This is a genomic window from Enterococcus sp. AZ104, assembly GCF_050546705.1.
Taxonomy (GTDB): domain Bacteria; phylum Bacillota; class Bacilli; order Lactobacillales; family Enterococcaceae; genus Enterococcus; species Enterococcus faecalis.
Map to the genome: position 1 here is coordinate 1,251,200 of NZ_CP172952.1, position 230,686 is coordinate 1,481,885.

Consider the following 230,686-nt stretch of genomic DNA (forward strand, 5'->3'; position numbering starts at 1 on the left):
CTAATTTAAAAGGAGACTGCGGCGTGCAAGCGGTTTTGTTTATCACGCTTTGTCGGATTGCAGGGATACCAGCCAAATGGCAATCGGGATTATATGTTTCTACACATTATACAGGCTGTCATGATTGGGCACAATTTTATATAGAACCGTACGGCTGGCTCTTTGCGGATTTATCTTTTGGCGGAGGTGCTTACCGAGACGGGGATAGACAGCGGTGGAATCATTATTTCGGCAATTTAGATGTTTTTAGAATGGTCGCAAATAGTGAGATCCAGGCAGACTTTCAGCCGGCAAAAATGCAATTGCGTGCAGACCCAATTGACAACCAGCGGGGAGAATTTGAGTACGAAAATGAGGGCTTGCCCTACGCATGCTTGATAGTTTCGCAAGAACGGCTTTCCATGGAAGAGTTGCCGTTTGATTGACACATAGGGGGAATAGTATGAAAAAGTTAAAAATGATGGGGATTATGTTATTTGTTAGTACGGTCTTGGTAGGTTGTGGCACAACAGCAGAAACAAAAAGAGACGAGAAAGCAACTGAGAAAACCAGTGTCTCGAAAAAAGTTTTAAATTTAATGGAGAACTCGGAAATCGGTTCAATGGATTCTATTTTTACACAAGATGAAGCCAGTATTAACGCACAGTCCAATGTCTTTGAAGGGTTATATCAATTGGATGAAAAAGATCAACTAATACCAGCTGCCGCTAAAGAGATGCCTGAAATTTCTGAAGATGGCAAACGATATACCATTAAACTAAGAGAAGATGGTAAGTGGTCCAATGGTGATGCTGTAACAGCCAATGATTTTGTTTTTGCTTGGCGTAAATTAGCGAATCCCAAAAACCAAGCCAATTACTTTTTCTTGTTAGAAGGAACGATTCTGAACGGAACAGCTATTACAAAAGAGGAAAAAGCACCAGAGGAATTGGGTGTCAAAGCGCTTGATGATTATACTTTGGAGGTTACTTTGGAAAAGCCTGTACCGTATTTTACGTCATTATTGGCATTTTCTCCATTTTTCCCACAAAACGAAGCATTCGTGAAAGAAAAAGGACAAGCCTATGGCACTTCTAGTGAAATGATTGTATCTAATGGTCCATTTTTAATGAAAAATTGGGATCAGTCAGCGATGTCGTGGGATTTTGTGCGTAATCCCGACTATTACGATAAAGAAAAAGTAAAATCAGAAACGATTCATTTTGAAGTTCTTAAAGAAACCAATACCGTTTATAATTTGTACGAATCAGGTGAATTAGATGTGGCTGTCTTAACAGGAGATTTTGCTAAACAAAATCGAGACAACCCAGACTATGAAGCAATCGAACGGTCAAAAGTCTATTCCTTACGTTTAAACCAAAAAAGAAACGAAAAACCATCCATTTTTGCAAATGAGAGTGTCCGCAAAGCTTTAGCTTATGCTTTGGATAAAAAAAGTTTAGTCGATAATATTTTAGCAGATGGTTCAAAAGAAATTTATGGGTACATTCCAGAAAAATTTGTATATAACCCAGAAACGAATGAAGATTTTCGTCAAGAAGCAGGCGCCCTTGTCAAAACAGACGCCAAAAAAGCCAAAGAGTATTTAGACAAAGCAAAAGCAGAGCTAAACGGAGATGTAGCCATTGAACTTCTTTCAAGAGATGGTGATAGTGACCGAAAAGTTGCTGAATTTATCCAAGGCCAGTTACAAGAAACGTTGCCAGGTCTCACTATTAATGTCAAAACAGTTCCTTTAAATAATGCGATTGAATTAATGAGAAAAGGGGATTATGAATTGTCTGTTGGCATGTGGGGACCCGATTATCAGGATCCAATGACTTTCTTAGAAAGCTCAGTTAGTGGTAACCGTATGAACTATTCTAGCCCAACGTTTGATCAACTAATTGAAGAAGCAACAACTAAATACGCAAATGATCCTGAAACTCGTTGGCAAACATTAATTAAAGCTGAAAAAGTATTGGTGGAAGAAGATGCCGCTTTAATTCCTTTATACCAAGAGGCCCGTAGTCAGCTTATACAACCAGGTGTCAAAGGCATTCAGTATCATAACTTCGGTGCAACGAGCACATATAAGTATGCCTATAAAGAATAAATTAGTGAACAAAAGTACCTTTAGCTGAAGGTACTTTTTTCCCGATAAGAGCTTCTTTTTTGTTAATAGTCAACAATTAATAAAAAAATAATTGAAAAAGGTTGACAAAAATAATGATACTCGTTAGAATAAGCACTGTTAACAAATGAATAGCGTTTTCATGTGACTAGATAATACTAGGCATGGAAGAATTTCGTAATACAATGTGGTGTACAATGGTTACGCAACATGTTTAACGGGATTGTTCTATGCTTTTTTTGTTGTTTTCACTGAAGATGTTAGAATTACTTCTGCAGAAGAGGGTCATTTATGAAAATTAAAAAGGTGCTGAATCAAAATGCTGTACTTGTTCTTGACGAAGGACAGGAGAAAGTAGCTGTCGGTAAAGGCGTCGGGTTTAATAAGATTAAAAATGATGTCTTATCTCGACAATTGGTGGAGCGGATGTTTGTGATGGAGCCAGAAGGACTGAAAAAACTTCAAGTACTGCTATCACAAATTGAAGACAAATACTTTTTAGCGAGTGAAGAAATTATCCAACATGCTGAAACGGTATTGGGTGAAAAGTTGAATGAACATATTAATATTGGGTTGAGTGATCACATTGCTTTTGCAGCTGAAAATATTCAAAATAATATTATTGTTCGGAACAAGCTTTTAAGTGAAATTGAGATTTTATATAGTGAAGAATTTGCTATTGCTCAATGGGCTGTAGAATATTTAACACAAACCTTAGAGATTCCATTTAGTTATGATGAAGCGGGGTATATTGCGATTCATATCCATAGTGCTCGCAGCGGGCGTACTGATAATAGTAAAAGTATCCGTGAAGTTACAATCGTTTCTGAAATTATTCATTTAATCGAGCAGGAATTGGCTATTGATATTCATGATGATAAAAATAGTCTCAGTTATTCACGTTTGGTGAATCATTTACGTTTGTTTATTCATCGCTTCCAACAAAATCAATACGCTGTTTTAGATGAAGAAATTTTGGAAGTCGTAAAGAAAAAGTATGCTGAAAGCTATGAAATCTCAAAAAAAGTACAAGTCTTATTAATGAGAAATTTTCATTATCAAGTACCAAATGAAGAACTTGGTTATTTATCGATTCACATTGAACGATTAAGAATGACCAAATAATAAAAATTAAATAGTTTATGTGAGGAGTTACGTATAATGAAAGCGTATATGCAAAGAATGGGACGTTCTTTAATGTTACCAGTTGCTGTATTACCGGCGGCTTCTTTATTAGTCGGTATTGCTAACTGGATCGTGGGAACAATCGGCGCTAGTCCAGCCACAACTTTTCTAATGAATGGTGGTTTGGCTATCTTAAACAACTTAGCATTATTATTTGCGGTTGGTTTAGCGTTAGGAATGTCAAAAGATAAAGATGGATCGGCAGCATTAGCTGGTTTAGTCGCTTATTTAGTGCCAAAAACTGTTTTAGCGCCTGCTTCTATCCAAGCCATTAAAGGCTTCAAGGATATTGCTGAAGTAAACCCAGCCTTCAACAGCATGGACAACAATGTCTTTGTCGGGATTGTCGCTGGTTTAGTTGCCGCGGCAATGTATAATCGTTTCTCTGGTGTGAAATTGCCAATGGCTTTATCATTCTTTAGTGGAAAACGTTTAGTTCCTATTATGTCAGCTATTTCGATGTTAGCAATCTCAGCTGTCTTATTCTTCTTCTGGCCAGTTGTTTATAACGGATTAGTTGCTTTTGGTAAAGGAATCTCTAGCTTAGGTTTCGTAGGAGCTGGCTTGTATGGTTTCTTTAACCGACTATTAATTCCAACAGGCTTACACCATGCTTTGAATTCTGTTTTCTGGTTTGATGTTGCTGGTATCAATGATATTGGGAACTTTTTAGCTGGTCAACAAGCGTTAGATACTGGTAAAGCAATTGTAGGACAAACGGGTATGTATCAAGCTGGTTTCTTCCCAGTAATGATGTTTGGTTTACCAGCAGGTGCGTTTGCAATTTATCAATGTGCACGTCCTGAGAAGAAAAAAGTTACAGCTTCATTAATGTTAGCTGCTGGTTTTGCGGCTTTCTTTACAGGCGTAACTGAACCTTTAGAATTCTCATTTATGTTCGTTGCTTGGCCTTTATATGTTTTACATGCAGTCTTTACAGGTATTTCTTTAGCATTCGCTGCGTTTATGCATTGGACAGCTGGCTTTGCCTTTAGTGCAGGTTTTGTAGACTTCTTCTTAAGTTTGAAAAACCCAGTCGCGAATCATCCAATGATGTTGGTGGTTCAAGGACTTGTCTTTGCAGCAATTTACTACTTCGGTTTCCGTTTTGCAATCACTAAGTTTAACTTAATGACACCAGGACGTGAAGAAGGCGATGGCGAAGAAACGCCAGATGTTGCAGAAGGCGACAACAAATTTGCTTCTCTAGCTCGTCGTATTTATGATGGTTTAGGCGCTGATGCTAATGTAACTTCTATTGATAACTGTACAACTCGTTTACGCTTAACAGTGAAAGATACAGGCAAAGTGGATCAAGCAAAAATTAAAGCAACTGGGGTTCCTGGTGTGAAAGTCATTGATGACACCAATATCCAAGTGATCGTTGGTACGGAAGTACAATTTGTTGCTGACGAAATGCAACGATTATATAACCACCAAGCGCCAGCAACACCAGTCAAAGAAACACCTGTTTCTCAACCAGTTGTTGAAGAAAAAGCACCGGTTTCAACAAAAGAAACTGAATTATATTCTGTAGCGAATGGGAAAGTTATTCCTATTTCTGAAGTACCAGATGATGTTTTCTCAGCAAAAATGATGGGTGACGGTTTTGCTGTCGTACCAACAGACGGCGAAGTTTCAACACCCGTTGCTGGTAAAATTACTAGCATTTTCCCAACAAAACATGCGTTAGGTATCCAAACAGATTCAGGCATTGAAGTATTATTACACATGGGTCTAGATACTGTTGAGTTACAAGGTGGACCATTTACATTACATGTTGAAGAAGGCCAAGTTGTAAAACAAGGCGATAAAATTGCAACCATTGATTTAGCGGCATTAGAACAAGCTGGCAAAAAATCAGATTTAATTGTTGTTTTCACAAATCAAGATATTGTTGCTCAATACGATTTACAAAAAGCAGGTCAAACGACTTCAATGAATGATGTAATCGGAAATGTTACCGTAAAATAAAAGTAAAAAAGGGCTAGCCGTAAGGCAGCCCTTTTTTGTATTCTTTGAAAGTATTAGTGCCTGTAGAGCCAGTAATTCAAAATCGCTTGCTCTGCAGATTTTTATTTATAAATAGCCTTAGAAAGTTTCGCATAATTGAACACTTTAACCACTCACAAAAATGGCCAATGTAACGGACAGAAAACAAGGAAGCGTTTTCTTTTATATGGATTATAATAAATATATCAAGGAGGGGTTGCTATGAGTTCGAAAAAAGAACGTGGACAAAAATTGTTGTTACTTCTCTCAAAAAAACAAGATTATATGACTGCAGAAGAATTGGCAAACTGCCTAAGTACTTCTCCTAAGACAGTTTATCGTTTGATAAAAAAAATTAACGATGAATTTTCAGAAGGTTCACTCATATTATCTGAGAAAGGACGAGGATACAAGCTAGACTATGAACGATTTATGGAACAGAATCGACATTTAGTCGAAAAAGAAAGTGATTTTTCGCCAAGGGAAAGACGCAATCGAATTCTGGAGGAATTGTTGTTAGCTTCTCCACAAGCTAAAAATGTTTATGAATTATTTGCAAGATATTATGTTGGCGATTCTGTGATATTTAGCGATGAACAACAATTATCCGAAGATTTAAAGAAATATGATTTAACACTCAAACGGAAAAATCGAACGTTGGCAATTATCGGTGAGGAAAGAGCTATCAGGAAAGCCATTTCCGATAGAATACAACTGTTGAACATTATCGATATTGAGGATCTTCGAAACAACAAAGCATTAAATTTTAATAATTATGATGTCCTTTTTACGTTAGATCAAGTCAGGAACATTGAAAAAAAACTGGATATTACTATTCCACATCCATATAACGTAAACATCTTTTCGCATCTTTATATCTTAATTAGTCGTTCACGAAAAGTAGCTATTTCTGAAAAATACCAATTATCTAACGAAGAAGAACAAGAATTAACAAAGGACTTAGTCCTCAAAAAGGTCGCGCAAACAACGATTCAACAGATTGAAACTTATTTAAATAAGAGACTGCCTAACGTTGAAATTTATTACTTATATCAATATTTGGTTTCTTCTAGGATGCAAGGTTCATTTAGTAAAGTAACTAATTTTTCTTTCAAAGTAATGCAAGTTACTCAATTTTATTTAGAGGAAATGAGTGCACAACTAAAAATTTTAACTGATAATGATCAGCTACTTCTTGAATTGGCTAGTCATATAAAACCAATGATAAATCGTCTTGAAAACGGCATACATGTTAAGAATAGTTTATTGGATCAAATAAAAATGACGTATGAAACAATTTTCAGAAAAATTGCGCAAGTTTCTAAGCAAGTAAGTAAAAACTATCAATTGCCGGCTATAAACGAAGATGAGAATGGGTTTATTACATTGTATTTTGCGCGAATGATTGAAACCAATCAGTTACCTATTCGTACTTTGATTATGTGTACCACTGGAATTGGAACTTCAGAACTATTGAGAGTAAAAGTTGAAAAGAAATTTCCTGAATTACAAATTGTTGAAATTATTGCCACACGAAATATAAAGAAATCATTAAAAGATTATTCTGATATTGAATTGATTCTTACAACGATTCATTTACAGGAAAAGGTCCCCATTAAATCATTGTTGGTAAGTGCCATGTTTACAATGGATGATCAGTATCGATTACAAAGAAAAGTTGAGGAAATCTATCATGAACGTTAATCCTTTATACCAAGTTTTCCTAAACCAAGAACTTCTTTCAAAACAGCAAGTATATCAATTCATTGCAGAAACAGCAGCACCTTTGTTAACGCTCGAAGAAAAAAAGCAGATTGAGGAATCTTTGGTAAATCGTGAGAAGATGGGAAGTAATCAGATTGCAGAGCAAGTTGTCTTGCCACATTTAGAGAATGCACTCTTGAAAAAAAGTGAAATATATCTGATTGGCTTAAAAACAGAAATCCAAGAATGGACGGCAGACATTAAGCAAGTGAAATTAATTATTGTCATTTTACTAAAAGAAAATGAACAGTTAAAAGTAAAAAAAGAAATCAGTCGATTTACTAGAAAATTAGCAAATGAAGACTTCTTAGAAAAGTTGTTGCGTTTAAAAACAGAAACAGATTTTTATAAAATTATAGAAAAATTTGAGGAGGAAAAATAATGAAGATAGTCGGCGTAGCAGCCTGCACAGTAGGAATTGCTCACACATATATCGCACAAGAAAAATTGGAGAACGCTGCAAAAAAAGCAGGAGTTGAGATCCATGTAGAAACACAAGGGACCATTGGGATTGAAAACAAACTAACGGATGAACAAATTAAGGAAGCGGACATTGTTATATTAGCCATTGATGTAAAAATTTCTGGAAGAGAGCGTTTTGATGGGAAACGAATCATTCAAGTACCTACAGAAGTTGCTGTAAAATCACCCACTAAACTAATTGAAAAAGCAGAAGAAGTTATGACACAAGAAAAGTAATCTTCTAGGAGGAATTGTAATGGAAGTAAAGGATATCATTGACTTAAAAACCGTTAAAACGAATATGAATGTAAATACAAAAGAGGAAGCGTTAAAAGAATTAGCCAATCTTTTGCTTGAAAATGGCAATATTTCTGAGGAAAAAGGTTTTATAAAAGATATCTATGATAGAGAGGCGGAAGGCCAAACAGGCATCGGAAACTATCTAGCCATTCCACATGGCAAAAGTGCGTATGTAAAAAAAATAGGCGTGGCCATTGGTATTAATAGTACAGAAATTCCTTGGGAATCTTTAGATGGTAATGGCGTAAAAGGAATCATTCTTTTTGCTGTGGGTAATGATCATAAAGAAACAACTAGCCATCTTAAACTATTATCATTGTTTGCCAGAAAACTCGGAAATGATGAAGTAGTGAGAGAATTCCTTCAATCAAAATCGCCAGAGGATGTAGTGAAGGCATTCTCTTAATGAAATTACTAAGACAGCATATTGTGGATATTTTCTACAGAAAAATCCACAACAGTAATTTTTTTAAATAGAAAATAAAATGAAAAGAACAATGTTTAGGAGGATAAAAATGAAAAAACTAAAAGAGTTAAATCTTAAAGGTCATTTATTAACAGCAATCTCATATTTAATTCCAATTGTCTGTGGCGCTGGCTTTTTAATTGCAATTGGTATGGGGTTTGGTGGCTCAAGTCAAGGAATCTTGGTGCCAGGTGAATTTTCGCTTTGGGATGCTTTAGCTACTATGGGTGGCGCTGGCTTAGGCTTACTTCCGGTTGTTATATCTACTGGCATTTCTTTTTCAATCGCCGGTAAACCTGGAATTGCTCCAGGCTTTATTATTGGTTTAACTGCGAATGCAGTTGGTGCCGGCTTTATTGGTGGTATCTTAGGTGGTTACTTGGCAGGATATCTTGTATTAGCTATTTTGAAATATGTGAAATTACCCAATTGGGCGAAAGGGTTAATGCCAACATTAATTATTCCATTTTTAACCTCAATTACTGGTGGATTAATCATGGTATATATTATCGGGACCCCAATAACGGCATTTACTTCATTATTAACGAACTTTTTAGATAGCTTAGGTAACTCGTCATTATTAATTTTTGGTGGTGTAATTGGTTTATTAAGTGGTATAGACTATGGCGGACCCATTAACAAAACTGTTTTTGCCTTTGTTTTGACAATGCAAGCGGAAGGACTTAATGGACCAATTACAGCATTGCAATTAGTAAATACAGCAACGCCAATAGGCTTTGGATTAGCTTTCTTCTTTGCTAAATTATTTAGAAAAAATATTTATACAAAACTAGAAGTTGAAACGTTAAAGTCTGCCGTACCAATGGGCGTGATTAACATTGTTGAAGGTGTTATTCCTTTAGTTATGAATGATATTGTCCGAGGAGTCATTGCTACAGCGATTGGCGGCTTCGTGGGTGGCGCAACAACAATGATCTTAGGGGCAGATGCGACTGTTCCATTTGGCGGTGTTTTAATGATTCCAACAATGAGTAAACCGCTGGCTGGCATTATTGCAATTGTTGTAAACGCTGTGGTTACCGGTTTAGTTTTAGCTATTATTAAGAAAGATGTAACTGAGAAAGATATGGAAGCGTTAGTAGAAAAAGAAGAAGAGGAGATAAACTTGGAAGATATTCAGATTTTCTAAACAAAATGAAAAAGCGCAACAAAATTAATGCAATTTATATTGCCTGTCAGAGATGTGTCAACGTCTGAATATAACGAGTTAGAAAAATTTTCAAAAACATCAACCAAATAATCAGATAGAAAGAGTTGAAAATTAGAATGAACAAAGTTGAATTTTCTCCGTCACTAATGACGATGGATTTGGACAAGTTTAAACAACAAATCACCTTTTTGAATGATCATGTTGCTTCGTATCACATAGACATTATGGATGGTCACTATGTGCCAAACATTACATTATCTCCGTGGTTTATTGAGGAGTTAAGAAAAATTTCGAAGCTCCCAGTATCTGCCCATTTAATGGTTACGAATCCAAGCTTTTGGGTACAACAACTAGTAGATATCAAATGTGAATGGATTTGTATGCATGCAGAGGTTTTAGATGGTCTAGCATTTCGCCTAATTGACCAAATTCACAATGCTAATCTTAAAACAGGGATCGTCCTTAATCCCGAAACGCCTATTGAATCAATCTTTCCATATATTGAATTGTTGGATAAAATCACAATCATGACCGTTGATCCAGGCTTTGCTGGCCAGCGATTTATTGAAGGAACACTTGATAAAATTGTTGCTCTTCGTAATTTACGTGAAGAAAAAGGGTATCGTTATGTAATTGAAATGGACGGCTCATCGAATAGAAATTCATTTAAGCGAATTGATGCTGCAGGACCTGATATTTATATTGTTGGTAGAAGCGGATTGTTTGGATTGAATGAAGATATTGAAAAAGCTTGGAGAATGATGAGTAGAGACTATGAAGAAATGACTGGGAAAAAAATTCCATAAAACATTTGACTGTTTGTTAAAAGAATAGATAAGTTGTATAAAGTCAAGCCTAGAAAAGAATTTTGTTCATTCTTATCTAGGCTTTTTTGATGCAATAAATAAGCGCCAATAGAACAAAATTACTTGTTATTCTATTCTAGATGAAAACGTTCAATCTTGCGAAGTTACGGTTTGTTCACAAAAAAGTTACTTTTATTAAATAAAACTAAAGAAGTAACAAAAACTTCGCTTTTTTCAGTTATTTCAAGTAACATAGAACGTATCTTAAAAGAAAAAGTTTGGATGATTCGATGCGTAGAGTAAGAAAAATAATTTATAAAATCATGCTACTTTTGTTTGTTGGTTTAGTTGCTGGTCTTGGCTATCTTGGCTATAAAATACATCAAAATGTTGAAACGGTAATGACCTTTGAAAAACAAGTAGAAGCAGAAGTCAAAAAAAATAAAATACCTGAATACAAAACATTAGCTTTAGCGATTATCTATACAGAATCTAAAGGGAAATCTGGCGATATTATGCAGAGCAGTGAAAGTGTTTATGGACAACAAGAAGTGATTGAAACACCAGAAGAAAGTATCGCACATGGCGTCAAATTTCTCGCGGAAGCGTTAGCGAAAGCAAAAGAAGCTGGCTGTGATGAGTGGACAGGCGTACAAGCATATAATTATGGACTGGATTATATTCAGTTTGTTAAAGAACGCGGTGGGAAACACACGACAGAGTTAGCAGAAGAATATTCAAGAGAAGTCCTTTCACCGTTGCTAGGGAATGACCAAAATACGAGATATCGTTATTATCGTTGGCAAGCGTTAGTTTACAATGGTGGTTACCTTTATCAAAATGGTGGCAATATGTTCTATGCGGAAATTGTCAAAATGAATCGTTGGTTTATTGAAAAGTTAAATTAAAACGAGAAAAGTCTAAAGAATTCTTTCAACTTACAGGAATTTTTTAGGCTTTTCTTGCAGTTTCATGAAAATGCAAGTAAACTAGAAGGGATGTAACTGATTAATTGAAAAGGTAGGGAAAGAGCTGGATGTTGAATAAAGTCGACCTGAAAAAAGGGTTAAGTACAGAAGAAGTTGCCAAGCAGAAAGAGTTAGGCCTTCAAAATAATTATGAGGAAAATGTAGCAAAATCTACAAAAGATATTATTTTTGATAACGTCATGACGTTATTCAACTTTTTAAACTTTGCAATCGCTGTTTGTTTACTATTTGTCGGAGCGTATTCCAATCTGGCTTTCTTAGCGATTATTATTGTGAACATGTCAATCGGGATTTTCCAAGAAATTCATGCCCGTAATTTAGTTCAAAAATTATCTATTGTGGCAAAAGAAAATGTTCATGTTGTTCGAAATGGCGTACAACAAGAAATTGATACAAAAGAACTAGTTATGGAAGATATTGTTATTATCTCTGCAGGGGAACAAGTTCCTTCTGATATGGAAGTTATCGACGGTAAAGTCGAAGCGAATGAAGCGTTGTTAACAGGCGAATCAGATTTAATTGAAAAGGAAATCGGCGATACCTTGCTTTCTGGAAGTTTCATTGTTAGCGGACAAGCCTATGCCCGTGTTATCCACGTTGGTGCCGAAAACTATGCTGTGAAAATCACCCAAGAAGCCAAAGTGCATAAACCAATTCAATCAGAGTTAGTCAATTCGATTCGTAAAGTCTCTAAATTTACAAGTTGGGTGATTATTCCTCTGGGGATTATTTTATTTGTTGAAGCTTTTTGGTTAAGAGATGCTGGCATTAAAACATCTGTTGTTGCTTCTGCAGCTGCTTTGTTAGGGATGTTACCAAAAGGATTAGTACTATTAATTAGTATTGCGCTGACAACAGGTGTCATTAAGTTAGCCAAGAAACGTATTCTAGTACAAGATATGTACTCAATTGAAACATTGGCCCATGTGGACACTTTGTGTTTAGATAAAACTGGAACGATTACAGAAGGTAAAATGAAAGTGCAAAAGGCGATTATCTTGCATGACAAATATGAAGAACTCTTCCCACAGATTATCGGAAGCTACCTATCTGAAAGTACGGATAATAATATTACAATGCAAGCAATTCGTGATCATTATGAAGTATCCAATCGATTTGGCGCAAAAGAAGTCTTGGCTTTTTCTTCTGAACGAAAATGGGGGGCTATTGAATTTCCAGAAATTGGGACAGTTTATTTAGGGGCTCCTGAGCGTTTGGTAGACGATAGTCGGTTGCCAGAAGCTGTTTTTACAGCACAAGAGAATGGGTATCGCGTCTTGATGTTAGCCATTGCGGAACAACAACCGTTAAACGAAACCAAAATGCCTTATTTAGAGCCATTAGCAATTCTAGAAATTGACGATCCAATTCGCCAAAATGCCAAAGAAACACTGGCTTATCTAAAAGAAGAAGGAATCGACTTAAAAGTAATTTCTGGTGATAATCCGGTAACTGTTTCAAATATTGCTCGTCGTGCTGGGCTACCCGGTTATGAGTCTTATATTGATTTGTCGACCAAAACGACAGAAGCAGAAGTGCGTGAAGCAGTTCAGCAATACACAGTGTTCGGACGTGTATCGCCTCAGCAAAAACGAACCATTGTGCGTGAGTTGAAAGACACAGAGCATGTGGTGGCGATGACCGGCGATGGCGTCAACGATGTTTTAGCGTTACGAGAAGCGGATTGTAGTATCGCCATGGCAGAAGGAGATGGCGCTACTCGGCAAATTTCTAATCTAGTTTTACTAGATTCTGATTTTACAACGTTACCAGATGTCTTATTTGAAGGACGACGTGTGGTAAATAATGTAACCCGAGTTTCCAGCGTTTTCTTCATTAAAACGATTTATTCGTTTATTCTCTCAATCATTTGTGCCTTAACGGCCATTGCGTTCCCGTTCATTCCGATTCAAGTGACCTTGATTGATTTAGCAATTGAAGGATATCCAGCCTTCTTCTTATCTTTCGAAGGGGACAAACGAAAAGTTGTCGGGAAGTTTTTACCAACGGCTTTGAAAAATGCGTCTGTTAATGCGCTTTTAGTTGTAGCGAATATCATTGCTGTTTATCTGATTGGACAAAATCAAGGATTTTCTTCTTTAGACACCACGACGTTAATGTATTATTTATTAGTTGGAATTAGCTGTATGGCTGTTGTTCGAGCATGTCTGCCTTTAAATCCACTACGCATTTTCTTGGTTTTCAGTACCATTATTGGTATTTATGTAGCAGCTATGTTATTCCACAACATTTTAGAAATTGGTTTCTTAACTTCGCAAACAATGGGTCTCTTCTTTATTATGATGGCCATTAATATTGTGGTGCGTGTAGCAATTGGTTTCGTACAAATGAAACGTACTGGAAAAACAATTAAAGATTTATAAAAAGCAGAGGTTGAGCCAAAAGCATTCGTCTCCAGAAATGCAGTTCTTCTTTAAATCTTGAAGGAAGTCGGAGCAAGCTTGATGTTTAACTGATTATTTTAAGAGTTAGTGTCTGGGGCAGGAGTCAGGATGACTTTTGTCCTAGATACTTTCTTTTTTTGTTGAGTTGAAACAAGATACTTGAAAAACAGAGATTATGTGATACAATAAATCATGTGTAAATGTGTCCATTGGAATTCGCACTGAAATGACAGTGCGTTTTTTAAACGGTCAATCACATGAGTTAGCACAATGCTATTCTTAGGAGGTGAGGACAATGGCACAACGCATTCCTCAGGAAGTCATTGAGGAAGTTCGTCACCGAACGAATATAGTAGATATTATTGGGCAGTATGTCCAGTTAAAAAAATCCGGTAAAAATTATATGGGTTTATGTCCGTTTCACGAAGAACGTTCCCCTTCATTTTCAGTAGCAGAAGACAAACAAATTTTTCACTGTTTTGGCTGCGGGAAAGGTGGAACTGTTTTTAATTTCTTGCAAGAAATTGAAGGCATTAGTTTTCCAGAATCCGTGAAACGTGTTGCAGATTTGGAACATTTATCTGTGGACTTTGATTGGTCAGAGCCGCGTGAAGTAGCGGATACCCCAGAAAACCAACAAAGACGGAGTTTGTTACAACTGCATAGTAAAGCCGCAGAACTTTACCATCATATTTTAGTGAATACTAAAATTGGCGAACCCGCATTAAACTATTTATTAGAGCGGGGGTTAACACAAGAACTAATTGAGACCTTTCAAATTGGATTTGCGCCGCAAAAACGTGATTTCTTAAGTCAAGTTTTTAAAAATGAACAACTGGATGAAACGCTTTTTGAGCCTTCTGGGCTGTTTGTCCAAAGAGATAACGGTACGTTTTTGGATCGTTTCTATCAACGAATCATGTTTCCAATTAATGATCCCCAAGGCAATGTCATCGCCTTTTCTGGTCGCTTGTTAAAAACAGCTGATTTTCCAGGGGATGAGATGCCTAAATACTTGAATAGTCCTGAAACAACACTTTTTAATAAGCGAGAAACGCTGTTTAACTTTGATAAAGCCAGAAAAGAAATTCGTAAAGAAAATACAGTCTTGCTTTTTGAAGGATTCATGGATGTTATCGCTGCTTGGCAATCAGGCGTAAAAAGTGGGGTGGCTTCAATGGGGACTAGTTTGACCAATGAACAAATTCGGCGTTTGGAACGGGTCGCTAAGGAAGTAGTTATTTGTTACGATGGCGATAATGCCGGTGTTCAAGCCACAAACCGTGCGATTCAATTATTGCAAGAAAACAGTCATTTTGACTTGAGTATTGTCAGCATCCCTGAAAAGCTGGATCCTGATGAATATGTGCGGAAATATGGCGCAGAAGCTTTTCAAAATTTAGCCAATCATGGCCGAGAAACAGTTTTTAGTTTTAAAATGAACTATCATCGGTTAACTAGAAACATGAATAACGAAAAAGAACAATTGGATTATGTGAACGAATTGTTACGGGAGTTAACCAATGTTCAATCTCCCTTGGAACGTGATCGTTATTTAAACCAAATTGCTCAGGAATTTCAACTTTCTGTTCATAGTTTGGAAGAGCAATTCAATCAATTGAAGCAAGAGCAACGTTCAGTCCAACGACAAGAAAGGCAACAATTTTATCAAGATGAAATGATGCCACCACCAATGGAAGAACCTGTTTTTGAAGAGAATCACGTCCAGAACAAGTTACCGTTAACCCAAGTTCAAAAAGCAGAACGTTCTTTATTATTTCGTTTAATGAATGAACAAGGAGTACGGCAAACCATTCAACAATTGCCAGATTTTTCATTCGCTCATGATGAATACCAAGAATTATATTTCTTGCTAGAAAGTTATGCGACACTGCATCAAAGTTTCGACATTGCCGATTTTATTAATTTCTTGCAAGATAATCAAACCAAACAATTAGCAATTGAAATTGCGTATCAGAATTTATCGGAAGAAAGCTCTGAGCGAGAAGTTGCCGATTTATTACATGTAATTGCCTTATCGAGTATTGCAGAGGCAATTGAGCAGAAAAAGATTCAACAGCAAGAAGCAAAACGAGTGGGCAACCAACAGCTTGAAGCCGAATTAGCAATGGAGATTATCCAATTGGCTCGACAGCTTAAAGCTCAACGAACATTTACTTAAGCAATATAATGAATAGAACTAAGCGTTTTGTTCATTTTATTTTGATAAGTCCCAGTGATTTATCAGTTATTTCAAGCGTGAACCGAAAAATGAAGGGGGCCTTCTTTCATGGAAAAAGAAACAAGTAAAAAATATGAAGCTGCAGTGGCAGCATTTATCAAAGAAAACAAGCCTAAAGGAACAGTGGTTTATGATGATTTAGCGAATCAATTAGCCACACCGTATACTTTGGATGCAGAAGCTATGGAAAAATTGATCCAAAAAGTTGAAGATGCTGGTATCAGCGTGGTCGATGAAAATGGAGACCCAAGTGAACATAGCTTGAAAAAAGATGAAAAAGAAGCGGAAAAGGCCCAAGCAGAAGACTTATCTGCGCCAACAGGTGTTAAAATTAATGATCCCGTGCGTATGTACCTAAAAGAAATTGGGCGCGTTCAATTGTTAACTGCCGCAGAAGAAGTTGAATTGGCACTTAAAATTGAAGAAGGCGATCAAGAAGCAAAACAACGTTTAGCAGAAGCCAACTTACGTTTGGTTGTTTCAATTGCCAAACGATATGTAGGTCGTGGTATGCAATTCTTAGATTTAATTCAAGAAGGTAATATGGGCTTAATGAAAGCTGTTGAAAAATTTGATTACCGTAAAGGGTTCAAATTCTCTACGTATGCTACTTGGTGGATTCGTCAAGCGATTACGCGGGCAATTGCGGACCAAGCTAGAACGATTCGAATTCCTGTTCACATGGTTGAGACAATCAATAAATTGATTCGGATTCAACGCCAACTATTGCAAGATTTAGGTAGAGAACCAACGCCAGAAGAAATTGGTGCGGAAATGGATTTACCAACAGAAAAAGTTCGTGAAATCCTAAAAATCGCACAAGAGCCAGTCTCTTTAGAAACACCAATTGGTGAAGAAGATGATTCACATTTAGGTGATTTCATTGAAGACCAAGATGCTACCAGTCCTGCTGAACATGCAGCTTACGAATTGTTAAAAGAACAACTAGAAGATGTTCTGGATACTTTAACAGACCGTGAAGAAAATGTTTTACGTTTACGTTTTGGTTTAGATGATGGTCGGACACGTACGCTAGAAGAAGTCGGAAAAGTTTTCGGTGTCACTCGTGAACGTATTCGTCAAATTGAAGCAAAAGCGTTAAGAAAACTAAGACATCCTTCTCGTTCAAAACAATTAAAAGACTTTTTAGAATAAACATACCGTTTAGCGGCTCTTTTCGTGCATGCGAGAAGAGCCGCTTTTGATTTTTAAAAAGTCTCTAAATGTCATTGCTAGTTATTGGAAGAAGGCGCAAGTTGTGGTAAATTAGAAGTGATGGAATATTAGCAGAATGTGAGGCGGAAGAATGACAAAAAAATGTCCGAAGTGCGGGAACGAATTCGATGCAGAATTAACGACCTGCCCAACATGTGGCTATTCACTAACTGACACAACAGTTGATAAAGAAGAAGCGGAAACGACTTCAACAAATATAGATTTTGAAACACAGGAAAATGAAGAACACGAAGATCAATTAAATGAGAATATTGAGTGGTCTGAGTTAAAAGATATGAGCTTAGGCCATGTGATGGAACTGTTTGGCGAATCACCAGAAGAAGAAAGTAATGATGACAAAAAAGAAGAGTCGACAGAAGATAACTTAATAGTCTCTGATTCAGAGGATGTTTCTGGTCTAGAAGCATCGCTTCAAGAAGGGGCTAGTGAGGAGACTCATGATTCGGTGGAGGAGTCGATACCAGCGACAGAAGAGACGCCTACTCATTCAACAGAAGAAGAACTAGCAACGGACGAAGCAGTTAATTTAGAGGAAACAACAGAAGAAACAACTACTGTTGAAGCAGAAACAGCTGAGGTATCTGAGACAGTGAAGTCAGAAGAGGAAGCTTTAACAGAGATTTCAGGAACTGAAGTTATCTCTACTACTTCTGAAGAAGAAATTTTTTCACAACCACCGATAGAAGATCAAGATGTAACACCAAACGAAACTTTGCAAGCTTATATTCAAGCGCATCGAGCAGATACAGAAATGTCTGAAAATCCATTAGAAGAAACAGCAGAGACCCAAGAGTTAGAAAACAGCGGTGAGGCAGTATTAACCCAAGCCGAAACACCAACTGAATCCATTTCAGATTCTGAAGAAGGGTTAACAAGTGCAGCGTCGCTAGAAGCACCAAGTGAAGCTGATGCAACCGAGGAAAAAGTTTCAGATTCAGGTGTGATACCACCGATGAATGAAACTGGGAATGCTCAACCAGCGCCTGCTCCGAAGAAACCATCAAAAAAAGTAGTTTTCGTTGCGCTTGCGGTTGTTTTATTAGCTGGAGGTAGTGCTTGGGCGTATCATGATCAAACGCAAAAAGCTGCCGCACAAGAGGCGGCGGCACTAACCAAGAAAACAGATACGCTGAAAGATGAACTAGCAGCCTTTTATACCACGAAGGAGCAAGTTTTTATTAAACCCGATATGGTGACTGTTAGTCCAGAAAAACTCTCAAAACAAGTCGCGGAAATTAAAGATTCAGAAGAGTATTCTCAATTAAATAAACAAATTCAAACATTGAAAGAGAAGCAACAAACCATTCAACAAATCAACCAATTATTTGAGGCGCCGATTGTCAATGGCAATGAGTTGAAACCGGCGATTCTAGCTGCTGATCAACCAATTTCCGTAAAGAAATTAACAGGAAATGATCCATTTGACCAATTGATGAACCAAGCAATCGATCAAGCGAACCAACAATACAACCAATTACAAAAAGCTAAAAAAGCGGTTGAGGTCATTTATAAAGATGGAAAAACTACCAATCAGCTGAATCGAGACACGTATCAAGCTGCTAAGGCAGAAGTAGATAAAGTAACAAGTGATAAGCTGAAAAAAGAACTGGTCAAACAAGTCACGACAGCTGACCAAGCGTTAACCAAGGTTGAAGAAGAACAGAAAAGAATTGCAGAAGAACAAGCTGCCGCAGAGCAAGCAAAACAAGCAGAAGAACAAGCGAAACAAGCTGCTGCCGCAAAAAAAGAGGACGCTAAGAAGGAAGAAACAGCAAAAACAGAAGCGAATGGCTACACGGCGCCGAATAGTGACGGGGTTTACACTAGTCCGCTTTATGCGCCAGATGCTGCCGATATCGCTGATAGTAGCAATCCAGCGTGGACATGGGCACCAGGTGTGAAAGAAAAAGTCTTAGACACAGTGATTGCTCGTGGCTATGTGGTTCCTGGCGGATATTCTTTAGAACCTGCCAAAATTGTGAATGGCGAAGGTTACTACAATCTTTATGCAACAAACAATCAATCAAAATTATTAGAAGGCACTACAGAGAAAAATGTTCACATGTATTTAGTTACAATCAATGCTAAAACAGGTTGGTTCAAAGGGAACGCTTCTCGTAATGCAGGGCAATAAAAGAAAATAGAAACAATCGAACAAAAGCGGAAATCTTTTGTTCGATTGATTTTCCTTGAGGAGTTAATGATAAATGAGAGAATTACTAGCAACAACATTTACCGGCATTGTGGTCGATGAAAATGAACAATTTTATTTTGTTCAAAAAAATGGCATCACATTCCGTTTAAAAAAAGAAGAAGGTACGCATGCTATAGGGGAGGCTGTAGAAGGGTTTGGTTATTTAAATCAAAAACAAGAGCCAGCACTGACAACTACAATTCCTACTGTGCGCATTGGTAGCTATGGCTTTGGTACTGTCACAGGAACGAGACGTGATTTAGGTGTCTTTGTGGATGTTGGCTTACCAGATAAAGATGTCGTTATTTCGTTGGATGAATTACCAACCATGCGGGAACTTTGGCCTAAAAAAGAAGACCGAGTAATGGTTACTTTAAAAGTGGACAGTAAAGACCGCATTTGGGGCGAATTAGCAGATGAAAAAGTCTTTAAAGCAATGGCAAAACGTGGGAATGCTGAAATGCAAAACCAAAACTTAACCGGGCATGTGTATCGTCTGAAACTTGCAGGAACGTATATTTTAACTGATGATTTATACATTGGATTTATCCATCCTTCTGAACGATTCCAGGAACCACGTTTAGGTGAAAAAGTAGTGGGACGTGTGATTGGCGTGCGGCCGGACGGCGTATTGAATCTTTCGTTAAAACCAAGAAGTCATGAAGTAATCAGCGATGATGCGTTAATGATTCTAACTTTCTTAGAAAGAGCAAACGATCACCAAATTCCTTTCACCGATAAATCAAGCCCTGATGAAATTAAACAAACCTTTGGCATTAGTAAAGCTCAATTTAAACGCGCCTTAGGCCATTTAATGAAACAAAAATTAATTAAACAAGAAGATGGTAAAACAATTCTAATTGGCTCGTTGGAACAATCAAAAGAAAAAAATTAAGGTAGCTAATTGAGAATATCTTGCAAATTACAGTTATTTCTTTTATAATTATTTTAATTTGATTGATAAATTAAGTTTCTTAATTTGTAATCATTCTAAACAAGGAGCTGTAATAATGGATTCGACTGCTGCTTTAAAAAAGACAAAAAAACAATTACATGAATCAGGCTTTAAATTAACACCACAACGGGAAGCAACCGTACTTGTATTATTGGAAAATGAAAAAGATCATTTATCAGCAGAAGAAATTTACTTCTTGGTAAAACAAAAAAGTCCGGAAATTGGTCTAGCAACAGTCTATCGAACGCTAGAAATTTTAACAGACTTAAAAGTCGTTGATAAAGTGAGCTTTAACGATGGTTTAGCTCGCTATGATTTAAGAAAAGAAGGCGCCAAACACTTTCACCACCATTTGTTATGCTTAGAATGTGGCACAATTGAGGAAGTGGAAGAAGACTTGCTTGGTGAAGTAGAGCAAATTGTTGAAAGTCGGTATCATTTTTTAGTCAAAGATCATCGCTTAACTTTTCATGGTATTTGTCAAAGTTGTCAAAGTAAACATTAAAAAAACTGCCTTGCATTAATTTATGCAAGGCAGTTTTTTTATTTATTGGCATTATAAATTAGCGAATTTTTCCAATAAGCGAATCATTTGGCAAGTAAAACCATATTCATTGTCATACCAAGCCACAGTTTTCACTAATTGGAAATTGCCAGCTGTCGTTACTTCTGTTTGCGTTGGGTCAAAAATCGAACCTTCTGTCGTGCCGATTATGTCTCCAGAAACAATTTCACGATCATCATAACCGAAAGAAGGGTTATCAATGGTGTGTTTTTTCATTGCTTCATTTACTTGATCAGCTGTTACTTTTGTTTTTAAAATGCTAACTAATTCTGTTAAAGATCCATCCACAACGGGAACACGTTGGGCATGGCCTTGTAATTTTCCATTAAGTTCTGGAATAACTAAGCCAATTGCTTTAGCAGCACCAGTTGAATGGGGAATAGTATTGTCTGCAGCAGAGCGTGCCGCACGAAGATTTCCGCCACGAACAGGGCCATCTAATAGCATTTGTGTTGATGTGTAGGCATGGACAGTTGTCATGGTACCAACTTCAATACCGAATTCATTATTTAAGAAGTAAGCCATCGGTGCTAGACAGTTTGTCGTACATGAGCCGGCAGAAATGATTTTATCGTTGGCATCAAGTGTATCATCATTGACGTTGTAAACGATTGTTTTCATTGCGCCTGCAGGAGCAGAGATAACCACACGTTTCACACCTGCATCTAAATGAGCTTGTGCTTTTTCTTCAGAGGTATAAAAACCTGTACATTCAAGCACAATGTCTACTCCGTTTTCTTTAACCCAAGGGATTTTACTTGCATCTGGTTCTGCGTAGACACGGGTTTCTTCGCCGTCAACAACAATGCCATTTTCAGTGGCTGTCACGGTGCCAGGATAGGTGCCATGCGTAGAGTCAAATTGTAATAAGTGAGCCAACATTGTTGGGCTAGTCAAATCATTGATAGCCACAACTTCAATATCATCAGAAACTTCTTTTATTCGGCGAAAGGCTAAACGACCAATTCTTCCAAAACCGTTAATTCCTACTTTGACTGTCATAACAAAAATTCCTCCTTTAGATGTTTGTGTTTCTTTGGACCCTTGCTGAAAAAGTGATTTTCTTCAACTATCTATAGTATGAACCTCTAAAATTTTTTTGTCAAAAGACTGATAGCGAAGCGACAAAAAGAAAGCGAAAGATTCATGAGAAATTTTGCTTTTTCCAACGATAACTAACTAGAATTGCTAGACAAACGGTTGTTTTCCCGATACAATAATAAAGACTTTCGAATCACGCTTTTTGAGGTGATTAAAGATAGTAGAAGTAGAATAGGAGGACAAATTATATGTCCATGTTTTTAGATCAAGTGACGATTGATGTCAAAGCTGGTAAAGGCGGCGACGGAATGGTTGCTTTCCGTAGAGAAAAATATGTACCAGACGGGGGTCCCGCTGGTGGTGATGGCGGTCGCGGTGGCGACGTTGTTTTAGTTGTTGAAGAAGGATTACGCACATTAATGGATTTCCGGTTTAATCGTCATTTTAAGGCGACACCTGGAGAAAATGGTATGAGTAAAGGAATGCACGGTCGTGGTTCAGAAGATTTACTTGTCAAAGTTCCACCAGGTACAACAGTTCGTGATGCAGAAACTGGAGCCTTAATTGGAGATTTAATTGAGAATGGTCAGACCTTAGTAGTAGCAAAAGGCGGACGCGGTGGTCGTGGGAATATTCGCTTTGCTTCCCCAAGAAACCCTGCACCAGAAATTGCCGAAAACGGCGAACCAGGCCAAGAACGTAAAATTGAATTAGAATTAAAAGTTTTAGCAGATGTTGGCTTAGTTGGGTTTCCTTCTGTAGGGAAATCAACATTACTCTCTGTTATCTCGTCCGCTCGTCCGAAAATTGGTGCCTATCATTTTACGACGTTAGTTCCAAACTTAGGGATGGTGACTACTAGTGACGGTCGAAGCTTCGCTGCAGCAGATTTGCCAGGCTTAATTGAAGGAGCTTCTCAAGGTGTCGGCTTAGGAACACAGTTCTTACGCCACATTGAACGGACGCGTGTCATTTTACATGTCATTGATATGAGTGGCATGGAAGGACGCGATCCTTACGAAGATTATTTGGCAATCAATAAAGAATTGGCTTCACACAATTTACGTTTGATGGAGCGACCTCAAATTATTGTTGCCAATAAAATGGACATGCCTGAAGCAGAAGAGAATTTAGCGAAATTTAAAGAGCAACTTGCGAAGGAACGCACCGATGAGTATGCTGATGAGCTACCTATTTTCCCAATCTCTGGGGTTACTCGTAAAGGTATTGAACCTTTATTAAATGCAACAGCTGACTTGTTGGAAGTAACGCCTGAATTCCCATTATATGAAGATGAAGTGGTAGAGGAAGAAACCATTCGTTATGGCTTCCAACCAGAAGGTCCAGAATTTACGATTGATCGTGAACCAGATGCTTCATGGGTTTTATCTGGTGAAAAATTAGAAAAATTATTTGAAATGACGAATTTCGATCATGATGAAACAGTAATGCGTTTTGCACGTCAATTACGTGGTATGGGTGTCGATGAGGCATTACGAGCACGTGGCGCGAAAGATGGCGACATTGTTCGGATTGGTAATTTTGAATTTGAATTTGTCGAATAAGCATAAAACCAGTTCACTCAGTGAACTGGTTTTTTATTTTAAAATTAGTATTAAATCAGCGAATAGATTGAAATAATATTTTTAATAGCTTATAATTTTAAATGTAACAAAATAACAAACGAAAGGAGCGAAATTGAAATGGAAAACAATCAAGCAATGGTTCCTAAGTTTTCAGTTAAAAGTGCCGGTTTTCTTTTTAGTATGGGGCTCTTATGTGGTGTCCTGTTGCCGAGTGTTTTATTATGGACTTTCAATCTGCCGTTTAATATTGGTGCCATGATTTTTTTGCCTGTTGGGATTGCTTTTGCGTTAGCGTATAGTCATTATTTTATTGAAACGAAAACAGGTTTTTGTAAGCGTTTTATTTGGTTGTTTTTAATTTCTCTTATTTTATTAGAGCTTATCTCTTATTTATGGCTGATTAAAGGAGTTATTTTTTAAGAGAAAAACAGAGGAGAGTGTTATTTATGTTAGATAAACTGACTGTTTGGATTGAAAATCATCTAGCTGGACCAATGGCTAAAATTGCCAATCAGCGCCATTTACGTGCGGTGCGGGATGGGATTATTGCGACATTACCTTTAATTATTGTCGGTTCTTTTTTTCTAATTATTGCGTTTCCGCCGTTACCAGAATCTTGGGGCATTACTCAATTTTTAACAAGTAATGCTGCTACAATCTTATTGCCTTACCGAATGACAATGTACATTATGGCGTTATATGCGACTTTTGGCATTGGCGCTAGTTTAGCGAAATCATATAATCTTGATCAAGTCTCTGGAGGGATTTTGGCTACGATTGCTTTTTTATTAACATTAGTACCTGTAGCGATTCCTGAAGAAGCCAGTAAAGCAGCTGGCGTTTCTGGGTTTGTTTTACCAATGGCTAATTTGGGTGGTGCAGGGATGTTTGTCGGGATTGTGACGTCAATTATTGCTGTCGAAATCTATCGAGTGACAGATAAGTCTAAGTTCAAAATTACAATGCCTGATAACGTTCCACCTGCTGTTGCTCGTTCATTTGAATCGTTGACTCCGACGTTAATTGTCATGTTATTGATTGGTTCAATCACTTATTATTTAGGCTTTGATTGGCACACATTTGTAGGGAACTTAGTAGGACCACTAGTTCAAGCAGCGGACTCTTTATTGAGTGTCTTGCTGTTGGTCTTTTTAACCACATTTTTCTGGTTCTTTGGGATTCACGGCGCTTCAATCGTAGGATCGTTGGCGCGTCCTCTATGGCTACAACTATTAGAGGAAAACACGACTGCTAAAGCAGCTGGCGAAGCATTACCTCGGATTGCGGCAGAACCTTTTTACCAATGGTTTATTTGGATTGGTGGTGCTGGAGCCACAATTGGTTTAGCTATATTATTAGCCTTCCGGGCAAAATCAGAATATGGTTCAAAACTAGGAAAAGCTATTTTAGCACCGTCTATTTTTAATATTAATGAGCCAGTTATTTTCGGTGTACCGATTGTCTTAAATCCGATTTTAATGATTCCTTTTATCTTTGCACCAATGGTTTTAGCAACGATTGCTTGGTTTGCCACAAAATTAGGTTTAGTAAGTGAAGTTGTCTTTACCGCTCCTTGGACCTTACCAGGACCAATTGGCGCCTTTATGGCGACAGGCGGCGATTGGCGTGCTGCTGTTTTGAATATTGTTTTAATTCTAGTGGCCATCTTGATTTACTATCCGTTCTTTGTAGCTTATGATAAAAATGAGCTTGCCAAAGAACAAGGCAAACAAATAGAAGAATAAAGAGTGCAGCCGTTTAGTGTCCAGAACAAAAGGTGATGACCTTTTGTTCTGGACCTATTTGTTTATAGGTGATGAAAATTCTCAATTTTTTCGAAATGTATAGAAAATTTTGAGAAAAGAAACGCATAAAAAAGTGTAAAATATTATATATATAATGAAAATGGTTTTCTTTTGTGTGAACATAATAAAGTTATTGTTAACTAAAAGAGAAAAGGGGTATGAAAATGGTTAGAACGAAGGTATATACAAAGGAAAAAATCTTAAACGTAGCTGAAAAAATTTTAGTAGATAAAGGTTTTTCTAATTTAACTGCTAGAAATATTGCAGATGCTATGGGGATTTCTACGCAGCCAATTTATTTAGAATTTGTCAACATGGACGATTTAAAACGAACCTTAATTAAATCGTTATTTCATCGTATGCAATTATTTTATAAAGCAGATGTCGGTGCCTCAGACCCAGTGATTGCATTGGGTCTGAACTTTATATTATTTGCCCAAAAACATCAAAAAATCTATACGGCGTTATTTATGAAAGCACATGGTTATGAAGAAGAATTGCAGCAAATGCTTCAAACTTTTTTTGAAGAGCGTTTATTATTGGATAAAAAATATGTACAAATGGACAAAGGAAAATTTGTCGAATTATTTCCTAAAATGGTGGTAATCTATTTAGGTTTAGCCACAGCGGTTACAATGAAAACAATTGACTTAACTAAGAATCAAGAAATTCAATTATTAAGTCAATTATTGATAGAAGAGTAGTGTTTTGTTATTTATTCAAAATAACAAAAATACGACATAAGTCTGAGGAAAAACTGGTCGTTGCGCCCGAGGAAGGATTGTTTAAAACTTGCTATACTTTGGAAGAAGTAACAGAGAATAATTACTCGGGAGGATTTATGTGATGAAATTTATTAAATTTTTAGTGGTGACAGCAATTGTTATTGGTGGTGGTTTATTTGGGGCCAAGTTTTACGCAGAGAAGAACTCTGGCGAATTAGCTGGTGTGTTAGATCAATTAAATCCATTGGTTAAAGAAGGAAATGTGTATGTTAAAACAAAGAAAGCCGATAGCGTTAATGGCTATGGAATTGCTAGTTATACGCAAATAGCCGCAGATGAGGAAGGCAAAACGCGAGAAATAACTTTCACAGCGGACCATGAATTAAAAACAGATCATTATCTAAAAGTCTCAAATAAAGGGGCCCACATCAATACGTATGAAGAGGTCAATCAAGACCAAGTGCCAGAAAAGGCATTACAAGCGATTCAAAAATAACAAAAAGTCAGAACGTACGCTGAAGATACGTTCTGACTTTTTGTTATTTTTTTGCTTCTTGAAGAATATTGATTTTTTCAATTTTAACATCAGTTTTTGGTTTATCGTTGGCACCAACTTCGACTTTGGCAATTTTATCGACAATATCAATTCCTTTGGTTACTTGACCGAAAACAGTATGTTTTTTGTCAAGAGAAGGATAGCCGCCTTTTTTGTAAGCATCAATGATTGCTTTTGGATAATCATCATATAAAAGGCCATCAGATTGATCATCTGTATTTTGGACAATAAAGAACTGACTGCCGTTAGTATTAGGTCCTGCATTCGCCATTGATAACGCGCCACGAATGTTATATAACTGGTTTGAAAATTCATCTTCAAATGGTTTATTCCAGATGCTGTTTCCGCCAGTTCCATCACCGCTAGGATCGCCACCTTGGATCATAAAGTTATTGATGACGCGGTGGAAAGTCAAGCCATCATAATAGCCATCTTTGGCATGTTTCATAAAGTTCTCGACAGTTTTTGGAGCCTGTTTAGGAAATAGTTTGATTTCAATATTTCCCATTGAAGTAACCATTTGGACTAAGTCTTGATCTTCGGCAACTTTGTCATCTAGTTGTGGTAAATCTAGTGAATTTAAGTCGACCGAATCCTTTGTTTTGCTTTCACTGGATTTAGCGACAGAATCACTCGTTGCGGTCGTGCCTTTATTATTGGTTGTGTTACAGCCTGCTAAAAGCAAGGTGAATGCTGCAACTGAAGCAACAGCAAGCATTTTCTTATGTTTCATCTGTTTTCCTCTTCCTTTCACACTGACAATTAGGTTCTTTTTTATCATAACAAAAGAGAAGATAACAAACCAGTGGAATTTTTATAAGATTTCCTATAGGAAAGGTGTAGACCACTTTTGTTTTTTTTGTTACAATGTAAGCAGATACATTATTATGTTTTACAATTTAGGAGGCAATCACATGGGAAAATTAGGTATTTCAATTTATCCAGAACGTTCAACATTTGAAAAGGACAAAGCATATTTGGATTTGGCTCATAAATACGGCTTTAAGCGTGTCTTTACTAGTTTATTGCAAATCAATGATGATCGGGAAAAGGTATTAGCAGAGTTTAAAAAAGTCGTAGATTACGCCAACCAATTAGGTATGGAAGTGATGGTCGATATTAATCCTGCATTGTTCGAACAATTAGGCATCTCTTATGATGATTTATCATTTTTCCATGATATGGGCGCTTACGGTATTCGTTTAGATCTTGGCTTTACTGGGCAAGAAGAGGCGAATATGACAAGAAACCCTTATGGCATTAAAATTGAAATTAATATGAGTTCAGGGACAAGTTATGTAGATAATATTATGGCCTACTCACCAAACACAGAAAATTTACTAGGCTCACATAATTTCTATCCACATCGTTATACAGGCTTAGGCTATGAGCATTTTGTTTATTGTTCAGAAAAATTTAGAAAATATAATTTAAATACGATGGCGTTTGTGAACTCACACGATGCTACATTTGGACCATGGCCGACACAAGATGGGTTATGTTCTTTGGAAGACCACCGCGATTTAGAAATTGCAACGCAAGTTAAGCATTTAGTTTTAACAGGATTAATCGATGATATTTCTGTCGGAAATGCTTATGCCTCAGAAGCAGAATTAGCAGCAATGGCAGAAGCCTTTCATGCACCGTATCCTTCGATCAAAGTGGATACAGAACCAGAAATCACAGAAGATGAAAGAATTGCATTGTTCGATAACTTACACAGTTATCGTGGAGATCGTTCTGATTACGTTTTGCGTTCAACAATGACACGTGTTTACTATAAAGATCGTCCTTTCCCAGCTCATACAACGAGAGATATTGTTCGAGGCGATGTCTTGATTGACAACGTTGGCTATGGACAATACAAAGGGGAAACACAAATTGCTTTAAAAGAAATGAAAAATGATGGCCGTGTAAATGTGGTTGGTCGTATTTCTGATGACGAACGTTTCTTATTAGAATTTTTGAAACCATGGTCAAGTTTTAAACTTATTGAAAATAAATAATTTTTAGTTTCCTATAAATAGATAAGTGGAGCATAGCGTAAAAGGTAATATTTTTGTGCTATGCTTTTTTTGTCGCAACAAAATTGTCTCATTGTAGTGGTAAAGAAAGATGGTTGAATCTTTGAATGGTGGTTGTCAAAAAAAGGGCGACAACTTATAATGAATCATACAGTTTAAATAAAAGGAGTACGTAGATGAATCGATGGTTAAAAATTTTGATTGCGCTTATTGTAGTAATTGCAATTGGTTTAATTGCGGCAGGCTTATATTTTTATAATTATGCAGTAGTTCCAGGAAAGAAAGACTTTATAAATGAGAATACCCCAGGGTCAAAAGTGGTCCAGACACCTGAAGGCGCGTGGTTTAAAGATGACAAAAATCGACAAGAATGGTCAATTACTTCGGAAGATGGGCTACGTCTAAAGGCCATTTATTTACCAGCCGACAAAAAAAGTAATCGTACCGTTATTATGGCGCATGGTTATATGGGTTCGGCAGAAACGATGTCTGTCTTTGCGAAAATGTATCATGATTGGGGCTACAATGTGTTAGCGCCAGATGCGCGTGGTCACGGGAAAAGTCAAGGAGATTATATTGGGTTCGGCTGGCCCGATCGTAAAGATTATGTCCAATGGATTGAGAAAGTTTTAACCGAAAATGGTCAGCAAGAACAAATCACTTTATACGGTGTCAGTATGGGTGCTGCTACAGTCATGATGACGAGCGGGGAAAAATTACCAGATAACGTGAAAGCCATTGTGGAAGATTGTGGCTATTCTACAGTCAATCAGGAGTTGCAATATCAATTGAAAGAGCTTTTCAATTTACCAAGTTTCCCATTAGTTAATGTTACTAGCGGGATTACGAAACTTAGAGCTGGCTATTTCTTTGGGGAAGCAAGCGCTGTTAAACAATTACAAAAGAATCATTTACCAATGCTCTTTATTCATGGTGAAAATGATATGTTTGTGCCGTTTAGTATGTTAGACGAAGTTTATAATGCAACCCAAGGACCTAAAGAAAAATATGTCGTGCCTGGAGCAGAGCATGCGAAAGCTTATAATAAAAACCCAGAAAAATATAAGGAAACAGTAGCTGCTTTTCTAGATAAATATATAAAATAACAAATTTATTCTTTACTAATAGTAGCAACAACAAAAGACTTGTTCTTAAGTTAACGACTTAGTGAACAAGTCTTTTGTTGTCAGTTGATTTTTTTTAATAAGTTGGAATTTACCCATGCAATCTAGGGCATAATCTGATAGGATAGTACTAGAAATGAGGGAAGGATAATGGAAGAACAATTAGTCGATTATTTACACTATTTACAAATAGAGCGGGGCTTATCAAATAACACACGGCGGAGTTACGAACGAGATTTAAAAAAATACGTAGCCTTTTTACAAGAACAAGGCCTGCATTCTTGGGACGAAGTTGACCGTTACATGATTACAGAATTTTTGCAATCCCTTCACGAAGAACAGCAAGCTTCAGCAAGTGTGATTCGGATGATTTCTAGTTTGAGAGGATTTCATCAATTTTTACGTCAAGAACGCTTAAGCGAACATAATCCGATGCAACATATTGACTCCCCCAAGAAAGTTCAAAAATTGCCAAGTACATTATCTGTTGACGAAGTGACTCGATTAATTGAAACGCCTGATACAAGTAAACCACTAGGTATGCGGAATCGTGCTATTTTAGAAGTGATGTATGCAACGGGCCTGCGAGTTAGTGAACTAATTGAAATAAAATTAGGGGATCTGCATTTATCCATTGGTTTATTGCAAACAATCGGAAAAGGGGACAAAGAACGAATTATTCCTTTAGGCGATTATGCGATTCAATGGATTGAGCGCTATATGAACGAAGCCAGACCTCAATTGATTAAAAACCATCCGAATGAAACACACCTGTTCGTTAATCATCATGGCGAACCGTTATCTAGACAGGGCATTTGGAAAAATTTAAAACAGATTGTCCGAGAAGCCCGGATAGAGAAAAATATTACGCCGCATACATTACGGCATAGCTTTGCGACACATTTGTTGGAAAATGGCGCAGACCTTAGAATCGTGCAAGAATTATTAGGACATGCAGATATCTCCACGACACAAATTTATACACATATTACCAAACAACGAATGGCAGATGTTTATAAGGAACATTTTCCTCGGGCTTAATTTGCGAGAATGCCCACAAACGAATAAATTTATGGTAAACTAGGAAGTCGAGAAAAGAAAGTAGGTGTCGTTTTTGCAAGAAATTAATTTAAAACTAGATGTCTTTGAAGGACCACTGGATCTTCTACTACATTTAATTCAAAAATTAGAAATCGATATCTATGACATTCCCATTACAGCAGTAACTGAACAATACATGTCTTATATTCATGCGATGCAAACCTTAGAGTTAGAAGTCGCTGGAGAATATCTAGTCATGGCTGCCACCTTAATGGCTATTAAAAGTCAGATGTTGCTTCCAAAACAAGAGCTTGAAATCATTGATGATGAAGATTTTTTTGAAGAGGAAGACCCACGGGAAGCTTTAGTAGCTCAGTTATTGGAGTATCGGAAATTTAAATATGCAGCGACTGTTTTACATGAAAAAGAAGAAGAACGTAAACTCTATTATACAAAAGAACCAATGGATATGGATGATTATAAAGAGGAAGATACAACACTACGGCCTAATCAAATCAATACAATTGATTTATTTCTAGCCTTTCACGCCATGTTAGAAAAGAAAAAAAATCGCCAGCCTGTTGAAACAACTGTTGCTAGTGACGATGTTTCCATCGAAGAAAAAATCACCGCTATTTCAGAGCGTATGCGTCAAGTACAGAAAGGGAAGGCAGTGTCGTTTGATTCTTTCTTCGATTCTTATTCCAAACAAGAAATTGTGACAACGTTCATGGCTCTTTTAGAATTAATGAAAACAGGCGTGATTTATGCTGAACAAGAAAATAATTATAGTGAAATTTTGTTATTTAATACAGAAACCCAGCAGGAAGATACAACAGAGGTGGAGGAAACACAGTGACATTAGTTAGTCAAATTGAAGCAATTTTATTTGTGGTTGGCGAAGAAGGAATTGGCTTGGAAGAGCTGGCGTACTTATTAGAGAAGTCAACAGCAAAAACCTATGAAGAATTAACGAAATTGAAAGAACATTATGCTTCTGACAATAAATCGGCGTTAAATATTTTAGAAGTCGGCAATCATTTTGTCTTAACAACGAAGAAAAAATATGCCTCATTACTAAAAAAATATGCGCAATCGCCTATGTCGAACGCCTTATCACAAGCGGCGCTAGAAACATTATCCATTATTGCTTATAAGCAACCAATTTCGCGTATTGAAATTGATGAAATTCGTGGCGTACAGACTTCTGGCTCTATCCAAAAGTTAGTTGCCCGTCAGTTGATAGAAGAAAAAGGCCGCGTCGATGGTCCTGGTAGAGCAATTTTGTATGGCACAACGAAGTATTTTATGGATTACTTTGGGTTGAAAAGTTTAGATGAATTACCAGATATCCAACAAATGGAAGATGAATTAGAAGAAGAACTACCAATGGATCTATTTTTTGATCGTTATCAAGAAACGAACCCAATGTCTGAAACAACAGAAGGCGAGGAAGCTTAAACAATGGAAAGATTACAAAAAGCAATTGCTCATGCTGGGGTGACTTCGCGTCGCAAAGCAGAGGAATTAATTGTCAAAGGTCGCGTAAAAGTCAACGGCCAAGTGGTCAAAGAATTAGGAACACAAGTAAGTAAACAAGATACCGTTGAAGTTGATGGTGTACCGATTTATCAAGAAGAATATGGTTATTATTTATTCTATAAACCAAGAGGGGTTATTTCTGCGGTGTCTGACGATAAAGGCCGTAAAGTAGTAACGGATTATTTTACAGATGTTACTGAGCGAATTTATCCAGTCGGTCGTCTGGATTATGATACTTCTGGGTTGTTACTTTTAACGAATGATGGAAGTTTTTCACAAAAATTAACCCATCCTAAACATGAAGTAGATAAAGTCTACGTAGCAAAAATTAAAGGTGTACCAACTAAACGGGATCTATTGCCATTAGCCAAAGGCATTCGCATTGATGGCAAACGCACAGCACCAGCCAATTTTCAAATTCTTTCAGCGGATATTAAAACAGGTAGCAGTGTCGTGGAATTAACGATTCATGAAGGACGTAATCATCAAGTGAAGAAAATGTTTCAAGCTGTTGGTTTCCCTGTTCAAAAATTAAAACGTGAACGTTACGGTGAGTTGACCTTACAAGGTTTGCGACCAGGACAATATCGTGATTTAACTAAAAAAGAAATCAGTCAATTATTAAATCAAGCTAAATAAGATAAAATGACTCGATCTCTTCGCGCTTATGGCGAAGGGATTGTTTTTTTGAGAAATGAAACAATCAATGAAATTTAATAAAAAAGCTTAGTTAGTTGCATTCATTGTTCAAATCGGTTACACTAAGTAAGTAAAAAAATATAATACAAGGTTCGTCTTCAGGGGCAGGGTGTAATTCCCGACCGGTGGTTATAGTCCACGACTCGTTTTTAACGATTGAATTGGTGTAATTCCAATACCGACAGTATAGTCTGGATAAAGAAGATAGGGCTTATTTGAGACGCTTTTTCATCAGATAATCCTACTCTATTTTTCCCTGCAGAAAAATAGGGTTTTTTGTATGACAAAGAAGCGAATCAAAAAGTTCGTTGAAGATGGGTCCTTAATTGGAGGATTTCAGATGAACAACAAGGTACAAAAAATGGTCAGCATTGCAATGTTGGCCGCAATCGGTACAGTATTACAATTTGTGGCATTTCCGATTATGCCGGCGTTTAGTTTTTTGAAAATCGATTTTAGTGATATTCCGATTCTACTCGGAATGTTCTTGTACGGACCGTTAGCAGGAGTAATTACTGCTTTTGTTCGTTCGTTGCTACACCTGTTCTTAACCGGACTAGCACCGCAAAATATGGTGGGAGATTTCGCTAGCTTTTTAGCAAGTAGTATCTTCACCTTGCCAATTTTTTATTTCTTTGGTAAAAAGAAAAATATCCGTACAAATCGGATAGTGGGCTTAGTAAGTGGGATCTTAGCCTTGACAATTTTCATGAGTATTGCGAATTATTTTGTCATTACACCCATTTACTTACAATTATATGGTGTGACCACACAACAATTTTTAGGAACATCTTTAGCAAGCTATGTGGCGATTGGTATTGTGCCATTCAACCTTATTAAAGGCCTCTTAGTCAGTGGTGTTTTTCTAGTACTACATGCGAAGTTATTGCCATGGCTATCAAAAAAACAACATACTATTCAGAAAAAAACACCGTTAACAAAATAAATGATAAAAAACCTGCTGTTGAACAATGTTTGACAGTGGGTTTTTAAAATTTACGCCTAAAAGAAAAGAGGTTGTCACAATCTGTCATCATTCTGTTAAAAAATACTAAACCATCTGCATTGTAATTTTAACTTTCCCTTGGTATGATAGAAATCATCAAAGAAAGAGGAGTTTTCCTGAGTGAAAAAGTGTAAAAATTGTCGTCACGTGAATCGTGATACGGAGTCCTTTTGTGAAGAATGCGGCGCTCCGCTAATGAATGAATCAATGCATCAAGAGGAAAACCAAGCACAACCATCAATGAATAAAGGGAACGAATCTACTCCTCTCAGATCAAAAAGAAGCTGGATCTGGGTGTTTCTTTTTGTGTTCATCGTTCTTGGAGCGGGTAGCTATTTTCTCGGGACGCATTATTTTTCTAAGGAACAACAAATTTCTCATTTTATTGAAGCGATTGAGAATGGTGATGCCCAAGAATTAAGTAAAAAAATGAGGACGAACGAGTCTGAATTTCAAGTGAATCCGCAAAGCATTAAGCCTTTAATCACTTATTATCAAAAAAATCCAACTGAGCTAAAAAAATTAGAAAAAGCGCTATTAAAGGATAAAAAGCTACATGGTTTAACTATTCGTGAAACAAGTCAAACAGCATTTTTCTTTCACCGTTATCAATTCATTTTAACGCCTGTTTCTGTTCAGTTAACGACGAATCAGCGCGGTGTGACGCTGGCAATGAACGGGCGGGAAGTGGGCACTTCCGACTCAACCACTTATCAAAAGGAATTGGGACCCTTAGCGCCAGGACAATATACTTTTACAGCCACAGTGAAAGATAGCACCGGCGAACCTGTTATCACAGAAGAGTATCGTTTATTAGAAGAGGAAAATTATATTTCTAGTATTCCTTTAGATTTTAAACGAATGAATTTTGTTGTGGAAAGCAATCTGCCAGACGCAGATATTTATATTAATGATCGGAAAGTTGGTACGCTAACGAATGGAAGCAAAACGATTGGCCCTTTGTTCTGGTCCAAAGGGATGACGATTCAACTTAAAAAGACGATTAATGGAGAAGAAATTCAAACATCAAAAGAAACGATTGGTGAAAATGATTTTGTCGAAGCGCTCTCCGATAATCCAACGCTACAATTGAATTTTCCGTTAGCTAGCGACTATGATGCCCGCAAAGCGCTAGAAACCTTTTATCAAGCATTTGCCAAACAAGTGAAAAGTCATACGGATAGTACAGAATTTGCTAAAAAATATCTCGTTGGTGGGGAAAATAATCCTCAATTTCCTTCTTTTATAGAAGCACTTGAACGATTACGTGAAAAGAAATCGACCGATGTTTCACCAGATTTTGAAGTAACCATTAATACACTACAATTGGATGGTAAAGAAAATTACCATGTCAATTATTATTTAGAAGCCAAAAATTCTAAAGCAAAAGAAAATGGTCTTCGTTATGAATGGATCAATGGCCTAAATGATCAAATTCATTTAGTCAAAGAACCGCTAAAAGAAGGACAATTACAGTTTGTTTCGATAGATGAGCAAACACTTGCTTGGCTCGAAAAAATACTCTAAGCAAAAATGAGTGCTAAATTATTTAGCACTCATTTTTGCTTATTTCTATTGCACGCGTGGGACATTTGCGGTACGCTTTTAACACATTCTCGCGTTCGTTTTCTGGAATAAATTGTTGTCGAGCATGCGGCTCGTCTTTAAAAAGGACAATCCCATGATCATCATAATCAAATATATTGGGCGCATAAACTTGACAAAGTCCACAAGCAATACATTTTTCAGGAACTAAACGTGATTGCATAAACAGTGACACATCCTATCTAAAAGAGGTTTACTATGGAAGCAACTTTTATTTTAGCGTTATTATCTCATGGATACAAGGTACGTGCATCAACTTTGTATCATCTTTTAAAAGGCAAACGGACTAGCTCTGTTTTGATTTATGGTTTTTTATATGATTGTTTACGGTTCATTGGCTGGTGGCCAACGATTTCCGAACAAGCCTTTTTTCAATTTCTTGAAAAACTTTCGAAGGCGAAACAAATTCAGTATCACAAAGAGACAAATGAGATTCAACTAACAAAAGAAGGGCAACTATTTTTAAAGGAGCACCATTTTTCGTTGCTGGATTATCCTGCAATTGATCTTTATCGTTTTGGCAGAAGTGATCGAGAAAGTTGGCAACTCATTCAATTTGCCGTGCAAGTGACTTCGTATTTATCATTTGAGGAAAAACAGTATATTCCACTTTTATCAACACCGATTCCGCAACTATATTTGAAACGATGGTTACAACAAGACAAGAAAGAGCAGCGCGTTCAATCAATCAAAGAAGAACTGTTGCGAGGGTTTGAGTTACTACCTGAAGCAGAAAGCGACTATTTGGTTGCGCAACTTTCTGGTTATCAGCAAACTGGCAAAGTTCCTCAGCAATTAACAAGCCATAAGACAGCTCTTGAACAGCGTTTATGGCATACGCAAGCGGTTCATCATTTACTGCAGTTGATAATGTACGGAGGAAACTATCCTGCTTTACAAACGCTTGTATGGCCGTATCTAGAAAAAAATCTAAACCAAAGTATGCAAGAAACCCAACGATTGTTAACGGAAGGCAAGACGCTTCAAGAAATTGCTGAGCAACGAAAAATAAAACTGAGTACCATTCATGATCATCTATTAGAGTTGGCTATTCAAGGGCAGCTGCAGGCGTCTGTTTATCTTGAAAAGGAGGCAATACTCCAAAACTTGGCTCAAACAGAACAAAATCCGCGGTTGTGGGTGTATCGGGATTGGCGAGCGCAAGAAGAGACGCTTTCTTATTTAGATTTCCGCTTATATCAAATCCAACAAATTTGGCAAGAAAAGGAGTGAGTGTTGTTGACATTAGAACAAGAATTATTCACTCGATTTGGTTATGCAGCGTTTAAGCCTGGTCAAAAAGAAGTGATTACAAACTTACTTGACGGTATGAATACATTGGCTGTTTTGCCAACAGGCACTGGCAAATCATTGTGTTATCAATTTGTGGGCCAAAAGTTAGAGGGACTAACGGTAATTGTTTCTCCCTTACTTTCGTTAATGGAAGATCAGGTGCGTCAATTACAAAGACAAGGAATTAAAGGTGCGGTTGCCTTAAACAGTACGTTACAGTATTCAGAAAAGCGTTATATTTTAGCGAAAATGTTCCAATACGATTATCTGTTTTTAAGCCCAGAAATGCTTTTGCAGCAAGAAGTACTTAGTGTGTTACAACGCCAAAAAATTGCATTATTTGTGGTGGATGAAGCCCATTGTGTTTATCAGTGGGGCGTCGATTTTCGCCCTGAATATAGTAAATTAGATCTGGTCCAAAAACAGCTAGACTTTCCTTTGACCTTGGCGTTAACTGCCACAGCGACACCCGTTGTACAGCACGCAATTATAAAACAATTATTTTCTCATGGTAGCTATCAAGAAGTTCTTTCTTCAGTGAATCGAAAAAATATTGGCTTGTTCGTGAAGGAAACGTCAGAAAAAGAAGAAGTATTACTAGATTACTTATCTAAAACGGCTGGTAAAATCATTATCTATTGCGCCACGCGCAACAAAACAGAACAAATCAGTCAACTTATTCAGGCGAAAACCAGTTTTAAGGTGGCCTATTATCATGGGGGCTTGGAGGCTAGTGAACGTAGTCGCTTGCAAGAACAATTTATTGATAATCAAATCGATATTCTTTGTGCAACGAATGCTTTTGGGATGGGAATCGACAAACCTGATGTTCGTGGAGTGATTCATTTTGATTTGCCTGATAGCTTAGAAAATTACCTGCAGGAAATCGGGCGAGCTGGACGTGATGGTCAAAAAAGTTGGGCGCTATTATTGTATAAAAAAGGGGATGAATTTATTCATCGGTTTTTCTTAGAAGAGACAAGAGCGAATCGAGCGACCTTAAAATCGCTGATTGAAGGAGAAGAACAAGCAGGTTTGTTAGAAAATGCCACCGAGTTACAACAAAAATGGGTCCAAGGCTATTTAGCCAAGGATTATTCTTTTGAAGAGCTAGAGCATCGTTTAGAGGAGAAAGAAAAAGATCGTCAAGCGCAATTAAGAGGGATGCTGACGTATATTGAAACCACAACCTGTCGAAGAACGTTGATTCAAACTTATTTTCAAGAACCGATTGTCAAACAATCACCGGAAACTTGTTGTGATAATTGTGCGTTATTCTTTGACATTTACCAAGATTCAATAGTAAAATCGAACAAGACCAGCAATCAAAATGAAGAAGATTGGCGTTCTAAATTTCTAAAATTATTTAAAGAACGTGATTAATTCATTTTTTTAGTCGGCAGTTGGCAAAAGCTATGATATAATAACAAGCGAGAGAAGTTTAGGAGGAAATTAGCAGTGAGTAAAAAGGACAAAAAGAAAAACCAAGCTCGTGAGCCATGGGAACAATCAATTTATGAACCTGATCAAAATGGTGGTGGTTCTCGTTTAGCAAAACGCCAACAGCAACGAGGAAATTCATTATTTCTAACTGTTTTAGTTATTTTGCTATTATTAATTATTGCCATTCCAATTGGGACTTTCTTATGGATGATGCAAGACAAGAAACCGAACGAAAGTGCTAGCAAAAATAGCCAGCCATCTTCTTCATTAGTCCAATCATCATCAAAAGAGAAGAAAAAAGAAAGTACGTCAAAATCAGTGGAAAGCTCAGAACCAGCAAGCAGCCAACCAGCTGAAAATACAACACCTTCAAGTTCTGATGCTGCTGCACAGCAACAACAGGACCAACAAGCACAACAACAGCAACAACAAGAGCAGCAACAACAACAAGAAGCTCAAAATCAACAACAGCAACAAGCGCAGAACCAACAACCTGTTTATGATACCGTTCAAAGTGGTGAAGGGGCACGTCAAGTTGCCGAACGTAACGGAATGACATTAGAACAAATTTTAGCGTTAAATCCTGGGATTGATACATCTGTGTTTTATCCGGGACAACCATTACGTATTAAATAATCCAGAAAAAGAGGTTTGGACAGCACTTTCAAGGGCTAAACCGCGACGGATGATTACATGAGAATGCCAATAAGCAGAAATTTCCGAAAGATGGTTTGCGTCTTTCGAGGGATTTCGGCTTATTGCTTTTTCGTTAGAAACTCGTCATCAGTTTAAATCCAAGTTCTTTTCTTCTGATTTTAATATAAAAGAAGAAGCGCATTTTAAAGGATGCATATCAGTTAAGGAGTTTTTTCATGGGGAAAATCAGTATTGCTATTGACGGACCAGCTTCGTCAGGCAAAAGTACAGTTGCAAAAATTTTAGCAAAACAATTGAATTATGTGTATTGTGACACGGGTGCCATGTACCGAGCGATTACGTATCTGGCCTTGCAAAATCAAATCGACATTCAAGCGGAAGAACCATTAGTAGCGCTTTGTGTCAACCACACTATTTCTTTTCAGCAAGCAGAGAATGGCCAACGTGTTTTTATCGACGGTCATGAAGTGACCGAAGCGATTCGCCAGCCAGATGTAACGAATGCTGTTTCAGCTGTTTCAAAACATGCAAAAGTTAGAGAAGAAATGGTGGCGTTACAACAGAAAATTGGTCAAGCCGGCGGAGTTGTCATGGATGGTCGAGATATTGGTACTGCAGTTCTACCAAAGGCTGAAGTAAAGATATTCTTGGTGGCTAGCGTTGAAGAACGTGCAGAACGTCGTTTTAAAGAAAATCAAGAAAAAGGGATTGAGACGGATTTTGAAACCTTGAAGGCGGAGATTGAACGTCGGGATTATTTAGATTCAACCAGAGAAGTATCACCCCTTGTCCAAGCAAGTGATGCTGTGAAAATCGATACAACAGGGTTGACGATTGAAGAAGTCGTCGCCGCCATACAAAATGTGATTAAACAAAAAGGTTTTGAACTTTTTTAAAGAATTTTAAGAAAAATAGAAGAAATCGCTTTATTTTTTTACAAAAATCTCGTACTATGTAAGTATATATAGCTAAGTTTTGGAATTTTTGTTGGCATAGGAGGATAAGAGGCATGACAGATTTTGAAGACAAACAAGTAGCAAACAACGAAACAATGGAAGATGCAATGAACAGCGTTCAAGAAGTCAGTGTTGGCGATATTGTTAAAGGCGAAGTTTTAGCCATTGAAGACAAACAAGTTGTTGTCGGCATTGAAGGAGCGGGCGTTGAAGGCGTTGTTCCTGCAAAGGAATTATCGACTTTACCAGTTGAAGATGTACACGAACTTGTGAAAGTCGGTGATGTGTTAGATTTAGTTGTTATCACATCAATTGGCAAAGATAAAGAAAACGGCAGTTATTTACTGTCAAAACGCCGTTTAGATGCTAAAAAAGTTTGGGAAGAAATTGAACAAGATTTCCAAGCGGGCAAAGTAATCGAAGCACCTGTTACAAATGTTGTTAAAGGTGGTTTGGTTGTTGATGTCGGTGTTCGCGGATTTGTTCCTGCCTCAATGGTTGAAGATCATTTTGTTGCAGATTTTTCTGAATATAAAGGTCAAACACTAGCATTTAAAATTATTGAAATCGAACCTTCAGAAAACCGCTTAATTCTTTCACATAAAGCAGTTGTTGAAGCTGAAAAAGAATCGAAAAAAGAAGAATTACTTTCTTCTTTACATGACGGAGACGTTGTTGAAGGGAAAGTAGCTCGTTTAACAGATTTCGGCGCATTCATTGATTTAGGTGGCGTGGATGGTTTAGTTCATGTTTCTGAAATTGCTCATCAGCATGTGGGCAAACCAAGTGATGCGTTAACTGTTGGCGAAGACGTTCAAGTAAAAATTCTTTCAATTAATCCAGAAGAAGGACGTATTTCTTTATCTATTAAAGAAACATTGCCTGGACCATGGACAGATATCGAAACAAAAGCAGCCGCTGGGACTGTTTTAGATGGCACAGTAAAACGCCTAACAAGCTTCGGTGCCTTTGTGGAAGTTTTCCCTGGTGTGGAAGGATTAGTGCATATTTCTCAAATTTCTCACAAGCATATTGCAACGCCTCATGAAGTCCTTCATGAAGGGGATCAAGTACAAGTGAAAGTTTTAGAAGTTAATCCAGAGGAACATCGTATTGCTTTAAGTATCAAAGCGTTAGAACCAAAACCTGAGTCTCAAGAAGAACCAAAAGAAGAACAGGAATATGAATTGCCTGAAGAAAATACTGGTTTTACCATGGGCGATATTTTAGGTGACGCTTTATCTGACGCGAAAGAAGAGGAATAACACGTTACTTTCTTGAAATTTATGAGTTTGACATAGCCGTAAACAGATCGGCTATGTCAAACTCATTTTTTCTTGAATTGGTTAGAAAATCAGCAGAAACTAAAACTTTTCTTGCACTTTAAGGTTTGATTAGGTAAACTAGTAAGGATTGAAATTCTCAAGGAGGGAATCAAATGGCAAATCCAACTATTGCGATTGTCGGTAGACCGAATGTCGGTAAATCGACTATTTTTAACCGCATTGCCGGTGAGCGTATCTCGATTGTAGAAGATACTCCTGGCGTAACACGCGACCGTATTTATACAACTGGAGAATGGTTAGGGCGTGAATTTAGTATTATTGATACAGGTGGGATTGATTTAGGTGACGAACCATTTATGGATCAAATCAAACACCAAGCAGAAATTGCGATTGATGAAGCAGATGTGATTATCTTTGTTGCTAGTGGTCGTGAAGGAATTACTGATGCAGATGAGTTAGTAGCAAAAATTTTATATCGTAGTAATAAACCAGTGATCTTAGCTGTTAATAAAGTTGACAATCCTGAAATGCGTAATGATATTTATGAATTTTATGCTTTAGGACTAGGGGATCCTTTCCCAGTTTCTGGTAGTCATGGTTTAGGCATTGGCGATGTGTTAGACGAAGCAGTTAAACATTTTCCTAACACTTCAGAAGAAGAGGACGAAGATACAATTAAATTCAGTTTAATCGGGCGTCCAAATGTCGGTAAATCATCATTGATTAATGCTATTCTTGGTGAGGATCGCGTGATTGTTTCAGATATTGAAGGAACAACGCGAGATGCAATCGATACGTATTTTGAATCTGAAGAAGGTCAAAAGTTCTTAATGATTGATACGGCTGGTATGCGTAAACGTGGGAAAGTATACGAATCAACTGAAAAATATAGCGTCATGCGCGCAATGCGGGCGATTGAACGCTCAGACATTGTTTTAATGGTCTTGAATGCAGAAGAAGGTATTCGTGAGCAAGACAAGCGTGTGGCGGGCTATGCCCATGAAGCAGGTCGCGGTATTATTATCGTGGTCAACAAATGGGATACAGTCAAAAAAGATACAAATACAATGCGTGATTTTGAAGCGGAAATTCGTGATGAATTCCAATATTTAGATTATGCACCCATTATTTTTGTGTCTGCATTAACCAAACAACGTTTAAACAAACTGCCTGAACTAATTGAAACAGTAAGTATGAATCAAAACTTACGGATTCCTTCAGCGTTGTTAAATGACGTTGTAATGGATGCTGTAGCAATTAATCCAACACCAACCGATAAAGGAAAACGTTTGAAGATTTTTTATGCAACACAAGTGGCAGTCAAACCACCTACATTTGTTATTTTTGTCAACGAAGAAGAACTAATGCACTTTTCTTATGCCCGGTTTTTAGAAAATCAAATCAGAAAAGCATTTATGTTTGAGGGCACGCCAATTAAAATCATTCCGCGACGCCGAAAATAGTGCATTCTACCATACTTTTTTTAGATATTCAAATAAATTTATCAACTTTGAGAAAAAATGATTATTTTTTGAAAAAACTGGTTAAAATACACTAAAAACCTTGCTATTACAACTTTCTTATGCTATCTTGTTAACAGAATATTGAACCAGATCAATATTTGCTGTCTGTTTTTGGACCACTCAAAAATAGACGGAACTTTAGGTGTGTAAAAACATCGTATCTCTTATAGAGGAGGTGAAATGATCCATGGCAAATAAAGCAGAATTAATCGAAAACGTTGCATCTTCAACTGGTTTAACTAAAAAAGATGCTACTGCAGCAGTAGACGCTGTCTTTTCAACAATTCAAGAAACTCTTGCTAAAGGTGAAAAAGTTCAATTAATCGGTTTTGGTAACTTTGAAGTTCGCGAACGCGCAGCTCGTAAAGGACGTAACCCACAAACTGGACAAGAAATTCAAATCGCTGCAAGCAAAGTACCTGCATTCAAACCAGGTAAAGCATTGAAAGATGCAGTGAAATAAGACAGACAATTAGAACCCTTGGTTTCCAAGGGTTCTTTTTTGAATCATACATAAAAAATGTTATTTTAAGAGGTGGTCGAAACAGTACGCTAAAAGGCTAAATTGTAACGAACCTTAGGTGAGAAAAACGTGCTTCGCTCCGAGAATCAAGCGGGAACGGTTCGACACTCGCTCCTTGCTTTTTTGATAAAAAGAGAAAGATTTATGAATGAAGGACAAAAATAAGTTGTTGCCAGTAGCTGTTTTTTAGTGGTTATGCTAGACTTGGGGTGAAGGAAGAGGAAACAGTCTTAAGGTGGTGAATCAATGAAATACAACTATTCTAGAGGGGAAAACAAGGTCGCTATTATTTATGGAGAAACATTTGCTTCCGTCCTAAAAAAACGACCAGTAACGACGGAGTCAATCGTTGTTTTGGCGAATCAGCGTTACTATGATCTTTTTTCGGAGAAGATTAATTATGCCTTTGGGGAACAGTTGGGATTAAACTGGTATATTTGTCGCAATGATGTTCATTGCAATGACTTATCAGAATTAGAAAGTGTGTTACGTTTCTTAGCTGATTGGCCAGAAAATCAGGATGTTTTATTGATTGGTTTAGGTAATGAAGGGGTACTACAATTAACCGCATTTTTGCACCAAGTAAGTAAGTGTTCCTCCAAATGTTGGCTGATGCCTGTGTCTGTTCAAGCGTTACGGCAAGGACTTTTACCAAGTGTCACAATTCAGCAAGCACAGCATGCAACCATGCATATAGAAAATCATTCAGAAGAAATTTTGTTTGATAGTACCTTGACCAATAAAAAAGGTGCCGCTCCTTTAATTGATTTGCTCGTTTTTATTCGAGCGGGTCTTGTCTGTGATTATGCTTATTTACAAATGCTATACCAAACGTATCCAGATAAAAAACGGTTGAATCAAACGTCATTTAATGGTATTTTAGACGAGTTGTTATCTTTTTATGAACAAGCAGGGGAAAAAGTGGATCAATTTGGCCGAGTTTTTGAAGCGGCCTTTGCTACAACCGAAAATGGCCATTTGTTATCAGGTCCCATGAAACGATTATTGGGATTATTGTTACAAGTTTTATGGAGCCAGCAAGTCAATCACTTTGACTTTCAATTTAAAAATTTTATCGTTTGGTTTATTCGCTTAGGTTTTCCGGTGGCGTTTCCAAAAGAAATTTTAAGTGCTGATTACGCAGAACAAGTCTTGGCTCACACAGAAACACTAGGTCCTCCTATGGTGTTGGGAAAAATCGGTCAACTAGGAGCAGCTTTAAAGCCAACGCCCGATCAACTGTTAACAACGATTGAAAGATACCAAGAAATTTTAAAAGAGATTTGAGGGGAAATTATGTCATATAGTGAAAAAATGGTTCAAGCATTACAAGCTGAAAATTTAGCAGAAGCACAGTTAATGTTTGAAGAAGCATTAAAGAAAGATGATGAAAATACCTTAGCTGATTTAGGGGAAACGTTATTATCTTTAGGTTTTCTAGAAGAAGCCAAACAAATTTTCCAACAATTGTTGGAACAATTTCCCGATGCAGATGGCTTAAACATTCCATTAGCAGAAATCGCCATTGAAAATAATGAAATAGATGACGCATTCATCTATTTAGAAAAAATTCCAGAAACTAGTGACAGTTATGTCCAAAGCCTCTTAGTTACTGCGGATTTGTACCAAGTTTTAGGGATTCCAGAAGTCAGTGAAGCGAAATTAAAAGAAGCAGCCAATCTTATGCCAGAAGAGCCGTTAATTCAATTTGCTTTGGGAGAACTATACTTTACAAATGGTCAATTTGTCGAGGCTATTACTCGTTATCAAAGCATTGTAGAAAGCGGGACAGCGCAAATCTCTGCTATTTCCTTGAATGAACGCTTAGGAAGTAGTTACAGCATGTTAGGTGATTTTGAAGAAGCAGTTCCTTATTTGGAAGCCGCGGTCAAAGAAGAACAAACAGACGATCGTTTATTCCAGTTAGCTTTCACTTATTTACAGTTACATGAGAATCAAAAAGCCATTACGTTGTTCCAGCAATTAAAAACACTAAACCCACATTATCAATCACTTTATCTATATTTAGCGGAAGCACTCCAAGAAGAAGAGCAATTAGAGGAAGCAAAAGCGGTGATCGAAGAAGGAATTGCGGAAAACCCCTTCCAAGTAGAGTTATACCAATTTGCCTCTGAAAATGCCTATCGCTTACACGATATTGCTGGTGCTGAAAACTGGTTGTTAAAAGCTTTGGAATTAGGTGAGAAAACAGATGAAAGTCGTTTGACCTTAAGTAATCTCTACATCACGGAAGAGCGTTTTGAGGAAGTAATTACTATTTTAAATGATTTAGAGGAAACGGATCATCCTTATGCTGAATGGAACTTAGCAAAAGCGTACAACGAATTAGAAGACTTTGCCGTCGCTAAAGTTCATTACGAACAAGCAGCGCAAGAATTGTCTCACGAACCAGAATTTCTAAAAGAATACGCATTGTTCTTACGAGAAGAAGGCGAACTTGAAAAAGCAAAACACTTGTTGCACCATTATTTGGAACATGAACCTGGTGATGTCGACATGCAATCTGTGCTAGCAGATATGGAAGAAAGATAGGAAACGACGATGTTTGTTAGTTTATCAGAAAAGAAAAAATTTTTAACTTGGTTAGTGAATACCGTGCCTTTTGGAAGAAGAGAGGTACTGTGGATTTTAAATTACTTATTAACGCACGATGCGATTTTAAATAATGTTCATTTTGTTGAGAACGTAGAGAAGACTGATCGAGGGATCCGCGTGGTAGCAGATGGTTTAGGTAAGGAGCCGTTATTGCTTTTTATCCAAGCACAAGAATTTACAGATCCGGAACAAATTTTTCATGAGATTCGAATGAATTGGCGGAAAGCTCTTTATTTAGAATGTGTATTTCCAGAGGCTTGGCAAACGAGCCAGTATTTATCTGTTTTAGAAGACAATCCGTTTGCGCCATGGAATGAACAAGTGGATCAGGAAGTTGCCAGAGCGATTGATCAATATTTTAAGCAAGAAGAACAAACGCAGCGAATGGCATTACTTAAAGCTCAAATTGATGATGCTTTAGAAACAGGCAACAAAGAAGCGTTTTTAGAATTATCCGATGAATTAAATCGTTTGAAACAACAATAAATAAAACCCAGCATTTTCAATAAATGCTGGGTTTTATTTATTGTTTTAATTTAAAGCGCCGTTGTTTGCTGGGTTTTGCATAAGTAAAGCCTTCGCCAATTGCTTCATGTACGTTAATGATGGACACAAAGGCTTTTTCATCTATTTCATTAGCAATCCGTTTGACTTCCATTAGTTCTCGAGGACTGACTACCGTGTAGAGAACCCGTTTTTCCACTTGTGAATAAGCACCTTCACCATTTAAATATGTTACCCCACGTTCTAAAGAAGCCATTAAACTTTGACCGATTTCTTCGGAATGATTGGAAACAATTAAAATTCCTTTCGCAGCATAGGCTCCATCGAGTACAGAATCAACAACACGACTGAAAACAAAGGACACAATTAAAGTATACATCATTCGTTTGACATCAATATAGGTCAACGAGAGGAGTAAGACTGCAACATCAAAAAGTAACAACGAGCGGCCCATGCTAATCCCAAAGTATTTTTCGAAAATGCGGGCAATGACGTCGGTCCCACCAGTGGTTCCGCCTACGCGGTAAACAAGGCCACTCCCGAATCCTGCGGCCAAACCAGCTAAGAGAGCAGCAATCAATAAATCATGATCTAAATTAATTTCAACAGGAAATTTTTGCCAAAACCACAAAAATACCGATAACGACACGGTACCAATTAGCGTATAATAGAGGGAACGTTTGCCTAAAATTTTCCCACCAATTAATAAGAGCGGAATATTGATTAATAATGTTGTATATGCTGGGTTAAAATGAAATAAGGCTCTTAAAATCAAAGTAATCCCCGTGACACCACCTTCGGCCAGGTCATTGGCAATATTGAAAGTAACCAAACCAAAGGCATAGATACAGCTTCCTAATACAATAAATAACACATCTTTAAAATAAAATCTTTGTTCTTCCATTTAATCACGTCCTTTTACAGTATAAACTGTATCATTCTCTATATAAAACAACAAGTAGAACCTTTCCAGATAGCCAAGTTTTTGATAAGATGTAGGAGGTAGAGTAAGAAAGGTTGGGGTAAAATGTCAGAATCAGAACAACGTAGTTTGCAATCGATGCAAACAGAAGTTGATGATTATATTCAACAGTTTAAAACAGGCTATTTTTCACCATTAGGACAAATGGCTCGTTTGACGGAAGAGGTCGGAGAATTAGCCCGTGAAGTCAATCATTATTATGGTGAAAAACAGAAAAAAGCAGACGAAAAACCAAAGACAGTATCAGAGGAACTTGGAGATGTCTTTTTTGTATTGATTAGCATGGCAAATTCTTTAGAGATTGATTTAACCGAAGTTTTTGAAGAAAATATGGCCAAATTTAACAAGCGGGATCGCTATCGCTTTGAAAGAAAGGATGGGAAAACACATGATTAAAATAATTGTCGCTGGGTTTAAAGGACGGATGGGCAGTACTGCTACACAAATGGTCTTAGAAACTGCAGACTTTGAATTAGTAGGTGTGTATGATCCTCATGAAGCACAAGAAACTGTTTCTTTCAATGATGAAAAAGCAATTCCCGTTTTTCAGCACTTAGAAGAAGTCCTAGCTGTCAAACCAGATGTTTGGATTGATTTTACGGTTCCTGAAGCCGCCTATCCAAATACGCGTTTTGCGTTGGAACACGGTATGGCGCCTGTTGTTGGGACGACAGGCTTTACGGAGGAACAAATCAACGAATTGACAAACCTATCTCGAGAAAAAGCCATCGGCGGCTTGATTGCGCCAAATTTTGCAATTGGGGCAGTTTTAATGATGCAATTTGCCCAAAAAGCGGCGCAGTATTTTCCAGATGTGGAAATCATTGAATTACATCATGATAACAAATTAGATGCACCAAGTGGAACGGCTATAAAAACTGCAGAAATGATTCAAGAAGTTCGGCCAGCAAAAAAACAAGGGAATCCGCAAGAGGTAGAATCAATACCAGGGGCACGCGGGGCTGATTTCGAGGGTCTGCGAATCCATAGTGTCCGCTTACCTGGTTTAGTGGCACACCAACAAGTCCAATTTGGCAGTGTAGGTGAAGGGCTCACTATTCGGCATGATTCTTATGATCGGCGTTCATTCATGACAGGAGTAGCGTTAGCTTGTCGGCAAGTGGTACAGAGAACAGAACTACTTTACGGATTGGAACAGATGCTATGAAATTGACAACTATTCCAAACGAATTTAAAGAAGCCGCTCCCGTTATTCGCGAAATCAATGCACAGGGCTTTGAAGCGTATTTTGTCGGGGGCAGCGTCCGTGATGCTTTATTAAATAAACCAATCCATGATGTCGATATTGCGACAAGTGCCTATCCAGAAGAAATTAAGCAAATTTTTAAACGAACCGTTGATGTGGGTATCGAACATGGTACAGTCCTTGTATTGATGGAAGACCAACAGTATGAAGTAACAACCTTTCGTACCGAGTCAACTTATCAAGACTTTCGTCGACCAGATGAAGTCACCTTTGTTCGCTCCTTGAAAGAAGATTTAAAACGGCGAGATTTTACGATTAATGCCTTGGCGCTTGACAGCACAGGCGAAATCATTGATTTATTTGATGGTATCGAAGATTTGACTAATCAAACCATTCGTGCAGTCGGTAATCCCCATGAGCGGTTTCATGAAGATGCTCTGCGGATGATGCGGGGCTTACGCTTTGCTAGCCAATTAGATTTTAAAATTGAAGAAAAAACCTTAGCTGCTATCGCTGAATTTCATCCTTTATTGGAAAAAATTTCAGTAGAACGCATTACAATTGAATTTGTAAAAATGCTTTTAGGGGTTAATCGACAAGGTGGCTTAGCTCCGTTTATTGAAACAGAATGCTATCAATATTGTCCCAAATTACGAGAACAAGGGGCTGGACTTTTTCGTTTAATGGACTTGCCTGCTCGTCAAATTGAAACAGAAGCAGAAGCGTGGACGTTACTTATCCAATCGTTGAATTTACCAGAAGCAGAAATTCGCTCCTTCTTAAAGGCTTGGAAACTTTCAAATCAATTAATCCAAAACGTTTCACAATTAGTACGCGGTTTGCGTTTCCGTTTGAGTAACGACTGGCAGCCAATGATGCTTTATGAATTAGGCGAAGAATCAGCAGTACTTGTTGAAAGACTTTTATATTATTACCAACAAGAGAGTCAAGTACAAGTAACAAAAGAGTTAGTTAAGGCATTACCCATCCATCAAAGACATGAATTGGCCATTACAGGAAAAGACCTTTTAGCCGTCTTAGAAGAAACACCAGGCAAATGGTTAGGGGAACTGATTGCTGAAATCGAGCAACACGTTGTTGAAGGTAGCTTAGAGAATAAACAAGAAGTTCTGCTTTCGTTTGCCAAAAAACAACGTTCAAAAGGAGAGAAAGCATAATGCCAACAGAAATGTTTACAAAAGAATTCTTGGTGAAAGAATCACAAACGGCTAAAATGCTCGGTTCTGGTGACTTAGAAGTTTTAGGAACCCCTGCTTTAGCTGCCATGATTGAACAAACAGCCAAAGAAGCTGTGAAGGACCAATTATCAGTTGGGGAAACAACTGTCGGAACGGTGTTAGAATTGCGCCACTTATTTCCATCCGCGGTAGGGGCGACAATCGTTGTTACGATGACCAGCATTGAACAGACTGCACACAAAATACGCTATGAATTTGTTGCTTATGAAGGAGAACGACAAATTGCCAAAGGTTCTCACCAACGTGCAGTAGTTGAGATTGATTCTTTTTTAAAAAGAATAACAAAAGATTAAGAATCTACAGCGAAAGTTTGTGACCGTTTATCAAAAGTATGGTAAACTAATAATGTAAGAAATTATTTTTAAGTAAGGAGATTTGTGCTATGGCTAGAGAAATGACAGGACTTAAATTTTATTTCAGAAATGGTGAAACTTGGACGATTGATCGTCGTTTTATTGGTGATTTATGGATCAAACATATTACAACAAGTTTTGGCCGTATCCATGGTAGTGAATTTGTTGAAATTCATCCATGTGAAGGGTTCAAAATTGAAATTTTCCAAGAAGGAGATCATGTTCAAACCCACGATATTAACTTAGGTGGCTTAGAATTAGGGATGTTCTCTCGTGCTTTAAAATATGAAGATATCGAACGTATGGAAATTCTTTACAAAAATGGCACACCAGATTTAGTTTATTTCCCTTACAAAGATAAAACAGATGAGGGCTTGGATAACATCTATCAATCTACAAAAGTCAGCGAAAAAACTAAAAACTTATACATTGTTATCGACCCAACACAAACAGTTGACGATGTATACGCTGAAGAATTAAAATAATTTTTGCCCCACAGGAATCAGTGAAATGACTGGTTCCTGTGGCTTTTTTAGTCTTTTGGCGAATAAAATAACATTGTTTTTAATGGAATAGTCGAAAAAATAAGCGAATAAGTGTTGACACATGTTTTTTCTAGCGGTATACTGTTAACAATTCTTAATTAAATCAGTTTTGGAGTGATTCTTATGACAACAACGAAGAAAAACCATACACAACTGAATAACTTTTACTTTAGCTATTTTAGATAGGTTTGTATTCATAACATTATGGGTACAGACAACAAACGTTTGTATCTATAATGGCTAGGGAAATTTAAGATGACTTTTAGCCATGTAGATTTAAGAAAATCTATAGTGGCTTTTATATTGCTTTTTTGTAGGGTATTCACTGTAGATTTTTCTTAAAATTTACTGTGAATATCCTTTTTGTTTGGCCAAAAATTAGGATTTCAGAAACTTACTAAAAAAATTTCGTAAAGGAGCACACAGGATGAAAGAAATAACTGGAGCCACTCGTTTAGCTGGGCTATTCGCGAAACCCAGCCAACACAGTATTTCACCGTTGATTCATAATACAGCATTTCAAAATTTAGGAGTTGATGCTCGGTATCTGGCGTTTGACGTTGGACAAGAGACATTGCCACAAGCAATTGAAGCGATTCGAACGTTTCACATGTTAGGGGCCAACTTATCAATGCCCAATAAAGTGGCGGCTGTAAGTTATATGGATGAACTAAGTCCTACCGCTCAACTGGTTGGCGCAATTAATACGATTGTCAACAAAGATGGAAAACTTTACGGAGACAGCACGGATGGTACTGGTTTTATGTGGAGTTTGAAAGAGAAAAAGGTTGACGTTTTTCAGAATAAAATGACCATCTTAGGAACAGGTGGTGCAGCCTTATCAATCATTGCCCAAGCTGCTTTAGATGGCGTGAAAGAAATCGCCGTTTACAACAGGAAAAGCGCGGGCTTTAACGACAGTCAAAAAAAACTGGCAAATTTCACTGAACGAACCAACTGTGTAATTCATTTAAACGATTTAGCGGATACTGAAAAACTAGCAAAAGATGTTGCTGAAAGCGTCTTGTTAGTTAATGCAACGAGTGTGGGTATGCATCCACATGCGCATAGTAGTCCTATAGAAAATTATGCAATGATTCAACCGAAGTTATTTGTGTATGATGCTATTTATAATCCCAGAGAAACACAGTTATTAAAAGAAGCCCGTTTACGTGGCGCAGAAACAAGCAACGGCTTGGACATGCTACTTTATCAAGGCGCTGTTGCTTTTGAACAATGGACAGGACAAAAAATGCCTGTATCAGTCGTAAAACGTAAAATTGAAAATAGATAAAAAGAGCGCCGTTTAAAGGCATGAGGAGAGAATATAATGATCGTAATTATGAAAGAAAATGCAACCGAAAAGCAAATGAAACAAGTCATTGATTTAGTAACAGGTGCAGGCTTAACTACTCAAACAAGTCAAGATAATGGAAAAACAGTGATAGGCTTGATTGGTGATACAGAAAAATTAGTTGAAGCAGAGTTAACAGCATTAGAAGGCGTGGAGAAAAGTGTCCGCATTTCGTTGTCATACAAACTAACGAGTCGTTTATTTCATCCAGAGAATACAGTGGTTGATGTGAACGGTGTTAAAATCGGTGACGGCAGTATGACCATGATGGCGGGCCCTTGTTCAATCGAAAGCTTAGATCAGATTCGTGAATGTGCGCGAATTGCTAAAGCTGGCGGTGCAACAATTTTACGAGGTGGTGCATTCAAACCTAGAACGTCGCCATACGCTTTCCAAGGACTAGAAGAAGAAGGACTGAAATACATTCGTCAAGCGGCTGATGAATTAGATATGCAAGTCATTACAGAAGTGATGGATGAAGCGAATTTAGAACTTGTCGCAAAATACAGTGACATTTTACAAATCGGTGCGCGCAACATGCAAAATTTCAAGTTATTACAAGCGGTTGGTAAAACTGGAAAACCTATCGGCTTAAAACGCGGGATTGCTGGTACGATTGATGAATGGCTAAACGCAGCTGAATACATTGCTGCGCAAGGAAATTTCAATGTGATCTTCATTGAACGTGGGATTCGTACGTACGAAACCGCTACGCGCAATACACTTGATTTAAGTGCGGTGCCTTTAATTAAAAAATTAAGTCATTTTCCAATTATTGTTGATCCGAGTCATGGTGTTGGTATCTGGGATTTAGTACCGCCAATGGCCCGAGCAGGTGTTGCTTCAGGTGCGGACGGCTTGATTGTAGAAATTCACCCAGATCCAGCGAATGCGTGGTCAGATGGGCCACAATCCTTGAATGAAAAAACTTACCTACGTATGATGAAAGAAGTTCATATCATCGAAAAAGCAATGAAAGAAATTAATGCTTTAGAAGATTAGTAAAGACAGAGGAGTAGAGGACATGAAATTAACCGTAACGTTACCTATACATTCATATGATTTAACCATCGAAACAGGTGCCTTAGATAAAATTGGCACCTGGGTACGTAGCCTGTGGCAGCCACAACGGGTAGCGATTATTACCGATGAAACGGTGAATAAATTATATGGCGCAGCTGTTGAGAAAGAATTGCAAGCTGCTGGTTTTGAAACATCATTGATTGCTGTAGCGGCAGGTGAACAAAGTAAGAGCCTCGAAACAGCTCAGCTTCTTTATGATTTTTTAGCGGAACAGCAATTGACTCGAAGTGATGGTCTAATTGCTTTAGGTGGAGGCGTTGTGGGAGATCTAGCTGGATTTGTCGCTTCAACCTATATGCGCGGTATTCACTTTTTGCAAGTACCAACAACCTTACTGGCACAAGTAGATAGTAGCATTGGAGGTAAAACAGCGGTTAACACTAAAAAAGCCAAAAATCTTGTCGGTACTTTTGCCCAACCAGATGGGGTTTTAATTGATCCTAATACACTTAAAACATTAGAACCTAGACGTGTGCGTGAAGGAATTGCAGAAATTGTAAAATCAGCAGCTATCGCTGATGTTGAATTGTGGCACCGTTTATCCTCTTTGGAAAATGAACAAGATTTAGTGGCACATGCAGAAGAAATTATCACGGCCTGTTGCAAGATTAAACGTGATGTCGTCGAAGAAGATGAATTAGATTTGGGCTTACGTTTGATTCTGAATTTTGGGCATACGATCGGCCATGCATTAGAAAATACAGCTGGTTACGGGGTGATTGCTCACGGTGAAGGCGTTTCTTTAGGAATGATTCAAATAACTCAAGTCGCAGAACAACAAGGGCTTTCCCCACTTGGGACTACCCAAGAGTTGGTCACCATGCTAGAAAAGTTCGATTTACCAGTAACGACAGATTGTTGGCCAGAAGAACGTCTCTATCAAGCAATTACACATGATAAAAAAACACGTGGGGGACAGATTAAAATCATTGTCTTAGAAAAAATTGGTCAAGCGAAAATTGTCTCTTTACCAACGGAAGAAATTCGAGCATTTTTAAACAGAGAAGGAGGAATTTAAGATGCGCTTTATTACAGCAGGCGAATCACATGGACCTGAATTAACTGCTATTATTGAAGGCTTACCAGCCGGTCTGCCTTTAAGTAGCGAAGAGATTAACCGAGAATTAGCAAGACGTCAAGGCGGTTACGGTCGTGGGGGACGGATGAAAATTGAAAAAGACCAAGTACGTATTACTTCGGGTATTCGGCATGGTAAAACACTTGGCTCACCAGTAACGTTGATTGTCGAAAACAAAGACTGGAAAAATTGGACCTCCGTGATGTCAGTAGAGCCAGTTCCTGAAAAACAAAAGAAAATCCGCCGCGTCAGCAAACCACGTCCAGGACATGCTGATTTAGTCGGTGGCATGAAATATCAACATGATGATTTACGGAATGTTTTAGAACGGTCTTCGGCACGAGAAACAACGATGCGTGTGGCGATTGGTGCGGTTGCTAAAAAACTCTTAGCTGAACTGGATATCCAAGTCGCTGGGCATGTCGCGGTGTTAGGCGGGATTGAAGCTACGATTCCTGAAAATTTAACGATTCGTGAAATTCAAGAACGATCTGAACAATCTGCCGTTCGCGTATTAGATCCTTCCGTAGAAGAAAAAATGAAAGAACTAATTGACCAAACCAAGAAAAATGGCGATACAATTGGTGGGGTAGTAGAAGTACTTGTGGGTGGCGTTCCAGTTGGCTTAGGTAGCTATGTTCAATGGGATCGTAAACTAGATGCCAAAATTGCGCAAGCTGTTGTAAGCATCAATGCTTTTAAAGGTGCTGAGTTTGGCATTGGATTTGAAATGGCGCAACGCCCTGGTAGTCAAGTGATGGACGAGATTGTTTGGGACGAAAGTACTGGTTATACCAGAACTTCCAACAATTTAGGCGGTTTTGAAGGAGGAATGACCAACGGAATGCCAATCATCGTTCGTGGTGTCATGAAACCTATTCCAACCCTTTATAAACCATTACAAAGCGTGAATATTGATACAAAAGAGCCTTATAAGGCCAGCGTTGAGCGCTCTGATAGCACGGCGGTACCGGCCGCTAGCGTTGTTTGTGAAGCCGTTGTTGCAACGGAAGTAGCGAAGGCTATGCTCGAAAAATTTGATAGTGACTCATTTGAACAAATGAAAGAAGCAGTGAAACGTTATCGTCTATATACTCAAAACTTTTAATGGAAGAAAGTCGCAAGTATATGGAGGGAAAAAATGAAGAAACGTATTTTAATCGTAGGATTAGGGCTAATCGGGAGTTCACTGGCTTTGTGTATCAAAAAAGGACATCCCAACAGTGAGATTATCGGTTTCGATAATCAAGCGGAGTCAACTGAATTTGCTAAGAAAACGGGTCTAATTGATGAGATAGCTGAATCTTTAACAAGTGGGGCAAGACGAGCAGAGATTATTTTTCTTTGTTCCCCAGTTAAAGCAACTTTAGTACAACTAGAAGAATTAAACCAATTATCACTAGAAACTGCTCTGATCACAGATGTGGGTAGTACCAAGGTGGAAATTAATCAGTTAGCAACAAAGCTTAACATGAAAAATTTTATTGGTGGTCATCCAATGGCTGGTTCACATAAATCCGGCGTAACAGCCGCTGATGAACGTTTGTTTGAAAATGCCTACTATATTTTTACCGATGACCATGGCGAAAAAAACAAACAGATTCAGGAGTTACAAACGTTACTAAAAGGAACGCATGCGAAGTTTATTACGATGCCTGCACAGGAACATGATGAAATTACTGGTGCTCTAAGTCACTTGCCACATATTGTTGCCGCAGCGTTAGTGAACGAAAGTCAGCAACTGAATACCACTTACCCTAGAGCGCAGCAGCTAGCAGCTGGAGGATTCAGAGATATTACTCGAATTGCTTCCTCTGATGCAACGATGTGGATGGATATTTTATTAAGCAATCGCTTAGTATTATTGGACTTACTAGAAAATTGGCAAAAAGAGATGACTACTGTTTGCCAATGGTTAACAGAAAAAAATGCCCCAGCTATTCGTAATTTTTTTGATAAGGCCAAAGAAACACGTGCTCAGTTGCCCATTCATAAAGAAGGCGCAATCCCAGCTTTCTATGATCTGTTTGTTGATGTACCAGATCAACCAGGAATCATTGCTGAAATTACGCAAATTTTAGGCGAAGCGGACCTTTCTCTTACAAATATTAAAATTTTAGAAACGAGAGAAGAAATCTATGGGATTCTTCAATTGTCTTTTAAAAATCAACCAGACTGCCAAGCTGCAAAACAAATTTTATCTAAAAAAACGAACTATACGTGTTACGAAAAATAAGAGGTGATGAGGGTGCAACTACGTACAAATGTGAAACATTTACAAGGGACTCTGATGGTTCCTAGCGACAAATCGATTTCCCATAGAAGTATTATGTTTGGAGCGATTTCTTCTGGAAAAACGACGATTACAAATTTTCTAAGAGGCGAAGATTGTTTAAGTACCTTAGCGGCGTTTCGTTCTTTAGGTGTGAACATTGAAGATGACGGGACGACAATCACCGTTGAGGGGCAAGGATTTGCAGGCTTAAAAAAGGCGAAGAATACAATTGATGTTGGAAATTCAGGGACAACAATTCGTCTGATGCTGGGCATTTTAGCTGGCTGTCCCTTTGAAACGCGCCTAGCTGGTGATGCGTCTATTGCCAAACGACCGATGAATCGTGTGATGCTTCCTTTAAACCAAATGGGAGCGGAATGTCAAGGGGTTCAACAAACGGAGTTTCCGCCAATTTCTATTCGCGGGACTCAAAATTTGCAACCGATTGACTACACAATGCCTGTTGCGAGTGCTCAAGTGAAATCGGCTATTTTATTCGCCGCTTTGCAAGCCGAGGGCACTTCTGTAGTGGTTGAGAAAGAAAAGACACGTGATCATACAGAAGAGATGATTCGACAATTTGGTGGGACACTTGAAGTAGATGATAAAAAAATTATGTTAACTGGACCACAACAATTAACAGGTCAAAACGTGGTAGTTCCTGGCGATATCTCTTCTGCGGCTTTCTTTTTAGTTGCGGGTTTAGTAGTCCCAGATAGCGAGATACTTCTGAAAAATGTTGGCTTAAATCAAACGCGGACAGGTATTTTAGATGTGATTAAAAACATGGGCGGTTCCGTCACTATTTTAAATGAAGATGAGGCCAATCATTCTGGCGATTTACTTGTAAAAACGAGTCAATTAACAGCTACAGAGATTGGTGGCGCTATTATCCCACGTTTAATTGATGAGTTACCGATTATTGCTTTGTTAGCTACTCAGGCTACTGGCACGACAATCATTCGAGATGCAGAAGAATTGAAAGTCAAAGAAACCAATCGGATTGATGCAGTAGCGAAAGAATTAACAATTTTAGGCGCCGACATCACGCCTACTGATGATGGCTTAATTATACATGGACCAACTTCTTTACATGGTGGAAGAGTTACCAGTTATGGGGATCATCGTATCGGGATGATGTTACAAATTGCTGCATTACTTGTAAAAGAAGGCGCTGTTGAATTAGATAAGGCTGAAGCAGTTTCAGTTTCTTATCCAGCATTTTTTGACGACTTAGAACGTTTAAGTTGTTAACGAAGGAGGATAACGAACCATGGAAAGCATTGTTTTAATTGGTTTCATGGGTGCGGGTAAAACAACTATCGGCCAAAGTTTGGCCAATAAACTAAAGATGCCTCATCTTGATTTAGATACAGCGTTAATTGAAAAAATAGGACGCTCAATTCCTGACTATTTCGAAAAATATGGTGAAGCAGCTTTCCGAGAACAGGAAACCCAACTTTTAAAGGAGCTGTCAAAAAATACAGCCGTCCTTTCAACTGGGGGCGGGATTGTTGTCGGACCAGAAAATCGTAGCTTATTAAAATCTTTTCAGCAAGTGATTTATTTACATGCGACACCAGAAGAGCTGTTAAAAAGAATCGCAGAAGATACTGAAAACCAACGCCCCTTAGCTATAGAACGTTCTTCAAAAGAAATCATTACTTTATTTGAGTCTCGTAAAAATTTTTATGAAGAATGTGCGAAGATGACAATTGATACGACCAATCGCTCACCAGAAGAAATTATCAATGAAATTCTGCAACAATTAAAGGAGTAGAGAAACGATGAAAGTTGGTTATTTAGGTCCGATTGGTTCCTTTACGTACAGTGCAACGTTGGCTGCTTTTCCTGAAGCTATATTGATGCCGTACGCATCGATTCCAGCTTGCTTGAAAGCAATTAAACAGCAAGAAGTGGCATGTAGTATTATCCCAATAGAAAACACGATTGAAGGAACTGTTAACGCATCGATAGATTATTTGTATCATCAAGCGCAGTTACCTGTCCAAGCAGAGTTGGTTTTACCGATTCAACAACAATTAATGGTGACAAAAGAGAATCAATCGATCTGGCAACAAAGTCAGAAAATTTTATCACATCCGCAAGCATTAGCTCAATCGCAGATGTTTCTAGCGAAAAACTTTCCAGAAGCGATTTTAGAAGCAACGCCTTCAACAGCTTACGCCGCCAAATACATTGCAGAACATCCAGAATTACCTTTTGCAGCTATTGCACCAAAACTTTCTGCGGAAATGTATGATTTGACCATTGTTGAAAAAAATATACAAGATTTATCGGTAAATCAAACCCGATTTTGGGTTCTTGGTTCTGAAAATTTAGCGATTTCTTTCCCGCTATCTGAGAAAAAAATAACGCTGGCGATTACGATGTCAAGTAATGTTCCTGGCTCTTTACACAAAGCATTAAGCGTGTTTAGTTGGCGAGGGATTAATCTTAGCAAAATAGAATCGCGGCCGTTGAAAACAAAGCTAGGAGAGTACTTCTTTTTAATGGACTTAGTGAATGATCAACCAGAAAAATTAATTGAAGCAGCCTTAACAGAACTGGAACTGATTGGCGCAGAAATAAAAATTTTAGGGGATTACCCGATCTATGTTTTGTCCACACTTTAAAGAGTTAAAAATGAAAATGAAGCTTACTTATTAGATAAAGTGAGTTTCATTTTTTATTAAATTACATATTTGTAATAGGAATTTCCTGCGAAATGAGGTATCCTAAGAAAGGTGATAAAACACAGAGGTAAAGGAGTGACACGATGAGTCGTGTAGATCGTTATAAACATATTCATGAAAAATCGAGACCAGCAGAGCATAAAAAGACCTTTAATCCCCGAAAATCAATGGGTGAACATAGAGAAGAAGAACCAGAAGAACTAGCTGAAAGCCTTCAAGAGCCAGTTTACGAAGACAGCTATACTGAGGACAGTCGCAGAAGTGAGAGGCGACATCAAACAGATTCAGGTGGTGGCAACGGTTTTGACCAACCACCCCGCGGAAAAAAAGACAAGAAACCAAAAAAGAAACGTAAAAAATCAAAAACAAAACGCTTTTTCAAATGGCTAGTGATCCTATTGATTCTGTTATTTGCTTATAGTACAGTCATGTTTTTAAAAGGAAAATCTGCAGCAGAACATGATGACTCGTTGCCTCAAGAAAAAGTAGAAACATTTAATGGTGTCAAAAGTAGCAACGGGGCTAAGAATATTTTAATTCTTGGCAGCGATACACGTGGGGAAGATGCTGGACGAGCCGACACAATAATGGTTCTCCAACTAAATGGACCATCAAAAAAACCGAAATTAATTTCATTTATGCGTGATACATTCGTGGACATTCCTGGTGTCGGGCCGAATAAAATTAATGCCGCATACGCTTATGGCGGTGCTGAATTGGTTCGTGAAACGTTAAAACAAAACTTTAATTTAGATACGAAATATTATGCTAAGGTAGATTTCCAATCATTTGAAAAAATTGTTGACTCTATGTTTCCAAAAGGTGTCAAAATCGATGCAGAAAAATCACTGAATTTAGATGGCGTTGATATTGAAAAAGGGCAACAGGTCATGGATGGACATGTCTTACTTCAATACGCTCGCTTTAGGATGGATGAAGAAGGCGACTTTGGTCGGGTTCGTCGCCAACAACAAGTTATGTCAGCTGTAATGAGCCAAATGAAAAACCCAATGACTTTATTAAGAACCCCAGAATCACTTGGGAAATTAGTCGGCTATATGTCGACAGATGTGCCTGTTAGTTTCATGTTAACGAACGGACCATCATTGTTGATTAAAGGAAAAGCAGGGGTTGAGTCATTATCGGTTCCGGTACCAGATTCTTGGAATTTTGGTGAATCCTCTTATGCAGGCAGTATTTTAGAAGTAGATGAACAAAAAAATGCTGACGCCATCGAAAAATTCCTGAACGAATAAGGAAAGCATTTTAAAATATCCTTTTTTATGCTATATTAGAAACAACGTGGAAAATTAGTGAAACGAGGTTACAAAATGAAAATTGCTATTGTGACAGATAGTACAGCTTATTTACCCGAGCGCATTAAAGATCATCCGAATCTTTTTGTAATTCCCATCCCAGTCATTTTAGATGGAAAAATATACAACGAAGGCATTGACATTGAAGCAGATGAATATTATGCATTGCTAAATAATAGTAAAGAATTTCCGACGACTTCACAACCTGCTTTAGGAGAAGTGTTAGAGCTTTACAAATCAATCGCTGAACAAGGGTACGACACCATCATCAGCATTCATCTTTCTTCAGGAATCTCTGGTTTTGTTCATACATTGCACGGACTTACTGATGAAATCCCAGGCGTTGCTTTGTATCCATATGACTCAAAAATTACAAGTATGCCAATGGGACACATGGTAGAAGCTGCTTTAGATTTAACAGAAGAAAAAGCCAGCTTAGAAGAAATTTTTGCCAAATTAGATTTAATTCGTGATAATACGCATGCATATCTAATTGTAGAAGATCTGAACAACTTAGTTCGTGGCGGTCGCTTAACGAATGGCGCAGCCTTGATCGCTGGGCTATTGAAGATTAAACCTATCTTGACTTTTGAAGATGGAAAGATTGTATTATTTGAAAAAATCCGTTCAACAAAGAAAGCTTTTGCTCGTGCAGAAAAGATTATTGGTGAACGAAACGCAGGGATTGAAGCACCAGTTAAACTGTATGTGATTCATGCCAATAACCGCATCGTTGCTGAAAAAGAACAAGCAAAATTACAAAAGTTATACCCAAATGCAGAAATTGAAATCGGTCATTTTGGTCCAGTTATTGGGACCCACCTAGGGGAAAAAGCAATTGGTTTAGCGATTTCAGCTCAATAATAAAAGATGAGACAAAAGTAAACTACTTCTGTCTCATCTTTTATTCTATTATTTTGTCGTTCGCTGCTGTTACTCAGCCGAATACTTTTTGTTTATAAGAAAATGTAAAATTACTCCTTTTTATTAGAAAATATCTTGCAAATTAAGCAATTCCTTACAAAGTAATGTATACTAAGGAAGAGGAGGCGGTTAAATGAAAAGAAATATAGCCTTGTTGCAAAGCGAAAAAATGAAAAAAGTTCAAGCTTTAGCAAACTACTACCAAGAATCAATTGACTTACCGCCTGGAAAAAACCGTGAGGCGGTTATCAAAAAGATTAACGAATCAAAAAAAGAAATTAAAGAAATAAATGATATATTAACAGATATTCAAAAGAAAAAGAAATAAAGGAGTCGTTTGTGATTATCGATGGATTTACGTTATTGCTATTTTTATTTGTCGTCGTTATGTATGGTTACTTTTACTTCGTACGTAAAAGTATTGTAATTCCGGCTGCAAAACATCCTACAACAAAATATTTAGTTGCTTTTTTTTGTTTAATGATTCTGGCCAATGCATTTTCGGCAGAAGATAAAATTGAAATGATTCGAAGTGTGTTATATATTTTGATCATCTTCAGTTTTCTTTACGATGCAAGAGGTTTTGCGGAGGACTGTATTATTACGCATCCTTTTGACAATCGGGGCACGGCCTTTAAAGATATCGAAAAGATTGTCCTTGTTCAAAAGCCAAACGGTATTCGTTTAGGGTATTTAAAAAAAGGCAGAAGAGGGGTGGTTTTACGCTTTTCTGCGCCACTAGAAGAAATGGTTCTTTTTCTTTCAACACGGATGAATGAAGAGGCAGAAATTGATATTATTGTTAATGAAGATTAACCATGTTCAGCTCCTAGAAATCAGCTTTTCCCGCGTTAAGTTTTGTCTGAATTTCTTTTGAAAAAAAGAAAGCAATTTTGCTTGTACTTTTGGTAAAATTTGTTATAATTAGTCAGATTAAATTTTGGAAGGAAGTTGTTTCGGTGAGTGAAGAATTTGAAAAGTGTGTCGCTGACTTGAAAAAGAAATATCAAGCAATCCCTGAAGAAAAACGACAACACTTTGCAGAACGTATGCAAAAGAAAAATTTCTTACGCTACAAAAAGATTGAATTAATTAAAGGAGAACTTCTTCGTTTAGAAGCACGACGCGCTCAATTGGAACTTTGCGAACGCAGTTCTGAGTTAGAAGAAGTCGAAAAGAAAATTATTCTTAAAAAGAAAAAATTACTTAAATGTTTTGATCGGTAAGTCAATAAAAATTTAATATAGAAGGGAATGATAGGATGGAATTTACCTTTCTAATCATTGTTTTTGCACTGTCTATTACCTTCTCAAACATATTCAACCGGATTGTTCCCGTCATTCCGCTGCCAATTGTGCAAATTATTGTAGGCGTTCTAATTGGTTTAACTAAAATGGGGCAGGAAATTGAATTTGAGCCTGAAGTGTTTTTAGTAATGATTATTGCACCGCTTTTATTTAGAGAAGGGGAGCTAATCAATCTGAAAGCAATGATGAAAAATTTCGGGATGATTCTTTTCTTGGCCTTTTTTGGTGTGTTAATTACCTTAGTTGGAGTCGGCTGGACCCTGCATATGATTTTGCCTACTTTACCATTAGCTGCTTGCTTCGCTTTTGGAGCGGCTTTAGGGCCAACGGATGCGGTGGCGGTAGGTTCGTTATCAGGTCGAATTGACATTCCTGAACGTTCGATGAACATTTTATCTGGTGAAGGACTCATTAATGATGCATCAGGCGTTACAGCCTTTCAATTTGCATTAGCGGCTTTATTAACGGGGTCATTTTCGCCGGTGGAAGCGGCAGGGACCTTGGTTATTTCCAGCATTGGTGGAGCGGTAGTCGGAATCGTGTTAGTTCTATTAAAACAGCAAATTGTTCATTTACTTGAAACTGCAGTGGCAAAAGATGTTACAGGCTACTTGTTGATTGAATTACTCTTGCCATTTATTGCTTATTTAATTTCAGAGTTGATTGGCGTTTCTGGAATTATTGCTGCTGTGATTGCTGGAATTATGCAAGCGTCTAGTTTGAAAAAAGTTTCGCTTTTTGAAGCTGAGCTGTCAAATGTTGGCGAAAGTATTTGGAGTATGATTGAGTTCACTTTAAATGCCTTAGTTTTCTTATTCTTAGGAATTGAACTTTCTCAAGTGTTTTCGCCAATTTGGATTGACCAACAATATTCAAACTGGTTCCTACTACTGGTTGTTCTAATTATTAGCGCCGTTGTCTTTTTGATTCGTTTCTTAGCCATTTTCAGTGTTTACACGCTTCAACATGGACTTAAGAAAGTTAAAAACGCAATGAATGAAATGCTGATTTTAACTTTTGGCGGTGTTAAAGGAACAGTGAGTTTAGCCACCATCTTTATTTTGCCAACAGCGATTAACGGCGAGCATTTTAAAGAACGACCGTTATTACTATTTATTACGGCTTGTGTTATTTTGGTGACTCTGATTGGCGGGATTCTAGTTTTACCATTTTTAACTGATTCAGAGACGGAAGTGGAAAATGAAGAGTCAGTCGAAATTGATTTATTACGTGATGTCATTGATGTCTTAAAACAGCAAAATGAAGAGAATCCTCGTGGTGAAATGAATGCGGTCATTGAAAATTATCAAGATCGTTTAAAAGAATTGTATACCGAGCAGCTAAGTGCAGAACGAAAACAAGAAGTGCAAGAGTTGCGGACGTTAATTGTGTCCATTGAACGAGACGGCTTAGAAGAAAGTCTGAAACAAGGAGAAATTAGTGTCAGAAGTTATCGTATGTATCAACGCTTGATTACACGGATGCAACGGTCGATTGCCAAACAATTATTATCGATTGTAGGCTTTTGGTTATTATTTGCTCGACAAATCATTTCGATTCTTTTACATCCTAAGCTATTTTTCAATCGTGGTGAAGCTTCTGAAGAAGAAAAAGAATTACGAAATGAAGAACTAGAAAATATTCGCCAAGTTTTTCTAAGAAATTCTCAAGTTATTCTGAAGAGTTTAGATAATTTGCGCGGTGTCTATGATGATGATTTAATTGATTTCTTCATTGACGGACGCTTGGATTTAGCCCATAAGTTTGAAAAAGGCGAATTTATTGATTCGTATATTGTTCATACGGAGACAGACTATGTCAAAGACCTATTATTAGGCTTCCAAGAAGAACGACGGATGATTGATCATTACGAACAATCTGAACGCATTTCAATTATCGAAGCGAACGAGTTACGAAAAAATGTCAATTTATTAGAGAGTTATTCGATTAGCGGCGAAGTGAATAATGTTCCGCTGAAACGATTTGTTAAAAATTTTAATAAAGAATAAGTAATAGTGTATGAGATGAAACCAAGACGATTTTTATCTTATGCACTTTTTTTATAATCCAATTTTTGATACAATAAGCAAGACCAAAATAGAAGGAGTTGGTAGTGTCGGTGAAAGAATTAAAAGTAACAGATTTAACCAAAACATATGGGGAAAAAACACTATTTGATCATCTTTCTTTTTTGATTCATGAAAAAGATCGCATTGGTTTAATTGGGATTAACGGCACAGGGAAAACCAGTTTATTAAATATTATTGCTGGCGTAGATAGCGGTGATGGTGATCTTGCTGCGATTCAGCAGCCAAGTGATTATCAAATTGGGTACCTTTCCCAGAATCAAACATTTGACGAGAATATTACGATTGCAGAAGCCGTGTTTCAGGGAGACAGCCCGATCATAAAAGCGGTCAAAAATTATGAATTAGCGTTAGCTGCTTTAAGTGAGAATGGTTTAGACGAAGGGGTTCAAAGACGTTACACGCAAGCAGAAGAAGCCATGAATAAACAAGATGCTTGGACAGCAGATACCAATGCAAAAATTATTTTACAAAAATTAGGCATTCCCACATTGGAAAAGAAAATAGGTGAGCTTTCTGGTGGGCAGTTAAAACGAGTAAGCTTGGCGCAAGTCTTAATTGAAGCGCCTGATTTACTGTTATTGGATGAACCAACGAACCATCTGGATTATGAAACGATTGAATGGCTGGAAAACTTTTTAAATAACTATCGTGGCGCGGTTTTAATGGTGACCCATGACCGCTACTTTTTAGATCGAGTAACCAATCGGATTTTCGAACTTTCTTTTGGAAAACTGTATGAATACAAAGGAAACTATGAAATGTATGTAATGGAAAAAGCCGAACGTGAACGCGTCGCTGTAGAGCAAGAAGAAAAAAGAAAACGCCTCTTCAAACAAGAACTAGCGTGGATGCGAGCGGGCGTTCAAGCACGAGGAACGAAACAGCAAGCAAGAATTGATCGGTTTCAGGATTTAAAAGAAAACTTGCATCAGGTACAAACCAATGGCACCTTAGAAGCAGACTTTGCCACGCAGCGTTTAGGGAAAAAAGTTCTGGAAATCAAGGAAGGAAATTATGCCATTGATCATAAACAGCTTTTGAAAGACTTTAATTTACTCATTCAAGCAAACGATCGAATTGGCATTACTGGTAAAAACGGTGCAGGCAAATCCACGTTATTAAATATTTTAGCTGGCCGCATTCCTTTAGAGAGTGGCCTATATAGTATCGGTGAAACCGTCCGAATTGGCTATTATACCCAGCAAAACGAAGAAATGGATCCTAATCAACGGATGATTGCTTATTTGCAAGAAGCAGCAGAAGAAGTGAAACGCAGTGATGGAAGCAGCGTTGGGGTCGCTGAAATGTTAGAGCGCTTTTTATTTCCTCGTTTTATGCACGGGACACTGATTGGCAAACTGTCTGGTGGAGAAAAACGCCGGTTATATCTCTTAAAATTATTAATTAGTCAGCCTAACGTGTTATTATTGGATGAGCCAACCAACGATTTGGACATTGATACGTTGACCATTTTAGAAGATTATATTCAAACGTTCAAAGGAGCGGTAATTGCGGTTTCTCATGACCGTTATTTCTTGGATAAAACAATGGATAAATTGTTAGTTTTTCAAGGAAATGGTCAGATCCTATCATTTTATGGCACGATGAGTGAATATTTGGCGAACCAAAAAGAACAAGAAAAGGTCAAAGAAAAACCACTCAATAAACCAGTAAAAGAAGCATCGACAGAAAAGAAAGAAAAAACAAAGCTGACTTATATGGAACAAAAAGAGTGGGCAACAATTGAAGAAGATATCACACAATTAGAAACGAAATTAGAAACATTAACTGAAGAAATGAATCATCAGGGTGATGATTTTGTTCGTTTACAAGAATTGCAAGAAGCAGTAACAGCAACGGAACAATTGTTAGAAGAAAAAATGAATCGTTGGGAATACTTGAGTGAATACGCGGATTAAGAGACGGAGGTAATAAGATGGAAGAAGCATACTTAGCGCTAGGAAAAAAGATTTTAGAAGAAGGTCATTTTAAAGAAGACCGTACAGGAACTGGGACGTATAGTTTATTTGGCTATCAAATGCGTTTTGATTTGGCCAAAGGATTTCCCTTACTAACAACCAAACGAGTACCGTTTGGCTTGATTAAAAGTGAGTTATTGTGGTTTTTAAAAGGCGACACGAATATTCGCTATTTGTTAGAGCGAAATAATCATATTTGGGATGAATGGGCGTTCGAACGTTACGTAAAAAGCGCAGATTATCAAGGACCAGACATGACGGATTTTGGGCATCGTGTCTTACAAGATCCAGCATTTGCAGAACAATACAAAGAAGAACATCAAAAATTCTGTGACGCCATTTTAAATGATGCAGAGTTTGCAGAAAAATATGGTGAATTAGGGAATATTTATGGTGCACAATGGCGTCACTGGGAAACCAAAGATGGTAGCTTTATTGATCAATTAGCTAATGTGATTGAAATGATTAAAACCAATCCTGATTCTCGCCGTTTAATTGTTTCCGCTTGGAATCCAGAAGATGTGCCTTCAATGGCGTTGCCGCCTTGTCACACTATGTTTCAATTCTATGTAAATGAAGGAAAATTAAGCTGCCAACTTTATCAGCGCAGTGCCGATGTCTTTTTAGGTGTTCCTTTTAACATTGCAAGCTATGCTTTATTGACACATCTGATTGCACATGAAACAGGTTTAGAAGTGGGGGAGTTTGTACACACGCTAGGAGATGCCCACTTATATCAAAATCATGTGGAGCAAATGCAAGAACAATTATCACGAGAAGTTCGTTCTTTCCCAACGCTCGTTTTGAATCCAGACAAGGCTTCTGTTTTTGATTTTGATATGGAAGATATTAAAGTAGAAGGCTATGACCCACATCCAACGATTAAAGCGCCGATTGCCGTATAAAAAAGGAGAGAGAAGCTATGTTAGCAGCCATTTGGGCCCAAGATGAACAAGGAGTGATTGGTAAAGAAGGCAAATTGCCTTGGCATTTACCCAACGACTTGAAATTTTTCAAGGAAAAAACAATTCATAATACATTGGTCTTAGGACGTGCAACTTTCGAAGGCATGGGATGTCGTCCGTTACCAAATCGAACAACGATTGTTCTTACCAGTAATCCGGATTACCAAGCTGAAGGCGTTTTGGTTATGCATTCCGTAGAGGAGATTCTTGCGTATGCTGACAACTATGAAGGCGTGACCGTTATTGGTGGAGGTTCTGTCGTTTTTAAAGAACTGATTCCCGCATGCGATGTCTTATATCGGACGATGATTCATGAAACATTTGAAGGCGACACCTTCTTTCCAGAAATCGACTGGTCTGTTTGGGAAAAAGTTGCCACTGTTCCCGGCGTCGTGGACGAGAAAAATCTCTATGCACATGACTATGAAACGTATCATCGAAACGATAAATAATAAAATGAAGGGAGGCATGAGCAATGCCGACATTGAAAGAAAAAATTATTCAAGAGAGTCAACGTTTAGGCATCGATAAAATCGGCTTTACTCATGCTGAACCATTTATTGAATTAGAAGATTCTCTGCATGAACAACGAGAGCGAGGATATAACTCGGGATTTGAACATCAAAATGTGGAAGAACGAATTTACCCAGAAAAAACGTTTGAGCATCCTAAAAGTATTATCTCCATTGCTTTAGCTTATCCCACCAAAGCTCAGGAAAAAATGCCTAGAGATGAAAAGCGTGGACAATTTGCGCGAGCCTCTTGGGGAATTGATTATCATCACATTTTGCAGGATCGGTTGCAAAAATTAATTGCTTTTATTGAAGAGCAAGCTGCCACTGAAGCAGAAAAAGAACACTGGCGCTTTCGGCCACAAGTAGATACTGGCGAATATGTTGACACCGCTGTTGCTCAGCGGGCGGGTTTAGGATTCATTGGTAAAAATGGTCTACTGATTACCGAAGAATTTGGTTCCTTTGTATATTTAGGTGAGGTGACCACCAATATTCAATTTGAACCAGATGAACCTGTTCCAAATGGTTGCGGTGATTGTACTCGTTGTATCACAGGGTGTCCTACAGGGGCTTTGTTAGGGGACGGTCGAATGAATGCTCAAAAATGTTTGTCTTATCAAACGCAAACAAAAGGCATGATGCCTGAAGAGTATCGGAAAAAAATGCGTAACGTCATTTATGGTTGCGACATTTGTCAGCTGGTTTGCCCTTATAATAAAGGAAAAGATTTTCATTTTCATGAAGAGATGGAACCAAAGATTGAAGAAGTCTATCCCAAATTGGCACCGTTATTAACTATTTCCAATAAAGAGTTTAAACAGCAATTCGGACACTTAGCAGGCTCTTGGCGTGGCAAAAAACCATTGCAACGAAATGCTTTAATTGCGTTAGCGAATTTGGGCGGCCGTGAAGCTATCCCACAAATTATTCTCTGTTTAAATGATCAGCGTCCTGTCATTCGCGGAACAGCTGCTTGGTCGTTAGGTCAGCTCGCAAAAAGAGAACCCGAGCAAAGTTTAGAAGCTTTAAATTATCTACTTTCTGTAGAAACTGAAGAAGAGATTATCGAGGAAGCTCAAAAGGCTATTCACTTGTTAACAAGCAAAAAAGGAAGCCGCTCAACGGAGTGACTTCCTTTTTTTATTAAATATGATTGCGATATAAACCAACAACTTTACCTAAAATTGTAACGTTATCTAAAAGAATAGGCGCTAATGCATCATTTTCAGGCTGCAAGCGGATATGATCTACTTCTCGGAAGAATCGTTTACAGGTTGCTTCATCTTCATCGGTCATTGCGATTACGATGTCGCCATTATTGGCATTCGATTGCTTACGAACAATCACTTGGTCGCCATCTAGAATACCTGCGTTAATCATACTTTCTCCTCGAATCGTCAACATAAATAAAGCATTTTCTTCTGTACGTAAATCAGGAGGTAACGGGAAGAAATCTGATGCTTCTTCCACCGCTAAAATTGGTTCACCAGCAGTTACGACACCTAACATCGGAATAGTTGTCGGTTGAATCCCGATCTTTTCCAAGCCTTCTGGTGTTAATTCGATTGCTCGCGGTTTTGTTGGGTCACGTAAGATTAGACCCTTTTTTTCAAGACGAGCTAAATGTCCGTGAACGGTAGAAGTTGAGGATAAATCAACAGCCTTCCCAATTTCGCGAACGGTTGGCGGATAGCCCTTTAATTCGACTTGTTCGTATATATATTTAAGTACTTCTAATTGTCTTGTTTCTGTACGTTTCGCCAAAACCCGCACCTTCTTTCAATTGATAGAATTAGTGTACCATAAAATGCGAACGAAATCAAACAAGCGTTCGTGTTTTATAAATATCAGAATATAGTTGTTTTTTTAAGGCAGTTCTTATAATATAGACAGTGAGAGTAAGGAGGGATTTTGATGTTATCGAAAGAAAAAATTGCCCGTATAAATGAATTAGCGAATAAAGCAAAAGTGGAAGAACTTAGTGCGAAAGAAAAAGTCGAACAACAAGAATTACGTAAAGAGTATTTAGAAGCATTTCGTGGAGGGATGCGTCACCATATCGAAGGAATGAAGGTCGTGGATCAAGAAGGGACCGATGTGACTCCTGAAAAACTAAAAAAAATTCAACGTGAAAAAGGACTTCACAACAGAAAGTAATTGCTTTCATTGTCGAAATAAGCTACACTATGAATAAAGGTAAAAAAAACCTAAATTAGGAGATGATTTTTTTGTTTGACAAGACAGATCAATTGGGCGTTAATACAATCCGGACATTAAGTATTGAAGCCGTACAAAAAGCGAACTCAGGACATCCTGGTTTACCAATGGGTGCTGCCCCAATGGCGTATGCACTTTGGACAAAACATTTAAAGGTGAACCCAACAACTTCTAGAAACTGGGTTGATCGTGATCGTTTTGTACTTTCAGCAGGCCACGGCTCTGCAATGTTGTACAGCTTATTACATCTATCAGGATACAACGTAACAATTGACGATTTGAAAAATTTCCGTCAATGGGATAGTAAAACACCAGGGCATCCAGAAGTGCACCACACAGATGGTGTTGAAGCAACAACAGGACCTCTAGGACAAGGGATTGCTATGGCTGTTGGTATGGCAATGGCTGAAGCACATTTAGCTGCAACTTATAATCGTGATAGTTTCCCTATTATGGATCATTATACGTACGCAATTTGTGGTGACGGCGATTTAATGGAAGGTGTTTCTCAAGAAGCAAGTTCAATGGCTGGTCATATGAAATTAGGTAAATTAATTGTCTTGTACGATTCAAATGACATCTCATTAGATGGACCAACTTCTAAAGCCTTTACTGAAAATGTTGGGGCTCGTTATGAAGCATACGGATGGCAACATATTTTAGTTAAAGATGGCAATGATTTAGATGAAATAGAGGCTGCGATTGAAGCGGCTAAAGCTGAAACAGATAAACCAACACTGATTGAAGTTAAAACAGTCATCGGTTACGGAGCACCAAAAGAAGGAACATCTTCCGTTCACGGCGCGCCAATTGGTGAAGAGGGCATTACAGCGGCTAAAGCTGTTTATGGTTGGGAATATCCTGACTTTACTGTGCCAGAGGAAGTCGCTGCTCGTTTTAAAGAAACGATGATTGACGAAGGCCAAAAAGCTGAAGAGGCTTGGAATGAGATGTTTAAGAACTATGAACATGCGCATCCAGAATTAGCCAAACAATTTAAAGAAGCTTTTGCCAACCAATTACCTGAAGGTTGGGAACAAGAATTACCTAAATATGAACTAGGAACAAGTGCCGCAAGTCGTGTAACAAGTAAAGAAACGATTCAAGCTATTTCAAAAGTTGTTCCAAGTTTCTGGGGCGGTTCAGCTGATTTATCTGCCTCAAATAATACAATGGTTGCTGCAGAAAAAGATTTCGAACCTGGTCAATACGAAGGCCGTAATATTTGGTTTGGTGTTCGCGAATTTGCAATGGCTGCAGCAATGAACGGGATTCAATTACACGGTGGTAGCCATGTTTATGGCGGGACATTCTTCGTCTTTACTGACTACTTGCGTCCAGCAATCCGTTTAGCCGCTTTACAAAAAGTTCCTGTAACTTACGTCTTAACGCATGACTCTGTTGCGGTGGGTGAAGATGGGCCAACACACGAACCAATTGAGCAATTAGCAAGTGTTCGTTGCATTCCAAATGTTCATGTGATTCGTCCAGCAGACGGCAATGAAACTGTTGCTGCTTGGAAAATTGCTATGACTTCTACGGAAACACCAACTATTTTAGTTCTAAGTCGTCAAAACTTACCTGTTTTAGAAGGAACGTTAGAACACGCTTCTGCTTCTGTTCAAAAAGGTGCTTATGTATTGTCACCACAAAAAGGTGAACAACCAGCAGGGATTTTAATTGCGACTGGTTCTGAAGTAAATCTAGCAGTGGAAGCACAAGCGAAATTAGCGGAAGAAGGCATCGATGTATCTGTCGTGTCAATGCCAAGTTTTGATTTGTTTGAAAAACAATCTGCTGAATATAAAGAAAGTGTGTTACCTAAAGCTGTGACAAAACGTGTGGCAATTGAAGCTGCAGCAAGCTTTGGTTGGGAACGCTATGTAGGAACGGAAGGCAAAACAATTACAATTGATCACTTCGGCGCTTCTGCACCTGGCGGTCTAGTTCTTGAAAAATTCGGCTTTACTCCTGAAAATGTGGTTAATACCTATAAATCACTATAAATAAACATTAAAAAACCTGAATGCTTGTGATAGCATTCAGGTTTTTTTGCTTCATTTCTTTTTGGGAGCAAAGAGCATAAAGTGAAAAAATAATGCGAACAATTGGAACCCAATACCAGTTAAAGTAACACCAGACCAACCATAGTTTTGCCACATTAATGTACCAATCAATGAACCCAGTGAACCGCCGATGAAATAGAAAAACATAAAGACGGTATTGTTACGATTGCTGGCTTCTTCTCCCAAATTTTGGACGCGTGTTTGATTGGCTACTTGCCCAAATTGAGTACCGATATCTAAAACAATAATTGCTAAGATTAGTAAGACCACATGTGTTCCACCTAGAAAAAGTAAGATAAAACTACCGAACTGCATCAACAGGCCAATCAAAACAATCTTCCGCTCTGGATAATAATCTGATAGACGACCAATGATGGGTGCTACGAATGCTCCCGATAAACCAAAAATTGCTAAAATACCGACTTCTTTCGGTCCCCAATAATAAGCTGGACTACTAACAAAGAAAATTAATGTAGACCAAAAGATTGAAAAGGTTGCAAACATAAAAAAGCCATTGACAGTTGCTTCTCTTAACAAAGGTTGCGATTTGATTAGCTTAGGAAGACTTTTCAAAGAACCTAAATAAGTTAATCGATTTGAAGTTTGAGTATGTATCACTGTTTTGGGCAATTTTAATTGAAGTAGAACGACCAATGCTAACACGAATATTACGGCGATTAGGTAGACTGTTCGCCAAGAAGCTGCACTAGCAATGAAACCCGAGATCGTTCGAGACAATAAAATTCCTGTCAATAGTCCGCCCAGCATTCGACCTGTTACTTTACCACGGTTCGCTGGTCCCGCCATGACCGCAGCATAAGGAATAATAATTTGGGCGACAATAGAGAGCAGCCCGATAAAAAAAGAAGAGAATGCAAACAGGAGAAAACTTGGTGCAAAAAATGCAGCACTTAGAGACAGCGAGGAGAGCGCGGCTACTCGAATGATTAATTTGCGACGATCAACGACATCGCCTAATGGAACAAGAAAAAGTAAGCCTAGCGCATAGCCTAATTGGGTCAGCATAGTAACAAAACCAATAGAACCAATACTGACTTGAAAGGCCTGAGCAATTTGGGTGCCAATTGGTTGAATATAATACATATTGGCGACCACGACCCCGCAAGTTAACGCTAATAAAAACGTCACTTGATTTGTTAAACCCGATTGTTGTTTCTTCATCTAACCACCTACATTTCTATGTAATTCATTTTGTAATACAACAACTACTCGGCAATAGTTGTTTTGATTACAAAAACAGACTTCTCTTATAAAGTTTGTTCAAAAAGTGACAAGTCCATTAAAAATTTTATCACAATAAATAAAGAAAAGTAAGAGGATAAATAACAAAAATCTCATCAAATTGAAAAGAAGAAGTGGTTGTTTTCACAAGTGTGAAGAGGGTTAATTAAATACAAACAAGATTTCAATTACATTACAGAAATTTTAAAACTCAAAATTTAATACGTTTATTTCTTGTTTCAATAGGAAATTAACGGTAAAATAGAAAAGTGAGACAGTGAGGAGGAAAAATGAATGAGCGAACAGTTAACAAGAAGTAGTAAACATATTCAAAAAGCTCTTAAAAAGCAAAAAGCTTATAAACGTGCTACCGCCGTTGCGGGGACTTCAATGATTTTAGCACCTGTGGTTGGTGCTGCGGTACCTGCCCAAGCAGAATCAAGCCAGCAAGCATTTATTAATGAAATCGGAAATTCAGCAGCAGCCGTTGCCAATAGCAATGATATGTATGCTTCCGTCATGATTGCTCAAGCGTTGCTAGAAAGTAGTTATGGTAGTTCTGGGTTAGCATCTGCACCGAATTATAACTTGTTTGGTGTAAAAGGAAGTTATAATGGACAATCTGTTTATATGCCAACAAAAGAATATTTAGACGGACAATGGGTGACCGTCACAGCAGCATTTAGAAGTTATAATTCTTATGCGGAATCGTTCCAAGATCATGCCAATGTTATTCGTTCCACTGCTTTTGGGGATACATACCATTATTCAGGCGTTTGGAAGAGTAATACTAGCAGTTATCGCGATGCAACAGCCGCTTTAGCTGGAAGTTATGCAACTGATCCAGGCTATGCCGAAAAATTGAATTGGTTAATTGAAGCATATAATTTAACTCAATATGATTGGGGAGCACCAGTCGCTCAAACCACTAGTTATTCAGATACAACGGGAACCGTTGATACAACAATCGATACAGCGGCTTCTGCAACAGCAACAGCAGAAACTGTAGCTAGTCAAAGTTACACTGTCGCAAACGGCGACACATTGTGGGACATTGCTGCACGTTTTGGAACGACAGTTGATAATTTAATGTCACTAAATGGATTAACATTGGATTCTGTTTTATCGGTGGGTCAAACCATCCAAATCGGTTAATTTTGCAATTATTTAGTTGAAGAAGGACCTTACAAAAGCGGCTGTTTTTGTAAGGTCTTTTATCGTGAAAATAGGTAGGGCTAGCAGCAATTATTGGATGAGTATAATCCGTTTTTTTATTTAATTTTTCACAAACTAAAATTCGTTTTTCTGGTAGAAATCGTTTTTTTGAGCTATGCTTAGAGAAAGAATTATTATATTGTTTGTAAAATTGGAGGATGTAGGATTATGACTAAAGGTTATGTAAAATCAGTAACAGAGTTAATTGGTCAAAGCCCAGTTGTGAAATTAAAACGGATGGTACCAGAAGGAGCTGCAGATGTTTTTGTTAAACTAGAGTTCTTTAATCCTGGTGGCAGTGTGAAAGATCGAATTGCTTTAAGCATGATCCAACAAGCCGAAGCAGATGGTCGCCTAAAACCTGGACAAACGATTATTGAGCCGACTAGTGGTAATACAGGCATTGGGTTAGCAATGGTAGGTGCTGCGTTGGGATATCCAGTTAAGATTGTGATGCCAGATACTATGAGTATTGAACGCCGCAAATTAATGCAAGCATATGGGGCTGATTTATTATTAACCCCTGGTGCCGAAGGAATGAAAGGGGCAATTGCAAAAGCTACAGCATTAGCAGAAGAACACGGGTACTTCATGCCTTTGCAATTTAATAATCCGGCTAATCCAATGGTACATGAACAAAAAACAGGAAAAGAAATTGTTGATGTCTTTGGTAAACGTGGCTTAGATGCGTTTGTTTCTGGTGTTGGCACTGGAGGAACCGTTACAGGAGTTGGCCATGAATTGAAACGGATTTTTCCAGATATTGAAATTGTTGCAGTAGAACCAACGGAGTCGCCTGTTTTAGAAGGTGGCGAACCAGGTCCACATAAAATCCAAGGAATAGGTGCTGGCTTTGTCCCAGACGTTTTAGACACCACCGTTTATCAAAAAGTTGCCGCTGTTTCTAGTGAAGACGCGTTAGAAACTGCTCGTTTAATGGGGCCAAAAGAAGGCATCCTTGTGGGGATTTCAGCAGGGGCAGCAATTAAAGCGGCCATTGATTTGGCAGTCGAATTAGGCGCAGGCAAACGTGTCTTAGCGCTGGTTCCAGATAACGGTGAACGTTATCTTTCGACAGCTCTTTACGAATTTCCAGAATAAAAAACACGCAAAAAAACGAGCATTTCTCTTAGTTTAGTAAAATGCTCGTTTTTTCCACGAGAATCCTACAATAATTCTTGTCAATCGTAATAAGAAATAGTATTATTTAAGAAAGATAGACAGGGGAGGGATACAAAGATGGACAACGTATTGGTTAAAAATGCACTCGCTGAATTAAAAGAAGCCAATATCCGAATTACTCCGCAACGTTATGCTATCTTGGAATATTTAATCGAAAATCATACACACCCAACAGCTGATGAAATTTATCGCGCACTAGAAGATCATTTTCCAAATATGAGTGTAGCAACGGTTTACAACAATCTACGTTTATTTACTGAAATCGGTTTCGTTCAAGAAATGAGTTATGGCGATGCATCTAGTCGTTTTGATTTTAGTTCGAAGAAACATTATCACGTGATTTGTCAAAAATGTGGTAAAATCGTTGATTTTCATTATCCAGGGTTAGAGGACGTTGAAATGGCCGCTAGTAAATTAACAGGCTTCGAAATTAATGAACATCGTTTAGAATTATATGGATTATGTCCAGATTGCCAACAAGCACAACAGGAGAATGTGTAAAAAATTACATACTGTTAAAAATTTATCAAAAGATAAGTCACTTGTCTAGGCAAATTTCACAAGCGTAAGAGTTTTCACTCTTATGCTTGTTTTTTTGTGTGGTTATTGACTTTTAAATTCTTAAAAACAAAAAATTAACTAGCTATTATTAAGAATTAGCAACAGTTTGTGAATTTTTTTATATGCGATTCACAAGCATAGAACTCGAATAAGCTTGATTCCTCTGATATATTTTAAACAGACAGAGGGAGACGTCACCTCTGCAAAACAAAGATTGTGAAAGAAGGGATTTACAACATGAAAGTCGTAGTCGTAGGATGTACCCATGCTGGAACTTCAGCAGTTAAAAGTATTTTAGCAAATCACCCGGAGGCGGAAGTCACTGTATATGAAAGAAATGACAATATTTCCTTCCTATCCTGCGGAATTGCCTTGTACGTTGGAGGCGTAGTTAAAAATGCTGCTGATTTATTTTATTCAAATCCAGAAGAACTGGCTTCTTTAGGAGCAACAGTGAAGATGGAACACAATGTTGAAGAAATCAACGTGGACGACAAAACTGTTACAGCGAAAAACTTACAAACGGGTGCAACTGAGACCGTTTCTTATGATAAATTAGTGATGACAACTGGTTCTTGGCCAATTATTCCACCAATTCCAGGAATTGATGCTGAAAATATTTTATTATGTAAAAACTATTCACAAGCCAACGTGATCATCGAAAAAGCGAAAGATGCCAAACGTGTCGTTGTCGTTGGTGGCGGTTATATTGGTATTGAATTAGTAGAAGCTTTTGTAGAATCTGGTAAAGAAGTCACTTTAGTTGACGGGTTAGACCGCATTTTAAATAAATATTTAGATAAGCCATTCACAGATGTTCTAGAAAAAGAATTAGTTGATCGTGGCGTTAATTTAGCTTTAGGTGAAAATGTCCAACAATTCGTAGCAGATGAGCAAGGAAAAGTAGCAAAAGTCATTACACCAAGTCAAGAATTCGAAGCAGATATGGTGATTATGTGTGTTGGTTTCCGTCCAAATACAGAATTATTAAAAGATAAAGTTGACATGTTACCAAATGGTGCAATTGAAGTCAATGAGTATATGCAAACAAGCAATCCTGATATTTTTGCTGCGGGTGATAGTGCAGTTGTTCACTACAACCCAAGTCAAACAAAAAATTATATCCCATTAGCAACGAATGCTGTTCGTCAAGGTATGCTAGTAGGTCGTAATTTGACTGAACAAAAATTGGCTTATCGTGGCACACAGGGAACTTCTGGCTTATATTTATTCGGTTGGAAAATTGGTTCAACAGGTGTGACAAAAGAAAGTGCCAAATTAAATGGACTAGATGTCGAAGCAACTGTTTTCGAAGATAACTATCGTCCAGAGTTTATGCCAACAACTGAAAAAGTTCTGATGGAATTAGTCTATGAAAAAGGAACACAACGCATTGTTGGTGGTCAATTGATGTCTAAATATGATATCACACAATCTGCCAATACTTTATCATTAGCGGTCCAAAATAAAATGACTGTCGAAGATTTAGCGATTTCTGATTTCTTCTTCCAACCACATTTTGATCGCCCTTGGAACTACTTAAACTTATTAGCCCAAGCCGCTTTAGAAAATATGTAATTAATAATAATAGAAAAAGGATGAAGAACTTCTGTTCTTCATCCTTTTTGTTAGTCACTAAGCGCTCCAGTTGTTTGGTTCATTAATGCCATTAATTGCTCTTTCGTTGTTCGTTTGATAGAAAGAGGGGGGAGATTATCTAAAGAAAAATAAGCACAATTCGAGGTTTCAATGTTTTTTTCAAAGGGATGGTTTTCTAAAATCTCACAAGAAAAGATCATTTTATAGTACTGAAATAGTTGAGGAATGTCTTTTCGTTTATCTGTATCATAAACAGCAAGCAATTCTTTTGCTGTAACAACTAAGCCAGTTTCTTCCAATACTTCTTTTTCAATATTTTCTTTAGGGGAGCAGCCAATTTCGGCATAGCCACCAGGTAATGACCATTCTTTGGTCCGTAAATCTTCAACTAATAAAAAACGATTCTCTTTTTTTATTAAACCGCGAACATCTACTTTCGGTGTTGGATAACCTTCCTCTTTAGTTAAGATTTTTTCTAAGTCGGGCAAAACAGCCGCTTCGTGTCCGGTTGTGCTAATAAGTTGTAACGTAAGTTCTCGTAGTTCTTGGTAACGTTCTTGATCAAAAGCATCTTTCCCGTAAAAAAGACCTGCATCTGCCAATGCTAGCAACCGCTTATAGGTGTTCAGATAATCCATATACGCACGCTCCTCATAGACTTAATACGTTTAGTTTAACAGAAAAAAACAAAGGAAGGGCAGATTTAGCGAGAAAAGGCGTCGTTTTAAGGAAATAATAAAGAATAAATGACTAACTTACATTTTTAAACTACCTATGCTATTATTTAATAAAAAAGATTGGGTATACAATAATTTTATTATGTAAACAAAGCAAAAAGATTGACGTCATTCGCTAGACAGGTTAATATCATACTATTCGTTTTTACGAATCATTGGGTTTTAAGCGCCTTGAGGTTTTTCCGACATTATGGGACGCTTGGAATCCTTGTTTAATTTTAATTAAACAGTTGATTTAATCTACAAAGGAGTTTTAGTATGTCAGTATTTATTAGAGAGTGTACCGTCGCAGACGTACCAGAATTAGAGGCCATTTGCCAAGAGACTTTTGCAGATACTTATGGAGATGGCGAAAACGAAGAGGATTTACAGGCACATTATGAGAGGAAATTTAGTCCAGCAGTTTTAGAAAGCGAAATCTTACATAAAGATTCGCAATATTTCTTTGCTTTTTATAATAATGAACTTGCAGGTTATGTGAAATTAAATCACGGTGATGCTCAGATTACCTATCAACATCCACAAGCGTTACAAGTTGAGCGCATTTATATTCGTAAATCTTTTAAGCGTTTAGGCTTAGGCAAACATTTGATTACGAAAGCAATTGAATTAGCAGAAGAAGCAGAAAAAGAGACGGTTTGGTTAGGTGTTTGGGAACATAATCATCCAGCGCAAAAATTTTATCAATCATTGGGCTTCGTAAAAACAGATGAACATGATTTTTATATGGGAAATGAACGCCATACCGATTATACAATGACGAAACAGTTAAAAGAGTCAACGTAAAGCAAAAACAAGGAAACGGACGCAATGAAGCCGACGATTCCTTGTTTTTTTATCTTAAAATTGTGAAGGGGATTTTCCATAATATTTTTTGAATAATTTACTAAAATGATAGGCATCTTCGTAACCAACCGTTTTTGCTACTTCTTTGACACTTAAGGAATCATTTTTCAGCAATTCTTTCGCATGGTTTAAGCGGATTTGAATTAAATAATTGATTGGCCCAACGCCTGTGGCCGCTTTAAAGGTTTTCGACAAATAAGTCGGGGTCACATATAACATTTCTGCTAACTGTTCCAAAGTAATTTCTTCGTCATGGTGCGTTTCCAGATAATAAATCGTATGATTGACTAAATTTCGTTTTCTTTTTTCCGTTTTCGATAGCCGAGTTTCAATTTTATTTTCTTGATCAACTGCTAAACTTCTTAAAATATAGACCAATAGTTCAATAACTAAAGCTTTAATTTGTAACGCTGATTCAACTTCTTGATGGTTTAATTCATGAACAATTTGCCAAGCTTTTTCTAAAAAAGCACCATGTAAATGACTTAAATCTAATAAAGCTGATTTATTTGGAAATACGTTTCGCGCTAAGCCTTCTAAATAGAGATTTGAAATGCCAATGTGTAGTTGATGTGAGTAAGTTCCTGCTTTTTGTTGCTCACCATGTTCCGTTCGCGGATTAAAAAGAAACACCGTACCAGCAGTGGCATGGTACTGTTGCCCTTGAACAATATATTCAGATTCACCTTCTAAAAGAATAGATATTTCCAGAAATTCATGATGATGACAATTATAAGGGTGGGTCTCTTCGTTCCAAGGATCGAAGGCATATAAAATTTCAGGATTAAACGTTCGACTATTTGTGTAGTTCATAAAAAATCACTCCTACTTGTATCCGCTTTCTATACTATATTGTACATCAAAATATACAAGAATGCCCATTTCTTTTCCTATAAAAAAACAGTAATCTTATACACGTCCATAAAAACAAGAGAGAGTAGGGGAGAAAATGAATAGTTTTGAATGGATTTGGCAATATGCTAAAAAAAATAAGAATAAGTTACTGCTAGCTGTTATTTTTGTCGTTATTAACGCTATTTTAATTGTTATTATTCCATTGTTATCTGGCAGAATTGTAGACCAAGTAATCAATCAGGGGAAAACTGAAGAGCTTGTCCCAATTCTTGGGGTTATGATTGGGGTGACCGTTATTCGGACAGTTGTTCGTTATAGTTATCAAGTCTTGTTTGAATCGGTTGGACAATCTGCGTTATTTGACTTAAGAAAAGATATGTATGTCAAACTTCAAGAATTAGATTTTGATTTCTTTAATCATACACGTGTTGGCGATATTATGGCGCGAATGACAGGGGATACAGACGCTATCCGCCATTTTGTTTCTTGGGTCACTTATAACCTCTTAGAATGTATTTTATGGTTCATCGCAGCCGTGATTGTGATGGGGACGATCAATTGGCAATTGATGCTGGCATTAATTTTAATTACACCTTTGATTTTTCTGTTAACACAAAAAATGTCGAAGGAATCGCATCCGGTATTTTTTGAGATCCGGGAAAGTTTTTCTCGGCTAAATTCGATGGTCGAAGAAAATATTGGTGGAAATCGGGTGGTTAAAGCTTTTTCTCAAGAACCTTATGAAATTGAAAAGTTTAACAAGCACAATGAAGACTATAAAAAATGGAATATGGCTTCTGCAGATGTCTCAAAAAAATATTTACCGTGGTTAGACGGTTTTGCAGGTAGTTTAAATGTTATTGCCTTAGTTCTTGGTGGCCTCTTTGTAATTCAAGGTCGGATGACAATTGGTGATTTAGTTGCCTTTAACGGCTTTCTCTGGATGTTGAACATGCCGATGCGAATGAGTGGCTGGTTGATCAATGATGTGCAACGCTTTACGGCATCGTCCATTAAAATTCGTCAGTTATTAGCAACGAAACCGAAGATTCCCATTGCTCGGGAAAAAGAAGCAGAACCAATCCAAGGCTATGTGACGTTTGATCACGTGTCCTTTCATTTTTCAGATGATCCAGAAACCCCCATTTTATCGGATGTTTCATTTTCAGCAAAACCTGGTGAAACAATTGGTATTTTAGGGGAAACTGGTTCAGGCAAAACCACTTTAGTTAACTTAATCGCTCGGTTCTATGATCCAACAAAAGGCACTGTTTATATTGATGGAAAAGATGCTAAAAGCTATTCTGTTCGTAAATTGCGAGAAAATATCTCCATGGTTATGCAAGATGTCTTTCTTTTTTCCAATACGATAGAAGATAACATTGCTTTTGGTAACACATTGGCTAACTTGGAACAAGTGCAAATGATGGCTGAAATTGCTGATGCCCATAGCTTTATTTCCAGAATGCCCGAAGGTTATGCAACAATTGTTGGTGAACGCGGCGTTGGCCTATCTGGTGGCCAAAAACAGCGGATTTCACTGGCCCGTGCCTTAACCAAAGATCCAGCTATTTTAATTTTAGATGACACAACTTCCGCTGTTGATATGGAAACAGAATCAAAAATTCAAAAAGAACTAGGCCGTTTGACGGAAAAGAAAACGACATTTATTATCGCCCACCGAATTTCTTCTGTGAGAGAGGCCAATTTAATTTTGATGATGGAAAAAGGCCGTGTGGTGGAAAGCGGTACGCATAGCGAATTAGTCGAACAAAAAGGCAAATATTTTGACGTATATCAAAAACAATTAGGTCTGACAAAGGAAGGTGAGTCGCGTGGCTAGAAATACGTTTGATGTGGATGAGACTTTAGAAAAAGAATTTAATTGGTCTCACTATAAACGATTAGGCGCCTATATTAAGCCTTACAAAAAAGCTGTTTTTAAAACATTATTTGTCATCATATTAGCTAATCTGGCAAGTATGTTAGGCCCTTACTTTACTAAAATTGCGATTGACCAAGTAATTCCACAAAAGAATTTCTCGTTACTCTTGATACTAGGAGCTATTTTCCTATTTTCCTTGGTGATTATTGGTTGGTGTATGCGTTATCGGATATATGCCATCACAGAAATTGGACAAGATATTTTAAAAGATATGCGTTTTTCAATTTTTGAGCATCTACAAAAATTACCATTTTCTTACTTTGACAGTCGGCCGCATGGAAAAATCTTAATTCGGGTGGTCAATTACATCAATACGTTAAGTGATTTATTAAGTAACGGATTGATCAATTTAATTTCTGATTTATTTAATGTGATTATTACCTTAATTTTCATGTTATTTATTGATGTGAAATTAACCTTATACAGTTTACTGCTATTGCCTGTGTTGTTCGTGATGGTTCTGTTTATCCAAGGGAAACAACGGAAAGCTTACCAAGAGCTTAGCAATAAACAATCAAACTTAAATGCCTATATTCATGAAAGTATTTCAGGAATTAAAATTACACAATCTTTTGCACGAGAAGATGAAAATTTCCAGATTTTTAACGAGGTAAGCGAAGAATATCGTCAATCCTTTATGAAAGCTGTGCGTGTCCAGTATTTATTATGGCCAGCAGTGCAAAATATATCCGTCATTACGACTTGTTTTATCTATTTCGTAGGAATCCGTCAATTAGGTGTGTCCGTTACCACTGGGACGCTAATTGCTTTTATCGGTTATATCAATAACTTTTGGAATCCAGTCATCAATATTGGTAACTTCTACAATTCTCTGATTACTGCAACTGCCTATTTGGAAAGGATTTTTGAAACGATGGATGTTGTTCCAGAAATTCAAGATGCGCCGCACGCTATTGAGTTGCCGCCAATTAAAGGAACCGTCGACTTTCAGCATGTTTATTTCCGTTATGAAGAAGGAAAAAATATTTTGACCGATGTTAGTTTTCATATTGAGCCAGGACAAACAATCGCCTTGGTTGGGCCAACAGGTGCGGGTAAAACAACAATCATCAATTTGTTAAGTCGTTTTTATGATGTGAATGAAGGGGCCGTTAAAATTGATGGTTATGATGTTCGCGATGTGACACTCCGTTCGTTAAGAAAACAAATGGGGGTAATGCTTCAAGATACGTTTATTTTTTCAGGAACAATTATTGAAAACATTCGGTACGGAAATTTAGCAGCCACAGAGGAAGAAGTTATCCAAGCCGCAAAAATTGTTCGTGCGCACGACTTTATCAAGGATTTAAAAGATGGCTATGAAACAGTTGTGGAAGAGCGGGGTAGTACACTCTCGGCAGGACAACGCCAATTAATTTCATTTGCTCGTGCGTTACTGGCAGATCCCAAAATTTTAATTTTAGACGAAGCAACCTCCAGTATTGATACAAAAACAGAAGAATTGTTACAAGAGGGACTACAACAACTTCTAAAAGGACGGACATCGTTTATTATTGCTCATCGGCTTTCTACCATCAAAAATAGCGATAAAATTTTCTATATTGATGGTGGTCGTATTGTGGAAGAAGGATCTCATGATCAACTGATGGCAAAACATGCGTTATATCATCATTTATATCAATCGCAATACGACTTATTAAAGAGCTAGATGATAAAACAGAGAAAATTCTTAGTTGAATCTTTCTCTGTTTTTCTGTATCGTAACCTTAACAAAGGAAAAAATGATGAGGTGCCAAATGAATCGGAATTTTGAAGTAGAATTAACAACATTATGTATGATTAGAAATCAGAAAAATGAAATCCTTGTGCAAGAACGACAAAAAAAGGATTGGCCTGGTTGGACGTTCCCTGGCGGACATGTTGAAAAAAACGAGGGCATGGAAACAGCCATGGTTCGCGAACTCCTTGAAGAAACAGGACTAGTGCTGAAGCCACAATTAGTAGGTGTTGCAGAATGGCTGAATGATTGTTCAGGTGCGCGGGAATTAGCCACATTATTCATTGCAGAAACAGCGGATGAACTACCAGAAGAAACGGAACAACCCTTGTTTTGGGTCACTGAAAAAGAATTGCGAGAAGGTCCTTTAGCTGGCAGTTTAGCAGAACTTTTCCCAGTATTTTTTGGCGAAAAGCAATTTTATTTTAAAAATAATACAGCTTAATGATTCAAACCTAAAAGATTAAATCAATCCCACTTATTAAAAGAGAGGAAATCTAAAATTAAACATTGCTATTTATAAGTAATGTTTGCTATTCTTAATAAAAGGGAATTAATTTTTTATATAATGAGGGGGAAAAAGTGTGTTAAAAAGAAAAGTGGGGATTATTACAGGCGTTTTCTGTTCAGCTTTGTTACTGACAGGCTGTGGCAAAAGTGCGAAAGATGAGTTCATTCAAGGAATCGGCAATCAAAACGCACAAGAATCTGGGGTTTGGGATTTCTCTATGTCAATTAGTGACATGAAATTTTCACAAGAAGATGGCGCACAAACGAATCCTATGATTGGGATGCTCATCACGCAAATCAAAGACGCATCGCTTTCTGGGAAGATTCAAGTAGATGCCAAAAAAGAAAAAGCATTCAACTTAGAGATGAAATTAAAAGCGATGGGAATGGATGTACCGATTTCATTGGTTGGATCGTTAGATAACGAGGGCAAAGAGCCAAAACTCTATTTAGCAACAGATATGATGGAATATATTGTCGCTGTCGTAGACTCAATGACTGACGGTGCTATCGATAGTTCTCAGTTAGATACAGAAAAACTAAAAGGAAAATACATTGATCTTTTAGCCATGAACGAGGAAAGCGCGAAAGAATGGCAAGATACAATCAAAGAGTATCAAGAATCGGAAAAAGAACGAAAACAGTCTGCTAAGGAATACAAAGAGTTTTTAGAAGGATTAGACAAGGATACGTTCGAGAAAAAAGGGGACACCATTACCCATACGTTTACAAAAAAAGAATTACAAAAGTTAATCAAAATTACGACAGAAACATCTGAAAAAGGTAAAGAACAAGATCCTTTCGAAAAAATCAAAGATGTTTCTGCCAAAGTTTCTGTTAATACAAAAGAAAATAAAACAAATATGTTGATTAATGTGAAACCGCAGCAAGACAAGAACGTTGACATGGGACTTGAATCATTATCTAGTAAAATTAGCATTACACAAAAAGCCAAAAAAGCGACAATTTCAATGCCTAAGAAAGAAAATATTTTATCAGAACAAGAAGTTGAAAAAATATTTTCCGATAGCACCTCTATGACAGGTCTATCGACTGAAGACACGACTGTTGCGATCAATCAATAACGCTGAATGACCAATAAAAACGGTCGCTCAAAAAAGTAACGAAAGACCTAGCATGATTGGGATGCTAGGTCTTTTTTGAATAAAAAAACAGCATTTTAGTTTTCTTTGAATTATTGGTTGTTATTTTTGGTGGTGTAAACAGTTTAAAGTTAATACATTTGTTTTTGATTTAAATTCTACTGCTATTTTTAATTATTCTATTAAATAACAAATGTTTTCGAGTGTTTTTAAGCATTATTTTTGTTATGCAGAGTGGTTTTTTTATACAATGAGTATAATTTTAGATGAAGGAGTGTTTTAGGTGAAAAATCAACATTTAACTACGTCACAAGGAAGTCCAGTTGGCGATAATCAAAATTCGCTAACTGCAGGAGAATTTGGTCCTGTCCTAATCCAAGACGTTCATTTATTAGAAAAATTAGCTCATTTTAATCGTGAGCGCGTACCAGAACGGGTTGTTCATGCCAAAGGTGCTGGTGCTCATGGAATTTTCAAGGTGAGCCAATCAATGGCACAATATACTAAAGCCGATTTTTTATCTGAAGTTGGCAAAGAAACACCTTTATTCGCTCGTTTTTCAACTGTAGCTGGAGAGTTAGGTTCATCAGATACATTGCGTGATCCTCGCGGTTTTGCGCTTAAATTCTATACAGACGAAGGAAATTACGACTTAGTTGGCAATAATACGCCCATTTTTTTCATTCGTGATGCAATTAAGTTTCCAGATTTTATTCATAGCCAAAAAAGAAATCCGCGGACGCATTTGAAAAGTCCAGAAGCTGTTTGGGATTTTTGGTCTCATTCACCCGAAAGCCTTCATCAAGTAACAATTTTAATGAGTGATCGTGGCATTCCGTTGTCGTTCCGTCATATGCATGGTTTTGGTAGCCATACATTCAAATGGGTCAATGCTGCTGGAGAAGTATTTTTTGTTAAATATCACTTCAAGACGAATCAAGGAATCAAAAATCTAGAGAGTCAATTAGCAGAAGAAATTGCTGGGAAAAACCCAGATTTCCATATTGAAGATTTGCATAATGCAATTGAAAATCAAGAATTTCCTTCTTGGACATTATCTGTGCAAATTATCCCGTATGCAGATGCGTTAACAATGAAAGAAACACTTTTTGATGTAACAAAAACGGTTTCTCAAAAAGAGTATCCGCTGATTGAAGTTGGCACGATGACTTTAAATAGAAATCCAGAGAATTATTTTGCAGAGGTTGAACAAGTAACCTTTTCACCAGGGAATTTCGTTCCTGGTATTGAAGCTTCTCCAGATAAATTATTGCAAGGACGTTTGTTCGCTTATGGGGACGCACATCGTCATCGCGTGGGCGCTAATAGTCACCAATTGCCGATCAACCAAGCAAAAGCGCCTGTAAATAACTACCAAAAAGACGGCAATATGCGTTTTGACAATGGTAATAGCGAAATTAATTACGAACCAAATAGTTATACTGAAACACCAAAAGAAGATCCTAAGGCGAAAATTAGTTCCTTTGAAGTTGAGGGAAATGTTGGTAATTATAGCTATAATCAAGATCACTTTACACAAGCAAACGCTTTGTATAATTTGCTGCCAAGCGAAGAAAAAGAAAACTTAATTAACAATATAGCGGCATCTTTAGGTCAAGTGAAAAATCAAGAAATCATCGCGCGTCAAATTGATTTGTTCACTAGAGTAAATCCAGAATATGGAGCACGTGTCGCACAAGCAATTAATCAACAAGCATAATTTATATAACGTACGTGACAAAACTAGTCTAGATAAACTAAAGACTGGTTTTGTTTGCTTTTCAATGCTTTTTATTCTACTTTGTATAATGTATATTATGTAAACTAGAATAAAATAAAAAACTTTAGCCTATAAATTGCACTTCTCTTTCGACTAATTAATTTGCCCAACTAACCTTACAAGTTGTTTGCTAAGCTAGTTGGGTTTACTGTTTATTTAAACCTTGGATTGTTCATTTCTTGATGAATTTCTTTGCTCGCTTCATATAGAAACAATGTTTGTTTTTTACTTGATGCATAATCGACAATGGGTTTTGGATAATTTTCTCCTAAATGTACATGATATTGCGTTTGTAAAGCTTCGTTCATTATATTTGGTTGATGAATATACTTTTGTGGCACTTGCTTAAGTTCTGGAACATATTTTTTGATGAACTGGCCGTCATTATCAAATTTTTTTGACTGGATAATTGGATTAAAAATCCGAAAATACGGGACAGCGTCCGTTCCCGTTGAAGCAGCCCATTGCCAGCCACCGATATTATTGGCGGCATCATAATCAATCAACATTTTTTGAAAGTATTTTTCACCCCAACGCCAATCGATGTGTAAATTTTTAACTAAAAAAGAGGCAGTAATCATTCTTAAGCGATTGTGCATCCAACCAGTTTGATTCAGTTGTCGCATTGCGGCATCAATTATAGGGTACCCCGTCTCCCCTTTTTGCCACTTGGCAAACATTTCTGGGTCATTTGCCCATTGAATATAACGAAATTTTTCTTGAATAGCTTCCTCTTTTTGTTGTGGAAACGCACTATAGATCATATTGTAAAAGTCGCGCCAAGCTAATTCTTTTTTGAAGGTTTCTTTACTTAAGCTAGAAGGCACAGATGCAAGCTCTTGCCAAATGGTGCGAATCGAAAGTTCTCCCGTTCTTAAAAAAGTAGACAGATGACTCGTTTGATCCTGATAAGGAAAATCACGCTTATTTTCATAGGATTGAAGTTTTTGATCAATAAAAGTATTTAAGCGCCTTCTGGCTGTTTCTTCGCCGACACTATAGTGTGTTAAAGGAATCCTCGCAATCTGTTCACGATAAGCTGCTTCCTCTTCTGGAAAAAGACACGCACTAAAAATTTTTTCAGCTGTATAGGAAACAGGAATCGGTGTTTCTTTAGGCGCCTCTTTCCATTTATTGTAATAGGGCGTAAACACTTGGTACTTGCTGCCATCGTTCTTCTTAATTTCTTCAGAGCCATGCAAATAGGCATCTTGAAAAGAGAAAGACTGAATATTATTTTCTTCAAAAAAGCGCATAGCTTGCTGGTCCCGCTTTGCCCCAAAGCCACAAGTATCTTCATTAAAATAAATGGCCTGCCAATCGGGTAATTTGCGTTTCAAACGTGAAAATAAATCTAATGGTTCGCCGACCATGATTTGTAAATGTGCCTCTTGATCGATTCGTTCTTTAAACGAGGCTAAACTTGCAAAAAAAGCGTTATGATTAGCACTTTCTTGAATAAATTGTTGAGGATTCATTTGGAATAATAAAATCAATTCATCAGCTGCAGAATTTTGTAACGCGTGCGCTAATGCTTTATTATCCTGTAATCGTAAATCACGTCTAAACCACATTACTCTTTTCATTTTTAAATCCTCCTAAATACTTCGTCTTGCTTATCGTAACCGTGACTGCTGATTTTTAAAAGCAACTTGCCTAGACTTTTCAAAAAGCCGGTAAAAGCTGAAAACTCAGTTTTTACCGGCTTTTTGATTAAATTAATAGGAAATATTAAAAGCTTTCATATCTTTCTCAATATATTGCAGGACTTCTGTATTGCCAAAAAATTGTGTAAAATAATAGGCTTGACGATAGTCATCGGCTGTGTCTTCCCCGAGCATTTGTTTGTTAAAGGCTTTTTCATATAAAAGATAATCTAGCAAATAAATGGAGTGTTTGTCACGACAAATCTGAATCCCTTTTTCGCTTAAAATGACACTTTTTTGGTAATCTTTTATTTCCGAGTAGAATTTAGCAGAATTATAATAAATTCTACAACGCTCCAAGGAACATTCTAATTTAAATTGTTCCAATTCTTGTAATGATTTTTCGTAATACACTTGCGCTTTTCTCATATCTTTTTCCAGTTCGTATAGCGTACCTAGCGCATTCAGGCTTAAAATGTTGTAAATATTGACTTTACGGTCAATTTCCGCGCCCCGGTATAGGTAAAACAAGGCCTCTGCTTTATCTTTTTTTCCTAATAAACAAGTAATTCCCTTATAATATAACAATTTAGTCGTTAGTTCATTATTAGATAAGATAAGACCTTCAGGCACTTCTTGTAATAATTTGTAGGCCTCTAAGTGAAATAACCGTAAAGATAAATCCTCGACTTTGTTTAGTAGATTTTCAATTTTCTTTTCTTCAGAAATCATCATACATTCTTCTACTTCTAAATCTAATCGGAGGCAAATAGATGAGAAAATATCTAAACTGTCACATAGATTACGGTTTTCAATATTACTAATTGTTGCTTGCGTACAGATGCCGTTAGCCAGCTCTGATTGTGTGATTTTTTTAAGTTTTCTCGCTTGTTTTATTTTGTCTCCTGCTACCTTCACGAACAGACCTCCACTTGTATTATTATGTAAATTCATTAAAAAATGTTATACTTTGATTATCAATTAAAGGAGGTACATGCTATGTTTGATTTACTTGCATTATTGACTGGAACATCAACTTATGGCAACGTTCCCCATGTTTAATTAGTCAATGCGTGTCAAGTATGGTCTTCCATACTTGGCATGTTTCCTTTAAAACTGACTCAATCATACTACAAACGGATAGACAAATACAACCGAAAATCATTGGTTTTTTATTAAGAAAAAGAACAGCAAGAAGTGATAACTACTTCTTGCTGTTCTTTTGTTTAGTTAGGTGTATTTAGATTTAAAATGATTTGTTCCGGCGTAATTTCATTATGATCTGACATCATTGGCTCTACGCTTAAATAACTTGAAGTATTTGTAATGATAACCATGACAGTTGAGTCAAGCCCAGCTTCTTTAATGGCTTTTCGATCGAACGTTCCTAAAAGATCTCCTTTTTTAACACGGTGACCTTGGGTTACTTGTGTCTGAAAGACCTCCTGCCCCAATGTGACAGTATCAATTCCTATATGAATTAATACTTCAGCTCCTGCGTCCGTTTGGATACCATAAGCGTGCCCAGTTTCTGCAACCAAGTTTAATAAACCATCTGCAGGCGCGTAAACCTTGTTCGCTGTTGGCATGATTGCTAAACCTTTGCCCATCATCTCGCTTGAAAATACCGGGTCATTAACAGCAGTAAGATTCATGGCGTAACCAGTTACCGGAGAAAAAAGTTGTTCATCTAAGGTATTGTGTTGCATTTCAAAGACTTCGCGTTCTTCCTCTTCGATTACTTTATCTGAAATCAAAACCTCTTGCGGAATTGCAAATAGACTGGTTAATGCATAACATACACCGACAGATAAAAGTGCGACTAATAAATAGATCACTAATTGATGTGCACTATAGATATACATTAAGAAAGAAGGAATAACGGCTAAGCCATAAGAATTTGATTGAATATGAAAAATAGCTAAAATTGCTCCGCCTAAACCTGACGTAAACAAGACACATAGCAACGGTTTTAAGTTCCAACGAATAAGTAATCCAAATAACACAGGTTCACTAACTCCAAATAATTGAGACAACATAGAACCGATGGCCGTCGACTTCACTTTGCTATCTTGCGCTTTTTTCGCAAAAGCTAAACAACTGCCAACGTTGGCAAACCCATACATGGCACATATTGTAATCAATGCATTAAATCCTGTATTTGCTAATAATGATGTTTCTACCATAGTTAGTGTATGATGAATACCAATCAAAACCATTAAAGGATATGAGGCACCAATCACGAAACCACCTAATCCTAAGGGCAACCCAATCAACCATTGGACAACATCTACCATGCCTAACTCAACGGTATGCAAAATTGGGCCAATTCCGAGAATCATGATTAAAAAAGTAATTAACATAGTCATAAAGGGTGTAAAAATTTGATCAAGAATATTCGGCATCTTTTTTCGGAAAAAAAGTTCAATCTTTGCGCCAATTATACCAGCAGCAATTGCACTTAAAACGGATCCTTGTGCACCGACAACTGGGATAAAACCAAAAGCCATAATAGCTTTCACGCCAGAATCTGGTGTTGCAACTGCATAAGCGTTTGGTAAAATGGGTGATACCATCATTAAACCAATAACAATCCCGATTACAGGTGTCGCATTAAATGCTTTAAAGGTAGACCAAACAATCAAAGCTGGCAAAAAGGCAAAGACGGTATCTGTAATGACAGAGACAATTTGTTGAAAGCTTTCAGGAATATTGGCTACACTTGCTCCGAATAATTGTAAAAAAGTGTCGTTAAAAATAACACCTTTTAACCCTAGGAACAATCCTGTTGCTGCAATTACTGGAACAATTGGAATGAATATTTCACTTAAAATGCGCATTGTTTTGCGCATGCCCGTTTCATTATTTTTTAAAATTGCTGTTTGCTCTGCTTTTGACACAACATTGATTCCAAGTTTTTCTATTTCATCATACACTTTAGTCACAATACCAGTTCCTAAAATCACTTGGTATTGACCACCATTATAAAAAACACCCTTGACTAAATCGATTTTTTCTAGTTGTTTACCATCTACTTGTTCGTGGTCCTTCAAAATAAAACGTAACCGCGTTTGACAATGGGTGACCGATATAATGTTATCCATACCGATTAATTGAATAATGTCTTTGGCTGCCTGCTGATAATTTTCTGCCATGTTATACTCCTCCTAGCTACTCAATTTATAGTAATCAATAGTCCTTGATAGCTTTTTAATAATGTTCCCTGCTGAACTAATTGCTCTCGTTCTTCAGACTGTGTATCAAAAATAACTGTGCCATTAACTAAATAATGAGGGATTGGAACCGCCTCACCAAAATTAAAAAAGGCGTAAATCGTTTTTTCATTTAATTTGCGTTTATAAGCAATAACATTATCTGGAAGATTTGATAGTCCCTCAAATGTTCCATAAAGTAAGATGTCTGTATAGGGACTCTTTTGACGAAATGCAATCATCCGCTTATAGAAATGAAAAATACTTTGACTATTTTTTATTTCTGCTTCGGCATTGATTTCTTTATAATTATCCACCATTCCTAACCAAGGCTTGACGCTTGAAAAACCGCCATACATAGAATCATTCCATGGAAAAGGCGTGCGGGCATTGTCTCGACTACGCAAATTGACAAGTGACAAGGCTTCTTTGGGCGTAAATCCTTCTTTTATTGCTCGATAGTATTGATCAATGCTAGAAATATCATCGAATTCATCAATCGAACCCCTTTCAAAATTGGTCATTCCTAATTCTTGTCCTTGGTAAATAAAAGGTGTGCCCCTTAAAAAGAAATACATGGCGCCGAATGTTTTAACCGCATTTGGCTGTTGAGCCTGTTCTTTTAAATATTTCGTTGTCGCTCGAGGTTGATCATGATTTTCAATAAAATTTGCACTCCAACCAGCCTCTTGCATGGCTTCTTGCTGTTTGAAAATTAATGTGCGTAAATCATTCCAAGACCAATCGATTCTATAAAACCATTCGCTTCCTGATTTCACATCCAAATCAGCCCATTTGAAGTCAAAAATCATGTCGAAATACCCTGTTTCTCCAATAAATTCTGATAAATTTGGATAATTGACGCCGGCCGCTTCGGCAACTGTGACAATATCAAAGCCAGCAAAAGCTTTTTCTTTTAATTCGTTCAGAAAGTCACTCATTCCTGGCATGTTTCTACTAGCTTTTGTTACTTTGGCTAATTGATCTACCCCATCAGCAGGTAAGTTTGTCCAAGTCAAATCTTTCTTAATAAAATTAATCGCATCTACACGAAAACCAGCAATTCCTTTGTTTAACCAAAAACGGATCATTTGGTAGATTTCTTTGCGTAGTTCAGGATTTTCCCAATTTAAATCCGGCTGTTTTTTATGAAAGGCATGAAAGTAGTAGGCATCTTCCCCAGGTAATTTTTCCCAAACACTACCACCGAAGTTAGACCGCCAATTTGTAGGTGCTTCTCGTCCTTCTTTTATAATATAAAAGTCTCGAAAACGACTTTGAGGATTTTTTAAAACATCTTGAAACCAAGCATGTTCATCAGATGTATGGTTTACCACCAAATCTAAAATAACTTTTATGTTTCGTTTTTTTGCTTCTTCAATGAGTTCATCGAAGTCTGCCATTGTACCAAAATCGCTAGAAATACCATAATAGTCTGAAATATCATATCCATTGTCAGCCATTGGCGACGGGTACATTGGACTCAGCCAAATCAGCGTAATTCCTAAATTTTCTAAGTAATCCAGTTTTTGAATAATGCCTTGTAAATCACCGATTCCGTCATTATTACTATCCGAAAAGCTACGTGGATAAATTTGATAGGCCACTTCTTTTTGCCACCAATTTCTGTTCATTCTGGTTCTCCTCACTCTTAAACTAGTCCTGTTAATTTTTTCTGTAACCGTTTTTACATTTTGTATGATACTCGTTTTTGCGTAATATGTCAAACGTTTATCATAAATAAATGTAAATTATAATATTCTTTTGATTTAAATAGATTTATATATGTTATACGTTTGACTTTTTTCTGATTTGTTTATACTATTAGACTAACTACTATTTTCTAATAAAGGAGACATTACTTATGTCAAGCATCATGAACCAATGGACGGATGAATTACGTTATGCGCCTTATTCTTCTTGGACATCTGCTCACCTCGAAAATCTAACTTCTATTATCGCGCAATCTAGTTGGCGTTTTAAGTATCATATTCAACCACAGACAGGACTACTAAATGATCCCAACGGTTTTTCGTATTTCAATAACCAGTGGCATTTATTTTATCAAGCGTTTCCTTTCGGGAGTGTTCACGGACTAAAAAGTTGGGCCCACTTAACTTCCTCCGACTTAATTCACTGGGATTATGAAGGAATTGCCCTTTATCCCGACTCTGAATATGATTCTCATGGCGTCTATTCAGGCTCAGCTTTAACAATAGATAACCAACTATGTTTATTTTATACAGGAAATGTTCGTGATCAAACTTGGCAACGATTTGCATATCAAAATATTGCATGGCTGAATTCTTTAGGTGCGATCACAAAGGAATCAACACCATTCCTACCTATTGACCCCAATTATTCTTCCCATTTTCGTGATCCGATGGTATTTCCTTATCAAGAAGGACTTGTTTTATTAATTGGTGCTAGTGATTTAAATGGACAAGGAAAAATTGTGGTCTATTTTTCTAAAGATCGAAATGTACACAATTTTCATCAACTTGGCGAATTGACGTTCACCAACCAAGAATTAGGCTACATGGTTGAATGCCCCAATTTGGTATTTATTGATGGCCAGCCTGTCTTATTATTTTGCCCACAAGGTCTATCTCCATCTGTAAAAAGTTATCAGAATATCTATCCGAATATGTACACATTGGCCGAAACGTTTGATTTGGAGAATCTTTCTTTAGTTCAGGCTGGGCCTTTTGAAAATTTAGATGAAGGATTTGATGTCTACGCCACTCAAGCCTTTAATGCGCCAGATGGTCGTGCACTTGCGGTCAGTTGGATTGGGTTGCCAGAAATCACTTACCCAAGTGATGTGGAGGGTTGGGCAAATGGCTTAAGTCTGGTTAAAGAACTCACAATTCACAACGGGAAACTATTTCAATATCCAGTTTCTGAAACAGAAATGCTTCGTCAATCCGCTACTACTTTATCAAATGGCTGCCATTTCTTATCTACTGCTTCTTTTGAATTAGAAGTGGATATTCCCAAAAATGAGATTGCTTTTATTCGGCTTTTAGCGAACGAAACGGGTTCAAAAGGACTTTTAATTACAATTGATACGATTCATGGTAAAATAACCCTTGATCGAACATTTGCTGGCCAATCTTTTGCTGAAAAGTATGGCACAATTCGTGAAACTAAAATTAGGAAAAATAAGTCAGTTCAGTTAACTATTTTTGTTGATTGCTCTGTTGCAGAAATCTATGTAAATAAAGGTGAAAAAACGATGACTGGTCGCTTCTTTCCAGATAAAGCGCAACAGTATCTTCATCTATCCAAGACGGCAAAAGCTTGTTTTTATGAGCTGGAAAATACGAATAATTAGGAATGATGGTGAATTTTGATGGTGGTTAAATTAACGGATGTAGCAAAGCTTGCTGGGGTGAGCCCGACAACGGTAAGCCGCGTGATTAATAATTATGGTTATCTTAGTCAAAAAACAATTGATAAAGTTCATCAAGCGATGGAAGAATTAAATTATCAACCTAATGGATTAGCCAGAAGCCTCCAAGGAAAAAGTACGCAGCTGATTGGTTTAGTCTTCCCTTCTGTTAGTCATCCATTTTTTGGTGAATTAATTGAAACACTGGAAAGAAAGCTCTTTGTTCAAGGATATAAAGTGATTTTATGTGATAGTGAAAAAGATCCAGAAAAAGAGCGCGCCTATTTACGAATGCTCGCTGCAAATAAAGTGGACGGTGTAATCACTGGTAGCCATAACTTAGCTATTAACGAATATGAAAATGTTTCACTACCTATTGTTTCCTTTGACCGTTTCTTGGCACCTGGCATTCCAATTGTCTCTTCGCAAAACTTTCAAGGGGGCCAAAAAGCCACTGAAGCCTTATTTGCAAGTGGTGCACAAAAGATTGCAATTATTACTGGTGCTAATAACACAGGCGCACCTAGCGATTATCGATTGGCTGGTTATAAACAAACAATGGAAAAATATGGCGCAGAAAAAACGATTCTACAAATTGATAATGGGACCTCAACAACATTAAAAAATCTAGAAATCGAACGTTTGCTTCAAAATAAAACTGTAGACGGCATCTTTTGTACAGATGATTTGACAGCAATTACAGTTATGAATATTGCTCAAAAATTGAAGATATCCATTCCTGAAGAATTAAAAGTAATTGGTTATGATGGGACAAAATTAATCAAAAGAATTGCCCCACAACTATCAACCATTGTGCAGCCAATCGACGAGATGTGTGACGTTATGATTGACTTACTGCTTCGTAGAATGAAGGATCCTGATGTTGCACTTGAGGAAAATTATCCTATTCCAATTCAGCTATCATTGTCTGAATCCTGTTAAAAAAGACACCTGAAAAGGTGTCTTTTTTTATTCTTAATTCCTCATTTGCCCATTTTCCCTTAATTCCAAAGCACAGAGATTAAATAATACAACAACATGATCCCTACAAATACACCGAGCATTAGTAAAACATACCACCAATTTTTGGCGCTATAGGTTTCATTTTTATCTTTTTCGGTTCGTTTCCCGGCAGCCCATTTCCATAAATCGTAGTTATTCATCTCTCTCACCACCTTTAATGGGTTTATTAACTTAAGCCTAACACGGAACGACAAAACTTGAAAACAAAAGGATCACCCGCTTATGCCAACGGATGATCCTTTTTGGTCATTATTCTTCTGGTAACCCATTATTTTTAATCACTGATTGGTACCAATAAAAACTATCTTTTTTAATGCGTCGTAAATCTTTTAACTCATGGTCTTCACGATTAACGTAAATAAAACCGTAGCGTTTTTTGAATCCTTGATGGGAACTTAAAATATCCATGACCGACCAAGGGCAATAGCCAAACAACTCAACACCGTCAGAAATAGCCGCATGACAAGCAGCAATATGATCATGCAAATACGCAATTCGATAATCATCATGAATTTTTCCGTCCTCTGTTAGGTGATCTGGTGTGCCTAAACCGTTTTCTGTAATGATTAACGGCAAACGGTATTGACGATAATAATCATTTAAAACTAAACGTAGACCAGTTGGATCAATTTGGGCACCATACTTAGAGGTTTTTAAATGTTGATTTTTTTCGATTTTAAAATAACCGTATAGATCAAAATCAATGTCCTTTTCTTTCGTACCCAATGGGTGTTGTTCATCTGTCGGTAAATAGCTAGCAACTAACGTCCGATAATAATTAAGGGCGATAAAATCTGGTTTAGCGGCTTTCAGAATTGCTTGATCTTCTGGCTGTGTTTCGGGATAAATGCCGCATTTGGTCAAATACTCTTGATAGTAACCAGGGTATTCGCCAAAACAATACATTTCTAGAGCGTAATTCGTTTTAAAGTTATCATTCATACGAGCTGCCCAAACATCTTCAGGCTTATTGGAACTAGGATAAGTCATCGTTGAGGAAACAGAGGGACCGACTTTTCCCCCAGCAACCAATTGGTGACAATCATTCGTCGCTAACGCATGGGCAACAAACATATGGTAATCCATTTGTGCACGAATTTTTTCAACATTTTCTGGTGCAACATCGTACATATTCATTCGTTCATCAACACGAATCATTAAGTTTTGTTCGTTCGTAACTTGCCAATTTTTGACTCGATCACCAAACGCTTGATAACAGACTTGCGCATAGCGTTGAAATGCGGAAACGCAGCGACGATCCGCCCAACCATTGTATTTTTCCACCAACGCAAAAGGTAAATCAAAATGATACAGTGTGACAAACGGCAAAATATCGTTTTCTAAAAGTGTATCAATGACGGCATTATAAAAATCGATGCCGGCTTGATTGATTTCGCCATCACCTGTTGGAATGATTCGTGCCCATGAAAGAGAAAAACGATAGGTTTTTAAGCCTAATTCTTTCATTAACGCAATGTCCTCTTTGAAATGATGGTAAAAATCGCTGGCGACTTTCGTATCTGCTTGTACAGCTGACTTTTTAAAAGAATTGTAATCAGCAACTGTTAGGCCTTTGCCGTCCTCATTCCAAGCGCCCTCAATTTGAAAAGCGGAGGAAGAAGCTCCCCATAAAAAATCGTTCTTAAATTGTTTAACCATTAGTTTTGCTCCTTTACTTGCATGAAAAATAAATTTGTTTGTGGTGTAATCTCTGTTTGTTTGGTTGTCTCAATTATAGCCATTTCCGCAGTATTTGTTATGATGACTAAGACGGTTGGATCATAACCAGCAGCTTGGATGATTTGTTTATCAAAAGAGAGCAGTTTTTGTCCTAGTCTGACCCTTTCTCCTGCTTTTACGAACCTTTCAAATCCTCGTCCTTTTAATTCGACGGTATTGATTCCAATGTGAAGGAGGATTTCAGCACCATTGTCTAACTTTAAGCCAATTGCATGATGAGTTGGATATAAAGCCGTCACTTGCCCATTTCCTGGTGAAACAATTTGTTCCTCTGTCGGATAAATAGCTAGCGTTTTTCCCATTTGTTGAGAAGCAAAGACTTCATCGTTGATTTGGTCTAAAGATACGAGTTGTCCTTGAACAGGTGCTTGAATCCGTTGTTTTTCTTTGACTGTCCCTGCCTCTGTCTTTAAGCCGGGTTCTTGACGTGACTCGTCAAGCGGTAAATCATTAAAGCCTAGAAAAATCGTTAATAGAAATGCACCAAAAAAAGCAATGCCACAACCTAATAAATAACAAATAAAGGCTTTGGTTCCTGCTTCTGCGTAAACTGGGATGGTCAAGAGTCCTTGGTTAGCGAAGGCTGTCCCATAGGAGCCGCCCCAGCCCATTAAGGCCCCGCCTGCTGCTCCGCTAGCCACCGCATAAATCATCGGTTTTTTTAGCCGCAAGTTTGCCCCATAAATGGCTGGTTCTGTGATACCAAATAATGCAGTCACTGTTGCAGAGGCAGCAACAGCTTTCAAGTCTTTATTTTTTGTGCGGACAAACACGCCAAATGCGGCGCCCGCTTGAGAAAAGTTCGCTGCACCAGCAAACGCTAGCAAATTTTGCCGTCCTGTTCGAGCGACATCATTAATCCCAATTGGCACAAGCCCACGGTGAGCCCCAAAAATAACTAAGACACACCAAATTCCGCCGATAAAACCGCCTAACAAGATGGGACTAAAATTCATTATATAATAATACAACCAATTAACGCCGTCGCCTAAATAAATCCCTATCGGTCCAAATAATAATAAAGTGGCTGGAATCATTAAAAGTAATGACAGCGTAGGAACCATAATAATTTTTAGAACTTCTGGAATGACTTTTTCCAAAAAGCGTTGCACATAAGCTAAAATAAAAATTGCAAGAATAATAGGAATTACTGTGGAAACATAATTGGCTTTGGTCACATGTAATCCAAACAAGGTAACCGCTGATTCTTCAGTCATTAATGAAACGATGGTTGGATAACATAAGGTGGCACCAATTACCATGGCGATATATTCGTTTGTTTTGAAAACCTTAGCAGCTGAATAACCTAAAATAACTGGCATAAAATAAAAAAGTGCATCGGAAGCGGCGCTTAAAATAATATACGTATTCAAAGGTTTTAAATCGACCTGGTAAAAATTGTTTGCGACCATCACAGCGATGGCTAGAATTCCTTTTAACATGCCTGAAGCGGCAATTGCTGGTACGACAGGTGTGAAAATCGCGGCAACAGTATTTAAAATTCGATTACCTAATGAATTTTTTTCTTTTGTGGATGTTTTGGTCGTAAGTTGCTGAGCCAACAAAGGTTCTAGAGCATTATAAACATGCGCGACTTTATTGCCTAAAACCACTTGATACTGCCCGCCACTTTCAACAACAGAAATGACACCTTCTGTTTGTAGTAAGGCTTCTTTGTTCGCTTGTTTCGTATCTTTCAATATGAAACGCAATCGTGTATAACAATGTGTGACATCCACGATATTGTCTTTGCCACCTACGTCTTTCAAAATTTCTTTTGCTATTGCTTGGTAGTCCATGATGACCACTCCTTATCTATAAAATAACAGCTCAATAAAAAAGACCAAATCACACATGCACGTTTCAGCAAACACACTCAATATTTGCTCGTCGTGAATGTCCCTTTGATCTGATCTACGTAATAACTATGTTTCTCACGATAGAATAGCTGATTGAATTTATTTTTAATTTACCATTATTTAGAGGGATTATCAATGAATTAGGTGTACGAACCTAAGATAAGCAGATGAAGATGAAATTGTCGTGCACTACACTCTATTTTAATCTTTTTCCACATAGCAAATACCATAGCAAACTGATTTTTTATGACCAGTTACTATGGTATGTTATTGTGTAATTATAAAACAGAGCTATCTATCTGCGTGTTTAATTTAGCTAATAGTTTGTCTGTTCTATAATAATTTACTTGAAAATGGGTAAACCGACCTTTGTCAATAGAATATAGGTTATAGCCATAATTTTCTTCAAACCTTACAATCCCCTGACCTTCATCTTCGCCAACAAAAGACATGCCAGCTACCGTATAATAGGGAATCCCGTTTATGTGGTGTAAATACGGATGATGTGTATGGCCAGTTAATACACCTAAAATATCAGAACCTTTTAATAATTGAATGGTTTCCTCTGCTTCTGGCAATGTCGGCATACTACTTTGTTCCCTTAACAAATGATGATGCATGACTAACAGGATAGGCTTATCTGACAATTTTTTTAAAGTTGTTTGTAACCAATCTTTTTGTTCCTTATTCATATGGCCATCAGGATTGTCATGTTCTGAATTATCTAGACTAATAATGTGAAATTCTGGATAAGTTTGTACAACGTTATACGGTCGTTCAGTTCCTATTTGATTAAGCCAACCAATTCGAAAGTTTTTCTTTATATCATGATTTCCTAATGTCACAATCATCGGAATTCCCTGTAAGATAGTTTGTAACTTTTGTTTTAAAAAAGCGTAGTCTTCTGGCTCACCGTCTTCTGTGAGATCACCACTGATAATTACTAAATCAATTTTTTTTATTTTTAATAGACTGGTTAAAGAGGACTCTAAGCGAATCAACGGATTTTCCATTTTGGTTAACATTCCTTTATAACCATCTTTTGCTTTTTCATAATTTCTACGAAAATGAATATCTGATAAATGTAAAATATCCATACTATCTCAATTTCTTTCTAATTAATTCTGTTACTTGATCTAAAACAAAAATTGTCAATACAACACCTATTAATAGAATACTCACTTTACTCCAATTTCTTGTTTGAATCGCAAAAATTAATGGTGCTCCAATGCCCCCAGCACCTACTAAGCCTAAAGTAGCTGCACTTCGAATAGCAATTTCAACATGATTTAATATCAGAGAGCTATAAATAGGTAGTAAAGAAGGGATTCGCACATAAAATAACTTTTGCCAAAAATTTGCCCCCACAGCATCCATACTTTCGATCAATTTTTCATCCATACTTTCTAATTCTTCTGTGAACAACTTACTCAACATCCCAATTTGGTGAACACCAATTGCCATTACTCCAGCAAATGGGCCGGGCCCCAAGACTTTTACAAAAATAATTGCTAAAATTAATTCTGGAAAAGCGCGTAAAATATGGCTACCAAGCTTGCCAATCTTTGTTAAAAAAGGTGCAGATGGCCACAAATTAACGGCACTAAATAAAGTTACTGGTATTGCTAATACAGTTGCAAAAGAAGTACCCAAACAAGCAATTGCAACCGTTAAAATAAGTAAACTTACTAAATCTTCCCCACTCCCATCGTAGACAAAGGACCAATCTGGATGCCCCAATCCAATAAATACATCTATCGCCATTTTTAAAGAAAATGTTTGAAGTCCTGTATAATCGATTCGTGTAAGTGTAATGAAAAATAGTAAAATTAGTACTACTGTTGATACTATTTTCTTTTTACTTATTTCTGTTATGATCATAATAACGTTCTCCTAACATATGCACTCAACCAATCAACAACTATTTCCATTACCAAAATGACTAGAATGATGATACCCACGCGATCATATTTAGCTAAAGAAAGGGAGGTGTTTAAAATAATCCCAATGCCTCCAGCACCTACATAACCCAATACTGTGGATGCACGAACATTTACTTCAAAGGCGTAAAAAGCATACCCAAAAAATTGACTGGCTACTTGCGGGAAAATAGACCATACAGCAATTTGTAATTGAGTGGCTCCTGTTGCTTCGGTAGCTTCAATTGGCCCTAAATCAATTGTTTCAATTGCCTGAAACATTAATTGTGATAACATACCAAAAGTAAAGATGGTAATTGTCAGGACACCTGTTGCTTCACCAATACCAAAAATCGCCACCATTAATGCCGCAAGTAAAAGTGTCGGAATTGTCCGAATCAAACTTAGAAAAAATCTTAATATTAACAACCCTATTCTGTTTTTTGTGACAACATTTGAGGCTAAAAAGCTAAAAGGAACTGCTAAAAGGAATCCTAGTATCGTGCCTAAAAAAGAGATTTCCAATGTCTTGATTAAAGGTGTAATAATTTTGGGTAAAAATGAAAAGTCTGGTGGGAAAAATTGCTGCAAAAAGCGACCAATTTGGCTGAAATTAGTAAGAATTTCAGTAAAATCCGCACCAGTAACAGCAATACTACTTTTTATACAAATAAATATAATAAACAATATAAATAGTTTTTTATACCATAGAAAATGGATAGTATCTTTTATCTTCATACGTTGTTCTCCGCCATTTCTACTTCTTCAAAGATTGCCATTCCGTAAATTTCTTCTAAACGAGTATCAGTCAATTGTTCTGGAATCCCATCAAAAACAACTTCACCACTTTTTAAAGCAATAATTCTTGTGGCATACTCCCGTGCTAAAGAAACAGAATGTAAATTTATAACGATAGTTTTCCCTAGTGTCTGATTAATCGTTTGTAAATCGTTCATCACTTTTTTTGTCATAATAGGGTCCAATGAAGCTACGGGTTCATCTGCCAAGATGATCGGCGCCTGTTGAACCAACGCACGTGCAATAGAGACACGTTGTTGCTGTCCGCCACTTAATTCATCACTACGTGTATGCAGTTTATCCACAAGTCCGACAGCATTTAAAGCTGCCGTTGTTTTTTGATAGTCATCCTTAGTAAATAAGCCAAAGATACTTCTCCAAGTAGAGTAATAGCCCAAACGCCCAGAGAGAACGTTTTTTTGTACAGAGCTGCGTTTTACCAAATTAAAATTTTGTGAAATAAGACCAATTTGTCGGCGAATCAAGCGCAGCTTTTTTTTCTTAGCCTGAGTAATTGACTGATTGTTTATATGAATTTCACCTTCCGTTATTTCCACTAGTCGATTAATCGACTTCAAAAAGGTGCTTTTCCCAGCACCACTCAAACCAATAATGGCAACAATTTCGCCTTCCTTAATTGTCAAGTTAATATTTTGTAATCCTTGTACCCCGTTTGGATAGGTTTTAGATACATTAGTAAAAACAATCATTTTGATACTCCTTTAATTGATTAGATTAGTCTTAGTGATTATTCTGCTGCTTTTTCTGTATATGCACGGATTGTATTATATGCATCATCTGCTGCTTCTTCATAACCTAAATGCCCCCATAAATTCATAGCTTCTTTTCCTTCAGGGTCATTTTTCATCTCTAAAAATGTTTCTTTGATCTTTTCTTTTAGATCAGTTGACATTTTTGGATTGACTGCAATTGCATCGTTAGGGATATCACCTTTTGTTAAATAAAGGACACGTAATTCTTTGGTTAAATCTTTATCTGGAAAGGCTGCATTAAAAACATTTCGCGCTCCTTCAAAAACAAAGGCTGCATCCATTTGGCCGTTTAAAACGGCAGTAATTTCGCTGGGAATATCATTTACCGTAGTTAAAGTAGCTTCTTGTACGGGATCAATTCCTAAATCTTTTAACTCAGCGACAGGATAAATATAGCCGCTTGCAGAATTAGGATTCAATGTTGCGATTTTTTTATTTTTTAAATCTTTTAATTCTTTTAAATTACTATCATTACGGACTAAAACTTCACCTTTAAAGGTTGTCGCTAAAACATTGTCTAAAGGCTTCCCTGTTTTTTGATCATAATCTTTCAACTGTGAAGTTAAAATCGCTTGCGCCGCGTGCATATCTTTTGCACGTACGTAGGCTGCAGGTGGCATGATTCCTAAATCTACTTTTCCAGAATCCATTGCTTCAGAAATCGTCGAGTAATCTGTTGCTAAGGTTACTTCCACTTCACGATCTAATTTTTTTGACAAATATTCTGCAAAAGGTTTTGTCTTCGCTTCCATACTGCCATCATTATTCGTAGGCACAAATTGAACAACTAATTTATCTGATGTTACTTCTTTTTTCTTTGCTTGACTCATGCCACAACCGCTTAACCCTAGAATAAGTAAACTTCCCAAAACAATTGATGTCACTTTTTTTAAACGCATTTTTTCTCCTCCTAAAAATAAATGTTTCGTTTACAAAGGAAATCATAGCAAACTTTTAAAGTATTAAATAGAGACACAAGTCCTTATTTACACTTTATTTACATACAATTAACAAAAATAACAAAAAAATATTCGTTTTTTATCTGGAAATATTTTATAATGAAGCTAACAATAAATAAAGGTGCTGACAGTTTTTATGAAATATTTGAAAAATAGACAGAAATTACAAGAATATATTGATTTATATCAATTGCAGAGTTACATGGATACACCATTAGCAGAAATTGGCCAATTAGTAACATTTGAAAAATCCGAACATTTAATTGAACTCGATCAATCCTCTAACCATTTATACTTTCTTTTGGAAGGAAATGTTATGATTTATACGCCTACATTAGAAGACCAGAAAGTTTGCATCAGCTATACTCACCCAATTGCGCTCTTAGGCGAAGCCTCTTCTTTATGGAAAAAATCACCAAAAAGTAATGTTTTGGCTAATACTGCGTGTCTTTGTTTATGTATTCCGTTAAATGAACACCGCACAGTGTTACAGAATGATTTACTTTTTTTACAAACCATTTGCCTTACCTTAAGTGAGCGACTTAACTCTGGTGCACTTCTGGCTTCCTCTTTGATAGAGCCTGTTGATGTTCGCTTAGCAAAATATATTTTAGCGCATCAAAAGAATAGTTATTTCAATTGTAAACTAACCACTTGTGCAACTACATTAAACGTTAGTTATCGTCATTTAACACGCCTCATTACACAATTTAAAAAAGAGGGCCTCATTCAAAAAGAGCAACAAGAGTACCTCATCCTTAATCCAGAAAAATTGACAGATATAGCAAAAATGAAACGATAAAAAAACTAAGAAATTAGATTTTTATCTAATTTCTTAGTTTTTTATTAGTTAATCATTCTTTGACTAGCGTACAGCTGTTTAAAAGATATTTTTTACAAGACTGGGGACAACAAGCGTGAAAAGTTTTGCTTGAAGCGTAGCCAGTACCCTTGTTTTTTAATTATCTCGTCGGTTAGTAAGACACTTTTTTCTATATCTTCTTCAAAGACTTGCGCTAACATCCACGCAATGTCGGGATTGTAAATAAACGTACTTACCTCAAAATTCAATGAATAACTGCGAATATCTTGGTTTGTTGTCCCAACCATAGCTAATTCATCATCAATCACCATTGTTTTTGCATGAATAAACCCACTATCATAAATATAAATTTTAATGCCGCGTTTGTGTAAGTAATTCGCGTAATATTGTGTTGCGCGGTAAATAAAGGGATGGTCAGGCATACAAGGAATCATAATTCGCACGTCCACACCCGAACGAACCGCCACTAACAACGCATTAATCATACTATCATCAGGGATTAAATACGGTGTTTGAATCCAGACGCTCTTTTCTGCAGAAAAAATCATCCGAACAAACCCGCTTTTCAAAATTTCTTCTTCTGAATCAGGACCATCTGAAACAACTTGTAAGGACAAATGCTCCACTTCATGATCTTCTGGTAATTTAAAATATTTTTCATGATACGTCATACGTTCTTCAGGATATTTGACTGAAGCATTCCAATCCATGATAAATATCTCTTGCAATGAAAATACGGCCGTCCCGACCAAACGAATATGGGTATCTCGCCAGTAACCAAATTTTTCGGTGACATTCAAATATTGATCCCCAACATTGAACCCGCCGGTCCAGCCAATTTTCCCATCGATGACAACAATTTTCCGATGCAAGTGATAATTTAGACGTGTTTTACGGATCATATCGCGAGAAGTAATAAAGGGAGCTACTTTTCCTCCAGCGTCAACGTAACGAGCAAAAAACTTTTTATTTGCGCCGGGTGAACCCCAAGGATCGTAAATTAAGTAAACTTCCACGCCTTCATGCAACTTTTCGATTAATACATCTAAAAATTGATTGCCAATCGTGTCATTAAAAAACGCATAATATTCCACATGAACGGTTTCTTTCGCTGCACGAATATCTTCAAATAATGCTTGGAATTTTTCTTGGCCATCTGTGAATAATTGCAAACTATTTCTTTTGGCCAACGGTGATGCGTCCATATTCCGGAAATAACGATTTAAAACTTTCGCATCATAAAGTAAATCATAACGTTTATCGCGCCCTGCTTTTTTGTTATCGATGTCCACTTTTTCTTTAATTCGTTGAACCATTTGTTTTTCATCATCAGACAATTTAAAAACTTCTTGTCCATCGATACCTCGCCCACAGAATAAGTAAATAATAAAGCCGATACCAGGCAAGAAAATCAACGTCATCATCCATGCTAAAACGCTGGAAATACTACGAGGTTTTCTAAAAACAGTAATTAAGGCAGCAATAACGTTAATTACTAATAAAAATAACAAAATCCAAACAAAAATTTTCATCGCTTACCTCCTTTTTACTTCATACTAAGATTATATCAAATAACAGTTAAATTAGGCGAATAATATGAGCGAGTATTCAAAAAAGAATTCATTTCTATAAGTGTTTCGCCTTTGATTCTCAGTTTTTCTGTACTATAATGAGGGCTGGATGTAAAGATTTTGAAAAGAGGTACTTATTTTATGGTCGTTGATTTGAAAATGTTAGCTATGATTTTTATCATTAATTTTGCGTATATTACCTTAAATACTATTCGTTTTATGTTAACGATGAAAGGTTATCGGGTTATTGCACCGCTGGTTAGTATGGCTGAAATAACAATTTATGTCTTAGGGCTGAGTATGGTTCTGAATCGGTTAGACAATCCTTTAAATTTACTTGTTTATGCGCTTGGTTACGCTGTTGGCATTAGTTTAGGAATTAAAATCGAAGACTATTTGGCCTTGGGTTATATTATGGTATCAGTTATCCTCCCTTCTACTACTGAACAATTTCATTTGCCAGAAACACTTCGTGAACACGGCTATGGTGTTACGCAAAGTGTCGCCTACGGACGCGAAGGAGAACGAATGGTTTTAGAAATTCTTTCCCCAAGAAAAAACGAACGTACATTGTACAAATTAATCAATCAATTAGAGCCGAGAGCATTTATCATTTCCTATGAGCCTAAGTTCATTTCCGGTGGTTTTTGGACGAAAAAAGTTCGCAAAAGAAATGACGCCATTTCTCACTAAGAAGCGGCGTCATTTCTTGTTATTGATTTTTAGTTTACATAATAAAATTATCGTAACTTTAATTTATTCTAAGATAACTTAGAGAGTTCGTACCTAGTTGCTCAATCAATTGTTGCATAAAAACTAAGCGTTCGATGGCCGATCGGTTAGCAATTTTTTCATAATAAAATGCTAGAATATCCGACTGTGCTTCTAAAGGCTCGGCTTGTTCCGTTGCTACTGGTAAAAGGAGTTTTAAGTGGTCCTGGTCAATCGTAATCACTTGGGTCAAGTGCAAACTTTCTTGAAAAATATTAGGCACAGTACTGACTTTGCGGCCTCGCAGAGCTTGTTTAATGACTCTTCTCGCTTGCGAAAGATAGTATTCAGGATTTACGTCCCCTAGCAAGTCATATAAAGCGCTGAAGGCTTCTGGCAAGGCTTCCTCTTTGCCCAAGTAATCAAAATAACGAGGCATTGTTGGAACCTCTGTCTTTTCTTTTTCAAGCGTAATTATAGATAGTTGTGCCGAGGCCAATCTTTGTTTTTGATAAAATGAGGGGCCACCGCTCACGCCAAAAAAATAGTCTTCCTCTTCTGGAAACACTTGTGGCCAAAAAGATTCAGCTAGCCAAAATAATTGCTCTGTTACAGTTCCTTTAAACTTAGGAAGTTCGTCTTCAGCCAAGGTCAAACTCGCAACTTCAGCTGCCGTATAAATAGGAAAATTCAAACGATATTGACGATTTTCCCGAATGATTAACTGACAATCAATCATTTCTGATAAAAATTGTTCTAACTTGGCTTCTGTTGCAAAGGCCGCTTTTAATTGTCTTAAAATGATTCTTTCTTCCCGATGTTCATACATAAAAGTAACAAGAGGGAAAAAAAGTGATTGGTTGAGCAAATGATTGTATTGTTTCGTTTGTTGCGGAGAATGATAGTAAATTGCTAAATCATTCATGTTAACGCCCCTTTACTATTGAAGCGCCTAAGCAACAAGGAATTTATCGCGTTGCTTAGGCGCTTACGGTTTTAGTTAAAGACTTCTGTTAATTGTGGTACTACTTGTTTTTTACGAGAAACAACGCCGGGTAAGAACGCACGATTGTTAACTAGTGTTACATTGAACGCTGCTTCAATTTTGGCTTGTTCCGCACCAATCGCTAATAATTCAGAATCACTGTCTAAGATATTCGTAATAATTAAGACAAACAAGTCATAATTATTGGCTGCATTTTCTGCGGCCATAGCTGCTTCTAATTCAGCTTGACGATCTAAAACTTCTGCTAAATCGACGGTATTTACTTGGGCAACGCGAACTGTTTTGCCGTTCATTGGGAAGCTCTTAGCATCTAAATCTAAAAGGACTTCAGCTGATTTATCGCTTAAATTTGTTCCTGCTTTTAATAAGTCAAGACCATAGCCTTCTAAATTAATTTCAGCAATATCAGCTAGGGCGTGCGCTGCATCGATGTCTTCTTGTGTGCAAGTTGGTGATTTAAATAATAATGTATCAGAAATAATCGCTGAGACCATCATACCAGCAATTTGAGCTGGAATTGTCACGTTATTTTCTTTAAACATTTTATAGATGATTGTACTGGTACACCCTACTGGTTCTGCACGATAATACAATGGATCTGCTGTTTCGAAGTTGGCAATCCGGTGATGATCCACTACTGCTAAAATGTTTACTTCAGCGATATCTGAAATGCTTTGTTGGAATTCGTTATGATCCACTAACATGACTTGGTTTGTTTCGCTAGCTGCTTCAGTGACAACACGTGGTGCTTCAATATTAAAATAATCTAAGGCATATTGAGTTTCTTCACTTGGTGTTCCTAAAGCGACAGCTTCTGTCTCTTTTCCTAATTCTTTTTGTAAGTAAGCAAAACTAATTGCTGCTCCGATAGCATCTGTATCAGGATTTTGGTGTCCAAAAACTAAAATTTTTGACATAATACACACTCCTTGGTTTTGATTCACTCTTAATGATAACAAAAAATAGAAAAGAAACAACAAAAAAATTGTCTTCTTTTCTATTTTTTCGTTTGTTAACGTGCTAGATAACCTTGATAGTCCTCGACATGTAGTAGTTTTTTCGCATTTTCAACACGATCATTTTTAGGAGGCTCAATTCCTTCTAATGGATAAGGAATACCTAGTTCTTCCCATTTGTACTTGCCCATCGTATGGTAAGGAAGCACTTCAACTTTATCTACATTGTTTAATGTTTTTATGAAGGCATCCAGACGGATTAAATATTCGTCGTAATCACTACGTTGAGGCACCAATACGTGGCGAATCCAAACAGGTTTGTCAATTTCAGATAAATAGGTAGCCATCTCTAAAATATTATCATTTGATTGCGTTGTTAACAGTTTATGTTGCTCGTTATCAATATGTTTGATGTCAAATAAGAGTAAATCTGTATACTTCATCAATTCATCAAATTGACTAATGAAGGGTTCTTCCCGAGTAAAAGGTTTGCCACACGTATCTAAGGTTGTATGAATGCCTTGTGCTTTGGCTTTTTTAAATAAATCGATTAAAAAGTCCATTTGCAATAGCGGCTCACCACCACTGACAGTGATACCACCCTTTTCGCCCCAATAAGAGCGAAAACGTAATGCTTCCTCTAATACTTCGTCAGTCGTCACCACACGACCACCGGAACCAATTTTCCAAGTATCTGGATTATGACAGAATTGACATCTCATGCGACACCCTTGTGTAAATACGATAAAACGGACACCTGGGCCATCAACGGTACCAAAATTTTCTGTTGAATGAATTCTACCTGTAACTGGTGTTGTCATAATGATCCCTCTTCTTTCAAACGAAAAGGATGACACGTTGAATGTCACCCTTTCAGTTAAATAATGTAAATGTTTTTTATAGTCTGTCGTGTGAAGTTCTTGAAATAACGTCTGCTTGTTGTTCAGGAGTTAAGTCACGGAATTTCACGGCATATCCAGATACACGGATAGTTAAGTTTGGATATTTTTCTGGATGTGCTTGTGCATCTAATAATAATTCGTTTGTAAATACGTTTACGTTTAAGTGGTAACCACCTTTATCGAAGTAGCCATCTAATACGTTACGTAAGTTGTTAATTCTTGTGTCGTCGTCTTTACCTAAACCATTAGGGTTGATGGTTTGTGTATTAGAAATACCATCTAAAGCGATTGTATATTCTAAACGAGCTGTTGAGTTTAATGAAGCTAACAAGCCATTTTTCTCACCTAAGAATTTACCGTCTTGATAACTTGGGTTCGCACCTGGTGCAAGAGGTTTGCCGGCACGACGTCCGTCAGGCGTGTTCCCTGTTGCTTTACCATAAACAACGTTTGAAGTGATTGTTAATAATGAAGTCGTTGGTTTAGAGTTACGGTATGTGTGTTGACGTTTAATTTGTGTCATAAAGTAATCTAAAATCCAGTTAGCCATTGCATCAGCTTCTTCGTTATCGTTTCCGTATGTTGGGAATTCTTTTGTTGGTACATAATCAATTGCCATACCATCTTCGTCACGGATTACTTCTACTTCACCGTGTTTAATTGCCATGATACTATCAGTCGCATGAGAGATTCCGGCAATACCAGTTGCGAATGTCCGTTGTAAATCAGTATCCATTAAAGCTAATTGTGGTGCTTCATATGCATATTTATCATGCATATAATGAATAATGTTTAATGTGTTAACGTACAATTCAGCTAACCAGTCTAAGATGTCTTTATAGCGTTCCATGAATTCGTGGTAATCTAATTTGTCACCAGTCATTGGACGATATTTTGGTGCTACTTGCATTTTAGTTTTTTCGTCGACCCCGCCGTTAATTGCATAAAGAACAGCTTTCGCTAAGTTCGCACGAGCGCCGAAGAATTGCATATCTTTACCCATAACTGTTGCAGAAACACAACATGCGATTGCACAGTCGTCAGAGCCCCAGTTTTCACGTAATAAGTCATCGTTTTCAAATTGGATAGATGAGCTTTCTTTCGCGATTTTAGCTGCATATGTTCTGAAGCCTTCTGGTAAGTGAGAAGAATACAATACAGTTAAGTTCGGTTCTGGAGATGGTCCCATGTTTGTTAATGTGTGTAAGATACGGAAGTCATTTTTGGTAACTAATGAACGACCGTCAATACCCATACCAGCAATAGATAATGTTGCCCAAATTGGATAACCAGAGAATAATTGGTTGTATTCTGGTGTCCGTGCAAATTTAACCATACGTAATTTCATGATTAAATGGTCAATCATTTCTTGTGCTTCGAATTCAGTGATTAAACCCGCTTCTAAGTCACGTTGGATATAGATATCTAAGAATGCTGAGATACGACCAATTGACATTGCCGCACCATTTTGAGATTTAATGGCACCTAGGTAACCAAAGTATAACCATTGGATTGCTTCTTGCGCATTTGCAGCAGGACGAGAAATATCGAAACCATAAGAAGCAGCCATTTGTTTTAAGTCATTTAACGCACGGTATTGTTCAGAAATTTCTTCACGTAAGCGAATAACATCGTCTGTCATTTCTTTGTTACCAGTGTTATCATGATCTTTTTTCTTTTGTTCCATTAAGTAGTCGATACCATATAATGCGATACGACGATAGTCACCAATAATACGGCCACGGCCATAAGCATCTGGAAGACCAGTAATGATTTTGTTTTTACGTGCTAAACGCATTTCAGCTGTGTAGGCATCAAAAACACCTTGGTTATGTGTTTTTCTGTATTCTGTGAAGATTTTTGTCATTTCTTCGTCAGTTTCATAACCATTTGAAACTAAGGCATTGTTCGCCATTTTAATACCACCGAATGGCATAAATGCTTGTTTTAATGGTACATCTGTTTGTAAACCGACAATTTTTTCTTCTTCTTTGATTAAGTAACCAGGTTCATGTGACGTAATAGTTGCTGGGATATCGCTATCCATGTCATAAACGCCATTTTTTTCATGTTGGATTTCAAATAATTCTTGTAGTTTTGTCCATAATTTGTCAGTGCTCGGAGCGATTGGTTCTAAGAAACTGTCGTCGCCTTTGTACTCTGTGTAGTTGTTTTGAATAAAATCACGAGTGTCAACGCTTGTTCTCCATTTGTCGCCTTTAAAGCCTTCCCATTGTTTCATGAAGTGTTTGCCTCCTTAGTTAACTGCTACTTGATTGTATGTAACAGCTTTATGTGATTAGTATAACACATAACCTTTTAGATGCAAGCGTTTTTTTATTATTTATTGCACTTTCTTAATAAATAAATGGGGAGCGAAGATTCTAAACGCTGATATATAAACATTTATACTTGTGAAAATAAGAACGATTTATAGTTGTTATCACTTGTGAAAAATGTACTTCTGTATTAAAAACAGCAGCCATCTGTATTAATACAGATGGCTGCTGTGGAGATATTTATAACACAGTTTAGTTTGTTTGTTCTTCTTCAATCACTGCAGAATGCATCTCGTGGACTTCCATTACTTGGCCATCTTTTTGTTCATCGATGACAAAGGAACCGTTGGATGTTCGTTCACTGATTGGATAGTTTTTCGACTGAATAACTTCTTGTGTGCCTTTTTGCGTAGTAACTAATAAATCTAAATCGGTACTTTCAGACATAAAGACAACACGATGTGGATTTTTCTTCAATTCCCGCAAGACCATTAGTCCACGTTTTGCTCGTCCTAATTGTGTTAATTCTTGGGCTAACATGCGTTTAACACCGCCACGTTGGGTAACGATGACAATCGGTGTATCCCCTTCAGAATGAACCAGTAAACCATTAACGACATAATCGTCTTCTTTGAGATTCATTGATTTAACTCCAGCCGCTTTACTACCCACGACTGGTACTTCATATAATGGATAACGTAAGCCAAAACCGCGATTGCTAACGAGGAAAACATCCAATAAGTCTTGATCATTTGTTAAATAAACATTGGTAATTTCATCTTGGTCTGATTTTAATTTCATACAAGATGTCGGGCGGCTCTTATAAGTGCGCCAAGGCTCAAAATCAGCCATTTTGGTTTGTTTAATCATGCCAGCTTTTGTAATGAAAACAAAGGTTTTTGTCGGACTTAACTCTTTATAAGGATATACAGCAATAATCGATTCATCGATAGCAAGATTTAAAATGGTTTGAGAAATATGTTCGCCAATTTCTTTCCAGCGTAAATCTGGCAACTCATGGACGGGGCGATAGATCATATTCCCTTTATTTGTTACTAGTAAAAGATGATCTAATGTATTGACTTCGCCAGCATATAGTAAAAAGTCGCCTTCTTTCATGCCGATTTCTTCTGGTTTTGATGCTGTATAAGAACGAATACTACTCCGCTTGATATAGCCTTCGTGCGTCACGGTTACGACCACGTCTTCCTGTGCAACTAACACGGCTGTTTCAATCTTGATTTCTTGGATTTCCTCTTCAATTTGAGTTAAGCGCGGATTGCCATATTGCTTTTTAACTTCGCGAAGTTCTTTTTTCATGACTGAGAATAGTTCTTTTTCATTGTTTAAAATGTTCAATAACTCAGCAATTTGTTGTTCTAAAGTTTTCGCTTCTTCTTGTAAATCAGTAATATCTGTATTAGTTAAACGGTATAGCTGTAAAGTAACGATTGCTTCAGCTTGTTCTTCAGTAAACGCATAGTCGGATACTAAGTTCTTCTTCGCATCTTTTTTATCTTTACTGCCACGGATTGTTGCAATCACTTTATCTAAGATAGACAATGCTTTAATTAAACCAGCAACAATGTGCTCACGTTTGCGAGCTTTGTCCAACTCAAATTGACAACGGTTAATGATAACTGATTTGCGATGCGTAATGTAACTTTCTAAAATCCGTTTTAGGCCCACTTGTTGCGGGGTCATGTTGTCGATGGCTACCATGTTAAAGTTGTAATTGATTTGCAATTCAGTGTTTTTAAATAGATAATTTAAAATACCTTCTGCATTGACATCTTTTTTTAGTTCAACAACAATTTGCAAGCCAGTTCTGTCACTTTCGTCACGAACTTCGGCAATGCCGTCTACTTTTTTATTTAAACGGATTTCATCCATCTTCTTCACTAGCGTTGCTTTGTTGACTTCATAAGGAATTTCAGAAATGACAATTTGTTGTTTGCCGCCTTTTAAAGGCTCAATCTTTGTCTTCGCACGTAAAATTACTTTACCACGGCCGGTTTCGTAGGCTTTTTTAATTTCTGCTTTTCCTTGTAGAATCCCACCTGTTGGGAAATCTGGTCCTGGAATGTATTCCATTAATTTCTCTAAACTTGCATTAGGATGATCAATTAAATACACAGTTCCATCAATGATTTCCGCTAAATTATGCGTAGGAATTTCTGTTGCATAACCTGCTGAAATCCCCGTTGAGCCATTTACCAATAAATTAGGATATTTGGCTGGTAAAACAGTGGGTTCTTTTTCTGTATCGTCAAAATTCCAGACGAAATCGACGGTATTTTTGTCGATATCTTTTAACAACTCACCACTTAACTGTGATAAACGAGCTTCTGTATAACGCATCGCCGCTGGTGGATCGCCATCCATACTTCCGTTGTTTCCGTGCATTTCAATTAGTACTTCCCGTAATTTCCAGTCTTGACTTAGACGGACCATCGCTTCATAAATACTACTGTCGCCATGGGGATGATAATTCCCCATAATGTTTCCGACAGATTTTGCTGATTTACGAAAGCCTTTATCAAAGGTATTGCCGTCTTTATTCATTGAAAAGAGAATGCGGCGTTGTACTGGTTTTAGCCCATCTCGAATATCTGGTAGGGCCCGTTCTTGAATGATGTATTTGGAATATCTTCCAAAACGATCGCCCATTACTTCTTCAAGGGTTAATTCTTGAACTTCTTGGCGTTTTTCCAAAATTGTCACTCCCTACTCTATGTCAAACAAACTGATTTCAGTGTCATCGGTTTGTTCTGCTTCTTTTGTTTTTTCCGCATCTAAAAGACTTTCTCCTGTTGGTGCAGAAGTGTCTTCTTCTGAACGATCTAAAATACTGCCATCTTCTTCCAACGTAAATTGAACATGTTGCTCAATCCATTTTCGACGAGGTTCGACTTTGTCGCCCATTAATGTGGTCACACGGCGTTCTGCTTGAGCTGCATCATCAATCCGAACACGAATTAAGGTTCTAGTTTCAGGATCCATCGTTGTTTCCCAAAGTTGTTCTGCATTCATTTCCCCCAGACCTTTATAGCGTTGGAGCATATAGCCTTTACCAACTTTATCAATCACTTCTGCCAATTCACCATCGGTCCAAGCATACTCAATGACTGATTTTTTTCCAGTTCCTTTAGAGACTTTATAAAGTGGTGGTAAGGCAATGTAGACTTTGCCGGCTTCAATTAATGGTTTCATATAACGATAGAAGAACGTTAATAGCAACACTTGAATATGGGCACCATCGGTATCCGCATCGGTCATGATGATGATTTTATCATAATTACAATCTTCAATTGAAAATTCAGGACCGACGCCTGCGCCAATTGTATAGATCATAGTATTGATTTCTTCGTTTTTCAAGATGTCTTGCATTTTCGCTTTTTCCGTATTAATGACTTTTCCTCGTAGCGGTAAAATGGCTTGAAACTTCCGGTCGCGTCCTTGTTTTGCTGAGCCACCGGCCGAGTCTCCTTCGACAAGATATAGTTCATTTTTCTTAGGATTTCTAGATTGAGCCGGTGTTAATTTTCCAGAAAGTAACGATTCACCTTTTTTCCGTTTTTTACCGTTCCGGCTTTCTTCACGAGCTTTGCGAGCCGCTTCACGGGCTTCACGGGCTTTAATCGCTTTCCGAATTAATGATTGACTCATTTCACTGTTTTCTTGTAAATAGAAGCCCATTTGTTCGCCTACGACGTTATCGACAACGGTTCTTGCTAAAGGTGTACCTAATTTTCCTTTGGTTTGGCCCTCAAACTGTAGTAAGTTTTCTGGTACTCGAATAGAAAGGACGGCTGCTAAGCCTTCACGGAAGTCGCTACCTTCTAAATTTTTATCTTTTTCTTTTAATAGTCCTACTTTACGTGCATATTCATTGTACGCCTTTGTCATTGACGTTTTCATACCGACTTCGTGGGTACCGCCATCTTTTGTGCGGACATTGTTAACGAAAGATAAAACATTTTCAGAATAGCCATCGTTGTATTGATAGGCTAATTCAACTTCAATACCTTCTTTGGCTCCTGAAAAATAAACAACGGGTGTTAATGTATCTTTTTCTTCATTTAGATAGGCAACAAATTCTTTAATGCCTTCTTCGTAGTGAAAGACTTCTTCTTTGGGTTCTTCTCCACGTTCATCTGTTAAAGTAATTTTGACGCCTTTTAATAAGAAAGCTGATTCTCTCAAACGTTCTGCTAAAATTTCGTAAGAAAAATTTGTCGTAGAGAAAATGGTGTCGTCAGGTAAAAAAGTAACGGAGGTGCCGTTGCGTTTTTTTGTTTTGCCGATTTTTTTTAAGGTACCAACTGGTTTACCGCCGTCCTCAAATCGTTCCATGTATTCTACGCCATCACGAACAATATGAACTTCTAACCACTTAGATAAGGCATTAACAACACTGGCACCCACCCCATGGAGTCCGCCTGAAGTTTTATAGCCACCTTGGCCAAACTTACCACCCGCATGTAAGACAGTAAAAATTACTTCTACTGTTGGGATACCAGAAGCATGCATCCCTGTTGGCATTCCGCGGCCAGAGTCTGCAACACAAATACTATTATCTTTTTGGATAGTTACGTTGATTTCATTCCCGTAGCCAGATAACGCTTCATCGACTGCGTTATCGACAATTTCATAGACTAAGTGATGGAGTCCACGGCTATCGGTTGAACCGATATACATACCAGGTCTTTTCCTCACTGCTTCCAATCCTTCTAGGACTTGGATAGAGGCATCATTGTACTCATTGTTAATTTTTTTAGCCAAAGAAAAAACTCCTTATACTTAGATTCTCGTTTAGTTAATAAGCGTACATTAACTATTTCTTAAAGAATTAGAAGAAGAGTGAGCCGGTTTCTTGCGTTTTCCGTTCGCTCCTTCTAAAACCATCATTACAATAATACTCTATCTGGGTCAAAAAAAAAAGAGCTTTCCGTTCAGGACGCTCTTTCTTTATAAAATTACACGTGTTTATTCAGCATCTGCCATTTTTGCCAATTCAATTTTAATACAACGGTCCATAATAACTTGACGACCTTCATTTAATAACAAGTTCGCTGCCTCTTCGTTTTCCAAACCTAGTTGGGCCCAAAAGACAGGCGCTTCTGTTTTCAATGTTTCTGCGGCCACTTCTGGCAAAAATTCACTCCGCCGAAAGACGTCAACAATATCAATCTTTTCAGGAATCTCTGTTAATGCCCCATAAACCGTTTCGCCAAGCACCGTTTCACCTTTTAAAACTGGATTGACAGGCAATACACGATAGCCATGTTGCTGTAAAATTTCCGCAATTTTGTAACTTGTGCGGTCGGGCTTGTTACTCAAACCAACCACCGCAATATTTTTTGCTTGTTTTAGAATATCAAAAATTTGATTTTGACTTGGATTCTCAAATGTCATTCACTCAACCCCTTTTTTCGTTCTTATTTATTATAACGCTGAGTAAAGGGTTTTGGCAAAATTATTCTCTGACTGCCGGTAAAATAATTATTGGCTTTGCCAATCTGCTGGATAGGTCACGTAGACAAAGCGGGCATCACCCGTCACTGAAAATTGAATTTTGCTACTTTTCGGGATTAAAATAATTTCGCCGGCTGTTGCAGAAATTTTACGTCCGTCAATCAGTATATCTAATTGTCCTGAAATAATATAATCAATTTCATCGTATTCTAGTGTCCAGTCGAAGGTGGTATCTTTCATCACCATTAAACCGCAACCAAGGCGCGGGCTTTCTTCTAAAGAAAACAGATCTTTTGTGTAAACAATGTCCGCTGGGTTGCCTGTATCTAAGCGATCGTCTTCTGTTACGTCGATTTCGGGTAATTTGATGGACATAATTCCACTTGGATCCACTTGTTTAGTCGGCATTAATTTTTCTGTGACAATTTGTCGAACAAGCGTTTCAATCATTTCACGATTTAATTCTGTCATATTTACACCTCATTATTTCACTTCTGTTTCGGGTTTCCCTAGCATTCGATTTGCCATAAAGATAGCCACAAAAATGGCGGTAATCCCTCCAACTAATTTGCCAACAATCATTGGAAAAATCATTTCTTTTGCTACGCCTGCAGTAAAACCAAGGTGGTCACCTAAAACGAAAGAAGCCGAAACAGCAAAAGCGATATTAATAATTTTTCCTCGATTATCCATGTCTTTTAACATTTGGAACATGGGAATATTGTTAGCTAATGTAGCAACCATTCCTGCAGCCGCTACTTCATTCATTCCTAAAACTTTTCCTAGTTTCATCAATGGTTTATTAAAGACTTTCGTAATCACTGCTACTAAACAGAAAGCGCCAGCTAAAGTTAAAGCAATCCCGCCAACGACTTCAATTCCTTCAGTAACTGGTGCAATACCAGGAATCACTGTAATTCCTAATAATAGTTGAATCGCCCCCACAACTAAACCAAAGATAGCGACAATCACTACGCCTTGACCAAAAATTTGGAAGCCTTTAATCATGCCTTTTGGCGCTAACCATAAACCTAAAATAATTAAAGCGGCAACAATAATAATTGGAATTAAGTTAGGAATAATCAATGACAATGGCATGCCAGCTGTTAAACCGCCTGCTAATAAACCAAAAGGAATTGTAATAATCCCGCTCAAAACACCTGTTGCTAAGAATTGTTGGTCATCTTTTTGGATAATGCCAAGCGCTACTGGAATTGTAAAGACTAACGTTGGCCCCATCATTGCACCTAAGATTGCCCCCGCAAATAAACCAGCTTGTGGATCATTGGCTAATTGTTGCGCTAACGCAAAGCCCCCCATATCATTAGCCAATAAGGTTGTGGCAAACATTGCTGGATCAGCCCCTAGTAATTCATAGACAGGAACGACAATCGGACTTAAAAGATTGGCTAAGACAGGCGCTAAAGTGATAATCCCTACCATAGAAAGCGCTAGAGAACCCATAGCCATAATCCCTTCCTCAAATTGCTCCCCTAAACCTAGTTTGTTGCCAATACATTTATCGATTCCTCCAATAATCATGAAAAGAACCATAATATACATAATAATTTCATTAATGCTCATGTCTCGTCCTCCCTATTCTTCCTCTGTAGAATCAATGACACCAACAATCATTGCATCAATTGGGACATTCGGATCTTCTGCCGAAATACGGGCAGCATTGCCTTGACTAATTAACACTTTGTCCCCGACACCAGCTCCAGCGTTGTCAGCAGCAATTAAAAATCCTTGCTTTTCGTCCTCTTGATTCAAAATATCAACCATCATAAATTTCCAGCCATTTAATTTTTCATCTTTTCTTGTTGACCAAAGGCTACCAGTCACTTTTCCTAAAAGCATCGTTTTTCCTCCTTACGTCAGCAATTGATGTTTCCTAGCATAATCTTTCGCTAACGGGGTTAAATAGGCATTTTTACTTAAAGAAACACCTGATTCTGTCATTCTTATCAATTGTTTTTCAGTAATGTAGGTTCGTTTGGTCTCAGCCAAAGAACGAAGTTGTTTTTGACAGGCCGCCTGAAACATAGCGTAATTTTCTGAATCATGATAAAAAATCAGCCCAAACTGTTGGCACATGTCCACGTTTTCCTGAATCGTTTGTTTCAAACGATACTTCAATCGTGAATTTTTAGTCACTGAAGGTATTGGGGTTAAAACCAATACCGGCTTACCTTCAAATAAGAATGCTAAGATGTTTTTGACTAATGCATCCGTTTCCTGTAAATGCGCAATCGCATTTACTTGGGAAATCGTTAGCCTATTTACAACCAAACCTCGTGCTTGCTTCTGCTCTTTGGTTACCCAATTTACATCAGGAAAACGAACAAACATTTCTTCAGGAAATGCTTCTTTTGCTTCTGCTAAAGCCACTGAATAAGACGACGACAGCAATTGTTGACAAATTTGATCAGTAATCTGTTGAATCAAATTTTCCATTTCAGAAACGTTCATTGTTCTTCCTCCTTTTACTTAAGAATATAGCCACGAGCTCCTTTAGTTAAGCCGCAAGCGTTGGCTTCATCGTAGTCAATGTGCATGTACGTTGCAAATCGCGGACTGATTCGCACAACTACATCATCGAAGATTAACGGACGTGTGCCTTCCACTTTGACTTGCACAATTTGGCTATTGCTTACTTTATTTTTTAAGGCGTCTTCGGGTGTCATGTGAATATGACGTTTGGCAACAATTAAGCCGTGACTTAATGTCACAACTGCTGATCCGTTCATCAGCGTGACGCCTGGTGTCCCTTCTGTCTTGCCACTCTCTCTAACTGGGGCATTAATTCCTAAAATACGCGTATCTGTCATAGAAACTTCGACTTGTGATTCGCTACGTTCAGGGCCTAAAATAACCACATTTTGAAAAAGTCCTTTAGGTCCAGCAACCGTAATTCGTTCTTTACAAACGAACTGTCCAGGTTGTGATAAATCTTTCACTTTTGTTAGTTGATATCCTGGTCCAAATAATGCATCAATCTCTTGACGAGACAAATGAACATGTCGGCCAGAAGCTTCAACTTCAAAAGTATTTTGTTGTTGTTGCTGAATTCGTTTAACAACTTCTTCAACAATTTCATTCATTGAATCCAATTTGTTCATCTCCTAGTTTCGTGATATTTCAGCCATGGTGCTAATTAATTCTGTAGCCCAAGATTGAAAAAGGCCGAACAGTTGTGATTCTCCTTTTAACTGGAGAATAATTTTATCTAGTTGTAATTGAATTTCTTTTGAGGAATAGCGCCATTGTCTTTGTTGGTTAGTTAGAATACTTACCTTTGATTCCAAAATGACTGGTTCCATTACAAGCGACTGTTCTAAAATAAATTTCTCTAACCACAGTTGTTGTTGTTCGAAATATAACCAACCTTCTGTTGATAACGCTTCATTCGTTAAGAAAGGCAAATACAATAGATGGCTTAAGTGCCGAATCTCATAAATTGTTTCTTTTGATAAATGTTTTTGTTTTTGTGAGGAGGCCTTCACTGAATGAACCTCAGAAAGCAATGGGTTTGTTGAAGAGAAGCTGCTATTAATCCGATGCTCGCGTAGATAGCTTTTGGCGGCTGGCGTCAGAAAACTGCCTACAGGAAACACAAAATCCGTGCCATCTTCTAGTTCTTTTTTAAGCCTTTTGTTGCGAAGCATATCTTCTGTAATAACTGTCATAACACCCCTCCTCAATGAAAGTTTAGGACAGAAGTAATGAACCTACCTCTGCCCCAAAAAATCAAAATTATAATTCAGTTGTTGCGTGTGGTAAAATAGCGTCTACTTCTGTATGTGGACGTGGAATTACATGGACAGATAATAATTCGCCAACACGTTCTGCTGCGGCAGCACCAGCATCTGTTGCTGCTTTTACAGCACCAACGTCACCGCGAACCATTACTGTAACTAAACCGCCACCGACTTGTTCTTTTCCAATTAAAGTAACGTTTGCCGCTTTCACCATTGCATCGGCTGCTTCGACAGCACCTACTAAACCACGAGTTTCGATCATTCCTAAAGCATTTGTACTTGACATTATAATTTCCTCCTAAGATGTATGTTTTATTTTTAAAAATTTGGGACAATTATCAATTTGACTTAGGTCCCAAACCCTAAATCCAATAATTCATTTGTTTTACTCTTACTCGCTCGTTTCTTGTTAGTTTAAGCGAGCTAAAACTTGAGCTACCACGGCATTTACTAGTTCTTCTTGATTGGTTGTTTCGCAAGAAGTAGCCACAGATGTGGTTGATGTTTGACCAAATTCTTGACGAATCTCTTCTAAATCACGCACGCCATATGCAACACGACGTAAATTGAACAGATTTTCAACCCCAATATTATCAGAAGTTGAGCTGCCACCAACTGCGCCACAACCAAGTGTTAATGCTGGCACTAAGTTAGTTGAAGCACCAATTCCGCCAAGTGTACCAGAGGTGTTAACAAGCAAACGAGAGACGGGTTTTCTTAAGCCAAATTCACGAATGACTTCTTTGTTTTCTGTGTGAATACCCATCGTATGACCCGCACCTTCACCTTTCAAAATTTCAATTGATAACGCGCAAGCTGCTTCCCAGTTTTCAACTGTATAGAAAGCAATAATCGGTGCCAATTTTTCTCTTGAAAATGGATATTTCAAGCCTACATGTGTTTCTTCGGCAACAATTAAGCGGCGATCTTTTGGAATAGATAAACCAACTAATGAAGCAATATGTTGAACGGAACGTCCTACGATTTGCGGGTTCATTGTACCGTTTGGTCGTAAAATAAATTTAGCTAATTTGTCGGCTTCGGCTGGACTTAAGAAATACGCGCCCTGCTTAATTAACTCTTCTTTGACCGCTTCACGGTTGACAGTTTCAACAATAATTGATTGTTCCGATGCACAAATTGTACCGTTATCGAAAGTTTTTGAATCCATTATCTGTTTCACTGCATGAGGAACATTTGCGCTTCGTTCGATGTAGGCTGGTCCATTACCAGGCCCAACACCGATTGCTGGTGTTCCAGAAGAGTACGCTGCTTTAACCATTGCGTTTCCACCAGTAGCTAAAATTAAATTTGTTTCTTTATTTTTCATTAATTCGCTGGTCGCTTGCATGGTTGGCGTTTTGATGACCGAGACACAACCTTCTGGTGCCCCTGCAGCAATAGCCGCTTTTTGGATGATTTCTACTGTTTCAATAATCGATTTCAACGCATTGGGATGTGGTGAAAAAACAATGCTGTTGGCAGCTTTTAATGAAATTAATGCTTTGTAAATGACTGTTGATGTCGGGTTGGTAGAAGGAATTAATCCTGCAATTACACCAACTGGGACAGCAATTTCAGTGACTTTTTTGGCAGCATCATCATTGATCACACCAACTGTAGGTTTGTCCTTCATTTCGTCATATACTACTTTTGAAGCGAAAGCATTTTTGATGATTTTATCTTCATAGATACCAAATCCTGTTTCTTCATTGGCCATTTTCGCTAACTTTTCTCGTTGGTTAAACGTAGCCTCTGAAACTGCTTGGACAATCGCATCGATTTGTTTTTGCGAAAATGTTGCTAATACTTGCTGTGCCTCTTTGGCTTTTCTGATTAAATTTCTTGTTTCTTGGATGGAACGTAAGTCTTTATCTACTAATTCCACTCGTCTTCACTTCTTTCTATTTCAGCCATGATTGCTTGAATTAAAGCTTCTTTATTGGCAAATTTAATCTCACTTTTCTTTAAACTACTTAGGTTCATTTTGTAGGCTTGTTTGCGTAAATCAACCACGCGTTGTGTTTCTAATTTTTTGCGTGTGCCAGTGTGTTCTTCCAAATCTGGTGTTTCAATCTCTTCTTCAATTACTTCTACTGGTTCCATCGGTTCAGGTGCTGACTTGGGTTCTGGATCTGATAAAATCACTTCCGTTTGAGCATCAACCCGTGAGATCACATGATGAGCAATTAAACAGTTTAATTCTTTAGCTACTTCCGTGCCTACTTCAACGGCAGCTTGGACCGCGGCAACGTCACCAATCAGCTCCACAGTTGTTAAACCGCCATTAATAATTTCAGCTTTTAACAAAGTAACGTCGGCGGCTTTCAATGCCGCATCGGCCACACTAATGGCACCTAAAAATCCTTTGACTTCGACCATTCCTAATGCTTTCATTCAGGTCACATCCTTAATAACTCAACGGATTGTCAGCGATATTTTGAATGACTTGTTCAAACGCACTGCAAGCAGCTTTACATGCAGATTGACTACCTGTCAATAAGGCGCCGCCAAAGTTCGTTTCAGAAGGTGGGCCATAAAAGACACCCATTTGAACATCGGCAGCTTTCATTGCTGCATCTAAGCCAACCATTGCTTCTAGCGGTGGAGCAATCAGATAAGCAATCGCTTCACCTTCAGGAATATTCGCTTGTTCAGATAAAAAGCTACCCGTTCTTGATACTACATGTGCAAAATAAACAATGCTGTCATCTTCGTTAGCACTATAGAAGCTGGCTTCTTCTTCAATGACTTGCGTAATGACACTCAAGCCACTATTGACTTCGGCAGGACTCGGACCAGCAATAATGCCAATCACTTCACCGGCTAATTTGGTTGAAGCATTTGCTGCGCCAGCATACATACTTTTACCGTAAACTACAGTAACATCGGCGGCTTTGGTTGCTTCATCTAATGCAACATAAGTGACATCATCACAATCTGAAGTAACAATTCCTAATGAGCGATGTTCTGGTTTCAATGATAATTCTTTTGCTAATGCCGGATCGACATTGGGAATGACTTTCATACTTAGGACATTTGCGCCTAGACGATCATTTTTCATGAGAAATCCTCCTTTATTCAGCTTCTTTTAAATCAATACCAGATTTTTTCTTGTCTAACATTTTTTTGATAATTTCGGCAATGTAGGCCCCTGCTTCAACAGCCGGTGTCCCACCTTTGTGAATATTTGAAATAACTGTCCGCCGTGCTTCTGGCATACCGACAGTTGGTTTGTAAGCAATGTAGGCACTCATAGATTCAGCTGTTACTAAACCAGGACGTTCGCCAACTAGCAAACAAACAACATCAGCGTCAGTGATTTCACCAATTTTATCCATTGCTGGCACACGACAATATTTAACAAAAACTACATTGTCGAAATCTAAGTTGTACATGTTTAATCCTTGTTTAATTGCTGGTAGGACTTCTTTAATATTCGCTTCGATAGCAGCTGAACTAAGGCCATCCCCTACGACCATTTGGATTTTGGCTTTTGGTGTCGTATTTTTCCGAATGATTTCACTATTTTCTTCATCAAATTGACGACCATAATCTGGACGTGTTAAATATTCATCTTTACTGTTACAGATTGTTTTTGTAGAAATAAAATTCATTTCTTTTACCAAGTCTTCGCTTACGTCTGAAAAGACCGCATCTTGTGCTGCCGCATGGTCCGCTCGGAAACGTAATGTTGAACTAGTCATATAACGCGTCCCTGCACGACCAACGCCTAAACGAGCTGGCGAGAAAGCTTTCATTTTTAATAGTGCTTCAGGATCTACGGCATTTTTCAATAGTAATTGTTTACGTAAATCTACTTCAGTAATGTCAGGAATTAGGCCTTCTTCAATTTCTGTCGTTTCAGTGACGTTTGTTGTGACTGGTTTTTCTTCGGCAGTCACAGTGGCAGTCGAAACCGCTTGATTGTCAGCGACCATTTCTGTTAAAATTCCGGCAATCATTTCTTTTAATTCTTTTTCGTTCATTTGTATTCTCACCTCGTTTATTTAATAAATACAGATGCATCGCCAGCGCGACTTGTTAATTTTCCGTTTTCCATTAAGCCCATTTTTTCCATCCATTCTTCAAATTCTTTAATTGGACGTAAGCCTAATGTTTCACGAATCGTCGCAGTTTCATGGAACCCAGTTGTTTGATAATTTAACATGACATCATCGCCATGAGGAATCCCCATGATATACGTACAACCAGCTGTTGCTAATAACATTGCTAAGTTTTCCATATCATTTTGATCAGCTTTCATATGGTTGGTGTAGCAGACATCACAACCCATTGAAATTCCTGTTAATTTGCCCATGAAATGATCTTCTAAACCAGCGCGGATGACTTGTTTTGAATCGTAAAGATATTCTGGTCCAATAAAGCCGACAACGGTATTTACAATATACGGATCAAATTTTTTGGCTAAGCCATAACAACGCGCTTCCATTGTCACTTGGTCTGCGCCAAAGTTTGCTTCAGAAGAAAGTTCTGAGCCTTGACCTGTTTCAAAATACATCACATTAGGACCAGCTGCTTGACCACTGTGAAGCGCTAAATCTTGTGCTTCAGCTAAAATTTCTGCATTTAAACCAAATGCTGTGTTCCCTTTTTCTGAACCAGCGATGGATTGAAAGACTAAGCCAGTTGGCGCGCCTTGACGCATGGCTTCCATTTGTGTCGTTACGTGAGCAAGCACGCAAGTTTGTGTTGGAATTTCCCATTCGCTGCGGAACTCTTCAAATTTGTTTAAGATCCGTTTAACACTTTCTGTAGAATCATCAACAGGATTCAAACCAATTAACGCATCACCGGCGCCATAAGAAAGACCTTCCATAACTGATGCCATAATGCCATCGACATTATCGGTTGGATGGTTTGGCTGTAAACGATTTGAAAAAGTTCCGGGACGGCCAATCGTTGTGTTGGCGGTTTTTTCAATATTGATTTTTTTTGCGCCAACAATTAGATCCATGTTGGACATTAATTTACAGACAGCAGCAATCATTTCTGAAGTTAGTCCACGGGAAATTTGTTTGATATCAAAATCGGTTGTTTCCGAAGATAAGATAAATTCGCGTAATTCTGCAACTGTCCAATGTTTAATACTTTCAAAAATTCGCATATTGACTTGGTCAATAATAATGCGTGTCACTTCGTCTTCGTCATAATCAACAACGGGATTGTTAAACAAGTCATTTAAGGACAATTCCGATAAAACGACTTTCGCTGCCACGCGTTCTTCGGCTGAATTAGCAGCTACGCCAGCTAACTTGTCGCCAGACTTTTCTTCATTGGCTTTGGCTAAGACTTCTTTAACAGATGTAAATTGATAGACTTTGCCAAATAGTTTGGTTTTTAAAATCATCTTTGTGTCGCTCCTTTTTAATTAAATACTAAGGTCTTAACAATGACCGGAAGGACGGCTCCTTCTGCCACTGGTAAACCGATATCTACATAATCACCGTTTTCTACTTTGACCGAGTCAAGACAGATAAACGGATAGTCTTTTGGCAGATGGGCACTTAAGGCATGCCCTAAAGCTTTCGCCATGTCTTCATCCACCATAACAATAATGGGAATTTGTTCAGCAACTAAACTAGCTAATCCTTCCACAATCCCTTGACCATAGCGTTGAATATCAGCAAATGTTGGATTGCTCATGCCTCTAATTGCTAGGGCAATCTGGGGTGTTTCTTCAATACGATGCCAATTGAGTTTTTCTTGGATTCGCTGGCCTAATTCTGTCACAGTAAGGATTTCATCCTCTTGCGCTAATTTTAGAATTGGGATATTTTTTACCGGCAAAATTTGCTCACGATAAGCGATCGTGCTTCCGCTAATTTCAGCAGTATGTGAACCTGCTCCGACGACCGTCGCTCGGATTGTTTCTGCGCTTTCTAAGACTTCTTTTTCCGAAAAAATCAGTGACTTTCTCAAGTATTTCCCTAAAAGTAAGCCGATGTCCCCATATTTAAAGAGATTCGTACTTGTCGTATTTAAGCAATCAGCCACACCACCAGAAAATGTTACAATTGGTAATTCCCCACCTTTTCGTAGTGGATGATTGGTTACTAATAACTGGTAGAACGGACTTTGTGTCCCCAAGCCAATGCTATTTTCTAACACGGCAACTAATTCCGAAATAATTGGCAGTAAGTTTTGTTCGGTGGCTTGGTCACCAAGGTGCAAGGTTAGCCCTTTTTTATTTATAATTTCTTGAATCTTCGGAGCTATATAGGTGATTTTTTGTTGTTGATCTAATTTAATTAAGCGTCCGCCAATGTCAAAACAAGCCGTATCAATCACTTCACCATCTTTAAAGACAGCTAAATTTGTCGTTCCACCACCAATGTCTAAATTAACCACTGGTTTGCGTTTCGTTTCAGAATAAGTTTGAGCACCAGCGCCTTTCCCGGCAATGATACTTTCTAAATCAGGACCAGCCGTAGCAACGACAAAATCACCTGCATAGCCACTAAGTGCTCGTAGCACATTGTTGGCATTGCTTTTTCGAGCAGTTTCACCTGTGATAATTACCGCACCCATTTGAATATCTTGTTTATGAATGCCTGCTTGGCGATATTGCTCCGCTACAAACGCTTTGATAGGTTCTGCATCAATTTCTGATTGGTTAAGTAAGGGTGTAAAGATAATGTCACTTCGATAAATGACTTTTTTATCAGAAATGCTGATACGTGGTACTGTAAACGCAGAGGCAAAATTTTCAACAGTTAATTCTGACAAGACTAATTGGGTTGTAGACGTCCCTAAATCAATTCCTACGGTTAAAAGTGTTTCCTTCGACATCGCCTGACTCGCCTCCTTTTGCATACAAAAAGGCACTTAAAGAATCGTTAGAAAATTTCTTTCTACTTTTCTTTAAGCGCCTTTGCTTAATCAATGAACAACATCACTGGTGTTCTGTTCGAAATAGAAACAGGTTTTAGTTCCCTGTTTATTGGATTCAATTGTAATTTTTCCTTTTAGTTTATCTTTTACGTAGCTTTTGACAATCATCAAACCTAAACTGGTCTCGTTACTTTGATGAACATCATAGCCTTTACCATTATCTGTAACAGTAATGGTAATCATTTTATTATCTAATGTTCCACTAAGTTTAACAACGCCACTTGTTTGTGGCTCAAATGCATGATCAAAAATGTTTTGTAATAGTTCGTTGACAACAAGGGAAATGGTAACCATTTGTTCGCTAGAAACCATAATGGCTGGATCAACATCCATCATCATCTCAATGGGTTGTGCGCCTTGAAAAAGATGTCTAAAATTATACATCACTGCTTCCAATGTTTGCCGTAAAGCAACGTCATCTTTGACTTGTTTTGACAGCAATTCATGGGTGGCTGCAATCGCCATAATTCGATTGACACTTTCATGAAGGACTTTTTTTGCTTCGGGGCTTTGCGTTCGCCGTTCTTGAATACGCAATAAGGAAACCACCGATTGCAAGTTATTTTTAACACGATGATGAATTTCACGAATCGCAACAGATTTGGAAATAATTTCCGCTTCTTTTTCTTTAAATTCTGTATTGTCTTGAATAATCATAATCAGTTGTTCTTCTGATGCCAACCACACTTTCCGAACCTTAAAATAATAATTAAGGTAGGTCGTTTTGCTTTCAATTGGTTGATTACTCATTTTATATTTCATTTGATACAACACATATTCAAAAGTTGTATAATCGATGGACAAATTGTCATAATTCATTCCAATGATATTATCCCGATAACCAAGTTTGCGATAAAGCTCTTGTGCATTGTGATTGGTAATTAATAAGTGACCCGCCGCATCAAAAATCAAAACGGCTTCTGCCAATTGATCAATAAATAATGCGTCGACTTGACTAGTTGATTTCGCTACTTTTGCTAACTGGCAGTTATTTAGCTCCTCTTTTTGTAAGTCCGCTTGAATCTCTTCATCTGCCGCAATCTCGACAATAATGACACCAATCGTTCGATGTTCATTGCGAATGGGATAGATATTTTGCTTAATCAAACGATTTTCCTGAGTCACTGCTAACAAACCAATGCTATTTAAGCTAGTTTGCATGGTACGCAGAACACCAGGTTCATTTTTTAATAAAGCTTCCATCCCGACGACATCTCCGCTATATAAAGAAGTTGTCTTCGCAGGCGGCTTATGATAAACGACTAGTGCTTGCTGTGACATTTCCTTATACACATCAATAAAAACATCTGCACTTTGATAGAGTGTCGTCGAAGAAAGATAACGTGCTGTACGTTGTAATTCTTTAATGTCTGATTCTGAAAGATTGGTATATTGGTGACATAATTGCTCTAATCGTTTCATTTATTCATCATCCATTACAATCAATTCTGCAATTTCACTCATACGTGCGCGTTTGTTCATACTTAACGTACGCAACATTTGGTAGGCTTCTTCTTCCGATATATGATTTTCTTTTACAAGAATACCTTTGGCTTTTTCGATAATTTTACGTTCTTCTAATTTTAAACTTAATTTATCGATTTGACTTAGTAACAGCTGCGTTTGTTTGCCTCGTTCAATGCTCATTTCAATTGTAGGTATTAATGATTTTTCGTCTAGAGGTTTAACTAAATAACCCAGTGCGCCTAATTTTTTAGCCTTGTCCGTATTTTGTACGTCACTGTATGCAGATAAAAAGACAATACTACTGGCTAGTTGGTCTTGAACAATTTTTTTACCTGCTTTTAGACCATCTAAAATTGGCATTTGAATGTCCATTAATACTAGGTCAGGTTGTGTTTTTTTACATACTTCAATTGCTTCAAAACCATCGGCTGCTTCACCAACTACTTCGTACCCTGCTTCTATCACAATATCACGAATATCGAGTCTCGTAATAGGTTCATCATCGACTATTACAATTCGTCCATCCATTTTCTTCACGCCCTTGTCCTTTCAACGCTATGTTCTGGTAATTTTACAAGTTACAGAAAAGTTTAAAATCTGTTGTAAACCTTCAATCACCGCTTGTAAGGCTGCTTCCACTGAGCTTACGTCACCAGAAATGACTACCGATCCAGAAAAACGATCAATAAAACCGATTTGGATATCTCCGCTTTTAGTCGCAATATCAACAGCGATAATTGCCGCTTCGCTCGGAGTGATTGTCAAAATACCTAGTGCATTGCTGGTGCCTTCTGGCAATCCTAATTTTGTATAAATTTCTTTATTAGGACTAGCAATGATGTGCGCTAACGTTACTTGTTTCCCAGGAACATATTCTTGAATCATTCGTTGTTTTTCTTCCAACCAGACTCGCTCCTTTAATTTAGCAAATAAAAAATCCTCAATAAAAAACGTAAAGGTTCCACTTTCGCTTTCTACTAAGGAGCTTCTTTGCTCTTAAATTTTGAAGCACGCCGTTGTGCTACCCACATTATATGTTATCGATTTCATCCTGTCAATCGCTTATAAGATAGAATTTAAAATTTTTGTCACTTCTGCTGCTGTTGGTTGGACAGGATTTGTTTTGGTGCAGCCATCCATCAATGCGCCTTCAGCTATTTTTGGGATCGCAGCTTGGACTTCTTCTTTTGGTAAACCATAATCACTAAAAGTGGCAGGCATGTTTAATTTTTGACGGAGTTGCTTGATTTGTCGAATAAATTGTTGAACACCAATCCGTGCATTGGTTGTCTGTGTATCATTTAGACAATTTGCTAACTGTGCATAACGTTTAGCTGTTGGTTCGTTGGTGACTTTGCCATTCGCTAAGCCACTGTTATATGCAATGACTTCAGGTAAGAGCATTGCATTCATTCGTCCATGTGGCACATGTAAACGCGCACCGGCCGCATGAGCAATACCGTGATTCAAGCCTAACGAAGTAACATTAAACGCCATCCCTGCCATACATGAAGCTAAATGCATATTTTCACGGGCTTGTTGGTTGCTACCCTCATTAAAGGCTATTTCTAAATTGTCGAATACTAAGCGAACGACTTTTTCGCACAACGCATCTGAAATCGGATTTGCTTCTGTTGAAACATAAGCTTCAATAACATGCGTTAAGACGTCCATTCCTGTATCCGCTGTGATTTTTGGTGGCACACTCATCACTAAATTTGTATCTAAAATCGCAATTTCTGGTTGAATTTCATCTGTTACAAGCGGGATTTTGGTGCCAGTTTCAGCAACCGTAATCACTGAAAAATTCGTAACTTCTGAACCAGTTCCACTAGTTGTAGGAACCGAAATAAACTCAGCAATCTGAGTTTGCAAAGTACGTTTGCCAAAAAATTTCATTGCTTTGGCCGCATCAATAGCGGATCCCCCACCTAAAGCTAATATCGTATCTCCTTGAAATGTCGCTAACTGCTTAATTCCCGCAGCAATCTTATCAATTGGTGGATCGGGGATGATGTCACTAAAAATTTGCCATTCACTTTTTGTTAAATGCTTTGTCACTTCATTCACAAATCCAGAGTCAACCATGAATGGATCTGTGACAATGAAAACACGTTTATCATGAAGTGTTTCCAAATTGGCTAATGCGCCTTCTCCTACCCATAGTTCGGTAGGGAAATGAATTGTTTTCATCTCAATTCCTCCTTAATAAAATACAAAAAGACACTTCAAACAAACGAAAAATCATCTGTCTGAAGCGTCTTTGCTTCCTTATGTATACGCCATTGTACACGAAACCTTATCCATAGAGTACAACGCCTTTAATTAATTGTCAATAAAAAAAGGGAATATAGCAGTACGTCATTGTACCTGAAATCTCCTTCAACATTGAAAGACCAGCCCAAAATTCCCAAAAGCACTTCCTCGTGCCATTAATTGGATTAATACAAATATCTTGGGCTGGATTTTCAACACAAGCGTTGTTAAGAAACATCCTGTTTTGCCTCGAAACAGCATGCCCAATAATGAAAAAATGAAAAGACCTGACTTAAAAGCAACCTTGCTTCTTCACAGTGGCGGGACCGTGCCAGATTCTCACTGGCTTCCATTCATATTTTTCATAAAATATTCGTTTAATCTATCTGAAATTTACCATAAGTTTTTTAGAAAAGCAACTGTTTACAATCCATCTTCTTTAATTTTATGGAAAACCTTTTCGCTTCGTTCATAAAAAACATCAGGTCGTTGTGCTTGAACATTTAAATAGCGAGCCAACGCATAAAAATAATCTGATAAACGATTGGTAAAAATTAATACCTCTTCGTTAATTTTAGCTGTCCAATTTAAACGAACAATGATGCGTTCTGCGCGCCGTGCAATCGTCCGAGCCACATGAACCATACTGGCTGCTGGGGTTCCGCCAGGTAAAATAAAACGATCAATATCTGGTGATTGTGCAGTGTAGAAATCAATCCGCTGTTCTAGCCAATGCACACTTTCCTTTTGTAATTTAAATGGTCGTTGTGCTTCAATCGGTGTTGACAAATCTGTTCCCGCATCAAAAAGTAAATGTTGTAAAGCTTCTAGTTCTCCTTTAATTTCTTGATTTTCTTGTGGAAGTTGGCTGATAATATAGCCGACCCAAGAATTCAATTCATCAATCGTTCCATAACTTTCAACTCGATCAGAATCCTTAGCGACGGTTGAGCTGCCGACTAATTTCGTCATTCCCTTATCGCCAGTTTTTGTATAAATTTTCATTCTGCTTCATCCTCCTCTAAATAATCTACTAATTCTTGCAAGCCAATTTTTTCAACAGAAGAAATTTCAAAAATTCTTGTTGCACCCGCACTTTTTAATTGTTGCCGAACAATCTCTAACTGCTGAGAATCTTGTGCTAAATCAATCTTGGTTAAAATACCAATGATTTCTTTCGGGAAAATACTACCAAATCCTGGTGAAAAAACTTGTTGTGTTTCTACAGCACTTTGAACCAAACCAATCACATCTGCTTCTGCCGCTGTGACGTTTAACGCATTATAATATTGTCGATGCAAAATAAACTCGCCTGGTGTATCAATCATTTCTGTATGAAATTCCACCGCCTGTGTTTTATCATAAATTAATTCTTTGCCTTGCAGAGCTTGACATAACGTGGTTTTGCCACAACCGATAGCTCCCATTAAAATGATTCGTTTCATCGTTACCTCCATAAAAAAGGAGCCCAAAGCAAGTACCATCACGTACTTAGTCTTGGGCTCCTTTGCCGATTTGTTAAAACACGCCATTGTGTTTCTGATTCTTTGCCTTTATCTTACCTGTTTCCAAAAAACTTGTCAAAATTATTGAATAGTTTCCCAAACTTTATGTTGTTTCTGAAAATAGGAGACAATATCTGTTTCAAAAATCGTTTGTAAAAATTCTTTGGAAGCCAACGTTTGAAAATCACCTTGCGCGGCCACTTTCCCTTGCTTCATAAACACAATTTTTTCACTTAGCGTTAACGCTAAACGGATATCATGAAACACCCCGATTAACGTTTTCCCTTCTTGCGCACTCCACTCATTTAACTGCTGAATCAATTCTTGTTGATACCGAATATCCAAATGATTATTGGGTTCATCCAATAAAATAATTTCTGGATCTTGTACAAATAATTTAGCCAAAAATACTCGTTGTTGTTGTCCTCCTGAAAGCTGATTGACAACTTTATCTTTTAAAGGCAATAAACCCGTGCGTTCTAAATAATAAAGGACTCGTTCTTTTTCTTGTTTAGAAACAATAGGTAAAAAACGTTGTGCTTGTTGTCGATACGCCCCCATCAAAACTGTTTCGTAAACCGTATAATCAAAAGCAACTGTCGTGAATTGACTCATCATCGCTACTTTCGTTGCCAATTCCTTCCGCTTTTGTCCATGAACTTCTTGACCATCAATTAAAACAGAACCACTATAAGGGACAAGTCCGGCAATCGTTTTTAAAAGTGTCGTTTTACCGCAACCATTTGGACCTAAAATACAAGTTTTACTACCTGTCGGAAAAACGAGGAAAATATCTTTTAAAATGGGGGTTTGTTGGAGCGTTACAGCTGTTTTTTTTAATTCAATCATGCAGCAACGCCCCTTTTTTTAAAGTAAATATACAAGAAGAATGGCGCTCCAATCAAGGCTGTTACGGCCCCGATGGGAATTTCTCTTGGTGATAAAATCGTGCGGGCAATTGTGTCCCCTAGTACCATGATGGTCCCACCTAAGATTGCTGAACCGGGAATCAGCCAGCGATGAGTCGCCCCTAAATAGCGACGGACAATATGTGGTGCTATTAAATCAACAAAACCAATCACACCGACAAATGAAACCGCACTTCCTGCCAATAAACTAGCCAAAAGAATAATGCGTAGTTTTGCTGTTTTGACTTCTACTCCCGCTAACATCGCATGTTCTTCTCCTAAACCGAGAACATCCAATGCGTTGGCATCAAACCAAAGAAACAGACTGCTGACAAGCAAGATTGGACAATAAATAGCAATTTTTTGCCAATTACTGCCAGAAAAACTACCCATTTGCCAAAAGACTAATTGTTTCAAATAATCTTGGAAAAGTGCTGTAATCAACGTCAAAATAGCACCGACAAACAAGGTCATAATCATTCCCACTAAAACAACTGTTTGATTGGACATTTGACTATCCATTGTTTGCGTAAATAACAAAACTAAAAAGACCGTTGCTAAGCCAAAGATAAAACCAGTTAAAGGCAATAAAAATGCCCCTAAGATCGAAGCAGTTACTCCAGTTACCATGATTAACGCAGCGCCTAAGGATGCTCCCGCTGATACGCCCAAAGTATACGAAGAAGCTAAAGGATTACCTAAGAGCGATTGCATCACCGTGCCACTTACTGCTAAGCCTGCGCCCACGAGATAGGCCATCACGACACGCGGTAACCGAACATTCCAGATGATTCCCTCTAAAATCCCGTCTTCTGAAACCGTCTTTTTCACTAAAATTTGAAGCAAATCCGTTAATGAAATCTGAACACTTCCAATTTTAATACCCAAAAAGAGCATGCTCATACTGATCAAGAGCATCAGTATGAGACACGTTTTTTTACTCATCTTTTAAATCCTTGTATTCCTCTGGATAAACAGCTTTTGCCATTTGTTTTAATGCTTTGGTAATGTGGTTATTTGGTAAAGAGCTAGACATGTTATCAATTTCGAAAACTTCTTTGTTTTGAACTGCAGGAACGTTTTCCCAGTTTTTACGAGCTAAAATTTCTTTGGCGGGATCTTTCATATAGTTAACATTGGTTAAAATGACTTCTGGTTTTGCAGCAATGGCCGCTTCTTCTGTCACTGGTAACCAGCCTTTTTCATTTGCCAAAACATTTTTTGCCCCAATTGTTTCAATCATTTCATTTAAAAATGTCCCATTACCAAAACTATAAATGTCTGGTAAGGCAGCCACTTCAAACAAAACAGTTTTTGGTTTTTTAATAGTTTTCCCAATTTTGGCTACTTCGTCGATTTCTTGATCCATTGTTTGGATTAACTTTTGTCCTTTTTCATGTTCAGATAAGCTATCCGCGATGAATTGGACGTCTTCTTTGATTGCTTTGATGCTTGTACTAGTGGGGATATTAACGACTGTAATTCCAGCATCTTCCACTTGTTTCCAAACACTTTCTGAGCTAGCTAAATTGATGTCATTCACATAAACAATTTGTGGTTTCAAGGCAATCAATTTTTCTGCATCGACAGCCATCATATCCATTTGTGGTAATTTTTTTAAATCAGTCATCATTGTACTACTTTGAGTATCAACTGCGATTAATTGGTCGGTTTTACCTAAGTCTTCAATCACTTCTGTTGTTGATGGTACTAGGGAAATAATTTTGGTTGCTTCTTTGGGTAAAGTAATTTCTTTGCCGCTACGGTCTTTGGTTGGTAACGTTACTTCTGTTTTTTCAGAAGAGGTAGTTGCTTTCTTTTCCTGTTTACCACACCCTGCTAAGCCAAGTGTTGCTACTAAACCTAAAGTCATCATTGTTAAAGTAAATTTTTTCATTTTTTCATCCTCGCATTCGTCTATTTTATTTTGGGGAAAATTTTCTGAAATGAACCTCCTTTGTCTCAACGTCAAAACAATACAAAAAAACCACTTTTTTCTCCAATAGAAAAAAAGCAGTCACTTAACTATGCTAATGATATACTCAGCCAGTTATCTTCAAAGCCCCTTCTTTTTCCTACAAAAGAATGATTAGACTTATCAAGCCGGTATCCTGACTTAGCTTCTTCTTACTCCCAATCCTTCCAGAATAATCTGTGGTCTTATTGGTTTCATCCACCATACAGTAGGTAGGTCTGTAGAGGATTCGCACCTCTTTCCCTGACACTTCATAAGTACATATATATTGTATCTTCGTTGATAACTAATTTTCAAACCAGTGATTAGACGTCTTTGTCTAATGACACACATTTATTATAACGGTTATCAACCATTTGTCAACGCTTCCTCAAGCAAAAGAAAAACTTTTCTTTTTTTAGTTATTAGACGTTGTTCCGTTTTTCTATTCATGATAAAATAAATCCTAGTTTGAATAAGAAAGAGGTTAACTTGATGAAAATCGTCATTTTGTTACTTGTTGCCTATTTATTAGGTTCGATTCCCTCAGGTGTTTGGATTGGTAAACTTTTCTTTAAAAAAGATATACGCCAATTTGGGAGTGGGAATACAGGAACAACCAATACATTTCGTGTCTTAGGGAAACCTGCCGGAATCACGGTATTATTAATGGATATCTTGAAAGGAACGTTAGCCACTTCATTACCCTATTTGTTTGGTTTACAAGGCGTGAACCCACTCTTCTTTGGGGTAGCAGCTGTTTTAGGGCATACCTTCCCTATTTTTGCCAATTTCAAAGGTGGTAAAGCCGTAGCCACTAGCGCTGGCATGTTATTAGCATACAGCCCCACATTTTTTATTTATTCTGCTCTTATTTTTGTGATTTGTCTGTATCTAACCAGTATGGTGAGTTTAACAAGTATGATTAGCGCTGTACTAATTACACTTTCTACTATTATTTTGCCTTTCACTGTCCCAGCTATTTTACCAACATTTAACTGGTTATTAACCGTGATTGCGATTGCTTTGACTACTTTTATCTTTGTCCGTCATCGTGAAAACATTCAGCGAATTAAAAATGGAACAGAAAGTCGTCTTTCTTTTGGCTTACGTGCAAAAAAATAAAGAAAAAGGCTGTGAACAAATAATGTTCACAGCCTTTTTCTTTATTTTACACTAATCATATACTGTGTTTTAAATAGTTCGTTAGCTGGTAACTTATTGATGCCAAATTTTTCAGCAAGTTGGCCAGTTGCGTCTACAGCATCAGCAATCCCGCACCAAGGTTCGATACAGACAAAAGGCGCTTCTTTCGGTGTCGGTGACCAAATCCCCACAAAAGGCATTTCTGGATAACTCAAAGTGACTTGATGGTCACTTTCGTCTGTGGCAATCGTAATTGCTGTTTGACCTTTTGTTTCAAAAATCATTGCATCATTTTCAAATAATTGATGCGTTAAGTCAAAGCTGGTATTCGTTTGGGCTAGCGTTTTATTCGCTAAATCAATAAACGGGCCTGCTAAGGGAATCTGTGTCCGTGATTTTTTAGGTGAAAAACTTAGATAATAATCTTCAAACGTTAGTGAAGATTCTAAAGGTACATTAAAGGCTGGATGACCACCAATCCCAAAATACATCTCTTCTTTCCCTGTGTTTTCTACTTGGTAGTTTACAGTCAATTCTTGATGTTCTAATGTATAAGTAATCACTAGTTCAAAATCAAAAGGATACTTCTTCTTGATTTCTTTTGTTGATTTTAGTGAAAAAGAAACTTCTTCTCCACCTTTTTCAATCACATCAAATACTTGATCACGAGCAAAACCATGTTGAGTTAAATGATACGCTTGATTTTGGTACATATACGTATCTTCTTTTAGACGACCGACAATCGGAAAAAGTACGGGCGCATGGCGGGCCCAAAATTCAGGATTTCCTTGCCAAATATATTCAATGCCGGTTTCTTTTGATTGTAAACTTACTAATTCTGCTCCTTCTTCAGCAAATGTTGCGATTAGAAATTCATTTTCAATTTGTACAGTCATTGCGTTGTCCTCCTAGTTGATACGAGCAATTGCTTATTTTTCCAACTCTTTAATAAATTGTTGATTTAACACTTTTAAATAAGTCCCTTTCATACCAAGAGAACGTGATTCAATAATTCCAGCTGATTCTAATTTTCTTAAGGCATTCACAATTACGGAACGAGTAATGCCTATTTCGTCTGCAATACTTGAAGCAGTTAAACGACCTTCTTCGCCATCTAAGGCTTCAAAAATAGCATGGACGGCTTTTAATTCACTATAGGAAAGAGTGTTGATGGCCATTTGCACGGCAGTCGCACTGCGAACTTCTGCTTCAATTGTTCTGGATTGATGATACAAAATTTGCATGCCGACAACGGTCGCACTATATTCAGCTAACACTAAATCATCCTCGTTAAAGGATTTTTCAACACGCGCTAAAATAATCGTACCCAAGCGTTTGCCAGCACCGTACAAAGGCACAATAGTGGTTAACCCAAACGGATACAGCTCTCGTGATTCAAAAGGAAATGCAGTTAAATCACTGTCTATTGGAATATTGGCTTCGGTTACTTTGAGCATATCCACGGCCTCGGTGTATCCTTGAGGAAATTTTTTCTCTTTAAACATATTTTTGATACGGGCATTATTAACATCTAATTTTTCAGTATACCCCAACAAATCCCCTGAACTGCTAATAATATACGCATTACTTTCTAAAATATCCCCTAAAATCATTGCCATTTTGTTGTACGGAAGTTCTGCTTGTACGTCAAACAGATTGTTTTTTTGCAAAAGCTCGTTCACTTGACGTGTTTTTTCTAATAATGTAGCCATCTTTTCTCCTCCAGCCTTTTTTATAAGATGTAACGACTTAAATCTTCATTTTGAACAATGTCATTCAATTTTTCATTGACATATGCTTCGGTAATCGTAATTTCACCCATTTGCATATCTGGTGCTTCATATAATAAATCTTCTAATAAACGTTCTAAAATTGTGTGTAAACGACGCGCACCGATATTATCTGTATCACGGTTTACATCATAAGCGATGTGTGCTAACCGTTCAATTGCTTCTTTGGTAAAGATGACTGAAACATTTTCTGTACCGATTAATGCTACATATTGTTTAATTAAAGCATTGTTTGGCTCAGTTAAGATACTTACGAAGTCATCAGCCGTTAAATCATCTAATTCAACTCGAATTGGGAAGCGGCCTTGTAATTCTGGAATCAAGTCACTTGGTTTTGACAAGTGGAAAGCACCTGAAGCGATAAATAAAATGTGATCTGTTTGTAAAGGACCATACTTCGTGTTAACTTGGGAGCCTTCAACAATCGGCAAAATGTCTCTTTGTACTCCTTCACGAGAGACTTCGCCCGAATTTTGTTGACTTTTAGAGGTGATTTTATCAATCTCATCGATAAAAATAATTCCGCTTGATTCAGCTAAACGAATAGCTTCACTATGGATATCAGCGTCATTGACAATTTTTGCTGATTCTTCTTTCACTAATAATTCTTGTGCTTCTTTCACCGTTACAGTACGTTCGATTTTTTTCTTTGGTGACAGAGCGCCTAACGTTTCATTTAAGTCGATACCCATTTGTTCTAGGCCATTGTTCATAGCTGGCATCGTTTTCTTCGGTTCTTCAATTTCAATTGTTACTTCACGATTATCTAATAGACCTTTTTCCAGCTGTTCCAAAATTGTTCGGCGATTCGCTCGAATATCTTCCGTTATTTCTTCTTGTGCTTCTTGCTGTTGCTGAGCCATGTTAAACATGTTCATCATTTGTTCAAATTGATTACCGCCAGCCTGTTTTTGTTCTTTTTTAATTCCAGGCACTAATACTTTGACTAAACGTTGATTGGCCTTTTTCAACGCTTGCGCATACACGCGACTGTATTGTTGTTTTTCAACAATTTGGATCGCATTTTCTACTAAATCCCGAACCATTGATTCGACATCCCGACCGACATAGCCTACTTCTGTAAATTTGGTTGCTTCAACTTTTACAAAAGGCGCATTGACAATTTTTGCGAGACGACGAGCAATCTCAGTTTTACCAACACCTGTTGGTCCAATCATTAGTAAGTTTTTAGGCGTAATATCTTGTTGCATATTTTCTTCTAATTGCAAGCGACGATAGCGGTTACGTAAAGCTACCGCCACTGATTTTTTTGCAGCTTGCTGTCCAACAATATATTGATCTAGTTCTTTGACTATTTCTTTTGGTGTTTTGTTTAATTCATTCATGGATTTTCCCTCGCTTATAATTCTTCTACAATGATATTATGATTCGTAAATACACAGATATCTGCAGCAATATTTAAGGCATTTTTAGCAATCTCTTTCGCTGGCATTTCTTTATCGCCAAAGTTTTTCATGGCTCTTGCAGCGGACAAAGCAAAATTACCGCCTGAACCAATTGCTAAAATACCATCGTCTGGTGTGATGACTTCCCCAGTTCCTGAAACTAAGAGCATTTCTTCCTTATTCATCACAATCAGCATAGCTTCTAATTTTTGCATAGACTGTTGTGTTCGCCACTCTTGGGCTAACTCAACCGCAGCTCTCGTTAAGTTTCCGTTGTATTCATTTAATTTCCCTTCAAACTTTTCTTCTAATGTAAAGGCATCTGCCACACTTCCTGCAAAACCGACAACGACTTCATCATTGTAAATACGGCGCACTTTTTTGGCCGTACCTTTCATAACGACAGATTCGCCCATTGTTACTTGACCATCACCAGCCATTGCAAATTTTCCATCTTTTTCGACTGCACAAATTGTTGTAGAGTGAAATTGTGATTCAACCATTATTGTTCCTCCTAGACGTTTACCTCCATTATGCACGAGGATGAAACGTTCGATAATTTTTTTGTAAACTTTCTTTTGTCACATGCGCATATATCTGAGTTGTTGATAAATTAGCATGTCCTAATAATTCTTGAACTGTCCGCATATCGGCGCCATTATTTAATAAGTGTGTCGCAAATGTATGGCGTAACATGTGGGGATGAATTTCCGCATTTAATGAACTTTTTTTAATTAGTTGGTTTAAGACATATTCAATCCCTGTTGGCGTGATTTGTTCACCATGATGATTAACAAAGACATACGGATGTTTTTTTTGATATTTTGTCATTAATAGCGCGCGGCCATTCTCTAAGTAATCCTTTAAGGCGTCTTGTGCAAATGAACCAAAAGGCACATAGCGATCTTTATTTCCTTTTCCGTGAACCAATAAAACAGAAGCTTGAAAGTCAACTGCGTCCACCGTTAAGTTCGCACATTCACTGACCCGAATACCAGTCCCATACAGAACTTCTAGCAACGCTTGATTTCTCAAATCAAGCGGTTGCTCCCCTTGTGCGCTCTCAAATAATGCATCCATTTCTTTTTCATAAAAAAAACGGGGCAACCGTAACTGTTTCTTTTTCATATGAACATAGGAAAAAGGATTCTCTTGGATTGCTTCATTTTTTAATAAGAATTGATAAAAAGAACGCAAACTGGCAATTTTTCGACTAATCGAATTGCGGCTATATTCCTGATCGTATAATTCGCTCAAATAAGCCCGAACATCCAAATGTTCCACAGTCAAATAATTGTCATTACCTGAAGTCTTTAAAAACGAAAAAAAATGTTGTATATCTTCTTGATATGCTTTTTTTGTTTTTTCTGAATAGCCTCTTTCGACAATAAGATAACGAGCAAATAACTCAGGCCAATTCTTTTCTTCCATGTGATAGCCCTCCTCATTCGATTACAAAGTAACTTTAGCATAACCTTTTTCAAAAGACAATTAAGTTGTCAGAATTTAATCAATATTTCTAAATATGTTCACAATTTTAACTATTCTTTAGCTTTTGTTATTTTTTTTCTAAAAATTAAAAGACTGAGTATCATCGCATTTCTTAGCAATGATGCTCGGTCTTTTCTCATATTTTTTCTAATTTAGTCTAAAGATTGGATAACTTGAGCTTGGACATCTAAGGCCCGATTAGCAATTGCTTCATAGCGTTCTTTTTTGTCACGAATTCGTTCAGGTAACTCTGGGAAAAGCCCAAAGTTTGCATTCATTGGTTGGAAATGTTTGCCTTCTGCATGTGTAATATAATAAGCCATACTTCCTAAAGTCGTTTCGCGAGGGAATTCAATCGGCTCTTCCCCTTTGGCAAGACGAGCTGCGTTAATACCTGCAAGTAAACCACTTGCCGCGCTTTCAACATATCCTTCAACACCAGTCATTTGTCCAGCAAAAAACAGATCGTCACGTTTTTTTGATTGGTAGGTTGGTTTTAGCAACTCTGGAGAATTCATAAAACTATTACGATGCATGACGCCATAGCGAACAAATTCAGCATTTTCTAATCCTGGAATCATACGGAATACTCGTTTTTGTTCGCCCCATTTTAAATGCGTTTGGAAACCAACAATATTGTATAAAGAAGCTGCAGCATTGTCTTGACGTAATTGAATTACAGCATAAGGGCGTTTACCTGTTTTAGGGTCTTCTAGTCCGACAGGTTTCATTGGGCCAAACAACATGGTTTTAATGCCACGTTGCGCCATTACTTCAATGGGCATACAGCCTTCGAAAAACTTCTCTTTTTCAAACGTGCGTAAAGGAACCACTTCTGCATTGACTAGTGCTTCATGAAAAGCATTGAATTCTTCTTCAGTCATCGGACAGTTTAAGTAAGCCGCTTCGCCCTTGTTATAACGAGATTTTAAATAAACTTTATCCATGTCAATTGTTGATTTATCAATAATTGGTGCTGCTGCATCGTAAAAATAAAAGCCTTCAGAACCATTAAATTCTTGAATTTTTTGAGATAAGCTTTCAGAGGTTAAGGGACCCGTTGCAATAATTACAATCCCTTCCGGAATATCGGTGATCTCTTCATTTTTGATTGTAATTAATGGATGACTTTTAATTTTTTCAGTGATTGTTTCAGAAAAAGAATCACGGTCAACTGCTAAGGCGCCGCCAGCTGGTACAGCGGTTTGATCTGCACTACCAATAATGATTGAATTTAAACGGCGCATTTCTTCTTTCAAAACACCTACCGCATTGGTTAAACTATTTCCACGTAATGAATTAGAACAAACTAACTCTGCAAAATTTTCTGTTTGATGCGCTGGTGTCTTTTTGACAGGGCGCATTTCATATAAATCAACTGGTACGCCAGCATTGGCCACTTGCCATGCCGCTTCACTTCCGGCTAAACCGGCACCAATAATTGTGACTTTTTTTGTCATGTATAAAAATTCCTTTCTATGTCAAGAAGTTAAGAGCTGTCTCTTACAAACTCAATTCATTTTACTAAAAGAGAAGACCGAAGTAAATTCTTCGGTCTCAATTTTTCTTATTTTTGGACGTTTTCTTCATAATCGCCATTGATACAAACGACTTGTTTGCCGCCTTTAACTTTTTTCTCTACTAAATATTGCCCACATTTTGGACATGGTCGGCCTACTGGTTTGTCCCAAGAAGTGAAGTCACACTCTGGGTACCGACTACAGCCATAGAAAATCCGATTTTTCTTTGATTTGCGTTCGATAACTTGTCCTTCGTGACACACAGGACACGTCACGCCAATTTCTTTAACGATCGCTTTTGTATTCCGACAATCTGGGAAATTACTACATGCATAAAATTTTCCGTAGCGACCCAGTTTAATCACCATTGGATGTCCACATAGTTCGCAGTCAAAGCCTGCTGGTTCATCTTTAATTTGGATTTTTTCAATCTTTTCTTCGGCATTTGTTAATTCTTTTTCGAAGGGCTTGTAGAAGCGATCGACAACTTCAACCCATTTTTCTTGGCCTTCACCGACTTTATCTAGGTCCGTTTCCATTGTCGCTGTAAAATGTGTATCGACAATTTGTGGGAAAAACTCTGAAACTAGAGAATTCACAATTTCACCTAATTCCGTTGGTTCAAACCGTTTATTGGTTAGCTTCACGTAATAACGCCGTTGAATGGTTTCTAATGTTGGCGCATACGTTGATGGTCGGCCCACACCATTTTCTTCTAAAGTCCGGATTAACGTGGCTTCACTAAAACGAGCCGGTGGTTGAGTAAAGTGTTGTTTCGGTTCGATATCGACCGATTTAACAACGTCACCTTCCACTAATTCAGGTAAAATATTTTCCTTGTCTTCTTTACCATCATCGCGTCCTTCAACATATACTTGCATAAACCCTTTAAATTTCACTTTGGAGCCATTGGCAATAAACGTTACGCCGTTTTGTTGAAGCGTGACCTTCATGGTATCTAAAATCGCTGGTGTCATTTGACTAGCTACAAAGCGCGACCAAATAAGAGTATATAATTTTAATTGATCTTTATCTAAATACTTCTTCATTTCATCGGGTGTTCTTAAAACGCTTGACGGACGAACCGCTTCATGGGCATCTTGTGCACCTTGCGTATTTTTTGCTTTGCGGCCGCCATGTGCTGAGAACTCATCTCCGTAGGTCTTTTCAATGAATTCAGCAGCTTCTGCTTTGGCGGAATCAGCAATTCTGGTTGAGTCTGTACGCATGTAGGTAATCAGCCCCACAGTGCCTTGTTTCCCTAAAGCAATTCCCTCATACAATTGTTGCGCAACCATCATGGTTTTACGGGTACGGAAATTTAATTTACGTGCCGCTTCTTGTTGTAAACTACTGGTTGTAAAAGGTAATGCAGGATTACGTTTCCGTTCTTTTTTCTCAACTTTTGTAACATCGTAATCTTTACCGTCAATCCGAGAAGTGATTTCTTTCACCGCTTCTGCATTTGGTAATTTTTTCTTTTTACCATCTACGCCCCAGAAATTTGCTTTGAATTTCTTGCGACCTTTTTGGAAATTCCCATCAATACTCCAATATTCTTCAGGTTTAAATTCTCGAATTTCATTTTCTCGATCAATAATCATTTTTAAAGCAACAGATTGCACACGACCAGCACTCAAACCTTTTTTGACTTTACGCCATAAAATAGGACTAATCGAATATCCAACTAAACGGTCTAAAATGCGCCGTGCTTGTTGTGCATCAACTAAATCAACGTTGATGGTTCTAGGTTCTTTAAATGCCGCTTTTACCGCTTCTTTAGTGATCTCATTGAATACCACACGGTTTTTATCTTTTAAATCAAGGCCAAGAAGATAAGCTAAATGCCAAGCAATTGCTTCACCTTCTCGGTCCGGATCGGCTGCGAGATAGACTTTTTCAGCTTTTTTTGCAGCCGCTTTTAAACTTTTGATGACATCGCCTTTTCCGCGAATCGAAATATAATGAGGTTCATAATTATTTTCAATATCAATCCCCATTTTACTTTTTGGTAAATCGCGAATGTGACCAACACTGGCAACCACCTTGTAGTTTCTTCCTAGATATTTTTCAATTGTTTTGGCTTTGGCAGGTGATTCTACAATCACGAGATACTTATAGGCCATTCAATTAGCTCCTTTCGCGTTCGCTTTCCTACTATATAATATATGTAAAAAACGCACAAATCGTAATACATCATATGCTATATAGAATAGGTTTGTCAAGACTAGGCTTTCTAACATTTCTGTCATTTCTGTTTGACTGTCCGAATTTATAAATAAAAAATGCCTATGATTTATAGATTTTATCCTAAAGCATTAAAATACCTATAACATTCCAAACAAAATGAGTCAAGACAGCAGCTTCAAAGCGACCCGTGCGTAGATAGACCCAACTTAAAGCTAAACCCATGCCCCAATAAATAACAAAACTACCTATATCTGTCGGCGTGTGCACAAGTGCAAATAAAATAGAAGAAACGAGTATGCCTATTTTTGAAGCTGGCTTGAAAAACGCTTGAATCCCGACACGAAAAATTCCCTCTTCGAAAATTGGCCCAATCATACCTGCAAAAATAAGTATAAGCCCTTTAGGAATGGCTTGAACAATTTCTTCAACACTTTGTTGGTTAGAGGTCGTCTCTAATCCTTCCAGACGTAATAAGAAATCACCAAATATTCCCACACAAAAGATTATCACCAAACCTAACAAGACCACTGGCAAGGTTTCTTTGATTCCTAAAAAAGTCCAAGTTATGAGCTTTTTCTTTTTCAAAAAAGCAACAAATAGATAGACGAAATAGGCACCAAGTCCAACAGCCACTAATCCACTAACAAAGCGAAACCAAAAATTTTCTGTAGAAAATTGAACAACTGAGACCATCATCAAAGGAATTTGATCCAAAATCAAAAAGCCCAGTAGCTGCATACCAAACAACCATCTTTTTCTAACAACCGTTTCCATTTAGACACTCCTAACTACCAACCAAAAGATTAAAATCTGATTAAATAGTACCGAAGTGAACGTAGGTTGTCAATTCACAATTAGTAAAAGTCACAATTCTTCACAAATATCATCAATTGTCTGAACACATTTAGCGCCGTCCTGAATTAATTCATGGCAGCCTGTTGAAAAAGACTGGAAAATACTTCCCGGTACGGCAAATACCTCGCGCCCGTAATCCATCGCCGCTTGTGCAGTAATTAAAGATCCACTATTCTTACGAGCTTCCATCACGCAGACCCCTAAAGATAATCCAGCAATAATGCGATTACGTGCAGGAAAATGATATTTTTTCGGCCCACTCCCATTCACATATTCTGTTAAAACAAGCTGATTCTGCTTCATAGTTTGCTGTAATTCTTTCTTTTCATACGGATAATATACATCTAATCCAGTGCCTAAAATTCCAATTGTCTGACCCCCGTTCTGGATGGCCATCTCATGGCTACGACTATCAATGCCTTTGGCAAGACCACTGACGATTGTGAATCCTTCTTTGACTATTTTAGGAACCAGAGCTTCAGTCACTCTTAACCCATACGAAGTGGCATAGCGAGCGCCGACGATGCCAATTTTCCTTCTACTTAACAATTGTAAATTTCCTCTATAAAAAAGAATTGCTGGTGGATTATAAATTTCTCGTAATAATTTAGGATAGACGGCATCTAAAATTGTCATAAATTGGTGTTGGCATTGTCGTATATATAACGCTTCACTATGAATCGTATGGTGTAACCAAGATTGTTCAAATAATTCACGATATTTCTTGATTTCAGCAATTCTAATAATTTCTGTACTGGAAAAATCAACACGCTTTTGTGCGATAGCTTCTTGTAACACTTTTAAGATACCTAAATTGCCAATTCCTTGGCATACCGCTAATTTAAATAATAATTGTCGTTGTAAAATTTCCAACAAAAAACACCTCTTTCACATCTTCTTAAAATAAGAATACGTAAAAAAAGTGTTTTATTTTTAAATCATATCTTTTATTGGCGCAAACGTACGTCGATGAATGGGTGTTACACCGTATTTTTCTAACCCGAGAAGATGTTCTTTTGTTCCATAGCCTGCATTGTTTTTAAATCCATATCCAGGATATAATTCATCATATTCTTCCATTAATCGATCTCTTGTTACTTTTGCAATAATACTGGCTGCTGCAATCGAAATGGAGCGTGCATCCCCTTTAATCAAACTTTCTTGTGGTTGGGGAACGTCTAACTGCATTGCATCAATTAATAAATAATCTGGTGCAAAAGCTAAATCGTCAATTGCCATTTTCATCGCTTGTTTAGTTGCTTGATAAATATTAATTTGATCAATGACTCCTTGATCAGCGATACCTAACCCGATAGCGACAGCCTGTTCTTGAATCTGGTTATATAACGTTTCCCGTTTTTTAGCAGATAGTTTTTTTGAATCATTTAAGCCTAATAATTGACAATCTTTCGGTAAAATAACTGCAGCTGTCACAACAGGGCCAGCTAATGGTCCGCGGCCTACTTCATCAATTCCTGCAATTAAACGATGGCCTTTTTTATAGGCCGCTTCCTCAAATTGACTCATTTCTTTAAAAAGTTGCCACTCTTTTTCTTTGGCTAACTGGCGACGTTCCCATTGTTTGATCGCTTGTTGCACTCCTGAACGTTCATCTTCTCGCCAGCTTGCTAATCGTTCATCGGTTGCATCAGTGACAGTTAACAACGCTTCTTTGATTGCCTGAATCGACTCTTTTGCCATGTTATTCGTCTCCTAGTTCTTCCCAGCGGTCCAAAGTATACGTACCTAATTTTCCACTGCGAATTTCTAAAATAATCATTTCGCTGGCTCGATTATAATCATCTCTAAAACCACGTTTTTGGCTAATTAACATCAATTGTTCTGGGGCAGGTAAAAATAGCTCTTCCTCTGTTAAACCATATCGTTCCGTCAAACGTTGCGGATAAAAACGTGCAAAAAATTCTAATCCATAAATCGCCAAATCATCTAAATGCAATAATTGATCTTTTATAGCGCCAGTTAAAGCTAATTTTTTCCCAATTTCTTCATCTTCAAATTTTGGCCAGAGAATCCCTGGTGTATCCAGTAATTCCAATTGGGAACCAGAGCGTAACCATTGTTGTCCTTTTGTCACACCTGGCTTGTTCCCAGTTTGCGCAATTTTTTTTCCGACTAAACGGTTCATTAAGGTTGACTTACCAACATTGGGGATCCCAATACACATTGCGCGAATCGCACGCGGTTTCAAACCTTTCGCCTGTTCACGAGCCAATTTTTCTTTTAACGCTTCCTTGGCTGCTGGCACAATTTTATTGATTCCTTTATTTTGTTGGGCATTGATAACTAGGGTTTGGTACCCTTTCTTTTGAAAGTAATGTTGCCATTTTTTATTTTGGTCGTTATCTGCTAAGTCCCCTTTATTTAAAAGGACTAATCGTGGTTTTTGTTGGACAATTTGGTCCATCATTGGGTTACGGGAAGAAAGCGGTAACCGCGCATCAACTAGTTCAAATACAATATCGACATATTTGATTTTTTCCGAAACTTCTCTTCTTGCTTTGGCCATATGGCCGGGAAACCATTGAATGGTCATAATCTGTTCAAATCCCTTCTTTAACACATTGTTTCTTTGATTCAATTCTTCAACGAGTCCTGTGTTCCGCGTAGATTCTTGCGAAAAAACACCTTCTCTAGTTTAACATATTTTTCACGGATTTGATTTATTTTCTGTAGTGTTCTTTAAAAAACAAAAAAGCTGAGACAAACTCACTTTGGATTTTGTCTCAGCCTTGTACACTGGCAAAGTATAGAAAGAAGTAGGTCAAGCTCTTCTCAAGACCGACTCAAGAGTATTTCTGTTTTTACTTGTTATTTAGCATGAAGTAAATTTTCTTTACAATGAATTAACTCTGTTAAAAACTGACAGTACGGTGTAGCAATCCCATAGGCTTTCCCTTTGCGAACAATTGCTCCATTGATATAATCAATTTCGGTTAAACGATGATTGGTTATTAAGTCCTGATACATCGATGGATGGTGCAAACCAATTGTTTCTCGATTATAACACGAGCGGATTTGTTGAAGAACTGCTTGTTTATCTAACGTAACTTGTTCCACTTCAGCGACTGCTAAAAATTCATTAACTATTTGTTGAACAATTTGATCTGCTTGCTCTGTTTCGCCAAAGTCTGCCATATTACAATCCAACAAAGTACATAAACCATTCATTGTTCCATTTACGCAAGCCTTCTTATAAATGGATGATAAAATATTCTCAGAATAACGTGCATTTAAGCCAGCGTTATTTAATACCTTAATGACTGCTTCTGCCGCTTGTTCACTTTGCGCTCCTAAATTTTGTAAATCAATCGAACCATTGCCAAATAATTTTACTTTGCCCGGTCCTTCTAACCCAGCGGTCCACATTGTGTTTCCTAATAAAATATTTTCGTAAGGCACGTATTTTTTGATAATATCTTCGTGCCCAATTCCATTTAACAAGCATAAAACTTTCGTATTTTTATTAAGGAAATGTTCTAATGCTTCAAGCATTCCTTCCAGTTGCATTGCTTTTGTAAATAGGATAACTAAGTCTGCTGTAAAATCGATGCTTGCTACTTCTGTCTGAGGATAAATAGGAATTTTAGCGGTCACCACTTCGCCATTAAAATCAGCAACTAACCCGTTTTTTCTTATTGCTTCAATATGTTCTGGCCAACCATCAACAAAAATAACGTCATTTCCTGCTTGATGTAACATTAGTCCAAAGCGACTGCCCATAGCGCCAGCACCTGCGATAATAATCTTCATTTCTTTTCCTCCGTTCAATTTTTTATTTTTAGGTAAAAATCTGCTAAGAAAATCTCTATCTCTTACTTTTATAACCATAAAAAGGCAATACATATGTTATATTATAAGTGATCTATTTGTTATTTTTTATCCAAGCGCATTTATGTAAGCGCTTTTAAAAAGAAAGGGAGTTTCTGATGAATATTCAGCTTTTAAAGTACTTCATTGAAATTGTTAATACCCGCAGTTTATCGGCGGCCGCTCGCAATTTATTTGTCACCCAACCAACACTTTCTTTAGCATTGAAAAAAATGGAATCTGAGTTAGGCACAGCGTTGTTTGATCATTCTGATCAACCGTTTCAATTAACCGATACAGGTGTTTATTTATATGAACATGGCCAAGAAGTTGTTTTTCAATTCGATCAATTGGTAACAGATATTCGTGAAATGAACCAGAAACCAGTTAAAAAGCAATTGCGTTTAGGCTTAACTACTTTATTTGCTGTACAATTTATGAAAGAAATTTCACGATTTTTAACAACCCATCCACATGTGAATTTAATATTACAGCAAGATGGCTCGCCAAAATTACAAACGATGTTAGCAAATAAAGAAATTGATATGGGACTAATTTCTTTCCCAAATACCTTACCTGAAATTATTCATATTGAACCTTTAGAAACGACTACCAAAGGCTACCATGTTTATGTCGTAGTACCAGAATCAAATCCTCTCTCCCAATATGAAAAATTAACTTTTAAAGATTTGAAAGATCAACGATTTTCATCGTTAAGTGATAATTTTATGATTGGTCGCCTACTACTAGATCGGACTCGGAGCTTCGGTTATGAGCCGAATATTATTTTGCATAACGATGATTTACAAGTACTTCTTTATAGTTTACAAAAAAATAATTCGATTTGTTTGCTGCCGATTGAATATTATGAAGTGGGAAAAAGTCAGGGACTGAAATGGATTCCTTTAAAAGATAAGTTTGACTATTTCCCCATCGGCATTGCTTTGCGCCGCGATTTTAGTATGACAGAAGATGTTAGAGATTTTATCCAAATCATTAAAGAAAATTAATGGATAATCTAGCCTTGATAAGCAAAGACGACTTTACTATCATAAAGTTTCAACACTTTTTCAAATAAGAATTTTGAGAATAAACCCGCGACAATTGGAACAACAAACCAAGAAAAGAGTAAGGGTAAGATCCCTAAGCCCGCATCCAATGAAGCAAGTGGTCCCACGAGTCCAACCAAGCCAAATCCAGCCGATTGTGGGGTTCCTGAAATGTTGAATAGAACCACAGGAATTGCTGAAATAGTCGCTGTAAATAAACAAGGAATTAAAATAATTGGGTATTTAAATAAGTTAGGCATCATCATTTTCATGCCGCCCAAAGAGACAGCCAGTGTCACTCCTGATTGGTTGACATTCCAAGAATTAATCACAAGAACAACAGTTGTGGCTGCAATTCCCATTGCAGCAGCACCTGCAGACAAGCCATTCAACTGAATCGCCAAACCGATTGCCACAGTAGTGATTGGCGAAATAATCAGTGCAGCAAATGAACAAGCAATTAAAATACTCATGATAATTGGCTGGAAATCAGTAAAATTGTTAATCACTTTCCCAATGGCGACCGTAATTTGTGTCACATATGGATAAATCAACATGCCAAACAAGCCTGCACCTACTCCAACAACGATCGGTAAAGCAATGATTTCCACTGAACCGAATTTTTTATCAATGACTAATAAAAGTAAGACTGCAACAGAAGCGGTAATCATAATATTAATGATGTCACCAGTACCTGCACCAATAAAGCCTTTCACTTCTGAATTAAATTTAATCACGCCAGAGCCAGCAAATGCTGCACCGCCAGCAATCATCATTTTCTGTGGCGTTAAGCCAAATTGAAAAGCAATCAGTCCACCAATAATTAAAGGGGTGGCTAGTTGGAAAATTTGCGCCGCATGAATAATCATTTCGATAATCTTGTATTCTGCAAAATATTTTAAAATGGCTCCTAATACAGCATTGGGAATTAAGGCGATAATGGTGCCGGAAGCTGTTCCAGCTAACACTTTGTTAAAAAATATTCTTGGGGTTAATTGAGCATCCAGTTTATCTGTGGGCATTTTCAACACTCCTATTGATTATTTTTGTTTTTTCAGAACAAGTTTGAGAATGATTGAACTTTCTATTAGATAAAGAGCGGCCTCAAAGAAGAGCGCTTATTTCTTTGAGGCGCTTTTTATTTAACTAAAGCAAGGAACGATTTTTAATATACATCCGTATCCGCATTATATTTCGCTAAATTATCTTTAACATCTCGCAAGAACTTACCTGCTTGTTGTCCATCTAAAATTCGATGATCAATAGAAAGACATAAATTAACCATATCTGCCACTTTAAAGCCTCCATCTGCGGTTGGCACAAGGCGTTTATTAATTGACTCTACTTGTAATATCGCAGCTTGTGGATGGTTAATAATTCCCATCGATTGGACGGAACCTAGTGTTCCAGTATTATTAAGAGTAAAGGTCCCTCCTTGCATTTCTTTGCTTGCTAGCGTTCCTTGTCGGACTTCTTGTGCCAAGCGATTGATTTCTTTAGCTAGCCCTGCAATCGAATAGTTATCCGCTTGTTGAATCACTGGCACGTAAAGATGCTCGTCTGTCGTTACAGCTATGGATAAATTAACATCTTTATGATAAATAATTGAGCCATCATCCCAAGATGTATTGATTTTTGGATTTTTCTTTAACGCTTGAATGACTGCTTTGGCAAAAAATGGGAAGAAGCTTAGAGACAGGCCTTCTTGTTGTTTAAATTCATCTTTTAATGAATTTCTAAGTTGGACTAAGTTGGTCACATCCGCTTCCACCATTAACCAAGCGTGAGGGATTTCGTTGACACTTTGGACCATTTTTTTAGCAATTGCTTTACGTACAGGATCTGCAGAAACAATTTTATCTGTGGTTGTTTCAGTTGGACTAGCTGTTGCGGCGCTTTCATTTTGCGAAGCAACTGGCTCCTCTGAAATTGAAGGGCTAGTTCCTGGACTCACTGTTTTCTCAGGCGTTCTTGCCTGTGTTGGTGTAAAGTTTGTAACATCTTTTCTAGTAATTCGACCATCACGACCTGTCCCTGTAACTTGTGTTAAATCAATCTTTTTTTCTTGGGCAATTTTAAGGACTGCTGGGGAATAACGACCATTATTTTTTTGATGGGACGTCGCAGTGCTTGTTGTTTCAACCGTTTCATGTTCTTGTGCTTGTTCCGCACTTGCTTCTTTCACTGGTGCTAAAGTAGCTTCTTCTGTTTTTTCGGTTGTTTCTTCTGTCTCTAACGTCATCACCGCTGTTCCGATGGGCACATCTGTATCTAGAGAAATCAGAAATTCTTTTACTACACCATCAAAATCTGATGGGACTTCCGTGGTGACTTTATCAGAAACGACTTCCATTAAGGGATCATAACGTTTCACTGAATCTCCTGGTTTAACTAACCATTGGACAATGGCTGCCTCTGTGACACTTTCGCCTAGATGAGGCATTTTGATTTCTTTTGTGGCCATTTATTTTTTCCTCCTTGCTTCAATTAAAATTCTGCTAATTCTTTCATTGCTGCTAATACTTGCTCTTCATTGATTAAAAATTCTCTTTCTAAAGGTAATGCATAAGGCATGCTTGGACAATCAGGTCCTGCAAGTCTTTGGATCGGTGCATCTAAATCAAAGAGAGCATCTTCTGAAATCATTGCCGCAATTTCACTCATCACGCTGCCTTCTTTATTGTCTTCTGTTACGAGTAAGACCTTCCCTGTTTTCTTAGCTGCAGCTACTAATGTTTCGCGATCTAAAGGATATAATGAGCGAACATCGACGATTTCGGCATCAATTCCTTCAGCGACTAGTTTTTCCGCCGCAGCTAAAGCTAATTGCAAGGTCATGCCGTAACTAATCACGGTTAAATCACTACCCGTTCTAACGACATTGGCTTTGTCAATTGGTACGATATAATCATCTGCAGGCACTTCATCTTTTAGTAAACGATATAAACGCTTATGTTCGTAAAAAATGACTGGATCATCGGAACGAATCGCTGCTTTAATCATCCCTTTTGCATCATAAGGATTAGAGGGGGTCACAACTCTTAATCCTGGTTGTCCACAAAAAACTTTTTCTGTAGACTGAGAATGATACAGCCCACCACGAACACCGCCGCCATAAGGGGTCCGATAAACGATCGGCGCAGTCCAATCGCCTTTTGTTCTGTAGCGCATTGTCCGAGCCTCTGATAACAATTGATTGGTTGCAGGCAAAATGTAATCCGCAAATTGAAATTCACCAATTGCGCGATAGCCCATTAAACCTAAGCCGACAGCTAAACCACCAATTAAACCTTCTGTTAACGGTGTATTAAAACAACGCTCGTCACCGTATTTAGCAGCCAAGCCCTTTGTTACACCAAACACGCCGCCTTTGTCGCCGCCGACATCTTCTCCAAAAATAACTACTTTTTCATCACGAGCCATTTCTTCAGAAATTCCTAAGTTAATTGCTTCTAAATAAGTCATCTCAGCCATTATATTTCTTCTCCTCTTCTCTTATTTTGCATACACTTCTTCTAAAATTGATGTCGGTACAGGATCTGGCATTGCTTCTGCTTCATCCGTTGCTTGATTGATTTCTGCACGAATTTCTTCATCAATTTTGGCAATGTCTTCGTCTGTTAAATAGCCCTCTTCTAATAATTGTTTTTCAAAAAGCTTCACTGCATCGTTCTTTTTCATTTCTTCAATTTCTTCTTTTGAACGATAAACAGATTGATCATCGTCAGCGGAATGAGAAGTCAAGCGCGAAACCATTAATTCAATCAATTTTGGTCCTTTTTTCCCGCGAGCCGCTTTTACTGCTTCTTTAAATGCTAGATAGACTTCAGTAAAATCACTACCATCAACGGTTACACCTTCAAAGCCATAAGCTTTCGCGCGATCGGCCATTCGTTTATTGGCATACTGTTCTTCAATTGGGACAGAAATCGCATATTCATTATTTTCAACAACAAAAATGACTGGTAATTTTTTTACGCCTGCAAAGTTCATAGCTTCTTGGACTTCTCCTTGATTGGCAGAGCCTTCCCCAGTGGTGGTCAATGCAACAAAATCAGCTTTTTGAAGTTGCGCTGCATAACCAACACCTGTTGCTAATGGCATTTGTGTACTTACTGTTGAAGAGAAGGAAACAATATTATGCTCTTTTGAACCATAATGATTCGGCATTTGACGACCATGGGAAGAAGGATCCGCTTCTTTTCCAAAAGAACCCATTAAAATATCTTTGGAGGTCATGCCCCAAACCAAGCACGCGGTCATATCACGATAATACGGTAAAAAATAATCTTTTTGAGGATCAAAAGCCATCGCCATCGCTACTTGTGCAACTTCTGCCCCTTGACCAGAAATATTGAAAGAGGTCTTACCAATCCTTGTTAATTGCCACAACCGTTCGTCTAAACGACGTCCTCTTAGTACTTGACGATATGCCTGAATCAATTCTTCTTTTGATAAACCTGATTTTTTAAGCGCTTTCATTTTCATCAACCTTTCTCTATTTGTGAATCGCTAAGCCATAAGTATCTAAGGATGCTTCTTGCAATACTTCTGTCATTGTTGGATGCGCATGGATTGCTTCACCAATTTCAATGGGCGCGGCATCTAAATACATGGCAGTACTTGCTTCGGCAATTAAATCCGTGACATGTGGCCCAATCATAGAAACCCCTAATAAATCATCGGTCTTCTTGTCACGAATTACTTCTATAAAGCCATCTGTTTCTCCATAAACAAGTGATTTACCATTACCATTAAAATTAAAGGTACCAATCACTACTTCTTTATCTGCTGGTAAAGTTTCTCTAGTATAGCCGACACTTGCTATTTCAGGATTTGTATAAACACCTCGAGGCACGTTTGTATAATTTAAAGGTTCAACTGTCTCGCCTAAAAGATGCTGAACAGCTAACTCTCCTTCTTTCATAGCCACATGTGCTAGTTGGAGTGTATCGATACAATCACCGATCGCATAAATATGTCCTTCTGTGGTTTGATAAAATTCATTTACTTCAATGCCTTTGTCAGTATATTTCACTGAGGTATTCTGTAACCCTAACTTATTGATATTGGGTTGACGCCCAATTGCTACCATGACTTTGTCAACAGCGAGGCTTTCTTGTCCTACAACTTCTATTTGAACCTTCTGCCCGGTAACTTTCGCTTCTTGGACTTTGCTACCTAATAAAATGTTGATTCCTCGTTGCTCTAAACGTTTCTTTAATTCTTTAGAAATTGTTGCACTCTCATTTATAAGTAAACGATCCAAAAATTCAATGATAGTTACGTTGACACCTAAACTATTTAATAAAGAAGCCCACTCGACACCAATAACGCCACCACCAATAATTGCAATTGATTCTGGTAATTCTTCTAATTCAAGCATCCCATCAGAAGATAAGATAAATTCTTCATCCAGTGGCAAATTAGGTAATGTTTTAGGACTAGAACCTGTCGCAATAATGACATTTTTAGGAACGATAATTTCTTCTTCCCGTGTTGGATCATTAAACGTAACTGCCACTGCGCCAGAGACTGGTGAAAAAATAGAGGGACCTAAAATCGCACCTTCGCCTGCTAAAATTTTGATTTTATTTTTTTTGCATAAGCCTTCAACACCTTTGTGTAACTGCTCAATAATTCCTTCTTTCCGTTGTTGTATTTTAGAAAAATCAATGGACGCTGCCTCTGTTTCAATCCCAAAAGAAGCCGCTTGTTTTAAGGTATCAAAAACCTCTGCGCTTCTTAATAAAGCTTTTGTAGGGATACAGCCTTTGTGCAAACAAGTGCCACCTAATTTGTATTTTTCAACAATTGTGACGTTTAGCCCTTTTTGTGCGGCTCGAATTGCTGCTACATAGCCTCCTGTTCCGCCACCTAAAATCAGTAAATCTGTTTGTTCCGCCATTTTGATCACTCCTGCTCAATTTTTGCTTCACTATAATTTAAAGCTTGTTCTTCCCCTGTTAATACTCGATTGACGCCTTCATATAAAGCAGCCATCTCCATTTCACCTGGGTAAACCTTAATTGGTGCAATCCAAGTGACTTTTTGACTAATTTCTTGAACAACGGTTTGCGAATAGGCTGCGCCCCCTGTTAAAATAATTGCATCAATTGTGCCTTCAAGAACCACGGCCATCTCGCCAATACTTTTTGCGATTTGGTAACACATTCCTTTTAAATAGTAATTTGCTGTTTGATCACCTGCAGCTATTTGTGCTTGGATATGCCGTAAATCTGTTTCACCTAGGTATGATTTAAGGCCGCTATTACCCGCAATTAGCTTTTTCACTTGGCTAATCGTTAACTCCTGTTCAAGTATCCATTGCGCAAATTCAACGAGCGGTAAGGCACCACTGCGTTCTGGCGTATAAGGACCTTCACCATCAAGCCCATTTACCACATCCACCATGCGGCCTTTTTGATGCGCCCCCAAGCTAATGCCCCCACCTAAATGAACAACGATAAAATTGCTTTGCTCATATGTTTTCCCTAAATCCTCAGCGATTTTTCGAGCGACCGCTTTTTGATTTAAGGCGTGACCAACGCTACGCCGGTGAATGCCTTTTAATCCGGAAATCCTGGCTAATGGTTGTAGCTCATCTACAACAACAGGATCGACAATAAAGGCTGGCACGTGATATTTTTCTGCAAACTCATTAGCTAAAATCGCCCCTAAATTTGAAGCATGGGTATTAAAGCGTTCTGTCCGCAAGTCTTCTAGCATTTGTTGATCGACAAGATACGTACCGCCAGGAATAGGCTTAAGCAAACCACCACGCCCTACGACAGCGACTAATTGTGTGATGTTATGTGTTTCTAAAAATTCCGCGATCATTTGTTTTCTAAATGGTGTTTGACTGACAACATTTTCAAAAGGTGCCAATTCTTGGACGCTATGTCTAAGCGTTTCTTCCGCCAAGCAATCATGATTAGCAAAAAGCGCTAACTTCGTGGAGGTCGATCCAGGATTAATAACCAATACTGTTTCCATTGTTTTCTGCTCCTTTTTTTAAACTTGTCTCATGGCAAATCTTAATGAATGAAATTTGCTTTCTGTCGAATCACTTCTAGATGTTAAAACGACTGGGACTTTTGTGCCAACAATCGTTCCTCCCACCTTTGCGTGCCCAAACAAGGTTAATGATTTGTATAAACAATTTCCAACATCAATAGTTGGGACCACTAAAATATCTGCATCCCCCATGATAGGACCGCTGTAACGTTTATGCGCAACCGCTTCTTCAGAGGTCGCTAAATCAAGCGAAAGTGGACCAAAAACCGTAGCCTCTTGTTGATCATTAAAATGTGCCGTGACTTCTTTTGCTAAAACAGACGAAGGCATTTTAGGATTGAAATTTTCCGCTGCGCTTAACAAAGCAATTTTCGGGTGGTGCAGTCCCAATTTTTGGGCGACTTCTTTAGCATTTTCAACAATTTCAATGAGGGTCGCTTGAGTGGGAGCGATATTCATCGCACAATCGGTTAACAAGAAGGTTTTTCCTGCAGGCAGCTCCACCATTGCTACATGGGAAAGAATCGGTTTATTTTTTAATTGATGCTCACTTTTCAACATTTCTTTTAGTAATGTGTGGGTCTGAATAATTCCTTTCAATAAAATTTGTGCTTGACCAGTTGCAACTAAACTGACAGCTTCCTGTGCTACCGTGGCCTCATCTGAGCAATGAACATATTTCCAGAGATTTTCAGTATCAAGATTTTCATTTGTATCAAATACAATAAACTGCAACGGTTGCTCGGCTTCTTTTAGTGCTTTTTTAACTAGCTGTAAAATCTCTGGTTGTGAACCTCCTGCAATTGAAACAGTGATCATTTTCTCACCTCATTTTTTCTTCTTTACACTTTAAATCTACCTCAGTATGTAAGCGTATACAAATTGTTAATTTTTATGCCCTTATTAATATTTTTTATAGAGAAGGAAAAGCTTAGTAAATCAAGCTTTTCTTTCTCTAAACAATTGTTATCTAATTTACTTTTCATGAAAAAACTTCTTTTCTAAGAATGAAAGGAAAACTTATGCTTCGGCACAACTGTTTATTTATGTCAGATCCTAAAGCATGTTATACTTTAGATACTTATTTTTAGGAGGAATTAAATGGCACTACTACTATTCTTTTTGTTTATCGCCCTACTAGGATTTGGTATATTAAAAATTAATAACCGCAGTATCCTCGGCGGTATCACTCTGGCTTCCGGCACCTTATTGTCATTAGTCACCTTACTATTTATCGGACTAGACAAAATTTATTTACATTTTAAGAATGGCGACCTAATTACCTTGGCCATTGCTTATCTATTAATTCCCGCTGTGTTTATCGGCATTTGCCTTTACTTTATTTTTAACTCACGTACGATGCAAACGAAAGAAGGCAAAAGTGTCACGGCTAAATTGTCGGCGGGCTTAGGGCTGAACTTATTAATTGCTTTACCAGCCTTTCTATATTTATTATCAGTTGGCACAGCGCAAATACCTTATATGCTTTTTCTGTTCTTACTTTTTCTATTGTTAATGGATCTTTTGCTGACCTTTCTATTTGCTGCTTACGTCTTGTATTCATGGATGTACCAAATGATTCCTTTAAAAAAAGCGGTTGATTATATCATTGTTTTAGGTTCGGGAATTCGTAGCGAGGAAGTACCTCCACTTTTGAAGAGTCGGTTAGATAAAGGGATTGAATATTATGAAAAAAATCCCACCGCTAAATTTGTAGTCAGCGGTGGTCAAGGTCCTGACGAACCTGTGGCCGAAGCTTTCGCAATGAAAAAATATTTGCTTTCACAAAATATTCCTGCAGAAGCAATTTTGATGGAGGACCAATCCACAACCACTTATGAAAATATGTTGTTTTCTAAAGCAATAATTCAGGCAGATTGGCAAAAGATGCCGTCTGATTCTAAACAACCCTCTGTTATTTTTTCAACAAATAACTATCATGTCTTACGAGGAGCTATGTATGCCCATCGTGTCGGCTTAAAAGCTGAAGGTGTCGGGGCGCCAACTGCCTTATATTTTTTACCAACTGCTCTAATCCGAGAATACATTGCCTTACTGGTTCATGATAAGCGAATTGTGCTTTTTGTTTTTCTACTTGTCACTCTTCTTTTAGGAATCAGTATCTTACCCATCTAAAAAAACAGCGACTCACAAAAATGTGAGTCGCTGTTTTTATTCTTTTAATATAAAAAGGTTTAATGAACGTAATTGGCTATCAATGCAATCAGCCATAAATGAAGCGGATAGAATCCGTAAAATAAATATTTGAAAAATGGTGCTTTGCTCCCTCTCTCACCATTGTAAAGCGATATAAATGGTAACACAGTGATAAACATAAAATCAGAATTATAAGCTAACATTTCAATTGTCGTTGGCCAATCTCCCAACCATTGAAAACTTGTAACTAAGAAAAAGAGCGCTAATGCACCATATAAACAGTTCCGTAAGACAAGTCTCTTTCTGGCTAGATACGTAATCAACATAAAAGGTAACATCACAATGCCACCTTCAGCAAACATTGCTCCTATTCCTAAAATTGCTAATATACTAATCAATAAAACAATTTTTAAGCTGATTTTTGGCATCTCTAGCATCGCTTTTGTCACAATTAACATACTGACACCAAGGGCTAAGGTGAAGAAAATATTGTTGTGAACAGCGACAGCTGGATTATTCACTAAATGATTTAGAAGCGTATTTCCAACAAACATGATTGCTGCCCAAATATACAAACGACCATTGTAGCGATAAACATTCCGTGTATAGTTGAACCCTTCTACAGCCATGTAACCAAAAAACACACCGACACAACGAGTAATTACATGAAAAATCAGTGCCCATTCTGGCGGAACAAAATAACTAATATGGTCAAGAACCATTAACCCCATCATCAATAACTTTAAGCGATTTGCGTTCATGAATCGTCTCCTTTATTTTTTCTACAGAAACTATCATATCTTTTTATATAACAGAAAACAACGAACATTCTTGTTAGATTCAACCATTCTTTTTGTCACTTTCGTTAAACCTGGTACCGCAAAGATAAATCTTCAAATAAATAATGTTGGTATTTAAATTGTTCAAAATGAATTTTTCGAATTTCTTGCTTAATGGCTATTAAGCATTCATCGACCGTCATCAATGATTCTTCTTTCAGAAGCGCCTCTTCTATTAATAATTTGCATTGGCAATCAATCAATAAAAGTTGACTATAGAATGTGTAAAATGTTTCTTTATTTAATTTTTCAATCAAATTTTTAGCTTGATTCTGCAACTTTTGATAACATTTGGTCAATTTTTGATAATCCATTAAATCAACTAACTGACCTTGTTTTAACATGTTACTAAAGTCTAAATCCCAAAGCATTTCTTTAGTCGGCTGTTGCAATAAATAATACATAGAATGACTACTAATAATTTCAGTGGTCGGTTCTTCAATTGTTTCATAAAAAGTCACAAAATATTCTCGCTCAATCACAGTAATAATTTCTTCTTCTGAAAGCTCACAATCTTCTAAATTTTGATAGAATATCAATAATTTAATCCGCTCATCTATTTTATTCAGCGAAGCGACTAATTCAGGAAAAAGAACCGACTGACAATTCTCTACTAATTCTCTTGCCTTATTTTGTTCATTTTTATAAAAGTTGTATAACTTTTTCCGCTGTTTTAACGAGTTTAATAAGTTATCGGGTATATTCCAGTAATATTGTTTCTTCATAGCATTCCCACTCTTCTTTTTTATGTACAATTTTACAAAATTGGTCTTAGCCAATTTCGTCTCTAGTTATTCTATCAAAAAAGTGACGCTTTTTTACTGACAATAATTACTCGTTTTACGCCCAAAAAGTGAAAACTCAGCTGTTAAGTAATTATTGGGGCTTGTTTCTCGCGGGCCGAAAAAACTTTTTCCTTTTAAAAGTCCAGAAAAAGACCTACACTAGAGATAGACAAACGTTGGAGGGATTTAAATGGATTTACACTTAACGAATAAATTAGCATTAATTACTGGTTCAACCAAAGGAATTGGCAAAGCAATTGCGATTGAAATGGCTCGTGAAGGGACCGATGTCATTATCAATGGGCGCAATGAAGCCGAAGTAACTAAAGTTGTTAAAGAAATACAAACAATGTTTCCAGACACTCATCCTCAAGCAGGGACTGCCGATATTTCCATTGAAAGTCAACGAGCTACTTTGCTTGAAAAATTCCCTAAAGTCGACATTTTAGTGAACAATATGGGGATTTTTGAGCCAATGGAATACTGGGACATCGATGACGCCACTTGGGAAAAATTTTTTACTGTGAACGTGTTGTCAGGCAATGCATTAGCAAAAGCTTATCTACCTAAAATGCTTGCACAAGATTTTGGTCGCATTATTTTCATCGCTAGCGAAGAAGCGGTGATGCCTTCTGGCGAAATGCCCCAATATAGCATGACAAAAACGATGAATCTTTCCTTAGCTAAAAGTTTATCCAACTTAACTGTCGGCACACATGTCACCGTTAACACGGTTATGCCTGGCTCAACCCTTACCGAAGGTGTAGAAAAAATGTTGGAAGATATGTACGCTGATTCAGACATTCCCAAAGAGGATTGGGAAAAAGATTTCATGAAAAATCATCGTTCTCGTTCACAAATCCAACGGCTCATTCGACCAGAAGAAATTGGTCGTTTTGTTACCTTTGTGGCCAGCCCGGATTCTTCTTCCTTCTCAGGCGAAGCCTTAAGAATCGATGGCGGCTTAGTTCCAACGATCTTCTAAATTAAACAAAAAAGACAGCCAGCAAAAATTCACATTTTTTTGCTGGCTGTCTTTTTAAGCATATTAATTGATTACTTACCAAAAGTAAGTTATATTTATCTCGAATTCGAAATAAAAAGAGGTGAAACAATGAACCAACAGCAAGAAGCTTTAAAAGCCTATATCGGTTTATTAAGAACCAGCCATCGACTAGAGCAACTTGCCAAGCAAGATGTCACTTGTTATGACTTAAACATTACAGAATTTTCAGTATTAGAGCTGTTACTCCATAAAGGTCCTCAGACCATCCAAAAAATTAAGGAGAAAATTTTAATCGCTAGCAGTAGCACCACTTATGTTATTGACCAATTACATAAAAAAGGCTATGTAACGCGCACCCCCAGTGAAAAAGACCGACGCATTACTTACGTTGAATTAACAGAAGCTGGAAAAACATTAATTGAAGAAATTTTCCCGACGCATGCAAAGCGAATTGCAGAAGCATTTGAACAACTCTCTTCCGAAGAATTAACACTTCTTCAAAAAACTTTACGAAAAATAACAAATGAAACGAAATGAGGAAATAATGATGAAAAAAGAAGATCAATTATTAGGAATCCACCACGTTACAGCTATGACAAGTGATGCAGAAAAAAACTATCACTTCTTTACGGACGTTTTAGGGATGCGTTTAGTCAAAAAAACAGTGAACCAAGATGATATCTATACTTACCATACCTATTTTGCCGATGATTTGGGTACACCAGGTACAACCATGACCTTTTTCGATTTTCCCAATAACCCTAAAGGATTAAAAGGAACCAATACAATTTCAAGAACAGGGTTCCGGGTTCCTTCAGATGCAGCTTTGACTTATTATGAAAATCGCTTTAATGAATTTGCGGTCAAACACACAGGTATTTCTGAAGAATTTGGCAAAAAGATCCTTCGCTTTTGGGATTTTGATGATCAAGCGTATCAATTAATCTCTGATGAATTAAATCAGGGTGTTGCAGCGGGCACCCCTTGGAAAAAAGGACCTGTCCCTACAGAATTTGCGATTTATGGCTTAGGACCTGTCGAAATAGCTATTTCCTATTTTCATGAATTCAAAGAAGTCTTTGAAGAAATTCTAGGCTTTCACGTAGTGGCACAAGAAGGCAATCGCTATTTACTAGAAGTTGGGCAAGGTGGCAATGGTGCCCAAGTCGTTTTGGTAGACGATGATACTAGCTCACAAGCGCAACAAGGATATGGTGAAGTACATCACGTTGCATTCCGCCTAGCGGATCGTAAATCACTTGGGACTTGGCAAGCGCTCTTTGATCATTTAGGCTTACAAAACTCTGGCTATGTCGATCGTTATTACTTTGAATCATTGTATGTTCGTATTGGGCATATTTTAGTCGAATTAGCCACCGATGAACCAGGATTTATGGGGGATGAACCTTACGAAACATTAGGAGAAAAGTTATCTCTTGCGCCATTTTTAGAAAACCGTCGTGAGTATATTGAGAGTGTTATCAAGCCGTTCAATACAAAACGAGCCTAAGGAGGAAAAAACATGCATTCAATTTTTAAAAAAGGACATCCTGAAGCACCTGTCTTTGTGCTACTTCACGGTACAGGTGGTGATGAAACATCTCTCCTACCAATTGCTCAAGAACTAAATAAACAAGCTACTGTGCTAAGTATTCGTGGTGATGTTTCAGAAAATGGAATGAATCGTTATTTTAAGCGCCTAGCGGAAGGTCATTATGACTTAGAAGATCTAGAAAAACGCGGCGAGGCGCTTCATAAGTTTATTCAACAAGCCGCTAACGAACATCAATTTTCATTGGATAAAATTATTTTTATTGGCTATTCAAATGGGGCCAATATCGCTATTCAATTATTGCTTACTCATCCCGACAGCTACCATCAAGCTGTCCTCTATCATCCCATGTTTCCTGTTGAATTGACCAATCAACCAGACTTGACCGACACTTCTGTTTTATTATCTCTAGGAGAGCATGACCCGATTGTCCCACTTCCTGAGAGTATGCGTGTGATTCAATTATTTCAGAATCATGGAGCAACCGTACAAGAGGTTTGGACACAAAGTCATCAATTAACTTATCAAGAAATTAAGGAAACACAAACTTGGTTGGCACATCTGTCCTCTTAACAAAAAAGTGAGGTCGGGACAGAACCGTTTAGCTCCGAGAAATAAGAAGAAATTTCCGAAAATTGCTCTTTAATTTTTGGAGAATTTCGGCTTATTTCCGAAGGAGTTGGTTCTGTTCCCGCCGTTTATCAGGTTTTGAGCCTGGGACAAAAATCTCTTTGGATTTTTGTCCCAGGCTCACTTTTTCTATTTTAAGATAATTCACTGTCTGAGCTTCTTTTTATTCTGCCATTTGAACAACTATTTTACCAACTGCATGGTGCGTTTCACTGAGTGCATGTGCATCATAAATCCCTTGTCTAGAAAAAGGGAAAACTTCACCAATAATTGATTTAACTTTTCCAGCTGCCATCAAATCAGCAATTTTTTGTAATTGTTCTCCATTTGGTTGAAGCCAAATACTTTCAGCAGAAATATTTTTTTCGGCTGCCAATTGTTTATCTTCAATGCCCACAATTGAAACAAGACGACCGGTATTTGGTTTTAAGACGGCAAAACTATTTTTTTGAACCTCACCACCCATTGTATCAAAGACCAAATCAACATCAGCTAATACCTCTGCAAAATTCGTTGTACGATAATCAATCACTTCATCTGCACCAATTTTTTTCAGTAAGGCATGATTTTTTGCGCTAGCGGTCGTGATGACATGTGCGCCCGCTTCTTTTGCTAGTTGAATCGCATAAGTACCGACCCCACCTGCACCAGCATGAATTAAAACAGTTTCTCCTTCTTTAAGGTGACCATGATCAAACAATGCTTGCCAAGCGGTTAAACCAGCCAACGGAACGGCAGCCGCTTCTTCAAAGCTAATTGTTTCAGGGATTTTTGCTAATAAATGATCATCCACAATCGTTACTTCTGCATAGGTACCAAAACGAGTAGTTTCAGGACGAGCAAAAACTTTATCGCCAACTTGCCAATCCGTTACTTGACTCCCCACCTCTGTAATCACACCAGCGACATCCCAACCAAGAATAATCGGAAAGGACCAATCAAACATCTGTTTTAAATATCCTTCACGCAATTTCCAATCAATCGGATTAATTGATGTCGCGTATTCTTTTACCAACACTTGATGTTCCGATAATTCTGGCAGTGTTACTTCTGCTTCTTCAAGTACCTCTTTACTTCCGTACTGATTAATCACAACAGCTTTCATAAACCAACTTCCTCTCATTTGTTTCATTTTTCACACTTTTAGTATACGCCTATTGCCTTCTTTTTATATAAGAATATGCTTTAGTTAAATTGAGAGAAAGTAGCTGTTTTTAGTCTATTATTCATAACGTAAAGATTCAATTGGATCTAATTTTGCTGCTCTTCGAGCTGGTAAAGTTCCTGCTAAAAAAGCAATAAACATAATAACTAAGATAATCGTTAGTGAAGATGGTAATGAAAATTGAATTAATTTAAATCCTGTTAAAGCCTTTAAAAAAGAATCCGTTGCCAAACGATTAACTAAATTTCCAACCCCAACAGCTCCTAAAATGCCTAATATTGAGCCAAAAAAGCCAATTAAAGCCGCCTCAACACTAAAAATTGTAAAGACTTTCCCATTGCTAAGACCCATGGCTTTCATTAAACCAATTTCTCGCGTTCTTTCTTGGACAGACATATACAGCGTGTTAATAATGCCAAAGCTTGCAGCTAACAAGGCAATTGTACCAAACATGGTTAAAACACCAGTGATTGCATTGATTATATTACGAATCATGCCAATTTCATCTTCGACAGTAGTCGCTAAATAGCCAGCTTTGTCTAAATCTTTTTTGATGTCCTTAATCTGCTCTGGCGTGCTGTCTTTTTTAACTTCAGCAATAATCATCGCGTATTGATTTTTTAAATGTTCTGGAAGATCTGCTTGATTGATTGAGACAACTTTATCAATCAATGCTTTATTCATCAACGAGAGCCCATTTTGAATGACACTGGCATTTCTAACGCCAACAATTTTCGCTTCAATAACTTGCTCTTGTCCTTTCAAGGAACTTGAGATACCTAATTGAACTGTTTCTCCCACGGCAGCTTTACTAGATGTATAGCCGAGCGCTTTTACATATTCTGGTGACAAATTAATTTCGAAGTCCTGGCTCGTTTGCGAAACTTTACGGCCAGCCGCTAAATCAATGGTCATCTCATCTAGCGCAGAAGTTGCTGAAAATACATATTTATGCTTATCTGCTCCTTTTATATAATCGATAGCAACGGATTTCATTGGTTCCACTGATGTAACATCCGAGATTTTTTTAATCTTCTCAATATCTTTTTCAGCAAGCATACTTTGTTGTTGAATCGTACTGGTTTTTTTCTCTGGATTATATTTACTTGGTTCTGTTCCGTTACCAACATTCATCTCCATTTTTGGCTGAATAAATAACTGATTTGCACCACCGACACTGCCGACTTGTTTGTCAATATAATCATTTACACCAATATTGACTCCTGTAGTTAAAGCTATGGTAAATGCTCCAATAAAGATTGCAATAATGGTCAATACGGTTCGACCTTTATTACGCATTAAATTGGTACTAGCTGATTTTAAAATATCTCTAAATTTCATTTACTCATCTCCTCCTACAATCAAGCCGTCTCGAACATGAACTTGCCGATCACAACGTGCTGCTAAGTCTGGATCATGTGTCACAATAATTAAGGTAATTCCTTTATTTTTATTTAAATCAAATAACAATTCTTCAATTTTCTTCCCAGTGGCAGAATCTAAATTCCCTGTAGGTTCATCTGCAAAAATAATTTGCGGATTATTAACTAAAGCACGCGCTATACATACCCGTTGTTTTTGGCCACCAGATAAATTATTCGCTTTATTTTGAACTTTATCTTCCAAACCGACTGCTTTTAACGCATCTAAAGCCATCTTTTTCCTCTTGCTACCGGAAATCCCACCGATTTTTAATGGTAAAAGAACATTATTTAAAACTGTATCCTTGGCATTCATAAAGAATTGTTGAAAAACAAAACCAAATTCTTCATTTCTCGTTTTATTCAGCACTTTCTTTCTAATACTAGTAACATTTTTACCATTTAAATAAATATCTCCTGAAGTTGGTTGATCTAGCAATGCCAAAATGTGCATAAATGTTGATTTCCCAGAGCCACTTTTACCAATTATGGCCACAGATTCACCTTTTTCAACTTTTAAATCAACACCTTTTAACGCATCAAATTTTGTTTCGTTCTTTCCATAACTTTTTTTAATATTTTTTGCTTCAATTACCGCCATGTTACCCCTCCATTTTTCATTCTTTGTCGTTTACTTATTTACAAAGTTTTTTACTCTTTTCATACTCCTTTCTTCTCTTTCTATTTTGACGGAAGCCCTTTCCTTTGTCATGGTACTTCCGATGTATCTCTCAATTAAAACAATAAGAACATGTTCCAAATTCACCTCATTGAACATGTTCTTATTAATTAGTTATGCATTTACGCGTTTAATTTCACGATGTTTATTCAATAAATAGGCCAAACCAAGATTAATGCCCACAAAGCAACTGATTGTCAGAAGAAGTGGCAGGACAGTAAAACCAGTGGATTGATAACCAACCATTGCTTGCAAGACGTGGAGCATTCTCAGGCGCATTGGTGCTCCCCCTAATTGTGCAATCGTGCCCAGTAAAATAGGAATCATTAATAACAGCAATAAAACAATGAGTTTTTTTACGCCATCTATCCGATCATTAAAGACACCTGCTAACAAGCCAAGTGAGCCGCTAAGCATTAGTAAGATAAAAAAGAGCAACCACGACATGAAAAAGTTTCCTTGCGCATAGACATCAATTAATTTCATTGATAATTGAAAATGAGAAATGAAATTGCCGCTAAATACTTTAATCAGTACAAGTACAGCCAAGGATCCAACCAAAGATAAAATAGCATTACTTACAAAATTCACCAAAAAAATCGTCCAGCGGGAAAGCCCGTTTTGAATAAACAGTTTAAAATCTGTGTTCATCCCCAAAAATGATAGTATCCCCATAAAAACCAGACAAGGAATTACTGCATCAGAGCTGACAGTGTTCACGTCGTTAGAAAAGATCAACCCAATAAGAGGAAAAAGAATGCCGAACAAAGCATAAAAGCCAAAATAAATTGCTAAGGAACGGACTTGATAAATAACACGATACCGCAAAGCTGTTTTAAATTTCATTTTACTTTTCCTTCTTTCTATTGGTTAATTGTACAAAATATGTTTGTAAATTTAGCGGCGCAATTTGAACCTCTGCTTTTTCAGTCGGCAAGTCGCCGTACACGTAAGCCGTAACTGCTCCACCTAAAGTGTCCATGCCTAAGATTTCCAATGACTGAGTATAGCGCTCTACTTGTTCTTTCGGCCCAGAAACAATGCGACCGTTTTTCAAAATTGTTTCAATAGATTCTGCGCGAATCAATTTTCCTTGATCAATGATGATAATATCTTCTAATAAATTCGCAATTTCTTCAATCAAATGGGTGGAAATCACAAACGTACGGGGACGTTCTTGGTATGTCTCAATTAAATAAGTATAAAATAATTCCCGATGATTGGCGTCTAAACCTAAGACTGGCTCATCTAAAAAAATATACTCACAGGGGACGGATAGCGCCACTATTAGTTTAGCAATACTCCGATAACCAGTTGATAATTTTTTGAATGTCTTTTTACTATCTAAATCAAAATCGCTTAACATTTGTTCGGCTAAAGACCAGTCAAAGGATCCATAAAAACCTTCAGTCGTTTTAAAAATATCTTTAATTTTTAACTGAGGAGGAAACAAATTATCTTCACTCATTAAGTAAATATGAGTCAAAGCAGCCTCATTATCGGTCACTGTTTCTCCCGCCAATTTAACGGAACCTGAAGTGGCAAAACTTCGATTATTTATGATATTTAATAACGTACTTTTACCAGCCCCGTTTCTGCCTAAGAGTCCATAAATCGTTTCTTTTTCAAAAGTAATTGAAATATTATCTAATGCCTTTTTTTGATGATATTTTTTACTTACTGATTCCACCCGCAAACTCATGCGTCATACCCTCTTTCAATTAGTTGTTTTAATTGTTCAGCTGTAATCCCTAATTTTTTAGCTTCTGCGACAACTTCTAAGACTTCTTTATTTAAAAATTCTTCTTTCCGTGCACTTCTTACTCTCTCTTGAGCGCCTGGTAAAACAAACATGCCAATCCCCCGTTTCTTTTCAATCAACTGTCGTTCTACTAATAAATTCATTCCTTTTAAAACGGTGGCTGGATTGATTTGATAACTTTTTGATATTTCTGTGGTTGAGGGAATTTGTTCGCCTTCTAAGTAAGCGCCATTAAAAATTCCTTCGGCAATCTGATCGGCTACTTGCTGAAATAAAGGCTTTTCCCCCGAAAAATTAAATTCCATTTTTACACCTCGCTTAAATGGTTAACTACTTATGTAACTAACTATATACCCTAGAAATTCTTTTGTCAATAAAAAAACCATTGTTTCCAAAGAAATTTTTCTTTGAAAACAATGGCGATACTTTTGAGTTTATTGAATGATTTCGTTCTTATAGGGTTCCATTGTATAACAATTCATCGGTTGTTTCGTTGACAATTTTTAAGCGATTTTGTTTTTTTATCAAAATACTTTTATAGGTCGTTCCTGTAGCCTTTTCTTCCATCACAAGAATGCGTTTATACTCATTATCAGTGACTTTCTTAATCGTTGTTTGATTTAAGGACGGGATTTTTTCTTTTAGCGTTTTTTCTTCCGCCAGACCTTTTAAGATTTCTGATTCTGTAGTGGAACTTGTGGATTTACTAGAATCGCTTGATACACCTTCGTTATTAGACGCACTTTCAGATGACTTGCGACTTGATTCGGTTACTTTAGACTGTGATGATTCACTGGTATTGGTTGAATTCATTTGGGTTTGAGTTTGGTTTCCACATGCACCAATTAGCAACCCAACGCCTAAGATAGAGCTTGCTAAAATTGTTTTTCTAATCATTTGCATGACCTCCTACATCTATCATTACTTTAACCTTAACATTTTTCAGCTAAGAGAACAATTTTTCAGATTAGAAAAGACCACTAGTCGTTATTTAAATAAACGAACTAGTGGTCTTACTTATTTAGGAATGATCTTCATATGAGTGAGTGGGTAATAAACAAATTGTGCTTTCCCTAAGATTTGATCTGCATGTATTGCACCAAAAGAACGACTGTCTTTAGACATACGGCGATTATCACCAAGCACAAAATAGCTATCTTTAGGTAATTTTTCTTGCATTAACAATTCTTTTGAATCAAAATTCGTAGTGTAAGGCATCGTTTCATGATCTTTTTTTCTGTTTTTAGTTAAATACGGTTCAGCGATTGGCTGATTATTGACATATAACTGATCGTTTTCGTAACGCACAGCTTCTCCTGGTAAACCAATCACACGTTTAATCAGAATCGATCCTGTGTCTGTTTTAAAGACCACCACATCAAACCGTTTAATGGCGGAGAATTTTTCCATCACAATCATATCTCCTTGATTCAAGGTTTTTTGCATGGAATGGCCATCCACCCGAACAGGAATCAGGAAAAATCCTCTTAAAATAAAAACGGCTACGATTGCTGGTACTAAGATTTTCAGAAAGTACATTAAATACCCAACATAATCACGTTTCTTCTTCAACTTCGTGCCACCTTTTTTCTAGTTTTTTTGAATTTCTTTGACTGCTGTATCGTAGGCAGCGTCATTTTCAAGAATTAATTTACCTAAAGTGGCTTCAATTTTTGTGGCTGTTTCATTGTCGATTTCTCCAGTTACAGGCAAGCCATTTTTCTGTTGAAGATCGCTAACCGCTGCTTTTGTTTCTGCGGTGTAGTTTGCATTGTTTTCATCAACAGGATACGCTAATACAGCTAAAATAGCATTTAAGTTCTGAATATCTTCAGATTGATCTCCTTCTTTTAGCGTTTTATCGCGAGGAATCAATTTTAAATAGGCATACTCGGGGTAATCAGCTTTGATGGTTGGTTCAATTCCTTTTTCGTTGATCCATTCACCTTTTGGTGTTAACCATTTTAAAACAGTCAATTTTATTTCGGTTTGGTCATTTAAATCTTTCACCGTTTGGACCGTTCCTTTGCCAAATGTTTTCGTTCCAATTAATGGGACATTCGCAGATTCATGCAGTGCTGCAGCAAAAATTTCGGATGCACTGGCACTATTGCCATCAATGATAACTGCAACAGGTTCTTTTACTTTAAAGCCGCCGTCTAATTCTTTGGAAGCAACTTCTTTCATCGTACGTCCTTTTTTGTCTTCAAATTGAACAATTGTTTCGCCATTTTTTAAAAACATACTGGCCATTCGCTCTGCTTGATCTAGCAGTCCACCAGGATTTTGGCGTACATCAATTACAAAGGATTTAGCTCCTTTGTCTCGTAAATTCGTGATTGTTTCTTTCAATTCTTGATATGTTTTTTTACCAAAGGACGTAATTTTAATCGAGCCAATTTGTGCATCTTTTTTGTCTAACTCACCAGTCACTGTTTTAACGGGAATTTTCCCACGTTTGATTGAGATATTTTTAGTTTCTCCCTCTCTTTGGATAGTCAATTCAACGGAAGTTCCTTTTTTACCTCGGACTTTTGAGACGACTTCTGCTAGTTTCATCCCTTTTGTAGCTGTACCATCAACCTTTTCAATAATATCGCCTTCTTTGATTCCCGCTTTTTCAGCTGGGGAATCTGCTACAGGGGCCTCTGCTACAACTGGTTCGCCATCTTTCATTGTCATAGTGGCACCAATTCCTTCAAAATCACCAGATAAGCTTTCGTTTAAATCATTGGCAGCAGATTCATTTAGATAAGTTGAGTATGGGTCTCCAATGGCTTCAGACATGCCTTTTAAGGCGCCTTCAACTAATTCATTTTTATCTACTTCACCTACATAATTGGTACTAATTTCATTATATAAATCCTGCACTTTGCTTAAATCAGCATTGGTAATTGCCCCTTCTTGACTCATCTTTTTAACACGATGATCAAAATAAATATAACTACTTCCTCCAGCTAAAAATGCGACACAGAGGAGCGAAATAATATATTGATAAAAAGGAACAGTTCGTTTGTTCTTCATAGATTTCATCTCATTTCTAACAAATTCGTCACTACTTTTGTTTACTATAACATGAATGAAAAAAGAGGAAAAGCTTTGTTTGCTTTTCCTCTGGATTTATTTATTGTTTTCAAGGTACTTTTCCCATAACTCATCAAAGATGTCCATGTTGCTTAAATAGTCAGCATTCATTTCTAAATAAGAAGAAAGTTCATGATAATCCTCGGTTTGTTTTGGAAACTGAATATCTTTGGACGCTTCATTGGCAAAATCAGTTTCAGGATCTTTAGCCGGACCTTTTAATGTCATTAAGTAATGGTAAAAGCTTCGTCTCATGTAAATTAATCACTCCATTTTTCTTCGATAAATTCACTTCTACGTTGATGGGACAATCCATAACGCAAAGCGTCTTTTTTATAAAAGTCTTGATGGTATTCTTCAGCAGGATAAAATGGTGCTGCTGGTTCGATGGTAGTAACAATTGGTTCTGTAAAACGACCGCTATTAGCTAGACGTTCTTTACTTTTCTCAGCAATTTCTTTTTGTTCTTGAGAACGATAAAAAATAACTGGCCGATAATTATCGCCGCGGTCTTGAAACTGACCGAAAGCATCAGTAGGATCCGTTTGTTGCCAATAAATATCCACTAATTGTTCGTAAGAAATAATCGCTGGATCAAAAGTGATTTCTACTGCTTCCGTATGGCCTGTTGTGTGTGTTAGAACCTGTTCATATGTTGGATTAGGCACATGCCCACCTGTATAACCCGAAACAACTGAGATAATCCCTGGTTGTGTATCAAAAGGCTGCACCATACACCAGAAACAGCCGCCTGCAAAAATTGCTTTTTCTTCCATCTCTAACACTCCTTTTTTATTTCTCTTTTGGCAAGTATATATTCATCCGAATGTCATCGTCAACTAAATTAATCTTTTCTGCTCGAACAAATAGACCATTTTGCATTCTAAACTGATCTAAACGTAATAAAACAGTTTGATCATCTGGATTGATTTCAACCCATTTAGGTAGTTTGTAAGAACGTTTAGCAAATTTCAATACTTCTTTAATTGGCAAGCCTAACGTTCCTATAGATAAACTTTTTGCTTTTAATTGTACATTGCCATTCGCCATCACGTAAGGATCAAAATATAAGTAAAAAGGAATGTCATGCCCTAACACCTGAAATGTTCCATTTAATAAAGCATCATTTTCTAAATAAAATTTATATTTGATCTCCGAGCCTTTTTGAAAGTCGGCTAAATAAAAGTCAATCAGTTTGTTCACTTGTTGTTTTTTTGACTGAATGGTGACCACTGGCTCGCCTTCTTTTTCAACAATTGCTGGTATTTTCTTTAAATCTGGTTCGCGAACTTGTGTTGCTCGAAATGTCACGAAAGCTACACTACCAATGACTAAACCCACTAGAACAAGAAAAGCGATTTTCCAGGGATTTCGTTTAAGATTGGTTGGTTGTGTCTTTTTAATTGATTTACTTGTTTTTTGCTTTTCTTCATTCATTTTATTCACTACCTTCTGATTTGGTTATCCATTCTTTCTCTGTCTTGACCATTTCATCCCGGACAGCTCCGGCCATAATTTGGTAGCCAAGATTATTCGGATGGAAGCGATCTTCTTCATATAACAAATTGTTTAAATCCTCTTTGCTAGCACTACTTCCTGTAGTTTCTGAGTCACCACCAGTTACGCCAACTTCATCGCCACGACCTTTATAGAGTAAATCATTGATAGGAATGAAATAGGCTCGTTTTTGCTCTTGAACCATTTCTTCGGTTGCTTGATTCCAGTTATCAACGATTTCTTGCATTTCTGTAATTTCGGAAAAGTTTAAGTAGAAGGGATTGTAAATTCCTAAGACATAAATAGGGGCTTTCTCGTTGTATTCTCGGATTTCTTCAAGTAATCGTCTTACTCGGCGTTGATAGGCTTTTTGTGGACGATTGAACGAGCTGACTTTCAAGTCGAAAATATTACTACTAATTACTTTCATTAAGTCATTTCCACCAACCGTTAGCGTAATCACGTCCGCAGAGGCAAGGCCCTTTTGAATTTCAGGTTTTTCTTTGATTCGTTTTAAAATTTGGTCACTACGATCCCCATTTTTCCCAAAATTGTCTGTTTGAACACCGTTCAAGTTGTAGTGTTCTTTTAAATCATCTGCCACAATGGGAACAAAACCTCCACTATTCGTCAAATCGCCAATTCCTTCAGTTAAAGAATCACCGATTGCTGTATAATGAATGACTTCTTTTTGATTTTTTTGAGCAGTTGTGGCCACTTTCTCTTGCTTTAATAGTGGCTTTGCTTTGGGGATGGCCACACTTAACAATGTAAAAACACCTAGCGCAATGAGGATAGGTGTTAAGACGGTCAGCAAAATATGCTGTGTTTGTTTTTTCATCTTCGTCACTTCCTTTTAAATAAACCAACAAGAAATTTTCCTTTTCTTGTTAGAAAGAGGTTGCGTCTACTCATTTAAGAGTGAGACCCAACCTCGTTATTTCTTAGTCTGTATAGTACATAATAGCAAAGGCATTTTTTCCTGTATGGGTTGCAATGACTGGATTCGTATGTAATACGGGAATATCCATGTCTTTAAAGATTGCTTGTAATCCTTCTTTGAATCCATTTGCTAGTTCTAGCCCATCCGCATGAGAAATGCCAATTTGTCGAACATTTGGAATCTTACTTAATTCTGATTTCAATTCGTCAAACCATTTATTAAACGTTTTAACGCCTCGGCCTTTCGCTACAGGAATCAATTCCGTATTTTCAAAGTCCATGACAACTTTCATATTAAAAATGTTTGATAATAATCCTGTTGTACGGCTGATTCGTCCACCTTTAACCAAATTATCCAATGTTGAAATGCCAATGTATAATTTGGTATTTTGTTTGACGCGTTCAATTTCAGCTAAAATTTCTGGAACACCCGCTCCCGCTTGTGCCAATTTTGCTGCTTGAATGACTTGGAAAGACAAACCTTGGTCTGTAAAATCGCTATCAATCACCGTTACTTTACTTGATGATAAGTTGCTAGCTTGACGGGCCGCTTCAACCGTTCCACTTAAGCCTTTTGTCATGTGAATCGAAATTACTTCACTGCCATCTTCACCTAAGCGATCATATAATTCTACAAATTCACCAATTGGTGGTTGACTCGTTTTGGGTAAGGCCTTCGCATTAGCCATCATGTCCATAAATTTTTCGCCTGGCAAATGATCATCATCTGGATAAACAACGCCATCAACCATAATTGATAAAGGCATCATATGGATATTTAATTCATCTCTAAGACTTTTTTCCATCGTACATGAAGAATCCGTTACGATTTTAACGTTTGTCATAAATTTATCACTCTTTCTTTAAAAGGAACCTGTTTTCATGGTAGAATACCATTAAACGGTTAATTATCTAGTTATAGTATAACAGACACTGCCGAATTTTTCATCAAATTAAAATAAAGGAAGTGAATTTATTGGAAAAAACGCATTTCTCAAAAAAATACCTAATCGTGAACGAAGTCTTGAATGCAGTTACACATGGCATAGGCGCAGGTTTAAGTATTGCTGGCTTAGTCATTTTACTTGTTAAAGGAGCTCGTTTAGGCTCACCGATTCACGTGGTATCTTATGCTATTTATGGCTCCATGTTGATTCTACTTTTTTTATCTTCAACGTTATTTCATAGTTTAATTTTTACAAGAGCCAAAAAGGTCTTTCAGGTCTTCGATCATAGTTCTATTTTCTTATTGATTGCTGGCAGCTATACGCCGTTTTGCTTAATTAGTATTGGCGGTTGGTTAGGTTGGACCTTATTTAGTTTAGTCTGGTTAATCGCCATCGTCGGTATTGTCTATAAATCCCTCACGTTGCATAAACAAGAAACAGTGAAAAACATTTCAACGATTATTTATATTGTTTTAGGTTGGCTCTGTATCATCGCTGCTCGTCCGTTATATGAATCTCTTGGGTTTACAGGAACAGCGTTATTGGTCGCAGGGGGTGTGTCTTACACATTAGGTGCAGCCTTCTATTCATTGAAAAATGTGCGGTTTATGCATGTGGTTTGGCATTTGTTCGTCATGCTTGCAGCGATCCTCATGTATTTTTCTGTTCTCTTTTATACGTAATCACAGCACAATAAGAACACGATGCTTTGAGCATCGTGTTCTTTTATTGCCCTAAATCTCTTTATTATAAAGGATTATTCTTCTTTTCGAATTATTTTAACATAAATTAGTAGAAAAGACTTTACAAAACGAACATACATTCGTATAATAACAATACGAACACTCGTTCGAATCAAATGAAGAGGTGATACACATGGAAGCAATTCGTCGTGTTGGATTTTTATTTTTTGTATTGGTTATAGGTATTTTTTTGGGAACATTAGGATTACGTCTTGCTTTTATGATCGTGACGCCGTTATTTATTCTTTGGTTTATGTCATGGGATGAGAAGCGTTATACACGTACACGTAAACAACAGCAAGCAAGATACGTTTATCGTAAGTTCCCTTAATAAATAATAAAACGGTGTGTTCCCCCCAAGCTACGCTCCGTTTTTATAACTATGTCAAAGAAAGAGCGAAGGATTAAATTCCTTCGCTCTTTCTAATTAAATTAGATTAGTATTCCATTAAGGTAACAATATCGTAGCCATCAATTTTATCGCGGCCATGTAAATCCATTAATTCAATTAGGAACGCACAACCAACCACAATACCACCTAATTGTTCGACTAATTCGATGGTTGCTTTAATTGTACCACCAGTTGCTAGCAAGTCATCACAAATCAAAACACGTTGGCCTGGTGTGATGGCATCTTTGTGCAACGTTAATGTATCTGAACCATATTCTAAGTCATAAGTCACTTCGATGGTTTCGCGAGGAAGTTTTCCTTTTTTACGAACCGGAGCAAAGCCAACCCCTAGTTCATAAGCCACTGGACAGCCGACAATAAAGCCACGAGCTTCCGGTCCTACAACCATATCAATTCTTTTTTCTTTCGCGTAATCCACGATTTGTTTCGTTGCTTCACGATAGGCATCCCCATTAGCCATTAATGGAGAAATGTCACGGAACACGATCCCTTTCTCAGGATAATCTGGAATGCTTGCAATGTAATCTCTTAAATCCATTTTTATTTGTCCTCCTCATTCCACAGCCATTGTTGTATTGTTTGACAATCACTGTAAAGTAGAAATTCTTCTGTTTTTATTTTTTTCAATCGTTGTTGGTACACTTGACTTTCAGTCAATGGTCGATTGTCGGGTTTCTCAATACTGTTTAAAACACCGCTTTCTATTGTAACAAATCCTAAGTCAAAAAACACCTGTATCATGAAAATTAATAATTTTTCTTGGATATTTAAGTAATTTGCCACCTTCGATAGCTGGGAACGTAGATTTACTTCTTTTTGCTGCAAAATAAATTTATACAATGTTGCAAATTGTTCACGTGAAGCCATACCGTTTAAATAAGCTTCTTCTGGTGAAATAAACATCATGTATATACGTTGTATCTCAGTCGCTTCAACAATTTCTTTAACCGTGATTGCTTCCACAGGACAGTCGACAAAAACCAGTTGTTCGATTTTATTTTGAGAAACAACTTCCACCAATTCTTCTTGGTTTGACCAAACAATAATATTAGCGGTTGGATCTGAAATGAATTTTTGATTTTTTTCATCAAACAAAAGATAAGCTGTTGCTTCTGAAGGAATTGGTTTCGTTTGATTATTTTTGCCACGAAAATCAAATAATTGTCTTCCCAATACAGCAAAATCAGTCACCATTAATTGTGGTTTCTTACGACCATTCCATTCATTGATGGAAAGTTGGCCTGCCACATCGGCGGTTCCTTGTGCTAGTTCATCCGCTTGAGGCCCCATTTGAAAAGCAATTGCATCCAATTGTGCCCCTTCTTGATTCATTTGAAATTTCAGATGTGCATTATCTGCACCAATTTGCCGAATTTGCGTAGGCGTGATTTCCTTAAATACAAAAGTTGGCACAGTATTATCAGTCCCAAAAGGCGCCAAAATACGCAATTGATCAATAAAAGTAGTCGTTGCCTGCGAAACCGCTAAGCTCTCACTAATGAGCAACTCTTGTCCATTAGCCATATCAATTTGATTTTTTTCAATAAAGTGTGCCAAATGTTCTTGAACAAAAGGAATATTTTCAACAGGTAAAGTCATTCCCGCTGCCATATGATGCCCACCAAAATGAGTGAATTGCTCACGCACTTCGTTCAACGCCTCATAGAGATTCAATGCGCTAATGCTACGTCCAGAGCCTTTAGCGGTCGTACCAGATTCATCTATTGCTAAAATAATGGTTGGTTTCCCCGTTTCTTGCATAATGCGGCCCGCGACAATCCCTAAGACGCCTTCATGCCAGCCTTGTTTCGCTAAAATATGGACCGGCGCATTCGGGTCGATTAAATCCAGGGCTTCTTTGGCAATCGTCGTTACAATGTCTTTTCGTTCATTGTTTTGTTGATCAATATATTTAGCGATTTCCAGCGCTTGCTCTTCATCAAATGTAGTCATTAATTCAACACCTGGTGCGGCTTCCCCTAATCGACCTAATGCGTTTAAACGAGGTCCAATGGTAAAGCCAATTGATTCTTCTGAAACAGCTTCCTTTTTCACACCCGCTTCTTGTAGCAAAACGTCTAAACCAATTCGATCACCAGTTTGAATCATTTGAAGGCCCATTTTGACAAACGTTCTATTTTCATCGGTTAATGAAACCAAGTCAGCAATCGTCCCAATTGCTACCAAATCTAATAACTCAATTGGCAATTCACCAAGTAACGCAGTAGCGACTTTGAAAGCCACGCCAACACCAGCTAAATCTCCAAAAGGATAGGCTCCTTGTGGATGTCTAGGGTGGACAATCGCATAGGCTTCTGGTAATTGTTCAGGCAATTCATGATGGTCAGTAACGATTACATCTACCCCTTGAGCCATAGCGTAGCTAATTGCTTCATGGCCGGCTACACCATTATCAACGGTTACAATTAATTGGACTCCTTGTTCAATTTGTTCAGCAAATACGTCTTTATTAGGCCCATAGCCATGAAGAAAACGATTCGGTAGAAAGTACTGAACCATGCCACCGACTAATTCGATTGCTTCTTTCATAACCGTGGTACTAGTGATGCCATCTGCATCATAATCCCCATAGACAAGGATTTGTTCACCCGCTTCGACGGCTTGCTGGATGCGGGCTACCGTTTTCTCCATATCATGCATTAAGAACGGATCATAAATATCTTCGATAGCCGGATGTAGAAACTTACGTAATGCTTCTTCTGTCCGGATATTGCGGTGCCATAAAAGTTGGCCAATTAATGGATTAATTTCTTCTTTTTTTAATTGTTCTATAAATTCTACAGGTAATTCTGTCTTTGTCTGTAACTGCCATTGATAGTTTGATTTTTTCACGACGTCACTCCTAACCAAGTAATTATAGCAAAATTTTTCCAAAAACTAAAGAAAGCATTTTTTGAAATCTGAGAAAAAAACTGTGATATCTGTTAGATAAATAGCAGATATCACAGTTTTATTTTAAAAGAAACTTAGCGATAAAGTCTCTTCCTTATTTTTGTTCCTCTTCATTCACACGAGGTTTCACATAACGATCAATACGACTACCTGACACAGGCGTTGCGTCTACTTCTGTGTTTGATGTTTGTTCGTTGACCACTGGTTCTGCGACTTGTGGTGCTGCCGCTTGTTTGGCTTGCAAATCAGCCAATTGATTATCAAAAGAACGTTGAACTTTTTCCGTTTCTTCTTTGACTAATTTATCCATATCATTTTTATAAATATCCAACTCTTTTTGTACAGCTTTTAATTCCTTACGTTGGTTCCAAATGGTGGTTGTGGAGGTTAGTAATCCAACTAGTGCGCCAATAATTGCAGAACCTAAAATAATTAAGATTAACGGTCCACTAATTTTAGTAAAACCAAAGTTTACTGGAACAGCTTGATTATTTAAAACAGCAAAAATAACAACAATTAAGACCAACACAAGGCCCAAAATAACACGCCATTGATTTTTCATGACTTGATCGACTCCTTTATTTTTTATTTAAAATATTTCCCGCTATGAAATCTCCTAAATGTGGAAACAATGTATAAAAGCGGGCAGCCGCTTCCATGACAAATGGACGATTAATCTCACGTCGAGAAGTCCCCATACTCCCAACCACTTCTTTCGCTAATTTCGTAGGGTCCAAAACAATTTTATCCACCGCAGCTAGATATGTGCCTGTCGGGTCCGCTTTATCAAAGAATTCTGTTTGGATTGGTCCTGGATTGACAGTCGTTACTGCTACACCCAACGGTTTCAATTCTAAACGTAAAGCATTTGAAAAACCTAACACAGCAAATTTCGTTGCAGAATAAACGGTTGATTTAGCTGTAGCCATCTTCCCAGCCATTGAAGCAACGTTGATAATATGTCCTTGCCCAGCTTCAATCATTTTAATAGCTACTTTTTGAGTAAACGTCATCATTCCTAGAACGTTGACATCAAACATTTGGCGTGCAACAGCCAAGTCAATTTCAACAAAATTTTCAAACAAGCCAAAACCAGCATTGTTGACTAAAACATCTATAGGACCAACTTCTGCTGAAATAGCTTCAACCACACGTTCAACACTTTCTGGATCGGCAATATCTAATTGATAAGAAAATGCTTCTCGTCCGCTTAAAACAGCACACTGCTCGCGAACTTTACCAATCAAATTAATTCTGCGGGCGCAGACAACGACGACCGCCCCTTGTTTAGCTGCTTCATAACAAATTTGTTCACCTAAACCAGCTGAACCTCCAGTTACGACAACGACTTTATTTGTTAAATCCATCTAAGCTCCTCCTTCATTGGCAAATGGAATCTCAATGATATCCATATCTTTTACGATTTTTGTATTGGGGAAAATTTCTTGGGCTTCTTCTTGAAGCTGATAGGCCTCTTTGGTTAAATAACGGGCACTAATATGCGTTAAGATAAGTTGTTTTACTTGCGCTTCTTTTGCAACTTCAGCTGCTTGTTGACTGGTTGAGTGGAAGTAGGCTTTTGCCATTTTTGCTTCGTGTTTATTAAACGTACTTTCATGGACTAAAACATCCGCTCGTTGTGCTAAGGTTACACTATTTTTAGTTTTGCGAGTGTCTCCTAAAATCGTCACGATTCGTCCAGGTTTACGCTCTCCCACAAACGCTTGTCCATTAATTTCCTGTCCATCAAAAACAATCGTTTCACCACGTTTGAGTTTGCCATACAATGGCCCAGAAGGAATCCCTAAAGCTTGAAGTTTCTCTACTTGTAATTCTCCTTCATGCGCTGCTTCCTCAATTCGATAGCCAAAGCTCGTGATGCCATGGTCCAAGATATTACAGCGAACAGTGAATTGTTTATCTTTAAAAATAACGTCATTTTCTTTCGTTAATTCAATAAATTTCAGTGGATAGGACAACCGCGATTGCGAGACCCGTAAAGAAGTCTTGACAAAATCAGCAATCCCAACTGGTCCATAGATTTCTAAAGGTTCTGTCCCGCCCTGAAAAGAACGACTACTTAACAAACCAGGTAAACCAAAAATATGATCCCCATGTAAATGTGTAATAAAAATCTTTTCAATTTTTCTTGGGCGAATACTACTTTTTAAAATTTGCAATTGAGTCCCTTCACCACAATCGAAGAGCCAAACTGCATTTCGTTCATCTAATAATTTCAACGCAATCCCTGTGACATTGCGATGTTTTGCTGGCACACCAGCGCCTGTTCCTAAAAATTGTATTTCCATCTGCTACCATACTTTCTTTTAAACTTCCTTTTTATTTTAGAAGAAGTTTGCTCCTTTAGCAAATAATAATTTATCTATTTTCTCAAAGTTTTCTTCTTAGTTTACCGCATTTTACGATAAAATAACAAAAAATTAGCAAACTACCATAAAAAACCGTGATTTCTTAGTATTTTAAAAGACTGTTTCCCTTTATTCAGAAAACAGTCTTTGCTCCTTATTCTTCTTTCGATGTCGCTTCTTTATGTTGTTCTTTTTTTGCTTGCCACGATTGTTTCGCTTCATTTGCAACTTCGTTCGCATCGTTAATTTCTTGTTGGACTTCCTCTAAATCAAGCCGCGTGATTTCGCCACCTAAGTCAAACATAACCAATTGGTTGAGCGGACGGTTGTCTTCTTCTTCTGCAATTAATAATAATCCCGTTTGTCCTTCATCAATCTTTTGAATCACATGTTCAAAAACCGTTTGTGCTTCTTGAATTTCTTTGGCATCTTTGCTTGCACCATACATACTTCCAGCAAACCAGCCAAAAAGAATGCCCAGAGGACCACCTAATATGCCTACTAGCATCCCAATCATGCTATCTTTTGATGTATGATTGTTGCCTGTAAAATCGATAAAATCATTGATTTTAAATTGATGCTGGCCATCATTAACATGCGTAACAACCGCCATTTGCTCACCTTTAAGCTGTCTTTCTGCCTGCATCTTTTTTATTTCGGAAAATGCTTGGTACGATTTACTTTCAATATCAAAGTTCATAATGATAATTCGTTTTGCCATACAAATCGCTCCTTTATTCTGGATACATCTATTTTAGCAAGAAAGGCCTGTCTCTAGCAATGAAAACTTTTTGGTTATGTATAAAAAAAGAAGATAGCTGGGCTACCTCCTTGTTAATGCTTATTTACCATCAAGAATATTTAAACGGACCTTTTTCGGACCATCGATACGTACACTATAAACAATTGTCCGAATTGCTTTTGCAACACGCCCTTGTTTACCAATGATACGTCCAATATCTTCTTTGGCCACAGTCAAATTATACTCGAGGAAATCAGTTGATTCCTCAATTTCTAATGAGACTGCTTCAGGTTGACTGACTAACGGACGGACAATAGTTAAAATTAACTCTTTCACATCTGCCATATTCAATCACCTTATTTCTTAACGTTTTTAGCTTCATGATGTTTTTTCATAACGCCTTCTTTTGAAAGGATGTTACGAACTGTATCAGAAGGTTGCGCACCTTTAGATAACCAATCTAAAACTAAATCTTCTTTTAAAACTACTTCTGCAGGGTCTTTCAAAGGGTTGTAAGTACCTACAGTTTCGATGAAACGTCCATCACGAGGAGAACGAGAATCAGCTACTACAATACGGTAAAAAGGACTCTTTTTAGAACCCATACGTTTTAAACGAATTTTAACTGCCATTATTAAATACACCTCCATTAACTTAATCACAAGAGTTAGTTTAACAGATTAACAACAACCTGTAAAGAGTTTTTTCTTGACACCTTTACTTTTTTTCAATTTTTTTAGCCAATTTGCAGGAAAACAAACGAAATAATGAAGAATTTTTACAAAATTTGATAATAGTTGTACTGGTTTCTCACTTGAAAGCCTTCTGTTTGATAGAGATGAAGCGCTGCTTGATTTTCTGTTTCAACTTCTAAAAAAATAGTCGCTGAGGCTGACTTTTCTAAAATCATTCGGAGCGCAGACTGTAACACTTGACGGCCAAGACCGCGACCTCGTTGCGTTTTTGTCACAACAAAGCCATAAATCCCCCATTCGTTTTCAAAATGATCCAAACGTAGCGTGGCTAAAAGTTGATTGTTTTCTTTATAAATAAGTGTTCGTTGAAGGTCCTCCGGCAAAGGCGTACCTTCGAGTAACCTAGCCAAGGAATCCAAATCAGCCACTTGTGGTCGGAGAAGTGTCAGCTTCGCCAACGCCTGTGAGTAAGTTTCTCTTTGAAAAACCAGATACTGTTCTGAAAAAGCTGGCACAATTCCTTGTCTATTAAAATAATTCAGGCCAACAGATTGCTTGTCGTCCATCACGAGAAAGACTTCTTTCATTCCCCACAAAGCTGCTTGCTTTTCGAGTTCTTGAACAAGTTCTTCAAAAAATGGTCCTACATTTGGCGCAACAATCGTCGCTTCCAAGGTTTCCCCATCAAAACAATACCCTACGATATATGCTTGAATGGTTTGTTCCTTCCTGTATAAACCATAATAAGTATAAGCTGATTCCTCAGGAAATGTTTGTTCCAATTTATAAAAAGTTCCTTGTTTAATCATTTCCTTGTTTTTTAATTCAGTCAATGTTTGTTTCTCCAACTGTGTTAACTGTCGGCGCCAATTTATTTTTTTATTCAAGCAGTTGCTCCTTTACTCATCCTTTTACTAGCTATTATACGTGAAGTTACGAAGTTCAACAATGTACAAGGATAAAACGTTTGCGCTTTTTTTGAAAAAGTACTATCATAAAGTAAGTAAAAGAAAAATGGAGGGATTTACATGACAAAAAAAATTGGTATTTTTGTAGGGAGTTTAAGAAAAGATTCATTTAACAAATTGGTAGCAAAAACAATGGCGGACTTATTTCCAGCTGATTTCGAACCTGTTTTTATTAACATTGGTGATTTAGAATTATACAATCAAGATTTGGATGATGAAGGAACCCCCACCGAAGCTTGGACAACATTCCGTGAAGAAGTGAAACAAGTAGATGGTGTGATGTTTGTAACACCAGAATATAACCGTTCAGTACCAGCTGTTTTAAAAAATGCATTGGATGTCGGTTCACGTCCGTATGGCGAAAGCGTTTGGGATAAAAAACCAGGACTTGTGGTGAGTGTTTCACCAGGTGCAATTAGCGGATTTGGTGCGAACCATCATTTAAGACAATCATTAGTCTTCTTAAATGTTCCAACTTTACAACAACCTGAAGCCTATATTGGCGGTATTACGAACTTAATTGGTGAAGATGGTAAAATTATTGATGGCACTGTTGGCTTCTTACAATCAATTGTAGATGCTTACGTGGATTTCTTTAATCGCTTAACTGCCTAATTGAATCAATCGAGAAAAAGTGAGGCAACTTTTTACAGGTTGTCTCACTTTTTTTATTTTTTTGCTTGACCCTCTCGTTACGTAAAGGTTTATGATAGATTTTGTCAGGAGGAATGAATGATGGAATATACAATTAAAAAAATGGCTTCACTATCTGGCGTCAGTGCACGGACGTTACGATATTATGATGAAATTGGTCTTCTTCAACCAGCCAGAATTAATTCTTCTGGTTATCGAATTTACGGGCAAGCCGAGGTGAATCGTTTGCAACAAATTCTTTTTTACCGTGAATTGGATCTGAAACTAGATGAAATTAAAGAAATTTTGGAGCAACCTGACTTTAATGTTGAACAGGCTTTATACGAGCATCAACAAAAACTATTGGAAAAGCGCAATGAAATTGATCGTCTTTTAGCCTCTGTTCAACAAACCTTACACCATTACAAAGGAGAGATAAACATGTCAGATCAGCAAAAATTCGAAGCATTCAAACAACAACGAGTTCAAGAAAACGAAGAAAAATATGGTAAAGAGATTCGGGAAAAATATGGCAACGAAACGATTGAACAAGCCAACAAAAAATATTTAAACTTGACGGAAAAAGACATGCAAGCAATGCAGAACGTGGAAAAAGATTTATTTTCTAAGTTAGCCATGTATCAAAAATCACCCAAGTTGACTAGTCAACTTGCGCAAGAAATTTTCCAATTACACAAAGATTGGTTAATGTACTCTTGGTCAAGCTATTCGCCAGAAGCACACAAAGGGTTAGGCCTTATGTATGTTGGCGATGAACGATTTACGTCATATTATGAACAACACGGCGCTGGTTTTGCCGAAGCGTTAAACGCAATTATCCAAAACTACGCTTAAACAGAAAGTGCGCCATCAGTCTCTTCGACTGATGGCGCACTTTCTGTTTCTTCCAATAATTAACTAAAGCCTGTTTATCTTTTTTTCTTTTTCTTCTTTTTGTTTTTCTTCATCATACGATTCATGGCCATTTTACCTAGCTTGCCTTTAACGCCGCCACCTAGCATTTGATCCATACCAGGAATGTTCATATCCCCTTTGGACATTTGTTGCATCATTTTTTTGGATTCTTTAAATTGTTTAATCATACGATTGACTTCAACCACACTATTTCCTGAACCAGCTGCAATTCTGCGGCGGCGACTAGGATTTAATAGATCAGGATTTTCACGTTCTGCAGGGGTCATTGATAAGACCATCGCCCGTTTCCGTGCCACATCTTTTGGATCGACTTTGACATTTTCAATACCAGGCATGTTACTCATTCCAGGGATCATTTTTAATAAGTCTTCAATCGGTCCCATGCCCATAACTTGATCCAATTGCTCAATAAAATCGTTAAAGTCAAAACTGTTTTCTTTCATTTTTTGAGCAAGTTCTTCTGCTTTTTTCTCATCGTAATCTTGTTGCGCTTTTTCAATTAGCGTCAACATGTCCCCCATACCTAGGATACGACTCGACATACGATCGGGATGGAAAATTTCTAAATCAGTTAATTTTTCACCAGAACCGACAAATTTAATCGGAGCGCCCGTTACTGCCCGAATTGACAGCGCAGCCCCCCCACGAGTATCGCCGTCCATTTTGGTAATAACAACCCCAGTAATTCCAAGCTGTTCATTAAAACTATCTGCAACGTTGACAGCATCTTGCCCCGTCATCGCATCAACAACTAACAGAATTTCATTGGGATTAGCCAACTCTTTAATTTGTTTCAATTCGTCCATTAAAGCTTCGTCAATGTGTAAACGGCCGGCCGTATCAATTAAGACATAATCATTTTTCTTTTCTTTTGCTAATGCTAACCCTTGACGAACAATTTCCACTGGATTAGCATCTGTTCCCATATCAAAAACGGGAACTTCTAATTGTTGACCTAAAACCTTCAACTGATCAATCGCTGCTGGACGATAAACGTCACCAGCGATTAAAAGCGGACGAGCGTTTTCAGTTTTCATTAAGTGTTTGGCTAATTTACCAGTAAAAGTTGTTTTACCAGCCCCTTGTAACCCTGTCATCATAATCACTGTTGGGATTTTTGAAGATTTATTCAATTCAACCGTTTCTGAACCTAACGTTTTCGTTAATTCTTCATCAACAATTTTTACAATTTGTTGGGCTGGTGATAAGCTTTCTAATACTTCGACTCCTACTGCCCGTTCTCTGACGCGTTTTGTGAAATCTTTGACCACTTGTAAATTAACGTCGGCTTCTAATAAAGCCAAACGGATTTCTCGCATCATTTCTTTTACGTCGGCTTCGGAAACTTTTCCCTTACGACGGATTTTACTCATTGCCTGTTGTAGGCGGTTTGTTAAACTCTCAAAAGCCATAGTTTCATTCCTCTATTTCTTGAATTTGTTCAATATATTTTTTGATTTCACTATCTTTGGGATAAGTTTCTTGAACATACTGCTGTAGTTGTTCAAGATATTCTTTCCGTACAACATAGTTTGAATAAAGATGTAACTTTTTTTCGTATTCTTCTAAAATTTTTTCGGTTCGTTTAATGTTATCATAAACCGCTTGGCGACTAACCTCATATTCTTCCGCAATTTCTCCTAAAGAAAAGTCATCAGCATAGTAAAGCTCCATATAATTCATCTGCTTTTCCGTTAATAATGTCGAATAAAATTCAAATAACGCATTCATGCGGTTTGTTTTTTCCATTTCCATGAGCCGTGCTCCCATCTTCAATCCCTTATAGGTTACCGATTTCATAGGGAATAGTCAATCTTTTTTTACTAAGTTTTTACCTTTTAAAAAGAAATGTCCGCAAGTTGCCATGTTTCTTCAGAATAAACGGTCATTCCTTGTTGAATAAAATAAGCAGTTGCGACTCCAACTCCAGCTTTTTTAATGCCAGAAAATTGTCCATCATAAATCAGCTGGCTGCCACAGCTGGGACTTTTTTCTTTCAAAATCAAGGTTGTAATTTGTAGGGCATTTAATTTTTGATACGCGCGTTGTGCCCCTGCTTTAAATGCCTCAGTCACATCTTCCCCGTTATCCGTATATACATAAGCAGTATTCGCCCAAACATCAAAGCCATCCCCGCCAATGATTTCTGCTGGCGGACGTGGAATAGGCAACTCCCCTAAAACTTCGGGACAAATCATTATTGCTTTTCCATTAGTTACAAGTTGTTTTAACGCTTCTTGTTCTTGAGATTTTCCATCGTAACGGCAACAAATCCCACCTAAGCAACTACTAATACCAATCATTCGCTTCTCCTCATTTCATTTCTCTATTATACCATGAGTTGACTTTTCTCAAAAGTAGCATTCTCGCTTACTTTAAAGTACGTTCTTCCTCTAAAAATATGTTAAACTAACAATAGTGAAATATACACTTATTTTCAGAAATTTCTTGAAGGAGTTATGTAAATGAAAAAAGTTCTTGTCGTCGATGATGAACCATCGATTTTAACTTTGTTAACCTTTAATTTGGAAAAAGAAGGCTATCAGGTGACTACTTCCGAAGATGGTAAAAACGGCTTCGAATTAGCTTTGTCTAATCAATATGATTTTATAATTTTAGATGTAATGCTTCCTGGTATGGATGGCTTAGAAATTACCAAAGCACTTCGTCGAGAAAAAATTGACACGCCTATTTTGATTTTAACTGCCAAAGATGAACAAGTAGATAAAATCATCGGCTTAGAAATTGGGGCAGATGATTATTTAACAAAACCTTTTAGTCCCAGAGAAGTCCTAGCACGCATGAAAGCTATTTTTCGTCGTTCAAAACCTACCACGACCGAACCGCTTCAAGAGGACACACCTAAAGCTCCGCTTGTGATTGGCGAGATTCGTGTAGATGAACAAAATTATGAAGTCTTTGTGCGCAATCAGCCCATTGAGCTAACACCGAAAGAATTTGAATTACTCGTTTACTTCATGAAACGCAAAGATCGGGTCATTAATCGGGAAACCTTGTTGGAACGAATTTGGCAATATGACTTCGCTGGACAAAGTCGCATCGTCGATGTCCACATTAGTCATTTACGTGATAAAATCGAGCCCGATCCCAAACGGCCCGTTTACTTAGTAACTGTCCGTGGCTTTGGCTACCGTTTTCAGGAGCCAAAACGATGAAAAAGAGACTGCGGATTGAATATTTTTTAGTTGCGGCAGTCATGCTTTTATTATTTGTCGGGAGTATTGCAGCGACTAATTTTTTCTTTCAAAAAGAAATGGTTGCTCAGCAAGAAACCTATTTAAGAAGAAAAAATACCCTTTTAACAGACCAGTTGCCCCCTTCCATTTTCGAAAAAGGGCAACTGACAAACCAACAACAACTCCTTGTCACCCATGCGTTAGATGATGCAGAAGAACGGGTAACTTTGTTGCAAAAAAATGGTACCGTCTTTTTTGACAGCAGCCAAAATGAACCGCTAGAGTCGCACAAAAAACGACCTGAAATCGCTGCGGTTCTATCAGGAGCTGCCTATGGTTCAGCTTTACGAAAGAGTAAAACGTTAAATAAAGAACTTCTGTACGTTGCCACGCCTGTTTTAAAATCAGGAGAAATCGTTGGCATTATTCGGATTTCGGAACAAACCGCGCTATTTTCTAAAAATATTCAATCTTTTCGTCGCTATATTATCTTAACATTTGGCATCTTGTTCCTACTAATTACCTTGTTTATCTTTTTATTGTTACGGCAAAAAAATCAACCGCTAGTGACTGTCTTACCGATTCTGAAACGAATGCTTAAACATCCAGATGAAAATCGATCCATTATCCAGCAATCTTCTGAATGGAATGAACTTTACGAAACTATTAACCTACTGAGTCAACAAGTAAGTCAAACGTATAAAGCGTATACGTCTGCGGATGAGCAATTTCACGAACTTTTAGATGAGTTGATGATTGGTGTCTTTATCATTGATACGCAAGGACGGCTTCGTCTGTTGAACCCTAAAATGCAGGAAATGTTAGGACTCTCTGCTAAAAATATGCAAAGCAATTATCTCGAAGTGATTCAAGACGCCGATTTGATTCATTTAATCCATCAAGTCGTCGCTGAAAAAAACAGTTTACATCAAGAAATCACTGTGACACAAGGACCAACACCTTTACGATTAGATCTTTCTCTTCGTTACTTGGATGATCAAAGCGCCAATGATTATCAAGTGTTAGGAATTGCCTATGATTTAACGCGCGTTCGCCAACTAGAAAAAATGCAAAAAGATTTTGTATCAAACGTGTCTCATGAATTAAAAACGCCTGTCACTTCTCTTTTGGGCTTTACCGAGACACTCATAGATGGCGCCAAAGAAGATCCGGAAGTCCTTGATCAATTTTTGCACATCATGCAAAAAGATGCCCAGCGTCTGCAACAATTAATTCAAGAAATTTTAGAACTTTCTCGGGGCAGCGCGACAATTCCTTATGCAGAACAAGAAATTACTTTAGAAAAATTTATTACAGAAATTCTCGGTTCTTATCAACAACAATTGGCAGCAAAACAGCTGAAAACAGTCGTTCATGGTCTGCCAGAGAGCCAGTTTTTCACCAAATACGAATTGTTTTATCCAATCGTGAAGAATCTAATTGAAAATGCCATTCAGTATTCCCAAGAAAATGGACAGATTACTATTTCTTATGCTATTGAAAATCAGCAATTACGTTTATCTGTTCAAGATACTGGCATTGGCATTAGTCAAAAAGACCAAGAACGGATCTTTGAACGGTTCTATCGTGTCGATAAAGCACGTAGCCGTCATTCTGGTGGCACCGGTCTAGGTCTAGCTATTGTCCAAAATTACACAGAATTATTAGGCGGTAAAATCGCCATTGATAGCCACTTAGGCTTAGGGACCACTTTTACAATCACCTTACCTTTAACAAAAAAAGAAGCCTAAAAAAACTCAGCCAATCCTGTTTATTGGCTGAGTTTTTTTGTTTATTTTTCAGTTACTTTTCCATTTACATCACGTTCTACTTGCATGTCTGTGATGGCTAAATAACCTAAGTCTTTGACAATTGTTTTTTGAACATCATCGGTGACCATATAGTCTAAGAAGGCTTTTACTTCTTTATTAGGCTCCCCTTTTGTATACATATGTTCATAAGACCAGATTTTCCATGAATTGTCTTTCACGTGTTCTTCTTTTGGTTCAACACCATCAATGCTTAAGGCAACGGTGGAATCATCCATATAAGAAAAAGCTAAATAGCTGATTGCTCCTGGTGTTTGTTCAACAATTTTACGAACTGTTCCCGAAGAATCTTGTTCTTGTGATTGAACTGGTTTAGCTCCATCTAAGCCCCATTTTTCAAATGTTGCTCGGGTGCCACTTCCGTTTGCGCGGTTTATTACGACGATTTCTTGATCTTTGCCGCCCACTTCTTTCCAGTTTTTGACTTTGCCAGTAAAGACATCAATCAATTGTTGCTTCGTTAAATTCTTCACGCCGACTTCTTTGTTGACCACTGGTCCCATACCGACCACGGCCACCCGATGATCGACTAATTTAGAGGCATCCACGCCATCTTTCTCTTCGGCAAACACATCGGAATTTCCAATGGTCACTGCGCCATCTGCAACTTGCGAAAGTCCTGTTCCGCTGCCGCCACCTTGGACAGAAACTGTATAATTAGGATGTTCTTGTGTAAATTGATCTTTCGCAGCATCTACTAACGGTTGTAAAGCGGTGGAACCAACAGCGACAATTTTAACTGGTTTGTTACTATCCGCTTCGCTGGATTTTTCAGTTGTGCCTCCTTGAGCTCCGCACCCAGTTAATAATAACCCTAGACTCAGCATAGTTGCTGCAATTACACGTTTTTTCATCTTTGCACTTCCTTTTCAATTAGTTACAAGTTTAGTCTACCAAGACTCTGTTAATTCTGTTTCAATTAAATGTAAATAAAAGGTAAAGGTGTGTAAAGAATCTATAAAGGCTAGTGCGTTACGCGTTGGGTCGCCATGTAATGTGCAATTCGTTCCATGGCCGTTGTCAATTTATCCATATCGGACGCATAACTAATTCGGACGTATCCTTCTGCTTCTGGACCAAAAGAAATACCTGGAATCAACGCTACTGCTTCTTTTTGCGCTAAATCAATACAAAATTTCATAGAATCTTGTTCATAACCAGTAGGAATCTTAGCAAAAATATAAAAGGCGCCATTTGGACGTGCAACCTCAAACCCCAATTGAGTCATCTGTTCATAAACAAAATCGCGCCGTTTCCGATACTCTTCTTTCATAATTTCAGCATCATGCATTCCTTCGATTAAGGCACGAACAGCCGCTTTTTGAGACACTGTTGCAGCCGCAGTAACTAAATACTGATGAACTTTAATGATCTCCGCTGTTAAAATCGCTGGTGCAAAAATAAAGCCAATCCGCCAGCCTGTCATGGCATGTGATTTCGACAAACCGTTAATTAAAATCGTTTGGTCACGTAACATTTCAGCAATCGAAACATGACTCTCATCATAAGTTAACTCACTATAAATTTCATCACTAATCACAAAAATGTCGTATTTTTTTAGAACATCAGCAATTGCTTGCAACTCTTGGCGGTTATAGGTAACACCAGTTGGGTTGCTAGGATAATTTAAAATAATTGCTTTGACTTGTTCCCCATGCTCGGCCATTGCCGCTTCAATCATTTCAGGGGTCAAGACAAAATCGTTGTCTCGTGTATCCAAATATACCGGTTCCGCCCCCGCCAATGTAATAATTGGTTCATACCCTGGGTAAATAGGTGCTGGCAATAGCACTTTGTCACCTTGTTCTAAAATTGCTAATAACGAAGCTGAAATCGCTTCTGTTGCTCCAACTGTTACTAAAATTTCTGTCGCAGGCTGGTAAGTCAAATGGTACTTTTCTTTCATAAAATAAGCGGCTGCTTCACGGACATCTAATAAACCAGACATCCCTGTATAATGAGAAAAATTCGCATCAATTGCTTCTTTGGCTGCTTTTTTGACATGCTCAGGTGTGTTAAAATCTGGCTCTCCTAGCGTTAATTTTAAAATACCTTCAATTCCTGAGACTTGTTCGTCAAATTGACGAATTAAAGAAACAGCAATTTTATTTACTTGACGATTAAAACGATTGGTTAAATCCATTTAGCTTCACTCCTTCAGTTGACGTTATAGTAGCACAAATTGACCGTAAAATGAATGATTTTCTCATTGTTTCGCTAGATTTTTATTATAAATATCTCAAAAAAACGACAGAGAAGAAAATAGGAGAACTTTGTCCTTTTCAACAAAGTTCTCCTATTTATTTATTTTTCGAAACGCCATGTCCGAATTTCAAACGGACGTAATGGTGCATCAACTTCTATCGCTGGTGTCAACGGTTCTTCTAATACATTTGTTAAACAAGTCGCTGGTTGTGTCTCTTTGTGAAGTTCACAAGGAATATTTTGCGCTGTTAGATTAAAGCCACGAACGACTAAATGATTTGTTTGCTCTTGACGTTTAACGGCTGTCCAACCAATTGGTCCTTCTGCCGTTGTCAAGTAGACATGGTTCGGTGCTAGTTTACCTTCATGACGCGCAGTAGTAGCTGCAGTAAAAGAAATTTGTGCACTATAGGCTTGTTGATACGTAGCAAAGCGTTCTTCTGGTTTTCCATGCAATGACAAACCATATTTAAAGGTATATTCTCCTTGGCATTGTGCTTCTGGTGTCGCAAAATAGCCCCAATCACCTAGTTCGCCAACACAACGAATTAATGTGACCGCAATGGTTCCATCTGCTAAGACTTCATACTCATTTAAGCCTTCATTGAAGATAGTCACGCCTTTGTTTTGGTCATGAACATTCACAAACGCTTGTTGGTGCTGCGGGTTTGTTGGATTTTCCCATGTGTCGCTTACTTGATTTGGTCGTGTCACGACTTCATAAATACTATCCGCTTCGTGTGTTTCTGTGACCATGCCAATTGGGAAAAGCACGCGTAAACGATGATCTTTGATTTGATTATTAATGGTTGTTTCAAAGAACAATTGGTTACTTTCTTTGATCATTGTAACCACTGTCGTTATTTCGAACGGGCGAAGCGTCGTTGAACGTTGTGCATGGCGTTCTCTAAACTCACGAACAGCCTTTTGTTCTTCTTCTAATCGTTCATCTGCTGAAACTGGTAACATGACGGTTTGTTTAATTTGATAACTTGCTTTTACAGGGGAATTTTCTTTATTCGTGATTTCAGCCGTTACATTTTCGGTTGTAATTCCTTGGTCTTCGGTCGGTTTGAAAAAGATATATTCATTCCCAATGTCGCCAGTATCTTCAAATGTTAACAATTTTGAAAATGTTTCTCCTGTTTTTTTGTCAGCAATGGTTAAGCTACCATTGTTTTCAATTTTCACTTGAATAAATTCGTTTTCCATTTCATTTGTTGCTGGTTGAGCCAAAAGACTTCCTTCAAAAGCTTTCGTTTCTCCTTGAATCAATGCAAAGCTATCCCAAGAGAATGGCGCCATTTCTTTGACAGATAATTCGACCGTTAAGTATTTGGCCATGTACGGTTGACGGAAAGCATCTTTAGGTAAATCGTAACCAAAACGAACATCTTCTTTGACAATACGGCTTGCAACGGCTTTTCCAGTTGGATCAATCACTTGATAATCTGGGGTGGCTTTTTGTTTTAATTCATGATAAAGATCTTCCGGTTTTCCTGTATAAAATGGCAATCGTTCAATCTCCACTTCCACAGTGACAACCTCCGTTTTCTGATAGCCACTAGTATTAAATAAAACAAACGGGTGCGCTTTTTCTGGGAAAACACTTGTATCAATTGCTTCTGTTAATTGTCGTGTTGCTTCATCTGCTAAGAAATGCCCGACATCATTGGCATTTTCAAAGCGAGTCATCATGCCTCGGTGAACCTCGTCGACAGAACAGCCACAAATACTATCGTGCGGATGGTTTTGAAGTAAAGTTTTCCAAGCATAATCAAATTGGTCATGTGGGTAGTCGCCAGTTACTTCGTAAGCCATCGCTGCTAAAGGTTCTGCGATATTTTCTAATTGGCGTTGGACTTTTGTGTTCCACTGTTTTAAATAGACGCGAGCAGAAGAAGTATTGGCTAATGTGTACCAGCCATCCGTTTCTTGACTCGTTAATTCGCCTGTTACTGTTCCTAAATCTTCTGGCAACTCCTCTTGAACAGCTTTCAAATAGTCATCGAAATTGGAATGAATAAATTCATATTCTGGGAATAGTTCATTGGCTAAAGCGATGGCCTTAGTAATATCTCTTTGTACAGGTTGGTGGTCGACCCCATTCATCATCAATAAATGGTTTGTGGAAGCGTAACGTTCCACATCAGCCAATTTTTGTTTCCAAAAAGCGATTGCCGCTTCTTTTTCTGAAGGAATTTCGTTCCCGTTACTATACCAGTTCGCAAAAAGCAAGCCGAAAATTTTCGTTTGGTCAGGACCTTCCCACCACATTTCAGAATATTGTGAGCTATAGTCGCTTTCTAAGACTTGATTATCAAAGCCAATCGGTTTCACCCCACGTCCAAAGGCAGCCGCAGGCAGATTTGCTAATTGCATCATTTGAGGCGTTTGACCCATGTTACCAAATGTATCCGGGAAGTAACCTAATTGAACTGGTGCTCCCCATTTTTGACTTTCTAAATGCCCAATCAGCATGTTTCGAACATTGGATTCAGAGCTAATTAAAAAGTCATCTTGTAAAATATAAAATGGTCCGATTTTTAGTTTGCCTGCTTGGACAGCTTTTTTTACAGCTTCTTTTTTCTCTGGGCGAACTTGTAAATAGTCGTCTAAGATAATCGTTTGTCCATCTAAATGGAAACTGTTAAACTCTGGATCATTTTCAATTAAATCTAATACATTATCCACTAATTCAATTAAGCGCATATGATGTTCTTCATAAGGAAGATACCATTCACGATCCCAATGACTATGGGAAACAATATAGACTTTTTTCTTTGTCATCACTTTTCCTCCTATTTTTCCACTCGGATGTCAAAATAATCCATAACTAATTCACAAAACATCATATTAGCCCATGAAAACCATTCTCTTGTATAATTTTCAGGATTATCTACGTCAAAACCTTCATGCATCAAATGAGTCCCCGCATCTGTGGCAACTAATAAATCTAAAATTCGTTCTTTTTCAGCTTTATCTTTGGTTGTCATTCCTTCCATTGCTAAAGCAATCGGCCACACGTAATTTTCTGGTGTATGCGAGCTACCAATCCCTTTCGCGTATTTGCCTTCATAGAAGTAAGGATTTTCTTTACTTAATAAGGTTTGACGCGTTGTTAAATATTGTTCATCCTCTGTTGAACAATAACCCAGATAAGGGGCTGCTACTAAATTGGGAACATTACTGTCATCCATCACGCTAGCATTGCCTAAGCCATCCACTTCATACGCATAAATCGTTTCGTTATTTTGATTTTTTGTTCGTCCAAATGTTTGAATGCCTTCTTCAATCTCTTCTTGTAATTTTTTAGCAATCGCCACAATCGTAGCATCTTCTAAAACATCAGAGAAAATTTCTTGAATATAGCCTAAAATTACGACTGCAAACATGTTAGAAGGAACTAAGTAACCATATTGGCAGGCATCATCACTAGGACGGAAGCCTGACCATGTCATCCCTGTTTTGCCAACTGGTGTTCCTTTCCCTGCTTCAACCAACGTATCTTCTTGACGCCACGTATCTCGTTCAAATAAATAAGGTGACTGTGCGTGATCTTGTTCTGTTGTGAAAACGTTGAGAATTTTTTTAACGCCTTCCACAAAATCTGAATTAAATTGTTCGGTCATCCCAGTATTTTTATAAAGTAAATAGGCTAATTGGACCGGGTAACATAATGAATCAATTTCATATTTCCGTTCCCAAATCCAGCCATTCATTTCGGTCTTATCAGTTTGATGGCCTGCATGATTATCTGTTTCATTAAACGCATTGGCATAAGGATCAATGCAAATATAACGAAACTGGCGTTTAACCAAACCAGCAATCATTTGAGCAAGGTCTTCGTCTTCTTTCGCAATCACTAAATAGGGACGAACTTGTGCTGTTGAGTCTCTCAACCACATTGCTGGAATATCGCCTGTTAATAAAAAGGTAGTACCATCTTCTTGACGTTTCACTGTTGTTAGTAAAGTATTGGCAAAGGCCGCCTGAAAGTTTTTTGCCCAATCTTGATGTGCTTCACCGCATTTTTCTGTAATTTTCTCCATAAATGTTGCTACGGATTTTGGAACTTCTGTATAAACCATTCTCGTCACCTCTTAAATTTGATATATCATTTCACAATTGAATTATAGCGTTTACATTTCACTTTGTCTAGTGATTTCGATCATTTTTTTCATTTTAAAACCAATTAATTTATGGTAAACTATAAATAAGATATATCTTATTGTGAGGTGAAATGAATGAAGCAACCATTATATCAACAAATTATTGATTATTTACAAAATGAAATTGATTCAGGGCGATTGCCTGTTGGAGCGCAAGTGCCTACCGAAAAAGAATTATCGGCTCAGTTTAACGTCAGTAGAATTACGTCCAAACGAGCGCTAACTGAGTTGGAAACGCAAGGCGTAATCCAACGTCACCAAGGAAAAGGAAGTTTTGTTCAAGCACCAAAGCATCCTCTTCATACCTCTTTAAATAAAGTTCTTTTTTTATTGCCTTTTGCAGACGATTTATCAGTAGGAAATTTCTATAGCGGTTTGGCCCCTACTATTCAAGCAGCTGGTTTAGAAGTCTTTATGACCTCGCCTAATTTTTTGAGAGAGAAAAATGCTGCGGACATTGTGAATGAGTTTGCCGGGCTTGTCTATTATGCTGCTACTAGTAATGACTACCTCGACTTACTGTTCGAGTTGGCTTTGATGAATTTTCCAGTCGTTGTCTTGGATAAAAAGATTCATGATTTACCTTTTGCAACCATTCAATCAGACAACTTTGCTGGTGGTAAAACAGCAACCGAACGCTTAATTGGCTTAGGACATACAAAAATTGGATATATCCTTTCAGGAAGTCCGGCCCTACAATCCGTTCGGCAACGTTATTTAGGTTATCTCCAAGCTTTAAAAGAAGCCAATCTGGCGTTCCATACAGCAATCACGGAAACCAATCTCTTAGATGAACACAACTTTAAACAGTATTTTGAGGCGCACCAACTCACAGCCGTGGTCTGCGATAATGACTTCAGCGCGTTACATTGTTTACGAAACTGTAAAAACCTAGGTATTCATGTGCCAGAAGAATTATCGATTATTGGTTTTGACGATATTCAAGCAGCAGCATTTGTCGAACCGCCATTAACAACCATGGCGCAAGACTTTAAAGAAATGGGAAAACTAGCTGGTGAAGTGTTATTACAAACGATGCAACAAGATCTTCAAATCATAGAAGACATTCAAGTGCCTGTCACATTAATTGAAAGAGAAACCATTTCTACTGTTTCAAAATGAGCCAAAAAAGAAGAGCGTGGGACAAAAATCACTTTGGATTTTTGCTCCACGCTCAAAAACTAATAAACGGCGGGAACAGAAGCAACTCCTTCGGAAATAAGCCGAAATTCTCCAAAAATTAAAGAACAATTTTCGGAAATTCCTTCTTATTTCTCGGAGTTAAACACTTCTGTCCCGACCTCTTCTTTTTATTCCTTAGTGCTAAACGTTTTGGTATCTACCTCTTTTTTAAACAACGCTTTTAGTTCTTTGATAAAGTAGCGACCAATCGGACTGATTTCCCGATTTTTGGGAAAGAGTAAACAAATACGATTTTCCAAGGCTGGCGCCAATGGTACTAACCGAATTTCTTTCTTCGTAAAACCCGTTACGACACCTGAACCAGAAGCATAAGCATTGGTTTCTACCAACAAATTCATTAAAGTTCCACGATCCGTAGTATGAATGACCGATTCCTGTTCAGGAATTTCAACTAAATCTTCAGAAAAATAGGAAAAATTGCTTCCTTCTTGATTAAAGCGAACTTGTGGATAGGGAACTAATTCCTCTAAATGAATTTCTTTTTGCTTGGCTAAAGGATGATGATTTCCTAAAAAAATGTGTGTATTAAAAGTACTAATTACCTCGTAGGCTAGATTAGCTTGTTCTAAATACCGTTCAATACTGACACTATTTTGTTCATTTAAATAAATAATCCCCAACTCACTGTGAAATCCTTTGACGTCTTCAATTACTTTTAAGGTCGTGGTTTCAAAGACACGAAAATCTTTATATTGATCCCCATACTTTTTAAGAACTTTGGCAATTACCTCACCTAAAAAATCGTAATGTTGCGAAGAGATGGAGAATCGTTCGCTGGTCACTGTCTCGCGATAGCGATTTTCCAATAACTCCATTTGAACTAAGACTTTCTCTGCTTGTTCTAAAAAAACCATTCCTTCTTCTGTTAAAAAAGCGCCCTTATTGGTACGTAAAAAGAGGGAAATCCCTAGTTCTTCTTCTAATTCTCGAATACTATTTGACAAGCTAGGTTGTGTAATAAATAGTTTTTTGGCTGCTTCCCGAAAACTCCCATTGTTAGCTATGGCAGCAACATACTTCATTTGTTGAATATTCAACACTTTTTCCTCCACACACTAATCATTTGAAAAATAAATCTTACGCCCATTCAACGGCTGAAGGGGCCGATTGTTAAAGGCCAACATACCTTCCTTGATCTTATTTAAAAAGGCTTGATCCATTTTTTGAATGGTATCAAATACAAACCATTTCACTGGACCCTTAGTTGGCGGTGTTGTTAACGAGCCTACATAATGGTAGTGTAGACGCTCCTCTGGTAAAAAGATTGACGGATTAAACCATTGTTGGTGCGTGCCGTTTTCCCAGTCCATCGGATGATTCGCTTCTGAAAAACGATTTTCTTCCTCTGTGATGGTAAACAGGCAACCGACAACTAAATTTTCGCCAGCATCGTTCATATGAACCAAATGGAATTCTAGCGGATACTGCTTTCCCGATAGCAAATGTTCGCTAGGCATATGAAAATGAATATCGGTTAAATGATACGCAACATTTTCAAACATTACGTAACTTTCCGTATTTGGTGGTACAAAATGAAACGTATTTTTGAATTCCTTTTCAGTGAATTCTTCTTTTTTATAATAAAACGTAATCTGAGAATTTACTGTCTCAGCACTTTCTTTTTCTAAAGCAATTGGCGATTGATAAGCAAACTTAGCACCTTCTGCAAACCAGTCACATAGCGTATGCCAATGTTCTGGTCCATCGTTGCCTGTATAGCTCCATTCAACGTCCATATTTTTTATTTTTTTCATACACTCTTCCTTCATTTCCACATAGTAATCAGGTAAAACTCATGTTAAAACTCTATCCTAACATCTTTTCTACGTCAAACAAAAGAACTTAGATCATTACGCTCCTCGGCAAATGACCTAAGTTCTCCTACCGTTAAATCTGGTTACTGAAAATGACACTAAAAATCAGACGACAAGAACTATCTTTAGTTCAACGGTTATTTGCCCCAGTTTTCAGGATCTTTTTTCCATTCTTGTAATAAGGTAACATCTTTTTCTTCGATATAATTTGCTTCTAATGCAGCATCAATTAAAGTTGAATAATTGGTTAACGTTAGTAACGTCATCTGTTTATCTGCAAAATTTGCCGTTCCTTTGGGTAACTCATAAGTGAAGATTGCCGCAACGCCTAAAACCGTTGCTCCTTCACGTTCCGCCGCTTCTGCCGCTTCTAACACGCTACCGCCGGTTGAAATTAAATCTTCGATAACTACCATTTTTTGTCCTTCAGAAATTCGGCCTTCAATTTGATTCCCTTTGCCGTGATCTTTGGCTTTACTGCGGATATAAACCATTGGTAATCCTAAAATATCAGCTACCCATGCCGCATGTGGAATCCCTGCGGTAGCTGTCCCAGCAATCACTTCGACTTCTGGGAAAGTCTCTTTAATTTTTGCCGCTAAGCCTTCTGCAATTTCTTTACGCACAGCAGGATAACTCATCGTGATACGGTTATCACAATAAATCGGGCTTTTTATGCCACTAGCCCAAGTAAAAGGCTCATTAGGGTTTAAAAATACCGCTTCAATATCTAATAAATCTTTGGCAATCTTTTTTGCTACTTTTGTCATGTTACTTTCCGCTCCAGTCTTTTTTGATTTCTTGATAGGCTTCATAAGGATTTTCTGCTTGGGTAATAGGTCGGCCAACAACGATATATGTGGACCCGATTTCGCGAGCATGTTGCGGCGTAACGACCCGTTGTTGGTCACCTACTGCACTTCCTGCTGGACGAATACCAGGTGTTAAGCAAATAAACGTTTGCTTGGTTGCTTCTTGAATACCACGTGCTTCTAATGCTGAACAAACCACGCCATCCAGACCCGCTTTTTCCGCACATTTAGCATAATGAATGACACTTGTCTCTAAAGGAACGTTGATTAATTGATCATGGTGCATCTCTTCTTCACTAGTAGAAGTCAACTGGGTTACAGCAATTAACTCAGGAACCTTAGCGCCTGGCTGAGTCCCTTTGATTAGACCTTCCTTAGCTGCTTGCATCATTCGAACGCCCCCTGCTGCATGGACATTGGTAATGGCAACGCCTAATTTTGCTAAATTTGTCATCGCTTTTTCCACAGTATTCGGAATATCATGTAATTTTAAATCCAAGAAAACATCGTGTCCTTGTTCTTTAAGCCAGCGAACAATCGCTGGTCCTTCTGCGTAAAAAAGTTCCATCCCCACTTTAACAAACAAGGCTTCTTCCTTAGGAAATTTTTCTAAAAAAACAGCCACTTCTTTTTGCGTGGGAAAATCTAACGCAATAATTGGTCTATCGTGCATTTTGCTGCCCCTCTCTCACTTCTTTAATTAATTGTTCCAACGATTCAATGCCTAACTCTTCCATTCGCTTAGGTAATCCGTCAATCAACTTCGGACAAATGTATGGATCTGTAAAGTTGGCCGTACCAACCCCGACAGCGCTAGCACCTGCCATGAACATTTCCAAGACATCGTCCACTGTTTGAACACCGCCCATTCCAATAATTGGCAACTGAGAAACACTGGCGACTTGTCGGATTAAGCGAATAGCAACAGGTTTAATGGCTGGTCCAGATAGTCCACCAGTTTGATTGGCTAAAATAGGTTTTCTCGTTTTTAAATCAATGCGCATCCCTAGCAATGTATTAACCATAGAAAAACCGTCTGCGCCCCCTGCTTCAATTGCTTGGGCGATCGGCACAATGTCCGTTACGTTTGGTGATAGTTTAACATAAATCGGAACAGAGGCGACTTTTTTGACTGCTTGTGTTAATTGAAAAGCAATGTCTGGATCTGTACCAAAAGCTATGCCGCCATGTTTCACATTAGGACAGGAAATATTCAGTTCAATTGCCTTGACGTTAGGCGCTTGCCCAATTTTTGCGCAAACAGCCACATAGTCCTCTTCGCAAGCACCTGCAACATTTGCGATAATCGGTAAGTTAGGGTATTTTTCTAATTTTGGTAATTTTTCTTGCATAACCACGTCTAAGCCTGGATTCTGCAATCCAATGGCATTTAGCATACCACTAGGTGTTTCAGCTACACGTGGTGTGGGATTTCCATATCGTGCTTGGGGCGTTGTTGCCTTAATCATAATTGAACCTAATTGATCAAGGTCATAATAGTTAGCATATTCTTCCCCGAACCCAAAGCAACCACTGGCGGGAATAATTGGATTTTTTAATGTTAAACCTGGAATTGAAACGGCTAAAGGATTTTTCATTATAAGATAACCTCACTTGCTTTAAAAATCGGACCTTCATCACAGACCTTGACACTTTTTGCTCCAGTAGTGTCTCCTTTTTTATGGCAAACGCAGGCATAGCAAGCCCCAATTCCACAGGCCATCCGTTCTTCTAAAGAAAGGTAAACGTGTGGATGTGTTGGAAATAAAGAATCAATTGCTTTTAACATACCATTCGCACCACAAGCATAAACTGCATCAGGGATCCGTCCTTTTGCTAACGCTTCTGACAATAAACGGCCCACGTTGCCATGAGCGCCAAACGAGCCGTCATCTGTGGCAAAATGTGTTTCTCCTAATGCCATAAATTCTTGTTGGTAATAAGCAACCTCTTTTGATGCATAACCAAGAAAATGAATCACTTTCACGCCTTTTTCATTGAGTTGTTTTGATAATTCATACAATGGGGGAATCCCGATTCCTCCGCCAACGATAAAAGCAGTTTGACCAGCTGCTACGGTAGTTATATCAAAGCCGTTTCCTAAAGGACCTAAAATATCTAATTGTTCACCAGCCTTCATGGTGGCAAACACTTCCGTTCCAGCGCCTTCGACTCGATAAATCAAACGACAGGTTTCGTTCGAATGATCAATTTGGTTGATGCTAATCGGTCGCCGCAAAAGTAAATCTGCACGCGGAACCTTGATATGCACAAACTGTCCAGGTCGTGTCATCTCTTTCACTAACTCGCCTTGTAAGTCTAACTGATAAATCCGTGGCGCTAACTGTTTTTGAGCTACAATGGTCATCATTTCTTGCTTTCTCTGCATCAGTATCCTTCACTCCTTTATTCTCTGATTCCCCTATAAATGATTTTCTATTTCTTCGTAAAAGAATCTGGAACAGTCCTCCTCAGACGATTGTTCCAGATTTTTGCTTAAATGGCTTCTGTCGTAAAGGCTCTTGATTCTAAAACTTTTAAAATCGCATTTGCTGTGTCAAGTGAGGTAAACAACGGAATCCCATGTTCGACTGCTTCCCGACGGATTGAAAACCCATCTTGGTTGGCACTGGAACGATTTTTATCCATGGTATTGATTACCACTTGTGCATTTCCATTACGAATGACATCCAGCACGGTTTCCCCTTCAGGATTAGAAATTTTCGTCACTTTCTTAACAGGCAACTGATGCTTCGCTAAAAAGTCAGAGGTTCCTTCCGTTGCGACTAAACTATAGCCAATTGCTGAAAAACGCTTAGCAATTTCTAAAGCCTCTTCTTTTGTTTCATCAGCAATGGTGAAAAGTACAGCCCCATAACTTGGCAAATGCAAGCCAGATGCTTCAAAGGCTTTATACAAGGCTTTTTCTAAATAATAATCACTACCCATAACTTCCCCAGTTGATTTCATTTCAGGCCCTAAGTACGTATCTACTTTTTGTAGTTTCGTAAAGGAGAACACAGGGGCTTTCACATGAACTTGTTTACTTTCAGGATATAATCCATCTTGATATCCTAGGTCAGTCAGTTTCTCACCAAGAATCGCTTTTGTAGCAACTTGGGCCATCGGAATCCCTGTGATTTTACTTAAGAAAGGAACTGTTCGACTCGCACGAGGATTCACTTCAATCACATAAACACGATTTTCATGAATAACAAATTGAATATTCATCATACCTACACAGTTTAAACCAAGTGCCAGTTTTTTTGTATAATCGGCAATCGTTGCTTGAATTTCTTGAGAAAGATACTGCGGTGGATAAACCGCCATTGAATCGCCAGAATGCACGCCAGCTCGTTCAATATGTTCCATAATCCCTGGAATTAGTACTGTTTCACCATCACAAATGGCATCAACTTCACATTCCTCTCCCAATAAATAGCTATCAACCAAGACAGGATGTTCTGGAGAAGCTTTGACTGCGTGTCGCATATAATCTTCCAAATCCTTTTGATTTTCGACAATTTCCATTGCACGACCACCTAAAACATAACTTGGACGAACTAAAACGGGATAGCCGATACGATCAGCAATCACGACTGCTTCTTCTGCACTTGTGGCCGTATCTCCTGGTGGTTGAGGAATCGCTAACTCTTGCAAAGCTTGTTCAAATAAATCACGATTTTCTGCACGATCTAAATCTTCAATCGTTGTTCCAAGAATTTTAACGCCTTGTTTTGTGAGCGGCTCAGCTAAATTAATCGCTGTTTGTCCACCAAATTGGACGATCACGCCAATCGGATTTTCTAAATCAATCACATTCATGACATCTTCTAAAGTTAATGGCTCAAAGTATAATTTATCAGAAACAGAGAAATCTGTTGAAACTGTTTCAGGATTACTATTCATAATAATTGCTTCATAACCAGCCGCTTGGATTGCTTTGACAGAATGAACGGTTGCATAATCAAACTCGACCCCTTGACCAATGCGAATGGGACCAGAACCTAATACTAGTACAGAAGGCTTTTTCGAAACATTGCTTTCGTTTTCCACTTCATACGTGCTATAAAAATAAGGCGTATGTGATTCAAACTCTGCAGCACACGTATCCACCATTTTATAGACGGGCACAATTTGATTGGCTCTGCGGAAGTCAGCGATGGCTTGTTCTGTTTGTCCCCAAAGTGCTGCGATTTTCCGATCAGAAAAGCCATTTTGTTTGGCTTCTTTCAAGACAGCTACGTTGTTCACGTGACTTTCAAGGGTCGTTTCAATTTCGATAATGTGTAAAAGTTTATCCAAGAAGAATAAATCAATTTTCGTTAAACTTTGTAATTCTTCGATGCTATATCCTCTGCGAATGGCTTCTGATAAGTAGAACAATCGATCATCTTGCGCATGGACCATTTTCTTCGTTAATTCTAAATCACTGACATGAGTTAGTTCTGCTAACTCGTTGTGATAAGCACCAATTTCTAAAGAACGAACTGCTTTTAATAAGGATTCTTCAATATTGCGGCCAATTGCCATGACTTCCCCGGTTGCTTTCATTTGCGTTCCTAGTTCTCGAGCACCTTTTTCAAATTTATCAAAAGGCCAACGAGGAATTTTGGAAACAACATAGTCCAAAGCCGGTTCAAATTCGGCATAAGTGGTTCCAGTAACTGGATTTTTCATTTCATCTAATGTTAAACCAACAGCAATTTTTGCAGCTAACTTCGCAATGGGATACCCTGTGGCTTTACTAGCAAGTGCAGATGAGCGAGAAACACGAGGATTAACTTCAATCACATAATAATTAAAGCTATGCGGGTCCAAAGCTAATTGAACATTACAGCCACCTTCAATTTTTAATGCACGAATAATTTTCAAGGACGCATCTCGCAACATTTGGTATTCATAATCTGATAAGGTTTGACTCGGAGCAAAAACAATCGAATCCCCAGTGTGAATGCCGACAGGATCAAAGTTTTCCATGTTACAAACCACAATCGCATTATCAGCCGAATCACGCATCACTTCATATTCAATTTCTTTAAAACCAGCAATACTTTTTTCAATTAAACATTGTGTAACTGGTGATAATTTCAGACCGTTTTCGGCAATCTGACGGAGTTCTTCTTCCGTATCACACATGCCGCCGCCTGTTCCACCTAAGGTAAATGCGGGACGAACGATAATTGGATAGCCAATTCGTTTGGCAAAAGCCACGGCTTGTTCCACCGTATTGACAATTTCACTTTCTGGAATCGGTTGTTCTAATTCTTCCATCAATTGTTTAAATAAATCACGGTCTTCCGCTTGGTCAATCGCACTGAGCTTTGTTCCTAGCAATTCTACATTTAGCTCATCTAAAATTCCTGATTCCGATAATTCCATCGCCATATTTAATCCAGTTTGACCACCTAATGTTGGTAGAAGAGCATCAGGACGTTCTTTTCGCAAAATTCTTGAAACAAATTCTAAAGTAATCGGTTCGATATAAACATGATCCGCGATTTCCTTATCGGTCATGATAGTCGCTGGATTTGAGTTTACTAAGACAACTTCATACCCTTCTTCTTTTAGCGCTAAACAGGCTTGTGTGCCTGCATAGTCAAATTCTGCTGCTTGTCCAATAATGATTGGTCCTGAACCAATCACCATGATTTTCTTGATGTCCGTTCGTTTTGGCATTAGTTTTGCTCCTTCCATGCATCCATTAATTCCATAAATTCGTCAAATAAATGAAGACCATCGTGCGGTCCTGGAGCCGCATCTGGGTGATATTGCACAGTAAAAGCTGGATAATCTCGATGACGCACGCCTTCAACTGTTCCATCATTGACTTCCACGTGGGTCACAAGTAATTTTTCTGGATCAATTGTTGCTTCATCTACGGCATATCCGTGGTTTTGTGAAGTGAAATCAATGCGTCCTGTTGCAATTTCTCGTACAGGATGATTCAAACCGCGATGTCCAAACTTCATCTTATACGTATCCGCACCATTTGCTAATGAAAATAACTGATGACCTAAGCAGATGCCGAAAATTGGAACTTTTCCTTGGATTGCTTGAATCATTTCAATAGCTTCAGGCACATCTTTGGGATCTCCAGGCCCATTTGTCAACATGACACCATCGGGACTTAATTCTAAAATCTCTTCGGCCGTTGTATTATAAGGCAACACGGTTAAGTTGCATTGCCGTTTTGATAATTCTCGCAAAATACTATGTTTCAACCCAAAATCAACGACGACTACATTACGCCCAATACCTGGACTCGGATAAGGCTTAGTGGTGGAGACTTGTGCCACTTGATTTTTCGGCATGACTGTCGCTTTTAATTGATCAAACGCATGCGGCAAATCATCCACGGCATCAATGATGCTCCCTTTCATTGTTCCAGCTGATCGTAATTTACGAGTCAGTGCACGCGTATCAATTCCTGAAATTCCCGGAATCCCTTTGCGCTTTAAAAATTCATCCAAGGTCATTTGTTGACGCCAATTTGAAGCAACCCGCGCATGCTCTTTAACAATGACACCTTTACAGGTTGGTGCAATGGATTCATAATCATCTCGGTTGACCCCGTAATTTCCAACTAATGGATACGTAAAAGTAATCATTTGTCCATTAAAACTTTGGTCAGTAATTGCTTCTTGGTAACCTGTCATGCCAGTAGTAAAAACAACTTCTCCTACTACATTGCCTTCTGCACCAAACGCTTTTCCTTCAAATACTGTTCCGTCTTCTAAAATCAATAACCTTTTCAAACCTACTGCGCCTCCTCCGACCAAGCTAATGCTCCGTCAACAAATGTCATAAGTGTCTTTCCTTTGACTGTCCACCCTGTAAATGGTGTATTGACAGCCATTGATTCAAATGCTTCTGCATCAATTGGTGCAGCTGTTGCTAAGTCAAAAACTGCAATATCTGCTGGTGCACCAATTGTTAGTGTTCCTGCGTTTAATCCAAAAATTTCTGCCGGTTTCACTGCCATCCAATCAATCACTTGTTCTAATGTGAAAATGCCTGTTTCGACAAAGTTCGTATAAATCAATTGGAAGGCCGTTTCACTACCGACAATACCAAAAGGTGCGTTTAAAAATGATTGTTGTTTTTCTTCTAAACCATGGGGCGCATGGTCGGTAGCAATACAGTCAATCGTGCCATCTAACAAGCCGTCAATCAATGCTTGTCGATCTGCTAAACCACGTAATGGCGGGTTCATTTTCCAAAACCCTTCGTCACCAGGAATATCCTCATCGACTAAAATTAAATGGTGTGGCGAAACTTCGGCTGTTACGTGAATCCCTGCTTTTTTAGCATCTCGAATAACGCGCACGCTTTCTTCTGTTGAAACATGACAAACATGATAATGAACGCCTGTTTCTTTTGCTAAAGTAATATCCCGAGCAATTTGTGAAGCTTCCGTTGCACTTAAAATCCCTGGTAGGCCTAATTTCTTAGAAACTTCGCCTTCATGCATCACACCGCCAAATAATAAAGATTCATCTTCCGTGTGCGCAACAAGCGCCATATTTAATGCAGCCGCTTCTTTCATGGCTAAGTACATCGTTCCTGCCGTTTGGACACCAACACCATCATTCGTAAATGCAAAGGCGCCCGCTTCTTTTAAGGCCTTCTGATTGGTTAAAACTTCACTCCGTAGCTCTTCTGTAATGGGGGCATATTGTAAAACTTTCACGACTGCATCTTTTTGAATTAAGTCGTAAACCTCACTTAATTTTTCAGCCGTATCTGGTACTGGATTCAAATTGGGCATTGCGCAAACCGTAGTAAAACCACCGCGAGCAGCAGCTTTACTGCCCGTTTTAATCGTTTCTTTATACGTAAAGCCTGGTTCTCTAAAGTGAACATGCACATCCACCAAGCCTGGCGTGATTAGTTGCCCGTTCGCATCAAACACTTGCTCAAAATCTGCTTCGTCAAACGATTCCCCGATTGCGTGAATCACACCATTTTCTAGCCAAAGTGCTGCCTCAATCAATTGATTCTCTTTTTTGATGATTTTTCCATTCTTAATTAACGTCTTCATTTCTCCACCTAGGCCTTTCCATGTAAAATTGCTTCCAAAATTGCCATGCGCATAAAGACTCCGTTACTCATTTGCGCGACGATTCTTGATTGCAGACTTTCCACTAATTCATCTGCCAGTTCAACATCCCGATTGACTGGCGCTGGATGCATAATAATTGCGTGTTTCTGTAAACGAGTTGCCCGTTCGTTGGTTAAACCATATTCCAAATGATAGCCTTCTTTTGAAAAACTTTCCTTACCATCATGACGTTCGTGCTGCACGCGAAGCAACATCATCACATCGACTTTTTCAACAATTTCATCTAGCGGCACATATTGTCCATAGACATCAAACTGATGATCGTACCACTCTTCTGGACCTGAAAAATAAATTTCAGCGCCTAAACGGTTTAATAACTGCATATTTGATTTAGCAACGCGAGAATGTGTAATATCTCCCACAATCGCCACTTTCAAGCCTTCAAATCCACCAAATTCTTCATAAATAGTCATCAGATCCAATAAACATTGTGTAGGGTGTTGTCCACTCCCGTCCCCACCGTTAATAATAGAACATTGAATCGTTTTACTTTGAATCAATTCATCGTAATAATTTTCTTTACCATGACGAATGACTGCTACATCTACACCAATTGCCGACATCGTTAGTACTGTATCGTATAACGTTTCTCCTTTTTGAACAGAACTTCTACTTGCTTCAAACTCAATCACTTCTAAGCCTAATTTTTTCTCAGCTACCTCAAAACTTTTATGTGTTCGAGTACTATTTTCAAAAAACAAGTTTGTTGCAAAATATTGACGTTCTTCTGGGTGCCATTTTGCCCCCTGTTTAAATTCTCCTGCGCGACGGATTAACCCCATGACTTCACGGTCGGTTAAAGCCTCAGCAGTTAAAAGATGTTTTAAACTAATTCGTTCAGATGTAATAATCATTCGTCCAGTCCTCCTACTGTTCTTCGCTACGTGCGTTTTCCGGTAAAATTAAATTCAAAACAATTCCTAAGACGGTTGCTAATGCCATTGAAGACAATTCAAAGGTTCCTACTTTGAAGACTAAGCCACCAATGCCGATAACTAAAATTACTGAAGCAATCAATAAATTCTTTTTCTTATCAAAATTAATCTTATTATCGATTAAGATTTTCAAACCACTTGCGGCAATCACACCGAACAAGACGAAACTAATTCCTGAAATAACTGGTCCTGGGATACTTAGAATCAAGGCACTTAATTTTCCAACAAAGCCTAAAGCTACAGCGAACACCGCGGCTCCACCAATTACGAAGACACTGTGTACTCTTGTAATTGCCAGCACGCCGATATTTTCACCATAACTTGTAACTGGCGGTCCACCAACAAAACCTGCTACAATTTGCGCTAAGCCATCTCCCATTAAAGTTTTAGATAAGCCTGGGTCTTGGAAAAAGTTGCGCTTGGTTAATTTATTCAAGACCATTAAATGACCAATATGTTCTGTCATTGTTACAAAAGCAATTGGTGCCATTGTTGTAATGGCATTTAAATACAATTTCGGTTCATATTGAACAAAAGGTACTTCAAAATTAGGTAAAGCAAACCACGCAGCTTCTTTAATAGGGGTTAAATCAATAATTCCGAAAGCTAAAGCGACTAGGTACCCACTGACAATTCCCAAAAGAATTGGAATTAATCCTAAGAAGCCTTTGAAAAACATGTTGTAAAAAATGGTTAAGCCTAAAGTAATCAAGGCTACGGCAATATATTTAAAATCATAAACGTTGTTGTTATACATTGCGTTATTTGCGGCATTAGCTGCCAAGCCTAAACCGATAACCATCACGACAGGTCCTACAACGATAGGCGGTAAAATTTTATCCAACCAGTCGGAACCAATTTTTTTAATGATTAATGAAACGATTAGGTATACCAAGCCGGTTGTCATAGCACCTTGGGCAATGGCTGGATAACCATCACTCTTCATTAACATCTGCATCGCTGCAATAAAAGCAAAGCTACTGCCAAGATAAGCGGGGATTTTTCCTTTTGTAGTAATCAGATAGACCATTGTTCCTAATCCTGAACTGACTAACGCAATCCCTGGGTCAATTCCTACTAAGATTGGTACTAAAACCGTTGCACCAAACATCGTAAATAAATGTTGTAAACTTAGGCCAACCCAGTGAAAAGCTTGCGGTCTGTCTTTAATATCTAAGACTGCATCCTCATTTCGAAATTCTTTTTCTGACAACGTTGTTCACTCCTTTTTATTCGTTTCCTTTACTGATCATAATACGATCTGCGCCGTCACGCTCTTCCATTTCCACAATAATTTCCTCAGTTTTTGATGTTGGAATATTTTTCCCTACATAATCGGCACGAATCGGTAGTTCCCGATGCCCACGATCTACTAAGACTGCTAAAGAGATTTTTCTTGGACGACCTAAATCCATAACAGCGTCCATCGCAGCACGAATGGTCCGGCCCGTGTACAAGACATCATCCACTAAAATAACTTCTTTACCTTCAATTGAGACTGGTACGTCAGAAGAATGTAATTCAGGTTCCTCCATATCTTTCACATCATCACGATACAAAGTAATATCTAATTCACCAACTGGCACGTCAATATCTTCTAATTGTTTTAAGCGTTCGGCTAGACGTTGTGCAATGTATATCCCACGCGTTTTAATTCCTACTAAAACAATGTCTTGAATTCCTTTGTTTCTTTCAATAATTTCATACGAGATTCGAGTAAGCGCTCGTTTCATTGTGACTGCGTCAACAACTTCTTTCTTTGGCATAATAATTTCCTCCTCATTTCTTTTTTATCTACGTCCTCGCTGTCTTGGGGTCAGCGATTCTTCCTTCAATTGAGCAGCTGAAAAATAAGTGGATTTTTATTGAAATTGTCCTGTTATTTTTTCCAACAAAAAATCCTCCTACCCGTATGAGGATAGGAGGATGTTGGTTACAGTTTAAAAAGGTACAAGGGTACCATGTAGCCCACACAACTTACTAACTAAGCGCACCTAGTGTTCTTTTGCATGATTCCTTCTTAGCCTCACGGGACTAAACTTAAAGGTTACAGTTATTTAGTTATTTTTCTTCTTAAAAAAGAGTTTACCTCTTCTTCAGAAAAAAATCAATGATTATTTCTTAATTGGTGTAAAGTTTTTTCAAAAACTTCTGGTAAAGGTGCTTCAAAAACTAATTGTTCACCTGTAGTAGGATGTGTAAAGCCTAATAACTTCGCATGTAAAAATTGCCCATTGCCAGGCAATGTTTTTTTCGGTCCATATAACGGATCTCCAGCTAATGGATAACCGATATATTTCATGTGAACACGGATTTGATGTGTCCGGCCTGTTTCTAGTTGTAATTCAACTAAGGTAAATGCATCAAAACGCTCTAAAACAGTAAAGTGCGTGACTGCTTCTTTACCGCCTTCAATGACCGCTTGCATTTTGCGGTCAACCTTGGAACGACCAATAGGTGCATTTATTTCTCCCTTATCGTGAGGAATAACACCGTGGACCAAGGCAACGTATTTACGTAACGATGTTTTTTCTTTTAGCTGTTTCGCTAATGATTCATGGGCTTGATCATTTTTAGCCACCATCAATAGCCCCGAAGTATCTTTATCAATTCGATGAACAATTCCCGGTCGCACCACATCATTTATCGCCGATAAGTGATCCGCATGATGAAGTAACGCGTTCACTAATGTACCATTGGGGTGCCCTGCCGAAGGATGAACAACCATGCCTTGAGGTTTGTTGACGACAATCACATCATTGTCTTCATAAACAATGGTCAAAGGAATATCCTCTGCTACCATATCTAGAACTTCTGGTTCAGGAATTGTTACCACAATTTCATCGCCTGCTGTAACTTTGTAATTTGCGCGGACCGTTTCACCGTTAACTGTTACGTGTTTTTCTTTTAACCATTGTTGAATTTGCGAGCGAGAATGATTGGGTAAATGTTCACTTAATACTTTGTCAATCCGGCCTTTTTCTGTTTGAATCGTTACGTTAATTTGTTCCATTTTTGCCTTCCTTTGCTGCTTTTTCATCTAAAATCAAATAAATAAATATACAAATAACGCCGACCACTAACGTACTATCTGCAACATTAAAAATAGGAAAATTCATAAAATCCGTTTGGAGCATGTCCACCACGTAGCCTAAACGTACACGATCAATAAAATTTCCAATGGCACCTGCTAAGACAAAAGATAAACCTACAGAATACCAGATACTTTTTTTATAATTCTTAATTAATAAATAAATAATCACGACACTAACAATTACTGTGATGACATAAAAGAATATCATCTTTCCTTCTAATAAGCTCCAAGCAGCTCCGGTATTTCTTAAATGGGTCAGCGACAAAAATCCAGGAATGAATTCTTTTGTTTCACCCAAAGAAATGTTTTGGACCGTCAAATATTTGCTCCATTGGTCAAGCCCTACTAATAAGGCACTGATTAAAAAATATACTACTAACAATCGCGTCATTCCTTTTCTCTATGAATACTTGCTAAATCTCTTGGTCGAACAATGCCTACTAACTCACCATTAGGATGGCCACTTTTACTAATAAGCACAGCTTCTAAGCGTGGCTGCTCCCGAAACATTTGTTCAACTTCAAAAACGGTTGCTTCAATTGAAACAAATTGATAGTTGCTGCGTTTATAATTTGATGCCAACAATTCTCGCACCGTTCGGTTGGCAATGTGAACTTCGCCTTTGGTGCTCTCAATGGCAAACCATACACCAATCCCTCGAACCGTGATTAATCCTTTAAATACACCTTTTTCATAAATCGGAAATTGAGAATATTGTTTTTTTGCAATAATCGTTAATAACGTTTCTAAAGAAGTGGTGATTTCAAAAGCTGTAACACGTTTCGCAAATTTAGGCACTACTTTTTCTGGTTTTGTTAAAGCTTGTTCAATCGTTTCAATTCGTTGAACTGCCCATTCGTTTGGCTCTGCAATTACAAAATCATCAGCAATTCGCTCATGAACGATGGCATTTCTTAACTGAGCCATTTGAAGCAAATCCTCTTCAAATTGAGCAATCTGTCCTTTTTCTTTTCGGGAAAGACGTCTTGTCATTTCACTGAATCCCATGTTGACAGGATTGTTCAGTCTCTCTCTCATCCACTTTTCAATGCGATTAAAGTGTGCTAAAAATGTATCTGCTCGTTCCCCCATAGTCGTTGCTCCTTATAATAAACTACGCAATAAATTTCCGTCATTATTTTTTATTGAGCTACTTTCAAGTATATACTAAAAATAGGTCTCAGGAAAGAGCGGCTTTAAAAGAGACCGCTCGCTTGACCCGTTTCGTCCACATCCATATTTAACGCAGCAGGAACCTTCGGCAAGCCAGGCATCGTTAAAATGTCACCCGTTAACGCCACGATAAACCCCGCACCGATTTTTGGAACTAGTTCACGAATCGTAATCGTAAATCCTTCTGGCCGTCCTAATTTTTGAGGATCGTCAGAAAGTGAATACTGTGTCTTCGCCATGCAGATTGGTAATTGATCCCAACCATTTTTTGTAAAGTCTGCGATTTGTTTTTGCGCTTTCGGAGAAAAAATCGCCTGTTCCCCGCCGTAAATCGTTTGTACAATGGCTTGAATTTTTTCTTCAATAGTTTGGCGAGGATTATATAAAGGTTGAAACTGTTTTGTATTGGCTTCAATCTCTGCTACTACTGTTTTCGCTAGATTCGTGCCACCTGCGCCACCTTGCGCCCAAACACTTGTTAACTCGACGGGCACGCCTAACGCTTGGCAGGCTTCTTTCAATAGTTGAATTTCTTTTTCTGTATCCTGTGTAAACTCATTAATTGCAACAACTACTGGTACATCATAACGTTGCATGTTTTGAATATGTTGTTCTAAGTTGGCAAAGCCTTTTTGTAACGCTGGTAAATTTTCTTCTGCTAACTGATCTTTCGCCAAACCGCCATGCATTTTCAACGCGCGAATCGTTGCCACAATCACAACGGCATCGGGTGCTTTTCCTAAAGAAGGTACTTTAATATCTAAAAATTTTTCGCCACCCAAGTCGCCACCAAAACCTGCTTCTGTTACGACATAATCCCCTAGATGCAAAGCTGTTTTTGTCGCTAAAATACTGTTACATCCATGAGCGATATTGGCAAAAGGACCACCGTGAACAAAAGCTGGAGTTCCTTCAATCGTTTGAACTAAATTAGGTTTTAAGGCGTCTTTTAATAATAAAGTCAGGGCACCTGCCACGTTTAAATCTTTAACCGTCACCGGCTCTCTTTGGTCATTATAGGCGACAATAATCCGACTTAAGCGTTCTTTTAAGTCCGTTAAATTTTGCGCTAAACAAAGAATCGCCATAATTTCGCTCGCCACAGTAATATCGAAACCGTCTTCTCTTGGTACACCTTGGAAAGGACCGCCTAAACCAACAACGACCTGTCTGAGCGCACGATCATTTAGATCCACTGCCCGTTTCCAAATCACCCGTCGAGAATCAATCTTTAATTCATTTCCTTGCTGTAAATGATTATCTAGTAACGCAGCTAAGGCATTATTGGCTGTCGTAATCGCATGCATATCACCAGTAAAATGCAAATTGATTTCTTCCATTGGTAATACTTGTGCGTAACCGCCACCTGTTGCGCCACCTTTAATCCCCATCACAGGACCTAATGATGGTTCTCTTAGGGCAATAACTGTTTTTTTATTGATTTGATTTAATGCATCTCCTAAACCAATGGTCACGGTTGATTTTCCTTCTCCTGCTGGTGTTGGATTAATCGATGTAACGAGAATTAATTTACCTTCTGGTTGCGCTTCTAAGGATTGAAGCGTTGGAAAATCTATTTTCGCTTTGTATTTCCCATAAAGTTCGAGCGAATCTTCTGAAAGACCGATTGTTTCGGCAATCTCTTGAATAGGTTTTAATGTTGCTGCTTGTGCAATGTTAATATCTGTCTTCATAACGGACCCCTTTTCAATTCTTTATCGTCTTTGTGACACATTGTTTCTTTTAAATTATAGCTTGTATTGAATAGAATGGCTAGAATAACCTTTTTTAAACAACCCAACCATTGACGTTTGGTAGCCTTTTCTCGTATAATGAAAGTGTCTTTACAAATCTAAAAGGAGCGTGAATTGGATGCAAAAAGGAATTGTCAAATGGTTCGATAACAGAAAAGGTTATGGTTTTATCGTTTACAACGAAGAAGATGAGATTTTTGTCCACTTCACTGCTATAGAAGGTGACGGATTCAAATCACTTGATGAGAATCAATCTGTAGAGTTCGAGATAATGGAAGGCAATCGTGGGCTACAAGCAGCACATGTCAAAAAAATAGATAACTAAAAAAGCTGAACCAACAACGCTTTGCTCCAAAAAGTAAGTAAACGTAGCGTTTGTTTCAGCTGATTATTTTAAGATTTTGAGAGTGGGTCACCAGTCGTTTCGACTTATGACTCACTCTTGTTTTTTTCTTCTTTTTTATGAAGGCCCAAAGAATGATCTTCTGCTACCTTCAATTCAGGCTTTTTTATCTTAAGTGCCTCAAGAAATAACGGAATCGTTTTCTTTTTCATTAAAAAGACTTTTGAGCCTTCCTTAAATTCTGAGGAAAAAATTTCGATGCTTTTTTCATTGTAGGTTACTTTTTCTATCTGAGAAAGCGGAAGTGCTTTTTTGCGAAACCATAAAACATCTCTGACAATTAAAGATGTTTCTGTCAGGTTAAAAGACCGCGCAATTCCTAGATAAGCAAACACAAAAAATGGAACCATCACCAGATTACTAATCAAGTAAGGACCATTATTTTCCAATGCTAAAATTAAACTAATAAATAATATACAAAATGTGCAAGACCAGTAAATAATTGTTGATGCTAATTCTGGCTGCCAATAGAATTTCTGTTTTTTCATAAAGTGCCCTCACTACTTCTGGATCAACGCCGCTAAATTTAAATATGTTATAATAGTAACATACTTTTTTTAAGAACAAAAAGAAATTAGGAGTAATTTTATGTTAAGAATTTATGTAGATGCTGCAACAAAAGGCAATCCAGGTGAATCTGGCGGCGGTATCGTTTACCTCACCGACCAATCGCGGCAACAATTGCATGTGCCTTTAGGCATTGTTAGTAATCACGAAGCCGAATTTAAAGTGCTGATTGAAGCTTTAAAACAAGCGATTGCCAATGAAGACAATCAACAAACCGTTCTTCTCCACTCAGATAGTAAAATTGTTGTCCAAACAATTGAAAAAAACTATGCTAAAAATGAAAAGTACCAGCCTTATTTAGCAGAATATCAACAACTAGAAAAGAATTTCCCTTTGCTCTTAATCAAATGGCTACCTGAAAGTCAAAACAAAGCGGCCGATATGCTTGCACGGCAAGCATTACAAAAATTTTATCCCAATAAAAAGTAGCACTGTTTACTTAATGCTTTTCCTTTATTAATTTGATAGTTAAACACGTGGAGCAAAAATCCCTAGTGATTTTTGCTCCACGTTTAAAAACAGATAAACGGTTCTGTCTCGACTTCTTCTTATAGCCACTTATTCTTTTGTCGTTATTTCCGCAAATTGCCCATTGCTTAGCGAAAGGATTGCTTCAGGCGCTAATTCAATTTGCATGCCACGTTTGCCTGCAGAAACAATAATTGCAGAATATTGTTGAGCTTCTTCAGCCAAATAGGTGGGAAATTGTTTTTTCATCCCAATTGGTGAACAGCCCCCACGAATATAGCCTGTGGTTGCTTCTAAATCTTTTAAGTGAAGCATTTCTACCTTTTTGTTGCCACTAGCTTTCGCTAATTTTTTCAAATCTAATTCTTGATTACCAGGAATGACAGCCACGACTGGACCTGTTTTATTACCTACTGTAACCAAGGTTTTAAAAATTCGTCCTTTTTCAATACCTAAACTTTCAGCGACACTTTCTGCACTTAAATGATCTTCACTCCAAGCGAATTCATATTCTTTATATGGTACTTTATGTTGTTCTACCATGCGCATCGCATTCGTTTTTTGTTGTGTTTTTTTCTTTGCCACTTTTTTCACCTTCTGAATCACTTGTTTTGTTCGAATGTCTTTAAATAATTTCTTAATACTTGTACGGATAGTTGGCCCGGTGCGGACGCTTGCTGGGCGGAGCCAAAAGTTAGTGCCGACCCGAACAGTTGACCTGTTACGCGACTAATCATCCCTAACTGTCCCATTGACATAGTAACGATTGGGACGGATGCATAATGGGTGTACATTTCATTGGTTGCTGAAAGTAACGTAAGTACATCTGTCGCATCTTGTGGCATCACAGCTATTTTACAAATATCCGCCTGACGCATTTGCATTTGGCGTAACCGTGCGACAATCTCCTCTTGCGACGGTGTTTTCTGAAAGTCGTGATTACAGAGAACAATTTTAATCCCCGCCTTTTTAGCTTCGTGAATTAACGTATCTGCCGCCAGCGGATTCGCAAATAATTCAATATCTAATAAATCCAACGCACCCTTTTTCACTAATTCATGATACAAAGCAAAATAATTTTCCTCAGAAAAAGCCATTTCGCCGCCTTCTTTTTGTGTACGAAAAGTTAACAATAACGGTTTTTGCCCCAACCGTTCCATTACTTGTTGTGAAAGATTACATACATCGGAAAAATCAGCGACATTTTCATAATAGTCTAAACGCCATTCCACCAAATCACAATCTAGTGTTTGGCTCGCCGTTGCTTCGGCCAAAATATCCTCGGCTGTTCGAGCAACAATGGGCACCACAATTTTGGGATTCCCTTCACCTATTCGCACTTTTTTGACTATAACTGGCTTCACAGTTCCACCTAACTTCCTCGTTTGTTTTTCTCTCTTCATATCATACCATTTCTATTCTTTTTTGCAATTTAAAGAGCTACAAAGACACCTAGAATTAGGAATTCCCTAACACTAAATGCCTTTGTTTGGGTTATTTAACTCTTTCTGTTGTTACGTTAAACTTCCGTACTTTGTAACTGATACATATCCGCATAAAGGCCACCTTCTGCCAGTAACGTTTCGTGCGTTCCTCGTTCTACAATCTGCCCTTTGTCTAAAACTAAAATCAAGTTTGCATCACGAATCGTCGAAAGGCGATGCGCAATCGCAATTGTCGTTCTCCCTTGACGCATTTTGGCTAATCCTTCTTGAATCAATCCTTCTGTTTCTGTATCAATATTAGCGGTTGCTTCATCTAAAACTAAAATTTTGGGATCAGTCACAATCGTTCGTGCAAACGAAATTAATTGACGTTGCCCGCTAGAATAACTCGCTCCTCGTTCAATGACTTTCGCATGATAGGTATTGGGTAACGTGTGGATAAATTTATCCGCCTGAACAAATTCCGCAGCCTGTTTAATTTGTTCATCTGTAATATTGGGATTCAGTAAACGGATATTTCCAGCAATATCTCCATAAAACATGAAAGCGTCCTGTAATACTAAGCCCATCTTTTCTCGTAATTCTGTCATGGGAAAATCACGAATGTCACGATCATCAATTAAAATCTGCCCTTCATAAAATTCATAGAAACGCATGAGTACATTAATAATTGAACTTTTACCACTTCCTGTATGACCGACTAAAGCGACGGTTTCCCCGGGATTCGCGACAAAGCTAATATTTTTCAATACTTCGTTTTTGCCGTCATAAGAAAAAGTAACATTGCGAAATTCAATTTTCCCGCGAATAATTTCCCCATTCGCACCTACTGATTGTTGCGGCGTTAATTCTTCCGTATCCATAATTTTTAAAATACGGCTACCTGCGACAATCCCATCTGTAAAGATACTTAGGAAGTCCATCATTTGTGTCATCGGATTAAAAAAAGCTTGGACATACGTTACAAAAGCATAAATCATCCCCGCTTCTACAGGAGAATGTAAAGCATCGATGCCAAACATAGTTAAGGCCAATGCAATCGCCAACGTATACAACAAATTAATGATAGGACTTAATAATAACGAATTCATACGAATCATTGCTACTCGTGTTTTTAAATAATCATCATTGGTTTCCTCAAATTCTTTTTCCAAACGCTTTTCTTGGCGAAATTGTTGAATGATTTGCATCCCAGAGATGTATTCATTTAGTTTGGTGTTTAATTGACTTAATTTTTCCCGCATACTGCGATATAATTTTGAACTAAATTTTTGGTAATACCAAATCACAACTAATAAAATCGGCAAGAAAATTAGACAATAAAATGAGATTTCTGGACTGAGTTGAAACATTGCAAAAAATGACGAGATTACGGCAAAAATTCCTGTAATCACCATTAAGAATACATACCAGAATTCAAACAATGTTTCTGTGTCATTTGTAACACGAGACACCGTCGAACCCGCTGGTGTTTGATCAAAATAACGCATACCTAAAGTGTGTAATTTTTCAAATAATTTCACTCGTATATATTGATACGTTTTTAAAGAAGCCATCGAATACAAATACCATTGGAAAAACCAAACAATACTTTTGACAATGACACCAAAGAAATAAATAGCAGCAAAAGTTAGAATCACTTGCATTGTAGCAGTTTTAGGCGTTAAATAATTATCCATAAAAACTTGAATGACTCTAGGCAAAAGAATATTGATAATTGATAAGCCAAATGCAAAGAGAATAGCTGTGTAAAACATGCGTCGAAACGGTTTGGCAAAACGAAACAAACGCTGAACAATCGTTAATTGTTCTTTCAGCGGTAACTCTCTGGACCATTCGGATTGATACTTTTCTTCCATTAACTCTCACTCCCTTCAATTTTCGCTTCTAATTGCTGTTTTTTCCACATCCGCTGATACCAACCCTTCTGAGCCAGTAACTCTGGATGCGTCCCCCGTTCAATAATTTTCCCTTCATCCAACACTAAGATTTCTTTTGCATGCATGACACTACTTAAACGATGCGCTGTAATGATAGTGGTTTTTTCTTGGCGCGTTTCTTTTAGGTTTGATAAAATCGCCTCTTCAGTCTTCGCATCGACTGCAGATAAGGCATCGTCTAAAATTAACAATTCTGGTTCAACAATCAAGGCCCGTGCAATAGAAATCCGTTGTTTTTGTCCTCCAGAAAGCGAAACGCCACGTTCCCCAACCATTGTGTCATAGCCTTCAGGGAATGCTTTAATTTCTTGGTTAATAAATGCTAATGCTGCCGCTTGTTCAACTGCCGCTTGTTCCAAGTCTGGTTTAGCAAAACGAATGTTATCTCGTACCGTCATGGAAAAGAGAAAATGGTCCTGTGGCACGTAACCCATTGCACCCATCAATGCATCTAATGTGTAATTTTTAATGTCATGTTTTCCAAAGGAAATCGTTCCTTGGTATTGGTCATATTCACGCATCAACAACTTCAAAATAGTGGTTTTACCAGCGCCTGTTTTGCCAACAATCCCCAAAGTTTCTCCTTCTTGCAACGAAAATTGGATATTTTCCAATGCCACCGTCTCTTCTTTTGGATAAGAAAAAGAATCAATCTTCATTGAAATTGTTCCTTGCGCCATCGTTTTGATGGCATCTTTTCGTTCGATAATATGCGTTTTTTCATGCAATAATTCGTTTACACGATCGTAACTAGCATTCCCACGTTCCAACACATTAAATAAGCGCCCAATTGCAAACATTGGCCAAACTAGCATCCCAATATAGGCAATGAAAGAGACCAACTGACCTAAACTAATCGTTCCTTCCATGATGAAACGACCACCAATAATAATTGTCAAAACATAAGAAACACCAATAATCAGCGTAATAAACGGATCAAATAGTGCATCTAAAAAGTTCGTTCGTTTATTTTTGACGATAGCATCATCAATTTTCTCTGTAAAATCAGCAAGATCTTCTTTTTCTTGCCCAAATGTTTTAATGACTTTAATTCCAGTGATACTTTCTTGTGTTTTATCATTAATCGCTGAAAAAGCAGCTTGTGAATCTCGAAAGGCATCATGCAACTTAGAACCTAAAACTCGTGAAGTGACGGCTAATAAAGGCAGCGGTAATAAAGCAATTAATGTTAAGCGCCAATCGACAAATAGAACCATTGCGATAATCGTTGTTCCTCCCGTAATCACAGAGTCGGCAAACGTTAAAATCCCAGCTCCAGCCACATTTTGGATGGCATTTAAATCATTGGTTGCATGCGCCATCAAGTCACCTGTCCGATATTTCTGATAAAAGATGCTATCCATTTTTGTGAAATGATGAAATAATTGAGTCCGTAGCTCTTTTTCCAAACGAGCGGCACTCCCCCAAATATGCATCCGCCAAATATAGCGAAAAAGATATTGGGCAAGCCCAGCACCAATCAAGAGTGCAACCCACACGATAATTTTCGTTAAGCGAATTTCTTTGTTAACGATTTCATCTACAACGACGCCAATAACTTTGGGCGGGACTAATTGAACAAGAGCGACCATCATTAATGAGAAAACCCCAATAATATAACTTTTTTTCTCTTGCTTAAAAAACCAGCCTAATTTTTTGAATATGGACATTCAGTTGTCCCTCCTTTACTTTGTTGTTCTACGAAGACTACTTTCGAGCTAGAAGGTTTCTTCGTTATTGTTGTTTTTGATTAAACGTTTCGCTCTTTTCCTCCTAGATTATCCTATTCTCCCGCAAAACAACAAAAAAACGGACTGAAAATCAGCCCGTTTTTACACTTATTCATGATTACCTGAATAACCTTTACTATTTTCCTTGGTTTTTCATTTGTTGCATCATTTGTCTAACCTTTTTCTCTGACGGTTTTTGACCCATTGATGCCATCATCATGCGTAACATATCCTCATTAACGGGAGGATTTTTTTTGAAATAATCTTGCATATATTTGCGTGCAAGGAAAAAGCCCCCTGCAGCGCCTACTAATAAAGCGATTACTGCGATTAATACTACCCAACCTGTTGCCATTGAAACTCTCTCCTCTCCGTATAGTTTTGCTCTCAATGAATTATTTTACTAGAAATAGCAAAAAAAGAAAAGTTCTTTTTGCGGGATTTCTCTTAAATAATGAAAAAAGTCTGATTTTTTTGCAAAATAGTGATTAAAAGTCAAAAATATACGCTCTTAAATGTCAATAGGACCTTTAAGAGCGATTGTTGCTTCAGTTTTGTCCTTGAATTTTTTCTAATAATTCTGGATCAAATGTTTGATTTTTTAACATCGCAATTTCAAAGCCGTAAGGGGCCTTTTTATTTTTTTTGTCTTCTCCGACATAAGGTGTTTCTAAAATTTTTGGTAAAGCAGTTAATTTTTCATGGTGAACCACACCGTTTAAAGCTTCAAAACCAATAGTGCCAAAGCCAATATTGGCATGACGATCTTTATGTGAGCCCATAGGATTTTTAGAATCATTCACATGAATAACTTTTAAACGATCCAATCCGATAATTTTATCAAATTCAACTAACACGCCATCAAAATCATCTTTTACATTATAACCTGCATCATTAATGTGACAAGTATCCAGAGTGACAGAAAGTTTATCATTTAGCGTAACTCCGTCAATAATCGCAGCTAGTTCGTCAAATGTACGGCCGATTTCGGTCCCTTTACCAGCCATGGTTTCTAAAGCGATTTGAGGGATTTGCTCTTTCCACAAGACTTCATTTAGACCTTTAACAATTTGTTTGATGCCAGCTTCTGGACCTGCACCAACATGCGCACCTGGGTGTAACGTGATTTGCGTTGCTCCCAACGCTTGTGCTCGCTCAATTTCTTGACGCAAAAAGTCTACGGCAAAACCGAAATTTTCCGTTTTAATTGTATTACCTAAATTAATAATATACGGGGCATGAACGACGATATTACTTAAATTGTGTTCCTTCATAAAAGCTTGCCCAGCTTCAATATTCATTTCTTCAATCGGTTTCCGACGCGTGTTTTGTGGCGCACCTGTATAAATCATAAAGGTTGTTGAGCCATAACTAGCCGCTTCCTCGGCAGAGCCTAATAGCATTTTCTTGCCACTCATACTAACGTGTGATCCTAATAACATGTGGTTCCTCCTAATAATTCTTCTTTTTCTTTTGGTAGTGTTGATACTGTTGCAGCCATTCTTCTAGCGTGATTTTTGTTACTAATTCGCCAATTAGTTCATAGGGTATTCGCTTAGGATTAGTGAAGCGAAGACAACTTTTCCCCATGTTTAGCTTTGTTGACACTTGTTCCTGATAGGCTTCTTGAAACCAACTTCGGACGGCTTCATTTCCCATTAATCCCATGTGATATAAAGCTACTTGCCTTTTAGTAGCGCCTAAGCTGATAAATGGTAACGGTTCATCACCACGGTTAAGATAGCCTTCTGGAAATACTGAAAGTGGCACAACAAAGGTTGGCATGCCATATTGCATTGTTAATTCAAATCCTGCTGGCAAATTTTGCGAAACGACATCTAATACTTGCTGATAAGCAATTCGCCAGTTTGGTTCAACTGTTTCGATGTATGCTGTAACTGTTTCAATTGACTGCGCCATTATTTCTTCCTTTGCTGATAAAGCGCTTTGGTTTTATAGCCTTCTTTTAAAATGACTAACATTTCAGTTTGCCGCTTTTTCCGTGTCTCCGCTCGCTTTGCACTAAATACATACCGCGCCCACTCTTTTTGATAACCAGGCGTTAATGCAGCGAATGTCGCTGCAGCAGCTGGTTCTGTTTGTACCAACGCTTCAATTTCTGGTAAATATTGAACATAATCCCCAACAGCAGAACTGGTCTGATTCTTCGCTGGCTTTTTAAGAACATTCTTCATGCCGACAACCGTAAAAGTCTCATCTAAACTAACCATGCGATTAAATTTTAAGGTTGAGCCTTTAATATACCCATCTGCCTCGTTTACTTGTAATGTTGGAAAAATTTCATCTCGGTGGACAAAAGTTGGATACATTTTATTGCCTTTTTTCGGATAAGCCACATATAACAACCCATTTTCTACTAAATGTTGACCTTCAATCACCATTGAAACAATCTCTTGAAATTCCGCCATCGTTTTCACAAATGCAAAAATCAGCTCAACTGGTTCTGAGGGTAATTGCTGCGCGGCTGAAGCAAATTCAGATAGATACTCTGCCTGTGGTCTATTTAAAATAACTAGTTGCTGATACTTCGTTAAGTTTAACTTTTCGACAATTGATTTCATAACCTACTCCTTATAGCGACTGCACTTTTTATTCTAGCATAGCACAAGTTATCTGTAATTGAATATGCCCAATAGTAAAAAAGAGTTTTTTTGTAACAGAATTAATCCCAATTTATCTTTTTTAAAAGCGAAAGCTTGGAACCTGTTGTCTAAACGACCTTCGTCCCAAGCTTTCATTTTTTTAGTATTTTAACAAGAAATATTTTTTCTTACCGCGACGAATCACAGTAAATTGTCCTTCGATTTTATCAGTTTCTGTCAATTCAGCTGCTAAATCTTGTCTACGTTCTCCATTGACGTAAATCGCTCCATTTTGAACATCTTCACGGGCTTGACGTTTGGATGGTTCTATTTTTGAGGTAACTAATAAGTCGACTAAACTTAATTGATCCTCTGGTTGCACCTCATACGTTGGTACATCTTTAAAGCCTTGTTTAATTTCTTCTGCTGTTAAGCTTTGGATATCCCCGCTGAATAAAGCTTCTGAAATTTTAACCGCTTGATGATAGGCTGCTTCACCGTGGACTAAAGTAGTCACTTCTTTGGCTAACGCTTTTTGCGCAGCACGTTGACCTGGGTTCGCTGTAAATTCTTCTTCAATTGTTGCAATTTCATCCAATGTTAAGAAAGTAAAGTATTTCAAGAATTTCACGACATCACGATCATCTGTGTTAATCCAGAATTGATAAAATTCATATGGCGAAGTTTTTTCCGCATCTAGCCAAACTGCGTTTCCTTCTGTTTTACCAAATTTGGTACCATCTGCTTTTGTAATTAAAGGCATGGTTAAGCCGAATCCTTGAACTTCTTGTTCTCGGCGTAATAATTCAATCCCTGAAGTAATGTTCCCCCATTGATCACTGCCGCCTAATTGCAATAAACAGCCTTCTGTTTCGTACAATTTCAAGAAATCATACGCTTGTAATAATTGATACGCAAATTCAGTATAAGAAATTCCTGTTTCGATTCGGCGTTTCACGCTTTCTTTACTCATCATATAGTTAATTGTAAAGTTTTTTCCCACATCACGTAAGAAATCAATTAACGAAAGCTCTCCAAGCCAATCATAGTTATTTGCTAGAATCGCTGGATTTTTTTCATCTTCAAAATCGATAAAACGTGACAACTGGCCCTTAATACTTTCAGACCAAGCCTTCACTGTATCAAGTGTGTTTAAACTACGTTCTGCATCTTTGAATGATGGATCACCAATCATGCCTGTTCCGCCACCAACTAAAGCAATGGGCACATGACCATTTTGTTGGAAACGACGTAACATAAGAATTGGCAGTAGATGCCCGATGTGTAAACTGTCTGCCGTTGGATCAAAGCCGATATATAATTTAACAGATTCTTCATTTAATTGTTTTTGTAAGGCTTCTTCATCTGTGACTTGGTAGACCAACCCACGGGCTTTTAATTCTTCAAAAAAAGCTGAATTCATGATTTTCCTCCTATAGTAAAACATAATAATAGATCAAATTCCCCTATTCATAGTAACCGATTCTGTCACACTTGAAAAGTCAAAAAATGAGATTTCCCTATTTTCTCTTAAGTTTTTTCAACAAAAAATGGCAATTGGTGTAGAAACTATTCATAGAAGCTTTTTTTTGCTATAATAACACAGAATGTATCATTTTATTGAGGTGAAGCTTTTGAAAAATAATTCAAGTAACAATAAGCAAAAACCAACGACCTCTTCTGGCGGCAATGTCTTTTTACTTATTTTAAATGTCATTATTCGCGTTTTTCAGTCATTAGTGGTTTTTGGGGTTATTCTGATTGTCTTAGGTGGCTCTCTTGGCTTAGGTATTGGAATGGGCTATTTTGCTTTTCTAGTTGAAGATACACAGCCCCCAACGAAGGAAGAATTGCAAAAAGAAATCAGTGATATTACCGAAGTGTCAAAAATGACTTACGCAGATGGTACTCCGATTGCTAACATCAAATCAGATTTAATTCGGACACGAATTAATGGCGATCAAATGTCTCCATTGCTAAAAAAAGCCATTATTTCAACAGAAGATGAATATTTTGAAGAACATCATGGGGTGGTACCAAAAGCGCTAGTTCGAGCGTTGATTTCTGATGCGACAGGTATCGGCGGTTCTTCTGGTGGTTCAACATTGACTCAGCAATTGGTCAAGCAACAGATTTTAACTGATGAAACGACCTTTAAACGGAAAGCCAACGAAATTTTATTAGCTTTACGTATTGAAAAATACTTTTCTAAGGACGAAATCGTGACAACTTATCTAAATGTCTCCCCTTTTGGTCGTAATAACAAAGGTGAAAATATTGCAGGCGTGGAAGAAGCAGCCAAAGGACTC

General features: G+C 37.7%; 222 protein-coding genes, 4 pseudogenes and 3 riboswitches (2 of these 229 cut by a window edge). Of the genes and pseudogenes, 97 read left to right on the top strand and 129 right to left on the bottom strand.

The annotated features are described in order from the left end of the window. The 17 genes from IGJ37_RS06065 to IGJ37_RS06145 form a co-directional block, all read left to right on the top strand. A protein-coding gene (locus IGJ37_RS06065; RefSeq protein ID WP_002363924.1) for a transglutaminase-like domain-containing protein crosses the window boundary here: on the top strand, positions 1-425 show its final stretch. Its footprint begins 952 nt before the window's first position; the window shows 425 of its 1,377 coding nt (coding positions 953-1,377); its start codon lies beyond the left edge, outside the window; its stop codon occupies positions 423-425. Positions 426-442: 17 nt separating this feature from the next. Further along, entirely contained in the window at positions 443-2,095 is a 1,653-nt protein-coding gene (locus IGJ37_RS06070) for a peptide ABC transporter substrate-binding protein (RefSeq protein WP_325814793.1), read from the top strand. Positions 2,096-2,404: 309 nt separating this feature from the next. Then, a complete protein-coding gene (locus IGJ37_RS06075; protein ID WP_126264728.1) occupies positions 2,405-3,238 on the top strand; it encodes a PRD domain-containing protein in 834 nt (277 codons plus the stop codon). Positions 3,239-3,274: 36 nt separating this feature from the next. Continuing rightward, positions 3,275-5,272: an N-acetylglucosamine-specific PTS transporter subunit IIBC gene (nagE, locus tag IGJ37_RS06080; protein WP_002374894.1), complete on the top strand. Its 1,998-nt coding sequence runs from the start codon at positions 3,275-3,277 to the stop codon at positions 5,270-5,272. Between the two features lie 240 nt (positions 5,273-5,512). Further along, complete coding sequence (locus IGJ37_RS06085) at positions 5,513-6,994, top strand: BglG family transcription antiterminator (protein WP_002408520.1); 1,482 nt, start codon at positions 5,513-5,515, stop codon at positions 6,992-6,994. Further along, positions 6,984-7,436 carry a PTS sugar transporter subunit IIA gene (locus IGJ37_RS06090; RefSeq protein WP_010709411.1) on the top strand — a complete coding sequence of 151 codons (453 nt, stop codon included), beginning with the start codon at positions 6,984-6,986 and terminating at the stop codon, positions 7,434-7,436. The genes IGJ37_RS06085 and IGJ37_RS06090 overlap by 11 nt, the downstream gene beginning before the upstream one ends. Then, positions 7,436-7,753 carry a PTS fructose transporter subunit IIB gene (locus IGJ37_RS06095; RefSeq protein WP_002357651.1) on the top strand — a complete coding sequence of 106 codons (318 nt, stop codon included), beginning with the start codon at positions 7,436-7,438 and terminating at the stop codon, positions 7,751-7,753. Before IGJ37_RS06090 ends, IGJ37_RS06095 begins: the two co-directional genes overlap by 1 nt. 19 nt (positions 7,754-7,772) lie before the next feature. Then, entirely contained in the window at positions 7,773-8,222 is a 450-nt protein-coding gene (locus tag IGJ37_RS06100; protein ID WP_002396374.1) for a PTS sugar transporter subunit IIA, read from the top strand. Positions 8,223-8,331: 109 nt separating this feature from the next. Then, positions 8,332-9,432, top strand: a complete 1,101-nt coding sequence (locus tag IGJ37_RS06105) for a PTS fructose transporter subunit IIC (protein ID WP_142963603.1) — start codon at positions 8,332-8,334, stop codon at positions 9,430-9,432. 137 nt (positions 9,433-9,569) lie between these two features. Further along, positions 9,570-10,259, top strand: a complete 690-nt coding sequence (gene alsE / locus IGJ37_RS06110) for a D-allulose 6-phosphate 3-epimerase (RefSeq protein ID WP_002396372.1) — start codon at positions 9,570-9,572, stop codon at positions 10,257-10,259. A gap of 290 nt (positions 10,260-10,549) precedes the next feature. Further along, positions 10,550-11,167 (top strand): lysozyme family protein, encoded by a 618-nt coding sequence (locus IGJ37_RS06115; RefSeq protein ID WP_002380274.1) that lies wholly within the window; start codon positions 10,550-10,552, stop codon positions 11,165-11,167. 128 nt (positions 11,168-11,295) lie between these two features. Then, complete coding sequence (locus IGJ37_RS06120) at positions 11,296-13,632, top strand: cation-translocating P-type ATPase (protein WP_002371171.1); 2,337 nt, start codon at positions 11,296-11,298, stop codon at positions 13,630-13,632. A gap of 316 nt (positions 13,633-13,948) precedes the next feature. Next, the gene (gene dnaG, locus IGJ37_RS06125; protein WP_033593062.1) at positions 13,949-15,835 is read left to right on the top strand and encodes a DNA primase; all 1,887 of its coding nucleotides are present in this window, start codon (positions 13,949-13,951) and stop codon (positions 15,833-15,835) included. A 108-nt stretch (positions 15,836-15,943) separates the two neighbouring features. Further along, the gene (gene rpoD, locus IGJ37_RS06130) at positions 15,944-17,050 is read left to right on the top strand and encodes an RNA polymerase sigma factor RpoD (RefSeq protein ID WP_002360364.1); all 1,107 of its coding nucleotides are present in this window, start codon (positions 15,944-15,946) and stop codon (positions 17,048-17,050) included. A 151-nt stretch (positions 17,051-17,201) separates the two neighbouring features. Next, a complete protein-coding gene (locus IGJ37_RS06135) occupies positions 17,202-19,265 on the top strand; it encodes a cell division site-positioning protein MapZ family protein (RefSeq protein WP_325814799.1) in 2,064 nt (687 codons plus the stop codon). A 73-nt stretch (positions 19,266-19,338) separates the two neighbouring features. Continuing rightward, positions 19,339-20,220 (top strand): CvfB family protein, encoded by an 882-nt coding sequence (locus tag IGJ37_RS06140; protein ID WP_002361792.1) that lies wholly within the window; start codon positions 19,339-19,341, stop codon positions 20,218-20,220. A gap of 115 nt (positions 20,221-20,335) precedes the next feature. After that, positions 20,336-20,785, top strand: a complete 450-nt coding sequence (locus tag IGJ37_RS06145; RefSeq protein ID WP_002357640.1) for a Fur family transcriptional regulator — start codon at positions 20,336-20,338, stop codon at positions 20,783-20,785. Positions 20,786-20,836: 51 nt separating this feature from the next. On the opposite strand, the gene gap is transcribed toward IGJ37_RS06145, so the two are convergent. Beyond that, entirely contained in the window at positions 20,837-21,847 is a 1,011-nt protein-coding gene (gene gap, locus IGJ37_RS06150) for a type I glyceraldehyde-3-phosphate dehydrogenase (protein WP_002394438.1), read from the bottom strand. 287 nt (positions 21,848-22,134) lie between these two features. On the opposite strand from gap, the gene obgE reads away from it, so the two are divergent. From obgE to IGJ37_RS06175, 5 genes are all read left to right on the top strand, one after another. Continuing rightward, on the top strand, positions 22,135-23,451 hold the full coding sequence (obgE, locus tag IGJ37_RS06155; protein ID WP_104846096.1) for a GTPase ObgE: 1,317 nt from the start codon (positions 22,135-22,137) through the stop codon (positions 23,449-23,451). Positions 23,452-23,589: 138 nt separating this feature from the next. Continuing rightward, a complete protein-coding gene (locus IGJ37_RS06160; RefSeq protein ID WP_002357636.1) occupies positions 23,590-23,892 on the top strand; it encodes a hypothetical protein in 303 nt (100 codons plus the stop codon). Positions 23,893-23,918: 26 nt separating this feature from the next. Continuing rightward, positions 23,919-25,217 (top strand): PTS sugar transporter subunit IIC, encoded by a 1,299-nt coding sequence (locus IGJ37_RS06165; RefSeq protein ID WP_002363934.1) that lies wholly within the window; start codon positions 23,919-23,921, stop codon positions 25,215-25,217. Between the two features lie 218 nt (positions 25,218-25,435). Beyond that, positions 25,436-25,981 (top strand): TetR/AcrR family transcriptional regulator, encoded by a 546-nt coding sequence (locus IGJ37_RS06170; RefSeq protein ID WP_002365644.1) that lies wholly within the window; start codon positions 25,436-25,438, stop codon positions 25,979-25,981. Positions 25,982-26,123: 142 nt separating this feature from the next. After that, the gene (locus IGJ37_RS06175; RefSeq protein ID WP_002380282.1) at positions 26,124-26,498 is read left to right on the top strand and encodes a YxeA family protein; all 375 of its coding nucleotides are present in this window, start codon (positions 26,124-26,126) and stop codon (positions 26,496-26,498) included. Positions 26,499-26,541: 43 nt separating this feature from the next. Here the strand turns inward: IGJ37_RS06175 and IGJ37_RS06180 are convergent, their stop codons facing one another. Continuing rightward, positions 26,542-27,291: a peptidylprolyl isomerase gene (locus tag IGJ37_RS06180; protein ID WP_325814803.1), complete on the bottom strand. Its 750-nt coding sequence runs from the start codon at positions 27,289-27,291 to the stop codon at positions 26,542-26,544. 181 nt (positions 27,292-27,472) lie between these two features. Here IGJ37_RS06180 and IGJ37_RS06185 point away from each other — a divergent pair, with 181 nt between their 5' ends. The 8 genes from IGJ37_RS06185 to IGJ37_RS06220 all read left to right on the top strand — a co-directional run bounded on the left by IGJ37_RS06185 (position 27,473) and on the right by IGJ37_RS06220 (position 35,521). After that, entirely contained in the window at positions 27,473-28,564 is a 1,092-nt protein-coding gene (locus IGJ37_RS06185) for a DUF871 domain-containing protein (protein WP_002360357.1), read from the top strand. Positions 28,565-28,758: 194 nt separating this feature from the next. Continuing rightward, the gene (locus IGJ37_RS06190; protein WP_174121059.1) at positions 28,759-29,688 is read left to right on the top strand and encodes an alpha/beta hydrolase; all 930 of its coding nucleotides are present in this window, start codon (positions 28,759-28,761) and stop codon (positions 29,686-29,688) included. 168 nt (positions 29,689-29,856) lie between these two features. Continuing rightward, positions 29,857-30,747, top strand: a complete 891-nt coding sequence (xerD, locus tag IGJ37_RS06195; protein ID WP_002357627.1) for a site-specific tyrosine recombinase XerD — start codon at positions 29,857-29,859, stop codon at positions 30,745-30,747. Between the two features lie 64 nt (positions 30,748-30,811). Beyond that, on the top strand, positions 30,812-31,606 hold the full coding sequence (locus IGJ37_RS06200) for a segregation/condensation protein A (protein WP_325814804.1): 795 nt from the start codon (positions 30,812-30,814) through the stop codon (positions 31,604-31,606). Next, a complete protein-coding gene (gene scpB / locus IGJ37_RS06205; RefSeq protein ID WP_002357625.1) occupies positions 31,603-32,208 on the top strand; it encodes an SMC-Scp complex subunit ScpB in 606 nt (201 codons plus the stop codon). The genes IGJ37_RS06200 and scpB overlap by 4 nt, the downstream gene beginning before the upstream one ends. Positions 32,209-32,211: 3 nt before the next feature. Continuing rightward, positions 32,212-32,928, top strand: coding sequence for a pseudouridine synthase (locus IGJ37_RS06210; RefSeq protein WP_002357624.1), 717 nt, complete (start codon positions 32,212-32,214; stop codon positions 32,926-32,928). A 150-nt stretch (positions 32,929-33,078) separates the two neighbouring features. After that, positions 33,079-33,198: riboswitch (FMN riboswitch) on the top strand. Between the two features lie 70 nt (positions 33,199-33,268). Then, positions 33,269-33,934, top strand: coding sequence for an ECF transporter S component (locus IGJ37_RS06215; protein WP_002382314.1), 666 nt, complete (start codon positions 33,269-33,271; stop codon positions 33,932-33,934). Positions 33,935-34,189: 255 nt separating this feature from the next. Then, positions 34,190-35,521, top strand: coding sequence for a zinc ribbon domain-containing protein (locus IGJ37_RS06220; protein WP_002398998.1), 1,332 nt, complete (start codon positions 34,190-34,192; stop codon positions 35,519-35,521). Positions 35,522-35,543: 22 nt separating this feature from the next. Here the strand turns inward: IGJ37_RS06220 and IGJ37_RS06225 are convergent, their stop codons facing one another. Next, a complete protein-coding gene (locus IGJ37_RS06225; protein WP_002357617.1) occupies positions 35,544-35,762 on the bottom strand; it encodes a ferredoxin in 219 nt (72 codons plus the stop codon). 35 nt (positions 35,763-35,797) lie between these two features. Between IGJ37_RS06225 and IGJ37_RS06230 the strand changes: the two genes are divergently transcribed. The 10 genes from IGJ37_RS06230 (at position 35,798) to IGJ37_RS06275 (ending at position 46,382) form a co-directional block, all read left to right on the top strand. Continuing rightward, complete coding sequence (locus IGJ37_RS06230) at positions 35,798-36,832, top strand: helix-turn-helix domain-containing protein (protein ID WP_252671053.1); 1,035 nt, start codon at positions 35,798-35,800, stop codon at positions 36,830-36,832. Next, the gene (locus IGJ37_RS06235; protein ID WP_016618860.1) at positions 36,833-38,275 is read left to right on the top strand and encodes a RecQ family ATP-dependent DNA helicase; all 1,443 of its coding nucleotides are present in this window, start codon (positions 36,833-36,835) and stop codon (positions 38,273-38,275) included. Between the two features lie 75 nt (positions 38,276-38,350). Then, entirely contained in the window at positions 38,351-38,971 is a 621-nt protein-coding gene (locus tag IGJ37_RS06240) for a LysM peptidoglycan-binding domain-containing protein (protein ID WP_002384525.1), read from the top strand. Positions 38,972-39,207: 236 nt separating this feature from the next. Then, positions 39,208-39,888, top strand: a complete 681-nt coding sequence (gene cmk, locus IGJ37_RS06245; RefSeq protein WP_002357612.1) for a (d)CMP kinase — start codon at positions 39,208-39,210, stop codon at positions 39,886-39,888. A 113-nt stretch (positions 39,889-40,001) separates the two neighbouring features. After that, on the top strand, positions 40,002-41,213 hold the full coding sequence (rpsA, locus tag IGJ37_RS06250; protein ID WP_002360341.1) for a 30S ribosomal protein S1: 1,212 nt from the start codon (positions 40,002-40,004) through the stop codon (positions 41,211-41,213). A gap of 173 nt (positions 41,214-41,386) precedes the next feature. Continuing rightward, positions 41,387-42,697, top strand: coding sequence for a ribosome biogenesis GTPase Der (gene der / locus IGJ37_RS06255; RefSeq protein ID WP_325814809.1), 1,311 nt, complete (start codon positions 41,387-41,389; stop codon positions 42,695-42,697). Positions 42,698-42,944: 247 nt separating this feature from the next. Further along, on the top strand, positions 42,945-43,220 hold the full coding sequence (locus IGJ37_RS06260) for an HU family DNA-binding protein (RefSeq protein ID WP_002357604.1): 276 nt from the start codon (positions 42,945-42,947) through the stop codon (positions 43,218-43,220). Between the two features lie 306 nt (positions 43,221-43,526). Further along, on the top strand, positions 43,527-44,567 hold the full coding sequence (locus tag IGJ37_RS06265) for a hypothetical protein (RefSeq protein ID WP_002360338.1): 1,041 nt from the start codon (positions 43,527-43,529) through the stop codon (positions 44,565-44,567). A 9-nt stretch (positions 44,568-44,576) separates the two neighbouring features. Then, a complete protein-coding gene (locus tag IGJ37_RS06270) occupies positions 44,577-45,833 on the top strand; it encodes a tetratricopeptide repeat protein (RefSeq protein WP_002410196.1) in 1,257 nt (418 codons plus the stop codon). Positions 45,834-45,842: 9 nt separating this feature from the next. Continuing rightward, the gene (locus tag IGJ37_RS06275; RefSeq protein ID WP_002360333.1) at positions 45,843-46,382 is read left to right on the top strand and encodes a ReoY family proteolytic degradation factor; all 540 of its coding nucleotides are present in this window, start codon (positions 45,843-45,845) and stop codon (positions 46,380-46,382) included. Between the two features lie 37 nt (positions 46,383-46,419). Here the strand turns inward: IGJ37_RS06275 and IGJ37_RS06280 are convergent, their stop codons facing one another. Then, positions 46,420-47,304, bottom strand: coding sequence for a YitT family protein (locus tag IGJ37_RS06280; RefSeq protein WP_002394448.1), 885 nt, complete (start codon positions 47,302-47,304; stop codon positions 46,420-46,422). A gap of 123 nt (positions 47,305-47,427) precedes the next feature. Here IGJ37_RS06280 and IGJ37_RS06285 point away from each other — a divergent pair, with 123 nt between their 5' ends. The 23 genes from IGJ37_RS06285 to queG all read left to right on the top strand — a co-directional run bounded on the left by IGJ37_RS06285 (position 47,428) and on the right by queG (position 69,458). Then, positions 47,428-47,778, top strand: a complete 351-nt coding sequence (locus IGJ37_RS06285) for a nucleotide pyrophosphohydrolase (protein ID WP_002363944.1) — start codon at positions 47,428-47,430, stop codon at positions 47,776-47,778. Further along, positions 47,771-48,550: a 4-hydroxy-tetrahydrodipicolinate reductase gene (gene dapB / locus IGJ37_RS06290; protein ID WP_002410195.1), complete on the top strand. Its 780-nt coding sequence runs from the start codon at positions 47,771-47,773 to the stop codon at positions 48,548-48,550. Before IGJ37_RS06285 ends, dapB begins: the two co-directional genes overlap by 8 nt. Further along, the gene (locus IGJ37_RS06295; protein ID WP_002365655.1) at positions 48,547-49,767 is read left to right on the top strand and encodes a CCA tRNA nucleotidyltransferase; all 1,221 of its coding nucleotides are present in this window, start codon (positions 48,547-48,549) and stop codon (positions 49,765-49,767) included. The genes dapB and IGJ37_RS06295 overlap by 4 nt, the downstream gene beginning before the upstream one ends. Beyond that, entirely contained in the window at positions 49,767-50,141 is a 375-nt protein-coding gene (locus tag IGJ37_RS06300; RefSeq protein ID WP_002357588.1) for a thioesterase family protein, read from the top strand. Before IGJ37_RS06295 ends, IGJ37_RS06300 begins: the two co-directional genes overlap by 1 nt. 89 nt (positions 50,142-50,230) lie before the next feature. Next, positions 50,231-50,686: a hypothetical protein gene (locus IGJ37_RS06305; RefSeq protein ID WP_002357586.1), complete on the top strand. Its 456-nt coding sequence runs from the start codon at positions 50,231-50,233 to the stop codon at positions 50,684-50,686. Positions 50,687-51,173: 487 nt separating this feature from the next. Then, entirely contained in the window at positions 51,174-52,040 is an 867-nt protein-coding gene (gene aroE / locus IGJ37_RS06310) for a shikimate dehydrogenase (protein WP_002357585.1), read from the top strand. 36 nt (positions 52,041-52,076) lie between these two features. Further along, positions 52,077-53,102: a 3-deoxy-7-phosphoheptulonate synthase gene (aroF, locus tag IGJ37_RS06315; RefSeq protein ID WP_002363948.1), complete on the top strand. Its 1,026-nt coding sequence runs from the start codon at positions 52,077-52,079 to the stop codon at positions 53,100-53,102. Between the two features lie 22 nt (positions 53,103-53,124). After that, positions 53,125-54,201: a 3-dehydroquinate synthase gene (gene aroB, locus IGJ37_RS06320; protein WP_252671056.1), complete on the top strand. Its 1,077-nt coding sequence runs from the start codon at positions 53,125-53,127 to the stop codon at positions 54,199-54,201. Between the two features lies 1 nt (position 54,202). Then, a complete protein-coding gene (gene aroC / locus IGJ37_RS06325; protein ID WP_325814816.1) occupies positions 54,203-55,369 on the top strand; it encodes a chorismate synthase in 1,167 nt (388 codons plus the stop codon). A 33-nt stretch (positions 55,370-55,402) separates the two neighbouring features. Continuing rightward, positions 55,403-56,497: a prephenate dehydrogenase gene (locus IGJ37_RS06330; RefSeq protein ID WP_252671057.1), complete on the top strand. Its 1,095-nt coding sequence runs from the start codon at positions 55,403-55,405 to the stop codon at positions 56,495-56,497. Positions 56,498-56,503: 6 nt separating this feature from the next. Then, entirely contained in the window at positions 56,504-57,790 is a 1,287-nt protein-coding gene (aroA, locus tag IGJ37_RS06335) for a 3-phosphoshikimate 1-carboxyvinyltransferase (RefSeq protein ID WP_173962086.1), read from the top strand. A 19-nt stretch (positions 57,791-57,809) separates the two neighbouring features. Further along, on the top strand, positions 57,810-58,316 hold the full coding sequence (locus IGJ37_RS06340; RefSeq protein ID WP_002360319.1) for a shikimate kinase: 507 nt from the start codon (positions 57,810-57,812) through the stop codon (positions 58,314-58,316). Between the two features lie 7 nt (positions 58,317-58,323). Then, a complete protein-coding gene (gene pheA, locus IGJ37_RS06345; protein WP_252671058.1) occupies positions 58,324-59,172 on the top strand; it encodes a prephenate dehydratase in 849 nt (282 codons plus the stop codon). Positions 59,173-59,315: 143 nt separating this feature from the next. Next, positions 59,316-60,488 (top strand): LCP family protein, encoded by a 1,173-nt coding sequence (locus IGJ37_RS06350; RefSeq protein WP_202256113.1) that lies wholly within the window; start codon positions 59,316-59,318, stop codon positions 60,486-60,488. Between the two features lie 75 nt (positions 60,489-60,563). Beyond that, on the top strand, positions 60,564-61,412 hold the full coding sequence (locus tag IGJ37_RS06355; RefSeq protein ID WP_252671060.1) for a DegV family protein: 849 nt from the start codon (positions 60,564-60,566) through the stop codon (positions 61,410-61,412). 193 nt (positions 61,413-61,605) lie between these two features. Further along, the gene (locus IGJ37_RS06360; protein WP_002357574.1) at positions 61,606-61,800 is read left to right on the top strand and encodes a hypothetical protein; all 195 of its coding nucleotides are present in this window, start codon (positions 61,606-61,608) and stop codon (positions 61,798-61,800) included. An 11-nt stretch (positions 61,801-61,811) separates the two neighbouring features. Further along, positions 61,812-62,288 carry a hypothetical protein gene (locus IGJ37_RS06365; protein ID WP_325814817.1) on the top strand — a complete coding sequence of 159 codons (477 nt, stop codon included), beginning with the start codon at positions 61,812-61,814 and terminating at the stop codon, positions 62,286-62,288. Between the two features lie 77 nt (positions 62,289-62,365). Beyond that, complete coding sequence (locus IGJ37_RS06370; protein WP_002357572.1) at positions 62,366-62,698, top strand: ACP phosphodiesterase; 333 nt, start codon at positions 62,366-62,368, stop codon at positions 62,696-62,698. Positions 62,699-62,733: 35 nt separating this feature from the next. Beyond that, complete coding sequence (locus tag IGJ37_RS06375) at positions 62,734-64,788, top strand: cation:proton antiporter (protein WP_002371149.1); 2,055 nt, start codon at positions 62,734-62,736, stop codon at positions 64,786-64,788. 110 nt (positions 64,789-64,898) lie between these two features. Beyond that, positions 64,899-66,788, top strand: a complete 1,890-nt coding sequence (locus IGJ37_RS06380) for an ABC-F family ATP-binding cassette domain-containing protein (protein WP_252671061.1) — start codon at positions 64,899-64,901, stop codon at positions 66,786-66,788. 17 nt (positions 66,789-66,805) lie between these two features. After that, positions 66,806-67,753, top strand: a complete 948-nt coding sequence (locus tag IGJ37_RS06385; protein ID WP_002357569.1) for a thymidylate synthase — start codon at positions 66,806-66,808, stop codon at positions 67,751-67,753. 17 nt (positions 67,754-67,770) lie between these two features. Further along, positions 67,771-68,265 carry a trimethoprim-sensitive dihydrofolate reductase gene (gene dfr, locus IGJ37_RS06390; RefSeq protein WP_002357568.1) on the top strand — a complete coding sequence of 165 codons (495 nt, stop codon included), beginning with the start codon at positions 67,771-67,773 and terminating at the stop codon, positions 68,263-68,265. Between the two features lie 23 nt (positions 68,266-68,288). Beyond that, on the top strand, positions 68,289-69,458 hold the full coding sequence (gene queG / locus IGJ37_RS06395; protein ID WP_252671063.1) for a tRNA epoxyqueuosine(34) reductase QueG: 1,170 nt from the start codon (positions 68,289-68,291) through the stop codon (positions 69,456-69,458). 13 nt (positions 69,459-69,471) lie between these two features. On the opposite strand, the gene lexA is transcribed toward queG, so the two are convergent. Continuing rightward, complete coding sequence (gene lexA / locus IGJ37_RS06400; RefSeq protein ID WP_002357566.1) at positions 69,472-70,092, bottom strand: transcriptional repressor LexA; 621 nt, start codon at positions 70,090-70,092, stop codon at positions 69,472-69,474. Positions 70,093-70,242: 150 nt separating this feature from the next. Here lexA and IGJ37_RS06405 point away from each other — a divergent pair, with 150 nt between their 5' ends. Together IGJ37_RS06405 and tkt are read left to right on the top strand one after the other, a co-directional pair. Next, entirely contained in the window at positions 70,243-70,485 is a 243-nt protein-coding gene (locus IGJ37_RS06405) for a DUF896 family protein (RefSeq protein ID WP_002382327.1), read from the top strand. Positions 70,486-70,556: 71 nt separating this feature from the next. Continuing rightward, complete coding sequence (tkt, locus tag IGJ37_RS06410) at positions 70,557-72,551, top strand: transketolase (RefSeq protein WP_010816524.1); 1,995 nt, start codon at positions 70,557-70,559, stop codon at positions 72,549-72,551. A gap of 51 nt (positions 72,552-72,602) precedes the next feature. On the opposite strand, the gene IGJ37_RS06415 is transcribed toward tkt, so the two are convergent. After that, positions 72,603-73,793: an MFS transporter gene (locus IGJ37_RS06415; RefSeq protein WP_325814819.1), complete on the bottom strand. Its 1,191-nt coding sequence runs from the start codon at positions 73,791-73,793 to the stop codon at positions 72,603-72,605. Positions 73,794-74,147: 354 nt separating this feature from the next. Here IGJ37_RS06415 and IGJ37_RS06420 point away from each other — a divergent pair, with 354 nt between their 5' ends. The 4 genes from IGJ37_RS06420 to IGJ37_RS06435 all read left to right on the top strand — a co-directional run bounded on the left by IGJ37_RS06420 (position 74,148) and on the right by IGJ37_RS06435 (position 78,389). Then, positions 74,148-75,008, top strand: a complete 861-nt coding sequence (locus IGJ37_RS06420; RefSeq protein WP_002357562.1) for a glucosaminidase domain-containing protein — start codon at positions 74,148-74,150, stop codon at positions 75,006-75,008. Positions 75,009-75,236: 228 nt separating this feature from the next. After that, the gene (cysK, locus tag IGJ37_RS06425; protein ID WP_002366697.1) at positions 75,237-76,169 is read left to right on the top strand and encodes a cysteine synthase A; all 933 of its coding nucleotides are present in this window, start codon (positions 75,237-75,239) and stop codon (positions 76,167-76,169) included. 138 nt (positions 76,170-76,307) lie between these two features. After that, positions 76,308-76,751: a Fur family transcriptional regulator gene (locus tag IGJ37_RS06430; protein ID WP_002357560.1), complete on the top strand. Its 444-nt coding sequence runs from the start codon at positions 76,308-76,310 to the stop codon at positions 76,749-76,751. A 297-nt stretch (positions 76,752-77,048) separates the two neighbouring features. Beyond that, on the top strand, positions 77,049-78,389 hold the full coding sequence (locus IGJ37_RS06435) for an NADH oxidase (RefSeq protein WP_002369384.1): 1,341 nt from the start codon (positions 77,049-77,051) through the stop codon (positions 78,387-78,389). Positions 78,390-78,439: 50 nt separating this feature from the next. On the opposite strand, the gene IGJ37_RS06440 is transcribed toward IGJ37_RS06435, so the two are convergent. Beyond that, complete coding sequence (locus IGJ37_RS06440; RefSeq protein ID WP_002361834.1) at positions 78,440-79,048, bottom strand: NUDIX hydrolase N-terminal domain-containing protein; 609 nt, start codon at positions 79,046-79,048, stop codon at positions 78,440-78,442. A gap of 233 nt (positions 79,049-79,281) precedes the next feature. Between IGJ37_RS06440 and IGJ37_RS06445 the strand changes: the two are divergent. Together IGJ37_RS06445 and IGJ37_RS06450 are read left to right on the top strand one after the other, a co-directional pair. Next, a pseudogene (locus IGJ37_RS06445) lies at positions 79,282-79,386 on the top strand (GNAT family N-acetyltransferase); the annotation flags it as partial. Positions 79,387-79,405: 19 nt separating this feature from the next. Then, the gene (locus IGJ37_RS06450) at positions 79,406-79,933 is read left to right on the top strand and encodes a GNAT family N-acetyltransferase (RefSeq protein WP_002357555.1); all 528 of its coding nucleotides are present in this window, start codon (positions 79,406-79,408) and stop codon (positions 79,931-79,933) included. Between the two features lie 54 nt (positions 79,934-79,987). Here IGJ37_RS06450 and IGJ37_RS06455 read toward each other — a convergent pair whose 3' ends face one another. After that, the gene (locus IGJ37_RS06455; protein ID WP_002357554.1) at positions 79,988-80,806 is read right to left on the bottom strand and encodes a helix-turn-helix transcriptional regulator; all 819 of its coding nucleotides are present in this window, start codon (positions 80,804-80,806) and stop codon (positions 79,988-79,990) included. A gap of 136 nt (positions 80,807-80,942) precedes the next feature. On the opposite strand from IGJ37_RS06455, the gene IGJ37_RS06460 reads away from it, so the two are divergent. From IGJ37_RS06460 to IGJ37_RS06480, 5 genes are all read left to right on the top strand, one after another. Continuing rightward, positions 80,943-82,691: an ABC transporter ATP-binding protein gene (locus tag IGJ37_RS06460; protein WP_002377388.1), complete on the top strand. Its 1,749-nt coding sequence runs from the start codon at positions 80,943-80,945 to the stop codon at positions 82,689-82,691. Next, positions 82,684-84,462, top strand: coding sequence for an ABC transporter ATP-binding protein (locus IGJ37_RS06465; RefSeq protein WP_325814820.1), 1,779 nt, complete (start codon positions 82,684-82,686; stop codon positions 84,460-84,462). The genes IGJ37_RS06460 and IGJ37_RS06465 overlap by 8 nt, the downstream gene beginning before the upstream one ends. Positions 84,463-84,550: 88 nt before the next feature. Then, positions 84,551-84,976, top strand: coding sequence for an 8-oxo-dGTP diphosphatase (locus IGJ37_RS06470; protein WP_002385906.1), 426 nt, complete (start codon positions 84,551-84,553; stop codon positions 84,974-84,976). 139 nt (positions 84,977-85,115) lie between these two features. After that, positions 85,116-86,126, top strand: a complete 1,011-nt coding sequence (locus IGJ37_RS06475) for a hypothetical protein (RefSeq protein WP_325814821.1) — start codon at positions 85,116-85,118, stop codon at positions 86,124-86,126. Between the two features lie 301 nt (positions 86,127-86,427). Further along, positions 86,428-87,864, top strand: coding sequence for a catalase (locus IGJ37_RS06480; protein ID WP_002425888.1), 1,437 nt, complete (start codon positions 86,428-86,430; stop codon positions 87,862-87,864). Positions 87,865-88,076: 212 nt separating this feature from the next. On the opposite strand, the gene IGJ37_RS06485 is transcribed toward IGJ37_RS06480, so the two are convergent. From IGJ37_RS06485 to IGJ37_RS06500, 4 genes are all read right to left on the bottom strand, one after another. After that, positions 88,077-89,510: a cryptochrome/photolyase family protein gene (locus IGJ37_RS06485; RefSeq protein ID WP_252671066.1), complete on the bottom strand. Its 1,434-nt coding sequence runs from the start codon at positions 89,508-89,510 to the stop codon at positions 88,077-88,079. 132 nt (positions 89,511-89,642) lie between these two features. Next, positions 89,643-90,524, bottom strand: a complete 882-nt coding sequence (locus IGJ37_RS06490; RefSeq protein WP_002378272.1) for a helix-turn-helix domain-containing protein — start codon at positions 90,522-90,524, stop codon at positions 89,643-89,645. 272 nt (positions 90,525-90,796) lie between these two features. Then, complete coding sequence (locus tag IGJ37_RS06495; protein WP_002360285.1) at positions 90,797-92,725, bottom strand: sucrose-specific PTS transporter subunit IIBC; 1,929 nt, start codon at positions 92,723-92,725, stop codon at positions 90,797-90,799. Between the two features lie 20 nt (positions 92,726-92,745). Beyond that, entirely contained in the window at positions 92,746-94,416 is a 1,671-nt protein-coding gene (locus IGJ37_RS06500; protein ID WP_325814822.1) for a glycoside hydrolase family 13 protein, read from the bottom strand. A gap of 242 nt (positions 94,417-94,658) precedes the next feature. Between IGJ37_RS06500 and IGJ37_RS06505 the strand changes: the two genes are divergently transcribed. Both IGJ37_RS06505 and IGJ37_RS06510 read left to right on the top strand, forming a co-directional pair. Next, positions 94,659-96,119 (top strand): sucrose-6-phosphate hydrolase, encoded by a 1,461-nt coding sequence (locus IGJ37_RS06505; protein WP_002382334.1) that lies wholly within the window; start codon positions 94,659-94,661, stop codon positions 96,117-96,119. An 18-nt stretch (positions 96,120-96,137) separates the two neighbouring features. Further along, positions 96,138-97,118 (top strand): LacI family DNA-binding transcriptional regulator, encoded by a 981-nt coding sequence (locus tag IGJ37_RS06510; protein ID WP_002363973.1) that lies wholly within the window; start codon positions 96,138-96,140, stop codon positions 97,116-97,118. A gap of 59 nt (positions 97,119-97,177) precedes the next feature. On the opposite strand, the gene IGJ37_RS06515 is transcribed toward IGJ37_RS06510, so the two are convergent. The 8 genes from IGJ37_RS06515 to IGJ37_RS06550 form a co-directional block, all read right to left on the bottom strand. Next, positions 97,178-97,339 (bottom strand): hypothetical protein, encoded by a 162-nt coding sequence (locus IGJ37_RS06515; protein ID WP_002361843.1) that lies wholly within the window; start codon positions 97,337-97,339, stop codon positions 97,178-97,180. A 109-nt stretch (positions 97,340-97,448) separates the two neighbouring features. After that, entirely contained in the window at positions 97,449-98,858 is a 1,410-nt protein-coding gene (locus IGJ37_RS06520; protein WP_252671068.1) for a glycoside hydrolase family 1 protein, read from the bottom strand. Continuing rightward, the gene (locus tag IGJ37_RS06525) at positions 98,858-100,738 is read right to left on the bottom strand and encodes a beta-glucoside-specific PTS transporter subunit IIABC (protein ID WP_252671069.1); all 1,881 of its coding nucleotides are present in this window, start codon (positions 100,736-100,738) and stop codon (positions 98,858-98,860) included. The genes IGJ37_RS06520 and IGJ37_RS06525 overlap by 1 nt, the downstream gene beginning before the upstream one ends. Positions 100,739-101,076: 338 nt before the next feature. Then, positions 101,077-101,895 (bottom strand): metallophosphoesterase family protein, encoded by an 819-nt coding sequence (locus IGJ37_RS06530; RefSeq protein ID WP_325814823.1) that lies wholly within the window; start codon positions 101,893-101,895, stop codon positions 101,077-101,079. A 1-nt stretch (position 101,896) separates the two neighbouring features. Next, the gene (locus tag IGJ37_RS06535) at positions 101,897-102,679 is read right to left on the bottom strand and encodes a PhnE/PtxC family ABC transporter permease (protein WP_002381897.1); all 783 of its coding nucleotides are present in this window, start codon (positions 102,677-102,679) and stop codon (positions 101,897-101,899) included. Then, a complete protein-coding gene (phnE, locus tag IGJ37_RS06540) occupies positions 102,676-103,455 on the bottom strand; it encodes a phosphonate ABC transporter, permease protein PhnE (RefSeq protein WP_252671071.1) in 780 nt (259 codons plus the stop codon). The genes IGJ37_RS06535 and phnE overlap by 4 nt, the downstream gene beginning before the upstream one ends. After that, positions 103,452-104,225 (bottom strand): phosphonate ABC transporter ATP-binding protein, encoded by a 774-nt coding sequence (gene phnC / locus IGJ37_RS06545; RefSeq protein WP_142665400.1) that lies wholly within the window; start codon positions 104,223-104,225, stop codon positions 103,452-103,454. The genes phnE and phnC overlap by 4 nt, the downstream gene beginning before the upstream one ends. Before the next feature lie 38 nt (positions 104,226-104,263). After that, positions 104,264-105,187, bottom strand: a complete 924-nt coding sequence (locus tag IGJ37_RS06550; RefSeq protein WP_002381894.1) for a phosphate/phosphite/phosphonate ABC transporter substrate-binding protein — start codon at positions 105,185-105,187, stop codon at positions 104,264-104,266. 196 nt (positions 105,188-105,383) lie between these two features. On the opposite strand from IGJ37_RS06550, the gene IGJ37_RS06555 reads away from it, so the two are divergent. Continuing rightward, entirely contained in the window at positions 105,384-106,049 is a 666-nt protein-coding gene (locus IGJ37_RS06555; protein ID WP_010713385.1) for a cyclic nucleotide-binding domain-containing protein, read from the top strand. 92 nt (positions 106,050-106,141) lie between these two features. On the opposite strand, the gene cls is transcribed toward IGJ37_RS06555, so the two are convergent. Next, positions 106,142-107,602: a cardiolipin synthase gene (gene cls / locus IGJ37_RS06560; RefSeq protein ID WP_002381891.1), complete on the bottom strand. Its 1,461-nt coding sequence runs from the start codon at positions 107,600-107,602 to the stop codon at positions 106,142-106,144. A 180-nt stretch (positions 107,603-107,782) separates the two neighbouring features. Between cls and IGJ37_RS06565 the strand changes: the two genes are divergently transcribed. Continuing rightward, a complete protein-coding gene (locus IGJ37_RS06565) occupies positions 107,783-108,334 on the top strand; it encodes a DUF2179 domain-containing protein (RefSeq protein ID WP_128704612.1) in 552 nt (183 codons plus the stop codon). Positions 108,335-108,392: 58 nt separating this feature from the next. On the opposite strand, the gene IGJ37_RS06570 is transcribed toward IGJ37_RS06565, so the two are convergent. From IGJ37_RS06570 to IGJ37_RS06710, 29 genes are all read right to left on the bottom strand, one after another. Continuing rightward, entirely contained in the window at positions 108,393-109,277 is an 885-nt protein-coding gene (locus IGJ37_RS06570; protein ID WP_002374815.1) for a DUF1803 domain-containing protein, read from the bottom strand. Between the two features lie 71 nt (positions 109,278-109,348). Continuing rightward, a complete protein-coding gene (locus IGJ37_RS06575; RefSeq protein WP_002360265.1) occupies positions 109,349-110,275 on the bottom strand; it encodes a manganese-dependent inorganic pyrophosphatase in 927 nt (308 codons plus the stop codon). Positions 110,276-110,370: 95 nt separating this feature from the next. Continuing rightward, positions 110,371-111,135, bottom strand: coding sequence for a pyruvate formate-lyase-activating protein (gene pflA / locus IGJ37_RS06580; RefSeq protein WP_002357530.1), 765 nt, complete (start codon positions 111,133-111,135; stop codon positions 110,371-110,373). A gap of 76 nt (positions 111,136-111,211) precedes the next feature. Continuing rightward, positions 111,212-113,458 (bottom strand): formate C-acetyltransferase, encoded by a 2,247-nt coding sequence (pflB, locus tag IGJ37_RS06585; protein ID WP_002357529.1) that lies wholly within the window; start codon positions 113,456-113,458, stop codon positions 111,212-111,214. A gap of 289 nt (positions 113,459-113,747) precedes the next feature. Further along, on the bottom strand, positions 113,748-116,210 hold the full coding sequence (gene parC, locus IGJ37_RS06590) for a DNA topoisomerase IV subunit A (protein WP_002357527.1): 2,463 nt from the start codon (positions 116,208-116,210) through the stop codon (positions 113,748-113,750). Between the two features lie 12 nt (positions 116,211-116,222). Beyond that, positions 116,223-118,280: a DNA topoisomerase IV subunit B gene (gene parE, locus IGJ37_RS06595; protein WP_002381887.1), complete on the bottom strand. Its 2,058-nt coding sequence runs from the start codon at positions 118,278-118,280 to the stop codon at positions 116,223-116,225. A 204-nt stretch (positions 118,281-118,484) separates the two neighbouring features. Further along, a complete protein-coding gene (locus tag IGJ37_RS06600; RefSeq protein ID WP_002377361.1) occupies positions 118,485-118,913 on the bottom strand; it encodes a CoA-binding protein in 429 nt (142 codons plus the stop codon). Positions 118,914-119,000: 87 nt separating this feature from the next. Further along, the gene (locus IGJ37_RS06605) at positions 119,001-119,444 is read right to left on the bottom strand and encodes an ethanolamine utilization protein EutQ (protein WP_002357522.1); all 444 of its coding nucleotides are present in this window, start codon (positions 119,442-119,444) and stop codon (positions 119,001-119,003) included. Positions 119,445-119,456: 12 nt separating this feature from the next. Further along, positions 119,457-120,557 (bottom strand): ethanolamine utilization protein EutH, encoded by a 1,101-nt coding sequence (gene eutH, locus IGJ37_RS06610; RefSeq protein WP_002357520.1) that lies wholly within the window; start codon positions 120,555-120,557, stop codon positions 119,457-119,459. A 12-nt stretch (positions 120,558-120,569) separates the two neighbouring features. Beyond that, a complete protein-coding gene (locus IGJ37_RS06615; RefSeq protein ID WP_002357519.1) occupies positions 120,570-120,833 on the bottom strand; it encodes a EutN/CcmL family microcompartment protein in 264 nt (87 codons plus the stop codon). 12 nt (positions 120,834-120,845) lie between these two features. Beyond that, positions 120,846-121,445 (bottom strand): TIGR02536 family ethanolamine utilization protein, encoded by a 600-nt coding sequence (locus IGJ37_RS06620; protein WP_325814824.1) that lies wholly within the window; start codon positions 121,443-121,445, stop codon positions 120,846-120,848. Positions 121,446-121,459: 14 nt separating this feature from the next. Next, the gene (eutD, locus tag IGJ37_RS06625; RefSeq protein WP_002357516.1) at positions 121,460-122,095 is read right to left on the bottom strand and encodes an ethanolamine utilization phosphate acetyltransferase EutD; all 636 of its coding nucleotides are present in this window, start codon (positions 122,093-122,095) and stop codon (positions 121,460-121,462) included. A gap of 3 nt (positions 122,096-122,098) precedes the next feature. Beyond that, complete coding sequence (locus tag IGJ37_RS06630) at positions 122,099-122,662, bottom strand: hypothetical protein (RefSeq protein ID WP_325814825.1); 564 nt, start codon at positions 122,660-122,662, stop codon at positions 122,099-122,101. A gap of 67 nt (positions 122,663-122,729) precedes the next feature. Continuing rightward, positions 122,730-123,020 carry a BMC domain-containing protein gene (locus IGJ37_RS06635; protein ID WP_002357513.1) on the bottom strand — a complete coding sequence of 97 codons (291 nt, stop codon included), beginning with the start codon at positions 123,018-123,020 and terminating at the stop codon, positions 122,730-122,732. Positions 123,021-123,143: 123 nt separating this feature from the next. Further along, the gene (locus tag IGJ37_RS06640; protein ID WP_002371118.1) at positions 123,144-124,622 is read right to left on the bottom strand and encodes an acetaldehyde dehydrogenase (acetylating); all 1,479 of its coding nucleotides are present in this window, start codon (positions 124,620-124,622) and stop codon (positions 123,144-123,146) included. Then, the gene (locus tag IGJ37_RS06645) at positions 124,613-125,131 is read right to left on the bottom strand and encodes a BMC domain-containing protein (RefSeq protein WP_252671075.1); all 519 of its coding nucleotides are present in this window, start codon (positions 125,129-125,131) and stop codon (positions 124,613-124,615) included. Before IGJ37_RS06645 ends, IGJ37_RS06640 begins: the two co-directional genes overlap by 10 nt. A gap of 13 nt (positions 125,132-125,144) precedes the next feature. After that, positions 125,145-125,798, bottom strand: coding sequence for an ethanolamine utilization microcompartment protein EutL (gene eutL, locus IGJ37_RS06650; RefSeq protein ID WP_002357509.1), 654 nt, complete (start codon positions 125,796-125,798; stop codon positions 125,145-125,147). 13 nt (positions 125,799-125,811) lie between these two features. Further along, positions 125,812-126,723 carry an ethanolamine ammonia-lyase subunit EutC gene (gene eutC / locus IGJ37_RS06655; protein ID WP_002404304.1) on the bottom strand — a complete coding sequence of 304 codons (912 nt, stop codon included), beginning with the start codon at positions 126,721-126,723 and terminating at the stop codon, positions 125,812-125,814. 17 nt (positions 126,724-126,740) lie between these two features. After that, positions 126,741-128,105, bottom strand: coding sequence for an ethanolamine ammonia-lyase subunit EutB (locus IGJ37_RS06660; protein ID WP_252671076.1), 1,365 nt, complete (start codon positions 128,103-128,105; stop codon positions 126,741-126,743). A gap of 17 nt (positions 128,106-128,122) precedes the next feature. Beyond that, positions 128,123-129,571 (bottom strand): ethanolamine ammonia-lyase reactivating factor EutA, encoded by a 1,449-nt coding sequence (gene eutA / locus IGJ37_RS06665; RefSeq protein ID WP_252671077.1) that lies wholly within the window; start codon positions 129,569-129,571, stop codon positions 128,123-128,125. A 66-nt stretch (positions 129,572-129,637) separates the two neighbouring features. After that, a complete protein-coding gene (locus IGJ37_RS06670; RefSeq protein WP_002366726.1) occupies positions 129,638-131,071 on the bottom strand; it encodes a sensor histidine kinase in 1,434 nt (477 codons plus the stop codon). Beyond that, on the bottom strand, positions 131,072-131,644 hold the full coding sequence (locus IGJ37_RS06675; RefSeq protein WP_002384488.1) for an ANTAR domain-containing response regulator: 573 nt from the start codon (positions 131,642-131,644) through the stop codon (positions 131,072-131,074). Between the two features lie 27 nt (positions 131,645-131,671). Then, positions 131,672-132,019, bottom strand: coding sequence for an ethanolamine utilization microcompartment protein EutS (gene eutS / locus IGJ37_RS06680; protein WP_002345864.1), 348 nt, complete (start codon positions 132,017-132,019; stop codon positions 131,672-131,674). A 159-nt stretch (positions 132,020-132,178) separates the two neighbouring features. Then, positions 132,179-133,309 (bottom strand): 1-propanol dehydrogenase PduQ, encoded by a 1,131-nt coding sequence (locus IGJ37_RS06685; protein WP_325814826.1) that lies wholly within the window; start codon positions 133,307-133,309, stop codon positions 132,179-132,181. Between the two features lie 292 nt (positions 133,310-133,601). Beyond that, a riboswitch (adenosylcobalamin (AdoCbl) riboswitch) is annotated at positions 133,602-133,751 on the bottom strand. A gap of 44 nt (positions 133,752-133,795) precedes the next feature. Continuing rightward, positions 133,796-134,377, bottom strand: a complete 582-nt coding sequence (locus IGJ37_RS06690) for a cob(I)yrinic acid a,c-diamide adenosyltransferase (protein WP_016617361.1) — start codon at positions 134,375-134,377, stop codon at positions 133,796-133,798. Beyond that, on the bottom strand, positions 134,374-134,817 hold the full coding sequence (locus IGJ37_RS06695; RefSeq protein ID WP_002363995.1) for a EutP/PduV family microcompartment system protein: 444 nt from the start codon (positions 134,815-134,817) through the stop codon (positions 134,374-134,376). The genes IGJ37_RS06690 and IGJ37_RS06695 overlap by 4 nt, the downstream gene beginning before the upstream one ends. A 141-nt stretch (positions 134,818-134,958) precedes the next feature. Next, positions 134,959-135,726 (bottom strand): ABC transporter ATP-binding protein, encoded by a 768-nt coding sequence (locus IGJ37_RS06700; RefSeq protein WP_202473074.1) that lies wholly within the window; start codon positions 135,724-135,726, stop codon positions 134,959-134,961. After that, positions 135,723-136,730 (bottom strand): FecCD family ABC transporter permease, encoded by a 1,008-nt coding sequence (locus tag IGJ37_RS06705; RefSeq protein WP_002360246.1) that lies wholly within the window; start codon positions 136,728-136,730, stop codon positions 135,723-135,725. The genes IGJ37_RS06700 and IGJ37_RS06705 overlap by 4 nt, the downstream gene beginning before the upstream one ends. After that, positions 136,723-137,751, bottom strand: a complete 1,029-nt coding sequence (locus IGJ37_RS06710) for an ABC transporter substrate-binding protein (protein WP_002393386.1) — start codon at positions 137,749-137,751, stop codon at positions 136,723-136,725. The genes IGJ37_RS06705 and IGJ37_RS06710 overlap by 8 nt, the downstream gene beginning before the upstream one ends. Before the next feature lie 118 nt (positions 137,752-137,869). Beyond that, positions 137,870-138,029: riboswitch (cobalamin riboswitch) on the bottom strand. A gap of 205 nt (positions 138,030-138,234) precedes the next feature. Here IGJ37_RS06710 and plsY point away from each other — a divergent pair. Then, positions 138,235-138,864, top strand: coding sequence for a glycerol-3-phosphate 1-O-acyltransferase PlsY (gene plsY, locus IGJ37_RS06715; protein ID WP_002360243.1), 630 nt, complete (start codon positions 138,235-138,237; stop codon positions 138,862-138,864). Between the two features lie 41 nt (positions 138,865-138,905). Here the strand turns inward: plsY and IGJ37_RS06720 are convergent, their stop codons facing one another. The 12 genes from IGJ37_RS06720 to IGJ37_RS06775 form a co-directional block, all read right to left on the bottom strand. Beyond that, on the bottom strand, positions 138,906-139,781 hold the full coding sequence (locus tag IGJ37_RS06720; RefSeq protein ID WP_002361863.1) for an aldose 1-epimerase family protein: 876 nt from the start codon (positions 139,779-139,781) through the stop codon (positions 138,906-138,908). Between the two features lie 33 nt (positions 139,782-139,814). Further along, entirely contained in the window at positions 139,815-140,597 is a 783-nt protein-coding gene (gene codY / locus IGJ37_RS06725) for a GTP-sensing pleiotropic transcriptional regulator CodY (protein ID WP_002357492.1), read from the bottom strand. 20 nt (positions 140,598-140,617) lie between these two features. Beyond that, a complete protein-coding gene (gene hslU / locus IGJ37_RS06730; protein ID WP_325814827.1) occupies positions 140,618-142,021 on the bottom strand; it encodes an ATP-dependent protease ATPase subunit HslU in 1,404 nt (467 codons plus the stop codon). Between the two features lie 14 nt (positions 142,022-142,035). Next, positions 142,036-142,584, bottom strand: coding sequence for an HslVU peptidase proteolytic subunit (gene hslV / locus IGJ37_RS06735; protein WP_002357489.1), 549 nt, complete (start codon positions 142,582-142,584; stop codon positions 142,036-142,038). 28 nt (positions 142,585-142,612) lie between these two features. Beyond that, positions 142,613-143,512, bottom strand: a complete 900-nt coding sequence (xerC, locus tag IGJ37_RS06740) for a tyrosine recombinase XerC (RefSeq protein WP_002357488.1) — start codon at positions 143,510-143,512, stop codon at positions 142,613-142,615. A gap of 212 nt (positions 143,513-143,724) precedes the next feature. After that, the gene (trmFO, locus tag IGJ37_RS06745) at positions 143,725-145,032 is read right to left on the bottom strand and encodes an FADH(2)-oxidizing methylenetetrahydrofolate--tRNA-(uracil(54)-C(5))-methyltransferase TrmFO (protein ID WP_002357486.1); all 1,308 of its coding nucleotides are present in this window, start codon (positions 145,030-145,032) and stop codon (positions 143,725-143,727) included. Positions 145,033-145,139: 107 nt separating this feature from the next. Beyond that, on the bottom strand, positions 145,140-147,218 hold the full coding sequence (topA, locus tag IGJ37_RS06750; protein WP_002357484.1) for a type I DNA topoisomerase: 2,079 nt from the start codon (positions 147,216-147,218) through the stop codon (positions 145,140-145,142). Positions 147,219-147,402: 184 nt separating this feature from the next. Then, positions 147,403-148,056 (bottom strand): CPBP family intramembrane glutamic endopeptidase, encoded by a 654-nt coding sequence (locus tag IGJ37_RS06755; protein ID WP_002361865.1) that lies wholly within the window; start codon positions 148,054-148,056, stop codon positions 147,403-147,405. Positions 148,057-148,146: 90 nt separating this feature from the next. Then, entirely contained in the window at positions 148,147-149,010 is an 864-nt protein-coding gene (gene dprA / locus IGJ37_RS06760) for a DNA-processing protein DprA (RefSeq protein WP_002382350.1), read from the bottom strand. 60 nt (positions 149,011-149,070) lie between these two features. Then, positions 149,071-149,838, bottom strand: a complete 768-nt coding sequence (locus tag IGJ37_RS06765) for a ribonuclease HII (RefSeq protein WP_002357481.1) — start codon at positions 149,836-149,838, stop codon at positions 149,071-149,073. Between the two features lies 1 nt (position 149,839). Then, on the bottom strand, positions 149,840-150,691 hold the full coding sequence (gene ylqF / locus IGJ37_RS06770) for a ribosome biogenesis GTPase YlqF (RefSeq protein WP_002357480.1): 852 nt from the start codon (positions 150,689-150,691) through the stop codon (positions 149,840-149,842). Positions 150,692-150,966: 275 nt separating this feature from the next. Continuing rightward, on the bottom strand, positions 150,967-151,908 hold the full coding sequence (locus IGJ37_RS06775) for a 2-dehydropantoate 2-reductase (RefSeq protein ID WP_002357479.1): 942 nt from the start codon (positions 151,906-151,908) through the stop codon (positions 150,967-150,969). Between the two features lie 176 nt (positions 151,909-152,084). Between IGJ37_RS06775 and IGJ37_RS06780 the strand changes: the two genes are divergently transcribed. Beyond that, entirely contained in the window at positions 152,085-152,975 is an 891-nt protein-coding gene (locus IGJ37_RS06780) for a LysR family transcriptional regulator (protein ID WP_002357478.1), read from the top strand. Between the two features lie 8 nt (positions 152,976-152,983). On the opposite strand, the gene IGJ37_RS06785 is transcribed toward IGJ37_RS06780, so the two are convergent. The 8 genes and pseudogenes from IGJ37_RS06785 to ptb form a co-directional block, all read right to left on the bottom strand. After that, entirely contained in the window at positions 152,984-154,036 is a 1,053-nt protein-coding gene (locus IGJ37_RS06785; RefSeq protein WP_002384478.1) for a PTS sugar transporter subunit IIC, read from the bottom strand. Between the two features lie 143 nt (positions 154,037-154,179). Then, positions 154,180-155,115, bottom strand: a pseudogene (locus IGJ37_RS06790) (dihydrolipoamide acetyltransferase family protein); the annotation flags it as partial. A gap of 192 nt (positions 155,116-155,307) precedes the next feature. After that, a pseudogene (locus IGJ37_RS06795) lies at positions 155,308-155,478 on the bottom strand (biotin/lipoyl-containing protein); the annotation flags it as partial. Between the two features lie 23 nt (positions 155,479-155,501). Then, positions 155,502-156,488 carry an alpha-ketoacid dehydrogenase subunit beta gene (locus IGJ37_RS06800; protein ID WP_002360227.1) on the bottom strand — a complete coding sequence of 329 codons (987 nt, stop codon included), beginning with the start codon at positions 156,486-156,488 and terminating at the stop codon, positions 155,502-155,504. Positions 156,489-156,509: 21 nt separating this feature from the next. Then, positions 156,510-157,502: a thiamine pyrophosphate-dependent dehydrogenase E1 component subunit alpha gene (locus tag IGJ37_RS06805; RefSeq protein ID WP_002374771.1), complete on the bottom strand. Its 993-nt coding sequence runs from the start codon at positions 157,500-157,502 to the stop codon at positions 156,510-156,512. A 10-nt stretch (positions 157,503-157,512) separates the two neighbouring features. After that, positions 157,513-158,922 carry a dihydrolipoyl dehydrogenase gene (gene lpdA, locus IGJ37_RS06810; RefSeq protein ID WP_325814828.1) on the bottom strand — a complete coding sequence of 470 codons (1,410 nt, stop codon included), beginning with the start codon at positions 158,920-158,922 and terminating at the stop codon, positions 157,513-157,515. Between the two features lie 5 nt (positions 158,923-158,927). Further along, entirely contained in the window at positions 158,928-160,010 is a 1,083-nt protein-coding gene (gene buk, locus IGJ37_RS06815; protein ID WP_325814829.1) for a butyrate kinase, read from the bottom strand. 18 nt (positions 160,011-160,028) lie between these two features. Next, on the bottom strand, positions 160,029-160,850 hold the full coding sequence (gene ptb / locus IGJ37_RS06820; protein ID WP_002374765.1) for a branched-chain phosphotransacylase: 822 nt from the start codon (positions 160,848-160,850) through the stop codon (positions 160,029-160,031). A 282-nt stretch (positions 160,851-161,132) separates the two neighbouring features. Here ptb and IGJ37_RS06825 point away from each other — a divergent pair, with 282 nt between their 5' ends. Continuing rightward, a complete protein-coding gene (locus IGJ37_RS06825; protein ID WP_010708703.1) occupies positions 161,133-162,167 on the top strand; it encodes a YdcF family protein in 1,035 nt (344 codons plus the stop codon). A 59-nt stretch (positions 162,168-162,226) separates the two neighbouring features. On the opposite strand, the gene IGJ37_RS06830 is transcribed toward IGJ37_RS06825, so the two are convergent. Further along, positions 162,227-162,949 (bottom strand): TraX family protein, encoded by a 723-nt coding sequence (locus IGJ37_RS06830; protein WP_002357468.1) that lies wholly within the window; start codon positions 162,947-162,949, stop codon positions 162,227-162,229. Positions 162,950-163,053: 104 nt separating this feature from the next. Beyond that, positions 163,054-163,806 carry a DUF7006 family protein gene (locus tag IGJ37_RS06835; RefSeq protein WP_002385886.1) on the bottom strand — a complete coding sequence of 251 codons (753 nt, stop codon included), beginning with the start codon at positions 163,804-163,806 and terminating at the stop codon, positions 163,054-163,056. 196 nt (positions 163,807-164,002) lie between these two features. Here IGJ37_RS06835 and IGJ37_RS06840 point away from each other — a divergent pair, with 196 nt between their 5' ends. The 4 genes from IGJ37_RS06840 to IGJ37_RS06855 all read left to right on the top strand — a co-directional run bounded on the left by IGJ37_RS06840 (position 164,003) and on the right by IGJ37_RS06855 (position 166,943). Further along, positions 164,003-164,797, top strand: coding sequence for an SDR family NAD(P)-dependent oxidoreductase (locus IGJ37_RS06840; protein ID WP_002364009.1), 795 nt, complete (start codon positions 164,003-164,005; stop codon positions 164,795-164,797). Positions 164,798-164,926: 129 nt separating this feature from the next. Beyond that, positions 164,927-165,355 (top strand): MarR family winged helix-turn-helix transcriptional regulator, encoded by a 429-nt coding sequence (locus IGJ37_RS06845; RefSeq protein WP_002366740.1) that lies wholly within the window; start codon positions 164,927-164,929, stop codon positions 165,353-165,355. 10 nt (positions 165,356-165,365) lie between these two features. Then, positions 165,366-166,328: a ring-cleaving dioxygenase gene (locus IGJ37_RS06850; protein ID WP_010717609.1), complete on the top strand. Its 963-nt coding sequence runs from the start codon at positions 165,366-165,368 to the stop codon at positions 166,326-166,328. A 12-nt stretch (positions 166,329-166,340) separates the two neighbouring features. Next, positions 166,341-166,943: an alpha/beta hydrolase gene (locus IGJ37_RS06855; RefSeq protein WP_002361880.1), complete on the top strand. Its 603-nt coding sequence runs from the start codon at positions 166,341-166,343 to the stop codon at positions 166,941-166,943. A 220-nt stretch (positions 166,944-167,163) separates the two neighbouring features. On the opposite strand, the gene IGJ37_RS06860 is transcribed toward IGJ37_RS06855, so the two are convergent. From IGJ37_RS06860 to IGJ37_RS06925, 14 genes are all read right to left on the bottom strand, one after another. Next, positions 167,164-168,132 carry an NADP-dependent oxidoreductase gene (locus IGJ37_RS06860; RefSeq protein ID WP_252671083.1) on the bottom strand — a complete coding sequence of 323 codons (969 nt, stop codon included), beginning with the start codon at positions 168,130-168,132 and terminating at the stop codon, positions 167,164-167,166. A gap of 90 nt (positions 168,133-168,222) precedes the next feature. After that, a complete protein-coding gene (locus IGJ37_RS06865; protein ID WP_104832864.1) occupies positions 168,223-169,506 on the bottom strand; it encodes an ABC transporter permease in 1,284 nt (427 codons plus the stop codon). Beyond that, entirely contained in the window at positions 169,507-170,187 is a 681-nt protein-coding gene (locus IGJ37_RS06870) for an ABC transporter ATP-binding protein (RefSeq protein WP_002357457.1), read from the bottom strand. A gap of 192 nt (positions 170,188-170,379) precedes the next feature. Continuing rightward, a complete protein-coding gene (locus IGJ37_RS06875; protein WP_142666769.1) occupies positions 170,380-171,111 on the bottom strand; it encodes a hypothetical protein in 732 nt (243 codons plus the stop codon). A gap of 1 nt (position 171,112) precedes the next feature. After that, complete coding sequence (locus IGJ37_RS06880) at positions 171,113-171,967, bottom strand: ATP-binding cassette domain-containing protein (protein ID WP_252671085.1); 855 nt, start codon at positions 171,965-171,967, stop codon at positions 171,113-171,115. Further along, positions 171,964-172,332: a GntR family transcriptional regulator gene (locus IGJ37_RS06885; RefSeq protein WP_002357453.1), complete on the bottom strand. Its 369-nt coding sequence runs from the start codon at positions 172,330-172,332 to the stop codon at positions 171,964-171,966. Before IGJ37_RS06885 ends, IGJ37_RS06880 begins: the two co-directional genes overlap by 4 nt. A gap of 148 nt (positions 172,333-172,480) precedes the next feature. Next, the gene (locus IGJ37_RS06890; protein WP_002380347.1) at positions 172,481-172,930 is read right to left on the bottom strand and encodes a hypothetical protein; all 450 of its coding nucleotides are present in this window, start codon (positions 172,928-172,930) and stop codon (positions 172,481-172,483) included. A 114-nt stretch (positions 172,931-173,044) separates the two neighbouring features. Next, positions 173,045-173,599 (bottom strand): signal peptidase I, encoded by a 555-nt coding sequence (lepB, locus tag IGJ37_RS06895; protein WP_002382369.1) that lies wholly within the window; start codon positions 173,597-173,599, stop codon positions 173,045-173,047. Positions 173,600-173,617: 18 nt separating this feature from the next. Then, complete coding sequence (locus IGJ37_RS06900) at positions 173,618-175,060, bottom strand: S41 family peptidase (RefSeq protein ID WP_050590288.1); 1,443 nt, start codon at positions 175,058-175,060, stop codon at positions 173,618-173,620. A gap of 87 nt (positions 175,061-175,147) precedes the next feature. After that, the gene (locus IGJ37_RS06905; RefSeq protein ID WP_101732185.1) at positions 175,148-175,366 is read right to left on the bottom strand and encodes a YozE family protein; all 219 of its coding nucleotides are present in this window, start codon (positions 175,364-175,366) and stop codon (positions 175,148-175,150) included. 5 nt (positions 175,367-175,371) lie between these two features. Beyond that, positions 175,372-175,887 (bottom strand): peptide-methionine (S)-S-oxide reductase MsrA, encoded by a 516-nt coding sequence (gene msrA, locus IGJ37_RS06910; protein WP_002357448.1) that lies wholly within the window; start codon positions 175,885-175,887, stop codon positions 175,372-175,374. A 16-nt stretch (positions 175,888-175,903) separates the two neighbouring features. After that, positions 175,904-176,557, bottom strand: a complete 654-nt coding sequence (locus tag IGJ37_RS06915; RefSeq protein ID WP_325814831.1) for a YpmS family protein — start codon at positions 176,555-176,557, stop codon at positions 175,904-175,906. Further along, a complete protein-coding gene (locus tag IGJ37_RS06920; RefSeq protein WP_002365717.1) occupies positions 176,550-177,449 on the bottom strand; it encodes an SGNH/GDSL hydrolase family protein in 900 nt (299 codons plus the stop codon). Before IGJ37_RS06920 ends, IGJ37_RS06915 begins: the two co-directional genes overlap by 8 nt. Positions 177,450-177,552: 103 nt before the next feature. Further along, positions 177,553-178,395 carry a DegV family protein gene (locus IGJ37_RS06925; protein ID WP_002357444.1) on the bottom strand — a complete coding sequence of 281 codons (843 nt, stop codon included), beginning with the start codon at positions 178,393-178,395 and terminating at the stop codon, positions 177,553-177,555. A 131-nt stretch (positions 178,396-178,526) separates the two neighbouring features. On the opposite strand from IGJ37_RS06925, the gene trhA reads away from it, so the two are divergent. Next, the gene (gene trhA / locus IGJ37_RS06930; protein ID WP_002357443.1) at positions 178,527-179,180 is read left to right on the top strand and encodes a PAQR family membrane homeostasis protein TrhA; all 654 of its coding nucleotides are present in this window, start codon (positions 178,527-178,529) and stop codon (positions 179,178-179,180) included. 193 nt (positions 179,181-179,373) lie between these two features. Then, positions 179,374-179,571, top strand: a complete 198-nt coding sequence (locus IGJ37_RS06935; RefSeq protein WP_002360203.1) for a hypothetical protein — start codon at positions 179,374-179,376, stop codon at positions 179,569-179,571. 106 nt (positions 179,572-179,677) lie between these two features. On the opposite strand, the gene IGJ37_RS06940 is transcribed toward IGJ37_RS06935, so the two are convergent. The 9 genes from IGJ37_RS06940 to IGJ37_RS06980 all read right to left on the bottom strand — a co-directional run bounded on the left by IGJ37_RS06940 (position 179,678) and on the right by IGJ37_RS06980 (position 187,258). Next, positions 179,678-180,190: an adenine phosphoribosyltransferase gene (locus IGJ37_RS06940; RefSeq protein ID WP_002357441.1), complete on the bottom strand. Its 513-nt coding sequence runs from the start codon at positions 180,188-180,190 to the stop codon at positions 179,678-179,680. Between the two features lie 2 nt (positions 180,191-180,192). Then, positions 180,193-182,505 (bottom strand): single-stranded-DNA-specific exonuclease RecJ, encoded by a 2,313-nt coding sequence (gene recJ, locus IGJ37_RS06945; protein ID WP_325814832.1) that lies wholly within the window; start codon positions 182,503-182,505, stop codon positions 180,193-180,195. Positions 182,506-182,659: 154 nt separating this feature from the next. After that, on the bottom strand, positions 182,660-183,127 hold the full coding sequence (locus tag IGJ37_RS06950) for a LapA family protein (protein ID WP_002357439.1): 468 nt from the start codon (positions 183,125-183,127) through the stop codon (positions 182,660-182,662). A 16-nt stretch (positions 183,128-183,143) separates the two neighbouring features. After that, the gene (locus tag IGJ37_RS06955; RefSeq protein WP_002357438.1) at positions 183,144-183,932 is read right to left on the bottom strand and encodes an SDR family NAD(P)-dependent oxidoreductase; all 789 of its coding nucleotides are present in this window, start codon (positions 183,930-183,932) and stop codon (positions 183,144-183,146) included. Continuing rightward, positions 183,933-184,874 carry a ribonuclease Z gene (gene rnz, locus IGJ37_RS06960; RefSeq protein ID WP_002357437.1) on the bottom strand — a complete coding sequence of 314 codons (942 nt, stop codon included), beginning with the start codon at positions 184,872-184,874 and terminating at the stop codon, positions 183,933-183,935. Between the two features lie 214 nt (positions 184,875-185,088). Then, positions 185,089-185,655, bottom strand: a complete 567-nt coding sequence (locus tag IGJ37_RS06965; RefSeq protein WP_002357436.1) for a hypothetical protein — start codon at positions 185,653-185,655, stop codon at positions 185,089-185,091. A 120-nt stretch (positions 185,656-185,775) separates the two neighbouring features. Further along, positions 185,776-186,021 (bottom strand): KH domain-containing protein, encoded by a 246-nt coding sequence (locus IGJ37_RS06970; protein WP_002357435.1) that lies wholly within the window; start codon positions 186,019-186,021, stop codon positions 185,776-185,778. A gap of 11 nt (positions 186,022-186,032) precedes the next feature. Beyond that, positions 186,033-186,308 carry a 30S ribosomal protein S16 gene (gene rpsP / locus IGJ37_RS06975; protein ID WP_002357434.1) on the bottom strand — a complete coding sequence of 92 codons (276 nt, stop codon included), beginning with the start codon at positions 186,306-186,308 and terminating at the stop codon, positions 186,033-186,035. A 146-nt stretch (positions 186,309-186,454) separates the two neighbouring features. Continuing rightward, complete coding sequence (locus IGJ37_RS06980; RefSeq protein ID WP_164548164.1) at positions 186,455-187,258, bottom strand: GNAT family N-acetyltransferase; 804 nt, start codon at positions 187,256-187,258, stop codon at positions 186,455-186,457. A gap of 141 nt (positions 187,259-187,399) precedes the next feature. Between IGJ37_RS06980 and IGJ37_RS06985 the strand changes: the two genes are divergently transcribed. Continuing rightward, on the top strand, positions 187,400-187,954 hold the full coding sequence (locus tag IGJ37_RS06985) for an NADPH-dependent FMN reductase (RefSeq protein ID WP_002357432.1): 555 nt from the start codon (positions 187,400-187,402) through the stop codon (positions 187,952-187,954). 117 nt (positions 187,955-188,071) lie between these two features. Next, entirely contained in the window at positions 188,072-188,827 is a 756-nt protein-coding gene (locus IGJ37_RS06990) for a MerR family transcriptional regulator (protein ID WP_002377293.1), read from the top strand. A gap of 74 nt (positions 188,828-188,901) precedes the next feature. Here IGJ37_RS06990 and ffh read toward each other — a convergent pair whose 3' ends face one another. The 3 genes from ffh to IGJ37_RS07005 all read right to left on the bottom strand — a co-directional run bounded on the left by ffh (position 188,902) and on the right by IGJ37_RS07005 (position 191,211). Next, a complete protein-coding gene (gene ffh / locus IGJ37_RS06995; RefSeq protein WP_002409459.1) occupies positions 188,902-190,320 on the bottom strand; it encodes a signal recognition particle protein in 1,419 nt (472 codons plus the stop codon). 4 nt (positions 190,321-190,324) lie between these two features. Then, on the bottom strand, positions 190,325-190,663 hold the full coding sequence (locus IGJ37_RS07000; RefSeq protein WP_002357429.1) for a putative DNA-binding protein: 339 nt from the start codon (positions 190,661-190,663) through the stop codon (positions 190,325-190,327). 83 nt (positions 190,664-190,746) lie between these two features. Next, on the bottom strand, positions 190,747-191,211 hold the full coding sequence (locus tag IGJ37_RS07005; protein ID WP_430598883.1) for a DUF523 domain-containing protein: 465 nt from the start codon (positions 191,209-191,211) through the stop codon (positions 190,747-190,749). Positions 191,212-191,373: 162 nt separating this feature from the next. On the opposite strand from IGJ37_RS07005, the gene IGJ37_RS07010 reads away from it, so the two are divergent. Then, the gene (locus IGJ37_RS07010; RefSeq protein WP_116593112.1) at positions 191,374-192,084 is read left to right on the top strand and encodes a response regulator transcription factor; all 711 of its coding nucleotides are present in this window, start codon (positions 191,374-191,376) and stop codon (positions 192,082-192,084) included. After that, entirely contained in the window at positions 192,081-193,856 is a 1,776-nt protein-coding gene (gene pnpS / locus IGJ37_RS07015) for a two-component system histidine kinase PnpS (protein ID WP_252671088.1), read from the top strand. The genes IGJ37_RS07010 and pnpS overlap by 4 nt, the downstream gene beginning before the upstream one ends. Positions 193,857-193,897: 41 nt before the next feature. Here the strand turns inward: pnpS and IGJ37_RS07020 are convergent, their stop codons facing one another. From IGJ37_RS07020 to IGJ37_RS07035, 4 genes are all read right to left on the bottom strand, one after another. Further along, positions 193,898-194,788 (bottom strand): phosphate ABC transporter substrate-binding protein PstS family protein, encoded by an 891-nt coding sequence (locus IGJ37_RS07020; RefSeq protein ID WP_002357425.1) that lies wholly within the window; start codon positions 194,786-194,788, stop codon positions 193,898-193,900. A 110-nt stretch (positions 194,789-194,898) separates the two neighbouring features. Further along, positions 194,899-196,077 (bottom strand): pyridoxal phosphate-dependent aminotransferase, encoded by a 1,179-nt coding sequence (locus tag IGJ37_RS07025; protein ID WP_002365726.1) that lies wholly within the window; start codon positions 196,075-196,077, stop codon positions 194,899-194,901. A gap of 161 nt (positions 196,078-196,238) precedes the next feature. Further along, positions 196,239-198,929: an alpha-mannosidase gene (locus IGJ37_RS07030; RefSeq protein ID WP_252671089.1), complete on the bottom strand. Its 2,691-nt coding sequence runs from the start codon at positions 198,927-198,929 to the stop codon at positions 196,239-196,241. Positions 198,930-198,940: 11 nt separating this feature from the next. Further along, complete coding sequence (locus tag IGJ37_RS07035) at positions 198,941-200,230, bottom strand: glycoside hydrolase family 125 protein (protein ID WP_002377286.1); 1,290 nt, start codon at positions 200,228-200,230, stop codon at positions 198,941-198,943. Between the two features lie 156 nt (positions 200,231-200,386). On the opposite strand from IGJ37_RS07035, the gene IGJ37_RS07040 reads away from it, so the two are divergent. Then, complete coding sequence (locus tag IGJ37_RS07040; protein ID WP_002374726.1) at positions 200,387-201,433, top strand: GntR family transcriptional regulator; 1,047 nt, start codon at positions 200,387-200,389, stop codon at positions 201,431-201,433. Between the two features lie 188 nt (positions 201,434-201,621). Here IGJ37_RS07040 and IGJ37_RS07045 read toward each other — a convergent pair whose 3' ends face one another. From IGJ37_RS07045 to IGJ37_RS07120, 16 genes are all read right to left on the bottom strand, one after another. After that, entirely contained in the window at positions 201,622-202,551 is a 930-nt protein-coding gene (locus IGJ37_RS07045) for a LysR family transcriptional regulator (RefSeq protein WP_002361904.1), read from the bottom strand. Positions 202,552-202,569: 18 nt separating this feature from the next. Next, positions 202,570-203,283 carry a carbonic anhydrase gene (locus IGJ37_RS07050; protein ID WP_370684186.1) on the bottom strand — a complete coding sequence of 238 codons (714 nt, stop codon included), beginning with the start codon at positions 203,281-203,283 and terminating at the stop codon, positions 202,570-202,572. A gap of 182 nt (positions 203,284-203,465) precedes the next feature. After that, on the bottom strand, positions 203,466-204,098 hold the full coding sequence (gene pyrE / locus IGJ37_RS07055) for an orotate phosphoribosyltransferase (RefSeq protein WP_002357418.1): 633 nt from the start codon (positions 204,096-204,098) through the stop codon (positions 203,466-203,468). Position 204,099: 1 nt separating this feature from the next. Beyond that, positions 204,100-204,813: an orotidine-5'-phosphate decarboxylase gene (pyrF, locus tag IGJ37_RS07060; protein WP_002357417.1), complete on the bottom strand. Its 714-nt coding sequence runs from the start codon at positions 204,811-204,813 to the stop codon at positions 204,100-204,102. Further along, the gene (locus IGJ37_RS07065) at positions 204,803-205,741 is read right to left on the bottom strand and encodes a dihydroorotate dehydrogenase (RefSeq protein ID WP_025188363.1); all 939 of its coding nucleotides are present in this window, start codon (positions 205,739-205,741) and stop codon (positions 204,803-204,805) included. The genes pyrF and IGJ37_RS07065 overlap by 11 nt, the downstream gene beginning before the upstream one ends. Then, complete coding sequence (locus IGJ37_RS07070; protein WP_002365731.1) at positions 205,738-206,529, bottom strand: dihydroorotate dehydrogenase electron transfer subunit; 792 nt, start codon at positions 206,527-206,529, stop codon at positions 205,738-205,740. The genes IGJ37_RS07065 and IGJ37_RS07070 overlap by 4 nt, the downstream gene beginning before the upstream one ends. 107 nt (positions 206,530-206,636) lie before the next feature. After that, entirely contained in the window at positions 206,637-209,819 is a 3,183-nt protein-coding gene (carB, locus tag IGJ37_RS07075) for a carbamoyl-phosphate synthase large subunit (RefSeq protein WP_252671095.1), read from the bottom strand. Beyond that, positions 209,819-210,898: a carbamoyl phosphate synthase small subunit gene (locus tag IGJ37_RS07080; RefSeq protein WP_002360175.1), complete on the bottom strand. Its 1,080-nt coding sequence runs from the start codon at positions 210,896-210,898 to the stop codon at positions 209,819-209,821. The genes carB and IGJ37_RS07080 overlap by 1 nt, the downstream gene beginning before the upstream one ends. Before the next feature lie 2 nt (positions 210,899-210,900). Further along, a complete protein-coding gene (locus IGJ37_RS07085; RefSeq protein ID WP_002357412.1) occupies positions 210,901-212,184 on the bottom strand; it encodes a dihydroorotase in 1,284 nt (427 codons plus the stop codon). An 8-nt stretch (positions 212,185-212,192) separates the two neighbouring features. Beyond that, complete coding sequence (locus IGJ37_RS07090) at positions 212,193-213,119, bottom strand: aspartate carbamoyltransferase catalytic subunit (protein ID WP_002357411.1); 927 nt, start codon at positions 213,117-213,119, stop codon at positions 212,193-212,195. 13 nt (positions 213,120-213,132) lie between these two features. Next, a complete protein-coding gene (locus IGJ37_RS07095; protein WP_002357410.1) occupies positions 213,133-214,413 on the bottom strand; it encodes a solute carrier family 23 protein in 1,281 nt (426 codons plus the stop codon). Positions 214,414-214,429: 16 nt separating this feature from the next. After that, complete coding sequence (gene pyrR, locus IGJ37_RS07100) at positions 214,430-214,969, bottom strand: bifunctional pyr operon transcriptional regulator/uracil phosphoribosyltransferase PyrR (RefSeq protein ID WP_301280621.1); 540 nt, start codon at positions 214,967-214,969, stop codon at positions 214,430-214,432. Positions 214,970-215,307: 338 nt separating this feature from the next. After that, positions 215,308-216,213 carry an RluA family pseudouridine synthase gene (locus tag IGJ37_RS07105; protein ID WP_002371061.1) on the bottom strand — a complete coding sequence of 302 codons (906 nt, stop codon included), beginning with the start codon at positions 216,211-216,213 and terminating at the stop codon, positions 215,308-215,310. Further along, on the bottom strand, positions 216,200-216,676 hold the full coding sequence (gene lspA, locus IGJ37_RS07110; RefSeq protein WP_002360174.1) for a signal peptidase II: 477 nt from the start codon (positions 216,674-216,676) through the stop codon (positions 216,200-216,202). Before lspA ends, IGJ37_RS07105 begins: the two co-directional genes overlap by 14 nt. Before the next feature lie 5 nt (positions 216,677-216,681). Beyond that, positions 216,682-217,386, bottom strand: a complete 705-nt coding sequence (locus IGJ37_RS07115; RefSeq protein ID WP_002360173.1) for a CBS domain-containing protein — start codon at positions 217,384-217,386, stop codon at positions 216,682-216,684. A gap of 104 nt (positions 217,387-217,490) precedes the next feature. Then, a complete protein-coding gene (locus tag IGJ37_RS07120) occupies positions 217,491-219,161 on the bottom strand; it encodes a formate--tetrahydrofolate ligase (RefSeq protein ID WP_325814834.1) in 1,671 nt (556 codons plus the stop codon). A 178-nt stretch (positions 219,162-219,339) separates the two neighbouring features. On the opposite strand from IGJ37_RS07120, the gene IGJ37_RS07125 reads away from it, so the two are divergent. Further along, positions 219,340-219,546, top strand: a complete 207-nt coding sequence (locus IGJ37_RS07125; protein ID WP_002357404.1) for a cold-shock protein — start codon at positions 219,340-219,342, stop codon at positions 219,544-219,546. Positions 219,547-219,650: 104 nt separating this feature from the next. Here the strand turns inward: IGJ37_RS07125 and IGJ37_RS07130 are convergent, their stop codons facing one another. Next, positions 219,651-220,112: an EbsA family protein gene (locus IGJ37_RS07130; protein ID WP_010712512.1), complete on the bottom strand. Its 462-nt coding sequence runs from the start codon at positions 220,110-220,112 to the stop codon at positions 219,651-219,653. Between the two features lie 100 nt (positions 220,113-220,212). On the opposite strand from IGJ37_RS07130, the gene IGJ37_RS07135 reads away from it, so the two are divergent. Next, positions 220,213-220,620 carry a ribonuclease HI family protein gene (locus IGJ37_RS07135; RefSeq protein ID WP_002357402.1) on the top strand — a complete coding sequence of 136 codons (408 nt, stop codon included), beginning with the start codon at positions 220,213-220,215 and terminating at the stop codon, positions 220,618-220,620. 129 nt (positions 220,621-220,749) lie between these two features. Here IGJ37_RS07135 and ybaK read toward each other — a convergent pair whose 3' ends face one another. From ybaK to tyrS, 10 genes and pseudogenes are all read right to left on the bottom strand, one after another. After that, positions 220,750-221,265 (bottom strand): Cys-tRNA(Pro) deacylase, encoded by a 516-nt coding sequence (ybaK, locus tag IGJ37_RS07140; protein ID WP_016633917.1) that lies wholly within the window; start codon positions 221,263-221,265, stop codon positions 220,750-220,752. Next, entirely contained in the window at positions 221,262-222,023 is a 762-nt protein-coding gene (aroD, locus tag IGJ37_RS07145; protein WP_174121051.1) for a type I 3-dehydroquinate dehydratase, read from the bottom strand. The genes ybaK and aroD overlap by 4 nt, the downstream gene beginning before the upstream one ends. A 155-nt stretch (positions 222,024-222,178) precedes the next feature. After that, the gene (locus IGJ37_RS07150; protein ID WP_002374713.1) at positions 222,179-223,963 is read right to left on the bottom strand and encodes an ABC transporter ATP-binding protein; all 1,785 of its coding nucleotides are present in this window, start codon (positions 223,961-223,963) and stop codon (positions 222,179-222,181) included. Further along, complete coding sequence (locus tag IGJ37_RS07155; protein ID WP_252671098.1) at positions 223,963-225,714, bottom strand: ABC transporter ATP-binding protein; 1,752 nt, start codon at positions 225,712-225,714, stop codon at positions 223,963-223,965. Before IGJ37_RS07155 ends, IGJ37_RS07150 begins: the two co-directional genes overlap by 1 nt. A 196-nt stretch (positions 225,715-225,910) precedes the next feature. Continuing rightward, entirely contained in the window at positions 225,911-226,129 is a 219-nt protein-coding gene (locus IGJ37_RS07160; RefSeq protein WP_002357397.1) for a YneF family protein, read from the bottom strand. Between the two features lie 193 nt (positions 226,130-226,322). Further along, positions 226,323-227,216 (bottom strand): deoxyribonuclease IV, encoded by an 894-nt coding sequence (locus IGJ37_RS07165; RefSeq protein ID WP_002357396.1) that lies wholly within the window; start codon positions 227,214-227,216, stop codon positions 226,323-226,325. Between the two features lie 10 nt (positions 227,217-227,226). Next, positions 227,227-227,694 (bottom strand): DUF1801 domain-containing protein, encoded by a 468-nt coding sequence (locus IGJ37_RS07170; protein WP_002369299.1) that lies wholly within the window; start codon positions 227,692-227,694, stop codon positions 227,227-227,229. Further along, entirely contained in the window at positions 227,694-228,356 is a 663-nt protein-coding gene (locus IGJ37_RS07175; protein ID WP_104890829.1) for a YdeI/OmpD-associated family protein, read from the bottom strand. Before IGJ37_RS07175 ends, IGJ37_RS07170 begins: the two co-directional genes overlap by 1 nt. Continuing rightward, a pseudogene (locus IGJ37_RS07180) lies at positions 228,353-228,533 on the bottom strand (hypothetical protein). Before IGJ37_RS07180 ends, IGJ37_RS07175 begins: the two are co-directional and overlap by 4 nt. A gap of 4 nt (positions 228,534-228,537) precedes the next feature. Beyond that, on the bottom strand, positions 228,538-229,800 hold the full coding sequence (gene tyrS, locus IGJ37_RS07185) for a tyrosine--tRNA ligase (RefSeq protein ID WP_002357324.1): 1,263 nt from the start codon (positions 229,798-229,800) through the stop codon (positions 228,538-228,540). Between the two features lie 184 nt (positions 229,801-229,984). On the opposite strand from tyrS, the gene IGJ37_RS07190 reads away from it, so the two are divergent. Next, positions 229,985-230,686, top strand: the start of a protein-coding gene (locus tag IGJ37_RS07190) for a transglycosylase domain-containing protein (RefSeq protein ID WP_016618336.1). The gene runs 1,713 nt beyond the window's last position; 702 of the gene's 2,415 nt are visible here — the first part of the coding sequence; it begins with the start codon at positions 229,985-229,987; its stop codon lies beyond the right edge, outside the window.

Bases quoted from the DNA above. Each gene is read 5' to 3' on its own strand.
- IGJ37_RS06070 (WP_325814793.1), top strand. From the start codon at position 443: ATGAAAAAGTTAAAAATGATGGGGATTATGTTATTTGTTAGTACGGTC.
- IGJ37_RS06075 (WP_126264728.1), top strand. From the start codon at position 2,405: ATGAAAATTAAAAAGGTGCTGAATCAAAATGCTGTACTTGTTCTTGAC.
- nagE (WP_002374894.1), top strand. From the start codon at position 3,275: ATGAAAGCGTATATGCAAAGAATGGGACGTTCTTTAATGTTACCAGTT.
- IGJ37_RS06085 (WP_002408520.1), top strand. From the start codon at position 5,513: ATGAGTTCGAAAAAAGAACGTGGACAAAAATTGTTGTTACTTCTCTCA.
- IGJ37_RS06090 (WP_010709411.1), top strand. From the start codon at position 6,984: ATGAACGTTAATCCTTTATACCAAGTTTTCCTAAACCAAGAACTTCTT.
- IGJ37_RS06095 (WP_002357651.1), top strand. From the start codon at position 7,436: ATGAAGATAGTCGGCGTAGCAGCCTGCACAGTAGGAATTGCTCACACA.
- IGJ37_RS06100 (WP_002396374.1), top strand. From the start codon at position 7,773: ATGGAAGTAAAGGATATCATTGACTTAAAAACCGTTAAAACGAATATG.
- IGJ37_RS06105 (WP_142963603.1), top strand. From the start codon at position 8,332: ATGAAAAAACTAAAAGAGTTAAATCTTAAAGGTCATTTATTAACAGCA.
- alsE (WP_002396372.1), top strand. From the start codon at position 9,570: ATGAACAAAGTTGAATTTTCTCCGTCACTAATGACGATGGATTTGGAC.
- IGJ37_RS06115 (WP_002380274.1), top strand. From the start codon at position 10,550: ATGCGTAGAGTAAGAAAAATAATTTATAAAATCATGCTACTTTTGTTT.
- IGJ37_RS06120 (WP_002371171.1), top strand. From the start codon at position 11,296: ATGTTGAATAAAGTCGACCTGAAAAAAGGGTTAAGTACAGAAGAAGTT.
- dnaG (WP_033593062.1), top strand. From the start codon at position 13,949: ATGGCACAACGCATTCCTCAGGAAGTCATTGAGGAAGTTCGTCACCGA.
- rpoD (WP_002360364.1), top strand. From the start codon at position 15,944: ATGGAAAAAGAAACAAGTAAAAAATATGAAGCTGCAGTGGCAGCATTT.
- IGJ37_RS06135 (WP_325814799.1), top strand. From the start codon at position 17,202: ATGACAAAAAAATGTCCGAAGTGCGGGAACGAATTCGATGCAGAATTA.
- IGJ37_RS06140 (WP_002361792.1), top strand. From the start codon at position 19,339: ATGAGAGAATTACTAGCAACAACATTTACCGGCATTGTGGTCGATGAA.
- IGJ37_RS06145 (WP_002357640.1), top strand. From the start codon at position 20,336: ATGGATTCGACTGCTGCTTTAAAAAAGACAAAAAAACAATTACATGAA.
- gap (WP_002394438.1), bottom strand. From the start codon at position 21,847: ATGACAGTCAAAGTAGGAATTAACGGTTTTGGAAGAATTGGTCGTTTA.
- obgE (WP_104846096.1), top strand. From the start codon at position 22,135: ATGTCCATGTTTTTAGATCAAGTGACGATTGATGTCAAAGCTGGTAAA.
- IGJ37_RS06160 (WP_002357636.1), top strand. From the start codon at position 23,590: ATGGAAAACAATCAAGCAATGGTTCCTAAGTTTTCAGTTAAAAGTGCC.
- IGJ37_RS06165 (WP_002363934.1), top strand. From the start codon at position 23,919: ATGTTAGATAAACTGACTGTTTGGATTGAAAATCATCTAGCTGGACCA.
- IGJ37_RS06170 (WP_002365644.1), top strand. From the start codon at position 25,436: ATGAAAATGGTTAGAACGAAGGTATATACAAAGGAAAAAATCTTAAAC.
- IGJ37_RS06175 (WP_002380282.1), top strand. From the start codon at position 26,124: ATGAAATTTATTAAATTTTTAGTGGTGACAGCAATTGTTATTGGTGGT.
- IGJ37_RS06180 (WP_325814803.1), bottom strand. From the start codon at position 27,291: ATGAAACATAAGAAAATGCTTGCTGTTGCTTCAGTTGCAGCATTCACC.
- IGJ37_RS06185 (WP_002360357.1), top strand. From the start codon at position 27,473: ATGGGAAAATTAGGTATTTCAATTTATCCAGAACGTTCAACATTTGAA.
- IGJ37_RS06190 (WP_174121059.1), top strand. From the start codon at position 28,759: ATGAATCGATGGTTAAAAATTTTGATTGCGCTTATTGTAGTAATTGCA.
- xerD (WP_002357627.1), top strand. From the start codon at position 29,857: ATGGAAGAACAATTAGTCGATTATTTACACTATTTACAAATAGAGCGG.
- IGJ37_RS06210 (WP_002357624.1), top strand. From the start codon at position 32,212: ATGGAAAGATTACAAAAAGCAATTGCTCATGCTGGGGTGACTTCGCGT.
- IGJ37_RS06215 (WP_002382314.1), top strand. From the start codon at position 33,269: ATGACAAAGAAGCGAATCAAAAAGTTCGTTGAAGATGGGTCCTTAATT.
- IGJ37_RS06220 (WP_002398998.1), top strand. From the start codon at position 34,190: ATGAATGAATCAATGCATCAAGAGGAAAACCAAGCACAACCATCAATG.
- IGJ37_RS06225 (WP_002357617.1), bottom strand. From the start codon at position 35,762: ATGCAATCACGTTTAGTTCCTGAAAAATGTATTGCTTGTGGACTTTGT.
- IGJ37_RS06230 (WP_252671053.1), top strand. From the start codon at position 35,798: ATGGAAGCAACTTTTATTTTAGCGTTATTATCTCATGGATACAAGGTA.
- cmk (WP_002357612.1), top strand. From the start codon at position 39,208: ATGGGGAAAATCAGTATTGCTATTGACGGACCAGCTTCGTCAGGCAAA.
- rpsA (WP_002360341.1), top strand. From the start codon at position 40,002: ATGACAGATTTTGAAGACAAACAAGTAGCAAACAACGAAACAATGGAA.
- der (WP_325814809.1), top strand. From the start codon at position 41,387: ATGGCAAATCCAACTATTGCGATTGTCGGTAGACCGAATGTCGGTAAA.
- IGJ37_RS06260 (WP_002357604.1), top strand. From the start codon at position 42,945: ATGGCAAATAAAGCAGAATTAATCGAAAACGTTGCATCTTCAACTGGT.
- IGJ37_RS06265 (WP_002360338.1), top strand. From the start codon at position 43,527: ATGAAATACAACTATTCTAGAGGGGAAAACAAGGTCGCTATTATTTAT.
- IGJ37_RS06270 (WP_002410196.1), top strand. From the start codon at position 44,577: ATGTCATATAGTGAAAAAATGGTTCAAGCATTACAAGCTGAAAATTTA.
- IGJ37_RS06275 (WP_002360333.1), top strand. From the start codon at position 45,843: ATGTTTGTTAGTTTATCAGAAAAGAAAAAATTTTTAACTTGGTTAGTG.
- IGJ37_RS06280 (WP_002394448.1), bottom strand. From the start codon at position 47,304: ATGGAAGAACAAAGATTTTATTTTAAAGATGTGTTATTTATTGTATTA.
- IGJ37_RS06285 (WP_002363944.1), top strand. From the start codon at position 47,428: ATGTCAGAATCAGAACAACGTAGTTTGCAATCGATGCAAACAGAAGTT.
- dapB (WP_002410195.1), top strand. From the start codon at position 47,771: ATGATTAAAATAATTGTCGCTGGGTTTAAAGGACGGATGGGCAGTACT.
- IGJ37_RS06295 (WP_002365655.1), top strand. From the start codon at position 48,547: ATGAAATTGACAACTATTCCAAACGAATTTAAAGAAGCCGCTCCCGTT.
- IGJ37_RS06300 (WP_002357588.1), top strand. From the start codon at position 49,767: ATGCCAACAGAAATGTTTACAAAAGAATTCTTGGTGAAAGAATCACAA.
- IGJ37_RS06305 (WP_002357586.1), top strand. From the start codon at position 50,231: ATGGCTAGAGAAATGACAGGACTTAAATTTTATTTCAGAAATGGTGAA.
- aroE (WP_002357585.1), top strand. From the start codon at position 51,174: ATGAAAGAAATAACTGGAGCCACTCGTTTAGCTGGGCTATTCGCGAAA.
- aroF (WP_002363948.1), top strand. From the start codon at position 52,077: ATGATCGTAATTATGAAAGAAAATGCAACCGAAAAGCAAATGAAACAA.
- aroB (WP_252671056.1), top strand. From the start codon at position 53,125: ATGAAATTAACCGTAACGTTACCTATACATTCATATGATTTAACCATC.
- aroC (WP_325814816.1), top strand. From the start codon at position 54,203: ATGCGCTTTATTACAGCAGGCGAATCACATGGACCTGAATTAACTGCT.
- IGJ37_RS06330 (WP_252671057.1), top strand. From the start codon at position 55,403: ATGAAGAAACGTATTTTAATCGTAGGATTAGGGCTAATCGGGAGTTCA.
- aroA (WP_173962086.1), top strand. From the start codon at position 56,504: ATGAGGGTGCAACTACGTACAAATGTGAAACATTTACAAGGGACTCTG.
- IGJ37_RS06340 (WP_002360319.1), top strand. From the start codon at position 57,810: ATGGAAAGCATTGTTTTAATTGGTTTCATGGGTGCGGGTAAAACAACT.
- pheA (WP_252671058.1), top strand. From the start codon at position 58,324: ATGAAAGTTGGTTATTTAGGTCCGATTGGTTCCTTTACGTACAGTGCA.
- IGJ37_RS06350 (WP_202256113.1), top strand. From the start codon at position 59,316: ATGAGTCGTGTAGATCGTTATAAACATATTCATGAAAAATCGAGACCA.
- IGJ37_RS06355 (WP_252671060.1), top strand. From the start codon at position 60,564: ATGAAAATTGCTATTGTGACAGATAGTACAGCTTATTTACCCGAGCGC.
- IGJ37_RS06360 (WP_002357574.1), top strand. From the start codon at position 61,606: ATGAAAAGAAATATAGCCTTGTTGCAAAGCGAAAAAATGAAAAAAGTT.
- IGJ37_RS06375 (WP_002371149.1), top strand. From the start codon at position 62,734: ATGGAATTTACCTTTCTAATCATTGTTTTTGCACTGTCTATTACCTTC.
- IGJ37_RS06385 (WP_002357569.1), top strand. From the start codon at position 66,806: ATGGAAGAAGCATACTTAGCGCTAGGAAAAAAGATTTTAGAAGAAGGT.
- dfr (WP_002357568.1), top strand. From the start codon at position 67,771: ATGTTAGCAGCCATTTGGGCCCAAGATGAACAAGGAGTGATTGGTAAA.
- queG (WP_252671063.1), top strand. From the start codon at position 68,289: ATGCCGACATTGAAAGAAAAAATTATTCAAGAGAGTCAACGTTTAGGC.
- IGJ37_RS06405 (WP_002382327.1), top strand. From the start codon at position 70,243: ATGTTATCGAAAGAAAAAATTGCCCGTATAAATGAATTAGCGAATAAA.
- IGJ37_RS06415 (WP_325814819.1), bottom strand. From the start codon at position 73,793: ATGAAGAAACAACAATCGGGTTTAACAAATCAAGTGACGTTTTTATTA.
- IGJ37_RS06420 (WP_002357562.1), top strand. From the start codon at position 74,148: ATGAGCGAACAGTTAACAAGAAGTAGTAAACATATTCAAAAAGCTCTT.
- cysK (WP_002366697.1), top strand. From the start codon at position 75,237: ATGACTAAAGGTTATGTAAAATCAGTAACAGAGTTAATTGGTCAAAGC.
- IGJ37_RS06430 (WP_002357560.1), top strand. From the start codon at position 76,308: ATGGACAACGTATTGGTTAAAAATGCACTCGCTGAATTAAAAGAAGCC.
- IGJ37_RS06435 (WP_002369384.1), top strand. From the start codon at position 77,049: ATGAAAGTCGTAGTCGTAGGATGTACCCATGCTGGAACTTCAGCAGTT.
- IGJ37_RS06440 (WP_002361834.1), bottom strand. From the start codon at position 79,048: ATGGATTATCTGAACACCTATAAGCGGTTGCTAGCATTGGCAGATGCA.
- IGJ37_RS06450 (WP_002357555.1), top strand. From the start codon at position 79,406: ATGTCAGTATTTATTAGAGAGTGTACCGTCGCAGACGTACCAGAATTA.
- IGJ37_RS06455 (WP_002357554.1), bottom strand. From the start codon at position 80,806: ATGAACTACACAAATAGTCGAACGTTTAATCCTGAAATTTTATATGCC.
- IGJ37_RS06460 (WP_002377388.1), top strand. From the start codon at position 80,943: ATGAATAGTTTTGAATGGATTTGGCAATATGCTAAAAAAAATAAGAAT.
- IGJ37_RS06470 (WP_002385906.1), top strand. From the start codon at position 84,551: ATGAATCGGAATTTTGAAGTAGAATTAACAACATTATGTATGATTAGA.
- IGJ37_RS06485 (WP_252671066.1), bottom strand. From the start codon at position 89,510: ATGAAAAGAGTAATGTGGTTTAGACGTGATTTACGATTACAGGATAAT.
- IGJ37_RS06490 (WP_002378272.1), bottom strand. From the start codon at position 90,524: ATGAATTTACATAATAATACAAGTGGAGGTCTGTTCGTGAAGGTAGCA.
- IGJ37_RS06495 (WP_002360285.1), bottom strand. From the start codon at position 92,725: ATGGCAGAAAATTATCAGCAGGCAGCCAAAGACATTATTCAATTAATC.
- IGJ37_RS06500 (WP_325814822.1), bottom strand. From the start codon at position 94,416: ATGAACAGAAATTGGTGGCAAAAAGAAGTGGCCTATCAAATTTATCCA.
- IGJ37_RS06505 (WP_002382334.1), top strand. From the start codon at position 94,659: ATGAACCAATGGACGGATGAATTACGTTATGCGCCTTATTCTTCTTGG.
- IGJ37_RS06510 (WP_002363973.1), top strand. From the start codon at position 96,138: ATGGTGGTTAAATTAACGGATGTAGCAAAGCTTGCTGGGGTGAGCCCG.
- IGJ37_RS06515 (WP_002361843.1), bottom strand. From the start codon at position 97,339: ATGAATAACTACGATTTATGGAAATGGGCTGCCGGGAAACGAACCGAA.
- IGJ37_RS06520 (WP_252671068.1), bottom strand. From the start codon at position 98,858: ATGGTTAAACAATTTAAGAACGATTTTTTATGGGGAGCTTCTTCCTCC.
- IGJ37_RS06525 (WP_252671069.1), bottom strand. From the start codon at position 100,738: ATGGACTACCAAGCAATAGCAAAAGAAATTTTGAAAGACGTAGGTGGC.
- IGJ37_RS06530 (WP_325814823.1), bottom strand. From the start codon at position 101,895: ATGGATATTTTACATTTATCAGATATTCATTTTCGTAGAAATTATGAA.
- IGJ37_RS06535 (WP_002381897.1), bottom strand. From the start codon at position 102,679: ATGATCATAACAGAAATAAGTAAAAAGAAAATAGTATCAACAGTAGTA.
- phnE (WP_252671071.1), bottom strand. From the start codon at position 103,455: ATGAAGATAAAAGATACTATCCATTTTCTATGGTATAAAAAACTATTT.
- phnC (WP_142665400.1), bottom strand. From the start codon at position 104,225: ATGATTGTTTTTACTAATGTATCTAAAACCTATCCAAACGGGGTACAA.
- IGJ37_RS06550 (WP_002381894.1), bottom strand. From the start codon at position 105,187: ATGCGTTTAAAAAAAGTGACATCAATTGTTTTGGGAAGTTTACTTATT.
- IGJ37_RS06555 (WP_010713385.1), top strand. From the start codon at position 105,384: ATGAAATATTTGAAAAATAGACAGAAATTACAAGAATATATTGATTTA.
- cls (WP_002381891.1), bottom strand. From the start codon at position 107,602: ATGAAAATTTTTGTTTGGATTTTGTTATTTTTATTAGTAATTAACGTT.
- IGJ37_RS06565 (WP_128704612.1), top strand. From the start codon at position 107,783: ATGGTCGTTGATTTGAAAATGTTAGCTATGATTTTTATCATTAATTTT.
- IGJ37_RS06570 (WP_002374815.1), bottom strand. From the start codon at position 109,277: ATGAATGATTTAGCAATTTACTATCATTCTCCGCAACAAACGAAACAA.
- IGJ37_RS06575 (WP_002360265.1), bottom strand. From the start codon at position 110,275: ATGTCAAAAATTTTAGTTTTTGGACACCAAAATCCTGATACAGATGCT.
- pflA (WP_002357530.1), bottom strand. From the start codon at position 111,135: ATGACAACACCAGTTACAGGTAGAATTCATTCAACAGAAAATTTTGGT.
- pflB (WP_002357529.1), bottom strand. From the start codon at position 113,458: ATGAAACAATGGGAAGGCTTTAAAGGCGACAAATGGAGAACAAGCGTT.
- IGJ37_RS06600 (WP_002377361.1), bottom strand. From the start codon at position 118,913: ATGACATTTGAGAATCCAAGTCAAAATCAAATTTTTGATATTCTAAAA.
- IGJ37_RS06605 (WP_002357522.1), bottom strand. From the start codon at position 119,444: ATGACAGAATTAAATCGTGAAATGATTGAAACGCTTGTTCGACAAATT.
- eutH (WP_002357520.1), bottom strand. From the start codon at position 120,557: ATGAGCATTAATGAAATTATTATGTATATTATGGTTCTTTTCATGATT.
- IGJ37_RS06615 (WP_002357519.1), bottom strand. From the start codon at position 120,833: ATGCTTTTAGGAAAAGTGACTGGTAGCCTTTGGTCAACAAGAAAAGAT.
- IGJ37_RS06620 (WP_325814824.1), bottom strand. From the start codon at position 121,445: ATGAACGTTTCTGAAATGGAAAATTTGATTCAACAGATTACTGATCAA.
- eutD (WP_002357516.1), bottom strand. From the start codon at position 122,095: ATGAACAAATTGGATTCAATGAATGAAATTGTTGAAGAAGTTGTTAAA.
- IGJ37_RS06630 (WP_325814825.1), bottom strand. From the start codon at position 122,662: ATGACAGTTATTACAGAAGATATGCTTCGCAACAAAAGGCTTAAAAAA.
- IGJ37_RS06635 (WP_002357513.1), bottom strand. From the start codon at position 123,020: ATGTCAAGTACAAATGCTTTAGGAATGATCGAAACTCGTGGTTTAGTA.
- IGJ37_RS06645 (WP_252671075.1), bottom strand. From the start codon at position 125,131: ATGAAAGCATTAGGAATGGTCGAAGTCAAAGGATTTTTAGGTGCCATT.
- eutL (WP_002357509.1), bottom strand. From the start codon at position 125,798: ATGAAAAATGATCGTCTAGGCGCAAATGTCCTAAGTATGAAAGTCATT.
- eutC (WP_002404304.1), bottom strand. From the start codon at position 126,723: ATGAACGAAAAAGAATTAAAAGAAATGATTGCCGGAATTTTAACAGAA.
- IGJ37_RS06660 (WP_252671076.1), bottom strand. From the start codon at position 128,105: ATGATTTTAAAAACCAAACTATTTGGCAAAGTCTATCAATTTACATCT.
- eutA (WP_252671077.1), bottom strand. From the start codon at position 129,571: ATGCAAAAGGAGGCGAGTCAGGCGATGTCGAAGGAAACACTTTTAACC.
- IGJ37_RS06670 (WP_002366726.1), bottom strand. From the start codon at position 131,071: ATGAAACGATTAGAGCAATTATGTCACCAATATACCAATCTTTCAGAA.
- IGJ37_RS06675 (WP_002384488.1), bottom strand. From the start codon at position 131,644: ATGGATGGACGAATTGTAATAGTCGATGATGAACCTATTACGAGACTC.
- IGJ37_RS06685 (WP_325814826.1), bottom strand. From the start codon at position 133,309: ATGAAAACAATTCATTTCCCTACCGAACTATGGGTAGGAGAAGGCGCA.
- IGJ37_RS06690 (WP_016617361.1), bottom strand. From the start codon at position 134,377: ATGAAAATTTATACAAAAACTGGCGATAAGGGAATGACGAAATTAGTC.
- IGJ37_RS06695 (WP_002363995.1), bottom strand. From the start codon at position 134,817: ATGAAACGAATCATTTTAATGGGAGCTATCGGTTGTGGCAAAACCACG.
- IGJ37_RS06700 (WP_202473074.1), bottom strand. From the start codon at position 135,726: ATGATTGAATTAAAAAAAACAGCTGTAACGCTCCAACAAACCCCCATT.
- IGJ37_RS06705 (WP_002360246.1), bottom strand. From the start codon at position 136,730: ATGAGTAAAAAAACGTGTCTCATACTGATGCTCTTGATCAGTATGAGC.
- plsY (WP_002360243.1), top strand. From the start codon at position 138,235: ATGAAAATCGTCATTTTGTTACTTGTTGCCTATTTATTAGGTTCGATT.
- IGJ37_RS06720 (WP_002361863.1), bottom strand. From the start codon at position 139,781: ATGACTGTACAAATTGAAAATGAATTTCTAATCGCAACATTTGCTGAA.
- codY (WP_002357492.1), bottom strand. From the start codon at position 140,597: ATGGCTACATTATTAGAAAAAACACGTCAAGTGAACGAGCTTTTGCAA.
- hslU (WP_325814827.1), bottom strand. From the start codon at position 142,021: ATGAATGAATTAAACAAAACACCAAAAGAAATAGTCAAAGAACTAGAT.
- hslV (WP_002357489.1), bottom strand. From the start codon at position 142,584: ATGGTTGAATCACAATTTCACTCTACAACAATTTGTGCAGTCGAAAAA.
- xerC (WP_002357488.1), bottom strand. From the start codon at position 143,512: ATGGAAGAAAAGAATTGGCCTGAGTTATTTGCTCGTTATCTTATTGTC.
- trmFO (WP_002357486.1), bottom strand. From the start codon at position 145,032: ATGACAAAAAAAGTCACAATTATTGGTGCCGGTTTAGCCGGAAGTGAA.
- topA (WP_002357484.1), bottom strand. From the start codon at position 147,218: ATGGCCTATAAGTATCTCGTGATTGTAGAATCACCTGCCAAAGCCAAA.
- IGJ37_RS06755 (WP_002361865.1), bottom strand. From the start codon at position 148,056: ATGGAAACGGTTGTTAGAAAAAGATGGTTGTTTGGTATGCAGCTACTG.
- IGJ37_RS06765 (WP_002357481.1), bottom strand. From the start codon at position 149,838: ATGGCAAAAGAGTCGATTCAGGCAATCAAAGAAGCGTTGTTAACTGTC.
- ylqF (WP_002357480.1), bottom strand. From the start codon at position 150,691: ATGACCATTCAATGGTTTCCCGGCCATATGGCCAAAGCAAGAAGAGAA.
- IGJ37_RS06775 (WP_002357479.1), bottom strand. From the start codon at position 151,908: ATGAAGATTATTATCGCAGGTGCTGGCGCTATGGGCAGTCGCTTTGGA.
- IGJ37_RS06780 (WP_002357478.1), top strand. From the start codon at position 152,085: ATGAATATTCAGCTTTTAAAGTACTTCATTGAAATTGTTAATACCCGC.
- IGJ37_RS06785 (WP_002384478.1), bottom strand. From the start codon at position 154,036: ATGCCCACAGATAAACTGGATGCTCAATTAACCCCAAGAATATTTTTT.
- IGJ37_RS06800 (WP_002360227.1), bottom strand. From the start codon at position 156,488: ATGGCTGAGATGACTTATTTAGAAGCAATTAACTTAGGAATTTCTGAA.
- IGJ37_RS06805 (WP_002374771.1), bottom strand. From the start codon at position 157,502: ATGAAAATGAAAGCGCTTAAAAAATCAGGTTTATCAAAAGAAGAATTG.
- lpdA (WP_325814828.1), bottom strand. From the start codon at position 158,922: ATGGCGGAACAAACAGATTTACTGATTTTAGGTGGCGGAACAGGAGGC.
- buk (WP_325814829.1), bottom strand. From the start codon at position 160,010: ATGGAAACAGTATTGGTTATTAATCCTGGATCGACCTCCACGAAGTTA.
- ptb (WP_002374765.1), bottom strand. From the start codon at position 160,850: ATGATCACTGTTTCAATTGCAGGAGGTTCACAACCAGAGATTTTACAG.
- IGJ37_RS06825 (WP_010708703.1), top strand. From the start codon at position 161,133: ATGGCACTACTACTATTCTTTTTGTTTATCGCCCTACTAGGATTTGGT.
- IGJ37_RS06830 (WP_002357468.1), bottom strand. From the start codon at position 162,949: ATGAACGCAAATCGCTTAAAGTTATTGATGATGGGGTTAATGGTTCTT.
- IGJ37_RS06840 (WP_002364009.1), top strand. From the start codon at position 164,003: ATGGATTTACACTTAACGAATAAATTAGCATTAATTACTGGTTCAACC.
- IGJ37_RS06845 (WP_002366740.1), top strand. From the start codon at position 164,927: ATGAACCAACAGCAAGAAGCTTTAAAAGCCTATATCGGTTTATTAAGA.
- IGJ37_RS06850 (WP_010717609.1), top strand. From the start codon at position 165,366: ATGAAAAAAGAAGATCAATTATTAGGAATCCACCACGTTACAGCTATG.
- IGJ37_RS06855 (WP_002361880.1), top strand. From the start codon at position 166,341: ATGCATTCAATTTTTAAAAAAGGACATCCTGAAGCACCTGTCTTTGTG.
- IGJ37_RS06860 (WP_252671083.1), bottom strand. From the start codon at position 168,132: ATGAAACAAATGAGAGGAAGTTGGTTTATGAAAGCTGTTGTGATTAAT.
- IGJ37_RS06865 (WP_104832864.1), bottom strand. From the start codon at position 169,506: ATGAAATTTAGAGATATTTTAAAATCAGCTAGTACCAATTTAATGCGT.
- IGJ37_RS06870 (WP_002357457.1), bottom strand. From the start codon at position 170,187: ATGGCGGTAATTGAAGCAAAAAATATTAAAAAAAGTTATGGAAAGAAC.
- IGJ37_RS06875 (WP_142666769.1), bottom strand. From the start codon at position 171,111: ATGAAATTTAAAACAGCTTTGCGGTATCGTGTTATTTATCAAGTCCGT.
- IGJ37_RS06880 (WP_252671085.1), bottom strand. From the start codon at position 171,967: ATGAGTTTGCGGGTGGAATCAGTAAGTAAAAAATATCATCAAAAAAAG.
- IGJ37_RS06885 (WP_002357453.1), bottom strand. From the start codon at position 172,332: ATGGAATTTAATTTTTCGGGGGAAAAGCCTTTATTTCAGCAAGTAGCC.
- IGJ37_RS06890 (WP_002380347.1), bottom strand. From the start codon at position 172,930: ATGCAAATGATTAGAAAAACAATTTTAGCAAGCTCTATCTTAGGCGTT.
- IGJ37_RS06900 (WP_050590288.1), bottom strand. From the start codon at position 175,060: ATGAAATCTATGAAGAACAAACGAACTGTTCCTTTTTATCAATATATT.
- IGJ37_RS06905 (WP_101732185.1), bottom strand. From the start codon at position 175,366: ATGAGACGAAGCTTTTACCATTACTTAATGACATTAAAAGGTCCGGCT.
- msrA (WP_002357448.1), bottom strand. From the start codon at position 175,887: ATGGAAGAAAAAGCAATTTTTGCAGGCGGCTGTTTCTGGTGTATGGTG.
- IGJ37_RS06920 (WP_002365717.1), bottom strand. From the start codon at position 177,449: ATGAAAAAACAAACACAGCATATTTTGCTGACCGTCTTAACACCTATC.
- IGJ37_RS06925 (WP_002357444.1), bottom strand. From the start codon at position 178,395: ATGACAAACGTTAAAATCGTAACGGATTCTTCATGTACGATGGAAAAA.
- IGJ37_RS06935 (WP_002360203.1), top strand. From the start codon at position 179,374: ATGGAAGCAATTCGTCGTGTTGGATTTTTATTTTTTGTATTGGTTATA.
- IGJ37_RS06940 (WP_002357441.1), bottom strand. From the start codon at position 180,190: ATGGATTTAAGAGATTACATTGCAAGCATTCCAGATTATCCTGAGAAA.
- IGJ37_RS06950 (WP_002357439.1), bottom strand. From the start codon at position 183,127: ATGAAAAATCAATGGCGTGTTATTTTGGGCCTTGTGTTGGTCTTAATT.
- IGJ37_RS06955 (WP_002357438.1), bottom strand. From the start codon at position 183,932: ATGGATTTAACAAATAAAGTCGTTGTCGTAACTGGAGGTTCAGCTGGT.
- rnz (WP_002357437.1), bottom strand. From the start codon at position 184,874: ATGGAAATACAATTTTTAGGAACAGGCGCTGGTGTGCCAGCAAAACAT.
- IGJ37_RS06965 (WP_002357436.1), bottom strand. From the start codon at position 185,655: ATGGCAAAACGAATTATCATTATGAACTTTGATATTGAAAGTAAATCG.
- IGJ37_RS06970 (WP_002357435.1), bottom strand. From the start codon at position 186,021: ATGGCAGATGTGAAAGAGTTAATTTTAACTATTGTCCGTCCGTTAGTC.
- rpsP (WP_002357434.1), bottom strand. From the start codon at position 186,308: ATGGCAGTTAAAATTCGTTTAAAACGTATGGGTTCTAAAAAGAGTCCT.
- IGJ37_RS06985 (WP_002357432.1), top strand. From the start codon at position 187,400: ATGACAAAAAAAATTGGTATTTTTGTAGGGAGTTTAAGAAAAGATTCA.
- IGJ37_RS06990 (WP_002377293.1), top strand. From the start codon at position 188,072: ATGATGGAATATACAATTAAAAAAATGGCTTCACTATCTGGCGTCAGT.
- ffh (WP_002409459.1), bottom strand. From the start codon at position 190,320: ATGGCTTTTGAGAGTTTAACAAACCGCCTACAACAGGCAATGAGTAAA.
- IGJ37_RS07000 (WP_002357429.1), bottom strand. From the start codon at position 190,663: ATGGAAATGGAAAAAACAAACCGCATGAATGCGTTATTTGAATTTTAT.
- IGJ37_RS07005 (WP_430598883.1), bottom strand. From the start codon at position 191,211: ATGATTGGTATTAGTAGTTGCTTAGGTGGGATTTGTTGCCGTTACGAT.
- IGJ37_RS07010 (WP_116593112.1), top strand. From the start codon at position 191,374: ATGAAAAAAGTTCTTGTCGTCGATGATGAACCATCGATTTTAACTTTG.
- pnpS (WP_252671088.1), top strand. From the start codon at position 192,081: ATGAAAAAGAGACTGCGGATTGAATATTTTTTAGTTGCGGCAGTCATG.
- IGJ37_RS07020 (WP_002357425.1), bottom strand. From the start codon at position 194,788: ATGAAAAAACGTGTAATTGCAGCAACTATGCTGAGTCTAGGGTTATTA.
- IGJ37_RS07025 (WP_002365726.1), bottom strand. From the start codon at position 196,077: ATGGATTTAACCAATCGTTTTAATCGTCAAGTAAATAAAATTGCTGTT.
- IGJ37_RS07030 (WP_252671089.1), bottom strand. From the start codon at position 198,929: ATGACAAAGAAAAAAGTCTATATTGTTTCCCATAGTCATTGGGATCGT.
- IGJ37_RS07035 (WP_002377286.1), bottom strand. From the start codon at position 200,230: ATGGTTTATACAGAAGTTCCAAAATCCGTAGCAACATTTATGGAGAAA.
- IGJ37_RS07040 (WP_002374726.1), top strand. From the start codon at position 200,387: ATGAAGCAACCATTATATCAACAAATTATTGATTATTTACAAAATGAA.
- IGJ37_RS07050 (WP_370684186.1), bottom strand. From the start codon at position 203,283: ATGAAGGAAGAGTGTATGAAAAAAATAAAAAATATGGACGTTGAATGG.
- pyrE (WP_002357418.1), bottom strand. From the start codon at position 204,098: ATGACAAAAGTAGCAAAAAAGATTGCCAAAGATTTATTAGATATTGAA.
- pyrF (WP_002357417.1), bottom strand. From the start codon at position 204,813: ATGCACGATAGACCAATTATTGCGTTAGATTTTCCCACGCAAAAAGAA.
- IGJ37_RS07070 (WP_002365731.1), bottom strand. From the start codon at position 206,529: ATGCAGAGAAAGCAAGAAATGATGACCATTGTAGCTCAAAAACAGTTA.
- carB (WP_252671095.1), bottom strand. From the start codon at position 209,819: ATGCCAAAACGAACGGACATCAAGAAAATCATGGTGATTGGTTCAGGA.
- IGJ37_RS07085 (WP_002357412.1), bottom strand. From the start codon at position 212,184: ATGAAGACGTTAATTAAGAATGGAAAAATCATCAAAAAAGAGAATCAA.
- IGJ37_RS07090 (WP_002357411.1), bottom strand. From the start codon at position 213,119: ATGATTATTACATCTGAACGAATTAGTTTAAAACATCTTTTAACTGCT.
- IGJ37_RS07105 (WP_002371061.1), bottom strand. From the start codon at position 216,213: ATGGAACAAATTAACGTAACGATTCAAACAGAAAAAGGCCGGATTGAC.
- IGJ37_RS07115 (WP_002360173.1), bottom strand. From the start codon at position 217,386: ATGGGGGAACGAGCAGATACATTTTTAGCACACTTTAATCGCATTGAA.
- IGJ37_RS07120 (WP_325814834.1), bottom strand. From the start codon at position 219,161: ATGAAGACAGATATTAACATTGCACAAGCAGCAACATTAAAACCTATT.
- IGJ37_RS07125 (WP_002357404.1), top strand. From the start codon at position 219,340: ATGCAAAAAGGAATTGTCAAATGGTTCGATAACAGAAAAGGTTATGGT.
- IGJ37_RS07130 (WP_010712512.1), bottom strand. From the start codon at position 220,112: ATGAAAAAACAGAAATTCTATTGGCAGCCAGAATTAGCATCAACAATT.
- IGJ37_RS07135 (WP_002357402.1), top strand. From the start codon at position 220,213: ATGTTAAGAATTTATGTAGATGCTGCAACAAAAGGCAATCCAGGTGAA.
- IGJ37_RS07150 (WP_002374713.1), bottom strand. From the start codon at position 223,963: ATGGAAGAAAAGTATCAATCCGAATGGTCCAGAGAGTTACCGCTGAAA.
- IGJ37_RS07155 (WP_252671098.1), bottom strand. From the start codon at position 225,714: ATGTCCATATTCAAAAAATTAGGCTGGTTTTTTAAGCAAGAGAAAAAA.
- IGJ37_RS07160 (WP_002357397.1), bottom strand. From the start codon at position 226,129: ATGGCAACAGGTTGGGTAGTATTAATCGCAGTAATCGCTTTATTAGTA.
- IGJ37_RS07165 (WP_002357396.1), bottom strand. From the start codon at position 227,216: ATGTTATTAGGATCACACGTTAGTATGAGTGGCAAGAAAATGCTATTA.
- IGJ37_RS07170 (WP_002369299.1), bottom strand. From the start codon at position 227,694: ATGGCGCAGTCAATTGAAACAGTTACAGCATACATCGAAACAGTTGAA.
- IGJ37_RS07175 (WP_104890829.1), bottom strand. From the start codon at position 228,356: ATGAAATCAATTGTCGAAAAGTTAAACTTAACGAAGTATCAGCAACTA.
- tyrS (WP_002357324.1), bottom strand. From the start codon at position 229,800: ATGAATTCAGCTTTTTTTGAAGAATTAAAAGCCCGTGGGTTGGTCTAC.